The sequence below is a fragment of the Aeromonas crassostreae genome (genome assembly GCF_054052445.1).
Genome location: NZ_JBSTYM010000002.1, coordinates 55,741 through 279,711, shown reverse-complemented (window position 1 = coordinate 279,711; position 223,971 = coordinate 55,741). Strand labels below are relative to the sequence as shown.

At 62.6% G+C, this 223,971-nt stretch carries 214 protein-coding genes and 10 tRNA genes (2 of these 224 cut by a window edge); 110 read left to right on the top strand and 114 right to left on the bottom strand.

What is annotated here, in order from left to right; genetic code table 11:
• The 3 genes from ACW5W4_RS02985 to ruvA form a co-directional block, all read right to left on the bottom strand.
• Window positions 1-407 carry the 5' portion of a cytochrome ubiquinol oxidase subunit I gene (locus ACW5W4_RS02985; RefSeq protein WP_456688341.1) on the bottom strand. 1,150 nt of this gene lie to the left of the window's left edge, so the window shows 407 of its 1,557 coding nt (coding positions 1-407); it begins with the start codon at window positions 405-407; its stop codon lies beyond the left edge, outside the window.
• Between the two features lie 945 nt (window positions 408-1,352).
• Window positions 1,353-2,363, bottom strand: coding sequence for a Holliday junction branch migration DNA helicase RuvB (ruvB, locus tag ACW5W4_RS02980; protein WP_408794223.1), 1,011 nt, complete (start codon window positions 2,361-2,363; stop codon window positions 1,353-1,355).
• An 8-nt stretch (window positions 2,364-2,371) separates the two neighbouring features.
• Window positions 2,372-2,986: a Holliday junction branch migration protein RuvA gene (ruvA, locus tag ACW5W4_RS02975; RefSeq protein WP_042002205.1), complete on the bottom strand. Its 615-nt coding sequence runs from the start codon at window positions 2,984-2,986 to the stop codon at window positions 2,372-2,374.
• A gap of 251 nt (window positions 2,987-3,237) precedes the next feature.
• On the opposite strand from ruvA, the gene ACW5W4_RS02970 reads away from it, so the two are divergent.
• Window positions 3,238-4,962 (top strand): proline--tRNA ligase, encoded by a 1,725-nt coding sequence (locus tag ACW5W4_RS02970; protein WP_456688340.1) that lies wholly within the window; start codon window positions 3,238-3,240, stop codon window positions 4,960-4,962.
• A 90-nt stretch (window positions 4,963-5,052) separates the two neighbouring features.
• Here the strand turns inward: ACW5W4_RS02970 and ACW5W4_RS02965 are convergent, their stop codons facing one another.
• The 3 genes from ACW5W4_RS02965 to ACW5W4_RS02955 form a co-directional block, all read right to left on the bottom strand.
• Window positions 5,053-5,733: an SDR family oxidoreductase gene (locus tag ACW5W4_RS02965; protein WP_456688339.1), complete on the bottom strand. Its 681-nt coding sequence runs from the start codon at window positions 5,731-5,733 to the stop codon at window positions 5,053-5,055.
• A gap of 18 nt (window positions 5,734-5,751) precedes the next feature.
• On the bottom strand, window positions 5,752-6,381 hold the full coding sequence (locus ACW5W4_RS02960; RefSeq protein ID WP_427260832.1) for a TIGR04219 family outer membrane beta-barrel protein: 630 nt from the start codon (window positions 6,379-6,381) through the stop codon (window positions 5,752-5,754).
• 99 nt (window positions 6,382-6,480) lie between these two features.
• Window positions 6,481-6,921 carry a copper chaperone PCu(A)C gene (locus tag ACW5W4_RS02955; protein ID WP_456688338.1) on the bottom strand — a complete coding sequence of 147 codons (441 nt, stop codon included), beginning with the start codon at window positions 6,919-6,921 and terminating at the stop codon, window positions 6,481-6,483.
• Window positions 6,922-7,010: 89 nt separating this feature from the next.
• On the opposite strand from ACW5W4_RS02955, the gene ACW5W4_RS02950 reads away from it, so the two are divergent.
• Window positions 7,011-7,772: an enoyl-CoA hydratase gene (locus ACW5W4_RS02950; RefSeq protein ID WP_456688337.1), complete on the top strand. Its 762-nt coding sequence runs from the start codon at window positions 7,011-7,013 to the stop codon at window positions 7,770-7,772.
• Here ACW5W4_RS02950 and ACW5W4_RS02945 read toward each other — a convergent pair.
• Window positions 7,769-8,269: a DUF2753 family protein gene (locus tag ACW5W4_RS02945; protein ID WP_456688336.1), complete on the bottom strand. Its 501-nt coding sequence runs from the start codon at window positions 8,267-8,269 to the stop codon at window positions 7,769-7,771. The genes ACW5W4_RS02950 and ACW5W4_RS02945 overlap by 4 nt on opposite strands.
• A gap of 175 nt (window positions 8,270-8,444) precedes the next feature.
• Between ACW5W4_RS02945 and ACW5W4_RS02940 the strand changes: the two genes are divergently transcribed.
• The 5 genes from ACW5W4_RS02940 (at window position 8,445) to ACW5W4_RS02920 (ending at window position 14,844) form a co-directional block, all read left to right on the top strand.
• Window positions 8,445-10,226, top strand: coding sequence for an ATP-binding protein (locus ACW5W4_RS02940; protein WP_456688335.1), 1,782 nt, complete (start codon window positions 8,445-8,447; stop codon window positions 10,224-10,226).
• A gap of 58 nt (window positions 10,227-10,284) precedes the next feature.
• Complete coding sequence (locus ACW5W4_RS02935) at window positions 10,285-11,637, top strand: sigma-54-dependent transcriptional regulator (protein WP_408794206.1); 1,353 nt, start codon at window positions 10,285-10,287, stop codon at window positions 11,635-11,637.
• Window positions 11,638-11,861: 224 nt separating this feature from the next.
• Entirely contained in the window at window positions 11,862-12,851 is a 990-nt protein-coding gene (locus ACW5W4_RS02930; protein ID WP_408794204.1) for a TRAP transporter substrate-binding protein, read from the top strand.
• A gap of 47 nt (window positions 12,852-12,898) precedes the next feature.
• On the top strand, window positions 12,899-13,435 hold the full coding sequence (locus ACW5W4_RS02925) for a TRAP transporter small permease (RefSeq protein WP_456688334.1): 537 nt from the start codon (window positions 12,899-12,901) through the stop codon (window positions 13,433-13,435).
• Between the two features lie 5 nt (window positions 13,436-13,440).
• On the top strand, window positions 13,441-14,844 hold the full coding sequence (locus tag ACW5W4_RS02920) for a TRAP transporter large permease (protein WP_456688333.1): 1,404 nt from the start codon (window positions 13,441-13,443) through the stop codon (window positions 14,842-14,844).
• A gap of 135 nt (window positions 14,845-14,979) precedes the next feature.
• Here ACW5W4_RS02920 and ACW5W4_RS02915 read toward each other — a convergent pair whose 3' ends face one another.
• Entirely contained in the window at window positions 14,980-15,675 is a 696-nt protein-coding gene (locus tag ACW5W4_RS02915; protein ID WP_456688332.1) for a ParB-like protein, read from the bottom strand.
• A gap of 163 nt (window positions 15,676-15,838) precedes the next feature.
• On the opposite strand from ACW5W4_RS02915, the gene ACW5W4_RS02910 reads away from it, so the two are divergent.
• Both ACW5W4_RS02910 and ACW5W4_RS02905 read left to right on the top strand, forming a co-directional pair.
• Window positions 15,839-17,443 carry a peptide ABC transporter substrate-binding protein gene (locus ACW5W4_RS02910; protein WP_456688331.1) on the top strand — a complete coding sequence of 535 codons (1,605 nt, stop codon included), beginning with the start codon at window positions 15,839-15,841 and terminating at the stop codon, window positions 17,441-17,443.
• Between the two features lie 136 nt (window positions 17,444-17,579).
• On the top strand, window positions 17,580-17,894 hold the full coding sequence (locus ACW5W4_RS02905; RefSeq protein ID WP_456688330.1) for a hypothetical protein: 315 nt from the start codon (window positions 17,580-17,582) through the stop codon (window positions 17,892-17,894).
• Window positions 17,895-18,026: 132 nt separating this feature from the next.
• Here ACW5W4_RS02905 and dusA read toward each other — a convergent pair whose 3' ends face one another.
• A complete protein-coding gene (gene dusA, locus ACW5W4_RS02900; RefSeq protein WP_456688329.1) occupies window positions 18,027-19,010 on the bottom strand; it encodes a tRNA dihydrouridine(20/20a) synthase DusA in 984 nt (327 codons plus the stop codon).
• A gap of 136 nt (window positions 19,011-19,146) precedes the next feature.
• Here dusA and zur point away from each other — a divergent pair, with 136 nt between their 5' ends.
• From zur to ACW5W4_RS02870, 6 genes are all read left to right on the top strand, one after another.
• Window positions 19,147-19,605, top strand: a complete 459-nt coding sequence (zur, locus tag ACW5W4_RS02895; protein ID WP_042002307.1) for a zinc uptake transcriptional repressor Zur — start codon at window positions 19,147-19,149, stop codon at window positions 19,603-19,605.
• Window positions 19,595-20,056, top strand: a complete 462-nt coding sequence (locus tag ACW5W4_RS02890; RefSeq protein ID WP_408794185.1) for a chemotaxis protein CheX — start codon at window positions 19,595-19,597, stop codon at window positions 20,054-20,056. Before zur ends, ACW5W4_RS02890 begins: the two co-directional genes overlap by 11 nt.
• Before the next feature lie 5 nt (window positions 20,057-20,061).
• Window positions 20,062-20,286 (top strand): hypothetical protein, encoded by a 225-nt coding sequence (locus tag ACW5W4_RS02885; RefSeq protein ID WP_408794184.1) that lies wholly within the window; start codon window positions 20,062-20,064, stop codon window positions 20,284-20,286.
• 182 nt (window positions 20,287-20,468) lie between these two features.
• A complete protein-coding gene (locus tag ACW5W4_RS02880) occupies window positions 20,469-20,999 on the top strand; it encodes a helix-turn-helix domain-containing protein (protein ID WP_427260845.1) in 531 nt (176 codons plus the stop codon).
• Window positions 20,996-21,727, top strand: coding sequence for an AzlC family ABC transporter permease (locus tag ACW5W4_RS02875; RefSeq protein WP_456688328.1), 732 nt, complete (start codon window positions 20,996-20,998; stop codon window positions 21,725-21,727). The genes ACW5W4_RS02880 and ACW5W4_RS02875 overlap by 4 nt, the downstream gene beginning before the upstream one ends.
• Entirely contained in the window at window positions 21,720-22,067 is a 348-nt protein-coding gene (locus ACW5W4_RS02870) for an AzlD domain-containing protein (protein ID WP_427260847.1), read from the top strand. The genes ACW5W4_RS02875 and ACW5W4_RS02870 overlap by 8 nt, the downstream gene beginning before the upstream one ends.
• A 91-nt stretch (window positions 22,068-22,158) precedes the next feature.
• Here the strand turns inward: ACW5W4_RS02870 and brnQ are convergent, their stop codons facing one another.
• Together brnQ and ACW5W4_RS02860 are read right to left on the bottom strand one after the other, a co-directional pair.
• Window positions 22,159-23,469 (bottom strand): branched-chain amino acid transport system II carrier protein, encoded by a 1,311-nt coding sequence (gene brnQ / locus ACW5W4_RS02865; protein WP_427260848.1) that lies wholly within the window; start codon window positions 23,467-23,469, stop codon window positions 22,159-22,161.
• A gap of 191 nt (window positions 23,470-23,660) precedes the next feature.
• Window positions 23,661-24,371, bottom strand: a complete 711-nt coding sequence (locus tag ACW5W4_RS02860) for a tRNA1(Val) (adenine(37)-N6)-methyltransferase (protein WP_456688327.1) — start codon at window positions 24,369-24,371, stop codon at window positions 23,661-23,663.
• 118 nt (window positions 24,372-24,489) lie between these two features.
• On the opposite strand from ACW5W4_RS02860, the gene srmB reads away from it, so the two are divergent.
• A complete protein-coding gene (srmB, locus tag ACW5W4_RS02855) occupies window positions 24,490-25,713 on the top strand; it encodes an ATP-dependent RNA helicase SrmB (RefSeq protein ID WP_408794169.1) in 1,224 nt (407 codons plus the stop codon).
• A 224-nt stretch (window positions 25,714-25,937) separates the two neighbouring features.
• Here srmB and yaaA read toward each other — a convergent pair whose 3' ends face one another.
• Genes yaaA through tapT form a run of 3 tightly spaced genes read right to left on the bottom strand, consistent with a single transcriptional unit; the run spans window position 25,938 to window position 28,898 of the window.
• Entirely contained in the window at window positions 25,938-26,711 is a 774-nt protein-coding gene (gene yaaA, locus ACW5W4_RS02850) for a peroxide stress protein YaaA (RefSeq protein ID WP_456688326.1), read from the bottom strand.
• A 34-nt stretch (window positions 26,712-26,745) separates the two neighbouring features.
• Window positions 26,746-27,855, bottom strand: coding sequence for a PilT/PilU family type 4a pilus ATPase (locus ACW5W4_RS02845; protein WP_456688325.1), 1,110 nt, complete (start codon window positions 27,853-27,855; stop codon window positions 26,746-26,748).
• An 8-nt stretch (window positions 27,856-27,863) separates the two neighbouring features.
• Window positions 27,864-28,898, bottom strand: a complete 1,035-nt coding sequence (gene tapT / locus ACW5W4_RS02840) for a type IVa pilus ATPase TapT (RefSeq protein WP_427260852.1) — start codon at window positions 28,896-28,898, stop codon at window positions 27,864-27,866.
• A gap of 39 nt (window positions 28,899-28,937) precedes the next feature.
• Between tapT and ACW5W4_RS02835 the strand changes: the two genes are divergently transcribed.
• The 5 genes from ACW5W4_RS02835 (at window position 28,938) to ACW5W4_RS02815 (ending at window position 31,857) form a co-directional block, all read left to right on the top strand.
• On the top strand, window positions 28,938-29,639 hold the full coding sequence (locus ACW5W4_RS02835) for a YggS family pyridoxal phosphate-dependent enzyme (RefSeq protein ID WP_456688324.1): 702 nt from the start codon (window positions 28,938-28,940) through the stop codon (window positions 29,637-29,639).
• Between the two features lie 88 nt (window positions 29,640-29,727).
• Window positions 29,728-30,552 (top strand): pyrroline-5-carboxylate reductase, encoded by an 825-nt coding sequence (proC, locus tag ACW5W4_RS02830; protein ID WP_456688323.1) that lies wholly within the window; start codon window positions 29,728-29,730, stop codon window positions 30,550-30,552.
• Between the two features lie 13 nt (window positions 30,553-30,565).
• Window positions 30,566-31,117, top strand: coding sequence for a YggT family protein (locus ACW5W4_RS02825; RefSeq protein ID WP_427260855.1), 552 nt, complete (start codon window positions 30,566-30,568; stop codon window positions 31,115-31,117).
• The gene (yggU, locus tag ACW5W4_RS02820) at window positions 31,117-31,419 is read left to right on the top strand and encodes a DUF167 family protein YggU (RefSeq protein WP_456688322.1); all 303 of its coding nucleotides are present in this window, start codon (window positions 31,117-31,119) and stop codon (window positions 31,417-31,419) included. Before ACW5W4_RS02825 ends, yggU begins: the two co-directional genes overlap by 1 nt.
• A gap of 21 nt (window positions 31,420-31,440) precedes the next feature.
• Window positions 31,441-31,857 (top strand): DUF4426 domain-containing protein, encoded by a 417-nt coding sequence (locus tag ACW5W4_RS02815; protein WP_456688321.1) that lies wholly within the window; start codon window positions 31,441-31,443, stop codon window positions 31,855-31,857.
• A gap of 65 nt (window positions 31,858-31,922) precedes the next feature.
• Here ACW5W4_RS02815 and ACW5W4_RS02810 read toward each other — a convergent pair whose 3' ends face one another.
• Both ACW5W4_RS02810 and hupA read right to left on the bottom strand, forming a co-directional pair.
• Window positions 31,923-32,348 carry a hypothetical protein gene (locus ACW5W4_RS02810; protein WP_042002116.1) on the bottom strand — a complete coding sequence of 142 codons (426 nt, stop codon included), beginning with the start codon at window positions 32,346-32,348 and terminating at the stop codon, window positions 31,923-31,925.
• A 102-nt stretch (window positions 32,349-32,450) separates the two neighbouring features.
• Window positions 32,451-32,723: a nucleoid-associated protein HU-alpha gene (gene hupA / locus ACW5W4_RS02805; RefSeq protein ID WP_005305063.1), complete on the bottom strand. Its 273-nt coding sequence runs from the start codon at window positions 32,721-32,723 to the stop codon at window positions 32,451-32,453.
• Window positions 32,724-33,061: 338 nt separating this feature from the next.
• On the opposite strand from hupA, the gene rsd reads away from it, so the two are divergent.
• The gene (rsd, locus tag ACW5W4_RS02800; protein WP_111873193.1) at window positions 33,062-33,547 is read left to right on the top strand and encodes a sigma D regulator; all 486 of its coding nucleotides are present in this window, start codon (window positions 33,062-33,064) and stop codon (window positions 33,545-33,547) included.
• 82 nt (window positions 33,548-33,629) lie between these two features.
• Window positions 33,630-34,010 (top strand): PilZ domain-containing protein, encoded by a 381-nt coding sequence (locus ACW5W4_RS02795; protein ID WP_456688355.1) that lies wholly within the window; start codon window positions 33,630-33,632, stop codon window positions 34,008-34,010.
• 71 nt (window positions 34,011-34,081) lie between these two features.
• On the opposite strand, the gene radA is transcribed toward ACW5W4_RS02795, so the two are convergent.
• Window positions 34,082-35,446 (bottom strand): DNA repair protein RadA, encoded by a 1,365-nt coding sequence (gene radA, locus ACW5W4_RS02790; protein ID WP_456688320.1) that lies wholly within the window; start codon window positions 35,444-35,446, stop codon window positions 34,082-34,084.
• A gap of 100 nt (window positions 35,447-35,546) precedes the next feature.
• Between radA and ACW5W4_RS02785 the strand changes: the two genes are divergently transcribed.
• A complete protein-coding gene (locus ACW5W4_RS02785) occupies window positions 35,547-37,934 on the top strand; it encodes a PilZ domain-containing protein (RefSeq protein WP_456688319.1) in 2,388 nt (795 codons plus the stop codon).
• A gap of 68 nt (window positions 37,935-38,002) precedes the next feature.
• On the opposite strand, the gene ACW5W4_RS02780 is transcribed toward ACW5W4_RS02785, so the two are convergent.
• Window positions 38,003-38,908, bottom strand: coding sequence for an alpha/beta fold hydrolase (locus ACW5W4_RS02780; protein WP_456688318.1), 906 nt, complete (start codon window positions 38,906-38,908; stop codon window positions 38,003-38,005).
• Window positions 38,909-38,932: 24 nt separating this feature from the next.
• On the bottom strand, window positions 38,933-39,940 hold the full coding sequence (serB, locus tag ACW5W4_RS02775) for a phosphoserine phosphatase SerB (protein WP_456688354.1): 1,008 nt from the start codon (window positions 39,938-39,940) through the stop codon (window positions 38,933-38,935).
• Window positions 39,941-40,058: 118 nt separating this feature from the next.
• Here serB and ACW5W4_RS02770 point away from each other — a divergent pair, with 118 nt between their 5' ends.
• From ACW5W4_RS02770 to ACW5W4_RS02760, 3 genes are all read left to right on the top strand, one after another.
• Window positions 40,059-40,697, top strand: a complete 639-nt coding sequence (locus tag ACW5W4_RS02770) for an AhpA/YtjB family protein (protein WP_456688317.1) — start codon at window positions 40,059-40,061, stop codon at window positions 40,695-40,697.
• A gap of 403 nt (window positions 40,698-41,100) precedes the next feature.
• The gene (locus ACW5W4_RS02765; RefSeq protein WP_456688316.1) at window positions 41,101-42,777 is read left to right on the top strand and encodes a DUF3300 domain-containing protein; all 1,677 of its coding nucleotides are present in this window, start codon (window positions 41,101-41,103) and stop codon (window positions 42,775-42,777) included.
• Window positions 42,777-43,718, top strand: a complete 942-nt coding sequence (locus ACW5W4_RS02760) for a DUF2950 domain-containing protein (RefSeq protein ID WP_456688315.1) — start codon at window positions 42,777-42,779, stop codon at window positions 43,716-43,718. The genes ACW5W4_RS02765 and ACW5W4_RS02760 overlap by 1 nt, the downstream gene beginning before the upstream one ends.
• Before the next feature lie 288 nt (window positions 43,719-44,006).
• Here ACW5W4_RS02760 and deoD read toward each other — a convergent pair whose 3' ends face one another.
• The 9 genes from deoD to ACW5W4_RS02715 form a co-directional block, all read right to left on the bottom strand.
• Complete coding sequence (gene deoD, locus ACW5W4_RS02755; RefSeq protein WP_106885030.1) at window positions 44,007-44,723, bottom strand: purine-nucleoside phosphorylase; 717 nt, start codon at window positions 44,721-44,723, stop codon at window positions 44,007-44,009.
• A 77-nt stretch (window positions 44,724-44,800) separates the two neighbouring features.
• Entirely contained in the window at window positions 44,801-46,009 is a 1,209-nt protein-coding gene (locus tag ACW5W4_RS02750; protein WP_456688314.1) for a phosphopentomutase, read from the bottom strand.
• A gap of 14 nt (window positions 46,010-46,023) precedes the next feature.
• Window positions 46,024-47,355 (bottom strand): thymidine phosphorylase, encoded by a 1,332-nt coding sequence (gene deoA / locus ACW5W4_RS02745; RefSeq protein ID WP_456688313.1) that lies wholly within the window; start codon window positions 47,353-47,355, stop codon window positions 46,024-46,026.
• 104 nt (window positions 47,356-47,459) lie between these two features.
• Complete coding sequence (gene deoC / locus ACW5W4_RS02740) at window positions 47,460-48,233, bottom strand: deoxyribose-phosphate aldolase (RefSeq protein WP_456688312.1); 774 nt, start codon at window positions 48,231-48,233, stop codon at window positions 47,460-47,462.
• 388 nt (window positions 48,234-48,621) lie between these two features.
• Window positions 48,622-48,792 (bottom strand): XapX domain-containing protein, encoded by a 171-nt coding sequence (locus ACW5W4_RS02735; protein WP_042002084.1) that lies wholly within the window; start codon window positions 48,790-48,792, stop codon window positions 48,622-48,624.
• A 121-nt stretch (window positions 48,793-48,913) separates the two neighbouring features.
• Complete coding sequence (locus ACW5W4_RS02730; protein ID WP_427260869.1) at window positions 48,914-50,188, bottom strand: NupC/NupG family nucleoside CNT transporter; 1,275 nt, start codon at window positions 50,186-50,188, stop codon at window positions 48,914-48,916.
• A 225-nt stretch (window positions 50,189-50,413) separates the two neighbouring features.
• Complete coding sequence (locus ACW5W4_RS02725; RefSeq protein ID WP_456688311.1) at window positions 50,414-51,187, bottom strand: TatD family hydrolase; 774 nt, start codon at window positions 51,185-51,187, stop codon at window positions 50,414-50,416.
• Window positions 51,188-51,924: 737 nt separating this feature from the next.
• Window positions 51,925-53,277 (bottom strand): 23S rRNA (uracil(1939)-C(5))-methyltransferase RlmD, encoded by a 1,353-nt coding sequence (rlmD, locus tag ACW5W4_RS02720; RefSeq protein ID WP_456688310.1) that lies wholly within the window; start codon window positions 53,275-53,277, stop codon window positions 51,925-51,927.
• Window positions 53,278-53,413: 136 nt separating this feature from the next.
• Window positions 53,414-53,498 (bottom strand) — tRNA-Leu (locus ACW5W4_RS02715).
• Window positions 53,499-53,640: 142 nt separating this feature from the next.
• Here ACW5W4_RS02715 and ACW5W4_RS02710 point away from each other — a divergent pair.
• Window positions 53,641-54,165: an RDD family protein gene (locus ACW5W4_RS02710; protein ID WP_456688309.1), complete on the top strand. Its 525-nt coding sequence runs from the start codon at window positions 53,641-53,643 to the stop codon at window positions 54,163-54,165.
• Window positions 54,166-54,219: 54 nt separating this feature from the next.
• Here ACW5W4_RS02710 and lptG read toward each other — a convergent pair whose 3' ends face one another.
• Both lptG and lptF read right to left on the bottom strand, forming a co-directional pair.
• On the bottom strand, window positions 54,220-55,290 hold the full coding sequence (gene lptG, locus ACW5W4_RS02705; protein ID WP_042002062.1) for an LPS export ABC transporter permease LptG: 1,071 nt from the start codon (window positions 55,288-55,290) through the stop codon (window positions 54,220-54,222).
• Between the two features lie 124 nt (window positions 55,291-55,414).
• Entirely contained in the window at window positions 55,415-56,539 is a 1,125-nt protein-coding gene (lptF, locus tag ACW5W4_RS02700) for an LPS export ABC transporter permease LptF (protein ID WP_456688308.1), read from the bottom strand.
• A 171-nt stretch (window positions 56,540-56,710) separates the two neighbouring features.
• On the opposite strand from lptF, the gene pepA reads away from it, so the two are divergent.
• The 6 genes from pepA to pbpG all read left to right on the top strand — a co-directional run bounded on the left by pepA (window position 56,711) and on the right by pbpG (window position 64,846).
• Window positions 56,711-58,219, top strand: a complete 1,509-nt coding sequence (gene pepA, locus ACW5W4_RS02695; RefSeq protein WP_408794118.1) for a leucyl aminopeptidase — start codon at window positions 56,711-56,713, stop codon at window positions 58,217-58,219.
• Window positions 58,220-58,381: 162 nt separating this feature from the next.
• A complete protein-coding gene (locus ACW5W4_RS02690) occupies window positions 58,382-58,834 on the top strand; it encodes a DNA polymerase III subunit chi (protein ID WP_456688307.1) in 453 nt (150 codons plus the stop codon).
• 53 nt (window positions 58,835-58,887) lie between these two features.
• On the top strand, window positions 58,888-61,752 hold the full coding sequence (locus tag ACW5W4_RS02685; RefSeq protein WP_456688306.1) for a valine--tRNA ligase: 2,865 nt from the start codon (window positions 58,888-58,890) through the stop codon (window positions 61,750-61,752).
• Between the two features lie 153 nt (window positions 61,753-61,905).
• Window positions 61,906-63,210 (top strand): hemolysin family protein, encoded by a 1,305-nt coding sequence (locus ACW5W4_RS02680; RefSeq protein WP_456688305.1) that lies wholly within the window; start codon window positions 61,906-61,908, stop codon window positions 63,208-63,210.
• A 5-nt stretch (window positions 63,211-63,215) separates the two neighbouring features.
• Window positions 63,216-63,887, top strand: a complete 672-nt coding sequence (locus ACW5W4_RS02675) for a DedA family protein (protein ID WP_456688304.1) — start codon at window positions 63,216-63,218, stop codon at window positions 63,885-63,887.
• A gap of 131 nt (window positions 63,888-64,018) precedes the next feature.
• Complete coding sequence (pbpG, locus tag ACW5W4_RS02670; protein ID WP_456688303.1) at window positions 64,019-64,846, top strand: D-alanyl-D-alanine endopeptidase; 828 nt, start codon at window positions 64,019-64,021, stop codon at window positions 64,844-64,846.
• Window positions 64,847-65,307: 461 nt separating this feature from the next.
• Here the strand turns inward: pbpG and ACW5W4_RS02665 are convergent.
• The 9 genes from ACW5W4_RS02665 to alaS form a co-directional block, all read right to left on the bottom strand.
• A tRNA-Arg gene (locus ACW5W4_RS02665) sits at window positions 65,308-65,384 on the bottom strand.
• 28 nt (window positions 65,385-65,412) lie between these two features.
• Window positions 65,413-65,489, bottom strand: a tRNA-Arg gene (locus ACW5W4_RS02660).
• A 29-nt stretch (window positions 65,490-65,518) separates the two neighbouring features.
• A tRNA-Arg gene (locus tag ACW5W4_RS02655) sits at window positions 65,519-65,595 on the bottom strand.
• 24 nt (window positions 65,596-65,619) lie between these two features.
• Window positions 65,620-65,696, bottom strand: a tRNA-Arg gene (locus ACW5W4_RS02650).
• Window positions 65,697-65,794: 98 nt separating this feature from the next.
• Window positions 65,795-65,871 (bottom strand) — tRNA-Arg (locus ACW5W4_RS02645).
• A gap of 3 nt (window positions 65,872-65,874) precedes the next feature.
• Window positions 65,875-65,967 (bottom strand) — tRNA-Ser (locus tag ACW5W4_RS02640).
• Window positions 65,968-66,181: 214 nt separating this feature from the next.
• Window positions 66,182-66,370, bottom strand: a complete 189-nt coding sequence (gene csrA, locus ACW5W4_RS02635) for a carbon storage regulator CsrA (protein WP_408794103.1) — start codon at window positions 66,368-66,370, stop codon at window positions 66,182-66,184.
• A gap of 93 nt (window positions 66,371-66,463) precedes the next feature.
• Window positions 66,464-67,711: an aspartate kinase gene (locus tag ACW5W4_RS02630; protein ID WP_408794101.1), complete on the bottom strand. Its 1,248-nt coding sequence runs from the start codon at window positions 67,709-67,711 to the stop codon at window positions 66,464-66,466.
• A gap of 16 nt (window positions 67,712-67,727) precedes the next feature.
• Window positions 67,728-70,352 (bottom strand): alanine--tRNA ligase, encoded by a 2,625-nt coding sequence (gene alaS / locus ACW5W4_RS02625; RefSeq protein WP_456688302.1) that lies wholly within the window; start codon window positions 70,350-70,352, stop codon window positions 67,728-67,730.
• A 268-nt stretch (window positions 70,353-70,620) separates the two neighbouring features.
• On the opposite strand from alaS, the gene ACW5W4_RS02620 reads away from it, so the two are divergent.
• Window positions 70,621-70,785, top strand: coding sequence for a hypothetical protein (locus ACW5W4_RS02620; RefSeq protein WP_456688301.1), 165 nt, complete (start codon window positions 70,621-70,623; stop codon window positions 70,783-70,785).
• 246 nt (window positions 70,786-71,031) lie between these two features.
• Here the strand turns inward: ACW5W4_RS02620 and ACW5W4_RS02615 are convergent, their stop codons facing one another.
• The 3 genes from ACW5W4_RS02615 to ACW5W4_RS02605 form a co-directional block, all read right to left on the bottom strand.
• Window positions 71,032-71,544: a regulatory protein RecX gene (locus ACW5W4_RS02615; protein ID WP_456688353.1), complete on the bottom strand. Its 513-nt coding sequence runs from the start codon at window positions 71,542-71,544 to the stop codon at window positions 71,032-71,034.
• A 34-nt stretch (window positions 71,545-71,578) separates the two neighbouring features.
• Entirely contained in the window at window positions 71,579-72,643 is a 1,065-nt protein-coding gene (gene recA, locus ACW5W4_RS02610) for a recombinase RecA (RefSeq protein WP_427260911.1), read from the bottom strand.
• Between the two features lie 76 nt (window positions 72,644-72,719).
• Window positions 72,720-73,211, bottom strand: coding sequence for a CinA family protein (locus ACW5W4_RS02605; protein WP_427260912.1), 492 nt, complete (start codon window positions 73,209-73,211; stop codon window positions 72,720-72,722).
• Between the two features lie 161 nt (window positions 73,212-73,372).
• Here ACW5W4_RS02605 and mutS point away from each other — a divergent pair, with 161 nt between their 5' ends.
• Window positions 73,373-75,952, top strand: a complete 2,580-nt coding sequence (mutS, locus tag ACW5W4_RS02600; RefSeq protein ID WP_456688300.1) for a DNA mismatch repair protein MutS — start codon at window positions 73,373-73,375, stop codon at window positions 75,950-75,952.
• Window positions 75,953-76,146: 194 nt separating this feature from the next.
• On the opposite strand, the gene ACW5W4_RS02595 is transcribed toward mutS, so the two are convergent.
• Together ACW5W4_RS02595 and ACW5W4_RS02590 are read right to left on the bottom strand one after the other, a co-directional pair.
• Window positions 76,147-77,748 carry a BCCT family transporter gene (locus tag ACW5W4_RS02595; RefSeq protein ID WP_456688299.1) on the bottom strand — a complete coding sequence of 534 codons (1,602 nt, stop codon included), beginning with the start codon at window positions 77,746-77,748 and terminating at the stop codon, window positions 76,147-76,149.
• 9 nt (window positions 77,749-77,757) lie between these two features.
• A complete protein-coding gene (locus ACW5W4_RS02590) occupies window positions 77,758-78,285 on the bottom strand; it encodes a hypothetical protein (protein ID WP_427260939.1) in 528 nt (175 codons plus the stop codon).
• A gap of 162 nt (window positions 78,286-78,447) precedes the next feature.
• On the opposite strand from ACW5W4_RS02590, the gene ACW5W4_RS02585 reads away from it, so the two are divergent.
• Window positions 78,448-78,918 carry a MarR family winged helix-turn-helix transcriptional regulator gene (locus ACW5W4_RS02585; protein WP_427260915.1) on the top strand — a complete coding sequence of 157 codons (471 nt, stop codon included), beginning with the start codon at window positions 78,448-78,450 and terminating at the stop codon, window positions 78,916-78,918.
• 60 nt (window positions 78,919-78,978) lie between these two features.
• Here the strand turns inward: ACW5W4_RS02585 and ACW5W4_RS02580 are convergent, their stop codons facing one another.
• Window positions 78,979-79,560 (bottom strand): YjaG family protein, encoded by a 582-nt coding sequence (locus ACW5W4_RS02580; protein ID WP_427260916.1) that lies wholly within the window; start codon window positions 79,558-79,560, stop codon window positions 78,979-78,981.
• Window positions 79,561-79,718: 158 nt separating this feature from the next.
• On the opposite strand from ACW5W4_RS02580, the gene ACW5W4_RS02575 reads away from it, so the two are divergent.
• The gene (locus ACW5W4_RS02575) at window positions 79,719-80,663 is read left to right on the top strand and encodes a D-2-hydroxyacid dehydrogenase (protein ID WP_456688298.1); all 945 of its coding nucleotides are present in this window, start codon (window positions 79,719-79,721) and stop codon (window positions 80,661-80,663) included.
• A gap of 88 nt (window positions 80,664-80,751) precedes the next feature.
• Here ACW5W4_RS02575 and mepM read toward each other — a convergent pair whose 3' ends face one another.
• Window positions 80,752-82,092, bottom strand: a complete 1,341-nt coding sequence (mepM, locus tag ACW5W4_RS02570) for a murein DD-endopeptidase MepM (protein WP_427260918.1) — start codon at window positions 82,090-82,092, stop codon at window positions 80,752-80,754.
• Window positions 82,093-82,351: 259 nt separating this feature from the next.
• Here mepM and ACW5W4_RS02565 point away from each other — a divergent pair, with 259 nt between their 5' ends.
• The gene (locus ACW5W4_RS02565) at window positions 82,352-83,653 is read left to right on the top strand and encodes a LapD/MoxY N-terminal periplasmic domain-containing protein (RefSeq protein ID WP_456688297.1); all 1,302 of its coding nucleotides are present in this window, start codon (window positions 82,352-82,354) and stop codon (window positions 83,651-83,653) included.
• Complete coding sequence (locus ACW5W4_RS02560) at window positions 83,650-84,591, top strand: TAXI family TRAP transporter solute-binding subunit (protein ID WP_456688296.1); 942 nt, start codon at window positions 83,650-83,652, stop codon at window positions 84,589-84,591. Before ACW5W4_RS02565 ends, ACW5W4_RS02560 begins: the two co-directional genes overlap by 4 nt.
• On the opposite strand, the gene ACW5W4_RS02555 is transcribed toward ACW5W4_RS02560, so the two are convergent.
• The gene (locus tag ACW5W4_RS02555; protein ID WP_456688295.1) at window positions 84,586-85,260 is read right to left on the bottom strand and encodes a transglutaminase-like cysteine peptidase; all 675 of its coding nucleotides are present in this window, start codon (window positions 85,258-85,260) and stop codon (window positions 84,586-84,588) included. The two genes, ACW5W4_RS02560 and ACW5W4_RS02555, sit on opposite strands and share 6 nt — an antisense overlap.
• A 46-nt stretch (window positions 85,261-85,306) precedes the next feature.
• On the bottom strand, window positions 85,307-86,245 hold the full coding sequence (gene znuA, locus ACW5W4_RS02550; protein WP_456688294.1) for a zinc ABC transporter substrate-binding protein ZnuA: 939 nt from the start codon (window positions 86,243-86,245) through the stop codon (window positions 85,307-85,309).
• Between the two features lie 93 nt (window positions 86,246-86,338).
• Here znuA and znuC point away from each other — a divergent pair, with 93 nt between their 5' ends.
• The gene (gene znuC / locus ACW5W4_RS02545) at window positions 86,339-87,103 is read left to right on the top strand and encodes a zinc ABC transporter ATP-binding protein ZnuC (protein ID WP_456688293.1); all 765 of its coding nucleotides are present in this window, start codon (window positions 86,339-86,341) and stop codon (window positions 87,101-87,103) included.
• A 20-nt stretch (window positions 87,104-87,123) separates the two neighbouring features.
• On the top strand, window positions 87,124-87,903 hold the full coding sequence (znuB, locus tag ACW5W4_RS02540; protein ID WP_456688292.1) for a zinc ABC transporter permease subunit ZnuB: 780 nt from the start codon (window positions 87,124-87,126) through the stop codon (window positions 87,901-87,903).
• 11 nt (window positions 87,904-87,914) lie between these two features.
• On the opposite strand, the gene ACW5W4_RS02535 is transcribed toward znuB, so the two are convergent.
• A complete protein-coding gene (locus tag ACW5W4_RS02535) occupies window positions 87,915-88,808 on the bottom strand; it encodes a LysR substrate-binding domain-containing protein (protein WP_408794070.1) in 894 nt (297 codons plus the stop codon).
• Window positions 88,809-88,898: 90 nt separating this feature from the next.
• Here ACW5W4_RS02535 and ACW5W4_RS02530 point away from each other — a divergent pair, with 90 nt between their 5' ends.
• Window positions 88,899-89,756: a DMT family transporter gene (locus tag ACW5W4_RS02530; protein ID WP_456688291.1), complete on the top strand. Its 858-nt coding sequence runs from the start codon at window positions 88,899-88,901 to the stop codon at window positions 89,754-89,756.
• A 1-nt stretch (window position 89,757) separates the two neighbouring features.
• Here the strand turns inward: ACW5W4_RS02530 and ACW5W4_RS02525 are convergent, their stop codons facing one another.
• Window positions 89,758-90,339 carry a uracil-DNA glycosylase family protein gene (locus tag ACW5W4_RS02525; RefSeq protein WP_456688290.1) on the bottom strand — a complete coding sequence of 194 codons (582 nt, stop codon included), beginning with the start codon at window positions 90,337-90,339 and terminating at the stop codon, window positions 89,758-89,760.
• Between the two features lie 101 nt (window positions 90,340-90,440).
• Between ACW5W4_RS02525 and rarD the strand changes: the two genes are divergently transcribed.
• Together rarD and ACW5W4_RS02515 are read left to right on the top strand one after the other, a co-directional pair.
• Window positions 90,441-91,364: an EamA family transporter RarD gene (rarD, locus tag ACW5W4_RS02520; RefSeq protein ID WP_456688289.1), complete on the top strand. Its 924-nt coding sequence runs from the start codon at window positions 90,441-90,443 to the stop codon at window positions 91,362-91,364.
• A 41-nt stretch (window positions 91,365-91,405) separates the two neighbouring features.
• A complete protein-coding gene (locus tag ACW5W4_RS02515) occupies window positions 91,406-91,747 on the top strand; it encodes a GIY-YIG nuclease family protein (RefSeq protein WP_427260927.1) in 342 nt (113 codons plus the stop codon).
• 125 nt (window positions 91,748-91,872) lie between these two features.
• Here ACW5W4_RS02515 and pspG read toward each other — a convergent pair whose 3' ends face one another.
• The 4 genes from pspG to ACW5W4_RS02495 all read right to left on the bottom strand — a co-directional run bounded on the left by pspG (window position 91,873) and on the right by ACW5W4_RS02495 (window position 94,028).
• The gene (pspG, locus tag ACW5W4_RS02510; protein ID WP_456688288.1) at window positions 91,873-92,088 is read right to left on the bottom strand and encodes an envelope stress response protein PspG; all 216 of its coding nucleotides are present in this window, start codon (window positions 92,086-92,088) and stop codon (window positions 91,873-91,875) included.
• Between the two features lie 135 nt (window positions 92,089-92,223).
• The gene (locus ACW5W4_RS02505; RefSeq protein WP_456688287.1) at window positions 92,224-92,430 is read right to left on the bottom strand and encodes a PspC domain-containing protein; all 207 of its coding nucleotides are present in this window, start codon (window positions 92,428-92,430) and stop codon (window positions 92,224-92,226) included.
• Between the two features lie 2 nt (window positions 92,431-92,432).
• Entirely contained in the window at window positions 92,433-93,095 is a 663-nt protein-coding gene (gene pspA / locus ACW5W4_RS02500) for a phage shock protein PspA (RefSeq protein ID WP_456688286.1), read from the bottom strand.
• Window positions 93,096-93,299: 204 nt separating this feature from the next.
• Window positions 93,300-94,028: a 1-acylglycerol-3-phosphate O-acyltransferase gene (locus tag ACW5W4_RS02495; RefSeq protein WP_408794053.1), complete on the bottom strand. Its 729-nt coding sequence runs from the start codon at window positions 94,026-94,028 to the stop codon at window positions 93,300-93,302.
• A gap of 176 nt (window positions 94,029-94,204) precedes the next feature.
• Between ACW5W4_RS02495 and ACW5W4_RS02490 the strand changes: the two genes are divergently transcribed.
• From ACW5W4_RS02490 to ACW5W4_RS02475, 4 genes are read left to right on the top strand one after another with little or no spacing between them, the layout of a single operon-like run.
• Window positions 94,205-94,582, top strand: a complete 378-nt coding sequence (locus ACW5W4_RS02490) for a hypothetical protein (RefSeq protein ID WP_427260931.1) — start codon at window positions 94,205-94,207, stop codon at window positions 94,580-94,582.
• A gap of 50 nt (window positions 94,583-94,632) precedes the next feature.
• Window positions 94,633-96,687 (top strand): protein-disulfide reductase DsbD family protein, encoded by a 2,055-nt coding sequence (locus tag ACW5W4_RS02485; protein WP_456688285.1) that lies wholly within the window; start codon window positions 94,633-94,635, stop codon window positions 96,685-96,687.
• Window positions 96,684-97,415, top strand: a complete 732-nt coding sequence (locus ACW5W4_RS02480) for a DsbA family protein (protein WP_456688284.1) — start codon at window positions 96,684-96,686, stop codon at window positions 97,413-97,415. The genes ACW5W4_RS02485 and ACW5W4_RS02480 overlap by 4 nt, the downstream gene beginning before the upstream one ends.
• A 3-nt stretch (window positions 97,416-97,418) precedes the next feature.
• Window positions 97,419-97,973 (top strand): protein disulfide oxidoreductase, encoded by a 555-nt coding sequence (locus tag ACW5W4_RS02475; RefSeq protein ID WP_456688283.1) that lies wholly within the window; start codon window positions 97,419-97,421, stop codon window positions 97,971-97,973.
• A 37-nt stretch (window positions 97,974-98,010) separates the two neighbouring features.
• Here ACW5W4_RS02475 and ACW5W4_RS02470 read toward each other — a convergent pair whose 3' ends face one another.
• The gene (locus ACW5W4_RS02470; protein WP_427263459.1) at window positions 98,011-98,430 is read right to left on the bottom strand and encodes an EF-hand domain-containing protein; all 420 of its coding nucleotides are present in this window, start codon (window positions 98,428-98,430) and stop codon (window positions 98,011-98,013) included.
• A 356-nt stretch (window positions 98,431-98,786) separates the two neighbouring features.
• Between ACW5W4_RS02470 and atcJ the strand changes: the two genes are divergently transcribed.
• Genes atcJ through atcC form a run of 4 tightly spaced genes read left to right on the top strand, consistent with a single transcriptional unit; the run spans window position 98,787 to window position 101,296 of the window.
• Window positions 98,787-99,071, top strand: coding sequence for a cold adaptation protein ActJcold adaptation protein ActJ (gene atcJ, locus ACW5W4_RS02465; RefSeq protein ID WP_427263460.1), 285 nt, complete (start codon window positions 98,787-98,789; stop codon window positions 99,069-99,071).
• A gap of 6 nt (window positions 99,072-99,077) precedes the next feature.
• A complete protein-coding gene (atcA, locus tag ACW5W4_RS02460; protein ID WP_456688282.1) occupies window positions 99,078-99,605 on the top strand; it encodes a cold adaptation protein AtcA in 528 nt (175 codons plus the stop codon).
• 12 nt (window positions 99,606-99,617) lie between these two features.
• Window positions 99,618-100,385 (top strand): cold adaptation protein AtcB, encoded by a 768-nt coding sequence (gene atcB / locus ACW5W4_RS02455; RefSeq protein WP_427263462.1) that lies wholly within the window; start codon window positions 99,618-99,620, stop codon window positions 100,383-100,385.
• An 11-nt stretch (window positions 100,386-100,396) separates the two neighbouring features.
• The gene (gene atcC / locus ACW5W4_RS02450; protein WP_456688281.1) at window positions 100,397-101,296 is read left to right on the top strand and encodes a cold adaptation protein AtcC; all 900 of its coding nucleotides are present in this window, start codon (window positions 100,397-100,399) and stop codon (window positions 101,294-101,296) included.
• A gap of 132 nt (window positions 101,297-101,428) precedes the next feature.
• Here the strand turns inward: atcC and ACW5W4_RS02445 are convergent, their stop codons facing one another.
• On the bottom strand, window positions 101,429-101,752 hold the full coding sequence (locus ACW5W4_RS02445) for a hypothetical protein (RefSeq protein WP_456688280.1): 324 nt from the start codon (window positions 101,750-101,752) through the stop codon (window positions 101,429-101,431).
• Between the two features lie 238 nt (window positions 101,753-101,990).
• Here ACW5W4_RS02445 and ACW5W4_RS02440 point away from each other — a divergent pair, with 238 nt between their 5' ends.
• The 3 genes from ACW5W4_RS02440 (at window position 101,991) to ACW5W4_RS02430 (ending at window position 103,210) form a co-directional block, all read left to right on the top strand.
• Window positions 101,991-102,242 carry a hypothetical protein gene (locus ACW5W4_RS02440; protein WP_427263471.1) on the top strand — a complete coding sequence of 84 codons (252 nt, stop codon included), beginning with the start codon at window positions 101,991-101,993 and terminating at the stop codon, window positions 102,240-102,242.
• Between the two features lie 71 nt (window positions 102,243-102,313).
• Window positions 102,314-102,688: a hypothetical protein gene (locus ACW5W4_RS02435; RefSeq protein ID WP_456688279.1), complete on the top strand. Its 375-nt coding sequence runs from the start codon at window positions 102,314-102,316 to the stop codon at window positions 102,686-102,688.
• Window positions 102,689-102,757: 69 nt separating this feature from the next.
• Entirely contained in the window at window positions 102,758-103,210 is a 453-nt protein-coding gene (locus ACW5W4_RS02430) for a GNAT family N-acetyltransferase (protein WP_456688278.1), read from the top strand.
• 203 nt (window positions 103,211-103,413) lie between these two features.
• On the opposite strand, the gene ACW5W4_RS02425 is transcribed toward ACW5W4_RS02430, so the two are convergent.
• Complete coding sequence (locus tag ACW5W4_RS02425; protein WP_111913395.1) at window positions 103,414-103,626, bottom strand: hypothetical protein; 213 nt, start codon at window positions 103,624-103,626, stop codon at window positions 103,414-103,416.
• A gap of 410 nt (window positions 103,627-104,036) precedes the next feature.
• On the opposite strand from ACW5W4_RS02425, the gene ACW5W4_RS02420 reads away from it, so the two are divergent.
• Window positions 104,037-104,411, top strand: a complete 375-nt coding sequence (locus tag ACW5W4_RS02420) for a hypothetical protein (protein ID WP_427263468.1) — start codon at window positions 104,037-104,039, stop codon at window positions 104,409-104,411.
• 350 nt (window positions 104,412-104,761) lie between these two features.
• Complete coding sequence (locus ACW5W4_RS02415) at window positions 104,762-105,217, top strand: PilZ domain-containing protein (RefSeq protein ID WP_456688277.1); 456 nt, start codon at window positions 104,762-104,764, stop codon at window positions 105,215-105,217.
• Between the two features lie 251 nt (window positions 105,218-105,468).
• Here ACW5W4_RS02415 and ACW5W4_RS02410 read toward each other — a convergent pair whose 3' ends face one another.
• Window positions 105,469-106,428, bottom strand: coding sequence for a transposase (locus tag ACW5W4_RS02410; protein ID WP_456688276.1), 960 nt, complete (start codon window positions 106,426-106,428; stop codon window positions 105,469-105,471).
• Between the two features lie 318 nt (window positions 106,429-106,746).
• Here ACW5W4_RS02410 and ACW5W4_RS02405 point away from each other — a divergent pair, with 318 nt between their 5' ends.
• Entirely contained in the window at window positions 106,747-107,394 is a 648-nt protein-coding gene (locus ACW5W4_RS02405) for an SH3 domain-containing protein (protein WP_456688275.1), read from the top strand.
• Between the two features lie 53 nt (window positions 107,395-107,447).
• Here the strand turns inward: ACW5W4_RS02405 and parC are convergent, their stop codons facing one another.
• From parC to nudF, 8 genes are all read right to left on the bottom strand, one after another.
• Window positions 107,448-109,742, bottom strand: coding sequence for a DNA topoisomerase IV subunit A (parC, locus tag ACW5W4_RS02400; RefSeq protein ID WP_456688274.1), 2,295 nt, complete (start codon window positions 109,740-109,742; stop codon window positions 107,448-107,450).
• 78 nt (window positions 109,743-109,820) lie between these two features.
• Window positions 109,821-111,716: a DNA topoisomerase IV subunit B gene (parE, locus tag ACW5W4_RS02395; protein ID WP_456688273.1), complete on the bottom strand. Its 1,896-nt coding sequence runs from the start codon at window positions 111,714-111,716 to the stop codon at window positions 109,821-109,823.
• 199 nt (window positions 111,717-111,915) lie between these two features.
• Entirely contained in the window at window positions 111,916-112,539 is a 624-nt protein-coding gene (locus ACW5W4_RS02390; protein ID WP_456688272.1) for an NUDIX hydrolase, read from the bottom strand.
• A gap of 2 nt (window positions 112,540-112,541) precedes the next feature.
• The gene (locus ACW5W4_RS02385; RefSeq protein ID WP_427260944.1) at window positions 112,542-113,129 is read right to left on the bottom strand and encodes a YqiA/YcfP family alpha/beta fold hydrolase; all 588 of its coding nucleotides are present in this window, start codon (window positions 113,127-113,129) and stop codon (window positions 112,542-112,544) included.
• Window positions 113,126-113,209, bottom strand: coding sequence for a YqiA/YcfP family alpha/beta fold hydrolase (locus ACW5W4_RS02380; RefSeq protein WP_456688352.1), 84 nt, complete (start codon window positions 113,207-113,209; stop codon window positions 113,126-113,128). The genes ACW5W4_RS02385 and ACW5W4_RS02380 overlap by 4 nt, the downstream gene beginning before the upstream one ends.
• Window positions 113,210-113,218: 9 nt before the next feature.
• Window positions 113,219-114,037, bottom strand: coding sequence for a 3',5'-cyclic-AMP phosphodiesterase (gene cpdA, locus ACW5W4_RS02375; RefSeq protein WP_456688271.1), 819 nt, complete (start codon window positions 114,035-114,037; stop codon window positions 113,219-113,221).
• Between the two features lie 26 nt (window positions 114,038-114,063).
• On the bottom strand, window positions 114,064-114,489 hold the full coding sequence (locus ACW5W4_RS02370) for a DUF1249 domain-containing protein (protein ID WP_456688270.1): 426 nt from the start codon (window positions 114,487-114,489) through the stop codon (window positions 114,064-114,066).
• Between the two features lie 129 nt (window positions 114,490-114,618).
• Window positions 114,619-115,260, bottom strand: a complete 642-nt coding sequence (gene nudF / locus ACW5W4_RS02365; RefSeq protein WP_456688269.1) for an ADP-ribose diphosphatase — start codon at window positions 115,258-115,260, stop codon at window positions 114,619-114,621.
• Between the two features lie 305 nt (window positions 115,261-115,565).
• Between nudF and tolC the strand changes: the two genes are divergently transcribed.
• Entirely contained in the window at window positions 115,566-116,906 is a 1,341-nt protein-coding gene (gene tolC / locus ACW5W4_RS02360) for an outer membrane channel protein TolC (RefSeq protein WP_456688268.1), read from the top strand.
• Window positions 116,907-116,981: 75 nt separating this feature from the next.
• Here the strand turns inward: tolC and ACW5W4_RS02355 are convergent, their stop codons facing one another.
• Together ACW5W4_RS02355 and hldE are read right to left on the bottom strand one after the other, a co-directional pair.
• A complete protein-coding gene (locus ACW5W4_RS02355; RefSeq protein WP_427260949.1) occupies window positions 116,982-117,311 on the bottom strand; it encodes an antibiotic biosynthesis monooxygenase family protein in 330 nt (109 codons plus the stop codon).
• Between the two features lie 69 nt (window positions 117,312-117,380).
• Window positions 117,381-118,808, bottom strand: coding sequence for a bifunctional D-glycero-beta-D-manno-heptose-7-phosphate kinase/D-glycero-beta-D-manno-heptose 1-phosphate adenylyltransferase HldE (hldE, locus tag ACW5W4_RS02350; protein WP_456688267.1), 1,428 nt, complete (start codon window positions 118,806-118,808; stop codon window positions 117,381-117,383).
• A 209-nt stretch (window positions 118,809-119,017) separates the two neighbouring features.
• Here hldE and lpxL point away from each other — a divergent pair, with 209 nt between their 5' ends.
• Both lpxL and ACW5W4_RS02340 read left to right on the top strand, forming a co-directional pair.
• Window positions 119,018-119,941 carry an LpxL/LpxP family Kdo(2)-lipid IV(A) lauroyl/palmitoleoyl acyltransferase gene (lpxL, locus tag ACW5W4_RS02345; RefSeq protein WP_456688266.1) on the top strand — a complete coding sequence of 308 codons (924 nt, stop codon included), beginning with the start codon at window positions 119,018-119,020 and terminating at the stop codon, window positions 119,939-119,941.
• A gap of 133 nt (window positions 119,942-120,074) precedes the next feature.
• Complete coding sequence (locus ACW5W4_RS02340; RefSeq protein ID WP_456688265.1) at window positions 120,075-120,554, top strand: energy transducer TonB; 480 nt, start codon at window positions 120,075-120,077, stop codon at window positions 120,552-120,554.
• A gap of 80 nt (window positions 120,555-120,634) precedes the next feature.
• Here ACW5W4_RS02340 and ACW5W4_RS02335 read toward each other — a convergent pair whose 3' ends face one another.
• The gene (locus tag ACW5W4_RS02335) at window positions 120,635-121,609 is read right to left on the bottom strand and encodes a CYTH domain-containing protein (protein ID WP_456688264.1); all 975 of its coding nucleotides are present in this window, start codon (window positions 121,607-121,609) and stop codon (window positions 120,635-120,637) included.
• Window positions 121,610-121,779: 170 nt separating this feature from the next.
• Between ACW5W4_RS02335 and ACW5W4_RS02330 the strand changes: the two genes are divergently transcribed.
• The gene (locus ACW5W4_RS02330; RefSeq protein WP_042001894.1) at window positions 121,780-122,460 is read left to right on the top strand and encodes a TIGR00153 family protein; all 681 of its coding nucleotides are present in this window, start codon (window positions 121,780-121,782) and stop codon (window positions 122,458-122,460) included.
• Window positions 122,461-122,485: 25 nt separating this feature from the next.
• The gene (locus ACW5W4_RS02325; protein WP_427260954.1) at window positions 122,486-123,751 is read left to right on the top strand and encodes an inorganic phosphate transporter; all 1,266 of its coding nucleotides are present in this window, start codon (window positions 122,486-122,488) and stop codon (window positions 123,749-123,751) included.
• A gap of 66 nt (window positions 123,752-123,817) precedes the next feature.
• On the opposite strand, the gene ACW5W4_RS02320 is transcribed toward ACW5W4_RS02325, so the two are convergent.
• On the bottom strand, window positions 123,818-125,059 hold the full coding sequence (locus ACW5W4_RS02320; protein ID WP_456688263.1) for a multifunctional CCA addition/repair protein: 1,242 nt from the start codon (window positions 125,057-125,059) through the stop codon (window positions 123,818-123,820).
• A 144-nt stretch (window positions 125,060-125,203) separates the two neighbouring features.
• Between ACW5W4_RS02320 and ACW5W4_RS02315 the strand changes: the two genes are divergently transcribed.
• The 5 genes from ACW5W4_RS02315 to mltC all read left to right on the top strand — a co-directional run bounded on the left by ACW5W4_RS02315 (window position 125,204) and on the right by mltC (window position 130,279).
• Complete coding sequence (locus ACW5W4_RS02315; RefSeq protein ID WP_456688262.1) at window positions 125,204-126,772, top strand: ExeA family protein; 1,569 nt, start codon at window positions 125,204-125,206, stop codon at window positions 126,770-126,772.
• A gap of 55 nt (window positions 126,773-126,827) precedes the next feature.
• On the top strand, window positions 126,828-127,502 hold the full coding sequence (gene exeB / locus ACW5W4_RS02310) for a GspB family T2SS assembly factor variant ExeB (protein WP_456688261.1): 675 nt from the start codon (window positions 126,828-126,830) through the stop codon (window positions 127,500-127,502).
• A gap of 180 nt (window positions 127,503-127,682) precedes the next feature.
• Window positions 127,683-128,756, top strand: a complete 1,074-nt coding sequence (gene mutY / locus ACW5W4_RS02305) for an A/G-specific adenine glycosylase (RefSeq protein ID WP_456688260.1) — start codon at window positions 127,683-127,685, stop codon at window positions 128,754-128,756.
• On the top strand, window positions 128,753-129,025 hold the full coding sequence (locus ACW5W4_RS02300; protein WP_042001876.1) for an oxidative damage protection protein: 273 nt from the start codon (window positions 128,753-128,755) through the stop codon (window positions 129,023-129,025). The genes mutY and ACW5W4_RS02300 overlap by 4 nt, the downstream gene beginning before the upstream one ends.
• Window positions 129,026-129,175: 150 nt before the next feature.
• The gene (gene mltC, locus ACW5W4_RS02295) at window positions 129,176-130,279 is read left to right on the top strand and encodes a membrane-bound lytic murein transglycosylase MltC (protein ID WP_427260960.1); all 1,104 of its coding nucleotides are present in this window, start codon (window positions 129,176-129,178) and stop codon (window positions 130,277-130,279) included.
• A 67-nt stretch (window positions 130,280-130,346) separates the two neighbouring features.
• Here the strand turns inward: mltC and ACW5W4_RS02290 are convergent, their stop codons facing one another.
• Window positions 130,347-130,727: a YgiW/YdeI family stress tolerance OB fold protein gene (locus tag ACW5W4_RS02290; RefSeq protein ID WP_427260961.1), complete on the bottom strand. Its 381-nt coding sequence runs from the start codon at window positions 130,725-130,727 to the stop codon at window positions 130,347-130,349.
• A 219-nt stretch (window positions 130,728-130,946) separates the two neighbouring features.
• Between ACW5W4_RS02290 and ACW5W4_RS02285 the strand changes: the two genes are divergently transcribed.
• Together ACW5W4_RS02285 and ompA are read left to right on the top strand one after the other, a co-directional pair.
• Window positions 130,947-131,951: an SGNH/GDSL hydrolase family protein gene (locus tag ACW5W4_RS02285; protein WP_456688259.1), complete on the top strand. Its 1,005-nt coding sequence runs from the start codon at window positions 130,947-130,949 to the stop codon at window positions 131,949-131,951.
• Window positions 131,952-132,165: 214 nt separating this feature from the next.
• Window positions 132,166-133,221 carry a porin OmpA gene (gene ompA / locus ACW5W4_RS02280; protein ID WP_456688258.1) on the top strand — a complete coding sequence of 352 codons (1,056 nt, stop codon included), beginning with the start codon at window positions 132,166-132,168 and terminating at the stop codon, window positions 133,219-133,221.
• A gap of 90 nt (window positions 133,222-133,311) precedes the next feature.
• Here the strand turns inward: ompA and ACW5W4_RS02275 are convergent, their stop codons facing one another.
• From ACW5W4_RS02275 to ACW5W4_RS02265, 3 genes are read right to left on the bottom strand one after another with little or no spacing between them, the layout of a single operon-like run.
• The gene (locus ACW5W4_RS02275) at window positions 133,312-133,875 is read right to left on the bottom strand and encodes a PqiC family protein (RefSeq protein WP_456688257.1); all 564 of its coding nucleotides are present in this window, start codon (window positions 133,873-133,875) and stop codon (window positions 133,312-133,314) included.
• Entirely contained in the window at window positions 133,872-135,521 is a 1,650-nt protein-coding gene (gene pqiB, locus ACW5W4_RS02270; RefSeq protein ID WP_427260965.1) for an intermembrane transport protein PqiB, read from the bottom strand. Before pqiB ends, ACW5W4_RS02275 begins: the two co-directional genes overlap by 4 nt.
• Window positions 135,514-136,779, bottom strand: coding sequence for a PqiA/YebS family transporter subunit (locus ACW5W4_RS02265; RefSeq protein ID WP_456688256.1), 1,266 nt, complete (start codon window positions 136,777-136,779; stop codon window positions 135,514-135,516). Before ACW5W4_RS02265 ends, pqiB begins: the two co-directional genes overlap by 8 nt.
• Before the next feature lie 177 nt (window positions 136,780-136,956).
• On the opposite strand from ACW5W4_RS02265, the gene hfq reads away from it, so the two are divergent.
• Window positions 136,957-137,319, top strand: coding sequence for an RNA chaperone Hfq (gene hfq / locus ACW5W4_RS02260; protein ID WP_005895045.1), 363 nt, complete (start codon window positions 136,957-136,959; stop codon window positions 137,317-137,319).
• Window positions 137,320-137,504: 185 nt separating this feature from the next.
• Here the strand turns inward: hfq and ACW5W4_RS02255 are convergent, their stop codons facing one another.
• The 3 genes from ACW5W4_RS02255 to dapA form a co-directional block, all read right to left on the bottom strand.
• The gene (locus ACW5W4_RS02255; RefSeq protein WP_456688255.1) at window positions 137,505-138,095 is read right to left on the bottom strand and encodes an HAD family hydrolase; all 591 of its coding nucleotides are present in this window, start codon (window positions 138,093-138,095) and stop codon (window positions 137,505-137,507) included.
• Between the two features lie 202 nt (window positions 138,096-138,297).
• Window positions 138,298-139,995, bottom strand: coding sequence for a diguanylate cyclase domain-containing protein (locus ACW5W4_RS02250; protein ID WP_456688254.1), 1,698 nt, complete (start codon window positions 139,993-139,995; stop codon window positions 138,298-138,300).
• A gap of 99 nt (window positions 139,996-140,094) precedes the next feature.
• Complete coding sequence (gene dapA / locus ACW5W4_RS02245; RefSeq protein WP_456688253.1) at window positions 140,095-140,967, bottom strand: 4-hydroxy-tetrahydrodipicolinate synthase; 873 nt, start codon at window positions 140,965-140,967, stop codon at window positions 140,095-140,097.
• Between the two features lie 278 nt (window positions 140,968-141,245).
• Between dapA and rsmC the strand changes: the two genes are divergently transcribed.
• From rsmC to ACW5W4_RS02210, 7 genes are all read left to right on the top strand, one after another.
• Window positions 141,246-142,274: a 16S rRNA (guanine(1207)-N(2))-methyltransferase RsmC gene (gene rsmC, locus ACW5W4_RS02240; RefSeq protein WP_427260970.1), complete on the top strand. Its 1,029-nt coding sequence runs from the start codon at window positions 141,246-141,248 to the stop codon at window positions 142,272-142,274.
• Between the two features lie 86 nt (window positions 142,275-142,360).
• Window positions 142,361-143,629 carry a glucose-1-phosphate adenylyltransferase gene (glgC, locus tag ACW5W4_RS02235; protein ID WP_456688252.1) on the top strand — a complete coding sequence of 423 codons (1,269 nt, stop codon included), beginning with the start codon at window positions 142,361-142,363 and terminating at the stop codon, window positions 143,627-143,629.
• The gene (gene glgA, locus ACW5W4_RS02230) at window positions 143,619-145,073 is read left to right on the top strand and encodes a glycogen synthase GlgA (RefSeq protein WP_456688251.1); all 1,455 of its coding nucleotides are present in this window, start codon (window positions 143,619-143,621) and stop codon (window positions 145,071-145,073) included. The genes glgC and glgA overlap by 11 nt, the downstream gene beginning before the upstream one ends.
• 129 nt (window positions 145,074-145,202) lie before the next feature.
• A tRNA-Leu gene (locus ACW5W4_RS02225) sits at window positions 145,203-145,288 on the top strand.
• Between the two features lie 53 nt (window positions 145,289-145,341).
• Window positions 145,342-145,427 (top strand) — tRNA-Leu (locus ACW5W4_RS02220).
• Window positions 145,428-145,496: 69 nt separating this feature from the next.
• Window positions 145,497-145,582, top strand: a tRNA-Leu gene (locus ACW5W4_RS02215).
• Window positions 145,583-145,678: 96 nt separating this feature from the next.
• The gene (locus tag ACW5W4_RS02210) at window positions 145,679-145,948 is read left to right on the top strand and encodes a late competence development ComFB family protein (protein WP_427260973.1); all 270 of its coding nucleotides are present in this window, start codon (window positions 145,679-145,681) and stop codon (window positions 145,946-145,948) included.
• Here ACW5W4_RS02210 and ACW5W4_RS02205 read toward each other — a convergent pair.
• Window positions 145,945-146,154, bottom strand: coding sequence for a hypothetical protein (locus ACW5W4_RS02205; protein ID WP_456688250.1), 210 nt, complete (start codon window positions 146,152-146,154; stop codon window positions 145,945-145,947). The two genes, ACW5W4_RS02210 and ACW5W4_RS02205, sit on opposite strands and share 4 nt — an antisense overlap.
• A gap of 271 nt (window positions 146,155-146,425) precedes the next feature.
• Between ACW5W4_RS02205 and nhaC the strand changes: the two genes are divergently transcribed.
• Window positions 146,426-147,853, top strand: a complete 1,428-nt coding sequence (gene nhaC / locus ACW5W4_RS02200) for a Na+/H+ antiporter NhaC (RefSeq protein ID WP_427260975.1) — start codon at window positions 146,426-146,428, stop codon at window positions 147,851-147,853.
• Between the two features lie 53 nt (window positions 147,854-147,906).
• Here nhaC and ACW5W4_RS02195 read toward each other — a convergent pair whose 3' ends face one another.
• A complete protein-coding gene (locus ACW5W4_RS02195) occupies window positions 147,907-149,952 on the bottom strand; it encodes a tRNA(Met) cytidine acetyltransferase TmcA (RefSeq protein WP_456688351.1) in 2,046 nt (681 codons plus the stop codon).
• On the bottom strand, window positions 149,934-150,236 hold the full coding sequence (locus ACW5W4_RS02190) for an HlyU family transcriptional regulator (RefSeq protein ID WP_456688249.1): 303 nt from the start codon (window positions 150,234-150,236) through the stop codon (window positions 149,934-149,936). The genes ACW5W4_RS02195 and ACW5W4_RS02190 overlap by 19 nt, the downstream gene beginning before the upstream one ends.
• Before the next feature lie 135 nt (window positions 150,237-150,371).
• Here ACW5W4_RS02190 and ACW5W4_RS02185 point away from each other — a divergent pair, with 135 nt between their 5' ends.
• From ACW5W4_RS02185 to ACW5W4_RS02175, 3 genes are all read left to right on the top strand, one after another.
• Window positions 150,372-150,563 carry a bacterioferritin-associated ferredoxin gene (locus tag ACW5W4_RS02185; RefSeq protein ID WP_456688248.1) on the top strand — a complete coding sequence of 64 codons (192 nt, stop codon included), beginning with the start codon at window positions 150,372-150,374 and terminating at the stop codon, window positions 150,561-150,563.
• A 101-nt stretch (window positions 150,564-150,664) separates the two neighbouring features.
• Complete coding sequence (gene bfr, locus ACW5W4_RS02180; protein WP_042001826.1) at window positions 150,665-151,141, top strand: bacterioferritin; 477 nt, start codon at window positions 150,665-150,667, stop codon at window positions 151,139-151,141.
• Window positions 151,142-151,308: 167 nt separating this feature from the next.
• Window positions 151,309-151,767 (top strand): methylglyoxal synthase, encoded by a 459-nt coding sequence (locus ACW5W4_RS02175; protein WP_427260977.1) that lies wholly within the window; start codon window positions 151,309-151,311, stop codon window positions 151,765-151,767.
• Window positions 151,768-151,831: 64 nt separating this feature from the next.
• On the opposite strand, the gene ACW5W4_RS02170 is transcribed toward ACW5W4_RS02175, so the two are convergent.
• The 13 genes from ACW5W4_RS02170 to ACW5W4_RS02110 all read right to left on the bottom strand — a co-directional run bounded on the left by ACW5W4_RS02170 (window position 151,832) and on the right by ACW5W4_RS02110 (window position 165,187).
• Window positions 151,832-152,419 carry a superinfection exclusion B family protein gene (locus ACW5W4_RS02170; RefSeq protein ID WP_408793955.1) on the bottom strand — a complete coding sequence of 196 codons (588 nt, stop codon included), beginning with the start codon at window positions 152,417-152,419 and terminating at the stop codon, window positions 151,832-151,834.
• A gap of 114 nt (window positions 152,420-152,533) precedes the next feature.
• Window positions 152,534-153,592: an L-asparaginase 2 gene (ansB, locus tag ACW5W4_RS02165; RefSeq protein ID WP_456688247.1), complete on the bottom strand. Its 1,059-nt coding sequence runs from the start codon at window positions 153,590-153,592 to the stop codon at window positions 152,534-152,536.
• Window positions 153,593-153,723: 131 nt separating this feature from the next.
• On the bottom strand, window positions 153,724-153,918 hold the full coding sequence (locus ACW5W4_RS02160; protein WP_456688246.1) for a heavy-metal-associated domain-containing protein: 195 nt from the start codon (window positions 153,916-153,918) through the stop codon (window positions 153,724-153,726).
• A gap of 62 nt (window positions 153,919-153,980) precedes the next feature.
• Window positions 153,981-154,943, bottom strand: coding sequence for a LacI family DNA-binding transcriptional regulator (locus tag ACW5W4_RS02155; RefSeq protein WP_427260980.1), 963 nt, complete (start codon window positions 154,941-154,943; stop codon window positions 153,981-153,983).
• 95 nt (window positions 154,944-155,038) lie between these two features.
• A complete protein-coding gene (locus tag ACW5W4_RS02150) occupies window positions 155,039-156,256 on the bottom strand; it encodes a carbohydrate-binding domain-containing protein (protein ID WP_456688245.1) in 1,218 nt (405 codons plus the stop codon).
• A gap of 229 nt (window positions 156,257-156,485) precedes the next feature.
• Entirely contained in the window at window positions 156,486-156,941 is a 456-nt protein-coding gene (locus ACW5W4_RS02145; RefSeq protein ID WP_456688244.1) for a CBM35 domain-containing protein, read from the bottom strand.
• A 190-nt stretch (window positions 156,942-157,131) separates the two neighbouring features.
• On the bottom strand, window positions 157,132-159,321 hold the full coding sequence (locus ACW5W4_RS02140; protein ID WP_456688243.1) for a CBM35 domain-containing protein: 2,190 nt from the start codon (window positions 159,319-159,321) through the stop codon (window positions 157,132-157,134).
• 11 nt (window positions 159,322-159,332) lie between these two features.
• Window positions 159,333-160,676 (bottom strand): carbohydrate porin, encoded by a 1,344-nt coding sequence (locus ACW5W4_RS02135; RefSeq protein ID WP_456688242.1) that lies wholly within the window; start codon window positions 160,674-160,676, stop codon window positions 159,333-159,335.
• 135 nt (window positions 160,677-160,811) lie between these two features.
• Entirely contained in the window at window positions 160,812-161,714 is a 903-nt protein-coding gene (locus tag ACW5W4_RS02130; protein WP_427260985.1) for an ROK family protein, read from the bottom strand.
• Between the two features lie 18 nt (window positions 161,715-161,732).
• On the bottom strand, window positions 161,733-162,044 hold the full coding sequence (gene chbA, locus ACW5W4_RS02125; protein ID WP_408756666.1) for a PTS N,N'-diacetylchitobiose transporter subunit IIA: 312 nt from the start codon (window positions 162,042-162,044) through the stop codon (window positions 161,733-161,735).
• A gap of 33 nt (window positions 162,045-162,077) precedes the next feature.
• A complete protein-coding gene (locus ACW5W4_RS02120) occupies window positions 162,078-163,460 on the bottom strand; it encodes a glycoside hydrolase family 1 protein (protein WP_456688241.1) in 1,383 nt (460 codons plus the stop codon).
• A gap of 49 nt (window positions 163,461-163,509) precedes the next feature.
• Window positions 163,510-164,853 carry a PTS sugar transporter subunit IIC gene (locus ACW5W4_RS02115; RefSeq protein WP_427260987.1) on the bottom strand — a complete coding sequence of 448 codons (1,344 nt, stop codon included), beginning with the start codon at window positions 164,851-164,853 and terminating at the stop codon, window positions 163,510-163,512.
• Between the two features lie 28 nt (window positions 164,854-164,881).
• Entirely contained in the window at window positions 164,882-165,187 is a 306-nt protein-coding gene (locus ACW5W4_RS02110; RefSeq protein WP_427260988.1) for a PTS sugar transporter subunit IIB, read from the bottom strand.
• Window positions 165,188-165,431: 244 nt separating this feature from the next.
• On the opposite strand from ACW5W4_RS02110, the gene ACW5W4_RS02105 reads away from it, so the two are divergent.
• Entirely contained in the window at window positions 165,432-166,730 is a 1,299-nt protein-coding gene (locus ACW5W4_RS02105; RefSeq protein ID WP_427260989.1) for a PTS sugar transporter subunit IIC, read from the top strand.
• Window positions 166,731-166,848: 118 nt separating this feature from the next.
• On the opposite strand, the gene manA is transcribed toward ACW5W4_RS02105, so the two are convergent.
• Both manA and ACW5W4_RS02095 read right to left on the bottom strand, forming a co-directional pair.
• On the bottom strand, window positions 166,849-168,039 hold the full coding sequence (gene manA, locus ACW5W4_RS02100) for a mannose-6-phosphate isomerase, class I (RefSeq protein ID WP_456688240.1): 1,191 nt from the start codon (window positions 168,037-168,039) through the stop codon (window positions 166,849-166,851).
• A gap of 741 nt (window positions 168,040-168,780) precedes the next feature.
• Complete coding sequence (locus tag ACW5W4_RS02095) at window positions 168,781-169,731, bottom strand: AEC family transporter (protein WP_456688239.1); 951 nt, start codon at window positions 169,729-169,731, stop codon at window positions 168,781-168,783.
• Between the two features lie 132 nt (window positions 169,732-169,863).
• Between ACW5W4_RS02095 and treR the strand changes: the two genes are divergently transcribed.
• The 5 genes from treR (at window position 169,864) to ACW5W4_RS02070 (ending at window position 176,415) form a co-directional block, all read left to right on the top strand.
• Window positions 169,864-170,811: a trehalose operon repressor TreR gene (gene treR, locus ACW5W4_RS02090; RefSeq protein ID WP_456688238.1), complete on the top strand. Its 948-nt coding sequence runs from the start codon at window positions 169,864-169,866 to the stop codon at window positions 170,809-170,811.
• Window positions 170,812-170,998: 187 nt separating this feature from the next.
• The gene (treB, locus tag ACW5W4_RS02085) at window positions 170,999-172,429 is read left to right on the top strand and encodes a PTS trehalose transporter subunit IIBC (protein ID WP_456688237.1); all 1,431 of its coding nucleotides are present in this window, start codon (window positions 170,999-171,001) and stop codon (window positions 172,427-172,429) included.
• An 83-nt stretch (window positions 172,430-172,512) separates the two neighbouring features.
• Window positions 172,513-174,174: an alpha,alpha-phosphotrehalase gene (gene treC / locus ACW5W4_RS02080; protein ID WP_456688236.1), complete on the top strand. Its 1,662-nt coding sequence runs from the start codon at window positions 172,513-172,515 to the stop codon at window positions 174,172-174,174.
• Between the two features lie 3 nt (window positions 174,175-174,177).
• Window positions 174,178-174,810, top strand: coding sequence for a sugar O-acetyltransferase (locus ACW5W4_RS02075; RefSeq protein WP_427260995.1), 633 nt, complete (start codon window positions 174,178-174,180; stop codon window positions 174,808-174,810).
• A gap of 327 nt (window positions 174,811-175,137) precedes the next feature.
• Complete coding sequence (locus tag ACW5W4_RS02070; protein WP_456688235.1) at window positions 175,138-176,415, top strand: ferredoxin reductase family protein; 1,278 nt, start codon at window positions 175,138-175,140, stop codon at window positions 176,413-176,415.
• Window positions 176,416-176,700: 285 nt separating this feature from the next.
• Here ACW5W4_RS02070 and ACW5W4_RS02065 read toward each other — a convergent pair whose 3' ends face one another.
• The gene (locus ACW5W4_RS02065; protein WP_456688234.1) at window positions 176,701-177,651 is read right to left on the bottom strand and encodes a transposase; all 951 of its coding nucleotides are present in this window, start codon (window positions 177,649-177,651) and stop codon (window positions 176,701-176,703) included.
• 533 nt (window positions 177,652-178,184) lie between these two features.
• Here ACW5W4_RS02065 and ACW5W4_RS02060 point away from each other — a divergent pair.
• Together ACW5W4_RS02060 and ACW5W4_RS02055 are read left to right on the top strand one after the other, a co-directional pair.
• Window positions 178,185-179,456 carry an AAA family ATPase gene (locus ACW5W4_RS02060; protein ID WP_456688233.1) on the top strand — a complete coding sequence of 424 codons (1,272 nt, stop codon included), beginning with the start codon at window positions 178,185-178,187 and terminating at the stop codon, window positions 179,454-179,456.
• Window positions 179,449-179,958, top strand: a complete 510-nt coding sequence (locus ACW5W4_RS02055) for a hypothetical protein (RefSeq protein WP_456688232.1) — start codon at window positions 179,449-179,451, stop codon at window positions 179,956-179,958. Before ACW5W4_RS02060 ends, ACW5W4_RS02055 begins: the two co-directional genes overlap by 8 nt.
• 190 nt (window positions 179,959-180,148) lie before the next feature.
• Here the strand turns inward: ACW5W4_RS02055 and ACW5W4_RS02050 are convergent, their stop codons facing one another.
• Both ACW5W4_RS02050 and aguA read right to left on the bottom strand, forming a co-directional pair.
• The gene (locus tag ACW5W4_RS02050) at window positions 180,149-181,852 is read right to left on the bottom strand and encodes an amidase (protein WP_456688231.1); all 1,704 of its coding nucleotides are present in this window, start codon (window positions 181,850-181,852) and stop codon (window positions 180,149-180,151) included.
• 128 nt (window positions 181,853-181,980) lie between these two features.
• Window positions 181,981-183,078, bottom strand: coding sequence for an agmatine deiminase (aguA, locus tag ACW5W4_RS02045; RefSeq protein WP_456688230.1), 1,098 nt, complete (start codon window positions 183,076-183,078; stop codon window positions 181,981-181,983).
• 146 nt (window positions 183,079-183,224) lie between these two features.
• Between aguA and ACW5W4_RS02040 the strand changes: the two genes are divergently transcribed.
• Window positions 183,225-184,136 (top strand): LysR family transcriptional regulator, encoded by a 912-nt coding sequence (locus ACW5W4_RS02040; RefSeq protein WP_456688229.1) that lies wholly within the window; start codon window positions 183,225-183,227, stop codon window positions 184,134-184,136.
• A 152-nt stretch (window positions 184,137-184,288) separates the two neighbouring features.
• On the opposite strand, the gene ACW5W4_RS02035 is transcribed toward ACW5W4_RS02040, so the two are convergent.
• On the bottom strand, window positions 184,289-184,855 hold the full coding sequence (locus ACW5W4_RS02035) for a TetR/AcrR family transcriptional regulator (protein ID WP_427261001.1): 567 nt from the start codon (window positions 184,853-184,855) through the stop codon (window positions 184,289-184,291).
• Window positions 184,856-185,011: 156 nt separating this feature from the next.
• Here ACW5W4_RS02035 and ACW5W4_RS02030 point away from each other — a divergent pair, with 156 nt between their 5' ends.
• Window positions 185,012-186,049, top strand: a complete 1,038-nt coding sequence (locus ACW5W4_RS02030) for an alkene reductase (RefSeq protein ID WP_456688228.1) — start codon at window positions 185,012-185,014, stop codon at window positions 186,047-186,049.
• Between the two features lie 308 nt (window positions 186,050-186,357).
• Window positions 186,358-187,266 (top strand): bifunctional helix-turn-helix transcriptional regulator/GNAT family N-acetyltransferase, encoded by a 909-nt coding sequence (locus ACW5W4_RS02025; protein WP_456688227.1) that lies wholly within the window; start codon window positions 186,358-186,360, stop codon window positions 187,264-187,266.
• Between the two features lie 99 nt (window positions 187,267-187,365).
• On the opposite strand, the gene ACW5W4_RS02020 is transcribed toward ACW5W4_RS02025, so the two are convergent.
• From ACW5W4_RS02020 to ACW5W4_RS02010, 3 genes are all read right to left on the bottom strand, one after another.
• Window positions 187,366-188,316: a bile acid:sodium symporter family protein gene (locus ACW5W4_RS02020; RefSeq protein WP_456688226.1), complete on the bottom strand. Its 951-nt coding sequence runs from the start codon at window positions 188,314-188,316 to the stop codon at window positions 187,366-187,368.
• A gap of 98 nt (window positions 188,317-188,414) precedes the next feature.
• Window positions 188,415-190,004: a peptide chain release factor 3 gene (prfC, locus tag ACW5W4_RS02015; RefSeq protein WP_456688350.1), complete on the bottom strand. Its 1,590-nt coding sequence runs from the start codon at window positions 190,002-190,004 to the stop codon at window positions 188,415-188,417.
• 245 nt (window positions 190,005-190,249) lie between these two features.
• Entirely contained in the window at window positions 190,250-192,070 is a 1,821-nt protein-coding gene (locus ACW5W4_RS02010) for a diguanylate cyclase (RefSeq protein ID WP_456688225.1), read from the bottom strand.
• A gap of 271 nt (window positions 192,071-192,341) precedes the next feature.
• On the opposite strand from ACW5W4_RS02010, the gene ACW5W4_RS02005 reads away from it, so the two are divergent.
• Window positions 192,342-193,370 (top strand): diguanylate cyclase domain-containing protein, encoded by a 1,029-nt coding sequence (locus tag ACW5W4_RS02005; protein WP_456688224.1) that lies wholly within the window; start codon window positions 192,342-192,344, stop codon window positions 193,368-193,370.
• A 19-nt stretch (window positions 193,371-193,389) separates the two neighbouring features.
• Here the strand turns inward: ACW5W4_RS02005 and viaA are convergent, their stop codons facing one another.
• Both viaA and ACW5W4_RS01995 read right to left on the bottom strand, forming a co-directional pair.
• Complete coding sequence (viaA, locus tag ACW5W4_RS02000) at window positions 193,390-194,844, bottom strand: ATPase RavA stimulator ViaA (protein ID WP_427261006.1); 1,455 nt, start codon at window positions 194,842-194,844, stop codon at window positions 193,390-193,392.
• Complete coding sequence (locus tag ACW5W4_RS01995; protein ID WP_456688223.1) at window positions 194,845-196,467, bottom strand: ATPase RavA domain-containing protein; 1,623 nt, start codon at window positions 196,465-196,467, stop codon at window positions 194,845-194,847.
• A gap of 230 nt (window positions 196,468-196,697) precedes the next feature.
• On the opposite strand from ACW5W4_RS01995, the gene ACW5W4_RS01990 reads away from it, so the two are divergent.
• Window positions 196,698-197,090 carry a DNA polymerase III subunit psi gene (locus ACW5W4_RS01990; protein ID WP_456688222.1) on the top strand — a complete coding sequence of 131 codons (393 nt, stop codon included), beginning with the start codon at window positions 196,698-196,700 and terminating at the stop codon, window positions 197,088-197,090.
• A 94-nt stretch (window positions 197,091-197,184) separates the two neighbouring features.
• Window positions 197,185-197,634 carry a ribosomal protein S18-alanine N-acetyltransferase gene (gene rimI, locus ACW5W4_RS01985; protein WP_408793911.1) on the top strand — a complete coding sequence of 150 codons (450 nt, stop codon included), beginning with the start codon at window positions 197,185-197,187 and terminating at the stop codon, window positions 197,632-197,634.
• Window positions 197,635-197,949: 315 nt separating this feature from the next.
• On the opposite strand, the gene ACW5W4_RS01980 is transcribed toward rimI, so the two are convergent.
• Window positions 197,950-198,492, bottom strand: coding sequence for a hypothetical protein (locus ACW5W4_RS01980; RefSeq protein WP_456688349.1), 543 nt, complete (start codon window positions 198,490-198,492; stop codon window positions 197,950-197,952).
• Window positions 198,493-198,675: 183 nt separating this feature from the next.
• Here ACW5W4_RS01980 and ACW5W4_RS01975 point away from each other — a divergent pair, with 183 nt between their 5' ends.
• Window positions 198,676-200,466, top strand: coding sequence for an AMP-dependent synthetase/ligase (locus ACW5W4_RS01975; protein ID WP_456688221.1), 1,791 nt, complete (start codon window positions 198,676-198,678; stop codon window positions 200,464-200,466).
• A gap of 173 nt (window positions 200,467-200,639) precedes the next feature.
• Here ACW5W4_RS01975 and ACW5W4_RS01970 read toward each other — a convergent pair whose 3' ends face one another.
• Window positions 200,640-201,818: an MFS transporter gene (locus ACW5W4_RS01970; RefSeq protein WP_456688220.1), complete on the bottom strand. Its 1,179-nt coding sequence runs from the start codon at window positions 201,816-201,818 to the stop codon at window positions 200,640-200,642.
• Window positions 201,819-201,994: 176 nt separating this feature from the next.
• On the opposite strand from ACW5W4_RS01970, the gene ACW5W4_RS01965 reads away from it, so the two are divergent.
• Entirely contained in the window at window positions 201,995-202,441 is a 447-nt protein-coding gene (locus ACW5W4_RS01965) for a winged helix-turn-helix transcriptional regulator (protein WP_456688219.1), read from the top strand.
• 92 nt (window positions 202,442-202,533) lie between these two features.
• On the opposite strand, the gene ACW5W4_RS01960 is transcribed toward ACW5W4_RS01965, so the two are convergent.
• Both ACW5W4_RS01960 and ACW5W4_RS01955 read right to left on the bottom strand, forming a co-directional pair.
• On the bottom strand, window positions 202,534-203,706 hold the full coding sequence (locus ACW5W4_RS01960; RefSeq protein WP_456688218.1) for an MFS transporter: 1,173 nt from the start codon (window positions 203,704-203,706) through the stop codon (window positions 202,534-202,536).
• Window positions 203,703-204,896, bottom strand: a complete 1,194-nt coding sequence (locus ACW5W4_RS01955; RefSeq protein WP_456688217.1) for a serine hydrolase domain-containing protein — start codon at window positions 204,894-204,896, stop codon at window positions 203,703-203,705. The genes ACW5W4_RS01960 and ACW5W4_RS01955 overlap by 4 nt, the downstream gene beginning before the upstream one ends.
• A 94-nt stretch (window positions 204,897-204,990) precedes the next feature.
• Here ACW5W4_RS01955 and ACW5W4_RS01950 point away from each other — a divergent pair, with 94 nt between their 5' ends.
• Entirely contained in the window at window positions 204,991-205,941 is a 951-nt protein-coding gene (locus ACW5W4_RS01950) for a LysR family transcriptional regulator (RefSeq protein WP_456688216.1), read from the top strand.
• A 205-nt stretch (window positions 205,942-206,146) separates the two neighbouring features.
• Window positions 206,147-207,501 (top strand): IS3 family transposase gene (locus tag ACW5W4_RS01945; protein ID WP_456688215.1). Its coding sequence is split into 2 segments (ribosomal slippage): window positions 206,147-206,606 and window positions 206,606-207,501, totalling 1,356 coding nucleotides; the frame shifts between segments, so codons are not numbered across the junction.
• A 64-nt stretch (window positions 207,502-207,565) separates the two neighbouring features.
• On the opposite strand, the gene lpdA is transcribed toward ACW5W4_RS01945, so the two are convergent.
• The 5 genes from lpdA to ampD all read right to left on the bottom strand — a co-directional run bounded on the left by lpdA (window position 207,566) and on the right by ampD (window position 215,683).
• Window positions 207,566-208,993, bottom strand: coding sequence for a dihydrolipoyl dehydrogenase (gene lpdA / locus ACW5W4_RS01940; protein ID WP_456688214.1), 1,428 nt, complete (start codon window positions 208,991-208,993; stop codon window positions 207,566-207,568).
• Between the two features lie 255 nt (window positions 208,994-209,248).
• Complete coding sequence (gene aceF / locus ACW5W4_RS01935) at window positions 209,249-211,180, bottom strand: pyruvate dehydrogenase complex dihydrolipoyllysine-residue acetyltransferase (protein WP_456688213.1); 1,932 nt, start codon at window positions 211,178-211,180, stop codon at window positions 209,249-209,251.
• Between the two features lie 161 nt (window positions 211,181-211,341).
• Window positions 211,342-214,002, bottom strand: coding sequence for a pyruvate dehydrogenase (acetyl-transferring), homodimeric type (gene aceE, locus ACW5W4_RS01930; RefSeq protein WP_456688212.1), 2,661 nt, complete (start codon window positions 214,000-214,002; stop codon window positions 211,342-211,344).
• Between the two features lie 67 nt (window positions 214,003-214,069).
• Window positions 214,070-214,834: a pyruvate dehydrogenase complex transcriptional repressor PdhR gene (pdhR, locus tag ACW5W4_RS01925; RefSeq protein ID WP_042001733.1), complete on the bottom strand. Its 765-nt coding sequence runs from the start codon at window positions 214,832-214,834 to the stop codon at window positions 214,070-214,072.
• 276 nt (window positions 214,835-215,110) lie between these two features.
• Window positions 215,111-215,683 (bottom strand): 1,6-anhydro-N-acetylmuramyl-L-alanine amidase AmpD, encoded by a 573-nt coding sequence (gene ampD / locus ACW5W4_RS01920; RefSeq protein WP_456688211.1) that lies wholly within the window; start codon window positions 215,681-215,683, stop codon window positions 215,111-215,113.
• Window positions 215,684-215,782: 99 nt separating this feature from the next.
• Here ampD and ACW5W4_RS01915 point away from each other — a divergent pair, with 99 nt between their 5' ends.
• From ACW5W4_RS01915 to yacG, 9 genes are all read left to right on the top strand, one after another.
• On the top strand, window positions 215,783-216,259 hold the full coding sequence (locus tag ACW5W4_RS01915; protein WP_456688210.1) for a retropepsin-like aspartic protease family protein: 477 nt from the start codon (window positions 215,783-215,785) through the stop codon (window positions 216,257-216,259).
• A gap of 4 nt (window positions 216,260-216,263) precedes the next feature.
• Window positions 216,264-217,133 carry a carboxylating nicotinate-nucleotide diphosphorylase gene (gene nadC / locus ACW5W4_RS01910; RefSeq protein WP_456688209.1) on the top strand — a complete coding sequence of 290 codons (870 nt, stop codon included), beginning with the start codon at window positions 216,264-216,266 and terminating at the stop codon, window positions 217,131-217,133.
• 546 nt (window positions 217,134-217,679) lie between these two features.
• Window positions 217,680-218,111 carry a pilin gene (locus ACW5W4_RS01905; protein WP_456688208.1) on the top strand — a complete coding sequence of 144 codons (432 nt, stop codon included), beginning with the start codon at window positions 217,680-217,682 and terminating at the stop codon, window positions 218,109-218,111.
• 3 nt (window positions 218,112-218,114) lie between these two features.
• Entirely contained in the window at window positions 218,115-219,818 is a 1,704-nt protein-coding gene (gene tapB, locus ACW5W4_RS01900; RefSeq protein WP_456688207.1) for a PilB family type IVa pilus assembly ATPase TapB, read from the top strand.
• Window positions 219,819-219,864: 46 nt separating this feature from the next.
• Window positions 219,865-221,106 carry a type II secretion system F family protein gene (locus tag ACW5W4_RS01895; protein ID WP_456688206.1) on the top strand — a complete coding sequence of 414 codons (1,242 nt, stop codon included), beginning with the start codon at window positions 219,865-219,867 and terminating at the stop codon, window positions 221,104-221,106.
• A gap of 80 nt (window positions 221,107-221,186) precedes the next feature.
• Window positions 221,187-222,050, top strand: coding sequence for a prepilin peptidase (locus ACW5W4_RS01890; protein ID WP_456688205.1), 864 nt, complete (start codon window positions 221,187-221,189; stop codon window positions 222,048-222,050).
• A gap of 66 nt (window positions 222,051-222,116) precedes the next feature.
• Window positions 222,117-222,731 (top strand): dephospho-CoA kinase, encoded by a 615-nt coding sequence (coaE, locus tag ACW5W4_RS01885; RefSeq protein ID WP_456688204.1) that lies wholly within the window; start codon window positions 222,117-222,119, stop codon window positions 222,729-222,731.
• A 37-nt stretch (window positions 222,732-222,768) separates the two neighbouring features.
• Entirely contained in the window at window positions 222,769-223,491 is a 723-nt protein-coding gene (zapD, locus tag ACW5W4_RS01880) for a cell division protein ZapD (RefSeq protein ID WP_408793886.1), read from the top strand.
• A gap of 61 nt (window positions 223,492-223,552) precedes the next feature.
• Complete coding sequence (gene yacG, locus ACW5W4_RS01875) at window positions 223,553-223,747, top strand: DNA gyrase inhibitor YacG (protein ID WP_042001707.1); 195 nt, start codon at window positions 223,553-223,555, stop codon at window positions 223,745-223,747.
• Window positions 223,748-223,789: 42 nt separating this feature from the next.
• On the opposite strand, the gene mutT is transcribed toward yacG, so the two are convergent.
• Window positions 223,790-223,971: the 3' portion of an 8-oxo-dGTP diphosphatase MutT gene (mutT, locus tag ACW5W4_RS01870; RefSeq protein ID WP_456688203.1), read on the bottom strand. The gene runs 226 nt beyond the window's last position; only the last 182 of its 408 coding nucleotides appear in the window; its start codon lies beyond the right edge, outside the window; it ends in the stop codon at window positions 223,790-223,792.

Genomic DNA, 223,971 nt, shown 5'->3' with positions numbered 1-223,971 from the left:
GCCATCAACCAGGTCGCAGCCAGGTGCTGACGCTTGGAGAGACGATCCCAGCCGAAGAAGAACATGCCGACGAAGGTGGATTCGAGGAAGAAGGCCATCAGCCCTTCGATGGCCAGCGGGGCCCCGAAGATGTCGCCGACATAGTGGGAGTAGTAAGCCCAGTTGGTACCGAACTGAAACTCCATGGTCAGCCCTGTGGTAACCCCGAGGGCGAAGTTGATACCAAACAGCTTGCCCCAGAACTTGGTCATGTCCCGGTAGACAGGGTTGTTGGTCATCACATAGACAGATTCCATGATCGCCAGAATGAAGGCCATTCCGAGCGTCAGGGGCACAAACAGGAAGTGATAAAGGGCCGTCGCGGCGAATTGGAACCGCGATAGGTCTACCACATGCTCAGCAATCATGATGTTTCCTCACCGATTATTGGCACGGCTATTTTAGGTGTATTAAGAACAAGGCTTCCGTTGGAGCTCCCGAACCCACAGCGCACAGCGTCACTCAACCACAGCGTCGTTCGGTCACGACCAAAAATTAACAACAAGGCAATAACTGAGAACAAAAAAAGCTAATGTTTAACAAACACAGAACAAGCAAGCCATATTTGTTCTCGCCTATGATGGCCGCCGTTTTATATCATCTTTATTTGATTGAAATCAATGTAAAACCGGGGTGTATACATGTGTTTCAAAGGTATTTTTCCACCGAAGACGAACACATTTCGGGAGCAAAATCACATTTTGCGAAAGATTTTAATTTATTGATTTAAATCAATTTTTTAAATGAACGCTGCGGAATGACTCTCCTCTGAAAAATATAATGTCAGCGACACCTGGCTTGATTTATCCCCGAAAGAGCGCCTTGCTTGAAATTCACTGAAAAACCGAGGAAAACGCATGTTCATGCTAAATACCACCCTCGAACTTTTAATTAAAAAAACTAATGCGATTGATGCAATTTTTCTTGTTTGCCCCCCCAGATGACAGCTCCTACAATGCGCCCCGCAGTGAGGGCAATCCCTTGGGTTCAGGCCGGTTAATCAGGGTTCCCTATGCACATTTCATGACCATATTGACTGAACAGGGCAGAGGGAAACCGAGATGAAAAAGTTTGTGACCAAGGCCATCCGCTACTACAAGCTTTCGTTCGTTCAGCTCTATCAAATGAACCGACTCTGAGTCTCGCGACGACTCACCGTTTTTTGTTTGCCCGGCCTGTGCCCGGACGCGCTCACTGTCTGTGAACATCCACCCTGAATTGTCTTTTACGCCCACCGCTCATGCGTGTGGGCTTTTTTTTGTCGGCCATGAAAAAACCGCCCCTGAGGGCGGTCCGGTATCGAGTCTGCCATTTTAGGCCTGTTCCGGTCGCTGCAGGCCGAAGTGGGCATAGGCTCGGGCGGTCGCCATCCTGCCTCTTGGGGTACGTTGCAGATAACCCTGCTGGATCAGATAGGGCTCCAGCACATCTTCGATGGTGTCCTTCTCCTCGCCGATGGCGGCGGCCAGGTTGTCGAGCCCGACGGGGCCCCCCATGAACTTGTCAATCACAGCCAACAATAGCTTGCGGTCCATGAAGTCGAATCCTTCGTTATCCACGTCCAGCATGTCCATGGCACGGGCCGCTATGGGTCCATCTATTCGTCCGTCGGACTTCACCTGGGCAAAGTCACGCACCCGTCTTAACAAACGGTTGGCAATGCGCGGCGTCCCGCGGGAGCGGCGTGCCACCTCCAGCGCACCGTCGTCGCTCATCTCCAGACCCAGGCAGCGGGCGCTGCGCGCCACTATGTCGGTGAGATCCTTGACGTTGTAGAACTCGAGGCGCTGGACGATGCCGAAGCGGTCGCGCAGCGGGCTGGTGAGGGAGCCGGCCCGGGTGGTGGCGCCGATCAGGGTGAAGGGGGGGAGGTCCAGCTTGATGGAGCGGGCGGCGGGCCCCTCCCCTATCATGATGTCGAGCTGGTAATCCTCCATCGCCGGGTAGAGCACCTCCTCCACCACCGGGCTGAGGCGGTGGATCTCGTCGATGAAGAGCACGTCGTTGGGCTCGAGGTTGGTGAGCAGGGCGGCGAGATCGCCGGCCTTCTCCAGCACGGGGCCCGAGGTGGTCTTGATGTTCACGCTCATCTCGTTGGCCACGATATTGGCCAAGGTGGTCTTGCCCAGACCCGGCGGCCCGAAGATCAGCAGATGATCCAGGGCCTCGCCGCGCTGGCGCGCCGCCTCGATGAAGATCTCCATCTGGGCACAGACATGGTCCTGCCCGGTGTAATCGGCCAGTTTCTTGGGGCGGATCGCCCTGTCGATGACCTCATCTTCACGGGCGGCCGAGGCCGAGATGAGGCGGTCTGCTTCTATCATCACTTACCTCACACCAGGCTACGCAGGGACTCGCGGATGATGGCTTCCACCGACATGCCCTCCTTGGCGACCTTGCCGACGATCTGGCTCGCCTGCTGGGGCTTGTAGCCGAGGGCCACCAGGGCGCTGGCCGCCTCTTCGCTGGCATCGGGGGCCCGCAGGCTGCTCTCCTGGGCGGGCAGGCTGATGGCGGCCGGGGAGAAGAGGTCGTGACTGACCCAGCCCTTGAGCCTGTCTTTCATCTCCACCACCAGCCGCTCGGCGGTCTTCTTGCCCACCCCGGGCAGCTTGATCAGGGAGCTTATCTCCTCGCGCTCCACGCTCATCACGAACTGGCTGGCGGTCATGCCTGAGAGAATGGCCAGCGCCAGCTTGGGGCCGACGCCGTTGGTCTTGATCAGCTCGCGAAACAGCGCCCGCTCCTGCTTGTGGTTGAAGCCATAGAGCAGCTGGGCATCCTCGCGCACCACGAAGTGGGTCTGGATGGTCGCCTCCTTGCCAAGTTCGGGCAGGTCGTAGAAGCAGCTCATGGGCATCTGTACCTCATAGCCCACGCCCCCCACCTCGAGCAAGACCTCGGGGGGATTCTTCTCAATCACAATGCCTCTCAAGCGACCGATCACGGCTTATCTCCTCAACCAACACAGCTAGCAATAAAGTGGCCCTTAGCTTAAATAATTACTGGATAAGTATCCAGCACACTGATGCCCCCTCTCCCCCTGTCCACCATATGGCAGCAGGATGACGGCGCCGCCGCTGCATTTAGTCACTTATTGAAGATAGAAAATCGCGTTAGGATACGGACCCATGTTAAAATCCGGCCCTTGAATTTACCCAGGGCCCAGCGGCCCGTCTCACGTTAAGGTTCATCGCGATGCGCACCAGCCAATATCTGCTTTCTACCCTCAAGGAAACCCCGTCCGACGCCGAGGTTGTCAGCCATCAGCTGATGCTGCGCGCCGGCATGATCCGTAAACTGGCCTCCGGCATGTATGCCTGGCTGCCGTCCGGCCTGCGGGTACTGAAGAAGATCGAGAACATCGTTCGCGAAGAGATGAACAAGGCGGGCGCCATCGAAGTCTCCATGCCGGTGGTGCAACCCGCCGAGCTGTGGCAGGAATCCGGCCGCTGGGATGATTATGGCCCCGAGCTGTGCCGCCTGACCGACCGCCACAACCGTCCCTTCGTGCTGGGCCCGACCCACGAAGAGGTGATCACCGCCCTGGTCCGTTATGAAGTGAACAGCTACAAGCAGCTGCCGCTGAACCTCTACCAGATCCAGACCAAGTTCCGCGACGAGGTGCGTCCCCGTTTCGGCGTGATGCGCGGCCGCGAGTTCCTGATGAAGGATGCCTACTCCTTCCATATCGACAAGGCCTCGCTGATCGAGACCTACGAGAAGATGCACGCCGCCTACTGCGCCGCCTTCACCCGCATGGGCCTGAACTTCCGTCCGGTGCAGGCCGATACCGGCTCCATCGGCGGCACCGGCTCCCACGAATTCCAGGTGCTGGCCGAGAGCGGTGAAGACTTGATCGCCTTCTCCGATACATCGGATTACGCCGCCAACATCGAGATGGCCGAGGCCCTGGCCCCGGCTGGTGAGCGCGCTGCTGCAACCAAAGCCCTGACCAAGGTGGCCACCCCGGCCGTTCACACCATCGATGAAGTGGCCGCCTTCCTGAACGTGGCCCCGACCGCCATCGCCAAGACCCTGCTGGTACTGGCCGAAGCAGACGAGCACGGCAAGCAGGCGGTCATCGCCCTGGTGCTGCGCGGTGACCACGAGCTCAACGAGATCAAGGCCGAGAAGCTGCCGGGTGTGGCCAACCCGCTCACCTTCGCCAATGACGAGCAGATCCAGGCGGCCGCCGGTTGCGACGCGGGCTCCATCGGCCCGGTCGGCTTTGCCGGTCGCATCATAGTCGATCGCAGCGCCGCCCATCTGGCGGACTTCGTCTGCGGCGCCAACGACACCGGCTTCCACCTGACCGGTGCCAACTGGGATCGCGACATCGCCACTTTTGAAGTTGCCGACCTGCGCAACGTGGTGGAAGGGGACCCCAGCCCCTGCGGCCAGGGCAAGTTGCTGCTCAAGCGCGGCATCGAAGTGGGCCACATCTTCCAGCTGGGCACCAAGTACTCCGAAGCCATGAAGGCCAGCGTGCTCAACGAAGGCGGCAAGTCCGTCACCATGGAGATGGGTTGCTACGGTATCGGCGTTTCCCGTCTGGTGGCCGCCGCCATCGAGCAGAACAACGACCAGTACGGCATCATCTGGCCGGACGCCATCGCCCCGTTCGAAGTGGCCATCGTCCCCATGAACATGCACAAGTCCGTGCGCGTAGCCGAACTGGCCCAGCAGCTCTACGCCGAGCTCCAGGCCGCCGGTGTTGACGTCTTGTTCGATGACCGCAAGGAGCGCCCTGGCGTCATGTTCGCCGACATGGAGCTGCTGGGGGTGCCCCACGGCATCGTCATCGGCGAGCGCGGCATGGACAACGGCGTGGTGGAGTACAAGTGCCGCCGCTCCGGCGAGAAGCAGGAAGTGGCCATCGACGAGATCATCGCCCTGATCAAGGGCAAGCTGGGTCGTTGATCCCCACCCATGTCCATAAAAAAGCGCGCCAATCGGCGCGCTTTTTGTTTCTGTGTTCTGACGACGGCAACCGGATGACGGAGCTTTTCCTCAGGGATTGCGACCGATAAAGAGATCGGTCACGTGGCAACTGCTCCTCGCCTCCAGGGCATCGAGCATGTAGGCGGCGGCATCCTCCGGGGTCATGAAACGGCTCGGGTCCACATGGTCCGAGTTGTCCCAGAATTCGCTGCGGATCCCGCTCGAATAGAGGTTCACCAGCCGCAGGGGCGAGCCCTTGAGCTCGGCGCGCAAGGACTCGAGAAAGCCGCGCATCCCCCACTTGGAGGCGCAGTAGAGGCTCTCGTTGGCCTTGCCCACTTGGGCGGCGGAGGAGAGCACATTGGCCAGCACCCCGCCCCGCTCGCCGATGAGGCGCACCGTCTGCTGGGCCACCAGTATGGTGGAGACCAGATTGCTCTCCACCACCCGATGCACCTGCTCGGCGGTATAGACGCCGACCGGGCCGAACTCGCCCACCCCGGCACAGTGGATCACCAACTCCGGCAAGCCGCCCCACTGGACGGCGGCGGCGAAGGCCACCTCCACCTCCTCGTGGTGAGCCAGATCGGCGGCGATGCCGATCACCCCCTGGCCGAGCCTGGCTTCCATCTCCTGCAACTTCTGATAGCGGCGGCCCATCATGGCCACCCTGTGGCCACGGGCGACCAGACCGCATGTCAGGGCGCGGCCCAGTCCCGAGCCCGCCCCAGTCACTATGATGCTGCCCATCCCCTAATCCTCTCCCTATCAGAAGGTGAACTCGGCGCCCGCAAACCAGCCATCGACCCGCTGATCGACGCTGTCGAAGTCCATGTCGACCTGACGCCAGCCGGCGCGCAGCTTGAGCGGCAGGGAGGAGAACTTGTACGCCCCGCCCAGACGGTAGTCATAGTTGTCGGCATCCTGCACCCGGGCATCGCCGAAGGCGGAGAAGCCGGTGCCCGGAATGCGCAGCTCGGTGCCGGCATAGGCCATCAGCACGTCTTCGTGGTAGGAGTCATTGACGGTGTTGAAGTCCCCTTCGTAACGACGGCCGGTCAGACCCAGGTCGATCTGGAACAGGTCGTTGTTGAACAGGCGGTAGTAGAGGCTGAGATCATAGGCCTGCAGATCGTTGTCGAAGGCACCGCCGCTGGTGCTGAGATCGGAGATCTCGAACTTGGCGTTGGGCAGCAATATGATGCCGTGCTCCAGCTGCAGGTAACCGCTCCAGTTGTAGTTGTCGTCAAAACCGTCGCGGGTCCCGACCTCGTCGACACGACCGCTGCCCTCGGCATTCCAGATATCGGTGCCGGCGGCGAAGCGCCAGTCATCGGCGGCCATGGCAGAGGTGCTCGTCAGGGCCAGCAGCGCAGCGGCCAACAGTGTCTTTTTCATCATTAAACTCCAGAGAATGCGGGATGAGACCCGCATTTTACCGCGCCAGCCGCCAATACCTAGCAAGATTCTCTATAACGCGACCGGTTCTGTCCCTGATCAGTGCACCATGCCGGCCATGGGTTCGACCGGCTTCACCGGCAGACTCAGGCCGAGGGCCTGGCCGTTGTCCAGGCTCAGGGTCAGGGGGAAGGGGGTGCCCTGGGAGAGTTCACGCACCTCGAACAGCATGATGTGCAGGCTGCCGGGTTTGAGCACCACCTCCCCCTTGGCCGGGATCTCTATGCTCTCGACCTGACGCATCCGCATCACGCCATTCTCGTGCAGGTGGGTGTGCAGCTCGGCGCGGGCCACCTCGGGGGAGCTGACGCCGGTGAGCCGGACCGGGGCGTCGCCATCATTTTTCAGCACCATGAAGGCCGCCGTGTTGGGGGTGCCGGGGGGCAGCAGACGCACATAACCATCGACGGCCTCCACCTTGGCCAGGGCGGGGGCGGCCAGTCCCAGGGCCAGCAGGGAATAAAACGCTCGTTTAAACATGGTTGAAATCCTTTTATGATGTGGTCAAACGAAGCAGAGCTTACCCGCAAGGCAAGCTTTTGGCAGCCCCTGACAACAAGGATTCAGACATGGCCCCCACAATTCTGGTCGAGCGGCAGGATGGCCTGCTCACCCTGACCCTCAACCGGCCGGACAAGCGCAACGCCCTCAATACCGAGACCTATTTAGCTCTCACCGACGCACTGCGCCAGGCGGCCAGGGACGAGCAGGTGCATGTGCTGCTCATTCAGGGGCAGCAGGCCTGCTTCACCGCCGGCAATGATCTGACCGACTTCATGGGGAAAGAGAGCCTGGAGGCCGATGATCCCATCTTGCAGTTCCTCCACACCCTGGCCGACTTCCCCAAGCCGGTGATCGCCGCCGTGGGCGGCCCGGCGGTGGGCATAGGCACCACCTTGCTGCTGCACTGCGATCTGGTCTATCTGGCGGACAACGCCCGGCTGCAACTGCCTTTCGTCGAGCTGGGGCTGGTGCCGGAGTTTGCCTCAAGCCTCTTGCTGCCCCGCGCCGTGGGCCACCTCAAGGCCAGCGAGTTGCTGCTGCTGGCGCAGCCCATCGACGCCGGGGAGGCGCTGCGCCTCGGGCTGGCCAATCGGGTGCTGGCAGCGGATGAGCTGCTTCCCTTCGCCCGGGCACAGGGCTTGATCCTGGCGGCCAAACCGCCCAAGGCGCTGCAACGGAGCAAGGCCCTGCTAAAACAGGAGCTCAAACAGGCGGTGCACTTTGTCATCGACACCGAGGCCCGCGCCTTCTCCCTCGCCCTGCAGGGAGAAGAGGCCCAGGAGCGCATCGCCCGCAAGCTCGGGCGCACCAACGCTAACAACCGCTAGTTGAGGCGAAAGCGACCGATCAGCTCGCAGCCCTGCACCCTGTCCTGCACCTGGATCAGCCTGGCTATCTCGGGATTGGGGTGGCGCTTCAAGAAGCCGAGCAGGGCGGCGCGGCAGCAGCCCAGCTCGCTGATGAGGGACTCGCACTCCCGGTTCGGGCACTGGGGCACCAGGGCGGTCACCAGCTCGGCGGCCAGCTTGAGGTAGCGCAGCTCGTAGCTGGGCTCCTCCATGGCGCGCCAGAAATCGGCCAGGCGATGGCAGGTTGCGACGCGCATGCTGGCCAGCTCCTCGAGATCGATGACAGTCGCCTGGGAGGCCAGCCCCTCGGGATCGATAACAGCCGTCTGTGGCGACGCCGCTATGGTGCCGAGCGCCTGCTGATAGAGGCAGACGGCCGAGCCCAGGGCGCCCTGGCCCAGGGCGCGCTCGGCTTCGAGCATGTAACGCTGCCAGTGGGCCTGGCGCTGATCCTGGCGGGGGGATGTCTGTGCCATACGTGACCTCCTTCACCTGATATGGGGCTCCCCATGAGAGCCTAAATGAGAATGAATATCAAGCCGACAGAGAGTGCAGGATCTCTGCGCCTTGTCGCCCCCGTCACACTCTTTCGTCGGCATCGTCCCCTCTGCTCCCACCAGGGGGTAAGATGACGGCAACCTAAGGAAGGGCATGATGAACAATGGAAGTCGGGGCCTGCTGATCGGCCTCTGGGTCACCTTGATGGTGGTGGTCGCCTTCACGGCGCGTCAGTGGGGGCTGGAGAGCCTGCGCCAGCAGGCCAGGTTAGACAACGAGCGCCTGGCCGGCCGTCTGCTGATCGAGCTCGACAAGTACCGCCGCCTGCCGGCCCTCATCGCGACCCGCGCCGAGTTGCAGCAGGCGCTGCTGCAACAATTTCCCCCCTATCGGCTCCACCCCCTGCTGGAGCAGTACAACGAGATCCTGGGCACGGATGCCATCTACCTGATGACGGACAAGGGGGAGGTGATTTCCGCCAGCAACTGGCGCCAGTCCGACAGCTTCGTCGGGGACAACTACCACTTTCGCCCCTATTTCCGCCAGGCGATGCAGGGCAAACCCGGCAGCTACTTCGCCCTCGGCCAGCGCTCGGGGCGGCGGGGCTACTACTTCTCCTATCCGGTACAAGATGGCGATCGCCGCCTCGGCGTCGTGGTGGTCAAGGTGGCGCTCTCCCTCATCGACGAGCGCTGGACCAGCAACAGCCTCGACTACCTGCTGACCGACGAATACGGGGTCGTCTTCTTCGCCTCCAGGGCCGAGTGGCTCTATCGCCCCCTGGTCGCCCTGGACGGGCCGACCCGCCAGACGCTGGCCGAGGAGCGCAAGTATGGCGACAAGCTGGGGACCCCCTTGAGCGATCTCCCCTCCCTCGGCCTGCTGCGCAGCCAGGACGAGTGGCACTGGGGCCAGGGTTATCTGTTCACCGGCACCGCCATGCCGAGCGCCGGCTGGTATCTCTATACCCTGGAGCCCCTCCATGACTTGCGCCCCATCATCGCCAAGGCCCTGGCCAGCTTCGCCCTCTTCTCCCTGCTGGTGCTGATGATCTGGCTCTACTGGCGCCAGGTGCTGCTCGGCCGCGCCCGTCTCGCCCGCCTCAACAACCGGCTGGAGCACAAGGTGAGTCAGCGCACCCGGGCCCTCTCCACCAGCAATCAGGAGCTGATCGCCACCATCGACAAGTACCGCCAGACCCAGCGCGAGCTGATCGATACCCAGGAGCAGCTGGTGCAGACCGCCAAGCTGGCCCTGCTCGGCGAGATGTCCGCCAGCATCAACCACGAACTCAACCAGCCCCTGGCCGCCATGCGGGCCTATGGCGAGAATGCGTTGCAGCTGCTCGACAGGGGCCGCATCGACAGCTGTCGCGACAACCTGGTGCAGATCAACGGCCTCAACCATCACATGAGCGAGCTGGTGGCCCGCTTCAAGGTGTTCGCCCGCAAGGGGGAGCAGACCCTGCAGGCAGTGGCGCTGCAACCCGTGATCCACGCCAGCCTGGCCCTGCTCCACAGCCAGATGATCAAGCAGGGGCTGCTGGTGGAGACCCGGCTGCCGGCCGAGCCCCTCTATGTCCATGCCGATGCGGTTCAACTCGAGCAGGTGCTGGTCAATCTGCTGCACAACGCCCTGCAGGCCTGCGCCGGCGTGGCGCCGCCCCGAGTCTGGCTGGAGGTGGAGACAAAGGCCGATCGGGTGACCATCGCCGTCATCGACAACGGCCCGGGCCTGGCCGTCGAGGCCAGGCAGCTGTTCGCCCCCTTCTACACCACCAAGTCCAAGGGGCTCGGCCTCGGGCTCACCATCTCCCAGCGCATCATCACCGCCTTCGGCGGCCAGCTGACGGCGAGCAATGACCCGGACCGTGGCGGCGCCCGCTTCACCATCAGCCTGCCCGAGGCCAGGCCCGGCCCGAGGCATTTCCCATGAGCCGCCGCGCCCGCCCCCAGGCGCGTCCGGCCTCCCCCGCCCGCTCGAGGAGAGCCCCATGAACCAAGTCATGCTGATCGACGATGAACACCACCTGCGCCTCTCCCTCGGCCAGACCCTGGAGCTGGCCCAGTGGCAGGTCACCACCTTCGCCAGCGCCGCAGAGGCCCTGCCCCACATCAGCCCCCAGTGGCCCGGCATCATCATCAGCGACATCAACATGCCCGGCATGAACGGCATCGCCCTGCTCGAGGAGGCCATGAACCGCGACGCCGAACTGCCGGTGATCCTGCTCACGGGGCACGGCGACATCTCCACCGCGGTGCAGGCCATGCGCCTGGGAGCCTACGACTTCATCGAGAAGCCGTTTGGCACCGAGCAGCTGCTGGAGGTGGTGCGCCGGGCCTGCGACAAGCGGCGCCTGGTGCTGGAGAACCGGGAGCTGCGCAGCGAACTGGAGGCCCAGAGCGGGCCCGGGCCCCGCCTGCTCGGCGCCCACCCGGCCATCAAGCGGCTGCGCCAGCTCCTCACCCACATCAAGGATGCCCCCGCCGACGTGCTGATCATGGGGGAGACGGGGAGCGGCAAGGAGCTGGTCGCCCGCTTCCTGCACGACCATTCGGTGCGTGCCGCCGAGCCCTTCGTCGCCATCAACTGCGGCGCCGTGCCCGAAACCATGATGGAGAGCGAACTGTTCGGCTTCGAGGCCGGCGCCTTCACCGGGGCCCAGAAGCGCCGGGTAGGCAAGATTGCCTGGGCAGACAGGGGCACCCTCTTTCTCGACGAGATAGAGAGCATGCCGATGGCGCTGCAGATCAAGCTGCTGCGGGTGCTGGAGGACCGCAAGGTCGAGCCCCTCGGCACCAATCACCCCATCCCCCTGGACATCAGGGTGCTGGCGGCCAGCAAGGTGGATCTGAAGAAGCTGGTGGAGCAGGGCGCCTTTCGCGCCGACCTCTATTACCGGCTCAATGTGGTGCGGGTGGATATCCCCCCATTGCGCGAGCGCAAGGAGGACGTGCCCCTCTTGTTCGAGAACTTCCTGCGGGTGGCGGCCACCCGCTATCAGCTGGCGCCGCCCCGGATCGGGGCCGAGCAGCGGGCCTGGCTGCTGGCCCACGACTGGCCGGGCAATGTGCGCGAGCTGCGCAACCTGGCCGAACGCTGCGTGTTGCTGGGGGAAGAGGGGGCCTTCGCCGACCTCAGCCTGGGGCGCGAGGCCCTGACCCTGGCCGAGCAGGTGGATCGCTTCGAGCGGATACTGCTGACCGATACCCTGAGCCAGCACAGGGGCCGGCTCAAGGAGGTGCAGGAGAGCCTGGGGCTGCCGCGCAAGACCCTCTACGACAAGATGCGCAAGTACGGCCTCGACAAGCAGGACTACAAGCTCGGCGAGGAGGGGGCGGACTAGCCAGCCCCGGTTTCGCCCGCCGGATCCACCCGCCCCATGGGGGAAAAATCACCCGGTCCGGGGGGCGAATGGGGGGGATTTCCCCCCTTTTTCCCGGGCAGCCTCCCTCCCCCACCCCGCCCGGCCCCTTGTAGTTAATGAAATGTTGCCTGTTTGTGAGTGTTGGCACGCAAGTTGCGATGTCAGGTGGCAATGACCCGCACTCACACACAAGGAAGAGAGACATGACATTTCACATCCGTACCCTGACCGCCGCCCTCACCCTGGCGCTCGGCCTCTCCTCGGCCATCGCCGCCCCCATCGAACTCAAGTTCTCCCACGTGGTGGCGGAGAACACCCCCAAGGGCCAGATGGCGACCCACTTCAAGCAGCTGGTGGATGAGCGCCTCCAGGGGCAGGTGGAGGTCAAGGTCTACCCCAACTCCCAGCTGTTCGGCGACGGCAAGGAGCTCGAAGCCATGCTGCTCGGCGACGTGCAGATGATCGCCCCCTCCCTCTCCAAGTTCCAGAAGTACACCGATCAGCTGCAGATCTTCGACTTGCCCTTCCTGTTCAATGACATGGCCGCGGTCGACCGATTCCAGCAGGGCAAGGAGGGGCAAGCTATGCTGGGTTCCCTCGAGAAGTACGGTCTGGTGGGCCTGGGGTATCTGCACAACGGCATGAAGCAGCTCTCCGCCAGCCAGCCCCTCAAGACCCCGGCGGACGCCAAGGGCAAGAAGTTCCGCATCCAGACCTCGGACGTGCTGGCCGCCCAGTTCGAGGCCATCCATGCCGTGCCGGTGAAGAAGCCCTTCGCCGAGGTGTTCACCCTGCTCCAGACCAAGGCCATCGACGGCCAGGAGAACACCTGGTCCAACATCTACTCCCAGAAGTTCTTCGAGGTGCAGCCCTATATCACCGAAAGCAACCACGGGGTGCTGGATTACCTGATCGTCACCAACGCCGAGTTCTGGAACGGCCTGCCGGATGGGGTCCGTAGCGAGCTGAAAAAAGCACTGGATGAGTCGGTCGCCTACGGCAACAAGATTGCCGCCGAGAAAGATGGCGAGGACAAGGCCGCCATCTTCGCCTCCGGCAAGAGCCAGCTGGTTACCCTGACCGACGCCGAGCGCAGCCAGTGGGTCGAGGCGATGAAGCCGGTCTGGCAGCAATTCGAGGGGGCCATCGGCAAGGCGCTCCTCGACGCCGCCGTCGCCGCCAACCAGCCCTAAGCCAGCCAGCGGGGCGCCCCCGGGGGGGGCCCCCCCCGGAGGATCCCATGAGAAAACTCGTCTATCAGCTGGAGGAGGCCATCATAGGCCTGCTCCTGGTCAGCACCACCCTGCTGGTCTTCATCGAAGTGGTGATGCGCTTCTTCTTCGATACCGGCCTGCTCTGGGCCCAGGAGCTGACCCTCAACCTCTGTGCCTGGATGGTGCTGTTCGGCGCATCCTGGGGAGTGCGGGTCGGCGCCCATATCGGGGTGGACGCCTTCATCAAGGTACTGCCCGCCCATTGGCAACGCCGCCTCACCCTGCTGGCCGTGGGCCTGTGCCTGGTCTACTGCTGCTTCTATTTCTACGGTGCCTGGATCTACCTGGCCAAGCTCAAGGCGATCGGCATCGAGATGGAGGATCTGCCCATCCCCCGCTGGCAAGCCATGAGCATACTGCCCATCGGCCTGGCCCTGCTGTTCGTCCGTTTCCTCGGGGTCGGCGTCATGGTGTGGCGCGGCCAGATGCAGGGCTTCGCCCTCGCCGATGAGGCCAGGGAGAGCATGCACCTCATCGACCACGACCCGGATCAGAAGGTATAACCACAATGGCAACACTGACCCTCTTTACCCTGCTGATCCTCTCCATGTTGCTCGGCATGCCCATCGCGGTGGCCCTCGGCCTCTCCAGCGTCACCACCATACTGCTCTTCTCCAACGACTCCCTCGCCTCCCTGGCGCTCAAGTTGTTCGAGGCCACCTCGGAGCACTACACCCTGCTCGCCATCCCCTTCTTCGTGCTGTCGTCCGCCTTTTTGTCGACCGGCGGCGTGGCCAAGCGGATCATCAACTTCGCCATGGACTCCGTCGGCCACATCCGGGGCGGCCTCGCCATGGCGTCGGTCATGGCCTGCATGCTGTTTGCCGCCGTGTGCGGCTCCAGCCCGGCGACCGTGGCCGCCATCGGCAGCATCGTCATCGCCGGCATGGTGCGCTCCGGCTATCCCCAGGCCTTCGCCGCCGGGGTGATCGCCAACGCGGGCACCCTGGGGATCCTGATCCCCCCCTCCATCGTCATGCTGGTCTATGCGGCGGCGACCGAGGTCTCGGCATCCCGCATGTTCATGGCCGGCTTCCTGCCGGGGCTCATGATGGGGGGCCTCATCATGGTGGTCATCTATGTGGTGGCCCGCATCAAGGGGCTGCCGAGCCAGCCCTTCCCCGGGGTCTTCACCCTGCTCGGCAGCGGTGGCAAGGCCCTCGGCGGTCTCTTCCTCATCATACTGGTGCTGGGATCCATCTACGGAGGCATCGCCAGCCCCACCGAGGCGGCGGCGGTGGCGGCGGTCTACGCCTTCTTCATCGCCGTCTACGGCTATCGCGACATAGGCCCCCTCAAGGGGGTGGCCTGGCGCAACCAGGGGGAGTCCCTGCTCGGCGCCAGCCTGCGCAACCTGGTGTTGCTGCCCCTCTCCCTGCTCAGATCTCCCTTCGACCGCGAGGTGGGCCATGTGGTGCGCGACGCCGCCAAGGTGAGCATCATGCTGCTGTTCATCATCAGCAACGCCATGCTGTTCGCCCATGTGCTCACCTCGGAGCGGATCCCCCATGCCATCGCCGAGGCCATCATCGCCTGGGGCCTGCCCGCCTGGGGCTTCCTCATCGTGGTGAACATACTGCTGCTGCTGGCGGGCAACTTCATGGAGCCTTCGGCCATCGTGCTGATCATGGCGCCCATCCTGTTCCCCATCGCCACCCAGCTGGGCATAGACCCCATCCACCTGGGGATCATCATGGTGATCAACATGGAGATAGGCATGCTGACCCCGCCGGTGGGGCTCAACCTGTTCGTGACCGCCGGCATCACGGGCCAGAGCATGGGCTGGGTGATCCGCGCCTGCCTGCCCTGGGTCGGCTTCCTGCTGCTGTTTCTCATGCTCATCACCTATGTGCCCCAGATCACCCTGTTCCTGCCGGAATACCTGGACGGGCCCAGTCTGGCGCTGCCCTGACCGGCAATCCGTCCCCCCACAAAAAAACCCCCCCCCCCCGGGGGGGGGGTATGTGGGGGGCGAGCCCCCCCCCCCCCCCCCCCCGCGGCGCGGGTTTTCCTGGGCGGGCAAGGCACGCCCTGGCAACCACGGCGGTCAAGGCCCCTTGCTGCGACACTGCTTGCCGGGATAACCGGGCAGATCCCGGGCCGCCTGGGTGCAGGCGAGCCGCTTGGCCTGCTGCAGGCGCGCCGTCAGGTTCTCCCGGGTCACCGGCCGCCACTGCATCTGCTGGCCGAGCCAACTGGCCCAGGCAAACTCGACGAAGTAGACCTGCTTGTTCTTCTGAAAATAGCCGGCATCCTGCAACAGACCCGCCAGGGTGCGGTAGGGGTAGTCGGGCAGGGCGTCGATGCGGCCTGGCAACTGCTCGGGCCTGATGGGCTGGCCCCGCTCGTCCTTGAGCCAGGCCCAGTGGTTGTGCTGCATCTGGCTCCAGAAATGGCGCTCGTCCTGCAGCCGGGCGATCACCTTGACCCTGGCCTCCCTGACCCCGGTCTGCCACAGGGCCCTGGTGAGATGATGCCGGTCCACCAGCCAGTAGCCGCCATCCGGGGCGATGACGACGGGGATCTCCTTCTTCTTCATGTAGCCGTCGAGCTGTTTCTCGCGCGTGCCCGCCAGCTTGCGCGCCGTCTCCTCCACCTGCAGCTGGCCTATGCCCGCCTGGGTCGGCTGCAGCGCGGCGATCGCCACCTGGCACCAGCTCCCCACCCGGGTGTCGGGCTGACACGGCTCCAGCGCCCAGGCCCCCTGACTCAACAACCCCAGTATCCACCACCCTAGTCTCATCCTCTCCCCCCAGCCGATCCCGTTCACACCCAGATAAAAAGGGCCCGTGCCAGCCCTGGTCGGCGCTGGCGGTCTGGCCAGCAATGGGGATATCATGTTTTCCCACCGGCAGGCGAGCACTTGTCGCCGACTTTTCTCCCCGCTTCACATTAAGGATCTGACCATGACAGGATGGCGCCCCTTGCTGTTACTGCTGGCCATGGGTGCTGCCCAGGCCGCCGATGTCCCGCCCGATGCCAGACTCGCCGCCGAGCAGACTGTGGTGCGCCATCTCAAGGATGAGCCCAGCAGCCTGAGCCCCCTCAAGCTGGTCGGCCTGCCCGAGTTGCAGGTGGTGCGGGATCTGTTCGAGGGGCTGCTGACCCAGAGCCCGGATGGCAGCGTGCAACCCGGGGTCGCCCAGTCATGGCACAGTGACGACAACCAGCACTTTCGCTTCCGGCTGCGCCAGGACGCCGCCTGGTCAAACGGGGATCCGGTCACGGCCCACGACTTCGTCCATGGCTGGCGCCGGCTGGTCGATCCCAAAGAGGCGGCCACCTTCGCCTGGTTCGCCCAGCTCGCCCATTTCGAGAACGTGGACAAGATAGTGGCCGGCGAGCTGAGCCCGGAGCGGCTCGGGGTCGAGGCCATCGACGACCACACCCTCAAGGTCAGCCTCTCCCAGCCCGTGCCCTATTTTCTCAACCTGCTGACCCACCCCAGCCTCTCCCCCCTGCACGCGGCCAGCATGGCGCAACACGGTCAGCAGTGGACCCAGCCCGGCAAACTGGTCGGCAATGGCGCCTTCGTGCTGGCGGACCGGGTGGTCAACGAGCGGCTCGATCTGGTGCCCAATCCCCACTACTGGGACAGGGCCCATACGGTGCTGACCAGGGTCACCTTCCTGCCCATCAACCAGGAGAGTGCTGCCACCAACCGCTATCTGGCGGGGGATATCGACATCACCGAGTCCTTCCCCAAAGAGCAGTACGCCAGGCTGATCAGGCAGATCCCGGGCGAGGTCCATACCCCGGAGCAGCTGGGTACCTACTACTACGCCTTCAACACCCGCCAGCCTCCCCTCGACGACGTGCGGGTGCGCAAGGCGCTCTCCTATGCCATCGACCGGCGGCTCATCGCCGACAAGGTGCTGGGCACGGGGGAGAAACCCGCCTACCACTTCACCCCGGACGTGACCGCCCACTTCAGCCCCAAGCCCAACCCGCTCTCGACCCTGAGTCAGGAGGCGCTCGATGCCCAGGCCAGGCAGCTGCTGGCCGAGGCCGGCTATGGCCCCCAGCGCCCCCTCACCCTGACTCTGCTCTACAACACGGCCGAGGTGCACAAGAAGCTGGCCCTGGCCGTGGCCAGCATGTGGAAGCAGAAGCTGGGCGCCCGGGTCGAACTCACCAATCAGGAGTGGAAGAGCTACCTCGACAGCCGCCAGAGCGGCCAGTTCCAGGTGATCCGCTCCTCCTGGGTAGCCGACTACAACGACCCCTCCGCCTTCCTCGAACTGTGGCGCAGCAGCAACGGCGGCAACATGGCCCGCTTCGCGAACCCGGGCTATGACGCCCTGCTGGATCAGGCCTCCCGCGACACCAGCCAGGCCAGTCGTGGCCAGCTGTTCGATCGGGCCGAGACCCTGCTGCAGGAGCAGGCCCCGATAGCGCCCCTCTACCAGTACACCAATGCCAGGCTGATCAAGCCCTGGCTCAAGGGCTACCCCATCAACAACCCCGAAGACGTAGCCTACAGCCGCCAGCTCTATCTGCTCGCCCACTGAGCAGGCCCCAGGTGACCGCCGGGGCGCGGTCACCTGCCCCTGCCAGAAATGGCGTCATTTTTGTCCTGTACCCGGCGGCCATTACGCCATAAAATAGCCGTTAATCAGCCACTTACTAACAAACCAATCAACGAATATGCCTCGTCTTCTCCTCCTGACCCTGCTGATCAGCCCGCTCGCTCACGCCGCGTCCGCCCCTCCCCGGGAAGATCAGTGCCGTCAGGCCTTCTTGCAATGGATGCTGGATCAGCAGCAGGTGTTCAGCGATCGCAAGGCGAGCAAGCAGGATCGCCGCCAGGCGGAGCGCGCCATCGATCTGGTGCGGGCCGAGTATGAGAAGGAGGAGAGCTTCTGCCAGAGCATGGCCCTGGCCCAGCAGAAGCTGGGGGCCGATCCCCGCTTCAAGCCAAGGCGCGGCGAGATCCACGACTTCACGCCGGATCAGGGCTAAGCCGCCCCCTGCGGCCCGGGCAGCCTGGCCTCCATCACCGGCCATAAAGAGTCCGGCAATAAAAAGCCCCGCACGAGGCGGGGCGTTTCATCGACACAGGGTCATAGACCCCAAATCCGATACCGGCCGGGCTCAGACCACGGCTTCGCCGCTATGCTCGGGTACCTTGGCCATGGCGTCCAGCACCACCTGGATACCAGCCCCCGGCTTGCAGGCGTTCTCGCTCAGGTGACGGCGCCAGGCGCGGGCCCCCGGCATGTTCTGGAACAGCCCCAGCATGTGGCGGGTCACGTGGGAGAGGTAGTTGCCCTTGGCCAGCTCCTGCTCCAGGTAGGGCAGCATCATGCGCACCACCTCGTGACGGCTCGGCACCGCCCCCTGCTGGCCGAACACCCGGTTGTCCACCTCTGCCAGGAGATAGGGATTCTGGTAGGCTTCGCGCCCCATCATCACACCATCCACATGTTGCAGATGTTCCAGCGTCTGCTCCAGGCTGGTGACACCGCCGTTGAGGGCGATGGTCAGCTCGGGGTAATCCTGCTTGACCCGGTAGACCCGCGGGTAGTCCAGCGGCGGGATCTCGCGGTTCTCCCGGGGGCTCAGGCCGCTGAGCCAGGCCTTGCGGGCATGGACGATGAAGGTGTCGCAGCCGGCGTCGCGCACCTGCTCGATGAAGGCCTGCAAGAATTCGTAGGAGTCTTGATCGTCGATGCCGATCCGGGTCTTGACGGTCACCGGAATGGCCACCACGTCGCGCATCGCCTTGATGCAGTCGGCCACCAGGGCGGGCTCCCCCATCAGGCAGGCGCCGAAGCGGCCGTTCTGGACCCGATCCGAGGGGCAACCCACGTTGAGGTTGATCTCGTCATAGCCCCGCTCCTCGGCCAGCCTGGCGCAGCGGGCCAGATCCACCGGGTTGCTGCCCCCCAGTTGCAGGGCGATGGGGTGCTCCTGCTCGCTGTAGCCCAGATAGTCACCCTTGCCGTGGATGATGGCGCCCGTGGTGACCATCTCGGTATAGAGCAGGGTCTGGCGGGTCATCAGACGGTGAAAGTAACGGCAATGCCGATCGGTCCAGTCCAGCATGGGGGCGATGGAGAAGCGCTGCGCCTGCATAAAGATCATCCGGGTGGCTATGGGAGGGGGCGGATATTAGCACAAGGGACGCCGCGCCCAGAAAATGAATTTTGACGCCGCGCCAAGAGAGGCCCTATGTTAGTATCCGCAGACGATACAGGCCATTTGCGTGATCATGAATCAAGACCAACTGCTACAAGCCGCCGAGCGCCTCTGCCAACAGCGCGGCATTCGCTTCACCCCGACCCGGCGCCAGGTTTTTCGCCTGCTGGCTGCCCATGGCAATGCCATCAGCGCCTACGATCTGCTGGCCCAGTTGCAGAAGACCGAGGCCAGCGCCAAGCCGCCGACCGTCTATCGCGCCCTCGACTTTCTGCTCGAGCAGGGGTTTGCCCACAAGGTGGAGTCCCTCAACGCCTTCATCTTCTGCTGTCACTTCGACCATGCTCATCCCATGCAGCTGCTGATCTGCGATCGCTGCGGCGACGTGGTCGAGCTCCATGACGACGCCATCGACCACGCATTCTCCGAGCAGGCCCGTCTGCATGGCTTTACCATTACCAACAAGACCATAGAGGCTCATGGACAGTGCGTCCGCTGCGCGCCTCCCGTAGGAAGTCAACATGAAGGCTGATTTTGTCAATCCGTTCCTGCTCTCCCTGCTCAACGTGCTGTCCACCATGGCCCAGCTCGAGCTGACCCCGGGCAAGCCCAAGCGCAAGCTCGACGAGCTGGCCCGTGGCGATGTCTCCGGCCTCATCGGCATGGTCGGCCCCCAGACCCGGGGTTCTCTCTCCATCAGCTTCGAGAAGGGGCTGGCGCTGGAGATCATGCGCCGCATGCTGGGGGAGGCGCCGGCCACCATCAACGAGGAGGTCACCGACATGGTGGGGGAGATCACCAACATGGTCACCGGCGGCGCCAAGCGCATGCTGGGGGAGAAGGGCTATGAGTTCGACATGGCGACCCCCGTCATCGTCTCGGGTCCCAATCACACCATCACCCACAAGGCGGATGGCAGCAAGATCATGATGCCATTCGACTCTGAGTATGGCCGCGCCACCATCGAAATCTGCTTCGAGTAACCACCATGTGGCGCCTGCTGAAGTGGTGTCTCGTCGGGCTTGTCCTGCTGCTGATCGGCTCCGACATAGAGCTGAGCACCTCCCTCTATCGCTACCAGGACAACAGGGTGGAGATCGCCTTCCCCCGCTGGGAGAGCCAGCATCCCTGGGCCACCTTCTCCTGGCATGCGGGCGAGAGCCGGTTCCACTGGTACGGTCTGGCGGGCAAGCCCACCGCCGAGCCGCTCTGAGCGCGCACGGTTGAGTGAGAGAGGCCGGCCCATGCCGGCCTCTCTCATCTCCAAAGCCCCCTTGCCCCTCCCCCGTCACCCCCCAGATGGGGATGGGCGATCCAAAGGGTTTGACAGCGGATTGTTCGTTATATAGAACGTTCAATATATGGAACGTTCTATATAACGAACAGGAACCTGTCATGGATAAACCCCTTCTCGATACCCTGGGGCGCCACCTTCAGGCGTTGCGGCTGGCCCGGGGCCTGTCCCTCTCCCAACTGGCCCAGGATGCCGGCATCGCCAAGTCGAATCTGTCGCGCCTGGAGCAGGGGTGCGGCAACCCCACCCTGGATACCGTCTGGCGCATCGCCATTCAGCTCAATGTGCCGTTCGGCAACCTGGTGGCCCCCATCTGCGCCCCCGTCTTCGACGACGGCATGCAGGTCAGGCTGATCGATCAGGGCACGGATGACCCCCATGTGGATGTCTACTGGATGTCCTGCGCGCCCCACGCACAGCGACGGGCCGAGCCTCACTCACCAGGATCGTCCGAATCCATTACTATCATCAGCGGCCAGCTTGAGGTGGGCACGGAAGGGCACACCAGGCGGCTGAATCCGGGGGAGAGCCACACCTTCCCCGCCGATCAGCCCCATCTCTATCGCGCCGGGGAGACCTGGGTCACCCTGCTGGTCACCATCGTCTACGCAAGCAAGGGGAACGCCAAATGACCCAGGAAATCAAAATTCGCGGCAAGCGCCCCTTCGTCATGGGGCTGCTCGAGGCAGTGCCCCTGCTGGGGGGCTATATCCCGGTCGCCGTCTCCTTCGGACTGATCGCCATCCAGGCCGGCTTCAGCCCATGGGAAGCCGTGATCGTCTCCACCCTCATCTATGCCGGGGCATCGCAGTTCCTGTTCGTGGCCATGGTGGCCTCGGGGGCGCCGCTCTGGCTGGTGGTGGTCATGACCCTGCTGATCAATGCCCGTCACGTTGTGTATGGGCCGAATCTGGCCCCCTACCTGCCCCGCAACCGGTGGTGGCCATGGCTGATGCACGGCCTCACGGATCAGATCTTCGCCCTGGCCCACACTCGCCTGCCGCAGCTGGCACCGGCAGAGCGCCTGGGCTGGTTCACCGGGGCCATGCTGCTCGCCTGGGCCAGCTGGATTGGGGGCACGGCTCTCGGCGCCATCGCGGGGGGTGAGCTGACGGCGCGCTGGCCCCTGCTCGGCGAGGTGATGCCCTTCGCACTGCCGGCCTTGTTCCTGGTGCTGCTGGCGCCACGCTTTACCTCACGCCAGTGGTCCCTGACCCTGGGCAGCGCCATCCTGGGGGCCATGCTGCTCAAGATGATGGGCTTTGCCAACGCGGCCATTCCCCTGGCGGCCATCTGCGGCGCCATCCTCTTCTACCTGATGGAAGCCAACTCGAAGACGGGAGAAACACAACATGGATAGCACCCTCTGGATCGCCATGCTCGCCGCGGCGGCGGGCACCTTTTTGCTGCGGATGCTGCCCCTGCTCTGGATGCAGCGGCACCTGGATCGCCGCGACAGTCAGAAGACGGTGGAGCAGATGCCAGTCTGGCTCAGGGTGCTGGGCCCGGCCATGATAGCGGCCATGTTCGGCGTCTCCGTGGTGCCGGCCACCCTCACCCCCACCTCCTGGCTGGCGACCCTGCTCGGCGGGGCGCTGACCCTGGCCGTCTGGTATCGCACCCGCTCCCTGGGCTGGCCCGTGTTTGCCGGCGTCGCCATGTTTGGCGTCGTCAAGATACTGGCCACCTTCTCTCAATAGAGGAAAAGGGAGACAGGCTCGTTGGCCTGAGTCCCAATAAAAAGAGCCAGCAGTGACTGCTGGCTCTTTCAAACGGGGACGCGGGTCGGAATCAGGCGGTCGCGTCGCTCACCGGTTTCTCGTTGCCACGCACCATGACACCCAGGCCACAGGCGGCCAGGGTCGGCAGCAACCAGGCCAATCCCTTGTCAAACAACGGCAGGAAGGCGAAGGCATCCATCTTCATGCCGGCGGCACCCAGACCATCCAGGCAGCCGAACAGGAATGCCACGGCCAGCACCAGACGGAACGTCAGGCGGGGGTGACCGAAGTAACCCTTCAGGAAGGTCACCAGCACCAGGGCGACCGCAACCGGGTAGATGGCGACCAGCACAGGGATGGAGAGGCTGATCAGCTGGCTCAGGCCCACGTTGGCCACCAGGGCGCAGGCGGCCCCCAGGATCACCACCAGCTTGCGATACGCCATGCCGGTGAGGTTGTGGAAGAAGTCGGCACAGGCGGAGATCAGACCCACGGCGGTGGTGAAGCAGGCCAGGGTGATGATGCCGGCCAGGATGAACTGACCCGGCTGACCGAACAGACTCAGCACATAGGCGCTGACGATGGCGCCGCCGTTGCTGGTATCGGTCGCCACGCCGGCGGCAGAGTTGCCCAGCTGGAACAGGGAGATGTAGACCACGGCCAGGCCGATGGCGGAGATGACACCCGCGATGGCCAGATACTTGAACTGGCTCTGGTAGTCATTGATGCCCTTCTTGCGCAGGATATCGACGATCAGGGCGCCAAACATCAGGGACGCCAGGGTATCCATGGTGTTGTACCCCTCGAGGATCCCCTTGATGAAGGCATCGTTCTGGTAGTCGGCCACCGCGGCAGGCATGGTGCCCTGGGGCGCCACGAATACCCCGACCGCCAGCACGATCAGCAACAGCATCAGCATGGGCGTGAGGAATTTGCCGATGGCATCCATCAGGCGACCCTGATTGAGGGAGACCAGGATGGCAGCACCGAAGAAGACCAGGGTGTAGACCAGCAGGCCCTGGGCGCCCATCTCGCCCAGGAAGGGCTTGAGGCCCATCTCGTAGGCCACCAGGCCGGTACGGGGGGCGGCGAAGGCCGGGCCTATGATGATGTAGATGGCGACTGCCAGCGCACTGGCGATGCCGGCGGGCAGCAGCTTGGTCATGCCGGCCCAGCCGTTACCCGCCTTGGCGACGGCCAGTATGGTGATGAGCGGCAGACCCACGGCGGTGACCAGGAAGCCCAACATGGCCAGGGTCATGTTCTCGCCAGCGAGGAAGCCCGCCAGGGGCGGGAAGATGATGTTGCCTGCGCCCAGATAGAAGGCGAAGGTCATAAAGCCCAATCCGAGCACATCAGATAATGTCAGTGATTTCGTCAAGTTCAACCTCGTCTGTCTTGTAAACTATTGCTTGTTATAGTTTTTTATTGGTCATCGCCCCGGAAATTCGCCGGGTAAAAAAAAGGAGCCCCGCGCATTTTTTCATCGCAACCAGTGGTTTTGGCTGGTCTTGAGCGGGTGCTCATTTAAGTGTCAGCATAATGATGTGAAAAAATAGTTCAAGACGAAATTTACATCTTCAAATAGAAGGGGGCGGTCAGTTGGATATATCTGTTGGAATAGCCACCATCAGCAGAATGGATCACAATTTCACCCCGCTCACACCTGTTTAATTCTCTGCCTAGCAGCAGTAAAACACGATTTGCCGCTTTTCCGGATTTGGTGATAACAGCTGTATAACAAAGTTCGTGCAGATCATAGTGTGGCAAACTGGATATTATTTCATCAGCCAGCGCCGTCGGCAGCACAAGGGCGACCCGCCCCCGGGGAGCGAGCAGGCGATCACAGGCATCGAGCAAGTCCCGGCTGTCCAGGGAGCCCCGGTGGCGTGCCCTGGCCCTGGCGGGATCCTCGAACCCTTGCCCGGCGCCGAAATAGGGCGGATTGGAGACGATGAGGTCATAGGGCGGCGCCTCATGCTGCTGGATGGCTCCCCCCCTCATCTGTACCCGATTCGCCCAGGGCGACGCCGCCACGTTTTCCCGCGCCTGGGCCAGCGCCGCCGCCTCCAGTTCGACCCCGGTGATCTGGCAGTCCGGACCGCTGCGTTGCGCCAGCATCAGGGCGATGAGGCCGCTGCCACTGCCGATGTCCAGCACCCGCCTGGCCCCCTCGACGGGCGCCCAGGCGCCGAGCAGTATGCCATCCGTGCCCACCTTCATGGCACAGCGGTCATGGTCGATATGAAACTGCTTGAAGGTAAAACCGCGACTTGGGCTCATCTGCTTCCCGCTCTGACGAAAAAGGGTCGGCGATTATAGCCAGTTCCCGCCGCCAGCCATAGGAGACGACGGCATAATCGCCTATAATCTGCCGTTTCCTTAATGACCGAGCATTGCCATGAGCCAATCCTTTGATGATTTCGACCTCAATCCAGCCCTCAACCGGGCCCTGGCCGAGATGGGGTTCACCCGTCCCACCACCATTCAACAGATGGTGCTGGAGCCCGCACTGGAGGGTCGTGACATCCTGGCTTCTGCGCCCACTGGCACCGGCAAGACGGCCGCCTTCCTGCTGCCGGCCATGCAGCATCTGCTGGATTTCCCGCGTCGCAAGCCGGGCCCCTGCCGCATGCTGATCCTCACCCCGACCCGCGAGCTGGCCCTGCAGATCACCGCCCATGCCAAGGCGCTGGCGGCACATACCCATCTGAGCATCGAGACCATCATCGGCGGCGTCAGCCACGAAGAGCAGCTGCCCGCGCTGACCAAGACCACGGACATAGTGGTCGCCACCCCGGGCCGCCTGCTGGAGTACATCGACAAGGAAGAGTTCGAGAGTCACGACATCGAAGTGCTGGTGCTGGATGAGGCGGATCGCATGCTGGACATGGGCTTTGTCAAGGATGTGAATCGCATCGTGGCCGAGGCCCGTTACCGCAAGCACACCATGCTGTTCTCCGCCACCCTGGAGGGGGCGGGCCTGGAGAAATTTGCCAACGAGATCCTCAACGAACCCGTCGAGCTGCATGCCGAGCCGCCCCGCAGCGAACGGCGCAAGATAACCCAGTGGATCCACCTGGCCGACGACGCCGCCCACAAGCTGGCGCTGCTGACCCATATCCTCAAGGATCCCGAGACCCAGAAGGCCATCGTCTTCGTCCGTACCCGCGAGCGGCTGGCGGAGCTCTCCGGCCAGTTGCAGGCGGCCGGCGTCTCCTGTGCCTGGATCCGTGGCGAGATGGAGCAGAGCAAGCGCATCGAGTCGATCCGCAAGTTCCACGAGGGGGAAGTGCCCTTCCTCATCGCCACCGACGTCGCCGCCCGCGGCATCGATCTGCCCAACGTCAGCCATGTCATCAACTACGACATGCCCTATGGCACCGATGTCTATGTGCATCGCATCGGCCGCACCGGCCGGGCCGGCAACCGTGGCTGCGCCATCAGCCTGGTGGAAGCCCACGACATGGCCATGGTGGCCAAGATTGAGCGCTACACCGAAGAGCGGCTCAAGCGCCGGGTCATCGACACCCTGCGCCCCAAGCACAAGGAAGCCCGGGTGCCGGTGAAGAAGAAAAAGCCGAAGGATGCCAAGAAGAAATCGGCGAAGAAGAAAAAGAAGTAATCGCCCTTCGCTCGCTCATTCTGCCCATGCACGGCCATCTTCGGATGGCCGTTTGCGTATTCACGACCAGTGTTCGGCAAGAACCGCTGGGGCAATCAGCCACCAGCGGCGGCGAACAGGCAAGAAAAAGCCGACGTATGAACGTCGGCGAATAAAAAGTGCTTACAACAGAGGATTCACATATTAAGACCCGGGGGCCCGTGATTGGTTCCCTGCCATTTCAATTAATTTTCCGAGCGCTTGAACATCAGGGTGCCGTCGCCGGACTCCTCGGCCACGAACCGGTAGCCGCCGCTGTCGAAACCGGTCAGCTGCTCGATCCGGGTCAGGCGGTGCTTGATGATGTAGCGGGCCATCATGCCCCTCGCCTTCTTGGCGTAGAAGCTGATGATCTTGAACTGGCCGTTCTTCTCGTCCTTGAAGACGGGGGTGACGATCCTGCCCTTGAGTGCCTTGGGACGCACCGACTTGAAATACTCGTCGGAAGCCAGGTTGATCAGCACCTCATCCCCCTGAGCGGCCAGGGCGCGATTGAGCTGCTCCGTGATGATGTCGCCCCAGAACTGGTAGAGATCCTTGCCCCGCTCGTTGTCGAGGCGGATCCCCATCTCGAGGCGATAGGCCATCATCAGATCGAGGGGGCGCAGCACCCCGTAGAGCCCGGACAGCATGCGCAGATGCACCTGGGCGAAGTCGAAATCCCCCTCCTCGAAATCCTCGGCCGCCAATCCGGTGTAGACATCCCCCTTGAAGGCCAGGATCGCCTGGCGAGCATTGGCCGGGGAGAAATCGGGCTGCCATTCGGCGAAGCGGGCGGCATTGAGGCCGGAGAGCTTGTCGCTGATCTTCATCAGGCTGGCGATCTGGGCCGGGCTCAGTTGCCGCGCCCGTTCGATCAGGCGGGCGGAGTGATCCAGCAGTTCGGGTCGGGTGAAACGGGAGGTCGCCAGCGGCGACTCGAAATCCAGCGTCTTGGCCGGGGAAACCACAATCAGCATAACGATCCTTTCCAGAGGGAGGGGCCAGCGGCCCCTATTCATCCACAGTCACGCCCTCCAGCGTACCAGAATCCAGGGGGCCCTTGCCGGACAACTTTATCTGCAGGCGCAGATCGTTGGCCGAATCCGCATGGGCCAGCGCCTCGGCAAGGCCGATGCGCCCCGCCATGAACAGCCGGAACAAGCCCTGATCGAAGGTCTGCATCCCCAGCTCCGGCGACCGGGTCATCACCTCCTTGAGGCGGTGCATCTCCCCCTTGCGCAGGATGTCGCTGATGATGGGGGTATTGAGCATCACCTCGAACACGGCGCAGCGTCGCCCGCCATCGAGAGCCGGCACCAGTTGCTGGGCTATGATGCCCCTCAGGTTGCAGGAGAGATCGAACAGCAGCTGGCGGTGCTTCTCGGTCGGCACCAGATGCAGGATGCGGTCGATCGCCTGATTGGCGTTGTTGGCATGGAGGGTGGCGAGGCACAGGTGCCCCGTTTCGGCAAACTGCAGGGCGAAGGCCATGGTCTCTGCGCTGCGGATCTCGCCGATGAGGATCACATCCGGCGCCTGACGCAGCGAGCTCTTGAGGGCGACATCGAATGACGCCGTGTCTATCCCCACCTCCCGCTGGGTGATCAGGCTGCGACCGTGCTGGTGCACGAACTCCACCGGATCCTCCACCGTCAGTATGTGGCCTTCGCTGTGCTGGTTGCGATAGCCAATCATGGCGGCCTGGGTGGTGGTTTTCCCGGTACCGGTCGCCCCGACGAACAGCACCAACCCCCGCTTGGCCATGCCTATCTCCTTGAGGATGTCGGGCAAGCCCAGCTCCTCGAAGGTGGGGATCCGGGTCTCGATCCGGCGCAGCACCATGCCGGGCAGCGCCTGTTGCCAGAAGGCGCTGACCCGAAACCGGCCAAGGCCCGGCTTGTGGATGGCGTAGTTCGCCTCCTGAGTCGCCATGAAACGGGCGAGATGCTCCGGGCTCAGGGTCTCCCGGATCAGGGCCAGGGTCTGCTCCTCATCGAGCGGGGCCCCATCGATGGGAAGCAGCCGGCCATCCACCTTGACCATGGGGCGACTGCCCACGGTGACGAACAGATCCGATCCTTGCCGTTCAACCAGCTGTGCCAACAGCGACTCGAGTGTCATACGCGCTCCTAGATAGAATTGGGATCCACCGCCTTGGCCTTGGCATCCAGCGACGCCACAGTGCCGCGGCCCACCAGCTGTTTCAGGCTCTGATCCATGGTCTGCATGCCGTGCACCATCCCCGTCTGGATCACGGAGTAGAGCTGGGCCACCTTGTCTTCCCGGATGAGGTTGCGCACCGCCGGGATGCCCAGCATGATCTCGTGGGCCGCGACCCGGCCGCCGCCGATCCGCTTGAGCAGGGTCTGGGAGATGACGGCCCGCAGGGACTCGGACAGCATGGAACGCACCATGTCCTTCTCCGCCCCGGGAAACACGTCGATGATCCGGTCTATGGTCTTGGCCGCCGACGAGGTGTGCAGGGTGCCGAACACCAGATGGCCGGTCTCCGCCGCCGTCATGGCGAGGCGTATGGTCTCCAGATCGCGCATCTCCCCCACCAATATGATGTCCGGATCCTCCCGCAGCGCAGAACGCAGCGCGTTGGCGAAGCTTCTGGTGTCCCTGTGCACTTCCCGCTGGTTCACCAGGCAGCGCTTGTTTTCGTGCACGAATTCGATGGGGTCCTCAATGGTGAGGATGTGGTGATGGTAGTTTTCGTTGATGTAGTTGACCATGGCGGCCAGCGTGGTGGACTTGCCCGAGCCGGTCGGCCCGGTCACCAGCACCAGGCCGCGGGGATATTCGGCAATCTTCTGGAAGATAGCCGGAGCATCGAGGTCCTCCAGGGTCAGCACTGTGCTCGGAATGGTGCGAAAGACGGCCCCGGCCCCGCGAGATTGCTGGAAGGCATTGACCCGAAAGCGCGCCATGTTGGGCACCTCGAACGAGAAGTCGACCTCAAAATTCTCCTCCAGCTCCTTGCGTTGATGGTCGTTCATGATGTCATAGATGAGGGCATGGACTTCCCGCTGATCCAGCGCAGGCAAATTGATCTTGCGCACCTCGCCGTCAACCCGGATCATCGGTGGCACCCCGGCCGAGAGATGTAGATCCGAGGCGTTATGTTTTACACTAAAGGCCAATAACTCTGTGATATCCATAGACTTGTCATTCTCCCATCACAAGATTGTTAACGAAATATGAGCCAGATTCTGCAACAGCTGACAGGGGTCAGGGCACGCATTCAGCAGGCCGCCAGCGCGGCCGGGCGAGACCCGGCCCACATCCGCCTGCTCGCGGTCAGCAAGACCAAACCCGTCGAGGCCATCCGTGACGCCTACCAGGCCGGACAGCGCCGCTTCGGCGAATCCTATGCCCAGGAGGCCTGCGCCAAGATTGATGCCCTGCGCAGCCAGGGTGGCTTCGCCGATATCGAATGGCACTTCATCGGGCCCCTGCAGTCCAACAAGTCCAAGCTGGTGGCGGAGCGGTTCGATTGGGTGCAAAGCGTCGATCGAGACAAACTTGTCGAGCGCCTCGCCCGGCAGCGGCCGGCGCAACTTGCGCCGCTAAATATCTGTCTGCAAATCAATATTAGTGGAGAGAGTAGCAAATCCGGCGCATCTGAATCAGAGATTTTCCGGCTGGCCCAGTTGGTTGCACAATCGGATCGCCTGCGATTGCGCGGTCTGATGGCCATCCCAGAACACACTCAGGACCCGGACGTGCTGGGGCAACAGATGCAGAGCATGCAGGCTCTGTTCACCCGGCTTGCGCAACAATATCCCACGGTCGATACCCTCTCGATGGGCATGACGGAGGATCTGGAGGCCGCCATCTTGCATGGCAGTACCATGGTCCGAGTCGGCACCGCCATCTTCGGGGCCCGTGACTATTCATGAGGCCCGCAGGCCACACACAGGCGTCGCCGCGCCCCTGCGGGACGCAAGCGAACTCGACATACCCAGACATCATCAGCAGGAGAGCTTGATGCAACAGAGAAGTATTGCCTTCATCGGGGCGGGTAACATGAGCCGCAGCATCATAGCCGGCCTTCGCCAAGCGGGTTATCCGGCGGATCGGATCCTGGCCGCCAACCCCAGCCGTCCCAAGCTCGACGAGCTGGCGCAGCAATTTGGCATCGGCATCACCCAGGATAATGCGAAGGCCGCCAGGGCGAGCGACGTCATCGTGCTGGCCGTCAAGCCCCAGCTGATGGCCACCATGCTGGCACAGCTGGTGGCCGAGCTGGGTTCCCTTGAGGGCAAGCTGCTCATATCCATCGCCGCCGGGATCCGGATCGCGCGCCTGAGTGACATGGCCGGCGGCCACCCACGCATCATCCGCACCATGCCCAACACCCCTTCCCTGCTCGGTCTTGGCATGACGGGCCTCTATGCCCCCGCCGCCATCGATGCAGAGGACAGACTGTACGCAGAGCAGCTGATGCAGTCCGTCGGCAAGACCCTCTGGGTCGAGCAGGAGTCCGGCATCAATGGCGTTATCGCGGCCGCCGGCAGCGCCCCTGCCTACTTCTTCCTGTTCATGCAGGCCATCGCCGAACAGGCCGAGGCCATGGGCTTCAGCCCGCAGCAGGCCAGGTTGCTGGTGCAGCAGACCGCGCTGGGCGCCGCCGCCATGGTCGAGCAGAATCCCCAGCTGTCGCTGCAGGCCCTGCGCGAACAGGTGACCAGCAAGGGAGGCACCACGGCCGAGGCCGTGCGCACCTTCCAGGAGCAGGGGCTGATGCCGCTCACCGCCCACGCCATGCAGGCGGCCGTCGCTCGCGCCGCCGAGATGGAAACCCTCTTCTAAATCAGGAGTTCAGATGAACACTGCTTACTTTTTGATTAATACCGTCTTCGATCTCTATCTCATGGTGGTGCTGCTGCGCGTCTGGTTGCAGTGGGCCCGCGCCGATTTCTACAACCCCATGAGTCAGATGGTGGTCAAGCTGACCAATCCGCTGGTGGTGCCCCTGCGCCGGATCATTCCGGGTCTGGGGGGACTGGATCTCGCCTCCGTGGTGCTGGCACTGCTGATCGCCTTCGCCAAGCTGGCCCTGCTCAAGACCATGAACGTCATGGTCGCCGACTGGCTGACCCTGAGCCTGTTCGCCCTGCTGACCGTGCTGAAGAAGGCCGGCTCCATGATCTTCTGGATCCTGCTGATCCGCGCCATCCTGAGCTGGGTGAGCCAGGGCCGCAACCCCATCGAATACGTGATGCACCAGCTTACCGAACCCTTCCTCGCCCCCATCCGCCGCATACTGCCGGCACTGGGCGGCCTGGATCTGTCCGTGCTGGTCGCCTTTATCGGCCTGCAGGCCATAAACTATCTATTGGGTGATCTGTTTGGCCAGCTGTGGTGGATGATCTGATGGCGGCCGTCGCCTGGCAGAGTGATGTCCTGGTGCTGCACCTGGTCATCCAGCCCAAGGCGAGCCGGGATCAGATTGTCGGCCTGCATGGTGAGGAGCTGAAGGTCGCCATCACGGCGCCGCCGGTGGATGGGCAGGCCAATGCCCACCTCATCAAGTTTCTGGCCAAACAGTTCAGGGTCGCCAAGGGGCAGGTTCGCCTGCTGCGCGGCGAGCTCGGTCGCCACAAGACGGTGGCGATCGAGACGCCCAGACAGGTCCCGGCTGAAATAGCCGTCCTGCTTGCCACGACCCCAAGCTAATTCGATGAGAAGGATGACGCGATGAAAACAGCATGGGTTTTCCTGCTGGCCCTGTTGATGACGCTGCCGCTGCGGGCGGAGCAGTCTCAGACTCTGGGCCCCTGGCAGGTGCACTATAACGCCTTCAACTCCAGCTTCCTGACCCCTGAGGTCGCCAAGGCCTACGGGCTGGAGCGCAGCCGCTACAATGGCATCCTCAACATTGCGGTGCAGGACAAGAGCGGCAAGGCACTGGCGGTGGCCATGACGGGGCAGGCGAAGAACCTGACCGGCACCCTGCGCCCCCTCAACTTCCAGCAAGTCAAGGAGGGGGAGTCCATCTACTATCTGGCGGTGCTGCCCTATCGCAACGAGGATACCTATCAGTTCACCATCAACATCATGGCGGATGGCCGGCAGGAGACCCTCAAGTTTCAGCAGACCTTCTACGTGGATTGACCCTCGGGACTCCCATCAAAAAAGGGGCATCATCTGATGCCCCTTTTTCTATCATGGCGGCGCCATCATGGTTCGGGATCGACAAACTGCAGCTCGGGGGCATGGGAGGTGAGCACATCGGCGCAATAATCCCAGGTCGAGATGCGGTAGTGCTGGATGTCGTCATCCAGATGCAGGCCATCGGATTCCTGATGAAACCAGCTGGCGAAGCGGGATGGGGTGATGAGCTGGATCTGCTCCTCGATGGCATGGCTGTCCTTCCCCTCCGCCAGATCGCAATCCTCCATCACCCGCACCGCCAGGATATGGCGAAAGTGCACGCGACACAGGATCTGGGGGGGCAAGTCTATGCTGCGGGCACGCCCGAGCACCACGGTCAGGGCATCGCTCCATACGTCCTGGTGCAGCTCGGCCACCACCAGACCAGGGGGAAGTTGACGGGACGGAGCCCAGGGGACGGCAACCTGCCGAATGGCGTTTTTCTGTTCCATCGTCTACCTCCACTACAGCAAGCTGTATAACTTGAGTGTATCCGAAACGAAAAGCGGTGACAGAGGGAAGAAAAAACCCGGCGGGCGCCGGGTTTTGGAAGATTACTTGACGGCGTCTTTGAGTGCCTTGCCGGCCACAAAGGAGGGCACGTTCGCGGCGGCAATCTGGATCTCTTTACCGGTTTGCGGGTTGCGACCGGTACGGCCAGCGCGATGGTTCACCTTGAAGGTGCCAAACCCTACCAACTGGACTGCATCACCTTCTTTCAGGCTCTGGGTGATACCATTGATGATCTCTTCCAGGGCCACTTTCGCCTGAGCCTTGCTCAGATCCGCTTTGGCGGCAATCGCATCGACAAGTTGAGCTTTGTTCATAACATTTCCTTTATGATCGGGCATTTAGCACTTGGTCACTCTATGCAAAAAAAAAGACTCAGGCAAAGGCTTTATCCCGAGGCTCGATTCAAATGCTGGGCTTTTCATCAAGAAGTGCGAAAAAAGTCACAGATCCAGCCAGGATGCGGCTTATTCTGACCGCAACCGTGCGAAAACGCCCCCGTCATGGAAGGGGCTTGTCACACTCCCCCTGGATGAGGTAACAATAACCTTACAATATGAGGCTGAGCCAACATCCCATTGCCTGATGGCCCTTGCTGTCGTCACTCAGGACGCCGGAGCCAAAATGCTCCCAGTCTATGCCCCACGGAGGGACTATGTTAACTGAACTGGAAAAGACCAAGCGCGCACTGACAGGAAAGCACAAGGCGATCGATGACTGGCTCGAGGCGAGGCAGGCCCTGCTGGTCGAATACATCCGCCTCGCCGGGCTCAGCCCCTCCCGCAGCAAGCAGCAGCGTTGCCTTCCCGGTTGTCCCGAACTGCAGCAATTTTGCGAACAGCTGGTCGACTATGTCAGTGCCGGGCACTTCGAGATCTATCACCATGTGGTGAATGCCTTCGAACAGGCCAGTGGCGACAGCCTGGAGCTGGCCAAGCGCATCTACCCCCATATCCGCAGCTGCACCGAATTTGCCCTCGAGTTCAATGACAAATACAGCGATGCCAGCGAAGAACAGCTGTTGAGCCTGGATGAGGATCTCAACAAGCTGGGGCCTGTCCTGGAGGACAGATTCAAATACGAGGACAGGTTGATCAGCGCCCTGCATGTGGTCGAAACCCTGAGCGGTCAACCCGGTTGAGTGCAATCTTGGCACCAGCGCAACTTTCCGGGTTGGCGTCTGGGTTACACTCAGGGTCAGGATCTCCAAGCAGGACATGATGATGACAGAGCGCCGCCACTTCTCACGCATACTCTATGCCACCCCGGCCAGCCTGAGTCAGGGCTCGCAGACCTGGACGACCCAGCTGGTCGATGTCTCCCTGCAGGGCGCCCTGCTGGTGCGCCCCAGCGACTGGCACTCGGGGCCGGAGCGGGACTATCGCCTGAGTTTCCGCCTGGCCGGCAGCGACATAGTGCTGACCATGGAGGTCGAGCTGAGCCATGAAGAGGGCAACCGCCTCGGTTTTTACTGCCATCACATGGACATCGACAGCGCCACTCACCTCAAGCGCATGATCGAACTCAATGTGGGGGACGAGGCCCTGCTGCACCGGGAACTGGAGCAGCTGCTGGCCGAGCACCTGGACCATCCTCACCCCTGACGGGCACGCCGGTTGCCGTCAGCAGATGCACAGAGGGCGCCGCGGCGCCCTCTGTCGTCTCTCCTACGCCCTCAGAGCGCCTCCAGGGCATCGGCCAGCTTCTTGACCGGCACCACCTCCATCCCCTCGATGGCATGCTTGGGGGCATTGGCATGGGGCACGATGGCGCGGCGAAAACCGTGCTTGACCGCCTCCTGCAACCGCTCCTGGCCGGAGGGCACGGGGCGTATCTCGCCGGAGAGTCCCACCTCGCCGAACACCACCAAATCCTTGGGCAGCGCCTGATCGCGAAAGCTCGATACCATGGCCAGCAGCAGGGCCAGATCCGCACTGGTCTCCTCGACCTTGACACCGCCCACCACGTTGATGAAGACATCCTGATCCGCCATCTGCAGGCCGCCATGACGATGCAGCACCGCCAGCAGCATGGCGAGGCGGTTGTGATCCATGCCCACCGCCACCCGGCGCGGGTTGGAGAGCTGGGAGTAGTCCACCAGCGCCTGCAGCTCCACCAGCAGCGGACGGGTGCCTTCCCAGATCACCATGACGATGGAGCCCGGCGCCTGCTCCTCGCCCCGGCTGAGGAAGATGGCCGAGGGGTTGCTCACCTCCTTCATCCCCTGCCCCGTCATGGCAAACACCCCCAGCTCGTTGACGGCGCCGAAGCGGTTCTTGTGGGAGCGCAGGGTACGAAAGCGCGAGTCATGGCCGCCATCGAGCATGATGGAGCAGTCGATGCAGTGTTCGAGCACCTTGGGGCCCGCCAGGGTGCCGTCCTTGGTGACATGACCCACCATGAAGATGGCCACATGATTCTGCTTGGCATAACGGGTGAGCAGGGCGGCCGCCTCGCGCACCTGGGAAACGGAGCCGGGCGCGGACTGCACGTCCGCCACATGCATCACCTGGATGGAGTCGATGACCATCAGCTGGGGCTGCTCCTGCTGGGCGATGAGGCAGATCTGCTCGACGCTGGTCTCGGACAACATCCGCAGCTTGTCGGTGGGCAGGCCGAGGCGGTTGGCCCGCATCGCCACCTGCTGCAATGACTCCTCCCCGGTCACATAGAGGGTCTTCATCCGCTCGGCCAGGCCGCACATGGTCTGCAGCAGCAGGGTCGACTTTCCCGCCCCCGGGCTGCCCCCGATGAGGACGGCCGAACCCGGCACCACGCCGCCGCCGAGTACCCTGTCCAGCTCCTTGAAGCCGGAGGAGAAGCGGGGGATCTCTGTGGTCGCGATCTCGGCCAGGGTCTGCACCTGGCTGCCAACCGCGCCGGCATAGCCGCCATAGCGCGCCCCCTTGCCCGGCGTGGCGCTGCCAAGGCGCACCTCAGTGATGGTGTTCCACTCCTTGCAGTCGCCGCACTGGCCCTGCCAGCGGCTGAAGGCGGCACCACACTCGGAGCAGACGTAAGCTGTTTTATTTTTGGCCATGGATAACTCGGGGACAGAATGAATGCCTGCTTGATATACTCGGTTCAGCCCGACAGATCAAACCCAGACTCGGAAAATTGACTTTCCGTAGCAGGAACTCATGGACCCAGCCCAGCCACACCCACTCATCGATCAACTCATCCCCCTGCAGCGAGAGGCCGACTTCGACGAGCTCTTCCTGCGCCTGACCGCCGAACAGAGCAGCAACACCCGTTTCCTGCTGAAGATGGAGCTGAACCGGCGCGGCGCCGACTGTCGGCGCGTCATCGACATGCGCAACGAGTGGCCCCAGGCCTGCCGGGTGTTCGAGTTTGCCGGCATCACCCACTTCATGCCCGATGAGGCCATCGCCCAGTTCCAGTCCCACTGCTACCTCTATCGGGATCGCTACACCCTGGGGGTCTATGAGGCGATGCAGGCCTGGCTGCGCCTGGCCTGCAGCCGAGCCCTCTCCCCCCACCAGCCCCCGCCGGGCCAGCTGCGCCAGCTCGACGTCAACCTCATCACCTTCGCCAGCTATGTCGGCCGCAGCCAGGACAGGATGCACTTCAGCTCCCCCCTCGAGCTGCAGCTCGGCAGCGGCGAGCGCATCAGCGCCAAGAGCTCGGATCTCTCCACCGGCGGCATCCGCATCTCGGTGCCCTACCTGCCCCGCTTCGAGGCGGGCGAGCAGGTGCTGGTCCACTTCCATGGCCTGGACAAGGAGGCTCCCCACCCCAGCCTCGGCCAGGGGATAGGCTACCGCATCCTGGGTCAGGAGACCCGCGATGACAGGCACTGGCTGCGCCTGGTGCGCGAGGGGGAAAACGCCCCGTTTGACAAGTATCTCGCCCACTTCATCGAGCAGAACAAGGGGCGCTATCGGGTCAGCGTGGATCACCTGCTGTCGGCGGCCATCATCAAGGGTTACGAGCAGTTCTTCCTGCCGCGCATGAGCGGCCTGCCGCTGTTCTTCGGCAAGGGAGAGGCGGGGGAGGCGCCGCGCCTCGAGGTGGTGCTCAAGAGCGAGAACAACCTGCACCTGCTCGAATACTGGCGCGATGAGAAGAACCAGCCGACCCTGGCCGGACTCTTCCCGCCGGCGCGCCTGCGCAAACTGCTGCCAGACAGTGACGCCTGCCGCGAGACCCTGATCTACAGCTTCACCCACGCGGTGCGCAGCCACCTCTACTTCTTCTCGGCCAGTGCCGAGGAGCTGGCCGAGAGCGGATTGCGCTCCCTCTTCTTTCAGGTCGGCGCCAAGCGGCCCAGCTTTCGGGTCTACAAGTTCTCCCTCGAAACCTGCGCCCTGGCCGAGGCCGACATCAGCAGCCTGCCGACCCGGGAGCAGCCCCTGAGCCAGGACGCCCTGCTGCGCGCCAGGCTGGACGGGCTCGGCTATGTCGGCCTGTTGCAGGAGATACCGAGCGAGGCGGTGCGCGAGGAATACCTGACGCAGCCCCAGGACCAGCACGACGCCAATGCCCTGCAACGCTTCGGCCACGAGGCGGGCCCGGCGCCCTTCGAGGTGGAGACGCTGCACTATGTCCAGCTCAGGCGCGAGGCCCGCTACCTGCACAAGACGGCGATCGCCCTGCGCCTGGGAGAGCAGGCCTGGGTGGGCTGGACCCGCGACATCTCGGCCCACGGCATGCAGATCGAGCTGGAGACCCCCTTCCCCGGCAACAAGGGGGATCTGGTCACCGTCGCCCTGCCCAGGCTGCAGCCCCTCACCAAGCACCTGGATCTGCAGACCCTGCCCTACCGCCTGGTCAACCTCAACCAGAGCCGCACCGTGCTGCACCTGTGCATCGAAGGGGAACCGGAGCGGCACACGGGGCGCCACTTCTTCAGCCAGCTGATCGAGAGCAACCGCAGCAAGCTCAAGACGGCCGAGGGGCTGCGCCGTTACCGTGGTCTGGCCCGGGCCCTGCGCAACATATACAGCCATCATGTGTTCAGCACCCCGGTCTACATCAACAAGGGCAAGAACAGCATCAGACCCGCCACCCTGGCGCAAGCGCCCCACCCCCGCTCCCTCGCCCGCCTGTTGCAGGCCTGCGCCGACGCCCCCCGGCAGGCCAATCTTTACCCCCTGCTGCAGGGGGATCTGCTGCGCCAGCTGCTGCTGGACCCCCTGCGCACCCTGGCCCGGGAGGACTTGCCCAGGGAGGCCGAGATCTATGTCAGCTGGCAGCGGCTGGCCAACGGCGCCCCCCAGTTTCACAGCGTGGCGGCGGCCAGCCTGACGGACGTGGCGGCCAAGCGGGCCTTCATCGAGCAGGCCAGGGCCAAGGGGGAGTTCTATTCGGTGCAGCTCGGCCTGTCACGCACAGGGCGGCCCGATACCAACTTCATCGCCAGCGAACTGGATTACATCGCCAAGTTCGCGATCCACAAGGCCAAGCGGCTGGAGGATGAGCTGTGGAGCGTGGTCGGCGTCGGCGAGCTGACCGACACCACCCAGGCCACCTTGCTGCGCCTCGGCCTGGGTCCGGCCAAGGGATAGGATCGGAGCAGACGGACAAGGAAGAGGGGCGGACTGATGTCCGCCCCTCTGCTTTGGGTTGCCCTGGGTCAGGGGGCGCTCGGCTGCTGCAGCCAGGACAGGATGGCGGGGAAGTGATCCTCGGCGGCCTGGGGCGCCGTCAACATGTTGATGTGGCCATAGTCGAGCCGGTTGCCGTTGTCCCGCCCAAGCCGGGTGTGGCGGGCGAGCGGCCCCATCTCGGCGCCGAAGCGGCGCACGTCAGCCGGGTGGCCCAGCACCTTGTCCGCCTTGGCCGAGATCATCCACAAGGGGGGCCAGTTGACCCGGCTCGCCGCCTCGTCATAGGCAAAGCCGTCATGGGGATCCTGCCAGGGGCCGCATTTCACCCAGGGGATCGTCTCCTCCAGGTAGCGCAGCGGCTCGTCATCGGCCCCCAGTTTCAGGCGCCGCGCCGCCAGAAAACCCCGCCGACGGGCCAGCCAGGGGGCGAGCCGGTTCCAGATCAGATCCACCTTGAACCAGCGCTCCGGGCCGTGGACCGAGATGCCGCGCTTGCTGCCAAAAAACAGCAGGCTCACCACCCCGGCGGCGAGGGCGGGAAAGCGCACCAGGGTCGACGCCATCAGCACCCCGCCCCAGGAGTGCGCCATCCAGTGCACCTTGTGACCCGGGTGGCGGGCCGCTATCCAGGCCTGCAGGGTCGGCAGATCCTCGGTGATCAGCTCATGCTGGCCATGGTCGGCCCGCTCTGCGATGGCCGGCGTGCTCAGGCCCCGGCCCCGCAGATCCGCCACATAGACCCGGTAGCCATGGCGCGCCAGGAAGCAGGCCAGCCCCTTGCCCGAGCCGGTATAGAAGATGCGGCCATTTTCGATGGCGCCGTGCACCATCAGGATGGGTTCGGCCTGACTGGGTTGTGCCAGGCCTATCTGGCGCAGGTGCAGCCTGTGCTCCCCGCAGGGGATGAAGTGAGAGCTTTGCAGCAGTTCCATTGTGGCGCCCTCCATGGCGTATCGTCAGCGGTGCCAGCGCCTCTGGGCGCAGGCGCGGGCCCCCAGCAGGCAGATGACCCCTTCCAGATCGTGATGGGTCAGACTGGCGCTCGCCTGGGCCCGCACCAGGGGCTTGGCATGAATGGCGATGCCAAGGCCTGCGGCCGCCATCATCTTGAGATCGTTGGCGCCATCCCCCACCGCCACGGTCTGGGCCTGCGCCAGTCCCCGCTCGGCGGCGAGCCGGGTCAGCACCCGGGCCTTGGCATCGGCATCCACTATCTCCCCCGCCACCTTACCGGTCAGCTTGCCATCCGCCACAGCCAGTTCGTTGGCGAAGATGGCATCCAGCCCCAGGGCCTGTTGCAGCTCGCCGGCGAAACGGGTGAAACCGCCGGAGGCGATGGCCAGGGTCCAGCCCGACTGCTTGAGGGTGTCGACCATCAGCTGCAAACCCGGCATCCAGGGCATGTCGGCGGCCACCTCATCGAGGATGGTGACGGGGGCCCCGGCCAGCAGGGCAACCCGGGCCCGCAGGCTGTCGGCGAACTCCAGTTGCCCCTGCATGGCGGCGGCGGTGACGGCGGACACCTGCTCCCCCACCCCGGCCAGGCGTGCTATCTCGTCGATGCACTCCATCTGGATGGCGGTCGAGTCCATGTCCATCACCAGCAACCCGGGCTCGGCCAGGCTCGGCAAGTGCGCCAGGTGGCAGATATCGACGGCCCAGCTCTCCTGCTTGATGGCGGCGGCCAGGGCACTGGAGAAGCTGTCTGTCCCTATCAGCAGCAAGGGCACGCCGGCGATGCGGGTCACGGGATAGAGGCAGGCTTGCACCCCCTCCAGTGCCAGCAGGGGCGCCAGCTGCCTGAGCTGGCTAGCGGCCAAGTCATGGCCGAACAGCACCAGCCAACCCGCCGTCAGGGGGTGGGTCGTGCCCTGCAGGGCATCGAGATGCAGTTCCCAGAGCGGGGAAGAAGCAAGCTGGGCGGGCCAGTCGGTGGGGGCTTGGGCTAACTGGGACAACAACATGAGCAAAAAACCTTCCTTGGATGTCGGGGGGATGAAAATGCGGGCCCAGAGTAGCGTATTGCTTTTTAGACAGGCAAGCGCCAAGATCCCGCCTGCACCCGCAATCAGGAGAGCCCCCTTGCGTCATCTGCCCGTCAAACGCCTGCTGAGTCTGGGCGCCGGTATCGCCCTCGGCTGCTGGGTGCTGGCTCTGTTGATCCACATGCAGAGCGCCAGCCAGGCGGCCCTGCACGATCAGGCGCGAGCCCGGGCCCAGGCCCTGGTCAGCTATGCCAGCCGGGACATGCGCCGCTGGCTGAAGGAGGACAACGAGAGCGAGCTGGCGCGGCTGGCCCAGGAGCTGGCCCTCTCCCCCGAGATCCTGGACGTCACCCTCTATGACGCCAGGGGCGTTCCCCTGGCCCAATCTGACAACGCACTGCCGCTGGACAGCCTGCTTCCCATCGGCCAGGACAATGCCAGCCCCCCCGCACCGGGCAAGGGGCGACTCCCCTATGTCGAGGAGATCCTCGATGGCGACAAGACCCTGGGCTATCTGAGGATCACCCTGGAGGAGCAGCTGATGCTGGCCAAGCAGGATACCCAGCTCAAGGTGAACCAGGAGAAACAGCGGCTGATGCTGCTGGTGATGCTGCTGGCGGGATTGCTCATCTCCTACGGCGTGCGCCGCAACTACATGCGAGTACGCAAGCACAAGAAGCGCCCGGCGCCTCCCCAGACGCCATGCGAAAACGCCCCGCCGCCCGGCATCGAATAAGGCGCTGTTCGACGACGGACGATCCGCGATCACCTCGCGCCGCCGTTGCTTGACCCGCCTATCCAGCCATTTGCGCCACCTCGGCATCCAGTTGTGCTGCGCGCAGATCTTCCCCCTCGCCAACTGTGTTGATTGAATCTTGATCCCTCCGAAGGCCTATCCCATGGCCCTCCACTGCTCAGGTCTGCCCATCTGATTTTGGTCACGTTGGGGTGCGCAAACGCAGCTTGCGACAGAGGCAAACGAATTTTTCACGCCTATCCAGCCGGTGTTGGGTGTGATCTCGATTAGTGGTTTATGTTTTCGGTATGAAACGCCCGCATTGACTGCAATGAGATACGACGTTTGTGGAAATCATCAGGCAATAGGTGCATCAGCCACTCCAGCAGAAGGAAGCAAGATCATGAAGCAACCCCTATTTCGCCGTAGCGCGCTGGCGGCCGTGATCGCCCTCAGCACGGTATTGGTTGCCTGCAAAGAGGATCCGCCTGCCGTCACGCAAAATGTTCCGCCCAACGTGGCTTCGGCCGCCGGCACAACCAGCGCTGCGGTCGCACCGCAAGTGCAGCCCGTTAACGCACCGGCATCGACATATACCCCAGAGGCTCTCGAGACCCTGCTTGCACCCGTAGCACTCTACCCTGATGCGGTGTTGGCTCAGGTGCTGGCCAGCGCCACCAACCCGCAAGAGGTGCTCGATGCCGGCAACTGGCTGGTCGCCCACCCCAATCTCAAAGGGAAAGAGCTGACCGCCGCCATTGCGCCACTGGGCTTTACGCCGCCCACCATGTCGCTGATGCACTTCCCAACCGTCATGGACATGATGTGCCTGAAGATGGAGTGGACGACTGAGCTCGGCAGCGCCTTCCTGGCCGATGAACCGGGCGTATTGGCAGCCGTTCAGCGCCTGCGTCAACAGGCGATGGCGGTGGGCAACCTGAAAGACTCAGAGCAGATGAAAGTGGCCAAGGATGAACAGAACAATCAGCAGATTGTCACCATTGCGCCTGCCAACCCTGACGTCATTTACGTCCCGCAATACGACCCAACCGCCGCCTATAGCCCGCCGGCTGCCGGGCCAGCCCCGGCAGCGGTGACCACAGAAACCACGACAACGACCGCACCTGCGACAACGACCACGACAGTGGTAGAACATGATGACGACGAGGATGAGTACGACCGCGGTGATATGGTCTTGACGGGCTTGCTCGCCTTTGGCGCGGGCATGTTGGTCAACGAGGTCTTCAACGACGACGATGATGAGGGCGATTATTATTACCCGCGGTGGGGATCCGATTATCCCGGCGGTTACGCTCCCTATCGTTATAACCCCAACTATGGCAATGGTTTTCGTCCCGCCAGCGGCTACAACCGTCCGGCCAACTATCAGCGGGGCTCCAACAACAATATTTATATCAATGCCAAGGGGAACGATTACTTCAACAAGTTTGAGCGCGGCCCCAATAACTACCTGCGCCAGGCCGACAGTCCCATCACGGCGGCGCGCCCCCAGCGTGCTGAGCTGGCAACCCTGGAGCCACGCTCGCTGAATAACGCGGCAGGAGGGACCCAACGAGATGCCCTACCGAAAGGGAGTTATGCGGGGGCCAATCGCCAGCCTAAAGGCGAATACGCCGGCGCAGCACCACGCGCCGTCAACGAGGTGAATCGGGAGGCACGCGCAACCGCCCCGCAGGGGAGCTATGCGGGAGCCAACCGCCAACCCAAAAGCGACAATGCCAACCTGACGCGCGACGCGCGACAGGCGAACAAGGAGGCGAATGTGGCCCAACGCACGCCGCGCCAGGACAACTACGCAGGAGACAGGATCAATCGCCAGCAAATCACGCCACAGACCGCTGGAGCCCGTGATCGTGGCTATGTCCAACCACGCACCACTCACAGCAAGAGCGCAACACAGACAGCGACGCGCAGAGCCCCCGTTGCCTCTAAGAGCGCCTTCCAAGGGGTACAGAATTCGGGCAGAACCGAGCGCGCCGCCAGCCAACGTGGCCGCGAAAGCGTGGCGAGCAGCTCGCGAGCCGGGCGCACCACTCAACCCAGACGGAGTACGCGATAATGAAGCGTTTGTTGAAATGGAGTTGGGCTCCCTCATGGGGGTTGGCCCTGCTGGCCCTGACCGTTGCCAGCGACGCAAGCGCCATGGCACAGCGCACCTTCGCCACCCCGGATGACGCGGTACAGGCCCTGATCACGGCCCTGGAGCGGAACGACGTCGCCGCACTGACCCAGCTACTCGGCGAAAACAGTGAGGAGGCCATCACCTCGGGGGATGAGGTGGCCGATGCCAATGATCGCACCGCCTTCGTCGCTAGCTTCAAGAGCAAGCACCAACTGGTGGCCGAAGGGAAGGACAAAATGATCCTGGTCGTGGGGGAGTCGGATTGGCCACTGCCCATCCCCCTCGTGGCCGCAGAGGGCAAGTGGTCTCTCGATGGCGCCGCAGGTGCCAAAGAGATCGTCTATCGCCGCATCGGTCGAAATGAGTTGGGGGCGATTGCGGTGTGCCGTGGCTTTATCGACGCACAGCTGGAGTACGCCGCCGTGGGGCATGATGGCCAGACTGCGGGACTCTTTGCGGCCAAACTACGCAGTGATGCAGGACAACAAAATGGGCTCTATTGGCCTGTGGGCGAGGGTGAACCAGCAAGCCCGGCCGGAGAGGAGGTCGTCAGTGCCGCGGCAGAGGGCTACAAGGCCGTGGTCGGTCAACGCACCCCCTATCATGGCTACTACTACCGCATCTTGTATGCCCAAGGAGCCGCGGCCAATGGGGGGAGTAAAGAGTACTTTGTCGACGGGCAATTAAGAGACGGTGTCGCCCTGATCGCCTGGCCGGCCGATTATGCCAACAGTGGGGTGATGACCTTCATGGTGAATCACGAGGGACGGGTTTATCAAAAGGATCTGGGGGCAGACACGGCAACGGTCGTTGAGGCGATCCAGCTGTTCGATCCCGACAAGAGCTGGTCGCTGGTGGTTAGCCAAGAGGGTGATTAGGGCTCTTTATCTACCATAGGATCTTGGCGAATAGCAGGGGCCCAGAGCGGCGTGATTGAGATCACAGGAGGGGATGCGGGGCCAGCTGCCCCTCGCGGGCTCACGCTATGTTCGGCATCAGAATGAAGATCAGCTGAGTCAGGATATGCATTGGTTTCATGGTGTTGCTCTCGTGGTGCTCAACCAGAAAGGATAGACGGCACACCAGGCCCTCCGGGCTGACTCCCCAAATGAAGCATAAAAAAACGGCGACCCGAGGGTCGCCGTTTTGCATGATGTGAATGGGGATTACTTGTCGCCCAGCAGGACAGAGTCCAGTGCGATTTCGATCATGTCGTTGAAGGTCAGCTGACGCTCTTCGGAAGTGGTCTGCTCGCCGGTACGGATGTGATCGGAGACGGTGCAGATGGTCAGAGCACGGGCACCGTACTCGGCGGCCACGCCGTAGATGCCGGCGGCTTCCATCTCGACACCCAGGATGCCGTATTTTTCCATGACGTCGAACATGGAGGGATCCGGGGTGTAGAACAGGTCGGCGGAGAAGATGTTGCCCACGCGCACCGGAGTGCCCTTGTTCTTGGCGGCTTGCACGGCATTGGCAACCAGATCGAAGTCGGCGATGGCGGCGAAGTCGTGATCCTTGAAGCGCAGACGGTTGACCTTGGAGTCGGTGCAGGCACCCATGCCGATCACCACGTCACGCAGTTTGACGTCTTCACGCACGGCGCCGCAGGAGCCCACACGGATCAGGGTCTTCACGCCGTAGTCGGTGATCAGCTCTTTGGCATAGATGGAGCAGGACGGGATGCCCATGCCGTGGCCCATGACGGAGATGCGACGGCCCTTGTAGGTGCCGGTGAAGCCGAGCATGCTGCGCACGTCACACACCTGCTCGACGTTCTCCAGGAAGGTCTCGGCGATGTACTTGGCACGCAGGGGGTCGCCCGGCATCAGTACGGTATCAGCAAAGGCGCCATCTTTTGCATTGATATGAGGAGTTGCCATTCTCTTGATTCCTTCACACTAGGTTGAGTTTTATTGTTTTATAAAATTGCCCGCCGCCGAAGTGGCGGGCGGGTCAGTTACAGGAAACTGGTACCGTATTGCAGCTTGGGCAGACCGTGGTAGGCGGCGATGCTCTGGCCGATGTCGGCGAAGGTCTCGCGACGGCCGACGGAGCCCGCCTTGACCGGCTTGCCGTAGAAGAGCACGGGGATGTATTCGCGGGTGTGGTCGGTGCCGCTCCAGGTCGGGTCACAGCCGTGGTCGGCGGTCAGCACCACCACATCGCCGTCTTGCAGTATCTCGAACAGCTCCGGCAGGCGGGAGTCGAAATACTCCAGCGCATCGGCGTAGCCCTTGACGTCACGGCGGTGACCGTAGGAGGAGTCGAAGTCCACGAAGTTGGTGAAGACGATGGTGTTGTCACCGGCCGCCTTCACCTCTTCCAGGGTTCTGTCCCACAGCTCGCTCAGACCCGTGCCCTTCACCTGCTTGGTGATGCCCTGCTGGGCATAGATGTCGGCGATCTTGCCGATGGAGACCACCTGGCCCCCCGCATCCTTCATGTAATCCAGCACGGTCGGCGCCGGCGGCAGCACCGAGTAGTCGTGACGGTTGCCGGTGCGCTTGAAGTCGCCCTTGCCAGTGCCCACGAACGGACGCGCGATGACGCGGCCTATGTTGTAGGGCTCCAGCAGCTCGCGCACTATGTGGCACAGCTCATAGAGCTTCTCGAGGCCGTAGGTCTCTTCGTGGCAGGCGATCTGGAACACGGAGTCGGCGGAGGTGTAGAGAATAGGCTTGCCGGTGCGCATGTGCTCCTCACCCAAGTCATCAAGCACCTGGGTACCGGAGGCGTGGCAGTTGCCCAGATACCCGGGCAGACCCGCCTTCTCGACGATGGCGTCCAGCAGCGCCTGGGGGAAGCTGTTGTGGTGATCGTGGAAGTAGCCCCACTCGAACAAGACGGGCACACCGGCGATCTCCCAGTGACCGGACGGGGTGTCCTTGCCGGAGGAGAGCTCCTGGGCGAAGCCGTAGGCACCGACCACTTCGATATCTTTCTGCAAGCCTGCCGGGAAGTAGCCGGAAGCCTGCTCCCCTGCGTGGCCCAGACCCAACTTGTTGAGGTTGGGCAGGTTGAGGGCACCACGGCCTTCGATTTCACCGGCGGCGCAGGCCTTGGCGATATGGCCAAGGGTGTTGGCGCCCACATCTCCGAACTTGTCGGCATCGGCGGCAGCGCCAATACCGAAGGAGTCCATCATCAGAATAAAGGTACGTTTCATGGGTCTTCCCCCTGTTACAAATCGGCCAGACCGATGCGACGGTAAACCTCGGGCAGCGCCTGGGGTCGGGTGTCACCGATCTTGACGGCTGCCTGCACCATGCGGGCGGCCTCGGCAAATTGAGCTTCTGTCTGAGCGTGGATCAGTGCGAGCGGCTTGTCAGCCTCGACGCTCTGCCCCAGGCGGATAAAGTCGGTCAGACCGACCGCATAATCGAGTTTGTCCCCGGCGGCGCGGCGACCACCGCCCATGGCGACCACGGCCAGGCCCAGTTCGCGGGTATCCATGGCGGTCACGAAACCGTTCTGCGTCGCATACACGGGGCGCACTATGCCAGCCTTGGGCAAATAGCTGTCGTAACGCTCCATGAAGTCCGCCGGACCACCGAGGCCGGCCACCATGCGACCGAAGATCTCGGCCGCCTTGCCGTTGTCCAGCACCGCTTGCAGCTTGGTACGGGCGTCATGCTCATCGCTGGCGAGGCCCGCGGAGATCAGCATCTCGGCGCACAGGGCCAGGGTCACTTCGTGGATGCGCGGGTTGCGATACTCACCGGTCAGGTAGCGTACCGCCTCGCGCACTTCCACTGCGTTGCCGGCGCTGGAGGCCAGCACCTGGTTCATGTCGGTCAGCAGCGCCGAGGTGCGGCAGCCGGCGCCGTTGGCCACGGCCACTATGCTCTTGGCCAGCTCCTCGGATGCTTCAAAGGTCGGCATGAAGGCGCCGGAGCCCACTTTCACATCCATCACCAGGGCTTCCAGACCGGAGGCGAGCTTCTTGGAGAGGATGGAGCCGGTGATCATGGCGATGGATTCGACGGTGGCCGTGATGTCCCGCACCGCATAGATACGCTTGTCCGCCGGGGCGAGATCGCCGGTCTGGCCTATGATGGCCACGCCCGCCTCTTTCACCACTTTCAGGAAGCGGTCGTTGTCGACCGAGGTCTGGTAGCCGGGGATGGCGTCCAGCTTGTCCAGGGTGCCGCCGGTGTGGCCCAGGCCACGGCCGGAGATCATGGGCACGAAGCCGCCGCAAGCGGCGACCATGGGGCCCAGCATCAGGGAGACCACGTCACCCACGCCGCCGGTGGAGTGCTTGTCGACGATGGGGCCACCCAGGTTCAGGTGATCCCAGGTCAGCACCATGCCGGAGTCGCGCATGGCGCAGGTCAGAGCGACCCGCTCATCCATGGTCATGTCTTTGAAGTAGACCGCCATGGCCAGGGCCGCTATCTGCCCCTCGCCTATGCTGTTGTTGGTGATGCCCTGGACGAAGAATTGGATCTCCTGGGTACTGAGCGCTTCACCGTTGCGCTTCTTGCGAATGATTTCTTGAGGCAAAAACATCTTTCATTCCCTCCGCCAATGCTGGCGTTACTCAAGGCTGAATCCTTGCCGCGGCCCTTGCGACCGGGCATCAAGGGGCGAGCCTGACTCGCCCCCTCATCAACTCAGTAACCGCTGGTATTGGCAGGCTTGTCGCCGTAGCCCAGAGTCGCCAGCAGGCTGGCCAGCAGGCTGGAGGCGCCGAAGCGGAAGGTGCGCGGAGATACCCACTCCTTGCCGAGGATCTCTTCGGCCATGGCCAGGTACTGACCGGCCACGGCGGCGTCTTTCACGCCACCAGCAGGCTTGAAGCCCACCTTCGGGTTCTTGGCCTTGATCACTTCCATCATGATGCGGGCAGCGATCGGGGTCGCATTGACCGGCACCTTGCCGGTGGAGGTCTTGATGAAGTCGGCACCGGCGTCGATGGCGATCTCGGAGGCACGACGGATCAGCGCTTCCTCTTTCAGCTCACCGGTCTCGATAATCACCTTCAGCAGCGCCTTGTCACCACAGGCTTCCTTACAAGCTTTGACCAGCTCGAAGCCGACCTGTTCATTGCCGGCCATGAAGGCGCGGTACGGGAACACCACGTCCACTTCATCGGCACCGTAGGCCACGGCGGCGCGGGTCTCGGCCACGGCGATCTCGATGTCGTCGTTGCCATGGGGGAAGTTGGTCACGGTGGCGATGCGCACGTCGGCGGCGCCGATCTCACGCAGGGTCTTGCGCGCGATGGGGATGAAACGGGGGTAGATGCAGACGGCGGCGGTGAGGCCGGCCGGGGACTTGGCCTTGTGGCACAGGTCGATCACCTTCTGATCGGTGTCGTCATCGTTCAGGGTGGTCAGGTCCATCAGGTTCAGGGCGCGTTGGGCGGCCAGTTTCAGATCGGTCATGATATTCTCCAAAGTCTTTGATTAAGCCCGACAAGGGGACATGTCAGCTGCGACAACGCCATTTGCTGACAGGTTCAACCTCAGCTTGAGGGCATGGAAATACAGTGCGACTGCACGGGCAATAGACTGTAAATAAGGCAAGAGCCCTGTCACTTTCTTACAAAAGTGCGGACTTGGTTCCATGAAGACTTGAGAAAGGCCGACAACCGCAGACCCGACTTCCCAATCAATTCCATTTGACCGCCAACACCCACTTCATGTGGGCATTAGTCAATGCCAGCACCCTGCTGGCATCGCCTATTTCAGCCGAGATACCCCATGTTTGCAAGCCGGATTTGCCAATTCCAGGGGTATCTCACACCGGGCAAATCCGCCTGTTCATCCCGCCCTAAGAGAAGAAACGGGTCACTAACCAGGAGTAGGCGATACCGCCAAGATAGACTCCTACGATCCCCATCACCCCGGACAATACCGGGGGGGCCGGGATCGGCAACTTGAGGAAGGAAAACAACAAGCCGACGATGAAGCCGGCCGCCATGGCCAGTAGCACTTCGTTCATAACACCTCCGTGTGACTCACGCTTTCTCATCAGTCTAGGGAGGAAAACGGTTGTCAGCCCCCCAAATGCGAACGCCACAGCATCTGCTGTGGCGTTCGGCTTAAGGCTTGTCTGACCGCGGTTACATGGCGGACAGGGCCAGGAAGAAGCCTGCAATGGTAGCAGACATCAGGTTGGACAGAGACCCGGCCAGTACGGCTTTCAGACCGAAGCGGGCGATGTCGCCGCGACGGTTCGGTGCCATGGAGCCCAGACCACCCAGCAGGATCGCAACGGAGGAGAGGTTGGCGAAGCCGCACAGGGCGAAGGAGATGATCGCCTTGGTGTGGTCGGACATGGCCACGCCGTTGATCAGCACCTCATCTTTCAGGTAGGGGGCGAAGTTCAGGTAAGCCACGAACTCGTTCACTACCAGCTTCTGGCCGATGAAGGAACCGGCGACGGTCGCCTCGCTCCAGGGTACACCGATCAGGAAGGCCAGCGGGGAGAACAACCAGCCCAGCAGCAGCTCCAGGGAGAGTTGCGGGTAGCCAAACCAGCCGCCCACACCGGAGAAGATGCCGTTGATCATGGCGATGAGGCCGATGAAGGCCAGCAGCATGGCGCCGACGTTCAGGGCCAGTTGCATACCGGAGGAAGCACCGGCAGCGGCGGCATCGATCACGTTGGCAGGCTTGTCGTCCAGGTCGCCATCGGCGCTGTTTTCGTCATAGTTCGGGCTCTGGGTTTCCGGCACCAGCAACTTGGCGAACAGCAGACCACCCGGGGCAGCCATGAAGGAGGCGGCGATCAGGTATTCCATCTTGACGCCCATGGCGGCATAACCGGCCAGCACGGAGCCGGCCACGGAGGCCAGACCACCACACATGACGGCAAACAGCTCGGAGTCGGTCATCTTGCCGATGAAGGGACGTACCACCAGCGGCGCTTCGGTCTGACCGACGAAGATGTTGGCCGTCGCGGAGAGGGATTCGGTGCGGGAGGTGCCCAGCACTTTCTGCAGTGCGCCGCCCAGCAGCTTGATGATCAGCTGCATGATGCCCAGGTAATAAAGCACAGCAATCAGAGAGGAGAAGAAGATGATGACCGGCAGAACACGGAAGGCAAATACGAAGCCACCGCCACCAAATACTTCAAACATCTTGTCGCTGACCAGGCCACCGAACAGGAAATTAATACCGTCCTGGCCATAGCTGATGACACTGGAGACGGCACTGGAGACGCCGACCAGAATATCGCGGCCTACCGGAACATACAGAACGAATGCCCCCAGACCGGCTTGAATAACAAACGCACCTGCCACGGTACGTATATTGATTGCCTTGCGGTTGCTGGAAAACAGCACCGCGATAAGGATGAGCGTTGCCATCCCTACCAGACCCATGATCAAACTCATTGTTATCTTCCTCGTAGTAGCACCTTCCAACTTGTTAATAAGTTGTGTCCCAAACTTATCAATCAAGGGTGCGCATTATACTAACTGGCTCGCGACAAAGTATAAGGGCGGTCACATTTCGTAAGCATCAAATCGGCTAACTGGCGTTAAATTAGACCGCAAACGATTTTTATCCGGTATTTTTTTCACCCCGAACTCACCCAGAGTTATCAAGGTGTTAAATATCTATTTGCCGAGATGGAAAATATCTTGAGTGGATTCATATAACACCGCAGCAACATGCGAGACAGGCAAACGTTTGATAGCGGCCAATTCATCCAGCACCCGCAGCAGGGACAGAGGGGTATTGCGCATGCCCTGATGGCCGCAAAGGGGCATGTCGGGAGAATCCGTCTCCAGCAAGAGAGACTCAAGCGGCATGGCGGCCACCGCCTCCCGGGTCTTGTTGGCCCGCTCATAGGTGATGGTGCCCCCAATCCCCAGCCTGAACCCCAGCTCCCAGAAGCGCTCGGCCTGGTGCAGGGAGCCGCTGAAAGCATGGATCACGCCGCCCCGACCGGGTCTGTGGCGACGCAGCAGCTTGAGCACAGTGTCGTTGGCCCGCACCGAGTGCACGATAAGCGGCAGATCCAGGGTCATGGCCAGCCTGATCTGCGCCTCGAACAGCGCCTGCTGACCCGCCTGAGGCAGGTGGGAACGCCCATCGAGACCGCATTCGCCGATGGCCACCAGCCCCGAAGGCCGCTGCTGCACCAGCGCCGCCAACCGGGCCATCACGTCCGGGGGTTGCTGCGCCACGAAACAGGGATGGACCCCAAGGGCGAAGCAGATATCGGGCTCCCCGGCCGAGAGCGCCATCACCCGCTGCCAGTTGTCGGCGCCGATGGCGGGCACCATGAAACCGGTGATGCCGCGCATGCGACATTCGGCCAGCAGGTGGGTGCGGTCGGCATCAAACGCGGGGGCGTCGAGGTGACAATGGCTGTCAAACAAGGGCATGGAACATGGGTCTCGCTATATAAAGAAGGAGTGTAGGCACCACCAAGGGGTGGGCAGCGACAGTTTTGAGTTTAGCCCCGCAGGCCCGGGGCATCATAGCGGCTCACCGGCGCCCCTGCCGCTCGGCCGTGCACCGTTCGGCGCCTTCCCCGCACGCCTTCGTCTCTTCGCCGCGATCGGCCCGGGCCTCGTCACGCCTGGGCGTGCAACAACGACCATACTCCGGGGCCAGCCCCCAACGCCGTGACCAGGCATCATACCGGGCCAGCCAGGCCAGCAACCTCTGCTTCATGGTCTGCTCCTTGCTCCACTGTGTCGGTCCATCAGCCTGCCTCATGCCTCTTCTCTGGCCAAGAATTGGCGTGCCAGCGGCATCATGGCTCGCTGAGCGGCAACAGCAGCCCCATCCGCTGATTGCTCGTCCCCAAACGCTGGCGCTGCCCCTCGACATCTGAGGGCACTTCCCCGCCTCGAACCGCATGAAGCGGGTCTTCCGATCCCGTTGTGGAAGAAGTGATCCAGGGCGGCGGCATCCTCCACCCCGGCCAAACGAATGCTCATCTCAGGCGCCCTGCCGACCATAAAAAACGACTCCATTTGGAGTCGTTTTTTATCAGAGCCATCTGGCTAATGCCATGCCCTCATGGCGAGGTAGCCCGCTCAGCCTTTCGCGGGCAGGCTTAGGCGCGCAACCGCCTCGACGTGCATGGCGCGAGGGGGAACATGCCCAGCGACGATCAGGCCTTCGCTGGCAGGCTTAGGCGGGCAACCGCTTCAACGTGCATGGAATGCGGGAACATGTCCACCGGCTGCACCTCGTCCAGCACGAAGCCCTGCTTGACCAGCCAGGCGAGATCCCGGGCCAGGGTCTGGGGGTTGCAGGAGACATAGACCAGCCGACGTGGCGCCATGGCCACCAGGGTCTGCAGCACCGCCTTGTCACAACCCTTGCGGGGCGGATCCATCACCACCACGTCGGCGGTCACGCCCTGGGCGTGCAGCTCGGGCATCAGTTGCTCGGCCTTGCCCACATGGAACTCGGTGTGCTCGATGCCGTTGAGGGCGGCATTGCGACGGGCATCGGAGATGGCGCTCTCCACCGACTCAATGCCCACCACCTTGGCAGCCTTGTCCGCCAGGAACAGGGAGATGGTGCCGATGCCGCAATAGATGTCGAACACCGTCTCGTTGCCGGTCAGCTCGCTGTATTCCAGCGCCTTGGAGTAGAGCACATCGGTCTGGCTCGGGTTGTTCTGGAAGAAGGAGAGGGGCGAGATCTCGAATTCGAGCTCGTGGATCTTGTCGCGGATCACCCCTTCCCCCAGCAGCACGCGGTTGCTCGTTCCCAGGATGCGGTTGGTGCGCTCGTCATTGATGTTCTGCACCAGCGTGGTGATGGGCAGATCGCTTAAGCACGCCAGCAGTTCGGTTTCAAACGGCAGCTCTTCACCCAGGGTCACCAGCACCACCATCAGCTCGCCGCTCTTGAAGCCCTTGCGGGTCATCAGGTTGCGCACGCAGCCGGTGTGGGCCACCTCGTCATAGGCTGCGATGTCGTGCGCGCGCATCCAGCCACGCACCCGGGCATTGAGCTCCACATGCAGGGAGTCCTGCACCGCGCAGTCGTCGGCGGTGATGAGATCATGGGAGTGCTTGCGGTAGAAGCCGATCTCGGCCCCCGCCTCGCTGCCACGCACGGCGTACTGCGCCTTGTTGCGGTAGGCGAACGGGCTGTCCATGCCGAGGATGGTGTTGACCTGGGTCTCACCCAGCCCGACCTGATCCAGCGCGCTCTGCACCAGGGATTGTTTCAGCTTGAGCTGGGCCGGATAGGCCAGCGGCCGCACCTGGCAGCCGCCACACTCTGTGTTGGGGCAGAAATCGGCGACCCTGTCGGCGGACGGCTGGGTCAGCTCGACCAGCTTGCCGTGCAGATAGTTCGGTTTGACCTCGGTCAACTCGACCAGCGCCTGCTCACCGGGCAGCAGACCCTCGACAAACAGCGGGCGATCGAACAGGCGACCCCTGCCATCCCCCTTGTCGGTCAGTTCCAGAATATCGATCTGATGTTGGTGTCCCACTAACGGCATGAGCGGCTCCGAAGGCATAGAAGAAAGGGTGGAAGCAGGGCTGACCCGGCGACCCCGAATAAAGGGTGGCAGAGTTTAGCGGAGATCCGGCCAAATTGCAGGCACAAAAAAACCAGCATGTGAGCTGGTTTGATGATGGTGCCCGGGGTCGGACTCGAACCGACACGTCTTGCAACGGCGGATTTTGAATCCGCTGCGTCTACCGATTTCGCCACCCGGGCAACTGCGAGGGATTATACGAATGGCGCCTGACCATGCAAGGTGTTTTTCACCGGCCTCTCGCTGTTTGCTCATTTATTCAACGTCTTGCCGTCGATTGCCCAGTTACTTAGAATGCCCTCAACTTCTTGATGGAAAACCCCCATGGCCAAGCGCAAGTCAGTCACGCCTCCTCCGGCGACGCCCCCCGTCCACACTCACCCCTCCGCAGGTCTGTTACGCCGCCTCGGCGCCCTGCTCTATGACTACCTGGTGGTCATCTCGCTGCTGGTGATCGCCGGCTTCATCGGCATGGGGGTGGCCCAGTTGCTGCTCGTCACCGGCCTGGCGACCGTGCCCGAGGGCAGAGATGCCAGCTGGCTGCTGACCAGCCCCCTCTACAGCGCCTGGCTGGCGCTGGTGATCATGGGATTCTATGTCTGGTTCTGGACCCGGGCCGGCCAGACCATCGGCATGCGTGCCTGGCGGCTGCGCATCCAGAATGTGGATGGCAGCAATATTCGCATCACCCAGGCCCTGATCCGGCTCGCCACGGCGGCCTTCGGCCTGGGTAATCTGATGTGCCTGCTGGGCGGCGAGCGACCCAAGGCGTTCCAGGATATCTGGGCAGAGTGCGAGGTCATCGTACTGAGCAAGGAAGAGAACCTGAACATGCTCAACAAGTCATGACCAAGAGCAGACAGCAAAAAGGGCACCCAGGTGCCCTTTTTGCTGTCTGGCCGGCTAGCGCCTGCGACTCAGTATGTAGAGGGACACACCACCGAACAGCAGGCTGGGCGCCACGGCCGCTATGATGGGGGGGACCGAATAGACCAGGCTGACCGGGCCGAACACCCGATCGCTCACATAGACCACGAAGCCGGTCATGATCCCCATCAGCATCCGTGCCCCCATGCTCACCGAGCGCAGCGGCCCGAAGATAAAGGAGGAGGCCAGCAGTATCATGGCCACCACGGAGAGCGGCGCCAGCAGCTTGCGCCACAGCTCCAGCTTGTAGCGCCCCGCATCCTGCTTGTTGGCATCCAGATAGCCGACATAGTCCCGCAGCCCGGAGATGGAGAGGTTCTCGGGATCGATACTGACCACACCCAGCTGCTTGGGGGTAAGATCCGATTGCCAGGTCATCTGGGGCAGATCTTCGCTCACGACCCGGGTCGGATCATCGAAGCGGGTGGCATGGACCGATTTCAGCACCCAGTGGTGCTGCTCGAACATCCCCTCCTGGGCCTGCACCACATCGATCAGTTTGCGCGCCGGGGTGAAACGGTAGAGGGTGATGCCGGTCAGGGCGCCGTCGTTGCGCACCCCGTTGATACTGACGAAGTTGTTGCCGTCCCGCGCCCATACCCCGGATGCCGAGATGGTCAGTCGCCCCTCGGACATGGCACCGGCCTTGATATCGTCTGCGGTGCGCTTGGCGATGGGGGCCACATACTCACCCACCAGGCTGAACACCAGCATCAGCGGAATGGCCGTCTTGAGCGCCGCCACCACTATGCTGAGCTTGGAGCGACCCGCCGCCTGCATCACCACCAGCTCGGAGCTGCTCGCCAGCTGGCCGAGGCCGATGAGGCCACCCAGCAGCGCCGCCAGCGGGAAGAAGAGCACCGCCTCCTTGGGCATGGAGAGCATGACGAAATAGAAGGCGCTCACCATGTCATAGTTGCCATCGCCAACCGACTTGAGCTGCTCCACATACTTGATGAGGGCGGAGAGGCCGACCAGGGTCACCTCGCACAACAGGATCGACATGAAGATGACCCGGCCTATGTATCTGTCGAGAATGCCAAACATCAGCAGAGGTTCCTATATTGCAGCATCATGCTTTTTCTCTTGAAATATCGCGCACGGCAGAGGTCCGACATAAAGGCGGCCCTATGAGCATGCCTGTCGAGAATGTCACGCATCGGCAGCATTCCTATTTGGCAGCATCGGCGGATCCCGTGTTGAAGAAGCGGCCCTTGGCCCCGTTCCACCAGGCGGTCCCCTGCAGGTTGAGCGGCACCCCGATCAACAGCAGATAGGCCATCGGCACCCAGAACATGCCGGGCCAGTGGGGCAGGCGGCCGCTGTCGATGGCAGAACGCGCCGCGGACAGCAACAGGAAATAGGAGAGATAGAGCAGGATGGCCGGCAGCAGCTTGGCGTAGCGACCCTGGCGCGGATTGACCCGGGCCAGCGGCACCACCAGGAAGGTGAGCACAGGGATGGAGAGCGGCAGGGAGATGCGCCACTGCAATTCGGCCATCAGCTGGTTATCCTGGGTACCAAACAACTCCATGGTCGGCTTGGCCGCCGACTTGCGATTGGAGTGCTCCGCCTCCTGCTGACGGATCACCAGGCTGTATTCCCGAAAATCGGAGATCTGGAATTTCTTGGTATTGAAGTCCCCCTCGTAGCGAGAGCCATCCTTCAGGGTCAGCCACTGCAGACCATTCTCATCCACCGTCACCTGTCCTTCGGTCGCGATCACCACGGAGGGCGGCGTCGTGCCCTGGGCCCGCTGCAGCACGAAGATCTTCTGCAGCACGGATCCCTTGTCATTGAGATCCTGGATATAGGCCACCAGCTTGCCGCCATCGAGATCCATGAAACGCCCCGCCTGCAGGAAGGAGATGCCGGGATCGGCCTTGAACTCGTCGATCACCTGATACTCGCGCTCCTTGGCGAGCGGCGCGACCCAGCCGGTGTTGAAGCCGGCGACCAGGGCGGTCAGCAGGGCCAGCACCATGGTGGTCAGCATGACTCGGCGCGGGCTCACCCCCACCGCATGCATCACAGTCATCTCACTTTCGGCATAGAGACGACCGTGAGCGAACAAGATGGCCAAAAACAGACTGATAGGCAGCATCAGCAGCGCCATATTGGGCAGGTTGAGCAGCATCAGGGTGGAGATCAGGCGCGTCGGCACCTCGCCATCGGCGGCATCGCCAATGATCTTGATGAATTGCTGGCTGACGAAGATAAGCAGGAGTACGAACAACACCGCCAGCTGGGTTTTCAGGGTTTCCCTGAACAAATATCGGAAAACGATCACAGTCATTCCCAAGTAAACTTGTGTTTTTAGTCGAATGCCTGAAAAATAGGGCCCTATATTGGATTTTTACCAGTTTGAACTGCGGAGCCTGTGGCTGTTCGCTCCGCCTCTGATACCCAACAAGCACTGCATTATTCAATAAAAGGTGCCTTTTGTCTTTAGGATGTAGGAGATTCCATGGAGTTCAGTGTAAAGAGTGGCAGTCCTGAGAAGCAGCGCAGCGCCTGCGTCGTGGTCGGTGTGTTTGAACCCCGCCGCCTCTCTCCGGTGGCCGAACAACTGGACAAGATCAGCGATGGCTACCTGAGCTCGCTGCTGCGCCGTGGTGACCTGGAAGGGAAACCAGGCCAGATGCTGCTGCTCCATCAAGTACCGGGCGTGCTGAGCGAGCGGGTGCTGCTGGTGGGTTGTGGCAAGGAGCGGGAGCTCGACGAACGCCAATACAAGCAGATCATCAACAAGACCATCACCACCCTGAACGAAACCGGCTCCATGGAGGCGGTCTGCTTCCTGACCGAGCTGCACGTCAAGGGCCGGGATACCTACTGGAAGGTGCGTCAGGCGGTGGAGAGCACCAAGGCGGGCCTCTACAGTTTCGACCAGTTCAAGACCAACAAGGCCGAGCCACGCCGCCCCCTGCGCAAGCTGGTGTTCAACGTGCCGACGCGTCGGGAACTGACCATAGGCGAGAAAGCCATCGCCCACGGTCTGGCCGTGGCCAAGGGGGTGCGCGTCTGCCGCGACGTGGCCAACATGCCGCCCAACGTCTGCAACCCGGCCTATCTCGCCTCCCAGGCCCGCCGTCTGGCCGATGCCTTCGACAACATCACCACCAAGGTGGTGGGTGAGCAGGAGATGGCCGAGCTCGGCATGAACTCCTACCTGGCGGTGGCCCGCGGCTCCGAAAACGAAGCCATGATGGCCATCATCGAATACAAGGGTCATCCCGAGGCCAAGCCCATCGTGCTGGTGGGCAAGGGGCTGACCTTCGATTCCGGCGGCATCTCCATCAAGCCGGCGGACGGCATGGACGAGATGAAGTACGACATGGGTGGCGCCGCCTCCGTGCTCGGCACCATGCACGCCCTGGCCGAGCTGCAACTGCCCATCAACGTGGTCGGCGTGCTGGCAGGTTGTGAAAACATGCCGGGTGGCAACGCCTATCGCCCGGGCGACATCCTCACCTCCATGTCCGGCCAGACCATCGAAGTGCTCAACACAGACGCCGAGGGTCGCCTGGTGCTGTGCGACGCCCTCACCTATGTGGACAGATTCGACCCGGATACGGTCATCGACGTGGCCACCCTGACCGGTGCCTGCATCATCGCCCTGGGCCACCACACCTCGGGCCTGCTGGCGAACCACAACCCCCTGGCCCACGAGCTGCTGGGTGCCTCCGAGCAGGCGGGCGATCGCGCCTGGCGCCTGCCCCTGTTCGACGAGTACCAGGAACAGCTGGAGAGCCCGTTTGCCGACATGGCCAACATAGGGGGCCGTCCGGCCGGCACCATCACCGCCGCCGCCTTCCTGTCGCGCTTTGCCAAGAAGTACAACTGGGCCCACCTGGATGTGGCCGGTACCGCCTGGAAGAGCGGCAAGGACAAGGGCGCCACCGGGCGCCCCGTGCCCCTGCTGACCCAGTTCCTGCTCAACCGGGCCGGCGTCGATATCGAAGAGAAGGAGTAACTCCCCTGCCCCTTCCGATGGATGCGTCGGAAGCCCGGGAGTTGCCCAGTACCACAAGGAAGAGGCTCGCCTCTTCCTTGTTTCATTGAGCGTCGGCAGGCATACCCGCCGTCGACCCTCGCGGCGGTCAAGCGTCCGTCACAGCCAAACGGGATCAACCTGATGAGCCAAGTGACCTTTTACCTGATGAGTGAGCCGGACGACGCGCAGGCGTCTGCAGTCGAGCGCCTCGCCTGCCAGCTGGCGGCCGAGTCGTGGAGCGCGGGCCACCTCTACCTGTTTTGCGACGATGAGGCCCAGGCCCTGCGCCTGGACGAGCTGTTGTGGCAACTGCCGCCGGATCGCTTCGTGCCGCACCAGTTGCAGGGAGAGAGCGGTCAGGCTCCGGTGGAGATAGGCCATCAGCCACCGAAGCGGCGCTATGCCCGCCTCATCAACCTGGCCCGGCAGACACCTTTGTTTGCAGGACACTTCGCTCAAGTGGTAGATTTTGTCCCCACTGACGAAACGCAGAAGCAGCAAGCCCGCGAGCGCTACAAGCACTATCGCCAGGCAGGCCACACCCTCGAGATGAGGGATCAGCCCGTTGCTCCCCCGGATCCGGCGCAGCCCTGACTGCCCCGCGAGATCCAGCACCAGAATCCATCCATCCAGATTACGGCGAGACCATGGAAAAGACTTTTAATCACAACGCCATCGAACAGGCGCTCTATCAGCACTGGGAAGCCCAGGGTTACTTCAAGCCCCACGGCGACACCAGCAAAGACTCCTTCTGCATCATGATCCCGCCGCCCAACGTCACCGGCAGCCTGCACATGGGTCACGCCTTCCAGCAGACCCTGATGGACACCCTGATCCGCTACAACCGCATGCAGGGCAAGAACACCCTGTGGCAGGCGGGCACCGACCACGCCGGTATCGCCACCCAGATGGTGGTGGAGCGCAAGATCGCCGCCGAAGAGGGCAAGACCCGTCACGACTACGGCCGTGACGCCTTCATCGACAAGATCTGGCAGTGGAAGGAAGAGTCCGGCGGCACCATCACCCGTCAGATGCGCCGCCTCGGCGACTCCGTGGACTGGGAGCGCGAGCGCTTCACCATGGATGAGGGTCTCTCGGCCGCCGTGCAGGAAGTGTTCGTGCGTCTCTACGAAGATGGCCTGATGTACCGCGGCAAGCGTCTGGTGAACTGGGATCCCAAGCTCAACACCGCCATCTCCGATCTGGAAGTGGAAAACCGCGAGATCAAGGGCCACATGTGGCACCTGCGCTACCCGCTCGCCAACGGCGCCAAGACCAGCGATGGTCAGGATCACCTGATCGTCGCCACCACCCGCCCGGAGACCATGCTGGGGGATACCGCCGTCGCCGTGAACCCGGAAGACCCCCGCTACAAGGCGCTGATCGGCCAGCACATCCTGCTGCCGCTGGTGAATCGCCTCATCCCCATCGTCGCCGACGAGCACGCCGACATGGAGAAGGGCACCGGCTGCGTGAAGATCACCCCGGCCCACGACTTCAACGATAACGAAGTGGGCAAGCGCCACAGCCTGCCGATGATCAACATCTTCACCCTTGACGCCCACGTGCGTGCCGAGGCCGAAGTGGTCGACACCAACGGCAACCCGAGCACAGCCTATGACGCCACCTTGCCGAGCGAGTTCGCCGGCATGGAGCGCTTCGCCGCCCGCAAGGCCATCGTCGCCAGGCTGGACGAGCTGGGCCTCCTGGCCGAGATCAAGGATCACGTGCTGCAACAGCCTTACGGCGATCGCGGCGGCGTGCCCATCGAGCCCATGCTGACCGACCAGTGGTACGTGCGCGTGGCGCCCATGGCCAAGACCGCCATCGAGGCGGTGGAAGATGGCCGCATCCAGTTCGTGCCCAAGCAGTACGAAAACATGTACTTCTCCTGGATGCGCGACATTCAGGACTGGTGCGTCTCCCGTCAGCTGTGGTGGGGTCACCGCATCCCGGCCTGGTATGACGAGGCCGGCAAGGTCTATGTGGGCCGTGATGAAGCCGAGGTGCGCGCCAAGCACAACATTCCGTCCGTGACCGTGCTGCGTCAGGACGAAGACGTGCTCGACACCTGGTTCAGCTCCGCCCTGTGGACCTTCTCCACCCTGGGCTGGCCAAACAACACAGAGGCACTCAAGACCTTCCACCCGACCGACGTGCTGATGAGCGGCTTCGACATCATCTTCTTCTGGATTGCCCGGATGATCATGATGACCATGCACTTCATCAAGGACGAAAACGGCCAGCCACAGGTCCCGTTCAAGACCGTCTACATCACCGGCCTCATCCGCGACGAAGAAGGCCAGAAGATGTCCAAGTCCAAGGGCAACGTGCTCGATCCCCTCGACATGATCGACGGCATCTCCCTGGCAGATCTGCTGGAGAAGCGCACCGGCAACATGATGCAGCCGCAGATGGCCGAGAAGATCGGCAAGCGTACCGCCAAGCAGTTCCCGGAAGGGATAGAGGCCCACGGTACCGACGCCCTGCGCTTCACCCTGGCGGCGCTGGCCTCTACCGGTCGTGACATCAACTGGGACATGAAGCGCCTGGACGGCTACAACAACTTCTGCAACAAGCTGTGGAACGCCTCCCGCTACGTGCTGATGAATACCGAAGACCAGGATTGCGGCTTCTCTTCGCAAGGCAATGGCGGCGAGATGCAGTTCAGCCTGGCGGATCGCTGGATCCAGTCCCAGCTGCAAGTGGCTATCCGCGACTTCCGCACCGCGCTGGATACCTACCGCTTCGATATCGCGGCCGGCGTCTTGTACGAATTTATCTGGAACCAGTTCTGCGACTGGTATCTGGAGCTGACCAAGCCGGTGCTGGGCAAGGGCTCAGAGGCGGAGCAGCGCGCCACCCGCCACACCCTCGTCAGCGTCCTTGAAACCCTGCTGCGTCTGGCACACCCCATCATCCCCTTCATCACCGAGACCATCTGGAAGTCGGTGGCCCCGCTGGCCGGCGTACACGCCGACACCATCATGGTGCAGGCCTTCCCGGAATTCGATGCCGCCAAGGTAGATGACGCTGCCATGGCGGATCAGGAGTGGGTGAAGGAGTTTATCGTCGGCATCCGCAACATCCGCGCCGAGATGAACGTGGCCCCGAGCGTGGCCCTCAACGTGCTGCTCAAATGCGATGGCAAGGACGCCCAGCGCGCCGGTGACAACGAGGCCTTCCTCAAGTCCCTGGCCCGTCTGGAGTCCATCCGGGTGCTGGCGGATGGTGAAACCGCCCCGCTGTCGGTCAAGAAATTGATCGGTGCCACCGAGCTGATGATCCCCATGGCCGGTCTCATCGACAAGGAGGCCGAACTGGCCCGTCTGGCCAAGGAAGTCGCCAAGCTGGTGGGTGAGTGCGGCCGCATCGAAGGCAAGCTCGGCAACGAGGCCTTCGTCGCCAAGGCGCCGGACGCCGTCATCGCCAAGGAGCGCGAGAAGCTGGAAGATTACCGTCACCAGCTGGTGAAACTCGAGGCCCAGCAGGCCGAGATCGCCGCCCTGTAAAGGGTCCGCCCCTCCCAAGAGCCCCCTGCCTGCAGGGGGCTTTTTTGTTTCCCCTGGCCGCCGTGCCGACGCGCCGTCATGAGTTTTACAAGCGCTGCCTCGTCAAATTCATTACACTGCCGCAGTATTCACCCCGTGGAGTTAGCTTCCTGTATGGAAATGTTGATCCTGATTGGATTGATCGTACTGAACGGCATTTTTGCCATGTCTGAAATCGCCATCGTCACGGCCCGCAAGGCGCGGCTCGGCAAACTCGCCGCCGAAGGCTCAGGATCGGCCGCCATCGCCCTGCGGCTGGCCGAGGATCCCACCCATTTTCTCTCTACGGTGCAGATAGGCATCACCAGCATAGGCCTGCTCAACGGTATCTATGGTGAATCCGTGCTGGCCCAGCCCTTCGCCCTCTGGCTGCAGGAGTGGGGGCTGAGCGCCAGTGCCAGCAGCCTGCTCGCCACCGTGCTGGTGGTGGTCAGCGTCACCTATCTCTCCATCGTCGTCGGCGAACTGGTACCCAAGCGTCTCGGCCAGATCAGCCCGGAGCGCATCGCCTGCCTGGTGGCTCGCCCCATGCTTTGGCTGGCGACCCTGACCCGCCCCTTCGTCTGGCTGCTCTCCGCCTCGACCCATGGCTGCCTGCGGCTGCTGCGGATCAGCCAGGAGAACAGCCATCAGCTGACCCAGGAGGAGATCCACGCCATGCTGGAGGAGGGCTCCCAGGCCGGGGTCATCGAGGACCATGAGCGCACCATGCTGCGCAACGTGTTTCGCCTCGACGAGCGCCGCCTCGAGTCCATGATGGTGCCCCGCAGCGACATCCGCTATCTGGATCTGGCCCAACCCACCGAGGTCAACCTGATGCGCATGGTGGAGTATGGCCACAGCTTCTTCCCGGTGTGCGACGGCAGCCTCTCCAACCTGGTGGGCATACTCAACGTCAACAAGGTACTGCACGCCTATGTGCGCGGTGAGGCCATCAGTCTGGCGGCCCTCACCCAGGATGGCAGCCTGCTGCCGGAGACCCTCAACGGCCTGGAGCTGCTCAACCATTTTCGCAGCCACGCCGAGCACATGGTGCTGGTGGTGGATGAATATGGCGAGTTGCAGGGGCTGGTCACCCAGCAGGATCTGCTGGAAGCCCTGGCCGGTGACTTTCAACAAGGGGAGGCCCAGGATCACTGGGTCTACCAGCGCGCCGACGGCAGCCTGCTGCTCGACGGCCTCATCCCCCTGCCCGAGCTGAAGGATTGCCTGGGGCTCAACCGGCTGCCGGAGGAGGAGGAGCACCACTATCACACCCTGGGTGGTCTCATCATGATGCTGCTGGGGCGCATGCCCCAGACCGGGGATCAGGTTGCCCTGGCTCAGTGGCAATTGGAAATCGTCGACATGGATGGTCTGCGTATCGACAAGGTGCTGGCGACGCCCGCGCCCGAGCAGACGGCGCAAGCCGCGGAGTAAACGCGATGGAACAGTTCTATCAACTGGCGCACGCCTTCATGTCCCAGGATCTGGTCACCCTGTCCGATCCCAGGATGGCCTTCATGGTCTGCGGTGTGCTGCTGACGTTTCTGGCGCTGGAGAATGGCTTCATCCTCACGGCATTTCTGCCAGGCGACAGCCTGCTGCTGCTGACGGGGGTGCTCATCTATCAGGGCGTGTTCTCCCTCTGGGTGGTCCCCCTGCTGATCCTGGCCACCTTCGTCGGTACCTGGCTCGGCTACATGCAGGGTCGCCTGCTCGGCCACACCCGCACCTACCACCGCCTGATGTCCCACATGGACGAGAAGCACAAGCAGAAGGTGTTTTACCTGCTGGACAAGTACGGCATCCTGACCCTGATCACGGCACGCTACATCGCCTTCGTGCGCACCGTCTACCCCTATATCGTCGGGGCCACCGAGATCCCCCAGGGGCGCTTCCTGATGGTGAATCTCGTCAGCTCCATCCTCTGGGTCAGCCCCCTGGTCAGCCTGGGTTACTACCTGAGCCACACCAAGCTGGCGGCCCAGTACGAGACCCAGTTTCTCAGCATCATCCTCTACCTGCCACTGGTGCTGCTCGCCGCCGGTCTGCTGGCCCTGCTCTGGCGCACCCTGGTGCGGCGCAAGCGGGCGCCGGGGCGACTGCCACTGTAAGCGAAGAGGCCATGATCACATGGCCTTTTTTAATCACGCTCATTAATAAAATAGCCGCTGGGCCCCTTGTAAAGCCGGGGCAAAAATGCGTGAATCTACCGCCTTTTTTCTCGTGTTGGATGGAGTGTCGTATGAGGGGTCAGATCCGCGCCTTGGCGCTGTTGAGTACATTGGCTGGCCTGTTTCTGCCCGCCCAGGCCATGGCAGCGCCCAACCCGGCCAAGCTGCAGCTGCGCTCGAGCAGCGCCCTGGTGCTGGACGTACACAGCGGCAAGACGCTCTACCAGAAGAACGCCACCAGCCGACGCCCCATCGCCTCCCTCACCAAGCTGATGACGGCGCTGGTGGTGCTCGATGCCAAGCAGGATCTCAACCAGATCCTCACCGTGGATGGCCAGGATCGCGATGCCCTCAAGCACACCTACTCCCGCATACGCATGGGCACCCGGATCAGCCGTCGCGACGCCCTGCACCTGGCGCTGATGTCTTCGGAGAATCGCATGGCATCGGCGCTTGCCCGCCACTACCCGGGGGGACGCGCCGCCTTCATCCGTGCCATGAACCACAAGGCCAAACAACTTGGCATGCGCAACAGCCGTTTCCATGATGCCACCGGCCTCTCCAGCGGCAATGTCTCCACCGCCCAGGATCTGGCCAGGCTCCTCTCGGCCGCCTATCGCCAACCGCTGATCCGCCAGTTCACCCAGGACGGCGACCAAGAGATGCGTTTTCACTCCCCGGGCTACAGCCTCCATTTCAACAACACCAATCCCCTGGTCAAGAACCCGGACTGGGACGTGCGCCTCTCCAAGACCGGCTTTACCAACGAGGCGGGCCGCTGCCTGCTGATGCGTGCCAAACCGGACAGCAAGGAGCTGGCCATCGTCTTGCTCAACTCCTTCGGCAAGCGCACCCCCATCGGTGATGCCAACCGCATCCGCAAGTGGCTCAAGAGCTGAGGCGCGGATAAGGGAGGGAGAAAGGATGCTGCGGCATCCTTTTTTATTGCCCGCCAGAAGCCACTGCCGCCCGCCAAGGTGTGCAACGTCCAGAGCCTGGCCCCATGTCCCCTCGTGATGCGAGCGGCCGGCAGCAGCGCCTGTGAATGACTGGAGGTGGCATTGGGTGGGGATGACAAGAGGCTGAATGACAGGGTCTGCTACAAGGTCGAGAGATGACAAGACGACGATGGGCAGTGCGATGAGAGAGTGCGATGGGAGAGTGCGATGGGGGGAGTACGATGGGGGGAGTACGATGGGAGAGTGCGATGGGAGAGTGCGATGGGAACAGCAAATGGCAGGAACAGCCGGTGTCGTTCAATGAGAGGGCACATGACCCGCCATCAGGGCAGCAGAGCCCCACGGCCTGGGGGAATAGCGCAAATAAAAAACAGCCCCGACTGACGTCGAGGCTGTCTGTATGGTGCGCCCGAGAGGATTCGAACCTCTGACCACCTGGTTCGTAGCCAGGTACTCTATCCAGCTGAGCTACGGGCGCTCATCAACTTTTTTACTGCTTTCAAAAATGGTGCGCCCGAGAGGATTCGAACCTCTGACCACCTGGTTCGTAGCCAGGTACTCTATCCAGCTGAGCTACGGGCGCTCACAAACTTTTGTGTACTGCTTTCAAAATGGTGCGCCCGAGAGGATTCGAACCTCTGACCACCTGGTTCGTAGCCAGGTACTCTATCCAGCTGAGCTACGGGCGCTCATGAAATTTGTTGTGCCTTAAATGGTGCGCCCGGGAGGATTCGAACCTCCGACCACCTGGTTCGTAGCCAGGTACTCTATCCAGCTGAGCTACGGGCGCCCTGATTTAAAGCGATAAAAAAAGCTTACTCATCAGTAAGCCTTTTCTAACGTGTTGACTTGCTGATGGTCAACACATGACCCTTGCGAGTCGTAATATGGTGCGCCCGAGAGGATTCGAACCTCTGACCACCTGGTTCGTAGCCAGGTACTCTATCCAGCTGAGCTACGGGCGCAAATGGCGGAGAAGGGGGGATTCGAACCCCCGATGCGGGTATAAGCCGCATACTCCCTTAGCAGGGGAGCGCCTTCAGCCTCTCGGCCACCTCTCCGTTTGCGGGGCTGATAATACTTCACAGGGATTTTTAGTCAAACACTTTTTTGTAGAAAAAAGCGTGTTCGCTCAGCATTTGGTCAAAGCGTGGAATATTCAAACAAAATCGATACTTATCCCGCAGTTTGCTGCCTTGCAGAGCGTGCTGAGCCCCCAGAAAAACAAAAGGCGACACGGGAAGGTGTCGCCTGAACGCAGCTATGAAAAGCGGCTTAGAAACTCGGCTGGCCCGGTACTTTCTCGGCCTGTATCCGCATGTAGATCTCTTCGCGGTGTACTGAAACCTCTTTCGGTGCATTCACACCGATGCGTACCTGGTTGCCTTTCACGCCCAGTACGGTGACAGTCACTTCGTCACCAATCATCAGGGTTTCCCCTACACGACGAGTCAAAATCAGCATTCGCTTGCTCCTGTATCCTGTTTTGTATTCATATCGACACGGGACATTATCTTACAAAGATATCGATATGGTAAATGGTTGAAACTAAATCAATCAGGGATTGTTGCCCAGCGGCTGTTCGCTCGGCGCCTGATCCAGCCCAAAGGCGCCATGCAGGGACCGCACCGCCAGCTCCAGATACTTCTCGTCAATCACCACGGATATCTTGATTTCAGAGGTGGAAATCAACTGCATGTTGATGCCCTCCTCACCCAGTACCTTGAACATGGTGCGGGCCACGCCAGGGTGATTCCACATCCCTACCCCGACGATGGAGACCTTGGCTATCTCACCATTGCCCTGAACACAGGCCGCCCCCAGGTCGCTGGCGGTCTGCTCCAGCAGGGCGCGGGCCCGACGGTAGTCATCGCGATTCACCGTGAAGGTAAAATCTGCACTGCCATCCCCCAACGTATTCTGAACAATCATGTCCACGTCGATATTGGCATCGCTGATGGGACCCAGGATCTGGGCCGCGACCGTGGGCCTGTCCGGCACACCGAGTATGGTCAGGCTGGCCTCGTTGCGGTTGAACGCTATGCCCGATACCAGGGGAGCTTCCATCCTCTCACCTCCATATGTGATTAAGGTTCCCTCGCCATCGACGAAGCTCGACAGCACCCTTAGCGGCACCCGGTACTTGCCCGCAAATTCCACCGACCGGATCTGCAGCACCTTGGCTCCCAGGCTCGCCATCTCCAGCATCTCCTCGAAGGTGATGGTGGCGAGGCGACGGGCCTTGGGTTCGATGCGCGGATCCGTGGTATAGACCCCGTCCACGTCGGTGAATATCTGGCATTCGTCTGCCTCCAGAGCCGCCGCGATCGCCACCGCAGTGGTATCGGAGCCGCCCCGGCCCAGGGTGGTGATGGCATTGTGCTCATCACGCCCCTGAAATCCGGCCACCACCACCACCTTGCCCGCCCCCAGCTCGGAGCGAAGCGAGGCCGTGTCTATGTGGGTGATCCTGGCCTTGCCATGGGCGGAATCGGTGTGAATACGCACCTGATCCCCCGTCATGGAGACCGCCGGGCAGGCCCGACGGGTCAAGGCGATGGCCAGCAGGGCGATGGTGACCTGCTCGCCGGTGGAGACCAGCACGTCCATCTCGCGCCGATTGGCATCGGGGTCCAGCTGCTGGGCCATGCCCAGCAAGCGGTTGGTCTCCCCCGACATGGCGGAGACCACCACCACCACATCATGGCCCTGGGCCCTGGTCTGAGCGACCCGCTCGGCCACCGCCTCGATCCGCTCCAGGGTACCTACCGATGTCCCGCCAAATTTCTGTACATAGAGTGCCACAGATCACCTCGCCCGATTACAGGCGCTCTTCCAGCCAGGAGTGAACGGATTGCAGTGCCGCAGGCACGGCCTCTGGCTGGGTACCCCCCGCCTGTGCCATGTCCGGACGACCACCGCCCTTGCCGCCCACCTGTTGGGCCACCAGATTGACCAGCTCGCCAGCCTTGACCTTGCCGGTCAGGTCATTGGTCACACCGGCGATCAGATTGACCTTGCCCTCACCGCTGGTCGCCAGCAGCACGACACCGGACTTCATCTGGTTTTTCAGCTCGTCCAGCATGCCGCGCAGGGACTTGGGATCCGCCCCTTCCAGCGCAGCCACCAGCACCTTCTGGCCATTGATCTCGATCACCTGGCCCAGCAAATCGTTACCGGCCTGAGCGGCCAGCTTGGCCTTGAGCTGCTCCAGCTCGCGCTCCATCATCTTGGCCTTGTCCATTATCTGGCGCACCTTGTCGGCGATGGAGAACTGATCCCCCTTCACCAGGGCCGCGGCCTCCTCGATCTGCTCACCTATCTGGTGCATGAAATCGATGGCGCCCTTGCCGGTCACCGCTTCGATGCGACGCACGCCGGCGGCGATGCCGCTCTCGGCGATGATCTTGAAGAAGCCGATGTCACCGGTGCGCTTGGCGTGGGTCCCGCCGCACAGCTCGGTGGAGTAGTCACCCATGCGTACGACGCGCACGTCATCTTCGTATTTCTCGCCAAACAGCGCCATGGCACCGGCCGCCTTGGCCGCTTCCAGATCCATCACCTGGGTGGCGACCTCGTGGTTGGCACGGATCTGGGCGTTCACCAGCTCCTCGACCCGGCGAATGGTCGCCATGGTCAGCCCCTCGAAGTGGGAGAAGTCAAAGCGCAGACGCTCGGCGCCCACCAGAGAGCCCTTCTGGGTCACGTGATCCCCCAAGGCCTGACGCAGGGCCGCGTGCAGCAGGTGGGTGACGGAGTGGTTGAGGGCCACGGCCTGACGGCGTTCACCATCGACCTCGGCCACGACGGTGGCGCCCTCTTCCAGGGTGCCCAGCTCCAGGTAACCGGCGTGGACGATGGCCTTGCCCGCCTTCTGGGTATCGGTCACGGCGAAGATGCCGTCATCCACCCGGATGATCCCGGTGTCACCCACCTGACCGCCAGACTCGGCGTAGAAGGGGGTCTGCTCCAGCACCACCACGGCCTCTTCGCCGGCGATGAGGCCGCTCACCTGAACACCCTCTTTGTAGATGCCCAGCACCTTGCTCTGCTCGACTAGCGTCTTGTAGCCGGTGAAGGGGGTCTCGAAATCGAGCTTGAGCACGTCGTTGTAGTTGACGCCAAAGCTGGACGCTTCCTTGGCACGGGCGCGCTGCTTCGCCATCTCGGCATGGAAACCGGCTTCATCGATGGCGATGTCGCGATCGCGCACCACGTCGGCGGTCAGATCCGCCGGGAAGCCGTAGGTGTCATACAGCTTGAAGACCACCTCGCCCGGCACGACCTTGGCATCACCCAGGTTTGCCAGCACGTCTTCGAGCAGCAGCAGGCCCCGATCCAGGGTGCGGACGAACTGCTCTTCCTCGATGCGCAGCACGCGCTCGACCAGCGGCAGCTGGGCGATAAGCTCCTCGGCCACATCCTTCATCTGCACCGACAGCTCGGCGGCCAGTTTGTAGAAGAAGACCTCGGTGGCACCCAACTTGCGGCCGTGGCGCACGGCGCGACGTATGATGCGACGCAGCACATAGCCACGCCCCTCGTTGGAGGGCATGACGCCGTCGGCAATCAGGAAGGCGCAGGAACGGATATGGTCGGCGATGACGCGCAGGGACTGGTTGTTCAGATCGCTGCAACCCACTATCTCGGCCGCCTTCTTGATCAGCGCCTGGAAGATGTCGATCTCGTAGTTGGAGTGCACCCCCTGCATGATGGCGGAGATGCGCTCCAGGCCCATGCCGGTATCCACGGACGGACGGGGCAGCGGCTCCATGGTGCCATCGGCCTGACGGTTGAACTGCATGAAGACCACGTTCCAGATCTCGATGAAACGATCGCCATCCTCTTCTGCTGAGCCGGGAGGGCCACCCCAGATGTGGTCGCCATGGTCATAGAAGATCTCGGTGCAGGGGCCGCAGGGGCCTGTGTCGCCCATCTGCCAGAAGTTATCGGAAGCGAAGGCCGCCCCCTTGTTGTCGCCGATGCGCACGATGCGATCCGTCGGGACGCCGATCTCCTTGGCCCAGATGTCGAATGCCTCGTCATCTGTCTCATAGACGGTGACCAGCAGACGCTCCTTGGGCAACTTGAGGGTACCGGTCAGGAATTCCCAGGCGAAGCGAATGGCATCCTGCTTGAAATAGTCGCCGAAGCTGAAGTTGCCCAGCATCTCGAAGAAGGTGTGGTGACGGGCGGTATAGCCCACGTTTTCCAGGTCATTGTGCTTGCCACCGGCACGCACACAGCGCTGGGAGCTGGTGGCCCGGTTGTAGGCGCGCTTGTCGGCACCGAGGAAGACATCCTTGAACTGGTTCATCCCGGCGTTGGTGAACAGCAGAGTCGGATCGTTGTGCGGCACCAGTGAACTGGACGACACCACCTGGTGCCCCTGAGAGCGGAAGTACTCGAGAAACGCGCTGCGGATCTCTGACGTGGACATATACATGGAAAATCCTGCTTGATTCGGATACGGACTTTTAATCGCCCTAATGTAAGTTTTCTGCGCAGTAAAGTAAAACCCGCAGGCCACGGGGCCCCGAAAAAGCCGGGGTTGGCGGGGCCCCGCAGGATAGCGCTGCAGCTGATGGGCAGACCGGCAGTAGCCAGACGCCGCCAATGGCCGGATGCAAGGGCCGCCAGCCCCATGACACCACCATGCAATAACAGGGGGAAAGACCCATGACGCCGCCATGCAATAACGGGGGGAAAGGCCCATGAAGGTCGCCATCCATGACGCCCTGCCTCCTCCCGCCAAGGGCCTAGATGGCAAGGTGAAGCGCGAACCGTTTGATATAGGAACAGGTTTGCATGGAGGTGAAGAGGCCACTCAGGCAATCAAGCGCAGAGCATTCAACATGGGGGCCAGCTTGTCGAGATAGGGTCAGACGGTCAGGAGTGTGCTCGAGGCGCAGGAACGGGGTGCCGATGAAGGGGCCACTCAGCGAATCAAGTGCAGACCATTCAAAAAGGGAACCGGCTTGAGGGGATGAAACCCGTTGGCCGCGACAGGACAGGTTCGGGAGCACGGCGGGCGAGCCGCACGCCATGGGCCAGCCCAGAGCCCGGCCTTCGCCCCTGACAGACGGATCCGGTGCCCCTGACCAGGGGCGCCAGGGGGCAGCCTGTCAGCTTTGCTGATCTTCCTGCTCGGCTCGCTCCTGCAAGGTGGCGATGGCATAACGCGCCTGATCCTGGCTAAAACCACGGCCAAGGAGGAACTTGAGCCACTTCATGCGCGGCTTGAACTCCTTGAGCGCGACGCCATCGGTGCGCCGATCAAGCAGGGCCAGCGCCAGCTCGAACCAGTCCAGCTCGGGTTGTGCAAACGCCAGCTCCAGCTCGGCATCGCTCAGCCCCTTGCGGCGCAGATCGAAGCGGATCTTGGTCGGGCCATGGCCCTTGGCCGCCCCGGCCCGCACCGCCATGGCACCGTAACGCTCATCGGATACCCAGTGATGGTCGCGGCAGTAATCGAGCACGGCCAGACTCACCGCCTCGTCATGACCCTGCTTGCGCAGGCGCATCAGCAACTCGGACTCGGCGCTCTCGCGCCTGGCCAGGCTGCGCATGGCATAGGCGCGGGCGGCGGCGAACCGCTCTTCGAAGGTCAACTCGGGCGGTACGTCCTGCCCCTCCATAACAACAAGGCCGGGGGTTAGCCCGGCCTTGTTGTTATTCAAATTCCTGTTCATCTTCAGGCTCGAACTCGTCGATGGCGGCCACCGCCACCTTCTCGTCCGGGGCGCCACCCTTGGTCAGCAGCAATTCACGCAGCTTGGCTTCGATTTCCCCCGCCATCGCCTTGTTCTCTGCAAACAGCTTCATGACGTTGGCCTTGCCCTGACCTATCTTCTCGCCGTTGTAGCTGTACCAGGCACCGGCCTTGTCGATCAGCTTGTGTTTGACGCCCAAGTCCACCAGTTCGCCTTCTTTGGAGATGCCGGCGCCATAGAAGATCTGGAATTCGGCCTGCTTGAAAGGCGGGGCAACCTTGTTCTTGACCACCTTGACCCGGGTCTCGTTGCCGACCACTTCGTCCCCTTCCTTGATGGCGCCGATGCGGCGGATATCCAGGCGAACTGAGGCGTAGAACTTGAGGGCGTTACCGCCTGTGGTGGTCTCGGGGCTGCCGAACATGACGCCGATCTTCATCCGGATCTGGTTGATGAAGATGCACAGGCAGTTGGCGTTCTTGATGTTGGCGGTCAGCTTGCGCAGCGCCTGGGACATGAGACGGGCCTGCAGGCCGACATGGGAATCGCCCATTTCGCCTTCGATCTCCGCCTTCGGCGTCAGGGCCGCAACCGAGTCGACAATGATGACGTCCACGGCATTGGAGCGTACCAGCATGTCACAGATCTCCAGGGCCTGTTCGCCGGTATCCGGCTGGGAGATCAGCAGATCGTCGACATTGACCCCCAGCTTGGCGGCATAGATAGGGTCGAGGGCGTGTTCGGCATCGACGAAGGCACAGGTCTTGCCTTTGCGCTGCGCCTCGGCGATGACTTGCAGGGTCAGCGTGGTCTTGCCCGAGGATTCCGGGCCGTAGATTTCCACCACACGGCCGCAGGGCAGACCGCCGATGCCGAGCGCCACGTCCAGAGAGAGGGAGCCGGTCGAGATGGCTTCGATGTCCATGGTCTTGCTGTCGCCCAGACGCATGATGGAGCCTTTACCAAACTGTTTCTCAATCTGACCCAGCGCTGCCGCCAGTGCCTTCTGCTTGTTCTGATCCATGCCAATCTCCGCTGGAAATCGTGATAAGGTGAAGTTGGGTCAAGTATACTGTCTATTCATACAGTATCAAGCCCTTTTACTTGAGCAAGGCGAGCAGACCGGACAAGGCCTGTCTGATGGCCAGTTGTCGTACCTGATGGCGGTCCCCATCGAACCGGGCGAGCAGCGAGCGTTGCCGCCCCCCTTGCTCGGCCCAGGCGAACCAGACGGTGCCAACCGGCTTGTCATCGCTGCCCCCGCCCGGCCCCGCGACGCCACTGATGGCGACGCTGATGCTGGCATCGGAACGTGCCAGCGCCCCCCTCGCCATCTCCAGTACTACTGTCTCGCTGACGGCGCCGTGGCGCAGCAGGCTGTCGACACTGACCCCCAGCATCTGCTGTTTGGCTTCGTTGCTGTAGGTCACGAAGCTGCGGTCAAACCAGACCGAACTGCCCGCCACCTCAGTGATGGCGTAGGCGACGCCGCCACCGGTGCAGGATTCCGCCGTGGTCGCCAGCCCGCCCCTGGCGGTGAGGGCCTGGCCCAGCTCCCGGGCGAGGCTGGCTATCTCTCTATCAAGGGTCATGGCACCTCCCGTGGTCGAATGGCCATTATGCTATTCCCCTCGGGGCCATCGCAACCGCCAGGGTCATGGCCAACAGGTTCCCCCCCCTGCCCCGTTCCGTGTAAAATGCCAGCCAAAACGACTCATCGCACCGGCCACTCGGCCACCATCCGGGATCGAACATGAACGCATTATCCGCCCACACAGGGGCGCCCAGCGCCGCCCTCAGTCAGCACACGCCCATGATGCAGCAGTACCTCACCCTCAAGGCCGAGAACCCGGAGATACTGCTGTTCTATCGGATGGGGGACTTTTATGAGCTGTTCTATGACGACGCCCGCCGGGCGGCGCAGCTGCTCGACATCTCATTGACCAAGCGCGGCCAGTCCGCCGGCACTCCCATCCCCATGGCGGGGGTGCCCTATCATGCCATCGAGGGCTATCTCGCCAAGCTGGTGCAGCTCGGCGAATCGGCCGCCATCTGCGAACAGGTGGGAGATCCGGCCACCAGCAAGGGGCCGGTGGAGCGCAAGGTGATCCGCATCGTCACGCCGGGTACCGTCTCCGACGAGGCCCTGCTCAGCGAGCGTCAGGACAACCTGATCGCCGCCGTCTATCACGACGGCCGCCAGTTCGGCTACGGCACCCTGGACATAGGCTCCGGCCGCTTCTTCATCAACCAGTTCGAGAAGGAAGAGACCCTGCTCGCCGAGTTGCAGCGCACCAACCCGGCCGAGCTGCTCTATCCGGAATCCTTCGAGTTCATGACCCATATCGCGGGTCGCCGCGGCCTGCGTCGCCGCCCCGAGTGGGAGTTTGAACTGGGCACGGCCCGCAAGCTGCTCTGTCAGCAGTTCGGTACCCAGGATCTGGTGGGCTTCGGGGTGGAGCGCAGCGAGACAGCCCTGTGCGCCGCCGGCTGCCTGATGCAGTACGTCAAGGACACCCAGCGCACCGCCCTGCCCCACATTCGTGCGGTGCGGCTGGATCAACCGGATCACGCCGTCATCATGGATGCCGCCACCCGCCGCAACCTGGAGCTGACCCAGAACCTGGCCGGTGGCTATGAAAATACCCTGGCCGAGGTGCTGGATCGCACCCAGACCCCCATGGGCAGTCGATTGCTCAAACGCTGGTTGCACCAGCCCATTCGCGATCGGGTGTTGCTGCGCGGCCGCCAGAGCACCATATCCGAACTGATCGAACAGAACCTCTATGACGAGCTGGGGGCCCTGCTGCGCCAGGTAGGCGACATGGAGCGGGTGCTGGCCCGCCTCGCCCTGCGCTCCGCCCGCCCCCGTGACCTGACCCGGCTGCGCCAGGCCTTCGCCCAGCTGCCCCACCTGCAGACCCTGCTAGCGGGCAGTGAGCATGAGGCGGTGCAACGGCTGAGGGAGCGGGCCGCCACCTTCCCCGAACTGCAGGATCTGCTGGAGCGCGCCATCATGGAGACGCCTCCGGTGCTGATCCGCGATGGCGGCGTCATCCGCGCCGGCTTCAATGCCGAGCTCGACGAGATACGGGATCTGGCGGACGGCGCCACCGCCGTGCTGGCCCGCATCGAGGAGCGGGAGAAGCAGGAGACCGGCATCAACACCCTCAAGGTGGGCTACAACAAGGTCCATGGCTTCTTCATCGAGGTGAGCCGGGCCAACAGCCACCTGGTGCCGAGCCACTATATCCGCCGCCAGACCCTGAAAAACAACGAGCGCTACATCATAGACGAGCTCAAGCAGTATGAAGACAAGATACTGACCGCCCAGAGCCGGGCCCTGGCGCTGGAGAAGCGCTTGTACGAGGAGCTGCTCGATGCCCTGCTGCCCCAGCTGGCCGAGCTGCAGGAGTCGGCCGCCGCTCTCGCGGAGCTGGACGTGCTGGCCAACCTGGCGGAGCGGGCCGAGACCCTCAACTACCAGTGCCCCACCCTGACCGACGAGGATCAGATCCTGATCGAGGGGGGGCGCCACCCCGTGGTGGAGCAGGTGATGAAGGATCCCTTCATCGCCAACCCGGTCAGCCTGAAGCAAGGTCGGCAGATGCTGATCATCACGGGCCCCAACATGGGGGGTAAGTCTACCTACATGCGCCAGACGGCACTCATCGTGCTGCTGGCCCATATCGGTGCCTATGTGCCCGCCGACAGCGCCCGCATCGGCCCCATCGATCGCATCTTCACCCGGATCGGGGCATCGGACGACCTGGCCTCGGGAAGATCCACCTTCATGGTGGAGATGACGGAGACCGCCAACATCCTCAACAACGCCACCGCCCAGAGCCTGGTGCTGATGGACGAGATAGGGCGCGGCACCAGCACCTACGACGGCCTCTCCCTGGCCTGGGCCTGCGCCGAGCAGCTGGCGAGCAAGATTGGCGCCTACACCCTGTTCGCCACCCACTACTTCGAGCTGACCCGGCTGCCGGAGCGGCTGCCCAATCTCGCCAACGTCCATCTGGATGCGATGGAGCACGGCGACACCATCGCCTTCATGCACGCGGTGCAGGAGGGGGCGGCCAGCCGCTCCTACGGCCTGCAGGTGGCGGCGCTGGCCGGGGTGCCCAGATCGGTGATCCATCAGGCCCGCCACAAGCTGGCGGAGCTGGAGCGCGCCGTCCCCGCCACCAGCGGCGACGAGCGCCCGGCAGAGCCCGCGCCGGCCCCCCAGCCCCACCCCGTGGTGGAGGAGCTGGCTTTGGTGCGACCGGACGAGCTCACCCCCCGCCAGGCGCTGGATCTGCTCTATCGCCTCAAGCAGCTGCTCTGACGCCGCGGGCAAAGGGTCCGCAAGGAGAAAAAGGGAGCCATGGGCTCCCTTCTTGTTGCCGGCACCCTGGGCGAGTTGTTGCCGGCACCCTGGGCGAGGCGCCCTCCGGGCCAGTCGGCGCAGTGTCAGGGCAAGAAAAGAGGGGAACCCTGGGGTTCCCCTCTCTCATGGTGATGTGCCGGACAGGATGCCCATCAGGTCCCAGGACCGATGCGATCCTTGAGGCTGATGTGGACCGAGCCATCGTGCCGCTTGAGGTTCTGGCGGTATTCCACCTGACGCCGACTCTCCTGCTTGAGGCCGAGGATCAGCGAGTAGCACATGGCCAGCATGATCACCGAGAAGGGCAGCGCCGCTATGATGCTGGCGGCCTGCAGGGCGGCCAGACCTCCCGATATCAACAGGATGGCGGCGACCAGCCCCTGACCCAGGCCCCAGATGGCGCGGTGGCGCACCGGCGGCTCACTCTCGCCGATGGAGAGCAGGGTCGTAATCACCAGCGTGCCCGAGTCACAGGAGGTGATGAAATAGGTGCAGATCAGCAGGGTCAGCACCCCCTTGGCGATCAGGCCAATGCTGCCCCAGTCGAGCATATCCACCGTCTTGTAGAGCGCCTGGGTCACATCCTGATTCACCGCCTCGGTGACGCCACCGGCACCAAACAGCTCGAGGTGGATGGCGCTGCCGCCGAACACGGTCAGCCAGAACATGCCAAGCAGGGACGGCACCAGCAGCACCCCCATGACGAACTCGCGTATGGTCCGCCCCTTGGAGATGCGGGCGATGAACATGCCGACGAACGGCGCCCAGGCTATCCACCAGCCCCAGTAGAAGGCGGTCCAGGAGGATTGCCAGGCCGAGGTTCCGTTCGATTCCGTGTTGGTCCAGAAGCTCAGCTTGACCAGATTTTGCAGGTAATCCCCTATGTTCTGCACATAGGAGTTGAGGATGTAGGTCGTCGGCCCCATCACCACGAACACCAGCAAGATCAGGGCACTGAGCCAGATGTTCAGCTCGGAGAGGATCTTGACCCCCCGTCCCACACCGGAGACCGCAGACAGGGTCGCAATCAGGCTGATGCCGGCGATGAGCCAGAGCTGATTGACCTGGGAGACCTCCATCCCCATCAGCTGATTGAGACCTGTATTCATCTGGGCCACTCCCAGGCCGAGGGAGGTGGCCACCCCGAACACGGTACCGAACACCGCCAGCACATCGGCGGCATGGCCCCAGCCACCATAGATCTTGTCGCCCAATATGGGGTAGAGCACGGAGCGAATGGCCAGGGGCAGCTTGCGGCGGTAACTGAAGAAGGCCAGGGACAGGCCGACGATCACATAGATGGCCCAGGGGTGCAGACCCCAGTGGTAGAAGGTGAGTCGCATCGCGACCTGGGCCGCCTCCGACGTCATGCCCTGCTCGATGAAGGGGTTCGCCTGCAGGTGATACATGGGCTCGGCGATGCTCCAGAACACCAGTCCAATGCCCATGCCGGCGCTGAACAACATGGAGAACCAGGCGAAGTAGCCAAATTCCGGCTCCTGATCGTCATCCCCCAGCCGGATGCTGCCAAAGCGGCTGAACATCAGATAGATGGCGAAGAACAGGAAGAGGGCAACCACCAGAATGTAGTACCATTTGAAGCTTGCAATGATGGTGTCTTTCGCCCCGCTGAACCAGGACGCCGCCGTGTCGGGATCAAATACCCCGAACAGCAGGAACAGGGTGATCACGGTCAGCGCCGTGGTCGCCATGGTGGAGTTGAGCCCTTTGAATATGCCTGTGGTCGCTCGCATTGACCCTCCTTAGTCCTGGTTGTAAAAGTCTTCGCCGACATGGTCACCGGCGCCGCCGATGGCGCGGTAGACCAGCTTGCCGGCACTCTCTTCCCTGTGGTCAACCAGGCTGACGGAGGGCTGACCATTCACCGCGTGGCGCTTGCCGAGGAAGATGGCCATGGGAATGCCGCGATTGGAGATGCCACTGCTGATCCAGAGGCGGTTGAAGTCGTAGCTGCCGCCGATGAATTCAAGCTGGGCCAGACCATTGTCCAGGCCGGAGAGATAGAAGTTCATGGCGCTCTCATCGGGGAACAGATGCACCAGCACATAGGCATAACGCAGCTCGTTGACCAGCGCCTTGAGGGTAAACTCCCCGGTGTTGGTGCAAGAGAGCGGGAGTTCACCGTCGTAGTGGTGTACCTTGAGGGTGTTGGGATCCTCATCATAACGGGGTTGATAGCGGATAAACGCTGAGGTGTCAGGCAGCTCATAGCGCACGCGTACCACGGTTAACTCGGCAACCAGAGACTTGATATCCAGATCGTTCGTCATCATCTCTTTCCTCAAATATCAGGTTTAAATTTGGCAAAGGGCACACAAAATAACACAAAAATACTTTGAGCTGAAACCAATTACCATCTCGGGCCTCTTGACCAAAATGTTGATTAGTCCGAGAATCCGCTCCCAATAACGCCCCTCTAATGGTTTTAATCCATGGAAAAACATGATGAAGTGTTGATCGCGCTGCGCCAAATCATCCGCGCCATCGATATGCATTCGAAGCGCCTGATCAAAGAAGCGGGCCTGACAGCACCACAACTATTGCTGCTCAAAGGAATAAACGAGTTGGGGCAGATCTCCATGCGCCAGCTGGCCAACCACACCAACATGAGTCAGGCCACCGCCACCACCATCATGGATCGGCTGGAGAGCCGCCAGCTGGTGGAACGCATTCGCAGCCAGACCGACAAGCGCAAGGTCCACGCCACCCTGACCGAGCAAGGCAGGCTACTGCTCAGCAATGCGCCGACGCCGCTGCAGGATCATTTCATCCAGCGCTTCCAGGCACTGGAAGGGTGGGAGCAGACACTGCTGCTCTCTTCCCTGCAGCGCATCTCCCACATGATGAACGCCAGCGACATCGATGCCGCCCCCGTGCTCAGCGTCAATCCCCTCACGGATTGACGCCCATCAACGCAAAAAGCTCCCCGAGGGGAGCTTTTTGCGTCTGAACATCGCGCAGATCTAGTCGTCCAGCGAGATGCCGATATTGGAGACACCGTCCTGGGCCGCGAAATCCTTGATGGCCAGGATGCGGTCGCTGTCGCGCTCATGGGCGACCCGCTTGAGCAGCTCAACCTGAAACTCCAGCTCCGCCTCCATGTATTCGTGCTCGTAGAGCTCCTCTTCCGTCAGCTCCCGCTCTTCCAGCAGCTCGATGAATCCCGCTACCGTGCCCACCGAGGCGTGGCTGGCATCCGTGGCCTCTTCCCCCACCCGGCAGATCACCGAGTTATAGGCGCAGCCCAGCGCCACGCACGCATCCAGCGCCGGGTAGGCGCCATAAGATTCAAACTTGCTGGGTTCGGGAATATAGACCTCGAACGCCTCCAGAATGGCACCCAGATTGACCCGGGAGCCCTTGACCGTGAGGTAGTTCCACATCTGATCCAGGGCATGGCGATAGGCCTTGGCATCGCCGAAGCCGGAGGCCTGGGCAAACAGGGCATAGTTCGGATACATACGCTCGGCCAGGGCCAGGGTATAGACGGTTTGCTGCCAAGGCTGCAGCTCGGCCAGTCGCTTATAAAACTTGTCACCAAACACGGCGGGGGATCCTTTACAAAATGTGGGGCAGATTGTAGCCCACGGGGGGCGCGGCGAAAACGAAAAAGCGAGCTGGTCGACTTTGTTGCCCTGGCAAGTCGCGTAAGATGAAGGCAGCGGCACCTCTCCCCGCCGCACGCCTTATGAGGAATCTGCCAATGAGCCAACGTACCCTGCTGCTGCTCAGTCAGGACAATGCCCACTATCAGCGCCTGCTCCAGGCCGCCCGCCTGCCCCATCTTCGCATTCTGCGCGCCGACACCCCAGCCGAGGCCGAGTCTCTCATCGGCGAGGCCCACATACTGCTGGCCGAGCCCGCTCGCGCCAAACCCCTGCTGGCCAAGGCGAGCAAGCTCAGCTGGCTGCAATCGAGTTATGCCGGGGTCGATGTGTTGCTCGACAGCCGCTGCCGGCAGGACTATCAGCTCACCAATGTACGGGGCATCTTCGGCCCGCTGATGAGCGAGTACGTGTTCGGTCAGCTGCTCAGCCTGACTCGCCAACTGCCGCGCTATCGCGAACAGCAGGCACAACGGATCTGGCAGAGTCATCCCTATCAGGGCCTCAAGGGCAAGACGCTGCTGATCCTCGGCACCGGCAGCATAGGCCAGCATATCGCCCAGACCGGCCGCCATTTCGGCATGCGGGTGCTGGGGGTGAGTCGCAGCGGCCACGAGCGGGCCGGGTTCGACGAGGTCTATCAACTGGCGGCCCTCAACCGCCTGCTGGGGCAGAGCGACGTGGTCGTGAGCGTGCTGCCCGCCACCCGCGAGACCCATCACCTCTTCACCCGGGAGCGCTTCGCGCACTTCAAACCCCAGAGCATACTGTTCAACGTCGGCCGCGGCAGCGCCGTTCACACCCAGGATCTGCTCGACGCCCTGGCGGCCGGCAAGCTGGCCCACGCCGTACTGGACGTCTTCGAACAGGAACCCCTGCCCGGTGACAGCCCGCTCTGGTCGACCCCCAACCTCACCCTGACTCCGCACAACAGTGCCTACAGCTTCCCCGAAGACGTGGCCCAGATCTTCGTGCGCAACTACATTCGCTTCCTCGATGGCCAGCCCCTCGACGGCCGCATCGACTTTGACAAGGGTTACTAAGGCCCAGCCAAGCCAGGGCTAACGCTGTCCCATAAAGCAAAAAAGAGCCCGGACGGGCTCTTTTTCGTGATGGTTCTGCCGGCGAGGGTCAGCTCGCCGCCAGCTCTTTTCGATAGGCTTGCACCTTGGTGAGGAACTGGCGCTTGGCCTTGCCACTGAGGGGCTCGGCCATCGGCAGCTTGACCGTCATCGGATTGACCGGGCGATTGTTGAGTCGCACCTCGTAGTGCAGGTGGGCACCGGTGGAGCGGCCCGTGTTGCCAGACAGGGCTATCTTGTCCCCCATCTTCACCTTCTGTCCCGGTTTCACCAGCAGCTTGCTCAGGTGCAGGTAGCGGGTCGTCAGGGTGCGGCCGTGCTTGATCACCACATAGGTCCCCGCCAGGGGGTGACGGGTCGCCTTGAGAACGACACCATCCCCCGTCGCCAGCACAGGACTGCCGATGGGCATGGCGAAGTCGGTCCCTTCGTGGGGGCGCACCAGACCCGTGATGGGATGGCGACGCGCCGGGTTGAAGGTGGAGCTGATGCGATAGCGGCTATGGGTCGGATAGCGACGGAAGCCGCGCTCCAGGCTCTGGCCCTCGGCATCGTAATAGTTGCCATCCTCCGCCAGCCAGGCGGAGAAGCGCTTGCCCTGGCTCTGCACCTCGACCCCCAGCAGCTGGCTGTTGCCGGTATGCTTGCCCTGCACGGTTTCCTGCTGCATCAAGACCTTGAACTTGTCGCCCTTCTTCAGATCGCTGGCAAAATTGAGGCGCCACTGAAACAGGTTCGCAATCTTCTTGATATGGCTGGCCGGCACGCCCGCGTTGCGGGCGCTGACATAGAAGCTGCCATTGATGGCGCCATCGAAGCCACGCTTCTGCCACTCCACCGCCTCGGTGATCATGTTGACGCTGTAGTTGTCATCGACACGCTTGAACTCGAGGGATTGCTTGATATTGAGGCGGATCTTCATCTCTTGCAGGATGTTGTCCTGATCGATGAGCAACTCTATGTTCTGCCCCGGCTTGAGCCGGGCCAGGTTGTTCTTGCCATCGGCGTCCAGCACCTTGTAGAGGGTGGTCGTCGACAGACCCAGGGTATTGAAGATGGTGGTGAGATTTTCCCCATTGCGCACCCGGTAATCCTGCCACTCGGGGCCGGTATCGGCGGGAATGTCGTCGTCATCGGGCGCCGCCGGATCCATCAGCTCGTGATCCGGAATGGCATTAAACTCGGTGTTGTCTTCATTGGTGGCCGTGCCGCTGGTCGAGATGGGCAGCTCCAGACGCAAGGGGCGCTCCAGAATATCACCAGGCGCAGGCAAGATGGCCACCGCGGACAGGGTCAACCCCGTCAGCAACAACATGGCATAAAAATGTTTGCGGGGAACCGGGGGTTCCCAGTTGGCGGCACTCGCCACCAAGGGACGAAGACGTTTCATCCGCTTTCCTGTCATTAGTTCTGAGAGTGTTATGGGGTCAGTTCATTGTTATAAATTTGCATAAAGCTGCACATTTGACCCTACATAATATGAAAAGTTCACTGCAATTCGCGCAAGAACCACATTTTATTCATAAGCGGCACGCTTTGGCAGAAAAGATCATCACTTTTCTGCCATTTTTTCCTACTTTTAAGAACCAGATCAGATCCTGATCGCCTCTGACTCGCCCATGTTGCTTAACCTTGTCCAGGGAGTGGCTATGTCGTTAGCAAAATTGTTAAACGGGATCATCCTCATCTTGTTCCTGATTGGTGCCGTACTCTTGTTCATGTTGGAAATCACCACGGTACGACAATCCATCCTCGACCAGATGTCGGCCAATCTTGAGACCGCCATTACCGCCCTCGGCCTGGTGCTTCAAGGCACCCTGCTCAACGAAGACAAGGTGCTGGCGGAGACCATAGTCAACGCCATGTTCGATGGCGGCTTCGTCAGCGCCATCACCCTGGTCGATCCGGATGGTCAGATGCTGTTTCACAAGGTCTTTACCAGCACTCAGCAGAATGTCCCTGCCTGGCTGCCCCACATCATAGCCATGCCGCCGGTCAAGGTTGAGCAGGAGCTGACCGATGGCTGGCGCATACTGGGCAGCCTGACCTTGGAAGGGCACAGCGGTTATGCCTACCAGCATCTGTGGGGCGCCATCAGCCGTACCGGCCTCGCCCTGCTTGCCGGTCTCATCGTATTCAGTCTGCTGATCCCCTGGATCTGCCATCGCCTGTTGCGTCCCCTGGTCGAGATCAATCAACAGCTCGAACTGGTCCGCAAACGCCAATACGGCTCTGAGCTGCCCACCCCCTGGCTCCTGGAGCTCAAGGCGGTGGCCGGTTCGGTCAACCAGCTGATCTCGGAGCGTAAACGGGACATGCTGCAACAGAGGCTCAAGATCACCCAGCTCGGCAAGCAGCAGGAGGCGAGCAGCCATCTGCCGCTGCTCAACCTGCGCCCCCTCGATGAGCGGTGGCAACAGCAGCACTTCTACTCGACCCAGGGCGACATCTTGCTGTATCGCCGTCTGCTACCTCTTCATCACTTCTCGTGCGAGACCCCTATCGCGACGCTGCAACAGGCCGTGGCTGAGTGGCTCGACATTGGCCATGAGGGGCTCTCCCTGCCCCTGAGCCTGCTCGCCCATGCACAATGGGATCAGCTGGCGACCACCTTGGCCGAGGTGCCCAGGGGGCGGATCATCGACTGGTGCTGGGATCTGGTCACCCTGCCAGCCAATGCGGTCCCCGCCTTCATGGCGCTGGAGCGAGCCGGGGTGGCGCAGGCCTTCAGTGCCATTCCCCTCAACAACGAGGTGCTGACCCTGCTCGATCCCGTCCAACCCACCTTCATCAGCCTGGCCGTCACCAATACTCCCCTCTACTGGAATCTGGTCAGCCAGAGCCTGCATGGCTCAGGCTATACGGTACTGGCCCAGGCCAGTTCCATCACAGACCCCGACATACTGAGAGCCTGGGGTATCGATGGCTATGCCGCGGGAGCATCATCATGAAGATCTGGTCTCTGCTGTCCCTGATCCTGGCGCCATCCCTTCAGGCCGCCTCCCCGCTCAAGATAGATACGGGCTCGGAGCAAGGCATTTACTATCAGATGGCCAAGGAGTTTTGCCGGCTGGCCCATGAGCAGGATGAGAGCCTGCTCTGCCAACCCAATGCCACGTCCGGCTCGCTGGACAATCTGGACCGACTGGCAAGAAGAGAGAGCGATTACGCCATCGTCCAGTCAGACTGGCTGTACCAGGCCAGCAAGGGAGAAGGGGCATTCGCGGGGGCGCCCCAACCCGGGCTGAAGAGCCTGCTTGCCACCCACGCCGAACCCTTCACCCTGGTGATCCGCGCCGATGGCGATATCACCCGCCTGGAGCAGCTCAAGACAGCCCCGATCGACATGGGTCTCAAGGGGTCGGGCACACGCAAGACGGCCCTGGCCCTGATGGCCGAGCTGGGGGCAGGGGAACAGGATCTCGATCTGAAGAGTGTGGGCAACGTGGCCGAAGCCCTGTGTGACAAGCGGATAGATGCCTTCGCCCTCGTCATCGGCCATCCCAATCGCATGGTGCTCGATGCGGCCAAACGCTGCCCCATCACCTTCATGGCGATCGAGGGCACGGTACGTGACCAACTCATCAAGGGTCGCCCCTATTATCAACCCAGCCGGATCCCGGCGCGGATCTATCCGGGCAATCCCCAACCCGTCCCCACCTTCGCCATCGCGGCCACCCTGATCACCCGGGAAGATGTGTCGGAGGCTCAGGTCTACCGGCTTACCAAGGCCATGCTGGGCCAGCAGATCCCCTTCAATGAACAGACCTATGGTTACGCCAACCTGTTTCACCGGGCGCGCAACAAGACGGGGTCCGTGCTGATGGCGCCCCAGCACGCCGGGGCGGCTCGCTACTTCGCCGAGCTCAAGGCGGCGGGAAAACTATAGCTGACGACGAGGGGCTCGCAGTTGTTCACTGGAGAAGCGGCTCTGCATGGAGGTCCATTGCGTCAACCTGTCGGCGCTGCCGGCCAGGGTGCCCTCCCGGCGTGACTTCATCACCCAGATGCTCTTGGCATCGAAGCTGTAGACGGGAATGAGGTCGGTGCGCTGACTACCGGGAAGGATCCGGCCATTGATGTTGTCCAGTACCAGGGGGTCTGACTTGGGCGTCGGGAAGTAAAGCGTCACCATGTGGAACTGGTTGAACTTCACCGCCTTGACATAGGCCAGCCTCAGTTTCTTCTCCTCCACCCCCAGCTCCATCAGGGTGTAATACTTGGCGATGCTGTAATCCTCGCAATCCCCTCCCCTGGCACCGATGAACTCGAGCGGGTTGGCCCAGTAATCATCCATGCCCCACAGCCTGGGATCCACGCTGTAGGTGAGATTATTGAAGTAACTGTTTACCAAGGTGATTTTTTGCTGATCCGTGGTCCCTGACCTGGGTTTTAGCAGGCTGGCATAGGCCTGCGCCCGCTTCACGGCTCCTTGACCATACACATCCGCCAGCTTCGCCTGCAACTGGGGGGTGGCAAGATAGCTGGACAACTGAGAGGCGTGCAGCGGCCCACTGGCCAGCGCAGCCCCCCATAACATCAGAGCAATCCGGTTCATACACGACTCCCCACAATAGCGCTGGAGGTCAGTATAGCGCCCCTCTCTACCGACACTGGCCAAAGGCATCAGCCAATTGCGTCATGAACTGGGGATAGGCATCCGGCCCCAAGGCCACCGTTTCACCCACCTCGTCGAGCAGCAGCACCTTGGCGCCCGTGTTGCGGGCCACCGACTCGATCACCGCCGGCGAGAATTGCGGTTCGGCATAGATGCAACTCGCCTTCTTCTCCTCCAGCGCCTTGCGGATCTCCACCAGGGTCCTGGCGCCGGGGCGGCGCTCAGGGCTCACGGTAAAGTGACCCTTGGAGCTCATGCCGTAGTGACGCTCCCAGTAACCATAGGCCTCATGAAACACGAAATAGCCCTTCTGGTTCACCGCCTTCATCTGCTGGGCGATCACCTTGTCCTTGGCATCCACCTTGGCATCGAATGCGGCCAGATTGGCGGCGTAGCGGGCCTGATTGGCCGAGTCCAGCTTGCCAAGCTCGGCCGCGATCGCCCTGGCAATCACCTTGGCCTGGGTCGGCCCCAGCCAGAGATGGGGATCCACTCCCTCGTGGTGATGCCCCTCATGGCCTTCATCGTGGTCACCGTGCTCGTGTGCTGCATGCTCGTGTTCGTGCTCGTCATCATGATGGGCATCCTGGCTACCCTGGGTCGCGTAGTTGAACAGCGGCATCCCGGGCACCTGGGTCAGGGTCAACACATGGGGATGGCTCGCCAGCGGCTTGGCCATGAAGCCTTCCAGCTCGGGGCCGACCCAGACCACCAGATCGGCCTGGTTGATGGTGCGAATATCCGATGGGCGCAGGGAAAAATCATGGGGGGAGGCGCCGGTGGGCAACAATACCTGGGGTTCACTCACCCCATCCGTGATGGCGGCGGCGATGAAGCCCAGGGGTTTGATGGTCGTCAGCACTGTGGTGGCGCGCACCGGCAGGCTGACCACGAGCAAGGCGGTGAGCAGGGCAAGAATTCGCATAGGGATCTCGTCAGGGCAGATGAATGTGATAATATAACATAAAACTCGACTGTTATATTATAACTCCCATTGCCTGTAAACCCCGGAGCTGTCATGACCCAACTGGTGGAGCTGAAGGAGATCTGTCTCTCTTTCGACGGGCGACTCGTGCTCGACAAGGTCTCCTTTACCCTCAACAAAGGCAAAATCACCACGCTAGTCGGCCCCAACGGCGCAGGCAAGAGCACCCTCAGCAAGCTGGTGCTGGGCCTGCTCAAGCCGGACTCGGGGCACATAGTGCGCCGTGGCGGCCTGCGGGTCGGCTATGTGCCCCAGCGCCTCTATCTGGATCCCACCCTGCCGCTCACGGTGCGCCGCTTCCTGCAGCTCGGCAAGAATGGCCGCCTCTCCATCGAGGAGGCCCTGAACCGGGTCGGCGCCCAGGATCTGCTGGACAACCGGATGCAGAAGCTCTCCGGCGGCGAGATGCAGCGGGTGCTGCTGGCCCGCGCCCTGCTGGTCAAGCCCGAGCTGCTGGTGCTGGACGAACCGGTACAGGGGGTGGACATCACGGGCCAGATCGAGCTCTACGCCCTGATCGGCCAGCTGGCCGCCGAGTTTGACTGTGCCGTGCTGATGGTCTCCCATGATCTACACCTGGTGATGGCCAGCACCCACGAGGTGATCTGCCTGAACGGCCACGTCTGCTGCCACGGCGAACCCGAGAGCGTGGCGCGCCACCCCGAATTTGCCCGCCTGTTCGGTCGCCCGGAGCAGGAGGTGCTGGCGGTCTATACCCACCATCACCACTGCGACGGCGAGCACCATCATCATGAGTCGCAGGCCCCCGTCATCCGCCTGCCCGCTCGCAAGCAATAAGCACAGCTAAGGACATTCAAGTGGACAGCTTTCTGTTATATGCCCTCGCGGCCGGCCTCGGCATCGCCCTGCTGGCCGGGCCTCTCGGCAGCTTCGTGGTGTGGCGCAAGATGGCCTACTTCGGCGATACCCTCTCCCATGCCTGCCTGTTCGGCATCGCGCTGGGCATACTGCTGCAGGTGGATCTCACCCTGGCGGTGGTGGTCTGCTGCCTCGCCATGGCCATGCTGCTGGTGGTCATGAGCCGCAACCAGCAGGTAGCGACCGACACCCTGCTCGGCATCCTGGCCCACAGCGCCCTCTCCCTTGGCCTGGTCACCCTGAGCTTCATGGACAACGTGCGGGTGGATCTGATGGCCTACCTGTTTGGCGACCTGCTCTCGGTGCAACCCATGGACCTGCTCTGGATCTACGGCGGCGGCGCCCTGGTGTTGCTCACCCTGTGGCGGCTGTGGGATCCCCTGCTCTCCATGACCATCTCGGAGGAGCTGGCGCGGGTGGAAGGGGTGCGGGTCGATGTGCTGCGCTGCGTGCTGATGCTGCTGATAGGCCTGGTGATCGCCGTGGCCATGAAGTTCGTCGGGGCGCTGATCATCACCTCCTTGCTGATCATTCCCGCCGCCACCGCCCGCCGCTTCAGCCAGACGCCGGAGCAGATGGCCGGCTTCGCGGCGCTGATCGGCTGTCTGGCGGTGCTGGGTGGGCTGACCCTCTCCTGGTACCAGGACACCCCGGCGGGTCCGTCCGTCGTGGTCTGCGCCACCAGCCTCTTTATCCTGAGCCAGTTCAAGCAGGCCTGAGCCCTTCCCGCTTAGGGGAGAGGCAGGCTCTGGCGCGTCTCCAGCAGCAGCCACTGGCGCAACCGGCTGATGGCGGCCTCATGGGCCCGTCCCCGCTTGCAGGTGAAATAGAAGGCATCCCCCGTCTCCAGCTGATGCACCGGCAGGCGCACCAGCTGGGGATCATCCGGGCGCACCATGTAGTCGTTCACGAAGGTCACCCCCTGATCCCAGGCCGCCGCCTCCACCGCCATCAGCATGTGGCTGAAGTGGTGCATGCGCACCGTCTCCGGCACCCCCATGGCGCCCGCCTCGGCCCAGCGCTGCCAATCTTCTCCCCGGGACTTGTAGATGGACTGCACCGAGAGCAGCGGCAACTGCCAGATGGCCTCCGGCCAGTCGCCGCTCGCCTGGGCCAGCAGCTTGCGACTGCAGACGGGGAAGAGCCGCTCCTGATAGATAAGGGTGTGACTGTAGCCGCGCGCGTTGGGGCACACTGTGATGAAGCAGTCCGCGATCCGATCCGAGAGCACAGGATCTTCGGCCACCATCTCCAGGCTCAGATCCAGCTCGGGACACTGCTGGCGCAGCCCGGCCAGGCGCGGGATCAGCCACTTGACCGCGAAGGAGCTGTAGACGGCGAGCCGCAACTGCATCTGGGCCCCGCCCCGCAACTGTTCGCTACTCTGGGCTATCTGGCCGAGGCCGGCGGCGATCCCCTCGAAGTAGACCTCCCCCTGGGGGGTGAGGGAGAGCAAGCGCCCCTGGCGCAGCAGCAGTCGTTCCCCCAGGAAATCCTCCAGCAGGCGGATCTGGTGGCTGACCGCGCTCTGGCTGACATTGAGTTCCAGGGCCGCGCGGGAGAAGCTCAGCAGGCGGGCGACCACCTCAAAATATTGTACGGCGCGCAGGGGCGGTAGCTTCATTATCTATAAATCTCATGGATGGTGTTTTTTTATCATTTTACCCAATAGTCAGCGCCCCGCTACCCTGAGTCCATCAAGTGAGGAGGCGGTATGAATTCAGTGGCGGCAGGCATGATCTATCTGGTACTCGGCAACCTGGTTGCCGTCTTCTCCGACGCCCTGGTCAAGGTACTGGAGCCAGATCAGCCCATCTTCCAGTTCGTCTTCTTCCGCCAGCTCTCGGCGGCCTTGCTGCTGGCGCCCTGGCTGCTCTGGTCCTGGCGCCGCCACCCGCCGGTGGCACTCAAGTGGCATCTGCTGCGGGCCCATATCTGGGCCGTCGGCGTCTGCCTCATGGTGGTGGCCCTGACCCAGCTGCCGCTGGCCACCGCCAACGCCCTCTTTTATGCGGCGCCGCTGCTGATGGTACCGCTGGCGGTCTGGCTGGCGGGAGAGGCGCTGTCGCGCCAGAAGGTGGCGACGGCCCTCATCGGCTTCGTCGGCGTGCTGATCGTTCTGCGGCCGACCGAGGTGAACTGGGCCGCCCTGGCGGCGCTCGGGGTGGCGCTCTCCCTGGCGGTCAACAACCTGCTGATCAAGCGGATCCCCCTCAGGCAACCCATCGCCCAGACCCTGTTCTTCACCAACGTGCTGAGCATGCCCTTGATCCTGGCGCTGGCCTGGTGGGAAGGGGGCGACTGGCAATGGCAGATGTGGTGGCCCGCCTTCGGCTCCTCGGCGCTGATCATGGTCTACGCGGGGCTGTGCGTGCTGGCCTATCGCAAGGCGGAGGCGAGCAAGATCGCCTCGGCGGAATACACGGGGCTGCTGGCGGCGGTCGCCATCGGTGCCTGGCTGTTTGACGAACAACCGGGTCTGCCGCTGCTGCTGGGCTGCCTGTGCATCATCATTCCGCTGGTCGCCATGGCGCGCGGCAAGGCAAAACCGCTGGCAGAGCCGGTGGTCTGAATCAAAACAGCAAGGGGGCGACCCGTTGGCGCAGATCGGGGATCACCTGCTGCTCGAACCAGGGATTCTTCTTGAGCCAGAGGGTGTTGCGCGGGGAAGGGTGCGGCAGCGGCAGCCAGCCGGGGCCGTAATCGCGCCAGCATTGCACCGTCTCGGTGAGGCTCCCTCTGGCCGCCTCCCGCAAGTAGTAGCGCTGGGCGTACTGGCCGATGAGCAGGGTCAGCTCGATATGGGGCAGCAGCATCAGCACCTTGTCGTGCCAGGTGGGGGCGCACTCGGGGCGAGGCGGCAGATCCCCCGACTTGCCGCGGCCGGGGTAGCAGAGCCCCATGGGCATGATGGCGATGCGGGACTCGTCGTAAAAGCTGGCCTTGTCCACTCCGAGCCAGTGGCGCAATCGATCACCGGAAGCGTCATCCCAGGGGATGCCGCTGGCATGGACCCGGGTACCAGGGGCCTGACCGATGATCAGCAGACGAGCCTGTTCGCTGCCGCGGATCACCGGCCTCGGCCCCAGGGGCAGGTGGGCCTCGCACAGGCGGCAGGACCGGATCTGTTCAAACAGGATATCGAGTCGGTTCATGGCGCCGATAGTAACAGAGTTTTCCCCCGCATCCGCTTGTGCAAGTCGCACCGGCTGCCTATGATGCGCCCCAATTTGTTTAATTTAATAAACGGACGACGATGAAAAACGGCTTGGGGACGGGCAGCGCGGCCCTCTCATTCGTGCTGTGGGGCCTGCTGCCCCTCTATTACCAGTTCATGCCCGAGGTCAACATGTGGGAGCTGCTCTCCCACCGGGTGCTCTGGTCTGTCATCCTGCTGGGCGCCCTCTTCCTGCTGCTCGGCGTGCAAGTCCCCTGGTCACGCCTGCGCAGCGAGCCTCGCCAGCTTGGTCTCATCCTGCTGGCGGGCCCCGTCATGTCCATCAGCTGGTGCATGTTCACCTGGTGCCTGACCACGGGCCAGGTGCTGGCCACCAGCCTCGCCTTCTTCATGACGCCCCTGTTCAACATCGCCTTCGCCGTCATCTTCCTGAAAGAGCGGCTCACTGTGCAGAAGCATCTGGCGGTCGCCCTGGCCCTGGCGGGGCTGGCCTACATGCTGTTCTCCTACGGCGAGCTGCCCTGGTTTTCCCTGATCATGGGGGCCAACTTCGCCCTCTACGGCCTGCTCAAGAAGAAGGTGCATTACGGGCCGGGCACCAGCCTCTATCTGGAATCCCTGGTGCAGCTGCCCCTGGCCCTGCTGGTGATAGGCTGGCTCGGCTGGCAGGGGAGCAGCACCTTCCTGGCCGGGGACTGGGCCGATCGCCTGCTGCTGATGGGCAGCGCCCCCGCCACCCTGCTGCCGGTGGGGCTGTTCTGCTACGGCATGCTCAGAACCCGGATGAGCACGGTCGGCCTGCTGCAATACATAGAGCCCAGCCTCGCCTTCCTGCTCGCCCTCTTCTGGTTTGGGGAGTCACCGGATCCGGTGAAGTCGGTGGGCTTCGCCTTCGTCTGGGCCGGCCTGCTGGTGAGCCTGCTGCCCCTGCACAGGTTGCGCCAGGGCAAGGCCTCTCTCCCCGAGCCTGCCCCCTTGCCCGAGGCGCCACAAGATAGATAATGGCCTTCACCGCCCCGACCGACACTGACACGGGAGCCCCTATGAGTCACACCCCACCCTATGCCCCCCAGGCCGCCAGCGGCCCCTGGTTCATCTACATGGTGCGCACCGGGAGCGGCAGCCTCTACACCGGCATCAGCACGGATCCCGAACGCCGGCTCGCCCAGCATCAGAGCGGCCGGGGGGCCCGTGCCCTGCGCGGCAAGGGGCCCCTCGCCCTGGCCTGGCGGCAAGCGGTCGGGGAGCATGGCGCGGCCCTTCGCCTGGAGTACCGCCTCAAGCGGCAGAGCAAGGCCAGCAAGGAGGCCCTGATCCGGCAACCCGAACGCTGGCAAGCCCTCAGCCAGCAGTGGCTGCTCACCCCGGACGCGGGATCATCATAAGCAAGGCCACCGCCATGAGATGGATCCGAGCGGTGGCCAAGGAAGGACAGGTATCCCCCCAGGAGAGGGATGTCGACTCAGTGGCCATGGAAGGACAGGCATCCCCCTAAAAGAGGGAGGTCGACTCAGCGATAGCCCTGGCTGCGGCGCCGGTTGCCCAGCAGCCAGTAGATGACCAGGCCAAGGACGAGCCAGGGGGCCAGCTTGAACACCAGCCCTATCATGCCCGCCAGGGCGCCAAACAGCATGAAGACCCCGCTCACCACCACCATGGCCAGCACGGTGAACCCGGCCATGGCCATCACGATCAGCACGGCCAGCAAGACCAAGAATTCCAACATAATCACTCCTCGCAGCCGGGCTGCTTCTGGGTAGCCGGATCAACCGGACTCGGGGGGGGGGGCGGGGCCCGGGCCCCCCCCCCACAAGACGGCGCCTCTCCTGCCGGGCTCGCCCCCTGGCGGCCCGGGATCCACTCAATCCAACCAGCGCTTGAGCTCGTGGCGAGGCGGCATCACCAACACCGCCAGCAGATAGAGGACCAGGGCCAGGGGGGGCATCAGGATCAGGACCACCAGCGCCACGACCCGCACCGTCACCCGGGAGACCCCAAGCCCCCTGGCGATACCGGCGCAGACCCCGGCCAGCTTGCGATGGGCCAGATCTTTGGGCCAGGGGCTCATGGTCAGGCCTCCGCCTTCCGGCCTTTCAGGCGAGCCAGCTCCCGTTCAATCTCGTCATTGAGCTCCAGCTCGCGAAACTGGGCCTCGAGGGATGGATTCTGCCCCAGGGTCGCCGCCTCCAGCTGGGCTTCCAGCTGATCCACCCGGCCCTGAAAGCCGTCGAAGCGGGCCATCAGCTCATGCATACGCTGGTTGTCCACTTGGGCGCGAGCCCGGATCCGGCTGTGGGCAGTCTGCTCGCGCAGGGTCAGCATCTTCTGCTTCTCGCGCGCCTCGGTCAGCTTGACGCCGAGCCGCTCGCTGTCGGCGGTGAGCTGGGCCAGCACCTCGGCCACCCGGGCCTTGTCCTGCTCCAGTTGCTCGCACTTCCTGACCTCGGCCAGCTTCTCCGTGAGGGCGGCGCGGGCCAGATCCTCACGTCCCTTCGCGATGGCGAGCTCGGCCTTGGCAGACCACTCCTGGATCTGGTGGCGCAGCGCCTGCTGATGGCGCTCCAGCTGTTTCTGTTCGGCGATGACGCGGGCGGCCTGGGTACGCATCTCGATCTGCACCTGCTCCATCTCCTCGATCATCAGGCGCAGCATCTTCTCTGGCTCTTCACTCTTGTCGAGCAGGCTGTGCAGGTTGGCGTTGATGATGTCGCTAAGGCGGCTGAATACACTCATGGTCTGGCTCCTTGTTCATGGGATGGCTATCTCTCCTCAAGCCATTACAAGAGCCGTGCCAAGATAATTTATCCTTTACTTACAGATAGATGAGGATTCCTGCTCAGGATGCAAGGGAAGAATGTTGGTGAAAAAAGCCAACTTGTTGGTGATTTTTGCCAATAAAAAAGGGAGCCATTGGCTCCCTTTCGATCCCGCGCTCCGTCAGGCGGCACGCTGCCGCGCCACGGCCTCGTCCAGCTGCGCCAGCTTGGCTTCCATCTGCTGGCGGCAATGTTCGGAAAGCTCGCGGATGCCGGCGGCGCCGTGCTCCTTGCTGCACAGGGGGGGCAGCATCTCCAGCAGCACCTCGCCGTTGTCCCAGCGGTTCAGGTCAACCTGGCCGAAGTAGCTGGAGCAGACGATGGGCACCACGGGCACCTCGGCCTGGACGGCGGTGTGGAAGGCGCCGGCCTTGAACGGCAGCAGGCCGCGCCCCTGGGAGCGAGTCCCTTCCGGGAACATCCAGATGGAGGTACCACGCCCCTTGATGCGGTTCACCACCTGGCCTATGGTGCCGATGGCGCGGGAGCGGTTGGATCTGTCGATCAACACGTTGCCGGAGAGCCAGAAGATGAGACCGAAGAAGGGCAGCCACAGCAGGCTCTTCTTGCCCACCGCCACCACCCCGGGCATGACGGCACCGGTCACGGTGAAGATGTCGAAGTTGCTCTGGTGGTTGCAGACATAGACGGCAGGCCCCACCGACTTGACCTCGTCCGGGATGGTGACCCGGACCTTGAGCCCGAGCAGGGGGCAGACCGCATGGTACATGCGCGCGAACACGAAGACGTTGTTGGGATGACGCGGACGCACCAGACAGAGCAGCAGAGCCAGCACGAACCAGACGATGAGCAGCAGGCCAAGCAGCAGAATACGGGCAAGTTTAAGCATCGAACACCTCTAAGCAAGATTCGGCGCAGTATACTGATCCCCCTTTTAGCGAACAAGCGTTAGCCAGACAGAACCGATCACCCCAACCGGCCCATGTGGTCGCCCGGATCCTGCTCACTTGCCCAAGCCCGGGTTGATCGATAGGATGTGCCCCATTCAACAGTGGTAGGACGAGCATGATTTTGCGACAACGCGTGGCGACAAGACTCCTGCTGCTGGTCTGCATCCTGGTGCTCAACTGTGCGGCCCAGCCGCTGGCCAGGTTGGCACAGCTCGACCAGGCCCTGAGCTGCCAGCTGCAACCCCTCTCCTCGTCCAGCGCCGATGCAAACGAGGGGCAAGCCGCGACGCCCCAGCCCAGCAGTTGCCAGCTCAACGGCAAGTGGCTCAGTGCCGCCAATCTGCTCTGCGCCGAGCAGATCTTCTTTGCCATCGCCTTCGTGATTGCCCTGCTGGCGCCCCTGTCGCGCCGCTCCCCTGCGCTTCCTCCTCCCATCAACATCTCGCCTCCCGAACGGCGACTGCACCTCACCCTCTGCGTCTGGCGGGAATGAGTCTGCGGCGGTTTTCTCCACCCTGACCTTCATTTTCAAGAGACAAACACATGTCAAACATCATCAAGACCGCCCTGTTGCTGAGCGGTCTGCTGTGGCAATCCATGGGGTTGGCCAGCGACACCGGCTGGCTCACCAGCCCCCAGAACGATCACGCCAAGGTGCGGCTGCAAGCCGACACCCGGGATCCCGCCGCCCCCCGGCTGCTGCTCAGCCTGCAGCTTGCATCCGGCTGGAAAACCTATTGGCAGAACCCGGGGGAAGGCGGCATAGCCCCCGAGATCCTCTGGGATCACCCCGAACCAGCGGCGCAGTGGCACTGGCCAGTGCCCAGGCGATTCGACGTCAGCGGCATCTCGACCCAGGGCTACCAGGGGGACGTCAGCCTGCCCATCAGCCTCACCCGCAGCGGCGACGAGGCACTGACGGGCACCCTGCGCCTCTCCACCTGCAGCAACGTCTGCATCCTGACCGACTACCCCTTCACCCTGGCGCTGGATGGCGCTGCCCCTGAGGGGTTCGACCTTGCCTATGCCAAGGCGATGAGCACCCAGCCACAGGCCATGCCGGACACTGTGACCCTCAAGGCGGGCTACCGGCAGAACCAGCTGCAACTGACCGCAGACAACCCCCAGGGCTGGCAGGATCCCCAGCTGTTCCTCCAGCGCCTCGAGGAGGCCGAGTTTGGCGAGCCCAGCCTGGAGGTGCAGGGCAACACCCTGATCGCCCGCATTCCGGTCAGCGATGGTTGGCAGGGGGATGCCCCCGATATCCGTCATCAGCCACTCGGGTTGGTGCTGGCGAGCGGCGAGCAGGCCTGGCAGAGCGAGGTCTCCATAGGTGAGCCCCTGACCCTGCCGAGCGGCGGCCACTCGCTGCTCTGGTTGCTGGGAGCGGCCCTGCTCGGCGGCCTCATCCTCAATCTGATGCCCTGCGTGCTGCCGGTGCTGGCCCTCAAGCTGGGGTCGGTGCTGCAACTGGAAACCCGGGAGCGCCGCCCGGTGCGCCTGCAATTCCTGGCGGCCAGTGCCGGCATCCTGGTCTCCTTCTGGGCGCTGGCGCTGATGAGCACACTGCTGCGCGCCCCCAGTTTCGGAATGAGTGGCGCCGTCGGCTGGGGCATCCAGTTCCAGAGTGTCTGGTTTATCGGCTTCATGGTGGTGGTGACGGCGCTTTTCTGCGCCAACCTGCTGGGGCTGTTCGAGCTGCGGCTGCCGAGCAAGCTCAATACCCGCCTGGCCACCAGCGGCGGTCAGGGCCTGGGGGGTCACTTCCTGCAGGGCTGCTTTGCCACCCTGCTGGCCACCCCCTGCTCCGCCCCCTTCCTCGGCACTGCGGTCGCCTTTGCCCTCGGGGCGCCGCTGGGTCAGCTCTGGCTCATCTTTACCGCGCTCGGTGTGGGCATGAGCCTGCCCTGGCTGCTGATCGCCGCCGTCCCCCGCCTGGCACTCTGGCTGCCGAAGCCGGGTCGCTGGATGGGGCGCCTGCGCACCCTGCTCGGCCTGATGATGCTGGGCTCCAGCCTCTGGCTGCTCAGCCTGCTCGGCAACCACATAGGCCCCTTCTGGATGCTGATCCTGATGGCGCTGATGCTGACGGCCCTGCTGCTGGCCGTCGTGTGGCGCCACGGCATACGCACCCTGACCCTGGGGCTGGCATTGGGCTGCCTGCTGGGCGGGGCCCTGCTGCTCGGCGGCGCCTTCACCCTGGACGGCAAGCCCCAGCAGGACAGGGTCGACTGGCAGCCGCTCTCCGAGCAGGCCATCACACTGGCACTGGCCCAGAACAAGCGAGTCTTCGTCGATGTGACCGCCGATTGGTGCATCACCTGCAAAGCCAACAAATTCAACGTACTGCTGCGAGATGACGTGCAACAGGCCCTGAGCGCCCCCGATGTGGTGGCCCTGCGCGGGGACTGGAGCCGCCCCTCCGACAGCATCGCCAGCTTCCTGCGCCAACGGGGCAGCGTGGCCATTCCCTTCAACCAGATCTACGGGCCCGGCCTGACGGATGGCGAGATCCTCTCCCCCCTGCTCGACCGAGCGACCCTGCTTGCCACCCTGGCGCAAGCCGGCATTGCCCCCTCTCAAGGAGAAACCAAATGAAACCGACCCTGCTCGCCCTGACCCTGCTGGGTTCCCTGTTGACCCCGGCCCTGCACGCCGCCCCCTTCACTCCGGAGCAGGAGGCCCGCATCAAGGAGCTCATCCGCGAGACCCTGGTCCAGAATCCGAAGATCCTGGATGAGGCGGCCGAATCCTGGGAGAAACAGAACGCCGCGGATCAGGCGGCCCAGCTCGGCGACTTCATCAAGGGCAACAAAGACGTGCTGTTCAACAGCCCTACCAGCCCGCGCCTGGGGGCCAAGCACCCCAAGCTGACCCTGGTGCTCTTCACCGACTACAACTGCCCCTACTGCAAGCAGTTCGACCCCGCGGTTGCCAAGCTGCTCAAGGCCTATCCGAACGATCTGGGGCTGGTGATCAAGCTGCTGCCGTTCAAGGGGCAGACCTCCGCCAAGGCGGCCCAGTACAGCCTGACCCTGTGGCAGCAGGATCCGGCCCGCTTCCTCGCCCTGCACGACAAGCTGATGAGCAAGCAGGGCATGCTGACCGAGGCGGACATCAACAAGGCGTTGGCGGCCACCGGCAATGTGGCGCTCAAGCCTGAGGGTAAGGCCACAGAGGAGCTGCGCAATAGCCTACGCATCGGTACCCTCCTGGGGGTGCAGGGCACCCCGGCGACGCTTATCGGCAACCAGCTGGTGCCAGGCGCGCTTCCCTATGAGCAGCTCGAACAATTGGTGAAAACTGAACTGGCGAAACTGGGGTAACCAATGACAGAAACACTCACCCCCAGATCCCGCTGGCGACGCTGGGGCAGGAAGGCGCTCTGGCTGCTGTTGTTTGGTGTTGTCATCTCGACGGCACTGGACTTCTGGCGCAGCCCGGCGCTGCCAGAAGGCAGCCCGCTGCCTGTGTTGCCCCTGCAAGATGGCACCCAGGCCGACCTGCAGGCCATGAGCCGGGAACGGCCACTGCTGGTCTACTACTGGGCCAGCTGGTGCGCCGTCTGCCGCTTCACGACCCCGGCGGTGGAGCAGCTCTGGCAAGACGGCGGCAACCTGCTGACGGTGGCGCTGCGCTCCGGCGACGACGCCAGGTTGCAACAGGGCATGGCCAGGAAGGGACTGACCTTCCCGACCCACAACGATGAGCGAGGGGCGCTTGCCGCCCGCTGGCAGGTGAGCGTCACCCCCAGCTTCCTCATCATCAAGGAGGGCAAGGTAGTGAGCAGCACCACGGGCTGGAGCAGTCGCTGGGGCTTGCAGCTGCGGCTGCTGTGGGCCCGCTGGCTTGAGCCCCCTCACCATAAACAGAGCCCGGTATGACGACCGGGCTCTTTTTTATCTGTAGGCTGGCTACCTCCTATTGCGCGGGCGCCATAGCGCCCTGCCCGAGCCGCCCCCTGGCGCTGGCTCGCTCGGCCTCGTCGAGCACGCCGTCGCCATTCTTGTCCAGGCGGGCGAAGAGGGTCTCATGGCGTTCCATGAACTGCGCCTTGGTCAGATCTTGCTTCGGCCTCATGTTGGCCATTCGCCCCGGCATGGCCTTGCCCGATTGCTGCATCGCCTCTTGCATCCTGACCATGGCCGCCTCCCTCTCGATGACCGACAGGGTGCCATCGCCATTGCTGTCCTGTTCGGTGAAGCGATGCTCGGCTCTTTCCATGAACTGGGCCTGAGTGATATCCCCCTTGATGAACATCAAAGGTTCATCGAGGTACTCGTCGGCGGCGATGGCGACACCGCCCAGCAATATCAGCGGCAGAAGATAACGTTTGAACATGATGGTCTATTCCTTTTGATGGGCCCGGTCTTGCCGAGTCCGGATGAAGATCGCCCTGGCAGGCCCCTTGTCCCATGCTCGCCCGGCGACGTGGCGCCGGGACCAATGAAGTGTCATTCATCGCGGGTACCCTCTGTCAGTCTAGCCCCCATGCCGGATGTCCACGTCTGAGTGCGACAGGCCGCGCTCATCGAACCCGGATCCGGCCCGGCCGTGCCTCGGGCGGCGCATCGCCTCCTATTCATGGCAGCGCCGGACGATTTCCGTTAAAATGACGGGTTTTTTGCCGTGCCTGGTCCTCGCTCCATCATCAGGCGCCGGCACAGTGACTCTGATGATGTGATGCAGGATCTGCCATGAACAACTACTTTCGGGTGCTGGGCGTCAAGTCCAACGCCAGCGAAAACGACATCAAGAAAGCGTATCGACGGCTCTCCAACCAGTACCACCCCGACAAGCTGCTCGGGGCGAGCGAGGAAGAGAGAGAGCAGGCGGCCACCAGGCTGCACCAGATAAAGCAAGCTTATGAGGTGCTCTCCGATCCCAGGAAGAGAGCCGCTTTCATCAAGGATTTCAACAACGTCATCGTGACCGATCCCGCTTCTGCCATGCAGGAGATGTGGGACCAATACTACCCCTGAGGCGCTATGCAAAAGAGATGGGACCAGGCGCGGATCAAAGCGCTGATGAGTGACGCCAGCGAGAACATCGGATCCTACCGGGATCAGGACGACCCCAAGGCGCTCGAGCAGTTCACCGGCAAGATGAAGACACTGCTGCTGGCGGACATGAGCATGCTCGAATTCATGCCCGAATACCTGCCGCTGGCCCTCTATGGCCGGGTGCAGTTCCCGCCCAAGGCGAAGGCCGAGTGGAACAAATGGCTCGCCAGCGGCGTACAACCCTCATGGGACGAGTTCAAGGTGTCGGTGGCGTTCAACAATGCCGATCTGCCGCTGGTGAAAGCGGTGCGGGCCCAGAGCGAAGAGACGCTCATCGAGGCTTGCGCCGTCCTGTTCCAGCTGGACAACCCGCTGCCGCGCGGCGGCCGCCGTGCCGATGACGACGTTGATCTGCAGGGCGACGAGGATGAAGACGGGGAGGATGCCGACGCCGACTACAACGGTGATGGTGACGACGACGATCAGGACATGTACGACGAAGTACGTTTCTAATTGGGGCAATGCATGAACAACAGTCTGATAGAAATGACCGCCATCGAGATCAAAGAGCTGGCCGTGGTCGAGCCCAAGCAGGCGAGCGAGAAATTCGAGCTGGCCGCCATGACGATGTCCGACGAACAGCTGGCCGAAGTCATTGAAAATATTGATATCGTCACCCTGACCCAGATCAACGGCCAGCACGACATCTCCTTCCCGTCCATCCTCAGTGAGCTGATGACCCCGGAGCGGATCCGCGACATCGTCTGCCAGCAGCCCCTCTACTGGGAAGAGGCCATCAAGAACAACGCCGACGAGCTCCAGCAGCACACCTTCGACTTCCTCAACTACCTGATCCGCACCCAGGAGAGCGAAGCCAAACAGGCCGAGATCCTGGAGTGCATCGCCGAGGATCCCGCCGGCCTCTTCTACCTCTCCATCCCCTTCATCGAGTTCTATCGCGGTGATCGCTTCGAGGAAGACGAGGGTTATCACGATCCCCTCCACGCCGAGGAAGAAGACCTGGAAGAGGCCCTCGCCTACAGCGATCGCCAGCTGAGCGAGAATGCCCACGACTATGCCCTCGACGATCCCCGCAGCCTGCTGATGCTGATCCGTGAACAGGCTCCCGAGGTGGAGAAAGCCATCAAGGCGCTGCTGCGCAGCGAAAACAGCACTTGGGACGGCATCATCAACAAGTTTGCCACCGAGCTGGTGATGCAGGCCAAAGAGAAGAACAAGGTCGAAGAAGACGAATATGGCGACGTCGACGACATGTTCAGCTTTCTGGATTAAGGAGCCCAGCCATGCAGTTAGTCATTCGCGATGCCAACCAGGGCCCCTTCCTCACCCAGGTGCTGCGCTTTGGCGCCGAGCGTGAACTCCTGAGCCCCCAGCAGCTCGCCGCCATCAAGGGCAAGGCGGTGCTGATGAGCCTGAAATTCGCCGACAAGTATTACAACAAGTACAAGATGCACCTGCTCGAGCAAGCCGCCCACGACGTCATCGGCGTGGTGAGCCTGGGGTTGCTGGCGCTCTCCCAGCGCGATCCGGCCAAGGCGCTGGCCCTGCTGCAGGCACCGGAAGGGCCCATCAAGCCGTTCCAGAAGGGCTGGTCCATGCTGATCGCCGTCAGCCCGAAGCAGACCGGCAACAGCCTCTATGGCGAGGTGGATGCCCGCCTGCTGGACAAGATCTCGAGCCCCCCCGACATCGAGGAGTGGCAAGGGTGGCAGGAGTACGAGAAGGCCCTGGCCGAGCACAACAAGAGCCGCCTGATGGGCCTGCTGGAGAGCCACTTCTTCGCCTGCGAGAGCGATCACCCCACCATGGAGGACAAGCTGGCCGAGGCCCTGCTCTACCGCATCCTCTGCGGTCAGGGCAGCGGCGCCGCCCCCCTCAAGGTGAAGCAGGATCTCAAGCGCCGGCTGCGGGAAACTGTGCTGCAGGAGGCCTGGTATGACACCGACTATCTGGCCACCCAGCTGGCCCTGATGCTCGGCGAGCTGCCCGCCGACATGGCCGAGGCCCTGCGCCAGGAGCTGAGCCCGGGCTTCGTGCCCAACCTGCTGCACACCCTGGGCTTTGTGCGCCAGTACCAGCAGCTGCAACGGGAGAACGCCTCGCCGGAGAAGCTCGACAACATGGAGATGCGTGCAGGCCTCAGGCACCCCCTGCTCGGCTGGCCCCTCTACCACGACTTCTAGGGCGGGTGTGCGCCCTCATGCCGTCCTTACCCAACGCCCGGCTTGCCGGGCGTTGTCATCTGTGCCGCTGGCAGCAGGCAGTCCTTGTCACCCTATGATGCCGGGGCCCGCCTTGCCACGCCGTCCCCGGCATCATCGGGCAATGGTCCACATGGCGCTGCCCATTCCCGTCTCGCGAAAATCGATCACCACCGGATAGTCGCTGCCACAGCCCGTCACCGTCCAGCGCTCCTGCCAGTCGCGGCTGCCCGGCTCCCCCTTGGGGAGCTGCAGCACCACGGGCACGAAGCGCTCCGGCGCCTCACAGCCCTTGGTGGCCACCCAGCCCGCCACTCCGACCATGGCATCCTGGATCAGCTGCTGGTTGGCCAGGGTGCCTTCCTGCACAGGCTCGTTCGGGCTGGCCTCTGCCTGCCATATCAGGGTACAGAGCAACAAGGGGGCATATGGTTTCATCGTGTCTCCGGAGGTCCATGGAAAAAGATTCAATCGGGAATCACATCATCACCCGAAACGGCACCAGACAACAGCGGGAATGCTGCCAGCAGACACAGGCACAAAGGCAACAACGGGGCTTTCATGCCGAAGCTACCCCCTAAGCGTCATTGGCTCACCTTTTGTAAGGGATATAATGGCTCCCTCATACCGACCGCAGGGGAACTCCGTGAGCAGAAAACCCGACAGGATCACCGCGATGCAGCAGATCATCGACGCCGTGAAACAAGAATTCCCGCTCTATCAACCGGATACCTTCAAGTGCGGGCCCGACAACACCTGCATCGGTTGCCCCAAGAAGCTGATGGAGCTGGTGGATACGGATCTCTGCTACTGGCAATACCAGATCGACCGCGGCATCGCCCCCAGCTTCGACGAGCTCAACCGCTTCGGCAAGATGTGCAAGAACATCCGCCGGGCCCTGGTGCGCAACGGCCGCATTCCCGCCTGATGCGCTGCGCCTGCATCTGACAAGGTGTGACCGACAGGCCCGAAACGGGCACAAGCGAGGAGGAGAGGAAAATGACCCAGGAGCGGATCCAGACCCGATATCAGCTGGCAGGCCCCTTTGCCACTCAGGCCGAGTTGGAGCAGGCCATCGCCCAGGCAATCGCGCGCCACAAGCCAGACTTCTTCCCCCTGCTGGAGCGGCTGGTGGACGAGGGCAATCCCGCGGTCAACCTCAGCCAGGAGCACCCGCCGCAAGTGCTGGCCATCGAGCTTGACCAGAGTGGTGCCCAGGGGCAGGCCCGGCTCAGTTACGAGTCCAACTTCTTCGAGTGCTGCCTCATCGTCGACCAATATGAGCAGCACCAGATCAGCCTGCCCTTTCGCCTGGAAGGGAACGAGCTTGTCTTCGACCTTGAGCTGCCCATCGCCTGGAATTTCAATAATTAATACTTCGGCGGTGCGATTCACCTTGTTTATTGCGCCCTGCCGGCTCTTGAGCACTGATAAGGACATTAGATGCAGATTCACCAGGCAACCTCCGTTGATATCGACGATCTCACCCTCTTGTTTGATGCCTATCGCCAATTTTATGGACAGGCTCCGGCGCCCATGGCCGCAGCCGCCTTCATTGCCGAACGTCTTGCCAAAAGTGAGTCTGTTATCTTTCTGGCTCGCGGTGAGACGGGTGAAGCCATTGGCTTTGCCCAGCTTTATCCCGCCTTCTCATCCGTTGCGATGAAACGGATGTGGTATCTCAACGATCTGTTTGTCGCAGCATCGGCCCGCCAGCAAGGAGTCGCGAGAGCCTTGCTAAAACAGGTGGCGACCTTTGCCAGGGAGACGGACGCACTGACGGTCAAGCTGGCTACCGCCGCATCCAATCTGCCCGCAAAATCCCTCTATGAATCACAGGGATATCAAAAAGTTGTCACCTTTGATCACTACACCCAACGGGTTGAGTCGTGCTGACAGAAGCATCTCCCATCGCTTGCTTATGACGATGGGCATGTCACAACCATCACGCCGGGAGAAAAATACTGAGGCGCCCACCTTTGGGCAGCATCGGAAGGCAATAGGCAACACTGGGATACAACAAGAAAGGAGCCTGCCGGCTCCTTTCTCAATTATCCCCACATAGTAAAAGACGAGACCGTCACCTTTCCTTTATCCCGTCAAGTGAGATAGTAACGCCACGACCTGCTCGGCTCTGCATAGCCGACCCGGATGCAGAAGGGGGCAAGCTCGTGATTGGCCTGCTCCAGGCTGAGGGTCTGGTGGGCATCCTGCTGACACCACTGCACGAACTCGTCGCTGTTGAAGCTGTAGTGATCCCCGTGAAAGGCCCCGTGGGCCTCGATTAGCCCTATGGCTTTCTCCGTTTCCATGTTTGGCCTCCTGGCACTGTGCTGTTCCCTTCAAGATTAGCGAGCCGAGGCAACTTGCGGGGCCTCATCGGCCATTTCCTTGACCTGCGGCAATAGGCAAAGGGGGATAAAAGGGTTGCCAGCAGGGCAGTGAAAACAAGCTTCGAGAACGTCTGATCCCATTCCGAAAAATCCGCCTACCGCCTTTACAGCCATACGTAGGGTGCAATAAGCGCAGCGCATTGCACCGACAATACAGGGGTAATAAATAGCGGTGCAATTCACGTTGTTCATTGCACCCTACTTGCTGATTACGCTGCGCGAATCAACTGGTGCACAATGGCCGTATTTACCGCCCGAGGGCCCGAGTCGCTGCCGCCAGCAAGGCCGGAACCATCCCCGTCACAGGCAACACCCGAGAGGAGCAGACCATGACCCAGGAAAGGATACAGACCCGCTACAGGCTGGCAGGCCCCCTTGCCAGCCGCGCCGAGCTGGAGCAGGCCATCGCCCTGGCCATCGAGGGCCACAAGCCAGACTTCTTCCCCCTGCTGGAGCGGCTGGTGGACGTGGGGGACAGCCGGGTCAAGCTCAGCCAGAAAGACCCGTTGCGGGTGCTGGCGGTCGAACTCGATGAGGCTCGCACCGGCGGCAGCGCCCGCCTCAACTACGAATCCAACTTCGCCGAGAGCTGCCGGCTTATCGATGAATACGACCAGCACCAGACCAGCCTGGCCTTTCGCCTCGACGGGGATCAGCTGATATTCGATCTTGAGCTGCCCATCGAGTGGAATTTCGATCACTAAGATGCGGCGGTGCAATTCACCTTGTTGATTCCACACCAGGGCTATTTCCCCTCACCCTCTCCTCATGGGAGGGGGTGCAAAAGGATATCACCAACCACATTGCAACAACCGGTTGGCGCAAGACGTCTGGTGACGCTGTACTAATCAAACCTGCGGCTCTGGGTCGATGAGGAATGAGGCAAGCAACAGTGACGATGCCGGAACTTATACTGGATCAACCCCAAATAGGGGGGGGGTGATAAAAAACAATTAAAATCAACAACTTGAAATTATAATAATAAATGTAAACCAACATCTGAAATGGCACAATTATTATTGCGATATGACAATTGCCAGTTGAGGATATCTTTATGAGCTCTCGATCCCAGACAAAGAATGCTGTCGATGATGTCATCCCTCTTGGTTATGACTCCCGCCGTTATCCCCGCTTCGTACTGTCCGGCGGGGGCTATGTCACCATGTGTAATTTAGACAACTACTGGTTTGATGCCTTGAGACCGGCCTTGAGAATGAATCTTCGTGATATCAGTATTCGGGGGGCAGGGATCATGGGAAAAGCGCAACTGAAACCAGGAGACAGATTAATCATCCCCACACACCAAGGATACTTGATGCGTGCCAAGGTCGTTCGCTCTTCACCTGACCCCCTATTTCCAACGCTATTCAGAACCGGGCTGGTGTGGGAAAAGTTCCCCTCTGTAAAGGTCTTTTTACAGTGGGAGATCTATATCTCTCCCCCTCAGTTACCCCACTTTCAGGAGCAGGCCGCCATGCTGAGCAACTTATCTAACACATTGTTTAAATGAAGTATTTCCAATACTGGGACAAAACTGCAAAACTGACAAAAGACAAAACTGGGATGCAAAACTGGGACACCCACCTTTTTGGACAAGTCGTAACCAAATCAACCCAGCCCTTTGTCATGACACATCAATCAACAGTGGGAGGCAGAAACGGCAAAACACCGCTCTGAGGCCGAGCAAAGGTAGACGCCAGCAACAGGCTAACCGACCCGTAGCAAGCGAAGATGATGGTTGCGAGGGGATCTGAGGGTTATCTATTCACTGGGCTGATAACAGCGCAGCTGGCCACAATGCCGTGCAAACATCTGGCGATGTTGATGATCCCCCACCGCCCTGATACCCCGCCGCCGAAACAGCGTCACCTGTCGCAACCACCGGGTTTCATCCAGACCGAGCCGCGCCAGAATGGGTGCAAGATGAGATGGAATATATCCCCGCTTGTTTAATCTGATAGCTCGCCCCGTCCAATCTACCAACATCAGATAGTCGGTAAAGGTATGGGGTAAGCAGACAAGTTTCTCTTCATTGTGAAAATTGTCAAACGGCAGCAGTAGAGGGGATGAGGATTCAGAAGAGGGCTTGTCATCAAGGCGCTGCTTGATACTGGTGTAATCGCTCTGCTCGGGCCGCTCGGCAATCGCCGCCCGGATCGGATTGAGGTCAACGTAAGCCATGCAAGCCAACAGGGCCGATTCGGTGAGCAGGGCCTGGCTCTTGAAACGCCCTTCCCAGAAATGTCCCTTGCAGCCATCTTCCTGATTGGCTTGGCGAGCCAGGCTTTCATTGAGCAGTCGAATCAGCCAGCTGATGGAGTGAAGCCGCTCTCGCCATAGCCCTAGCAACTGTTGCACCACTATCAGCTCCGGTTCAATCAGTGCTTCCCCCTGATACCAGCGCCGTACCAATAGCGGCCACTGAAATAGAGCAGCCCAACGCTCGGCCACCTCCCTTTCACTCCAGTTGGCGGCAGTATCGGGCTCAACCTTGAGCACCAGGTGGTAATGGTTGCTCATCACTGCATAGGCGCAGATGCCGATGGCAAACAGCCTCGACAGCTGGCCCAGCTTGTCGACCACCCACTGGCGCCGATGTTCGTAGCTCTGACCTGAATGGGTGTCTTCACCACACAAGAAAGCCCGCCGCACACAGCGACTGACCACGTGGTAGTAAGGCGTATCCTGCAAACTGATTTGACGTGAACGGGCAATGGTCATGGCGCATCCCTCGACAGTGACTCCTCAAGCCAAGTACAGGGTTACGCCGCTGTCAAAAAGGTGGGTGTCCCAGTTTTCGTGTCACCACACAAGAAAGCCCGCCGCACACAGCGACTGACCACGTGGTAGTAAAGCGTATCCTGCAAACTGATTTGACGTGAACGGGCAATGGTCATGGCGCATCCCTCGACAGTGACTCCTCAAGCCAAGTACAGGGTTACACCGCTGTCAAAAAGGTGGGTGTCCCAGTTTTCCCCAATTTTCCCCTATCCCAGTTTTCCCCTACAACCTGTTTTCGCGATCGTCTGATTACGTTTCATGAATCAGACATCATTTATATTTACCAACTCAGTTATCAAGAATAATTTGGTGCGAGACATAAAAGCAGATCTAGATCACGATAAAGTATCACTTTATGGTGTTAGCCTTCGACAATTAATATTAATCATTAAACTCTCTTACTGTATAAAGCAAAGCGACAATTTCTCAAACATATATTATAAGAATCTATCTAGCCACCGAAGCTATAATGAAAGAGTAACCATGAAAAATACCATTATATTACTGTCATTGTTTCTATTGCTGATCAGCCCGGTCCATGCCAAAAACTGCAAGAAGGGGCAACCATGTGGAAATTCATGCATTTCATGGAGTAAAACATGCCGTATAAACACACATAACTACCAATTAGCTACTCCATCGACTTCATCAACATTATCCACGCCAAGAAATCATGAAGAAAAAGTGACCGAATCGAAGTCTAGTAATGTACTTATCAGATACGTTATACCCTTGAAATTGAATGTCCGTACGAAGCCAAATACGTCATCATATATTGCGACAAGACTTATAAAAGGGGATTTTGTCTTGCTATATAAAGTAGAGGGAAGCTGGGCTTATATCAGTAAGCAAGGGATTTATGGATGGGTTAAGGATGAATACCTTTCTTTGTCCCCGGTCACCTGAATTTAGAAAAGAAAGGAGCGATTATATCGCTCCTTTCTTTTGGTAGTACGTTCTTACCCTTCCTGATTTTCCTCAGCGACCGGCTCGGCACCGGCGGCGGCTTCTATCTCTATCCTGTCCACCCGCTGCAAACCGCGGGGCAGCTTGGCGCCGCGGCGGCCGCGCTCGCCGCGGTAGTAGTCCAGATCCGAAGGTTTGAGGGTCAGCTTGCGCTTGCCGGCAAAGAGGGTGACATATTGTCCCTGCGGGATAATGGCGGCCATCACCATAAACTCTTCCCGCGCCTTGACCCGCGCCGACGGAATGCTGATGAGCTTGTTGCCCTTGCCCTTTCCGAGCACCGGCAGTGTGCTGAGCGGGAACAGCAGCATGCGCCCCTCGTTGGAGATGGCCATGCAGAGATCGGTTTCCGGCGAGCCAATCTTCTGGGGTGCCATCACCAGGCCCCCTTCCGGCACGCTGAGCAGCGCCTTGCCGTTCTTGTTCTTGCCAATCAGGTCGTCATATTTGCAGACGAAGCCGTAACCGGCATCACTGGCGATGAGGTAGGGTTCGCCCTCGTTGCCCATCACCAGATGGCGTACCTCTTCCCCCGCCCCCAGGGCGAAGCGACCGGTGAGCGGCTCCCCCTGACTGCGGGCGGAAGGCAGGGTGTGCGCCTCCAGGGAATAGGTGCGGCCCAGGCTGGAGAGGAAGACTGCCTGCTGGTTGCTGCGCCCACAGGCGTGGGCCAGATAGCCATCCCCCGCCTTGTAGGAGAGGCCTTCCACGTCCACCTCGTGGCCCTTGGCGGCGCGCACCCAGCCCTTGTCAGAGAGGATCACGGTCACCGGCTCGCTCGGGGTGAGTTCCTTCTCGGTCAGGGCCACGGCGGTGGCGCGCTCCACCAGGGGGGTGCGGCGATCGTCGCCGTACTTCTCGGCATCCGCCAGCAGCTCTTTCTTGAGCAGGGTGTTGAGGCGACGCTCCGAGCCCAGGATCAGTTCCAGTTTGTCGCGCTCCAGCGCCAGCTCATCCTGCTCGGCGCGCAGCTTGAACTCTTCGAGCTTGGCCAGATGGCGCAGTTTGAGCTCGAGGATGGCCTCGGCCTGGGTCTCGCTGATGTTGAAGCGCTCCACCATCACCTTGCCCGGCTCATCCTCGGTGCGGATGATCTCGATCACCTCGTCGATGTTGAGGTAGGCGACCAGCAAGCCTTCGAGGATGTGCAGGCGAGCCAGCACCTTGTCGAGCCGATATTGCAGACGGCGACGCACGGTCTCGCGGCGGAAGACGATCCACTCGGAGAGGATCATCTTGAGGGTCTTCACCTGGGGTCTGTTGTCCAGCCCCAGGATGTTGAGGTTGACGCGATAGTTCTTCTCCAGATCCGTGGTGGCGAACAGGTGGGCCATCAGCCCCTCCACATCCACCCGGTTGGAGCGGGGAATGATCACCAGTCGGGTCGGGTTCTCGTGGTCGGATTCATCCCGCAGGTCGGTGACCATGGGCAGCTTCTTGGCCACCATCTGGGCGGCGATCTGCTCCATGATCTTGGCGCCTGAGGCCTGATGGGGCAGCGCCGTGATGACGATGTCGCCATCCTCCTCGCTCCACACCGCCCGCTGTTTGATGGAGCCCTTGCCGGTCTCGTAGATTTTGCGGATGTCGTCTCTGGGGGTGATGATCTCGGCGTTGGTCGGATAGTCCGGCCCCTGGATATGTGTCATCAACACATCCAGGCCGGCGTTGGGGTTGTCCAGCAGCTCGGCACAGGCAAGGGCCACTTCCCGCGCGTTGTGGGGCGGAATGTCGGTCGCCATCCCCACCGCTATGCCGGTCACCCCGTTGAGCAGTATGTGAGGCAGGCGGGCGGGCAGCACCACGGGTTCCTTCATGGTGCCGTCGAAGTTCGGCGTCCACTCCACAGTGCCCTGGCCGAGCTCGGAGAGCAGCAGCTCGGAGAAGCGCGACAGGCGCGCCTCGGTGTAACGCATGGCGGCGAAGGATTTGGGATCGTCCGGCGCACCCCAGTTGCCCTGACCGTCCACCAGCGGGTAGCGGTAGGAGAAGGGCTGGGCCATCAGCACCATGGCTTCATAACAGGCGCTGTCGCCGTGGGGGTGGTACTTACCCAGCACGTCACCCACGGTACGGGCGGACTTCTTGTGCTTGGAGAGCGCGGACAGCCCCAGCTCGCTCATGGCGTAGATGATGCGCCGCTGCACGGGCTTGAGGCCGTCACCTATGTGGGGCAGGGCCCGATCCATGATGACGTACATGGAGTAGTTCAAGTAAGCCTGTTCGGTGAAGGCGCGCATGGGCTGGCGCTCTACCCCGTCCAGACTGAGCTCGATAGCATCACTCATAAGGTTGTTCTCTTGCTAGGGTGCGCCACTGGGCGGCGCACCTGAAAGTCGGGTCGGCTGATGACAGAGGCCATTGGCTTAGATGATCGCAAGGTTGCCCTTCTCTTCCAGCCACTCACGGCGATCCGGGGCGCGCTTCTTGGCCAGCAGCATATCCATCAGTTGCAGGGTCTCGTCCTCCTCCTCCAGCTCGCCCATGGTGAGCTGCACCAGGCGGCGGGTATTGGGATCCATGGTGGTTTCCCGCAGCTGTTTCGGGTTCATCTCACCCAGCCCCTTGAATCGGGTCACCATCACCTTGCCCTTCTTCTTCTCGGCCTCGACCCGTTGCAGCACGCCGTTCTTCTCGTCCTCGTCCAGGGCATAGAAGACCTCCTTGCCGATGTCGATCCGGTAGAGCGGCGGCATGGCCACATAGACGTGGCCCTTGTTGACCAGGGTTCTGAAATGCTTAACAAAGAGAGCGCACAGCAGGGTGGCGATGTGCAGACCGTCCGAGTCCGCATCCGCCAGTATGCACACCTTGCCGTAGCGCAGGCCGGAGAGATCCTCGGAGTCCGGATCCAGGCCTATGGCTACCGAGATGTCGTGCACCTCTTGCGAGGCGAGCACCTGACCGGCCTCTACCTCCCAGGTGTTCAGGATCTTGCCGCGCAGGGGCATGATGGCCTGGTATTCACGGTCCCGCGCCTGCTTGGCACTGCCGCCCGCGGAGTCACCCTCCACCAGGAAGAGTTCCCCTTGCATGGGGTCGGCGCAGTTGCAGTCGGTCAGCTTGCCGGGCAGGGCCGGGCCTTGCGTTATCTTCTTGCGCACCACCGTCTTGGCGGCGCGCATCCGGCGCTGGGCGCTGCTGATGCAGATCTCGGCGATCTGCTCCGCCAGCTCGGTGTTGCTGTTCAAATACAGGCTGAAGGCATCCTTCACCACGCCGGAGACAAACGCCGAGCTCTGGCGGGACGACAGTCGCTCCTTGGTCTGCCCGGCAAACTGCGGATCCTGCATCTTGATGGAGAGGATGTAGGCGCAGCGATCCCAGATGTCTTCCGGGGTCAGCTTGACCCCGCGCGGCAAGAGGTTGCGGAACTCGCAGAACTCGCGCATGGCGTCCAGCAGGCCCTGACGCAGGCCGTTGACGTGGGTGCCGCCGAGCGCAGTGGGGATCAGGTTCACATAGGATTCGGCGAGGCACTCGCCCCCTTCCGGCAACCAGCACAGGGCCCAGTCCACCGCCGATTGATCCGTGCTGAAGGCGCCGACGAAGGGCTGCTCCGGCAGGCAGGTGAACTGCTTGACCGCATCAACGAGGTAATCCTTGAGGCCGTCCTCGTAGCACCACTCCAGCCGGATGCCGGTGTTCTTGTCGAGGAACTTGATGGTGAGGCCGGGGCAGAGTACGGCCTTGGCCTTGAGCAGGTGCTCGAGCTTGGTGACCGAGAAACGGGGCGAGTCGAAGTAGCGCGCCTCTGGCCAGAAGCGCACCCGGGTGCCGGTGTTGCGGCGCCCGCAGGTGCCTGTGATGGTCAGCTCCTGCACCTTGTCGCCACGCTCGAAGGCGATGTCGTAGACCTGGCCGTCGCGGCGCACCGTCACCTCGACCCGATCGGAGAGGGCATTCACCACAGAGATGCCCACCCCGTGCAGGCCGCCGGAGAACTGGTAGTTCTTGTTGGAGAACTTGCCCCCCGCGTGCAGCTTGCAGAGGATCAGCTCCACACCGGAAACGCCCTCTTCCGGGTGAATGTCGACCGGCATGCCACGGCCGTCATCGATCACCTCGAGGGATTGGTCCTCGTGCAGGATCACCTCCAGATTGCGGGCATGACCCGCCAGCGCCTCGTCGACGCTGTTGTCGATGACCTCCTGGCCGAGGTGATTGGGCCGGGTGGTGTCTGTGTACATGCCGGGGCGACGACGCACCGGTTCGAGGCCATTGAGGACCTCAATGGCATCCGCATTGTATTGAGTGGACATGGAGGGCCTTGCGAATTGACGTTTGGGGGGGATCTTACTCGCTGGGAGGGCCTTGGACAAATAGGGCGGTGGCAAAGGGTGATCCAGACCGGAGAGGAGGCCCCGGGAGAGGCTCACCATCCGGCCATGGTCTGGCCCAGCCCTATGGTGCCCCCTTGCCGGCCATGCGGCATGGGACGGATGACGCCTTGTCAGCCGTCTAGTCGAACAGGGTATGGCGCCGCCCCTGCCGTACATGGTTGTGAAGACTGTGCAATTGGGACGCCACCACCCGGTGACAGGAGAGCGGGGGCAAGGCGTCGATGGGGAAGTAGGCCGCGCCCCGGGTCTCGTCGGTCTCGCTGAGCAGAGCGCCGCCGGTCACCTCGCACAGGAAGAAGGCCTTGTGGGCATGGGGCAGTTGCGGAGGATGGGGATGCTTGAGCTTGTCGAACAGGGCCAGCAGTTGCACCGCCCGGCAGGCGAGGCCGGTCTCCTCCACCACTTCGCGCACCACGGCAGCCGCTGGCGAGTCGCCGATATCGCACCAGCCGCCAGGCAGGGTCCAGAGCCCGTCGCTACGCTCCTGCACCAGCAGGAGATGGCCGTCATCGTTCTGAATAAACGCCCGCACATCCAGCTTGGGGGTGGGATAACCGTTATCCAGGGCGATCCAGTCGGCGATGGCTTCGGGCGCCAGCTCGCTCTGGCTGGCGATAAGCGTGGCAGCCGCGTTTCGCAGCGCCTCGAAGCGGGCGATATCGAAGGGATCTTGGGAGTAGGTGAGCCCCGCCTGTGCCGTGGCCAGCACCTGTTCGAGGAAGGCGGCCAACGGCGGTTGCACGGCTAGAGCCCGAGGAAGCGGACGATCTGGGCGGGGTAGCGCTCGAAGCCTGTGAAGGCGTGGTCGCCACCGCACTCCAGGGAGAGGCGGGCAAAGCGGTATTCGTCCAGCGCCTTGCGATAGTCGAGCACCTCGTCCTCCTGCTGTTGCAGCACCCAGAGCCGCTCGGGAGCGGTCACCGGCACCGCCAGCGCTCGCAGCTCGTCCATGTGCTCAGGCAGCAGCTCATAACGCTCGCCGCTGTAGGGGTTGGTCTGGGGACCGAGGTAGTCGCAGAGCAGCTCGTGCGGGCGCACCGCCGGGTTGATGAGGGCGGCGCGGCAGCCATGCAGCTCACTGACTCTCGTCGCCATGAAGCCACCGAGAGAGCTGCCCACGGCGCCGAGCCGCAGCGCGCTGCCGTGACGGGCCTTCAGGTCGGCGATGGCCTGCTCGATGGCAGACCAGGCGGCGGCCGGCGTGCTGGGCTGGGCCGGGATCACCACCTCGATATCGGGCCTGTGCTCGGCCACCCAGGCGGCCATCTGCTGCGCCTTGGCGGAACCGGGGGAGGAATTGAAACCGTGCAGATACAGGAGAGCAGGCTTCATGCAGGCCTCCCCATTGGCTGCGCCCTGGCAGAACCGGGGGAGGAGTTGAAGCCGTGCAGATAGAGCAGGACGGGCGTCATGGCTGCTCCTCAATACCCGGTGGCATCGGGGTCTGGCACGAACTGCCCCAGCGGCAGGCGCCACACCTGGCTGGCGATGCGACCATCCGGATGCAGGGTGAGATAGCGCCAGCCCGGGCCCGATTCGTCGAGTGTGAAACCATCACAGAGCGGCTTGAACTGGATGCAGGTGGAGGGGCTGGCGATCAGCCTCACCCCGCGATGCACCTCGTCAAACTCCTGATGCACATGGCCGAACAAGATGGTCTTCTGCTGGGGATGGCGGGCCAGCACGGCGAAGAGATCGTCGGCATTCTTGAGATTGTGCTGATCCAGCCAGGCACAGCCCACCGGCACCGCCTGATGGTGCAGGGCGATGAGGACATGGCGCTCTGGGTGCTGACGCAGGGCCTGATCCAGCACGGCCAGCTGGTGATCGCCGAGCACGCCATGGGGTTTGCCGCGCACCTGGGTGTCCAGCAGGATCACCTGCCAGTGATCCCCCACCAGCTGCTTGGCTTCGCTGATCCCGGCCTCGTGGAGGTATTCGGTCATCAGGGGGCCGTCGTCATGATTGCCGGGCAACCAGTAGATGGGGCGGGCCAGGGTGGCCATCATGGCGGCGAAGCGCTGATAGGATTCCGGGCTGTGATCCTGGGAGAGATCCCCGGTGGCGAGGATGAGATCGAACGGGTGCGCGTTGACACGCACCTGCTCCAGCACGGCGGCCAGGCTCTCTGCGGTTCGCACGGCCAGCAGGCTGCCTTCGCCGCTGGCAAAGAGATGGGTGTCGGTAATCTGTAACAGGCGCACACTGCCGTCGGGCGCCTGAGGTAGCTCTGTGTCCAAAATCACGCTTCTTTTTATGGGTTCGACTAGAGGATGTTAATCAGGCTGGTGCCGTGTCTGAGACAAAACTTGAGCCAATCGGCGAGGAACAGATTTACCTGCTCTTTTTCATCCCGCTGGTGCATTTTTGTATTGGGGTAATCATAACGTGGTTGCAACCTGGAAATCTGTTGCGCCGCACACACTTCCGCCATCCGCACATCGTGATACAAACGAATCTCTATCCGGGCTTGCAAGTAGCTCGGTAACTCGGGATTGTGCTGGGCCAGGATCACCTGGCTGGTGAAGCGGCTCTCCTCGCTGACGGTGAGCTGGAACTGCAGGCCATTGCCCACCTGATAGCGGCGCTCCGCCCCCACGCTGCCGCCGGGGGGCAGCAGTTTCATCAGTGCCATGTAATTGACCTCGCAGGTACGCTGCAAGGACATCAAATCAGGCACATAACGCTTCATCGGGCTCTGGACTAATGGCATATCGCGGCTCCATCAATCAGGGTCCAAGGGTCACGGGTTTCGCGAAGGCGCGGCCAGGTGATCCAGTCAGGCACACCGCACCTGACTTGGGTCTGAACAGGCGCCACCTCAGCGCTCCGCCAGCCAGCGGGCGCGCAGCTCGCCATGGTTGAGGGCCAGCCATTGCAGGGCGATGACGGAGGCGGCGTTGTCGATGCGCCCCTCCTTGAGCCAGGTATAGGCCTGTTCGCGGCTCACCCTGTGCACCCTGATGTCTTCACCCTCCTCTGCCAGACCGTGGATCCCCTCGGCCCGGCTGGCATCCACCTCGCCCACGAAGACCTCGATGCGCTCCGTGCTGCCACCCGGGCTCACCAGGTAGCTGATGGCGTGTTCGCAGCGACCCACCTCGATGCCCGCCTCTTCCACCGCCTCGCGCCGCACCACGGCCTCGGCGGTCTCCCCTTCATCTATGATGCCGGCCACCAGTTCCAGCAGCCAGGGGGTGAGACTGGTCTCGATGGCGCCGATGCGAAACTGCTCCACCAGCACGATCTCGTCCCGAACCGGGTCATAAGGCAAGAGAGCGGCGGCATGGCCACGCTCGAACAGCTCGCGCACTATGGGCTCATTCCAGCCCCCAGCAAATAACCTGTGCTGCAAACGATAGACATTCACCTTGAAAAATCCGTTATATCCAGCTGATTTTTCAATAATTTTTATATCTTCCACGCCGTAGTGGCCGGTTTCTGGCAAGGCTTGCTGCGACATCCGCGACTCCCGTCGGCTTGACTTGGCCCGGTTAGACCATAAAATCCGAGTTCATGAATGAACATTCATTCACTCACGCTCGGCATCGATGAGCGATGGATTTTAGCAGTCACAGGGCATTTGGCTAGGCGTTGGAGGGAGAAACCCCTGCCGCGTCTGCCTGGCGTCCCCGACCAGAACCGGATGGCTTTCGTTAAATTTTGCGGATACTGACTCGATTAAGCTGAAATCCGGCTTGGTTGGTGACAATATCTTTCCTACATCCAGCGGCAGCTTCGAGTTAATACATAAGGTTAAGAGAATCTATGAACAGAACACTCCTGTCAGTCATGGTCCTGCTCGGCCTCAGCGCCAGTGCCCAAGCTGAAAACTTGCTCGACATCTATACCCAGGCGCAGCAGAAAGATACCCAGCTGCTGGAGTCCAAGGCCGTTCGCGATCAGGCTTTCGAGAAGATCAACGAATCCCGCGCCACCCTCTTGCCCCAGATCAACCTGGGCGCAGGTCTCAACTACCTGGACAACAAGAACGATACCCAGACCAACAACAATGCCACCGGCAGCCTGTCGTTGGATCAGTCCATCTATCGTCGCAGCAACTGGGTCAATCTTGACCTGACCGAGAAGAGCGCCACCCAGTCCGACGTCGCCTATAACCTGACGGTGCAGCAACTGATGGTGCGCACCTCCCAGGCGTACTTCGATGTGCTCAAGGCCCAGGACACCCTGGAGTTCGTGCGCGCCAACAAGGCGGCGGTCGAGCGTCAGCTGGAGCAGACCCAACAGCGCTTCGAGGTGGGTCTGACCGCCATCACGGACGTGCATGAAGCGGAAGCCTCCCGCGACCAGGCCCTGGCCGACGAGATCAGCGCCGAGAACACCCTGGACAACAGCTACGAAGTCCTGCGCGAGCTGACCGGGGTCGATCACCGCAACCTGGACGTGCTCAACACCGAGCGCTTCACGCCGCAGAAGACCGCCTTTGCCTCCGACAAATGGCTGGAACTGGCCCTGGACAAGAACCTGGAGCTGCACAGCGCCCGCATCGGCAAGGACATCGCCAAGGAGCAGATCGATCTGGCCAAGACCGGTCATGAGCCCACCCTGGATCTGGGCGCTGGCCTCAGCACCGGCTATTACGACTACAAGAACGAGAACATCAACTCGGACGGCAACACCCATCAGGCCAACGTCGGGCTCACCTTCTCGCTGCCGCTCTACAGTGGTGGCGCGACCAGCTCCCAGGTCAAGCAGGCCCAGTACAACTATGTCGCCGCCAGCGAACAGCTGGAGCGCAGCTTCCGCTCGGTGCAGAGCAGCGTGCGTTCCTCCTATAACAACGTCAACGCCAGCATCGGTTCGGTCCGCGCCTACAGCCAGTCCGTCATCTCCGCCGAGAGCGCCCTGAAGGCGACCGAGGCCGGTTACGAGGTGGGGACCCGCACCATAGTCGACGTGCTCGACTCCACCCGCAAGCTGTATGAAGCCAAACAGAAACTCTCCGAGGCGCGCTATGACTACATCCTCAGCATCCTCAGCCTCAAGCAGGCCGCCGGCGTGCTGGAGCAGAAGGACATAGAGGAGATCAACCAGGGGCTGATGCTGGCCCCGGCGGATGCCCCCAAGAGCAGCAACCGCAGCTACTGATCCGGCTCCTCCGAGTGAAAAGGCGACCCCAGGGTCGCCTTTTGTCTCTCTACTGGTCAGGTTTGGCCGGATGCGTCACGCCATGCCATATTCCCGCTCCACCAGGGCAATGCGCACCCGATAGGCGCTGTACCAGTCCTGACGCCCCCGCCGCTGGGCCACACCGTGGTCGACCTGCCCCTTCCACTGGCGGATGGCGTCCAGACTCTGCCAATAGGAGACGGTAATGCCGAGCCCATCCCGGGCCGACTCCATCCCCAGAAACCCCGGCTGCTCCCGGGCCAGGGCGACCATCTGCTCGCTCATGGCGCCATATCCCGCATCCCCCTCCCGGCGCAGGGAGCTGAAGATCACCGCATAGTAGGGCGGGGTCAGGGCCAGCAGGCCGGTGTCACTCTCGCTCATCGCTCACGTCCTCTCTCCTTGATAAAAGCGGGTCATAAAAAAACCCGGCCGGGGCCGGGTCTGGTTGACTCATCCGCGCTCGCGGATGGTCTTGATGATGTCGCTGGTGGAGCAGCCGTCCTCGAAGTTGAGGACCCGCACCTCGCCACCGTTGGCGGTCACCTCGTCATAACCGGCGATCTGTTCGGGCTGGTAGTCACCGCCCTTGACCAAGAGGTCTGGCAGGATCTCGGCGATGAGGCGCTGGGGAGTGTCTTCGCCAAAGGGCACGACCCAGTCCACGGCGCCCAGGGCCGCCAGCACCGCCATGCGGCGCTCGGTCGGGTTGACCGGGCGACCCGGCCCCTTGAGGCGGCGCACCGATTCGTCGGTATTGACCGCGACGATCAGCCTGTCCCCCAGCTTGCCGGCGTTGGCCAGGTAGGAGACGTGGCCGGCGTGCAGTATGTCGAAACAGCCGTTGGTCATCACCACCTTCTCGCCGCGGCGGCGGGCGGCATCGACCGCAATCTTGAGCTGCTGCTCGGAGAGCACGCCAAAGCCGGTCTCGTGCTCGTTGTAGAGGGCATTGGCCAGCTCGACCGGGCTCACGGTGGAGGTGCCCAGCTTGCCGACCACGATACCGGCGGCGGTATTGGCCAGGGCGCAGGCCTCGTCCAGGCTCTTGCCCGCGGCCAGGGCGGTGGCCAGGGTGGAGATGACGGTGTCACCGGCACCGGTCACGTCATACACCTCGTGGGCCTGGGCCGGCAGGTGCAGCTCATCCTGGCCAGCACGGATCAGGGTCATGCCGTTCTCGGAACGGGTCACCAGCAGGGCATCCAGCTCGAAGCGCTCCACCAGCGCCAGGCCGCGGCTGACCAGCTCCTGCTCGCTCTTCACCTTGCCCACCACCGCCTCGAATTCGGACATGTTGGGGGTGAGCAGGGTGGCGCCACGGTACTTCTCGAAATCCGTCCCCTTGGGGTCCACCAGCACGGGAATGCCGGCGGTGCGGGCGCGGGCTATCATGCCGGGCACGTCGTTGAGGGCGCCCTTGCCGTAGTCGGAGAGGATCATCACATCGGCCTGGGGCAGCGCCTGCTCCACCTTGCTCATCAGCAGGGCAGGGTCGACTGCGTGGAAGCCCTCCTCGAAATCGAGGCGCAGCAGCTGCTGGTTGCGGGACAGCACCCGCAGCTTGGTGATGGTGGGGTAATCGCCGAGGCGCACGAAGTCGCAGGCGACCTTGACCCCGGCCATCTGGCCCGCCAGCGCGTCGGCGGCCTCATCCTGCCCGGTCAAGCCCAGCAGCACGGCGTGGGCGCCGAGCGCAGCCGAGTTGAGCGCCACGTTGGCCGCGCCACCCGGGCGCTCCTCGATGTGCTCCACCTTGACCACGGGTACCGGCGCCTCCGGGGAGATACGACCGGTGGGGCCATGCCAGTAGCGATCCAACATGACATCGCCGACGACCAGGACGCGGGCTTTTTCAAAATCGGGCAGGGTGATCTTCATCTGTATCGACTCTCAAAACCTGAAAAATCAGCAGGGGATTTTATCACACTCTCCGGCGCCGTGTTAAAAAAGCCATGGGGCGCACCATTCGCCAGCGGCACGGCTTTTCGGCTAGAATCCCCCGATTGCGAGTGACCCATTCGCACGGGCAGCCATCCCCCGTGCCGACTGGGCTCCCCTAGTGTGCATCTGCGAGCGAGAGACTCTTCATGGCCCAAGACAATGTTCCCCGCCTCACCCCAAGGCTGTTTCATCCCCGCTACTGGGGCAGCTGGCTTGGCCTGGGCCTGCTCTGGCTGCTGGTGCTGCTGCCCTGGCGCAGCCAGATGTGGCTCGGTCGCCAACTCGGCACCCTGGCCCGCAACGTATTGAAATCCCGTGTCAAGATTGCCCGTCGCAATCTGGAGCTGGCCCTGCCCGAGCTCAGCCGCGATGAGCGTGAAGCCCTGCTCAGGCAGAACTTCGAGAGCGTGGGCTGCGCCATCTTCGAGGTGGGCATGGCCTGGTTCTGGCCCGACTGGCGCATGCGCCAGCTGATGACGGTCAAGGGGGAGGAGCATGTGCAGGACGCCGTGGCCCGAGGCCAGGGCATGCTGCTGCTCTCCTGCCATTTCCTGACCCTGGAACTCAATGCCCGCTGCTTCGGCCTGGTGCGGCCCGGGGTCGGCGTCTATCGTCCCAACACCAATCCCGTGCTGGAATATGCCCAGTACCACGGGCGCTGCGCCTCCAACAAATACCTGGTGGATCGCACCGACGTGAAGGGGATGATCAAGGCCCTGCGCAACGGCGACGCCCTCTGGTACGCGCCGGATCACGACTATGGCAGCCATGCCAGCGTGTTCGTGCCCTACTTCGCGGTGGAGCAGGCCGCCACCATCACCGGCACCGCCACCCTGGCCCGGGTCAAGAACAGCGTCACCCTGCCCTGCTACAACATCCGCACCCGCCATGGTTATGAGCTGCACATTGGCGCGCCGCTGACCGACTACCCCAGCGGTGACGAGGTGGCGGACGCCACCCGGGCCAACCGGGAGATAGAAGCCGCCGTGCGCCAGGCCCCCGAGCAGTACATGTGGCTCCATCGTCGCTTCAAGACCCGGCCCAACAAGAGCGATCCCGGCTATTACTGATGCATTCAGTGTTGAAAAAACCGCCACGGCGGTTTTTTTTAACATTTTTTGCCGTAAAAGGTTTTCAATCGCAGCCTGATATTTTATTAATAATCAAAGTGATAAGCAGGGCCTGGCCCACGAAGGGAAGCAAATGCACATGATGAGAAGCCTGTTTCTAAGCGCCGCCACCCTGATGGTCTGCGCCTGCAGCCAGCAGTCTCCCCCCCTGGATCTCGGCCCCAGAGCGCTGAGCACCCCCGCCGAGATTGCAGCCCACTGGCAACCCAGCCGCAAGATAGAGCCCCGCTATCCCAGGGACGCGGTCGCCGCCGCCGAGATGGGCTGCGCCACCCTGGAGTATCTGATCACCCCGACCGGCGAGGCCGCCCAGGTGCGCATCGTCTCGCGCAGTGACGAGCGTTTCTCCGACGCCGCCATCGAGGCGCTCTCCCGCTGGCAGTGGCAAGCGACCGAATTCAACAAGAGCCATCAGGCCCTCAAGGGCCAGACCCGCTTCGACTTCTGCATCGAGGTCAATGGTCAACCCTGCGAGCAGACCCCCCTCGCTCAGACCTGTCAGGGAAGCGACCCCGTCATCAGCACGGCCCGGATCTATACCCAGGTGCGCTGAGCGCCTGTCTCGGAAAACAAGCGCGGGGCCCCAGGCCCCGCGCTTGTTTCATTCCAACTCTGCTTGCACCCGACAGTAGTCTATTGCCGCAACCAGGCGATGATGGCGAGCTGCAACACCACATAATCGGCCCGGGCCAGCCAGCGGCGGCGCCCCGCCTCATCGAGCTGCGCCAGCTCGGCCAGCAGCGGCGCCATCTCCTTGCCCCACTCGGGGGCCGGCTCGCCCATGGCGATGCTGTGCGCCACTGCCTGGCCTATCAATGCCAGACCCGCCACCAGGCCCGGCCAGGCGCTCATATCCTGTTGCAGCGCACAGATCTGCTCGTGATGTTGCCACTGCTCCAGCCCCAGCTGTATGCGTTGGCGCGGCGAGAGTGCATCGAGATCGCCTGGCTGCGGCAAGACCCTGGCCACCAGGGCCTTGCCGAGTCCGGCCAGCCGATAGCCCCGCTGCGCCTTGGACTGTACCCCCAGCCGCAACCCGGGCATGGCCCCCAGGCGCTCTGCCAGGGCGAGCAGGGCTGCCGGCGAGCCGCTCTTGAGTTCCAGTTCCAGCTCGTCGATGGCCTCGCGCCCCTCCTGGCCGACTATCTCCCCCCTGTCCCAGGCCAGCTCTATCTCGGCCCCCTGCCAGGCGATCAGCCAGTGGCGGCGCAGGAAATCGGTCCGAAACTGGGGCACCAAGGCCGCCTGCAACGCGGCCAGATCCTCTCCTTGCGGCCAGATGCTGGCGGGAAAATCCGCCAGGCAGGGGCGTTCCCCTCGCACCGGCCCGTTGTATTCGGGCCTGGCGTGCAAGCCGCCCAGCCCCTCCCCCCGGCACTTGATGGTCTGTTCGGCAAAATCATCGCTGCGGCGAATGCGCAGCCCCATGTCGAGCCGGCGCAGGGCCAGGTCCCGGGTATCGAAATAGATGTTGCCGAGCTCAACCTCGGAATGAGAGACAATAGTGAGTGAATTCAAAAATATATCCAGCTTGTTCGCCATGCTGTCGGCGGGGTCGCCGAGGGCGGGATCGGCGACGAGGAATTTGATTTCAATCTCGGTTTGCATAGGTTTTCCGGGCGAAAAGGGAGTGGGGGGAGGCGATGGCCACAGGCCGCGGATATAATGCCTGCGTGACGTTAAGATGAAGTTCGCTGTTTTATTGGTCGCGCAGTTCGGTTACCATGCGCGCCTCATAGAATCGTATCGAGTGTTTTTTCACCGACACAGGTTTGACCATGCCAGTAAATACTATTTTGGGCCTTTTTGCCAAGTCACCCATCAAGCCGCTGCAAAAGCACATAGTGAAAGTTCACGAGTGTTCCCAGCAGCTTATCCCCTTCTTTGACGCCATCGCCGATGGTCGTTGGGACGATGCAGAGCGGATCCGCCAGCAGATCTCCCAGCTGGAAAAGGAAGCCGACATCCTCAAGCGCGAGATTCGTCTGAAACTGCCCCGTGGCCTGTTTCTGCCGGTGGCGCGCACCGACTTGCTGGAGCTTTTGACCCAACAGGACAAGATAGCCAACCGTGCCAAGGATATTTCCGGCCGCATGCTGGGCCGTCATATGGAATTCCCCTCCGAGATGCGTGCCGACGTCATGGCCTATCTCAAACGCTGTATCGATGCGACCGCCCAAGCCGAGAAAGCCATCGGAGAACTCGATGAGCTGCTCGAGACCGGCTTCAAGGGACGTGAAGTGGAGATGGTTGCCGAGATGATCCATCAGCTGGATCTGATCGAGGACGATACTGACACCATGCAGATTGGTTTGCGGCAGAAACTCCAGACCCTGGAGCACAACTACAACCCGATCGACGTTATTTTTCTGTACAAGATCCTCGAATGGGTAGGTGATCTGGCGGATCAGGCTGAGCGTGTAGGCGCCCGTCTGGAACTAATGCTGGCTCGTTCCTAATCGACTGACTGGGTAAAAATTACTAATGGACATTATCGCGAATTACGGCACCACTCTGGTGCTCGTGGCGGCCTTGTTCGGCTTTTTGATGGCCTGGGGCATAGGCGCAAATGACGTCGCCAATGCCATGGGCACATCGGTCGGCACCAAATCCCTGACCATTCGTCAGGCCATCATCATCGCCATGATCTTCGAGTTCGCCGGGGCCTACCTGGCCGGTGGTGAGGTCACTGCGACCATACGCAATGGCATCATAGACACCACGGCCTTCACCGACAGCCCGGATATCCTGGTGCTGGGCATGATTGCCTCCCTGCTGGCGGCCGGTCTCTGGCTGATCCTGGCCTCCTACTTCGGCTGGCCGGTCTCTACCACCCACTCCATCATCGGCGCCATCGTCGGCTTCGCCGTGGTGAGCGTGGGGCCGGAAGCGGTGCAATGGAGCAAGTTCGGCGGCATCGTCGGCTCCTGGGTGGTCACGCCGGCCCTGTCCGGGGTCATCGCCTACTTCATGTTCATCAGCGTGCAGAAGCTCATCTTCAACACCGATGATCCCCTGGCCAACGCCAAGCGTTACGTGCCCTTCTACATGTTCCTCACCTCCCTGGTGATCTGCCTGGTGACCATCAAGAAGGGGCTGTCCCACGTCGGTCTGCACCTGAGCAACGGCGAAGGGATCCTGCTCTCCGTGGGCATCTCTGTGGCCGTGGCCATCGCCGGCTGGTTCTACATTCGCGGTCAGAACTACAACCCGGTCGATGACAACAAGATGCACTTCGCCAACGTGGAGAAGGTATTCGGCATCCTGATGGTGATCACAGCCTGTGCCATGGCCTTCGCCCACGGCTCCAACGACGTGGCCAACGCCATCGGTCCCCTCTCCGCCGTGGTCTCCACCGTCGAGAGCGCTGGCCAGATCACCGGTCAGTCCTCCATCGCCTGGTGGATACTGCCGCTGGGTGGCATCGGCATCGTCATCGGTCTGGCGACCATGGGCGAGAAGGTGATGGCGACCGTCGGTACCGGCATCACCCACCTGACCCCGAGCCGTGGCTTCGCCGCCCAGCTGGCGACCGCCGCCACCGTGGTCATCGCCTCCGGCACGGGTCTGCCCATCTCCACCACCCAGACCCTGGTCGGTGCCGTGATGGGCGTTGGCCTGGCCCGCGGCATCGCGGCCCTGAATCTGGGGGTGCTGCGCAACATAGTGGTCTCCTGGGTCATCACCCTGCCCGCCGGCGCCATCCTGGCCATCGTCATCTTCTACGTGCTGGAAGCCTGCTTCTCCTGACGCGGCCAAGCCAGCCAGCAAAAAGCCCGGGTCACAGACCCGGGCTTTTCTTTATCTGAACCAGCGTCACTCCTCGCCGAGGAAGGTCCAGTCGTCGCGCACCCGGCTGATGGCATCGAGCCGCCGCTTGGCGAGCTGCTGGCGGATCTCCTCCCCCTTGAAACCGGCCGCCACTATCTCCTGCACGGGCACCGCCTGCGCACCAGCCAGGGCCGCCGCCACATAGTCGGGTTCGGCATAGACCCGCTCCTCGAAGCCGGTGCGGCCATGGAAGTCGGCGCGGCAGGCGTCCAGCAGCTGGGCGAACCGCTCGGGCCTGCGCCAGGCATCCGCCTTGTCGAACACCTTGAGCAGAGTGGCCGGCTTGAGCTCGAAGGCGATGTGGATATGGGTGTGCAGATCGCTCACCAAGAGCGCCAGATCCCGGCACTCCCCAGGCACCTTGAAGCGCTCACAGAAATCACGGATGAGGGGCAGTCCCTTCTGGCCATGGCCGTGATGGCTGGGCCAGAACGCGGGCGGGGTCAGCCCCTTGCCAAAGTCGTGGCACAGGGCGGCGAAGCGCACCGCCAGCGCGGGGGAGCGTTGGCAGGCCTGCTCCAGCACCATCAGGGTGTGGATGCCGGTGTCTATCTCAGGGTGCCACTTGGCGGGCGCCGGCACCCCGAACAGGGCGTCGAGCTCGGGGAAGAGCGCCTTGAGGGCGCCGCACTCGCGCAGCACCTCGAAGAAGACCGCCGGAGTGGGCCCCATCAGCACTTTTTCCAGCTCCTTCCAGACCCGCTCCGGGGTCAGGTGGGCCAGCTCGCCAGCCGCGGTCATCTCCCGCATCAGCCCCAGGGTCTCGGGCGCCACCACGAAGCCCTGGCCGTGGAAGCGGGCGGCGAAGCGGGCGACCCGCAGGATGCGCAGGGGATCCTCACTGAACGCCGGGGAGACGTGGCGCAGCAGGCGCGACTCGAGATCCGCCAGCCCGCCATAGGGGTCATGGAGGTTGCCCTGCTCATCCTCGGCGATGGCATTGATGGTGAGATCCCGGCGCAGCAAGTCCTGCTCCAGGGTAACATCCGGCGCCGCGTGGCAGACGAAGCCGGTATAGCCCAGGCCCTGCTTGCGCTCGGTACGCGCCAGGGCGTACTCCTCATGGGTCTCGGGGTGGAGAAACACAGGGAAGTCGCGGCCGACCTGGCTATACCCCAGCGCCAGCATCTGGGCCACGGTCGCCCCCACCACCAGGTGATCCTGATCGCCTTGGGGCAACCCCAACAGGCGATCCCGGATCGCCCCCCCTACCAGATAGATCTGCAAATCGACTCTCCCCTCATGGATCCAGTCCCGATTATATCGGCTTTGCCCCCCGGGTACGATGACCCCACCAGATAGGGTTTCCGGGTCTTTGACATAACCCCGGTGAGGCTTTAACCTGCCGCCATCACAATGGAATGGATCCTTATGTACACACAGTTCTTCGGTCTGTCGGAAGCGCCCTTTTCCATCTCCCCCAACCCCAAGTATCTCTACATGAGCGAGAGACACGGGGAGGCGCTCGCCCATCTCAATTATGGCCTGCAAGATGGCGGTGGCTTCGTGCTGCTCACCGGCGAGGTGGGGACCGGCAAGACCACTGTGTCCCGCTGCCTGCTGCAACAGCTGCCCGCCGACACCGAGATCGCCTACATCCTCAACCCCTCCCTCACCGAACGGGATCTGCTGGCGGCCATCTGTGACGAATACCAGCTCCCCTATGACAAGGATGCCAGTCTCAAGACCCTGTTCGACCTCATCCGCGATCACCTGCTCGCCAATCTGGCGGCGGGCAAGCGCAGCGTGGTGCTGGTCGACGAGGCCCAGCACCTGCTGCCCGGAGTGCTGGAGCAGTTGCGCCTGCTCACCAACCTGGAGACCGACGAGAAGAAGCTGCTGCAGGTGATCCTGATAGGCCAGCCCGAGCTGCAGCAGATGCTACGCCAGCCCTTGCTGCGCCAGTTGGCCCAACGCATCACGGCCCGCTACCACCTGCTGCCCCTGTCTGCCGGGGATCTCGATGCCTATGTCCGCTTTCGCCTGCAGGTGGCCGGCTGCGTGCAACCCATCTTCACCCCCAAGGCCATCGCCACCCTGCACCGACTCTCCGGCGGCATTCCCCGCCTCGTCAACCTCATCTGCGACCGCGCCCTGATCGGTGCCTTCGCCCGCGCCAGTCACAAGGTGAACCACAAGGACATCAGTGTGGCCGCCTATGAGGTGAGCGGCATCCGCGACGAGGGGAGCTGGCAATCCGGTCTGGCGATTGCCCTGGCGGGGGCCCTGCTGGTCGCCCTCGGCTGGTGGGGCTGGCAGCTGGCTGGCGTCTTCCCCGAGCGCCCCCGCATCAAGGTGGAGGTGCCGGTGACGGTCGATGAGACCGCAGAGCAGCAGGAGCAGCTGACCCGCGCCATCAACCAGGCCTTGGAGCCCGAGGTGGCCATGCAGAATCTCTACAAGGTGTGGGGCTATCAGACCAGCCGCGAGGAGGCCAGCTGCGACAGCGCGCCCCGCGCCGGGTTGCGCTGCCTGGAGGGCGAAGGCTCCCTGGCCGATCTCCAGGCCCTGCAATACCCGGCCCTCGTCAGTCTGAACGACGAGCTGGGCGGCCTCTACTACGCTACCCTCACCCAGCTCGGGCCCGACAAGGCCTCCCTGCTCATCGGCAAGCAGAGCTGGCAGGTGGAGCGCCAGTGGCTGGAAGACAACTGGGGCGGCAGCTACACCCTGCTCTGGCGTCTGCCCAAGGGGGGTGTGGCCCTCATTGGCAGCAATGCCGGCGCCGAACAGGTGCAGTGGCTCGACACGGCACTGAGCCGCGCCCTGCAACAGCCCGAGCGCAAGGTGCGCCGCTTCGATGCACAGCTCAAGGCCAAGTTGCAGCAGTTCCAGCGCGAGCAGGGGCTGACCCCGGACGGCATCGCCGGCAGCAATACCCTGTTGCGCCTCAACGTGATGGCGGGCGAGCCCATGCCCAAGCTGGAGGAGGCCTCATGATGCCGCGCCCGTTTCTCCCCCGCCCCCTACGCCCGTGTTCTGGAGTGACCGCCTGATGTCGACCCTGCTCAAGGCCCTGCGCCGGGCCGATGCGCCCCAGCATGCCCCCCACATTCCCGCCATGGGCCTGCCAGTCAGCCGGGAGGAAGAAACCGATCGCCCCTGGCTCTGGTGGGCGCTGGTGCCCCTGGCCATCGTCATGGGGGCGGCGGCCAACTACGGTTGGCATCTGCTCCATAACAAGCCCATCGAGGAGCGGGTCGAGGTCGAGGAGCGGGTCACGGCCCCCTTCATGCGGGTCGAGCCCAGGGCCATGGTCACCCGCCCCCTGCCGCCGCCCCTGCCCGAGCCCGTGGTCCAGCCCAAACCGGCCCAGGCCCAGGCGAGCCAGACCAGAGGCAGCCAGGATCTCGCCCAGCTGCTGCAAAACGCCCTCAACAACGTGCCCCTGGCTCCCGAGCCCAGTCGCCCCGCCGCCGCGCCCCAGGTGATGCCCATCGCGGCCCTGGCACCCGAGCTGCGCCAGCAGGTGCCAAGGCTCGCCTATGGGGCCCACCTCTACTCCTCCAACCCGGCCAAGCGCAGCGTGGTGATCAACGGCCGCGAGGTGCGGGAGGGCAATGAGGTGGCGCCCGGGGTACAGCTCCAGGCCATCGCCCAGGATTACATAGTGCTGGGGGTGGACGGCCAGTCCGTCAGCCTCAAGGCCCTGCAGGACTGGCCGGGCTGACCCCGGCCCCGAGCCCCATTGGCGGGCCGAATGACAAGAGTGGAGAGGGAGCCCGAGAGCTCCCCTTTTTAATCAACAAGATGAGAGCCAATATGGGTCAATTGCGCCACCCGCCGCCCCGGATACCCGGGGCCTGGAGCATGACCCGGTTGGGCTTTTCATCCCTGACATGAGCACAACGTGAGCAATTCGAGCAACGCCACCTTCGCCAGCCGCATCCTCGACTGGTATCAGATCCATGGGCGCAAGACCCTGCCCTGGCAGCAGGAGAAGACCCCCTACCGGGTCTGGGTCTCCGAGATCATGTTGCAGCAGACCCAGGTCGCCACCGTGATCCCCTACTACGAGCGCTTCATGGCCAGCTTCCCCGATGTGCTGGCCCTGGCCGATGCCCCCGTCGACGAGGTGCTGCACCACTGGACCGGCCTGGGCTACTACGCCCGCGCCCGCAACCTGCACAAGGCCGCCCGGCAGATCCGCGATGACCATGGCGGCCTGTTCCCGGAGCGGCTGGAGGAGGTGATGGCCCTGCCCGGCATAGGACGCTCCACCGCGGGCGCCGTGCTCTCCCTCTCCCTCGGCCAGCCCCACGCCATCCTGGATGGCAACGTCAAACGGGTACTGACCCGCTGGCTGGCGCTGCCGGGCTGGCCCGGCCAGAAGCAGGTGGAGCACGATCTCTGGGAGCTGGCGACCCGCCTCACCCCAAGGCTCGGGGTCGCCCACTACAACCAGGCCATGATGGACATGGGCGCCACCGTCTGCACCCGCAGCAAGCCCGCCTGCGAGCGCTGCCCGGTGCAGAGCGATTGCCAGGGGCTGTCGCAGGGCAACCCCACCGCCTACCCTCACTCCAAGCCCAAGAAGAGCATCCCGGCCCGCAGCGGCATCATGCTGATGATCCGCCAGGGCGACCAGCTGCTGCTGGAAAAACGCCCACCCCAGGGGATCTGGGGCGGGCTCTACTGCTTCCCCCAGGTCGACAGCCTGGAGGCCGTCACCGCCTGCCTGAGCCGTCTGGGGCTGAGCGAACAGCCCTATCGGGAACTGGCCGGTTTTCGCCATACCTTCAGCCACTTTCACCTGGATATTCGCCCCCTGCTCATCGAGCTGACGGCGCCGCCACCCGCCTCGCTCATGGAAGCCGATACCCGACTCTGGTATAACTTGTGCCATCCCGACGAGGTCGGTCTGGCCGCCGCCACCGCGCGCCTGCTGCGCTATCCCGACTTGCAACCACAGAGGTCAACATGAGCCGTACCGTATTTTGCCAACGCCTGAAAAAAGAGGCCCCCGGCCTGGATTTCCAACTCTACCCGGGTGAGCTCGGCAAGCGCATCTTCGACAACATCAGCAAGGAAGCCTGGACCGAGTGGCAGCGCAAGCAGGTGATGCTGATCAACGAGAAGAAGCTCAACATGATGAACGTCGAGCATCGCCAGCTGCTGGAAAAGGAGATGGTGAGCTACCTGTTCGAGGCGGGTGAAGTGGACATCGAAGGTTACACCCCCCCCAGCCAGTAACCAGGCGCCAACCCCTAGAGTGAGCCGGGTCGTCCCATCCAGGGGCCTGGCCACCACAGACCAGCAGTACAGTGAGCCAGGAGGCGACGCCTCTGCCGGCTCGCAGCCGATGCGTGACGGGCGGCCTGACCGCCCATTTTTGAGGATCCTATGGGCCGAATTTTTTGGTTGCTGTGTGCCACCTTGCTGCTTTTTGCCTGCTCATCCAGCCCCAAGCCCGGCGGCGACAAGGATGAGGATCTGGTCAATGGCAAGGATGTGCGCGGCTTCGAGCACATGATCAGCGCCCTCTCCCATAACGTGAACGAGATATGGGGCCGGGAGGCGCTGTTTGCGGGCAAGTTTGACTACGTCAAATACACGGACGAATACAAGAGCCGGGCCCACATCGACTTCTCCAGCGGCCACATCATGGTCGAGACCGTCTCCGGGCTGGATCCCAAGGCTCACCTGCGCCGCGCCATCATAGAGACACTGCTGACCCCGGATGATCCGGCGGAAGTTGATCTCTATTCGGATCGGGAGATACTGCCCGGCGGCGAGCCCTTCCTCTATGGCCAGGTGCTGGACAACCAGGGTCAGCCGATCCGCTTCGACTGGCGCGCCGAACGCTACGCCGACTACCTGCTCAGCACCGCCATGAAGAAGCGCACCCTGGGCATTCGCAACATCTTCTACGTCGATATCCCCATGGTGGCGAACCACGAGGACAAGCGCGGCTACAAGTACGCCAGCATCATACGGGAGGCGTCGCGCAAGTACGGGGTCGCCGAGAGCCTCATCTATGCGGTGATCAAGACCGAGAGCAGCTTCAACCCCTATGCGGTCAGCCACGCCAACGCCTATGGCCTGATGCAGGTGATCCCCGCCACCGCGGGACGGGACGTCTACGTGCGGGTCAAGGGCAAGAACGGTCAGCCGACCCGGGAGGATCTGTTCAACCCGGCCTACAACATAGACGTGGGCACCGCCTACCTGCACCTGTTGCAGACCGTCTATCTGGCCAATATCGAGGATCCCCGCTCCCGGCGCTATGCGGTGATCTCTGCCTACAATGGCGGCGCGGGCGGGGTGCTCAACACCTTCTCCCGGGATCGCAAGGCCGCGCCCGGCATGATCAACCGCCTCTCCCCCGAGGCCGTCTACCAGATCCTGACCGAGCAGCACCCCAAGGCGGAGGCCCGTCGCTACCTCTACAAGGTCAATCAGGCCGAGAAGGGCTTCAAGCGTGCCGGCATCAGGCGCGCCGGCTGATCCTGGCCAAGATGACAAAGAGGGCGCTCCAGGAGCGCCCTCTGTTTTTCCAGCCCGAACCGGTCGGTTACTTGGCGATAAAGCCACCCTTGCTCTGGGGCGTCGCCCCCACCTTCTCCAGATGCTCCACCTCGACCTCGGTCTTGTTCCAGCTGTGGTCCACTTCGCCGCGGATACGGATCAGGTCGTTCGGGCCCACTTCGGTGCCGCGCCACACGTCTTCGTCCACTTCCACCTCCACCTCGCCGCTGTCATCGCGGAAGGTATAATTCTCGCCGCCCAGATGCTTGACCAGCTTGCCCTCCAGAGTCACCCACTGATCATCTGCCACGTCTTTCAACTGGGCGACCGAGACCTTGTTCTGCTCCTGGGGGCCGGTATAGGCCGCCATGGCGAAAGAAGAGACGGACATCAGGGCCACCAGGCCAATTACCTTTGCTTTGTTCATTTCATGCTCCTGTGGTTTCAGCAATGACCCCGTCAGTGGGGGTATGGGCCCATGATGTCAGGGGGAGCGTGAAACGAACGTGAAGCAACCCATTTGGGTGAAGCCGCCATGAGCGCAATCGCTTTCGGGCTAAACGGTGATTGTTGGATCAAATTCGGCAAGGTTACCATCCTCAAATGACTCGCTACTCTGGCGGGTCCCTGCCCGATGAGATACTCCATGTTAAGAGCCTGTTTTGTCTGCCTGCTGGGTCTGCTGGCCCAGACGGCCCAGGCGGTCGAGCCGCCCGCCTTTTCCCGCATCGTCATGTTCGGCGACAGCCTGTCAGACACCGGCAAGATGTATGACAAGATGCGCGGTTACCTGCCGTCCAGCCCGCCTTACCACCAGGGGCGCTTCTCCAACGGCCCCGTCTGGCTGGAGCACCTGGCGACCCATTTTCCCGGCCTGAAGATAGCCAATGAGGCCGAGGGCGGCGCCACCGCCCTGGCCTATAACAAGATCTCCTGGCATCCCAAGTACCAGGTGATCAACAACCTGGATTACGAGATCACCCAGTTCCTGCAAAAGGATGCGCTCCAGCCGGACGATCTGGTGATCCTCTGGGTCGGCGCCAACGACTACCTGGCCTACGGCTGGAACACGGAGCAGGATGCCAAACGGGTGCGCGATGCCATCAGCGATGCCGCCAACCGCCTGGTGCTAAATGGCGCCAAACAGATACTGCTGTTCAACCTGCCGGATCTGGGTCAGAACCCCTCGGCCCGCAGCCAGCAAGTGGTCGAGGCCGCCAGCCATGTCTCCCGCTACCACAACGCGCTGCTGCAAAACTTGGCGCGCCAGCTCGCCCCCACCGGCCTGGTACGCCTGTTCGACATCGACAAGCAGTTCGACGAGATGCTGCGCGAGCCGCAGAACTTCGGGCTGAGCGACACCGAGCACGCCTGCTATGACGGCGGCTATGTCTGGAAGCCGTTCAGCGCCCGCAGCGCCGCCAGCGACGACCAACTCGCCGCCTTCGCCCCCGCGGAGCGCCTCGCCATCGCCGGCAACCCCCTGCTGGCCCAGGCGGTGGCGAGCCCCATGATGCGCAAATCCGCCCCCCTGAACTGCGAAGGCAAGATGTATTGGGATCAGGTCCATCCCACCCGGGTGGTCCATGCCGCCCTCGGCGAGCGGGCCGGCGCCTTCATCGAAAGCCAGTACGAATTTATCCCCAGATGACGCCTCCTCCCTGGGCAAGTGCCAGCCCTTGCCCGTCCCCGATATCCCCTCAATCCCACCCTGCTGCCATGGGAAAATAACTATCGTTATTTCAGTTAGTTGAAACCTTTTCAAAAGCGACTAACTTTAATGCGTCCTACGGCCATGACCGCCGGACCAAAAAGGGAAGGCCATGACGGCATGCTTCCTTCATATGAAACTGCAGAGGCACGATATGAACAAGTCATTGATTGCATTGATTGTTTCTGGATTGCTGGCGGCAAACGCCCAGGCGGCAGGACAAGACAACACCTGGTATACAGGTGCCAAACTGGGCTGGTCCAACTTCTATGGCGTCGATCACAATGACGCCATCAAGGACGCGGCCGACATCACCAAGGAAGATAATGACGATCTGGGGGCCGGTGCCTTCGTCGGCTATCAGGTCAATCAGAACGTCGGATTCGAGCTGGGTTACGACTGGCTCGGCAAGTACCGCTACGAGGCCACCGACAAGCTGGACTCCACCATGAAGGGCAAGGATGACGTGAGTGCCCAGATGGCGCAGCTGACCATGAAACTGGGCTACCCGGTCGCCGACAGCCTGGATCTTTATGGCCGACTCGGTGGCGGCTACGCCTGGACCGACAGCCGGGAGCTGGACCATGATCGCGGCGCCGTCTTCGTCGGTGCCCTCGGCGCCGAATACGCCATCGATCGCAACTGGGCCGCCCGCTTCGAATACCAGTACACCACCCCCCTTGGCGACATGGGCATGGACCACACCGGGGTCGAGCTCGACAACGGTCTGCTCTCGGTCGGCATGCTCTACCGCTTCGGCCAGGAGGCGCCGGCCCCGGCCGTGGTACCGCCCCCTCCTCCCATGCCGCAACCGGTCGAGCACACCTTCAGCCTGAGCTCGGACGTGCTGTTTGACTTCAACAAGGCGACCCTCAAACCCGAGGCCAGCCAGGCCCTGGATACCCTCTACTCCCAGATAGAAGCCGCCAGACCGACGGACGGCACGGCCACCGTCATGGGGTATACCGACCGGCTCGGCTCGGATAGCTACAACCAGACCCTGTCCGAGCAACGGGCCCGGTCGGTCGCCGACTACCTGGTCGGCAAGGGACTGCCTGCCGACAAGGTGCAAATACAGGGCATGGGCGAGAGCAACCCCGTCACCGGCGACAGCTGCGCCAGCGGCAGCAAGCGCGAGCTGATCGTCTGCCTGGCACCGGATCGCCGGGTCGAGGTCAAGGTGGAAGGGGTCTCGGAGATGGCGCAGTAAACGGCGGCCCATCTGATATACAACAACGGGAGGCCTGGCCTCCCGTTTTTCATGGTCGCGTTCGGCCAGGCTGGCGCCTGTCCGAGTGCATCACCCCTTGCGCAGCTCGGCGGCAATCTGGTCGAGCAGCTGCTGCCAGCCCAGGCCAAGCTCGCTCACCAGGGTGCCGTAGCCATCGCTTGGCAGCACCCGCTCCAGGTGGAAGGGGGTATCCTGCAGCACACGGCCATCCTCGGCCAGCAGACGCCAGCGCCCGCTCAGCACGGCACGGCCGTCGAAACGTCCCTGAAAACGCTGGACCCTGATGGTGAGCACAGGCCCCTGACGGGCCCCATCCTGACGCACCACCCAGCCCGGCAGACGGGCGGAGAGACCATTTTGGGTCAGCTGGTTGAGCTGGCCATCGAGGGAGCCGGCCCAGCGCTGGTACTCGGTGAAGTAGAGCTCCTTGCCCTCCATCTGATAGACCAGCTTGCTGGCGTCCAGCTCATCCGAGAGGGCGACGGGATGCAGCACCAGCTGGTGCTGGGGGCGGCTGATGGGCGCCGCCTGGGCTGAACCGTCGGCATCCAGGGAGTAGTAGTGCAGCGCCGGGGCGCTGCTGCACCCGGCCAGCAGACCGGTCAGGGCCAGGGCCGTGATGAGTCGTTTCATTGGGTACCTCGCTTGGGTTCAGGATCCTTGGGTCGGGCCCGATCGAAGATGAGTGAGCTCGGCTGTTCGTTGAGGGAGTGCACCAGGGGCTGCAGTTCACGCATCAGCTGATTGAGAGACTGCACGGACTGACGCAGCTCCTGATTGGTCTGGGAGGCACCGTCATAGCTGCGCAGCGTCTCCTTGAGCTGGAGCAGGCTGGCGTTGAGGGAGGCCGGCAGCTGCTGGGTCGCCTGCTGGCTGGTGAGCTTGTCCAGATTGGCGCTGAGGGAGCTGACGTTTTTCATGGTCTTGTCCAGGTTCGCCAGGCTGCTGTTGACCTGGGCCAGGGTGGTTTCCATGTCCATGTCGACAAACTTGTCGAGGATGAGGTTCACCTTGCGCTCTATCTGATCCAGGCCGCCCTGGGTGGTGGGGAAGACTTCGAAGCCGGCCATCTTGTGCGCCACAAACCGGGGGGCATCCGGATAGAAGTTGAGATCGATCACCTTGCCCCCGGTGAGCAGGCTGGCGGTCTTGAGGGTGGCCCGCAGACCCTCCTGGAACTGCTTGCTGAACAGCTTGCGCCACTGCTCACGCTCGGCGTTGGCATAACGATGAGAGAGACGCTGCACCTCGATGCGCGCCAGCACGGGGATCACCTTGCTCTTGAAGATCTGGGTCGCCTTGTCATCGATCAGGTAGGGGGCCGACACCACTGTGCCGACCCGCACGCCCCGATACTCCACCGCCGCCCCAGGATGCAACCCGGCCAGGCTGGCATCAAACAGGAAGACATAATCGATGAACTGATCCAGGCTACCGGCCAGCACGCTGCTCTGATCCTTGAACAGGGTAAAGGTGTCGCTGTTGCTGACCGCGTCCCCCGCTACCCAGCCGGCGGGCAGGCCGACCGTGATGCCGCCATCGAGCAAACCCTCGAGCGAATCCATCTTCACCTTCATCCCCTCGCTGGTGAGGGAGGCCTCGAAGCCCGGCGTCATCCAGAAGCGGGAGTTGCTGGTGATCAGGGCGTCATAGGGAGCATTGACGAAGATCTGGTACTCCAGTTCGCTGCGCTCGGGCAGGAACTTCACCTCCTCTACCTGGCCTATGGTGTAGCCCTGGTACTGGATCGGCGAGCCGATGCTGAGGGAGCGGGTCTCCCGGCTGAGCAGGGTCAGCCTGAGCCCCTTGGCCGAGAGGGAGGCCAGGGGCGGCTTGTCGAGAATGGCGTAACGGCTCTTGGCCTTGCCCTGCTTGCCCGGAGAGAGCTCGATATAGGCGCCCGATAACAGGGTGCCGAGCCCCGAGACCCCATCACGACCCACCCTGGGCTTGACCACCCAGAACTGGGTGTCGCCCTTGAGCATGTTGGCCGCGTTGTTGGAGAGACGCGCCGTGATGACGGCATGGCTGTAATCGTCGCTCAGCTCCACCGTCTCGATACGGCCCACGTCGACCTCACGGGAGCGGATCACCGTCTTGCCCGCCACTATGCCCTCGGCCGTGGCCACGGTCAGCTGGATGCTGGGCCCTTGTGAATACCAATGCTGAAACAGCATCCAGACGCCGATCAGCAGGGCCACCATGGGCACCAGCCAGATGGCCGCCGCCGAACCGAGCAAGTCAGAGCCGGCCTGTTTTACTGTCTTACGCTCACTCACGTTCGCGCTCTCCTTGTTGTAAATCCCAGATAAGACGGGAATCGAAACTCATGGCCGCCACCATGGTGATCAGCACCACACCGGAGAAGGCGACGGCGGCGGGACCCGGATAGATGGTCATCAGGTTGTCGAGGCGGATGAGGCCGGCCAGTATGGCCACCACGAACACGTCGATCATCGACCAGCGGCCGACAAATTCCGTCATGCGATAGAGCTTGAGCTTGCCCAGCGGCGAGGCGCCGTCCCCGCACTGCACCCGATAACAGAGCCAGAACAGCGCCAGTATCTTGGCCAGGGGCACCACCACGCTGGCAATGAAGATGACGGCGGCGATGGGGTAGGAACCCATGGACCAGAGCAGCACCACCCCCCCCAGGATGGTGGAGGGGCTGGTATCGCCGAGAAAGACGGTATCCATGATGGGATAGAGATTGGCCGGAATATAGAGGATGGCCGAGGTGATCAGCAGGGCCCAAGTGCGCGCCAGACCGCCCGGCTTGCGGCTGTGCAGGTAGGCGCCGCAGCGCCGGCAGCTGTGCTGGCCCTGCTCGCCCAGGGCGCCGCAGAGGTGACAATTGACCAGACCGGCCTCCCGGGCTCCCATGTCAGGATCCAGCTCGCGCTCCTCGGTCGGCCCGAACAGCCGCTGCCACAGCCAGAGGCGATCCAGGGAGGAGATGGTCTTGATCAACAGCAGGGTGTAGCCAACGAAGGCCCAGAAGGAGAGCCCCATCTTGATGTCGGCCATGCCCATCAGCTTGACCAGGGAGATGAGGACGCCAATGAGGAACACATCCACCATCAGCCAGGGCTGGATCCGGCACAGCAGGCGGCTGAGAGATCGCAGCGCCTTGTCGTGCATGTGTTTGTCGAGGCGCCACAGCACCAGCATGATGGAGCCCAGGTAGACCAGGGGCAGGCCGATCAGAGTCAGGCTGAGCACGGCGCCGAGGAACAGGTAACCCTCCTCCACCAGGGTGGTGATGCACTGCAGGAAGGTCATCTCCTGGCCCAGACCCTTGGCGGAGAACGACATGAAGGTGAAGCTGTTGGCGAGCACGAACATGACGATGGCCGCCATGCCATAGGCGATGGGACGGCGCGCCTGATCCGGCAGATTGCGGGTCAGCACATGACCACATCGCTCGCAATGACGGGCCTCTCCCGGCGCCAGCAAGGTGGCAGGGGCCAACAGATCGCACTCTTCACAGGCGGTCGGATCGTGGCGATAGGGTGACAATGGGGAGCTAGCAGGCAATTCGACATCTCTGTTTGGGGCCAACTTGGGCCATGAAGCCACGATTATCGCAGCAGGGCGTCCGGGCCACCAGCCCCTATCTCACCCCATCGATGGGGCCGCGATAGAATGACTTTGACAAGCCAGTGGCCATTTAGCACAATCAAACGCCACTTTTTTTCCGCGGGACAATAATTTATGACAACCGAATCCCCCAGCTACGCCACCATTGAGCAGGCCTTCTCCCTCGGGAACGGGCAAGATTCTGCCCTCAACTGGCTGCGCAAGAACCGCAGTCAGGTCGCTATCTTCCTGGTGAGCGGCATCAAGCTGGAAGGCACCATCAGTGGCTTCGACCAGTACAGCGTCTTGCTGACCGATGCCCATGGCAATCAGCAACTGGTCTACAAGGCCAAGATCTCCACCATCGCCATGCACTCGGGTCGCCCCCAGGTCAACATCCAGCGTGCCCGCAAGCCCCGTGTCTCCATGGCGCCGCGCCCCCATGGCGCCCCCGGCCGCTACGACAACAACGACCAGGGCGGCAGCAGCGAGCAGTAAGCCGCCTTGCCAGCGAGCCCGCCTCTCGGGCTCCTCTCCTGCATCTGGCGCCTGGCTGCAGGCCGCCGACAGAGGTTCACTCCCCATCAGCTTGTCCCGCCGGGAGTGACCCCTCTACTCCAGATCCCACCCGCCATGGCCGCGCCACGTGCCTGGTTGCCCCGGCCTGCGCCGGGGGCAGCTGTTTAATCCGGCAGATTGCCGGGCACGCCATCCTTGATGAGGCATGACGCCATGCCGGCCGCCTCGGCGGCGGCCAGCCCTATGCCGGTATCCTCGAACACCAGACAACCGCCAGGGGCGACCCCCAGCCGCTCGGCCACCAGCAGGAAGGTATCCGGATTGGGCTTGTGCCGGGTCACGTCGTCCGCGGTCACCACCACGGGGAAGTAGCGATCAAGGCCGGTATTGCGCAGCACGGCCTCGGCATTGACCCTGGGCGACCCCGTGCCCACCCCCATGGGGATGCGGCCATGGTAGCGCTGCACCAGCTCGAGCATGGCGGGGAAGACGGTCGCCTTGTGCAGATTCGCCACATAGTGATCCGTCTTGCAGTGGGTCACCGCCAGGGGATCGAGGGCGATGCGCTGATGCTCGGCCACCAGCAGGGCTATCTTGCGGCTGGGCATGCCCCCCAGCTCGTAAAACCAGTCGGCGTCAAACGCGAAGCCGAACTCGCGGGAGGCATGCTCCCAGGCCGCCAGGTGCAGCGGCATGGAATCGACCAGGGTACCGTCCAGGTCGAAGACCAGGCCTTGATATCGGGAGAGGGTCATGGGCTCTGTCACATCGAAAAAAGGAGCCCCATTCTAGCAGCCCGCCGGCAAGAGGCCATGGCCTGGGCGGTCAAAATGTGCGCCGCACTGGCGGCTGGTGGCGTCAGATGCCAGGGCCCGGCCGTCGCCACGCAAGGGGTTGGATGTGTGATGCGGCCAAGGCTGCCCACCAGGCCAGGCTTGATTGGCGCTGGGCCATCATCTAGGCGATCGAGATATGCTCGGTAGGCAAGTCATGGGGATCGAAGCTCCGGCTGCAGGCACGCCCCGCCGACTTGGCGAGATAGAGTCCCTGATCCGCCTGCTCGATCAACTGCTCCCATTGCATCTCCTGATCCGGCGCCCGATAGCTGAAGCCGATGCTGACCGTGAGGTGGGCCTTGACCCGGGAGGCGGGGTGGGGAATGGCGAGCCGGGCCAGCTGGTGGTGGATCCGCTGGCAGAGGAACTCCGCCTCACCGGGCTGGGGATTGCACAGCAGGATCACGAACTCCTCGCCCCCATAGCGGGCCACCAGGTTGGTGCGGCGCCGCTCGCACTCCTGCAGCAGCTGGGCGACCTGGCGCAGGCAGAGATCCCCCTTGCTGTGACCGAAATGGTCGTTGTAGGCCTTGAACTCATCGACATCTATCATCAGCACCGCCAGCAGGCCCTGCTGACGGCGAGCCGCCTCCCACTCCCGCGCCAGGGTCAGATCCCATTGGCGGCGATTGGCGATGCGGGTGAGGGGATCCTCCATGGAGAGCAGGGCGAGCTGCTGGTTGGCCTGCTCCAGTGCCTGATTCGCCTGCGCCAGCGCCTCGTTGGTTTCGGCCAGCAGCCGGGTGCGGGCGGCGACCCGCTCCTCCAGATCCCGGTTGAACAGCTCGAGGGCGGCGTGGTTGCGCTGACGGATCAGCAGCTGGGAGAGCATGGCGGCAAACTGCTTGAAGATCTCGCCATGGTAGGTCTTGATGGGCCGGCGCTGGAGCAGGTTGTCGGCGGCTATCCAACCGATGGGGGTGTCACCGTCCCACAGGGAGACCATGGCGTTCCAGCCACGGCCCACCTCCTGCTGCTCGTAATAGAGAGGGGCATCCTCGAGCACCAGTACATAATCCTTGCGGCGCAGGGCCTCCTGCACCACGGGGTGGGCCGGGATCGGGCTGACGAAGTGACGCTCGTCCGTGATCTCTCCCGCCTCGTTGGTGCCCCAACTGCCCTGCATGGTGGTGAATTCGGCGTCGATCAGGAAGATGGCGACCCGATCGAACTGCAATGAACTGCGCGCCAGCATGACGGCATCGTGCAGCAGCTCCGACTCGCCGCGACAACCAGAGAGATGGACGCCAACCTGGTGCAGGGACTGCAGCAGATCGAGGAAGGATTGCTGCAATGCCTGGCTCCGGGCGAGGGAGTCCTGGGTGGTGAGCCGCTCGCTGCGCTCCTGGCTGACCAGGTTGCTCAGCATCCGGCTCTCCAGCTCGGCGGCGAGGTAGTGCATCAGCAGCTGGATGCCCTGCTTCTGACGGGGGGTGAGGCGATCGAGCCGACGGCGGGTTTCCAGATAGACACCCCCCTCGAGCCCCTGCTGGCGCTTGAGGGGAAAGCAGGCCCTCAGCTGGGTCGGCGGCGCCTCCACCGACTCCTGCCAGCCCCCGGCGTCACTCATCAGCTCGATGAGCAGCTGGCCCTTGGTCAGCGCCTGCTCGATGAAGGGAATGGGCAACCCCAGTCTGCCGGCATGGTCGGGCACCATGGCAACCAGGCCATGCTCGGGATCGAAGGCGAACAGCTCCCGCTGAGGCTTGTTTAGCCACAGATAGATACGGTCTGCCTCGGTCTTTTCCCTGATGGTCGCCAGCGTCACCTCGCAGAGGTGCTCAAAGCTGGTGAAGTGCTCCGGATCCCATTCCAGCATGTCAATCATCCTCAACTGAACCCGGGCAGTATATATAGCACGGGGTATATTGACTCGATTAACGGTGAAAAGGTCGATCCAGAGCCCACTTTTTCGCCATCAGATGAGGTTCAGGGCCACCATGGCATCCCGGATCCGCAGCTTGGTCGCCTCGCACAGAGGCATCACCGGCAGGCGGCACTCCTCGCTGCACAGGCCGAGCAGGGAAACCGCATACTTGGCCCCGGCCGGGCTGGGCTCGGCAAACATGGCCTGATGCAGCGGGATCAGCCTGTCCTGCAGCTCGCGGGCGGCCTGCCACTCGCCGGCCAGGGTCAGGTTCTGCACCTCGGCCAACAGCTTGGGCGCCACGTTGGCGGTCACTGAGATGCAGCCCTGGCCGCCACCTATGTTGTAGGCCACGGCGGTCGCATCCTCGCCCGAGAGCCAGGCGAACGGCTTCTTGATCAGCTGGCGCTCGGTCCAGGGACGGGCCAGATCGCCGGTGGCATCCTTGACACCGGCGATGCGGGGCAGCTCGGCGAGCCGGGCCAGGGTCGCCGGCTGGACATCGACGATGGCCCGCGGCGGAATGTTGTAGACGATGATGGGCTTGGTGGTGGCGTCATGGACCGCCTTGAAGTGATGGTAGAGCCCCTCCTGGTTCGGACGGTTGTAGTAACCGGCCACGTGCAGGGTGCCATCCGCACCGGCCTGTTCGGCGAAGCGGGTATATTCGATGGCCTCCACCGGGTTGTTGGAGCCGGCGCCGGCGATCACGGGCACCCGGCCCGCCACCTGCTTGACCACCAGCTCGACCACGCGGCAATGCTCATCGTGGCTCAGGGTGGGGCTCTCCCCCGTGGTCCCTACCGGCACTATGCCGTGGGTGCCCTGCTCGATATGCCACTCCACCAGACGCAGCAATGCCGCCTCATCCAGTTGGCCATCACGAAAGGGGGTGATCAGCGCAACGATCGAACCTTGAAACATGGAATCTCCTTCTCCGTCGACTCTCGACATCAACAAAAAACCCCGCTACGAGGTGCGCAGCGGGGTTTTAAACATCTCAGGGTGGTGAGAGGGTTACGCGCGCACGCCAGCAGGCCCAAGTTTTGAGCTCTTTTTATGCTTTCGTTTCAACGCGTTGAACCGCATTACGCCATCCCTGAGGAAAAATAAGTGTTCGGGCATCTTTCTGGAACCCGGCATAAATGTCAAGGCGAAAGCGGCCATGTATAATGGCCGGCCACCAATCCCCGGAGAGAGTCATGAGTCATCCCCTGAGTGCCGTCAGCCAGATGCTGGAACGTAATCAAGCCCTGTTCGAGGGCAAGCACCTGCTGGTGTGCGGGGCACTGGAAGATGAGTACCCCAGGGAACTGGCCGGGATAGTCCGCGATCTGACGGTATTCACCACGGATTACAGCTACTTTCGGGGGCAGGGGGAGGCGCTGGGAGAACGCATCGTCTTCGGTCATGAGCTGGAGGGGGAACCCCGCTTCGACGCCCTGCTGCTGCTGATGCCCAAGGCCAAGGCCGAGGCCCAGTTTCTGCTGGCCATGATGACGCCCCTGCTGCTGGCGGGGGCGGATATCTTCCTCGCCGGCGACAACCGGGGTGGCATCAATGGCGCCGACAAGCTGATGGCACCCTATGGCGGCAAGCCCGTCAAACGCGACTCAGCCAGGCGCTGTTCCCTCTATCATGGCGAGTTGAGCCAGGCCGTCCCCGCCTTCCGGCTCGATGACTGGTTCAGCCAGTATCAGTGCCGGCTGGGTGACACACAACTGACGGTACAAGCCCTGCCCGGGGTCTTCAGCGCCAGCGAGCTGGATCTCGGCAGCCAGATGCTGCTCGCCAGCCTGCCCCCCCTGAGCGGCAGCCTGCTCGACTTTGGCTGCGGCGCCGGCGTCATTGGTTCCGTGCTGGCCAAGCGCAATCCCGGGCTCGAGGTCACCCTGGTCGATATCAACGCCCTGGCGCTGGCGTCCAGCCGCCGCACCCTGGCGGCCAATGGCCTGACGGGCACAGTGCTGGCCTCGGATGTCTACTCGGATCTGCCGGGCAGCTTCGATCAGATCGTCTCCAACCCGCCGTTTCATGCCGGGCTCAAGACCCACTACGCCGCCACCGAGACCTTCCTGGCCGAGGCGCCCCGCCACCTCAACGGCCGTGGCGCCCTGACCATAGTGGCCAATGCCTTTTTGCGGTATCAGCCTATACTGGAAGCCGTCTTCAAACAGACCGAGATCCGGGCGATGGACAACAAGTTCAGGGTGTATCGCAGCCAGCGCTAACGGCTGTCACAAAACTTGTATAGAGTCTCGCTTGGAATCTGTTATGGTATCCGCAAGACGTAAAACACCCCTTTAGGGGTGTTTTTTTGCAGTATACTGAAAACCTTTTCACATCGACTTCGGAGCGTAAAGAGACCATGGCTGGGATACTCACTATGATACTGGCGGGCGGCGAAGGCACCCGACTGCAACCGCTGACCACCACCCGCAGCAAGCCGTCCGTTCCGTTCGGTGGCAGCTACCGCCTCATCGACTTCGTGCTCAACAACTTCGTCAACGCCGACTTCCTGCGGATTTATGTGTTGACCCAGTTCAAGTCCCAGTCCCTCTACCTGCACATGAAGAAGGGCTGGAACATAGTCGGCATCACGGATCGCTTCATCGACCCCATCCCGGCCCAGATGCGGATGGGCAAGCGCTGGTACGACGGCACCGCCGATGCCATCTACCAGAACCTGCGCTTCATCGAGATCTCGGATCCGGAACATGTCTGCATCTTCGGCTCGGATCACATCTACAAGATGGACGTGAGCCAGATGGTCAGCTTCCACAAGCAGAAGGCGGCGGCCCTGACGGTGGCGGCCCTGCGCATGCCCATCGAGGAGGCAAGCGCCTTCGGGGTGATCGAGGTGGACGACGAGGGACGCATGATAGGCTTCGAAGAGAAGCCCAAGCACCCCAAACACATCCCCGGGGATCCCAGTCAGGCCCTGGTCTCCATGGGCAACTACATCTTCGAGACCGAAGCCCTCTACCGCGAACTCAAGCGGGATGGGGCGGACGAGGAGTCGAGCCATGACTTTGGCAAGGACATCATCCCGCACCTCTTCCCCCGCGCCCCCGTCTATGTCTACGACTACAGCACCAACGTGATCCCGGGGGAGGGGCCGAACGTCTACTGGCGCGACGTGGGCACCCTGGACGGCTACTGGCAAACCCACATGGATCTGGTGGCCGACAACCCCCCCTTCTCCCTCTACAACCGCAAGTGGCCGCTGCACACCCACTACCCGCCGCTCCCCCCCGCCACCTTCGTCGACACCGACCAGTGCAAGGTGAAGATCGCCAACTCCCTCATCTCGGGGGGCAGCTTCATCCAGGGCAGCCAGATCCAGCGATCCGTGCTCGGTTTTCGCTGCAACATAGGCCCCTGCAGCCACATCAGCGAGTCCGTCTTGCTGGGGGATGTGAAGATCGGCGAGGGCTGCACGATCCGTCGCGCCATCATAGATAAAAACGTTGAAATTGCACCTGGCACCGTGATCGGTGAGAATCTGGCCCATGACAGGGAAAGGTTCACTGTCTCTGAAGGGGGAATCGTCGTGATCCCCAGGGGAGCGAGAGTTGGCTATTGACCCGTTAAAAATTCTATTTGTTGCCTCCGAAGTCGAGGGGCTGATCAAGACTGGCGGACTGGCGGATGTGGCCCGTGCGCTGCCGCGCTACCTGGCCCAGAAGGGCCATGACGTGCGCATCATACTGCCCTTCTACCAGACCATGAAGCGACGAGACGAGGCCAGACTGCTGGCCTCGCGCTGGCTGCCGACCCCGGCCGGGCAGGAAGATATCGGCTACCGCCTGCATCAGCTGGAACTGGACGGTTTCCCCGTCTATCTCATCGACTGCCCCCGCTACTTCGAGCGGGCCCAGCCCTATGCCGAATTCAACCAGGCCTATGGTGACAACGGCGAACGATTCGCCTTCCTGGCCGCCGCCGCCCTGCATGCCACCGAGCAGCTCGGCTTCGCCCCGGACATAGTGCACTGCAACGACTGGCACACAGGCCTGCTGCCACTGTTGCTCAAGACCCGGCACGCCCACAACCCCTTCTTCGCCCACACCCGCAGCGTCATCAGCATTCACAACGCCGCCTTTCAGGGCGTGTTCGATCGGGGACAATTCGGTGCCGTGCCCGAAATCAGTCACTACGAGCAGCGGGTGGCCCATGATTACGGCCACATCAACCTGCTCAAGTGCGGCGTGCTCTACGCCGACAAGATCAATGCCGTCAGCCCCAACTATGCCAGCGAGCTGCTGACCCACCTCGGCGCCCACGGCCTGGCCAGCGTGTTCCAGCAGCGGGCGGCGGATCTGCGCGGCATCCTCAACGGTTGCGACTATCAGGACTGGGATCCGGCCACCGACCCTCACCTGCCTGCCAACTACAGCGCCCAGGACTTGAGCGGCAAGCGGCTGTGCCGCGCCCGGCTGCAACAGGATGCCGGCCTGCCGGTCAGCGACGACCCCATCTATGGCATGGTGTGCCGCCTGACCGAACAGAAGGGGGTACACCTGCTGATCCCCGCCCTCGAATCCTTCCTGCGCCACAAGGTGCAGCTGGTGATCGTCGGCTCAGGCGATCCCACCCTGGCCGCCCAGTTGCAAGCCCTGGCCGCCCGCTTCCCGACCCGGCTCGCCTTCATCAATACCTATGACGACCGGCTGGCCCATCTGGTGGAGGCGGGGGCCGACCTCTTCCTGATGCCCTCCCTGTTCGAGCCCTGCGGCCTCAACCAGATGTACAGCCTGGCCTATGGCACCCTGCCCCTGGTGCGGGCGGTGGGCGGCCTCAAGGATACGGTCGTGGACTGGGATGCCGCCGAGCAAGCCACCGGCTTCTGCTTCACGGATCCCACCGCCAATGGCCTGCTCGATGCCATGCGCCGCAGCCTGCTCTATTACCTGCAAGACCCCGAGCGCTTCGCCCGGGTGCAACACACCGCCATGCAGACCCGCTTCGACTGGCCCGACTCGGTCGCCCAGTACGTGCAGATGTATCGGGACGCCCTCGGCCGCTGAGGCACGCCTCACCCGACAATTGCTGAAGTTTTGCGCCCTTGACACGGCTTTCGTGGTCAAGGGCGAAAAAAGTCCGCTTCTGCTGTTGACGCCCCCCCAAAACTCTATAGAATCCCCGTCCGCAGTGATGCGAAGGTGGCGGAATTGGTAGACGCGCTAGCTTCAGGTGTTAGTGTCCCACGGATGTGAGGGTTCGAGTCCCTCTCTTCGCACCATACTGCAACATGCTTCATCGATGGCATGTAAAATAAGATTGATGACCCAATGTGCGAAGGTGGCGGAATTGGTAGACGCGCTAGCTTCAGGTGTTAGTGCCCCCCGGGTGTGAGGGTTCGAGTCCCTCTCTTCGCACCATGTTTCTGACATGTCAAAACAGAAAATGCGCTCCAACCGCATTTAAAACTCGCTGGAGAAAATCAGTGTGCGAAGGTGGCGGAATTGGTAGACGCGCTAGCTTCAGGTGTTAGTGTCCCACGGATGTGAGGGTTCGAGTCCCTCTCTTCGCACCATTCATTCTTGCAAAAGGCCCGTCACGACAGTGACGGGCCTTTTGTATTTGCCCCCGGCTGACTATCCTTGCCCCAACCAGGTCAAGGAGACCCATCATGAGACTCAGCCCAGAGATCCACAACTTCTACGAACAGCTGGTCGGCAAGGCCATCCAGCGCCAGGGACTGGCCCAGCGCCTGAGCGAGAGCGAGCTGGCCGACCTCGGCTGCCTGACCCTCAACCAGCTCCCCGCCCACTATATCCGCCACGATGTGGACATGTTCTATTTCCTCGACCAGGCCAGACGCGAGGCCATGGCGCTGGAGGTAGATCTGGCGCTGGCCAACGCGCTGGAGCGGGTCACCAGCTCGGCCAATCGCGACTAGAGCCAGGGGTCCTGCCACAGCAGGGCCACCACCCCGGTCAAGCCGGCGACCGGCAGCAGGATCAGCGCGGGCCTGAGCCTGGGCTCCTGCATGATCCAGGCGGCGAGCATGAAGCCCAGGCTCCAGAGCCCATACTCCTTGTCATGACCCCAGAGCCCCACCCCCCCCAGCGCGAGCAGCAGGACGAGTCGGTATAACCAGTTCATCTGTCATCCCCAGATATCAAATAATAATCATTATTATTTGATAGTTAACTCTATGCAACCCCTATCTATCCCTATTGCTCACCGAGGTCTCAGGACAATCGGCTAAAAAGTGCTACAAAAGTCAAATTTTGTATAAATTTTTAAACTAGACCTTCAAAAATGCTTGGTTGGTTTGAATTCTCGGGGAGGCGTCTGTGGTAGATTGCCGCCTCATTTGGCGTGCCCCTCGGGATGCGCCAACCTTGGCGAGCAAGAAGTTTAGGGAGCATCTATGCAAAACCAGCAAGACCAACAAGACCAGCAACACCACATCCGATTACCTGGTATGTCCCAGGTATTTGCCTGCCTGGCCGTTTTCCTGGCTCTGGCCTTCTCGTTCACCAGCGTGCTCAACCTGCCGATCCAGTTGGCGTTGTTCATCGCCTGGTTCGTCATCATGGGGCTCGGCATCCGGCTCGGCCATGATTACAAATCCCTGGAGCAGGCCGCTGTCGATGGCGTCGCCAAGGGGATGGGAGCCATCCTGATACTGATCTCCGTCGGCGCCCTGGTGGGTACCTGGATCGCGGGCGGCATAGTCCCCAGCATCATCTACTTCGGCCTAAAGGTGATACACCCCTCCATCTTCCTGCTGGCGACCCTGATCATCTGCTCCCTCACCTCCCTGGCCACCGGCACTTCCTGGGGTTCCGCCGCCACCGCCGGCATCGCCATGATGGGGATAGGCCACAGCCTGGGCGTCCCTGCCCCCCTGGTCGCCGGTGCCGTGCTCTCCGGCGTCTACTTCGGTGACAAGCTCTCCCCCCTCTCCGACTCCGTGGTGCTGGCCTCCACCATGTCCAACGTCGACGTGGTGGAGCACATCAAGGGGATGCTGCCCATCAGCCTCTTCTCTTACATCATCACCGCCGCCCTGTTCACCGTGGTCGGCATGCAGTACGCCGGCAACGTCAGCCTGGAGCAGGTCAACCTGGTGATGGCGGCCCTCGACAGCCAGTTCAACATCACCCCGCTGGCGATCGTGCCCGTGGTGCTGGTACTGGGCCTCCTGGCCAACCGCAAGCCCGCCTTCCCGGTGATCAGCTTCGGCGCCCTGCTGGGCCTGGTCTGGGCCATCGCCTTCCAGGGCATGGATCCGGTCAAGGCGATGCACTCGGCCTACAGTCCGTTCGCCATCACCTCAGGCGTCGACTTCATCGACAACATCCTGGGCCGTGGCGGCATGGAATCCATGCTGGGCTCGGTGGCCGTCATCATCTTCGGGCTGGGCTTCGGCGGCCTGCTGGAGAAGGTGGGCATACTGGAAGTGATCGCCAACGCGTTCGAGAAACGCATCAACAGCATCGGCAGCCTGACCAGCCACACCATAGGCACCGCCTTCCTGGCCAACGTGTTCGGCTCGGCCATGTATGTGTCGCTGATCCTGACCCCCAAGATCATGGCCAAGAACTACGACCGACTGGGACTGGCGCGCAAGAACCTCTCCCGCAACGCCGAGTTCGGCGGCACCCTCACCTGCGGCATGGTGCCCTGGAGCGACAACGGCATCTTCATGGCCGGGGTGCTGGGGGTGGCCACCCTCGACTACCTGCCCTACATGTGGCTCAGCTTCACCTGCATCATAGTGACCATCACCCTCGCCTATCTCGGCAAGGCGGTGAACCGGGTACCGGCGATCGAGGCCGCCAGCTCCCGCTGACCACCAGAAAGCAAAGAGGCGCCTCAGGGCGCCTCTTTCGTCTGTGTAACGTCTTACAACAGCCGGACCATCAGGGCGCGCAACGCCTTGATCAGGGCCGGTTTGCCACTGACTCCCAGGCGACGGGCCAGCAGATCCCAGCTGGCATATTGCCAGATGCTGGCGATGAGCAGGGCCCGCTCCTCCCGGGTCAGCATTCCCAGCCTGGCCAGGTTGATCGCCAGCCAGCGCTGCAGGCTCGGCTGGCACAGCTCGAACGGCTTGTGCTGATGGGCAAAACAGCTCAGCTCATCCCAATCGAATCGCGCCAGCCCCTCCCCGCTCTGCTCACCATGTTCCTCTCCTTCGAAGGGGGCCAGGCATAGCCACACCAGCTCGGGATCCAGCTCGCGCAGCGTCCCCGCCAGCAGCGTCGGCAACTGGTGGCGAAAGCGCCCGTGCCAGCGGTCCAGCTCGGCCTCCCGCTCGGGGCGCAGGGCCCGCAGCAGCAGGGCGGCATGGCTGCCGCTGGCGGCATCCCGTTGCAGACCGATACGAAGGGCCCGCAACCCGGCCTTGCGCCAGAACGGCAGCAGATCCGCCGTGGCGGAGAAGGCGGCCCCCAGATAGTCGAACCCGGCCCAGGCGTAATGGTCGATGAGTCCCTCAAGCAGGCGGCTGCCCAGACCTTGCCTGTGCAGCGCCGGATGCACGGCGATGCGCAGCACCCTGGCATAGGTTGGCGCGCCGGCTTCCCGCAGGCCGCCATGGGCCAGCAGGGATTGCGGCAGCAGCTGACCCCGCGGTCGCCGCCGTCCCGCCCAGATGGCCTCGGCCAGGTCGGCGGGGATCCTCCCCTCCCGCGCCACCAGGGCCACCCCGAGCAGGCTCTCCTCTTGCTCCAGCAGATGGATATCGAGATCCGGGCTCTCCAGCAGGATGCGCAGATCGCTCGGGCTGGTCTGGTAGTGCGCCAGCACCAGCAGACCGAATACCTGGCCGAGCAGCGCCTCGTCCTCGGCCAGCGCCTGCTGGCTGATCTGGCGCCGCCGCGGCGCCGAGGGCGCCACCGGGGCCCGCACCCGGGCATCCAGCCCCAGCAGGCGAAACACCAGGGCCTCCAGCGGGCAGCCGGCACGCCAGCGTATGGGCTCGCTCAGGCGCAACTCCTGCCATCCCGGGGTCTGCCGGTCGAGGTGAGCCTTGAAGCGCAGATGAAAGCCACGCCCCGTCCCCTCATAGCCATGCTCTGTGGTGGCGAAGACGATGCGGCCATAGCGGGCCAGCATGGCCTCGAGCAAGGGGGTAGGAATGGCGGCGGCCTCGTCGACGAGCAGCAGATCGCAAGGGATCGCCTCCTGCAGCAGTTGCAGGGGGGAGAAGAACCCCAGCCCCTCAGACTCGGGCCCGGCATGTTCGAACAGGCTGGCCACCGTGGCCCTGGCGGGCGCCGTGACGGCTATGCGCAGCCCGGGATTATTGCGCAGCAGGACGGCCGCGGCCAGCCCGAGCGCCGCGCTCTTGCCGCGACCGCGGTCGGCGCACAGCACCAGGGGGCGACGACGATGGCCGTGCAGCATCTGCTCGATGGCCGAGATGGCTCTCCCTTGATCCTCCGTCACCGGGCGCTCGGCCCGGATCGGCTGCCAGGTTTCTCTGCCTTCTGCCAGGGTGAGGGAGAGGGCGGGATCATTGGGCAAGAGGCGCGCCAGGCGGGCGATGAAGCCATGGCCTGCCCGTGGCAGCTCCTCCGGGGTGGAGACCAGCCGCAGCCTATCGGGATCCGCAAAGCCGGGCCACTCGGCGCGAGGCGGGGTCAGCAGGATCAGCAAGCCACCGGCACGCAGGGTGCCCGCCAGGGCGCCGAAGGCATCGGGATGAAAGCCGCTGAAACCATTGAAGACCAGGGTGTCGCACTCCTGACCGAGCCGGCGCAGCGCCTTGGCGGCGGGCTGGGGTGCATACTCCGCCGGCCCCTCGCCGAGCCAGAAGATGTCGCCACAGAGCCAGCTCAGCGCCGCCACCATGGTCTCGGACTCGCTCCCCTCCAGCCAGACGAGGCGCCGCTCCCCGGCTTCGCGCAGCCCCTGGCGCAGTGCCTTCATGCGCCCTGACCGGATCTGGGCTCGAACATCCTGTCCCCCATCTGATCGATGAAGGTGTGCGCCTTCTGCACCATGAAACGCTCGGCATCAGCCGGGTTGGCGAACAGGTCGGAGCGGATGAATCTGTGGCTGTGCAGCACCCCTTCAATCTCTTTGGTGATGCGTCCGGCCAGCCGATACTGGCCACCCTCGGCCATGGGCTCGGGGTAGATGAGATAGCCGGCATATTCGGTCGGCGTGACCTGGGGGGCAACGGGGGCGTCGCCACCAAACAGGGACTTGAACAGGGTCTTGAACATGGCACCTCCGTGATGAAGGAACATTGTCCCCAAGGGGGTGAGGGCTGGCAAGGGGGGCTGCTTATTCCCAATCGTTATTTGCATAGAGAACCATTCTCATTTAGATTTCAGCCTATCCCAACATGAGGTGTGAATATGTACGTTTGTTTGTGCCGCGGCATTACCGATATCCAGATACGTCAGGCGGTACAGGCAGGCAAAGGCGAGTTGCGCCAGCTCAAGCAGGATCTGGGACTGGGCAGCCAGTGTGGCAAGTGTCTGCCCATGGCCAAGGCGATCATCAAGGCCGAGCTCGACAAGGCGCCCCGCTACTACGAAGTGGCCTGAGGCCCCTCACCCCTCTCCTTCCAAGCGGGCTCCTGCCCGCACGCCCTGTTGTTGTCCTCTTCCTGGTCTAAGCTTGACGGATCCAGCAAGGAGGATTGACGATGAAAGGTGATACCAAGATTATCGCGCACTTGAACAAGGTACTGGCCAACGAGCTGGTCGCCATCAATCAGTATTTCCTGCATGCCCGCATCTACGATGACTGGGGCCTCAAGGCCCTGGGACACAAGGAGTACCACGAGTCCATCGACGAGATGAAACACGCGGACGAGCTGGTCAAGCGCATCCTGTTTCTGGAGGGGTTGCCCAACTTGCAGGATCTCGGCAAGCTGCGCATCGGCGAGACGGTGGAAGAGATGCTGCGCTGCGATCTCTCCCTGGAGATGGATGCCATCCCGGATCTGAAGAGCGCCATCTCATATGCCGAATCCAAGCACGACTACGTCAGCCGGGATCTGTTTCAGGATATTCTCGAGGACGAAGAGGAACACGTGGACTGGCTGGAAACCCAGCTCGATCTCATCGGTCGCATCGGCCTGGAGAATTATCAGCAGTCCCAGCTCCATCACGGCTCCTGACCCCGGAGTCTGTGCCACCCCCGCTCCTGTCCAGACCCGCTACTGCGGGTCTTTTTCATGGCAAGGCGCCCAAGTTTCACCCGGATCACAGATATGGCGCGCCGATAGGCAGGGAGCCGCGCTTTCGATTAGGATAGGCCTCTTTCCTTTTTGACCCGGATACGACCATGGAACAGATAGCCAGAGAGATGGCGCCCCACAAACGGGTAGCCCTGGTAGCCCACGACAACATGAAGACAGCCCTGCTCGACTGGGTTGGCCGCCGCAAGGAGGCGCTCAAGCTCCATCACCTCTACGCGACCGGCACCACAGGCAGCCTGCTTGGCAAGGCGGCTCAGCTGCCGATCACCTGCCTCTTCTCCGGCCCCATGGGCGGAGATCAACAGCTCGGCGCCCTGATTGCAGAGGGCAAGATAGACGTGCTGATCTTCTTCTGGGATCCCCTCAATGCCGTGCCCCATGATCCGGACGTGAAGGCACTGCTGCGCCTGGCCGCGGTCTGGAACATCCCGGTCGCCACCAATGAGGCGACGGCGGACTTCATCATGGACAGCCCCCACATGAATCAGGCGTTCCAGGTGCAGATCCCGGATTACGCCGGCTACCTCAAGGCGCGCACCCAATAAATTTTGCACCGAACGGCTACGAAAAAGGCGCCAATCTGGCGCCTTTTTGCTGGCTTGAGCCGGCTCAGCGTTGCAGGCTCTTCTGGGCGAACTTGGGCCTGGCGTTCATGATCTGCTCCACCTGCTCGTCGCTCATCTTGCCACGGGACAGGCCCAGCACCTTGTAGGTGAGCAAGGGGCGGGCCGGCAGGGCAATCATCAGGGCGCGGATCTGGTTCTCGTCATCCTTGTCCCGGGCCGGCTTGCCATAGGCGTAGGTGAGCACCCCGGCGTCTATCAGGTTTTTGACGGCGGGCTCGGTGATCGGCAGGTTTATGACGCTTTTACGCTGCAGCACGAACTCGCGCAGCACCGCCTTCTCGTTGAAATCGAGGAAGGTGATCATTCGGGAAAGCTGCCCTTTCTGCTTGCGCGACTGCCACTCGTCACAGATCCACTCCCAGGCGATCAACATGCCCTGGCTGCAGAAATAGGAGATGGCGATCAGCATGCCGACCCCGAGCCAGGCGGCGTGCTGGTCGGCCCAGACACTCACGGCCCCCTTCATCAGCCCGGTCGGAAACAGCAATATGATGCTGCAACACAGCAGCAGCCAGACCATGAGCCAGTTGAGGCGGTTCAGTTGGTAAAAATGTTGGATCCACCGTTTCATCGTTCACCCTTGCCAGATCATTGTGGACAGTAGTCAAGCCAAAGCAAGGGGTGTGCCAAGGCGCAAGAAATGACAAGGGGGGCACCAGGCCCCCCGCTCATTCGCAGCCGCGCCTCAGAACTGCTGGAACCAGCGCTGGATCTGGGCCGGATCCTTGCTCTGGGTCAGGGAGAGCATCAAGAGGATGCGCGCCTTCTGCGGGTTGAGGGTTTCGGCGGCGACGAAGCCGTACTTGGCGTCGTCGATCTCCGCATCCAGGGTGGTGGCGCCGGTCGGCACGCGGGCGGAGCGCACCACCCGGATGCCGTCCTTGCTTGCCTTGGCCAGGGTGTCGAACAGACTGTGGTAGAGGTTGCCGTTGCCCACCCCGGCGCTGACGATGCCGTCAAACCTGGCCTCCACCAGGGCCTTGGCCGGCAGGTCCGAGGCGTTGGCGTAGCTGTAGACGATGCCCACTTGCGGCAGCTTGTCGAGCTTGCTCACGTCGAACGGGGTCTGGCTGGTGTGCTGGCGGGCCGGGCTGCGCTGATAGTCTATCTTGCCGTTGTGGATGTAACCGAGCGGGCCGAAGTTCGGGGAGGCGAAGGTCTGTACCCCCGTGGTGCTGGTCTTGGTGACGTCGCGGGCATCGAGCACTGTGTCGTTCATCGCCACCATGACCCCACGCCCCCTGGAGGCTGGGTCGGAGGCGGTCACCACGGCGTTGTAGAGGTTCATGGGGCCGTCGGCGCTCATGGCGGTGGAGGGGCGCATGGCGCCGACCAGCACCACCGGCTTGTCGCTCTTGACGGTCAGATTGAGGAAGTAGGCGGTCTCTTCCATGGTGTCGGTGCCATGGGTGATGACGATGCCATCCACGTCATCCCTGGCCAGCAGCGCGTTGACCCGCTTGGCCAGCGTGAGCCACACCTCGTCGTTCATGTCCTGGGAGCCGATCTTGACCACCTGCTCACCCTGCACGTCAGCGACGTTCTTCATCTCGGGAACGGCGGCGATCAGGGTCTCGATGGCCACCTTGCCTGCCTCGTAGTTGGACTGGGTGGCGGACTGGCCTGCCCCGGCGATGGTGCCGCCAGTTGCCAGTATATGCACCTGCGGCAGCGCCATGGCCAGGGGGGAGAGGGTCAGGCCGAGGACGGCGGCGATCAGGGTCTTGCGGATCGGTAGGGTCATGCTGCAAATCCTTCTGGATGATAAAAATTGCAGCAAGTTTGCGCTTTCTGTTGCGGTGGTTTGTGATGATTCTCACCAAAAAACAGCTGAGTACAGAACTTTAACCTGATTTATACCTCTATAGAGATAATTTAACTCCCCCCAAAACCCTGGGCCTGGATCAGGACGATCAGCTCTGCCTTGCTCAGTTCACTCTCGATGACGGCCTTGCCGCTGGCAAAGTCGACAGTGGCGGTGCTGACCGCAGGCTGGGCCAGCAGGGCCTTTTGCAGGCTGGCGGCGCAGCCGCCGCAAGACATGCCGGATACGGTGAGTTCGATGGTCATGGGCTCTCTCCTCTGTTGATATGCAGTCAGCCTAACGCTGCCGCCTCCGGCAAGGTCAAGCCCTAGCGTGCCACCACGGACTCGCGCACCACAAGACGACCATGGAACTTCAACTGCTCATCGACGGGGCGCAGGCTCTGCTTCAGTTGGGCCTGCAACATCCGCACACTCTCCTGGGCCAGCCGCTCGCTCGGGTACTCGATACAGGTCAGAGTGGGGGTCAACTGACTCGCCAGCGCCGATCCTTCCAGGCTGATGACAGACACATCCTGGGGAATATTGAGGTTGAATTCGCGCAGCAAACGCATGGCATCGGCGGCCTGGGCATCCTGCTGCACCACCAGCGCGGTAAAGGGGAGATAGCGGTTGAGCAAGCCGAGCAGCGCCTGCTGGTTGTCGGTGCCATCGATCACCAGCTGGCTGTTATAGGGCAGGGACTGCTGTTGCAGAGCCTGTTGATAGCCTTGAATGGCACTTTTCCCCGCGGGCGATAGCTTGTCGTCAAGCATCAGCACCAGTTGGCGATGACCCTTGCCGAGCAGGAAGCGGCAGGCACTCTCGGTGGCAAAGGTCAGGTCATAGCAGAGATTGAGATTGTCCGTCTCGCTCACCCCGTCCAGCTGGACCAGGCGCTCATCCTGTTCCAGCGACTGTTTGGCGCCGAGCACCAGCACACCATCGCAACGGCCACCCAGCAGTTCGTCCACCGCCTGCTGCTGCTGTTGCGCCTCGTCGGCAAAGCGCACCAGCATGCTCTTGCCCGCCTTGGCCAACGCCCCTTCCAGCAACGGCAGCATGCAGGCCAGACGGTTGCCTAGCTGGGGGGAGAGGATGATGCCGACGCAATCCGTCGCCTGGGTCGCCAGGGAGCGGGCCGTGGCATTGGGGCGAAAGTTCAGCTGTTCGGCGGCCTGCAGCACGGCCAGTCGACTCTCTTCACGCACACCGCGCGAGCCGCTCATGACGCGGGAGACGGTGGCTTTAGATACATTCGCAAGGCGAGACACGTCGGTAATATTGGCCATGGTTTCACTTCCGGTAACCGGTTTACAACAGGTTGCATCCTACCATGCCCCCAACGAGGCGGGAACCTCCAGACTCCCGCCCCGTGAGCCAGGTTTTATTGCAGTGGAGACGCCGTCTGACGAATGCCATCCTCACCAAATACGATGTCATTGCCTCGAGGCGAGAGATCCATGCTGCCGTAGTCGTAGGACATGTCGAGCACCTCTTCTTCCCCTGCCCCATTCCCCTTCCAGGACCAGGCGATCCAGCCCACAGACTCGCTCTGGGACTTGCTCAGCAGGTGGTAGTGATCGACGTTGTAGGGCGCCTGGAAGCGCTTGTCACCGAACTCGCCGAACAGGAAAGCCAGGCGCTGCCCCTTCATCTGGGCGATGGCGGTGTCGATCTCGGCCGTGGTGTCCCACAACCAGTGGTAGGCGTGCAGGGAGAAGATCAGGTTCTGCTGCGGGTCGGCACCCAGCAACGCGCTACCGCGGCCACCGAGGAAGCTCTGCGCATACTGGCCGCAGTGGGCCCCATCGATCACCAGCGGCATGGTGTAGCCGCCGTCGCGCAGCTGCTTGATGAGGCCCTTGTAGGTCGTGACGAAGTCCGCGTAATGGTTGGTGTCCTCTCCCCACTCGTTGGCAATATTGAGCAGGATCTTGCCCTTGTACCTGGCATCCTGCATCACCGCCTTCCAACTGCCGAGCCAGAGCGTGCTGACGGCGCTTTGCAGCGGCTGTGGGTTGCTCTGGCAGGTCACGTCACTCTCCCAATACATGGGCATGGCGACCATGTTGCGCGCGACGATGGCATCGAGCGCACGGCGCAGCTCCTGCGCCGTGGTGAACTTGCGCAGTTGCAGCCGCACTATGTTGGCACCGGTATCGGCGATCGGCGTGATGGCGGCGAAGGCCGCGCCCGGGTTGTCGCCATATTGCAAATTGATGCCGCGGGCAACGAAGCGCTGGCCGTTGGCGGAGTAGAGCTGGCCATCCTTCACATACATCTGGCCCGACGTCGATGGGATTGAGCCACCACCGCTGCCGTCCGCCACCTTGCAGCTCTGGTTGTTCTCCCAGCCCCAGCCGTCGCCATCCGGGTCACTGGCGGCCGAGGCACAGGTCGGATAGGTGGTCGAGCCACCCGAGCCGGTCGCCACCTGACAGCTCTGCCCATTCTCCCAGCCCCAGCCGTCGCCGTCCGGATCGCTGGCCGCCGAGGCGCAGGTCGGGTAGGTGGTCGCGGCCAGGGCCGGGGTGCTCAGCAACAGCGCAGGCGCGGCACTACACCCCAGCAACATGGCGGCGATGATTGTTTTTTTCTTCACGTTGACATCCTTCTTGTATTTCCATGAAATAAGCGGCCATCCCATTATCACTGACAGTGATACGGCAAATGTCATTGTCACGTAAAAAGTAAATTAACCGCTGCGCATTATTCTGAGTGATACAAACAAGTACCAGCGCTCAGAAATAATAATGATCCGTCTATTCTCACCGAGAGTTAACAGGACAATAGAATGGGCTGCGCCATTGCGGCGCAACCAGTGCGGAATATTAATTTGTTGCTATTTTGATGGATTTGACAAACATATAACCCCAGTCATTGGGGGACTTGCCAAAACTGATGCTGTTCTTGCCTTCCTGCAAGGTAACCGGGATCACCTTGTTCTGGCCTGCATCACTGGTCTGAGGGAAGTCGAGTTGCTGCGGCTCACCGCCGTTGACCACCAGGGTATTCTTCTTGCCGCCCCACTTGGCGTTGAAGAAGAGGTGTAACTGGTATTCACCGGTCTTGGGCACCTCTACCGTCCAGGTCACCTTGTCCCCTTCGCTGGCGAACGGGCCGAGAAAGCCGTCATCGTCGATGGTCAGTTGATCCTTGGCGCTGGCAACCACATTGAGCTGGCCTTCCTTGGCCGACTGTTCGAGCAGATAATCCGCCGCCATCGCCTGCATGGCGAAGGCCGGTAATGCCCACCAGAGGGCACCGAGCAAAACATACTTTTTCATCTTACTCTCCCTAATAGAGACGGTCCTGCTGCTATATTCCTGGTCATGTGAAAGACAACCCCTTCATTTATATCAACCGTACAACAATGCTTTTCATGACCGATAAAAATAGGGCGCATCAGACACCTTCTCTTGATTGAATGAAATAGCGTTGAATATGGGCTATGCACAAGGCACAGCCCATCTGTGCTTATTCAGCCACCACCTTGACGGACTTCACGAACATATAGCCCCAGTCACCGGCGAACTTGCCGAAGCTGATCTCGTTCTTGCCCTGCTTGAGCTGTACCGGGATCACCTGCACCTGACCGGCCTCGTCGGTCTGCGGGAACTCGATCGGGTAGCTGTCGCTGCCATTGATGACCACGCTGTTCTTCTTGCCGCCCCACTTGCCGTTGAAGTGCAACTGCAGGTTGAAGGTGCCTGACCAGGGTGCCTCGACGCTCCAGCTGATCTTGTCGCCCTCGCTGGCGAACGGGCCGGCAAAACCATCTGCAGCCACTTCCAACTGGTTCTCGGCGCTCTTGACCACGTTAAGCAGCCCCTCCTTGGCAGTGAGTTCGGCGGAGCTGAACGCGCAGTAGCTGGCCGGCAACTCGCCCTTGGCCTCCCCCACCTGCACCTTGATGGATTTGGCACTCTGTTCGAGGCCGTCATCGGCGCTGAAGGTCAGCTCGTACTCGCCGGCCTGGGGGAACCAGGCACGGGTTTCAGCCTGGTCGGCGTGACAGAACCTGGCTTCGAGGGCCCCTGTGCTGCGCCAACCCGCCTTGACCTGCGGGGTCGGCAGCTGGTCGTCACGCCAGCTGGCGCTCAGCAAGACGCCCTGATCCACGGTCGTGGCAAGGTCCTTGCCCGCGTCGACCACGGGCGCCAGGTTCTGCTGGGTGTGCTTGACCGCGATGACGTTGGAGGGCCGGGACACCCCAGACTCGTTCTTGGCGACCACCCGGTAGTAGTAGGTCTGGCCCAGCTTGAGCGCACTGTAGTCGTCGCTAAACAGGCTCATCTTGCTCGGATCCCATTCGTTGATGCCGTCCGAGACATCCTTGCCGACCCGGGTCCAGGGACCCTCGGCGGAGGTGGCACGCTCGACGTCATAGGCACGTCCCACCGGCGCCCCCATCCAGTTGATGGCAAACGGCGACTCGGTATCGCGCAGCAGCGGGGCATCAGGTACCGGCAGGGCCGGGGCTTCGTCCAGACCCGCCATCTGGGCCGAGGCCCGGCGTACCAGGTTGACCACGTCCACCTCCTGGTTGGCCTTGCCCTCCAGCGGGAAGCCGGGCAGGTGGTAGCTGTAGTGCCCCGTGTACTCCTTGTGCCAGTAGAAGCCACCGTCGTGGCGATGACCCCGGAAGCCCCAGATCAGTCCCCCCACCGCCTTGGCGCCGTCCACCTCGGTGTGGACGATGGATTGCATGATGTTGTTCAGCTCCTGGTGATCGAGCAGGCCGAACTCGCCCACCAGATAGACCTTCTTGCCAGCGATGGCGGTCAGATCCTTCTTCACCTGATCCGGGTGGTTGTTGCCGGCGTTGGTGTAATAGTGGTTGCTGATGATGTCGACGTTCGGATCCTTGAGGGAGAACTCATTGATCTTCTTGTAGGTGCCATCGATGACCAACTGATGCGGAGCGAACCGCTTGATCCAGGCCGCGGTCTGGGTCAGGAAGGCCTCGTTGGTGTGCTCCAGCTCGTTGCCGGTCTCCCAGGCCATGATCGCCTTCTCGTCATAGTAGTGACGACCGGTAATGGTGTTCTTGCGGGTGATCACCTGGCGGATGATGTCCTGATAGGCCTGGTAGGTCTTGCTCGAGGTCTTGTAGAAGTCATCGGCCGACTCCTTGTAGAAGGCCGCCAACTGCTCGCGCCCCCCCCACCACCACCAGTGATCGATGAAGGGCAGGATGAGGCGCAAGCCCTGCTTGTCGGCCTCGGCAATCATGTTGTCATAGACCACCATGGCTTTTTCGTTCAGCACGGGCATGCCATCCGGGGTGGTCGGCGCCAGAATATGGGTCTCACGCTCGCAGGCCTGGTCGTTTTCCTGCTGCACCGACAAGACGTAGACGCGCTGGGCCTTGGTCCCCGTCTGGACGATCGCCTTGATCCAGTTGGCCTGCTCCTCGGCGGTCGGCCACTTGAAGTACTGACCCCAGCCGCGCGAGTCGGCCTTGCAGACGCCGCGGGCATCGTCTTCGATGCGGTGCAGCTCGGGAGCATGGATGCCGGCGAAGCGAAATGCCTGCTTGCCATCCATCAGGGCGGCGCCCTGACGGGTGATGAAGTGATCAAACTGCGATCCGGCCGCCAAGGCACTGCCGGCCAGGGCCGACAGCACACAGGTGCTCAAGGTATTGAGTAATATGCGTTTCATGGTCGTTCTCCTTAGAACCACACTTCGCCCTGGACACCGAAGTTCCAGGTGTCCGTCTTGCCGCTGCGCGAATAGGCGCCGGCGGAGAGGGTGCTGGTGTCCCAGTTGTAATTGCCGTCGATGGCGTCGGCGACACCGCTGTCCCACTTGGCGTAGGTGGCGAACAGGCGCAGCTGCGGGCGACTCCAGAAGCCGGAGTCGAAGGTCAGGGTCGGCGCTATGGTCGCCTTGGTCATGCCCCCCTTGCCCTTGCCGTCGGCGCCCTTGTAGTTGTCGTCGTCGAGGTACTCGTAGCCGACCTCATACTGCATGGCGAAGTGCTTGGTGATCTGCTGCATGGGGCGCACGCCCGCCACCCACATGGAGCGACCCCAACCGCTGTCATCACCGGTCCACCAGCGGTAGTTCTTGTCTTTTTGATAGAAGGCGAAGGTGGAGACATCCCAGCCGTTGCCAAGGGAGGCCAGACCGTCGAGCACCAGGCGCCAGGATTGGGTGTCATCCAGGTTGGACCAGCCCCAGCCGTTCTTGCCGAGAGAGTCCCCGGCCGCCAGGCCTTTGCCGAGCTGGGCCACGAAGCGGGAGTAACCGCCGGTCAGGCCGTAGAAGCCGTCGAAGTTGTAGATACCGGTCACGCCATAGCCCTTCTCGGCGCTCTCCTTCCAGGCGTTACCCTCGTTCTGGTTCATGTGGTGGGCGACCAGTTGCAGGTCGATGGGACCGCCGCCGATCTTCTTGAACCAGAGATTGAGGGAGTAGTCGTCCGGGTAGCCCTGATCATCCGCGTCCTTGGGGTAGCGCTTGCCCTCGTCGCTCGGGGTGAAGGCGTAGACACCGACGTCAAACTTGGCGAAGCCGAGATCGATGTTGTCGGCGCCGCCGCCGGTGCCGTTGTACTGGATGTACTCCCAGTCATATTGGTGGCTGGAGGTATTGGAGCTGCTGTAACGCTTGCCGGCCCAGAACACCACCTCAGGGGCGAAGTCGAGATTGGTCATCTGGGCGAAGGCTTCACGCACCTGGATATCGTGACCGTCATCATCGACGCAGTTCCAGTCAGACGTGCAATCGGTCTCGTGAGTGAGGTTGGCCTGGATCTTGGCGATCGGGCCTGCGTCCGAGGTCAGGGTCACCTGGGGGATCAGCTCGAGCTTGGTGTTGTCTTCGTTGCCAAGACGCCATTTGCCGTCCGGCATCAGGCCGACGGAGTCCACCCGGTTGCCATCCTGGTTGGCCAGGATGCCGGAGCGGACATAGCCGTGCATGGCGAAGTCATACTTGTCTGCCAACGCCGGGGGGCTGAGCATGGCCAGGGTCAACAGGGAAAGGGGCATGACTTTGTGCATATTTTCCATCTTTGCTCTTCCTTTTTGTAACGTCCTATCGTGGTAAAAAAGGCCCCGGCAGCCCTGGTGCGGGCCGCCGCAGGCAAGAGGCGGCCCCACGGTGCTGCCGGCACCGTGTATGGGTACTGTGGTGAGAGAGTCAGATCAGGGGGTAGGCAACCAGGCCGCGCCCCGCACCCCGCTGCTGTCACCGTGCCGCGCAGGCAGCAGCCTCGTCAGGCAGCGGTCGGTGAACAGCCAGGGAGTGATGGCCGCCGGCAGATCGTCGTAGAGACGCGCTATGTTGGAGAGGCCTCCGCCGAAGACGATGACGTCCGGATCTAGCAGGTTGATGACGCTCGCCAGACTGCGCCCCAGCGCATGGAGGAAGTGCTCGTAGTGGGCCTGGGCCTCGCCATCCCCCTCCGCGGCCGCCATCAGGATCCCCTTCGGCGACAGGCTGCGGCCGTGGCGCTCGACGAAACGCCCCGCAAACCCTGTGCCCGAGACGAAGCGCTCGATGCAATTGCTGCGTCCGCAGTAACAGGGCTGGGCCGGACCATCCCGCTGTGGGTCGTAACCCGGCAGCGGGTTGTGACCCCACTCGCCGCTGATGGCGTTGGGGCCCACCAGCAGGCGCTGGTGCGCTACTATGCCACCGCCACAGCCGGTGCCGAGGATGACCCCGAACACCAGGTTGGCGCCGCTGCCGGCCCCATCCATGGCCTCGGACAGCGCGAAGCAGTCCGCATCGTTGGCCATCCACACCGGCTGGCCGAGGGCGGCCTCGAGATCGGCCTTGAGCGGATGGCCATTGAGGAACAGGCAGTTGGCGTTCTTGATGCAACCGTTGTCGGAACGCACCGCCCCGGGCAAGCCAATACCGATGCTAAAGGGGGCGCCGGCCTCCTCGGCAAAGCCGCGGATAAACCCGGTCACCACCTCGATGAAGGTGGCGTAACCCTGCTGCGGGGTTGCGATGCGGCGCCGGCACAGCTCGTTGCCGCTGCCATCGAGCAACAGCCCCTCCATCTTGGTGCCGCCGATATCCAGTCCCAGTCGTAACATGCCACTGCTCCTTTCCGATCAGGCCGCCTGACGGCGATAGAGTTCGATGAGCTCGACCACCAGCTCCTTGGCCAGCATGGAGGTCATCAGGTGATCCTGGGCGTGCACCAGCACCAGGGTGACCGGGATCTTGCCCTCTCCCTGATCCGCCTCGATCAGCTTGGTCTGCACCGCGTGGGCGGCGTTGGCCGCCTCTGTGGCCTGCTTGAGCAGATCGTCGGCCTCGGTGAACTGGCCCTGCTTGGCGCAGCGCAGCGCCTCGTAGCAGAGGCTGCGGGACTGGCCGGCATTGATGATGATGCCCATGACGGTTTCTTCGAGATCAAACATGTCGTGATTCCTTGTGGTTGGTCGGTTGCGGGCTCAGAAGCCACCGTTGCGCGATACGTCGGCGAACCATTCGCCACTCTTCTTGATGCGGCGCTCGCCGCTGGCGAGATCGAGGCGAACGAAGCCATAGCGGTTCTTGTAGGCATTGCTCCACGACCAGTTGTCGATGAAGGTCCACAGGTGATAGCCCAAGCACTGACACCCCTCGCCTATTCCCTTGTGTACCCAGCGCAGGTGGTCGCTGACGAAGGCGATGCGGTAGTCATCCTGGATCTGGCCATCCTCGCCGAGAAACTTCTCCTCCCCCTCGACCCCCATGCCGTTCTCGGAGATGAAGCAGGGAATGTTGCCGTAGTGGTCACGCAGGTTGACCAGGATGTCGTAGATGCCCTGCTCGTAAATCTCCCAGCCCCGGTGCGGGTTCATCTTGCGTCCCGGCATCTCGTAGTAATCGAAGAACCACTCGGGCATGAAGGGGCTGGCGGGATTGACCGCGTTGCTGCGGGCCTTGACCCGGCGCGGCTGGTAGTAGTTGACCCCGAGCAAGTCCACCTTGCCGGCGGCCAGCAGCGCGCGATCGCCCGGCTCGCAGACCGGCAGTTGATCGTATTCACGCAGCAGCGCCACCAGCTCGGCGGGGTATTCGCCCTTGACCGCCGGATCCAGGAAGCTGCGGTTGAACATCAGATCGGCGATGTTGGCCGCCTTCAGATCCGCCGGATGCTGGGAGCGCGGATAGGAGGGGGTCAGGTTGAGGATGATGCCGATCTGCCCATCCTGGCCTTGGCCGCGATAGGCCTGCACCGCCTTGGCGTGGGCCAGCATGGTGTGGTACGCCACGGTGGCGGCCCGGCGAAAGTCCACCACGTTCGGGTAGTGGAAGTCGTAGAGGTAACCCCCCTCCACCGGCACGATCGGCTCGTTGAAGGTGAACCAGTGCTTCACCTTGCCCCCGAACAGTTGGAAGCAGGTGGCGGCGAACTCGGCGAAGGCGTCAACCACCTCCCGGCTCTCCCAGCCCCCCAGCGCCTGCATGCTCATGGGCATGTCGAAGTGGAACAGGTTGATGAAGGGAGTGATGCCGTTCGCCAGCAGCTCGTCGAGCATGGCGTGGTAGAAGCTCACCGCCTCCGGGTTGGGCTCCCCACGCCCTTCGGGCAGCAGCCGGGCCCAGGAGATGGAGGTGCGAAAGCTGTTGTGACCAATCTGCGCCATCAGGGTGATGTCATCGCGAAAGTGCTGGTAGAAGGTGGAGGTGTCGGCCGGACCCACTTGCTGGTGGAAGCGGCTCGGCGACGTGGCGAACCAGTGATCCCAGATGGTCGGAGCCTTGCCCCCTTGCAGGCTGGCGCCTTCGGCCTGAGGGGCGGATGAGGCACTGCCCCACCAGAAGGTGTCGGGGAAACGGTACTGCATGGTGATTCTCCTGTGTGGCCGCCACGATGGCGGCCGATTGGCGATGGGATTAACGGGTGGCTCGGGTTGCCATGGTGACGTCACCGGTGAAGGCCTTCTCTGCCTCCTCGGTCTCCTCTTCCTGCTTGAGCAGACCGCGCTCATAGGCCTTGAGGAAGGGGTAATACATGACGGCGGCGCTGCACATGCAGAGAATGCACATCAGGGCCGGGCTGATGGCCCAGTTGGCGGCCCAGGAGGCACCTATCGGCGCCGGTGTCGTCCAGGGAGTGAGGGAGACCACTCGCTCGACCAGACCCAGATCCAGGGCGAACCAGGCCAGGGTGGCGTTGATCATGGGCACCAGGATGAAGGGCAGGAAGAACACCGGGTTCATCACGATGGGCGCACCAAACAGGATGGGCTCGTTGATGTTGAACAGGCCGGGTACCACCCCCATCTTGCCGATGGATCTCAGGTGGGCTGCCTTGCTGCGCAGCAGCAGGAAGGCCAGGGGCAGGGTGGAACCGACGCCGCCGATCAGCAGGTAGTGATCCCAGAAGCCTTGCAGGAAGATGTGGGGCAGGGCTTCACCTGCGGCCATGGCGGCCTGGTTGTTGGCCAGGTTGGCCATCCAGAACGGGTTCATGATCCCGGTGACGATGAGGGCGCCGTGGATGCCGGCGAACCAGAGGATCTGGCACAGCAAGACGGCCAACAGCATGGCGGGCAGGGAGTCGGAGGCGGCGACCAGGGGTTTGATCAGCGCCATGATGGCCTCGGGCACTATCATGCCGGTGGCACTCTCCAGCAACAGGTTGAGGGGGTGCAGGGTCAGGATGATCACCAGCACCGGGATCAGCACCTCGAAGGAGCGGGCCACACCGGTCGGCACCTGAGGCGGCAACTTGATGGTGATGTTGTGCTTCTTGAGGAAGGCATAGACCTCGGCCGCATAGATGGCGGTGATCAGCGCGGTGAAGATCCCCTGACCGGAGAAATACTGCATGGACATGGTGCCATCCTTGACCGGCGCGGCCACCAGCATGAAGGCCATCAGGCAGAGCAGGCCGGTGGTGACGGGGTCCAGCCCGTTCTGGCGGGCCAGGCTGGCGCCTATTCCCACCGAGATGAACAGGGTCATCAACCCCATGCTCAGCTGGAACGGCAACAGCAACTGGGCCTGATAGGTGCTGGCAAAATCGAGCCAGGCCCGGGCGAAGCCCCACTGGGTCTCTTGCGAGAAGGGGGGGAAGATGAACACCAGCATGAAGCTGCCGACGATCATGAAGGGCAGCGCGGCGATGAAGCCGTCACGAATGGCCTGGATGTACTTCTGTTGCCCGAGGCGGCCAGCCAGCGGGCTTATCTTCTGCTCGATCACCGAGACGAAGCGGTCGTAAAGCGTGTTCATGGACTCTTCCTTGTTGTGGTAATCGAAGTCAGCCAATCAGCGACAGGGCGTGATCCAGCACCTTGTCACCCCGTTGCATGCCGTAGTCGATCATGTCGATGACGGCGACAGGGACACCGTGCGGCGCGGCGCGCCCCGCCAGCTCGGCCTGCATGTACTTGACCTGGGGGCCCAGCAGCACCACCTGGTAGTGGGGCATCTGGACATCGAACTCGCTGGCACCGAAGGCATTGATCTCGGCAGGCAGGCCGCGCTTGGCCGCCTCTTCTTTCATCTTCTTCACCAGCAGGCTGGTGGACATGCCGGAGGAGCAGCACAACATGATCTTCTTCATCACTTAATCTCCTTGGGGTGGTATGAGGTGGATTGTGCCGCTCGAGAAAACATTTGGAAACCGGTTTCCGTTTCGAGTCACGCCATTTGTGATCCACGTCCAGCATTGGCTGGATAGCCAGGCTTTTTTTGTGAGCCAGCTAGAAAAATGGGGAAACTTGGTGGGCCGATACGGACGCTGAGTCCAAAAGGGAGCAAAATGGGGGCACGCCGGGGCGCCTGGTAACCCGAGGAATAGCGCAACAATGAACATGCAAGTGATGGGGATGCTGACCAGCATCGTCGAACAGAGGATGATACCGGTTGCCAACTGGTTGACCCGCAGTCGCCATGTGATGGCGCTGCGGGATGGATTCCAGCTCGCCATGCCCTTCATCATAGTAGGGAGTCTGTTGGTCCCCCTTCTCTACCCCCCGATCGCCAGTGACAATGGCCACCCACTGGCCATCGCCATACGGGATCTCTCCCGGCAGCTGATGCCCTGGCTCTATCCCGTTTACAGTCACACCGCAGGGCTGGTCTCCCTCATCATCGCCTTCGGGGCGGCCGCCAGCCTGGCCAAGGCCTATCAGATGCCGGAGCGCCTATCCGGTCTATGTGGCTGTGTCGCCTTCTTGCTGCTCATCGACTTTCGCTCGGTGCAGGGGGGGGTCTTCGGTTATCTCGGCGGGCTTGGCATCTTCACCGCCCTGCTGGCGGCCTTCTACACGGTGGAGGCGATCCGCCTGTTTCAGCGAGCCGGCTGGATCATCAAGTTCCCCGAGGAAGTCCCCCTGATGACCCGGCAGGGCTTCCAGCTCATCATCCCGCTGCTGTTCGTCACCCTCTCCCTCAGCTTGTTGCGACTCTGGTTGCAGCAGCATTTCGGCATCTCTCTGCCGGAGCTGATGAGTCACCTGTTTCACCCCCTGGTGACCGGTGCCGACACCCTGCCCGCCCTGCTCGTCGCCCTGCTGGTGGCGCACCTGCTCTGGTTCATGGGGGTGCACGGCGCCCTCATCGTCAACGGCCTGCTCTCCCCGTTCTGGATGGCGGGGCTCAGCGTCAACCAGGCGGCGCTGATGGCGGGCGAGCCCCTGCCCCACATCTTCCTGCAGGGATTCTGGGACTATTACCTGCTCATCGGCGGCATAGGTACCACCCTGCCCCTGGTGTTCATGGCGATGCGCAGCCGCAGTCGCACCCTGCACTCGGTCGGTCGGCTCGGCTTCATCCCCTCCCTGTTCAACATCAACGAACCCATCCTGTTCGGCTTCCCCATCATCATGAACCCGCTGTTCTTCCTGCCCTTCATCGGAGTCCCCATGGTCAATGCCACCCTGGCCTGGCTGCTGACCGAGTGGGGCTACCTGGATCGCTTCGTGGCCATGCTGCCCTGGTCCATGCCCTCGCCACTGGGGGCCGCCTGGGCCGCCAACGGTAGCTGGGCCAATGCCTTGATGGTGCTGGTCTGCATCCTCAACAGCTACGTGCTGTATCGCCCCTTCTTCATCGCCCACGAGCGAATGCTGCTGGCCCAGGAGGCGGAGCGCCGGGCCCACTGACCCCAGCCTCCTTGGGCGACTCAAGCGGTCGCCTCCGCTCTGACACAGATCCCATCGCGAGAGGGAGGCATCATGCCTCCCTCTTTACATTTAGCCGCGCCTCCAGAGGAGGCCTGGTTCAGCGGTTGCCCGCCCGGGCAAAGCAACCCTTTGCACTCACCTCATAGGGACCCAGGCAGGCAGGCAGGAAGGCCGATTGCCCCCGCGCCAGCGCCAGCGGCGGCTGGCCATCCCAACGCAAGGAGAGGGTGCCATTGATGGCAAACAGGATCTCCGCACTCGTGGTGGCGAGGCTGTGAGTGCCGGCATCGTAGACGCTGAAGGTAAAGTCGGACACGGGCACGTCGAAGTGCTGGGCCAACCCCGCCCGGCGAGGTGATAGCAGGAGCTCGTCGGCGGGTTTGGGCTGACAACGGGTACAGGCGATCAACTCGTCGACATCCAGGTGCTTGGCGGTGAGACCGGCGCGCAGCACGTTGTCGGAATTGGCCATGATCTCGAGCCCGGTCCCATGGACATAGGCGTGGGGGGTACCCGCATCCAGATACATGGCCTGGCCCGGTTGCAGCGTCACCACATTGAGCAGCAGCGGCGCGAACAGGCCCACATCCCCCGGATACTGGTCGAACAGGGTCAGTACCAGAGCGAACACCTCCTCGCCCTGATGATCATCGGCATAGGCTCTGAGGGCGACGAGGGCCGCCTCCTTGCACTCCCCCTCCAGGGTCAGCAGGGCGCGAAAGAAAACCGAGAGGCCGGCCGGGCTCTGGTCGGCGGCAAATGCCCCCACCAGCGGGGCCAGACTCGGTGCGGCTACCCGCTCAAACAGCGCCAGGATGGCGCCAAACTCACGAAAGCCGTTCATCGCCTGATAGGGGGTGAGGGCAAACACCAGCTCGGGTTTGTGGTTGTCATCGCGATAGTTGCGATGGGGCGCATCGACGGCGATGCCCGCGGCCTCTTCACGGGCAAAACCCACCTCGGCCTGGGCCTTGCTCGGATGTACCTGGATGGAGAGCGCCTTCTCGGCGCACAACACCTTGAACAGGAACGGCAAGGAGCCAAAGCGAGTCACTGTGGACTCCCCCAGCATGGCGAGGGAGCGCCCGGCGATAAGCTCGGACAATCGAACCGACAGACCCCCCACCTCGACGAGGGAGCAGCCATTGGCATGGGCTCCCATCCAGAGTTCGGCCTGAGGGGCGCCTGCGGGATTCTGGATCCCGAATAGTCGGGTCAGGGCATCTGTACTGCCCCAGTCGTATCCCTGGATAGGGTTGTTCATCAGCAATGCGGTTGGCAGGTGCATGGTATGGCGTCTCATTGATCACGTAAGGGAACAGGACGAAATGTACCATGGTCAAATCCAAAAACGGAAACCGGTTTCCGTTTTTGGGATCACTGCGGCAACTTGGGAGGGCTGGGTTGGCGGATCAGGCGACAGCGAAGTCCCAGGATTGGGTCAGCTGGATGTAAAGGGAGGCGGTGAAGAACGAAGGAGGCGGTAATGATGCTGGCAGCCAATGGGCTGTGGCCGCCCCCAGGCTGGTGGTAACCAGGGAGCCGAGCTGGGTGGTGGCGAGGATGGATATTGGCCGTCGATGCGCGCCCCCTGGCAGGGGTCATCCCATGGTGACCATGCCTTACCCCATCAGCCCCAGGTAGTTCATCATGACCGCCCCCGATCAGACGGCTGGTGACCCGTGAGCCCAGGGTGGTGGCGTGGATGGATATTGGCCGCCGATACACGCCCCCTGGCAGGGATCATCCCATGGCGATAGTGCCTTACCCCATCAGCCCCAGGTAGTTCATCAGGGCCGCCCCCGATCAGACGGCTGGTGACCCGCGAGCCCAGGGTGGTGGCGTGGATGGATATTGGCCGCCGATGCGCGCCCCCTGGCAGGGGTCATCCCATGGAGATAGCGGCTTAGCCCATCAGCCCCAGCTAGTTCATCATGGCCGCTCCCGGTCCGACGGCTGGTGACCCGCGAGCCCGGAGTGGTGGTGGCGATAATGTGATGGACGACCGCTCCTTCAGCCCATCAGCCCATCAGCCCATCAGCCCCAGGTAGTTCATCAGGGCGGCGCCCAGACTGGTGGTGACCAGAGAACCTAGCGTGGTGGTGGCGATGATGTTCGCCGCCAGGGCGCTGTCACCCCCCATGGCGCGGGTCATCACATAGCTGGCGGCGGCGGTGGGGGTGGAGCTGATGAGGAAGAGGATGCCGAGGGCCTGGGGACTGAAACCGAGCGCCCAGGCCCCCGTCACCAGCAGCAGCGGAATGCAGAGCAGGCGGTTCGCGGTGGCCCAGCCGGTCAGCATGGCGCCGCCGCGCAGGGCCTTGAGGTTGAGGCTGGCGCCGGTGCAGAGCAACGCCAGCGGCAGTGTCATGTTGGCGAAATAGTTGCCCGTGGTGGTGACCAGCTGGGGCAGCTCTATGCCGAGCAGGCCGAATGGCAGCGCCGCCAGGATGGCGATGATGAGGGGATTTTTGACGATCCCCTTGAGGATGGGCTTGAGCCCTTTTCCGCCCCCCAGGCTGCGGGTCAGGGTGATCACCGCGAGGATGTTGTAGAGCACTGTGATGGAGCCCACCAGCAGGGCGGCGGCCCCTATCCCCTCCGGGCCGTAGGCGTTCTGCACATAGGCCAGCCCCATGATCCCCATGTTGCCGCGAAAGCTGCCCTGCACGAAGATGCCGCGCTGGGCGCGCGCCGGGATGAAGCGAGCCGCCAGGGCTTCCAGCACCAGAAAGCCGGCCAAAGTGCCGAGCAGACCGTAGACGATGAGCCAGGGGCTCGGCATGGTGGAAAAATCGGTGCGCACCATGCTGAGGAACAGCAAGGCCGGCAGTGTGACCTGGAACACCAAGCGGGAGGCGGATTCCACGAAGCTGTCGGGCAAGAGCCCCAGCCGCTTGAGGCCTATGCCCAGCGCCAGCACCACGCAGATGGGGCCAGTGATGGAGAGGGAGAAGTGAAGGCTGGCGGTCAAATCCATGGTTCGCGTCCTGCGGCTGCGGGGGCCCTGGCGGGCAGAAGGCCCATTCTAGCGCCATGGGCTTGTATTCACAGGCTTTAATCACAACAATGTCTGCATCCCGGTTGTCGCCCTCCCCTGTACGGATCCCCCATGGAAAAGAAACTGACCATCCTCGATATCGCCCGCCTCAGCGGGGTCGGCAAGTCGACCGTCTCCCGGGTGCTCAATCAGGATCCCAGGGTCAACGCCCAGACCCGGGCCAGGGTCGAGGCGGTGATCGCAGAGCACGACTTCGTGCCGAGCAAGTCGGCCCGGGCCATGCGCAGCCAGAGCCAGCAGGTGGTCGGCATAGTGGTGTCGCGCCTGGACTCCAGCTCGGAGAACCAGGCGGTGCGCGGCATGCTGGAGACCCTCTACCAGCGCGGCTACGACGCCGTGCTGATGGAGAGCAAGTTCTCCCCCGCCAAGGTGAGCGAGCACCTGGCCGTGCTGGAGCGGCGCGGGGTGGACGGCATCATCCTGTTTGCCTTCAACGATCTGGACTATGCCGCCATGGCGCCGCTCAGGGAGAAGCTGGTGCTGATGGCCCGCGAGCGCCCCGGCTTCTCGTCGGTCTGCTTCGACGATGAGGGCGCGGTGCGGGCCGTGCTCGCCCACCTAGGGGAGCGCGGCCTGACAGAGGTCGCCTATCTCGGGGTGGAACGCAGCGATCTCACCACAGGTCTGCGCCGGCACCAGGCCTATCTGGACTACTGCCGGGAGCGTGGGCGCACGCCTCGCAGCGCCCTAGGGGATCTCGGCCTGCACAGCGGCTACCGGCTGGCGGCCGAGCTGCTCACCCCCACCACCCAGGCCATGGTCTGCGCCAGCGACACCCTGGCCATCGGCGCCGCCAAGTACCTGCAGGAGCAGGGTCGCACCGACATCCTGGTGAGCGGCCTTGGCAGCAATCCCATGCTGACTTTCCTGTTTGCCAACACCCTCAGCCTGGATTTCGGCTACAAGGATGCCGGCATCCTGGCCGCCAGGCAGCTGCTCGATCAGATTGAAGAGGGGCAGGCCCCCAGGGCCACCATAGCTCCCTGCCAGCCCCTGTAGTCTATCTTTTCCCCTCATGACCGGTGTCTTGCACTTTTTGTGACCACCGCCACGAATTGGGAACGTTCCCATTGCTGATGTCCGCCACTGGCTTCATGCTGATTGGGAACGATACCAATAAGCGGGCGGTCATTGGCCAGCCGGCAAAGAAACGACCATTATTCATGGAGTCACAGAGGGAAGGCTCATGTCAAAAGTCAACACACAACATCTGGCGCAGCTGATCGAACGGATCGGCGGCAAGGACAACATCACCACCGTCAGCCACTGCCTGACCCGGCTCAGGTTCGTGCTGGCCGATCCGGCCAAGGCGGACCCCAAGGCCATCGAGACCATTCCGGCGGTCAAGGGCAGCTTCACCCAGGGGGGCCAGTTCCAGGTGGTGATCGGCAACGAGGTGGATCAGTGGTACAAGGCGCTCACCGAGGAGATAGGCGTGAGCGGCGGTAGCAAGGAGGCCGCCAAGCAGGCCGCCCGCCACAACATGAATCCGCTGGAGCGCGGCATCTCCCACCTGGCGGAGATCTTCGTCCCCCTGCTGCCCGCCATCATCACCGGCGGCCTGATCCTGGGTTTTCGCAACGTCATCGGCGACATCAAGATGTTCGACGACGGGACGCACACCCTGGTGGAGATCAGCCAGTTCTGGGCCCAGGTCCACGCCTTCCTCTGGCTCTTGGGTGAAGCCATCTTCCACTTCCTGCCGGTGGGGGTCTGCTGGTCTGCGGTCAAGAAGATGGGCGGCTCCGAGATCCTCGGCATAGTGCTGGGTATAACCCTCGTCTCGCCGCAGCTGATGAACGCCTATGGCATCGGGCAGCAGACCCCGGAAGTGTGGGACTTCGGCCTCTTCGTCATCCAGAAGGTGGGCTATCAGGCCCAGGTCATTCCGGCCCTGCTGGCGGGTGTCTTCCTCGCCTGGGTGGAGACCAACCTCAAGCGCATCATCCCGGCCTACCTCTACCTGGTGATAGTGCCCTTCATCTCTCTGCTGCTGGCGGTGATCGTGGCCCACGCCCTGATCGGCCCGTTCGGCCGCTGGATTGGTGACGGGGTCGGCTTTGCCGCCAAGGCCGCCATGACCGGCTCCTTTGCCCCCATAGGCGCCGCCCTGTTCGGCTTCCTCTATGCCCCCCTGGTCATCACCGGCATCCACCACACCACCAACGCGGTGGACCTGCAGCTGATGCAGAGCATGGGCGGCACCCCCATCTGGCCGCTGATCGCGCTCTCCAATATCGCCCAGGCGTCTGCGGTCGTCGGCATCATCCTGATCAGCCGCAAGGAGAACGAGCGGGAGATCTCGGTCCCGGCCGCCATCTCCGCCTACCTCGGGGTGACCGAGCCGGCCATGTACGGCATCAACCTCAAGTACAAGTTCCCCATGCTGTGCGCCATGGTGGGCTCCAGCCTCGCGGCCCTCATCTGCGGCTTCAGCGGCGTGATGGCCAACGGCATCGGGGTGGGCGGCCTGCCGGGCATCCTCTCCATCCAGCCGCAATACTGGGCCATCTACGCCGTCGCCATGCTGGTGGCCATAGTGGTGCCCGTGGTGCTGACCCTGCTGGTCTACAAGCGCCAGCAGGCGGCCGGCAAGCTGGATCTGGCCACCGCCTGATCCATAACAACATCGGCGGAGCCCAGGCTCCGCCCTTTTTATTGGCCTGTTCAACCCAGTTTCAACCAATGAGCGATCCAACCATGACACAGACACCCTGGTGGCAAAGCGCCGTGATTTACCAGATCTACCCCAAGAGCTTTCAGGATTCCGGCGCTCGCGGCACCGGCGATCTCAAGGGGATCATGGCCCGCCTCGACTATCTCAAGACCCTAGGTGTCGATGCCCTCTGGCTGACCCCGGTCTACGTCTCCCCCCAGGTGGACAACGGCTACGACATCGCCGACTACCTGGCCGTCGATCCGGCTTACGGCACCATGAGCGATTTCGAGGCGCTGCTGGCCGCCGCCCACGGGCGCGACATCCGCATAGTGATGGACATAGTGGTCAACCACACCTCCACCGAGCACGCCTGGTTCAAGTCGGCGCTGGGGGACAAGCAAAGCCCCTACCGCGACTACTACATCTGGAAAGATCCGGTGGAAGGCGGCGTGCCCAACAACTGGCAATCCAAATTTGGCGGCAGCGCCTGGGAGCTGGACCCGGCCACCGGCCAGTACTATCTGCACCTGTTCGCCCGCGAGCAAGCGGATCTCAACTGGGAAAACCCTCTGGTGCGCGCCGAGGTGAAAAAGATCATCCACTTCTGGGCGAAGAAGGGTGTGGACGGTTTCCGTCTCGACGTCATCAACCTTATCTCCAAGGATCAGCGCTTCCCGAGCGACGACCTGGGGGATGGCCGCCGCTTCTACACCGACGGGCCGCGCATCCACGAATTTTTGCAGGACGTGAGCCGCGACGTCTTCGCCCCCGTGGGGGCCATGACGGTGGGAGAGATGTCCTCCACCAGTCTGGAGCACTGCCAGCGCTATGGCGCGCTGGATGGTTCAGAGCTCTCCATGGTGTTCAACTTTCACCACCTCAAGGTGGATTACCCGGGCGGCGACAAGTGGACCAAGGCGCCATTCGATTTTCTCGAGCTCAAGCGCATCTTCAATCACTGGCAGAGCGGTATGCATGGCAAGGGGTGGTCGGCGCTGTTTTGGTGCAACCACGACCAGCCGCGTATCGTCTCCCGCTTCGGCGACGAGGGCGAACATAGGGTGGTGGCCGCCAAGATGCTGGCCAGCACCTTGCACGGGTTGCAGGGCACCCCCTACATCTATCAGGGGGAGGAGATCGGCATGACCAACCCCGGCTATCAGCACATCGACGACTATCAGGATGTGGAGAGCCGCAACATCTTCGCCATCAAGCAGGCCGAAGGGATGAGCGAGGCCGAGATCCTCGCCATTCTGGCGGCCAAATCCCGGGACAACTCCCGCACCCCCATGCAGTGGAGCGCCGCCCCCAATGCGGGCTTCACAACCGGCACACCCTGGCTCAAGCCCGCCGCCAACTACCCCGAGATCAACGCCGAGGCGGCGCTGGCCGACACCGACTCGGTGTTCTGGCACTACCGGGATCTCATCGCCCTTCGCAAGGCGTACCCTATCTTCACCCAGGGGGATTATCAGGAACTGCTGACGGGGCACGAGCAGATCTGGGCCTATGCCCGCCGCGCCAAGGGCCAGACCCTGCTGGTGGTGAGCAACTTCTACGGCGAGCCGGTGACTTTCGATCTGCCCGCCGAGCTGGCCAATGGAGAGGGCCGCCTGCTGCTTGGCAACTACCCAGATAGCCCGACCCGGCCACAATCCTGCGAGCTGCGCCCTTACGAATCCCTGATCTGGCTGATGGAATAGATGATGACAGAGACAATGACAGTGGTGGCCACAGAGGCTCGGCAACCCGTGCATGGGCCCGAGTGGCAGAAGATGGTGGCGGGGGAGCCCTATGATGCGGGGGACCCCGAACTCAGGGCGGCGCGGGAGCAGTGCCGCTCCCTGCTCGGCGAGCTGAACCGGGAGCGGACCGATGCCCCGGGCCGGGATGAGCGCCTCACCCGCCTGCTGGGCGGTCGCGCAGCGCGCTGCTTCATCACCCCACCCTTCTTCTGCGACTATGGCGCCAACATCTTTGTCGGCGAGAATTTCTACGCCAATTTCAACTGCACCATCCTGGATGTGTGCGAGGTGCACATAGGTGACAACGTGCTGCTGGCCCCCGGGGTGCAGATCTACACCGCCACCCACCCGGTGGCGGTAGCACCTCGGGTGGCCGGAGTGGAGCTCGGCAGGCCGGTGCGCATCGGCAACAACGTCTGGATTGGGGGCAGCGTCGTCATCTGTCCCGGCGTCACCATAGGGGACAACAGCGTCATCGGGGCGGGATCCGTGGTCACCAAGGACATTCCGGCAGGCGTGGTGGCGGTCGGCAACCCCTGCCGGGTCTTGCGCCCCATGACGGCAGAGGAGCTGGCGGCCGGGGAGCCAGGCTGACACAGAGGGGCAGGTCGTACCTGCCCTTTTTAGTTTTCCTGACGACCCCTTCGCGCTCCTTTGCTCCGGAAAGGCGGCAGCCCCCTCCTTCCTTACCCGAGGAAAATAGGCGGGACACAAAATAGGCGGGACACCCACCTTTTCCCACCGGACGGAGATAGACAGGACACCGGAGATAGACAGGACACCCATCTATTTTCCTATGCAAAAAGCCATGACATCCAGCCCTTGCCCCTTGTCACACTCTGCCACACAAAGATGCCGCCGATGGCACACTCTCGCCACAAACGGAGTATGCAATAAGAGGTAGATAACAAGGAGGCTAGTATGAAACCCACGTCCCTCAGCTGGGCACTGCCACTTGGGCTGGCCCTGATCTGGCTGGCCGGACTGCCCGCCTGGCCAAGCAACATCTGGCCCTGGCGCCACGAGCTGCTGATCCTGACCGGTCTGCTTGGCCTCGGCGCCATGACCCTCTCCCTGCTGTTGGCCCTGCGCCTGCCAAGGCTAGAGGCTTGGTGCGGCGGGCTGGATCGCATGTTGCACCTGCACCGCAGCAGCGCCCTCTGGGCTACCGGCACCCTGATGGCCCACTGGCTGCTGGTGGAAGCCCCCAAGTGGGCCGTCGCCGCCGACTGGCTGACCCGACCAGCACGCCGCGGTGCTGGTGCTGGTGCTGGTAACGATGCCCTGTGGCACAGCCTCGGCAATACCCTGGGGGAGTGGAGTTTCTATCTGCTGCTGGCCCTGGTGGTGGTGAGCCTGCTCGCCGTGGTGCGCTACGAGCGCTTCAGGGTGGCCCACCGGCTGGCTCCCGTCATCTATCTGATGGGCTGGCTGCACGGGCTCTGTCTGTTGCCGCGCATCGGCGCCCTGACCCCGGTCGGCCTGACCCTGCTCATCGGTGGTGGGATGGGTGCCATGGGGGCCCTCTACTCCCTCTCTGGCCGGGTGGGCAAGAACGCACGCCGCCAGGGGGCGGTCAACGCCCTCACTCCCCTGGATGAACGCACCCTGGAGATCCGAGTTGCCCTCACCGCTCCCCTGCCCGGCTACCGTCCGGGTCAATTCGCCTTCTTCGATTTCGCCGGGCGCGGCGAGCCCCACCCCTATACCCTGGTGGATGTCTCGGCAGATAGGCGCACCTTGACCCTGGCCGTACGTGCTCTAGGGGATCACACCCGCTGGTTGCAACAACACCTCAAGATTGGCGATGCCGTCACAGTCACCGGTCCCTACGGCGCCTTCTCCCTGCCCTTGTCGGCCCAGGGTCTCTGGATCGGCGCAGGCATTGGCGTCACGCCGTTTGTAGCCTGGCTCGAGGCACTGGCACGACGCGGCGAACGCCGCCCTGGCACCACGCTGCTCCAGTGCGCCCCCAGCATGGAGGAAGCGCCTTACCATGAGCATCTGGCACAGCTGTGTCGCCAGACCGGGGTCGACTATCGGCTGCATCTGGAACGCGAGCATGGCCGACTCAATCTGGCGGAGCTGGGCGAGCGGCAGCGAGATCCTGTCTGGTTCTGCGGCCCGGAACCCATGGCACATATTCTGAGCGAACACCTGAAACCCTCCCTGCACCGGGAACTGTTCCGCTTCCGCTAACGAGCAAAGTGCCCATGCAGACAGTGCCGTTCAGACTGAACACCTGAGCGGCATTTTTCTTTTCCCAGCCTTTCTCTTCTTCAGGACATCCATCAAATAAATGCACTCAGATGATGTTACTTAGAGACTCATCAGCAAATTCAAGCGCACCTCTTACCTGATGAGGCGTGCCGATAATGCTCACTTCGTTGGGATATCCAAAACGGTCTCAATCGGGCGAAAACTTGCCGCGAGCCCCCCTTGCCAGGGACGGATATCAGATAACAATCGACACAGGCACAATCGCTATAACCGGGGTTGGTAACATCGTGTTTGACCGCAATGTTCGGCATATCGCTGGCAACCGACCTTGTCGCCTACCACTCTGATGCCCCGATGTCGAAACAGAGCGACCTGCCTCAGCCACTGTGATTCATCCAGCCCAAGGCGCCCCATGATGGGAGCCAGGTCGGCGGAAATATGTCCTCGCTTGTCCGCTCTGATAGCCCTCCCAGTCCAATCCACCAGAGTCAGATAGTCGGTAAACCCGTAAGGCAGCGCCTCGGGCTCATGCTTGGCTGAGAAAGGAAGCAGATGCAGGGCAGGTGTTGCATCCGCTGTCGATGCGTCAATCCGCTGCTTGATACTGGTGTAGTCACTCTCTTCTGGCGTATCAGCAATACCCGCCCGAACCGGGTTGAGATCCACATAGGCCATGCAAGAGAGCAGAGCGGTTTCAGTCAGCAATGCCTGACTCTTAAAACGTCCCTCCCAGAAGTGACCTTTGCAGCCATCCTCCTCATTGGCCTGGCGGGCCAGGGATTCATTCAGCAGACGCACCAACCAGCTGATGGAATAGAGGCGTTCGCGCCATTGTGCTATCAGCGACTGCACCACGGCTTGCTCCGGGACCAGAAGTGCCTCCTCTTGATACCAGCGGCGCAGCAAGGGAGGCCACTGGAACAAGACGGCCCAGCGCTCCGCCACCTCGCGATCGCTCCAACCCATGGCTTTATCGGGCGCCACCTTGAGCACCAGATGATAGTGATTGCTCATCACCGCATAGGCGCAGATCTCGATGGCAAATACCTGCGAGAGCAACCCCAGCTTGTCGACCACCCACTGCCGTCTGTGCTCATAACTCTGGCCCGAATGACTATCTTCCCCACACAGGAAGGCCCGCCGCACACAGCGGCTGACCACATGGTAATAGGGCGTGTCTTCCAGGCTGATTTGACGTGAGCGGGCAATGGTCATGGGGCTTTCCTCCAGTATCACGACATAAGCCAAGCCCAGCACACAAGCCCTGTCAAAGCCTGAAAAGGTGGGTGTCCCAGATTCCGATGCCAGATTTCCTAGATCCCCTGCTGTACGACATGACAGCTTGCGACAGTCGTGCAACTAGAATGGAAAAGGTGGGTGTCCCAGATTTCGGCACAAGCCCTGTCAAAGCCTGAGAAAGGTGGATGTCCCAGATTCTGGAGACAGGTGGGTGTCCCAGATTTCTAAACGTCCGAATACGCTTCGCTATTCAAACCTACAGCCCTGTAAATAAAAATGTGACATCCATCTTATTTTTAAAATACCTTAATTTTTGAATGCCAGTAGTGTAGTGTCTGTAGTACGATAGAATTTTATATGATAAATAAACACTAAATTATGGCTTTTAAAATTTGACTTGCCATTAATTATAGGTTTTTGTATGTGAAAAGTGCAACAGAACACTGATTATTATTAAATGGTGAATATAGTGTAACGCTTATGCGGCACTTCAAGTTATAGGCGGATTTATGATTAAGTCTATTGGAATGGCAAATTGGAAAAGTTTTGCACATTCACAGCTTTTTATCGACCCATTGACAATATTAATAGGTAGTAATGCCAGTGGGAAGTCGAATGCTTTGGATGCATTTAACTTTTTAAGCAAATCAACTATTGGAACTCCATTCTCTGTAATTATGGAACAAATGAGGGGGGGCATACAATGGGTTTGTAAAAACAATACATCATCGTTCACATTATCTGCAACAGTGGCCGGAAACGTTGAAAATATCGACTATCTTTATGCGATAGAGATAGAAAACTATAGTGGTTCTCTGCAGGTTAAGAGTGAGAGTTTGCAGCGATTAAAATATCGTTCAAAAGATAACAAAAGCAATCCATATAGCATATTCATATATAGAACAGACCCTTGTGAGCAAGATTCACCATATATAACTGCTAGGACATATAATGAAAAGCAAGGTTCTCCTCGCCCCTGCGCCAGATCACAAAGCATTCTGAGCCAATTGCATATTCAGTCTACCGCAAACATCCTCAGAAGTGAGATTAATGCGGCACTTAATACAATGCATGAGAATTTGGGGAATATTTTCATTTTGGATCCAATTCCATCTCACATGAGAAGCTTCTCACCATTATCAGATGCTTTAAGCAGTGATGCTAACAATATCGCAGGTGTAATATCTGCTTTTCCTGAGGATGAAAAGAAATCTCTAGAGACTAAATTATCTAACTATATAAAGAGCTTGCCAGAAAGAGAAATAATTGAAGTATTCTCTGAAACCGTAGATAGGTTTAATAGCTCCGCAATGCTTTATTGTAAAGAGGGCTGGCTTGATGATGAGCCACAGATTATAGATGCGAGAGGAATGTCTGATGGAACACTGAGGTTTCTCGCCATTCTTACTGCACTGCTAACTAGACCGATTGGCAGCTTACTGGTAATTGAAGAGATTGACAACGGTCTACACCCATCACGTGCAGATTTACTTATTCGTGTATTATCAGAGATAGGTAGCCTCCGTAAAGTCGATGTTCTTGTGACAACTCATAACCCTGCATTTCTTGATAGACTAGGTCATAAATACACCCCCTTTATTACAGTAAGCCATAGAGATCCATTAACTGGGTCTAGTATGTTAACACTGCTTGAAGATATCTCAATGCTACCTAAGATGCTTGCTTCCGGGCCTGTTGGTACACTTACAAGTAAAGGTTCAATTGAAAATGCATTAAACAATCAATTTTCGATAGAAAATAAAGGAGATAATGATGAGTAGAAAAGTCATTATCTTCGACACTTGTGTTTTGTGTTGCTGGTTTGAAGTTCCCGGAAAAGACACATGTGGGCCAGAGGGCGATGCATGGGATCATCAGAGAATTAGCGATGTTGTCGAAAGAGAACGACATAATAACACTATTTTTGTTCTTCCTCTTGCTTCAATAATAGAGATGGGAAATCATATCGCCTTTGCAAATGGCGATAGGTATACTCTTGCGACAAAGTTTTCTGAATATATTTCACTTACCGCGGAAAGTATATCACCTTGGGCAGCATTTAATGACCAAGATACTCTTTGGTCAAAAGAGGCAATGAAAACACTATCCACATCATGGCCTGCTTTAGCCTCACAAGGCATAGGCATCGGTGATGCCACTATAAAGAATGTCGCTGAATTTTATTCTGAGTCAGGTTATAACGTTGAACTATTAACAGGTGACCAGGGGTTGAAATCTCATGCCCCTCAGGCAAAACCAATGATACCTCGCAGAAGAAGATAGCTTTCATTTTAATCTGCAATAGTAATAATCCCCAGCGTGGATATTATTACTATATCGAAAGTAACTCAGTAGATTACTTCCCAGAAGAGATCAGTCAGGTAATGCATGTTAAAAATAACCCCACTCGCATTGCGGGTGGGGTTATTTTCGTTATCACCAGACCAACTCGGGATTTCTACCCCAACACCTATCACCCCAACGGCGGCGTCCGTGGCGGCACCATACGCTTGCTGCCGGTGGACTCGAAGGCCGAAGCGACGCGCAGCAGGTTGTTGTCATCATAGGCACGACCGGCGAAGGTCAGGCCCACCGGCATACCGATATCGGCCATCACCCCCATGGGAACGGTCACAGTCGGCACGCCGAGGTGGCGAATGGCGAGGTTGCCGTTGGCGACCCAGATGCCGTTGCTCCAGGCGATGTCGGCGGAGGCCGGATTCACGTCCGCGTCAGCCGGACCCACGTCGGCCACGGTCGGGAAGAGCACGGCGTCGAGCTTGAGCCCGTCCATCCAGTCCTCCAGATCCAGCTTGCGGGTCTGCTCCAGGCCGCGCAGGCCGTCCGGCACTGTGGGGATCTCGTCCCAGGATTTCAGGCCACGCTTGGCCATATTGACGTACTCGTCCATGCCCGCCGCCAGATCGCCTTCGCGGTTCGGCAAGGTGCCCGGATCGTGGGGGAAGATCTGGGGCCCATCGACGTCTTCAAGTTTGTTCAACTTGGGATCGCCGTTGGCACGCAGGAAGTCGTCGAACGCCCAGCCGGAGAGCTCCCACAGCTCGTCGTTGAGAAACTCGGGGCTCACTATGCCGCGATTGAACACGGTCGGCGCGCCGGGTCTGTCCCCTTCGCAGTTGGAGACCAGGGGGAAGTCCACTTCGATGACCTCGGCGCCCGCGGCTTCCAGCGCCTTGCGCGCCTCTTCCCAGAGGGCAATCACCGAGGGGCGGGTATGGATGCGCTGACCGGTCGGACCGCCGATGCCGGGGTGCTCGCTGGTGCCCGCCAGTTCATCCTTGTTGATAAACATGCGCGGCACGCCGAGGCGCTTGCCCTTGAGGGCATCGGCCTTGGCAGCCAGTTCCAGATAGGAAGCCGGACGCACTTCGGAGGCCTTGGGCAGTTGCACCCAGGGCTGCATGCGCCAGAGATCGCCACGGGTGTCGGCATCGTCGGCGACCACTACATCCAGCACTTCCAGCAGATCGGCCATGGTACGGGCGTAGGGCACCACCACGTCCATGGTCGGGGTCAGGGGCCAGTTGCCGCGCACCGAAATCACGCCACGGGACGGGGTATAGGCGCACAGGCCGTTGTTGGACGCAGGACCCCGGCCACTCGACCAGGTCTCTTCCGCCAGACCAAAGGCACAGAAGCTGGCGGCGGTGGCAGTACCGGCCCCGTTGGAGGAGCCGGAGGCAAAGGGCGCGGTCAGGTAGTCGGCGTTGTAGGGGCTCTCGGCACGGCCATAGACGCCGCGCTGCATGCCGCCATTGGCCATGGGGGGCATATTGGTCTTGCCAAGGCAGATGGCACCGGCGGCGCGCAGGCGCTCAACGGTAAAGGCATCGCGCTGGGCCACCAGATCCTTGAAGGCCGGGCTGCCGGAGGCGGCGGTCAGCCCCTTGACCAGATAGCTGTCTTTGGCGGTGTAGGGGATGCCGTCGAGCGGCCCCAGGGTTTCCCCACGGGCGCGGCGCTCATCGGAATCTTGCGCCTCTTTCAGCGCATCGGGGTTGGGCACCACGACGGCGTTGAGTTTGGTGTCAGTCTCGGGGCCGTTGTAAGCCTCGATACGGGCCAGATAGGCCTTGACCAGTTCGACCGCGGTAGTGCGGCCGGATCCGAGCGCATCGCGCAGCTCGGCAATGGAAACCTCGGTCACTTCGATCATTTAGGATCTCCTGTAAAAGGGTGACTGTTTGTCATGATGATCGCCGCATCGGCGCCTGCGGCCATCACACCATCAAGGGATAAAACCCCACGGCGTGGGGTTTTGAATGTCTACACTCTTCGACCAGCTTATTTGCCGGAGGGGATCTGCTGAGTAATGCAGTGAATATTGCCACCCCCCAGCAGGATCTCGCGGGCCGGTACGCCGACGACCTTATGCTCCGGGAAGATCTCTTCCAGAATGCGCTGGGCTTCGCCATCGGTGGCGACATCCAGCAGCGGGTAGACAATGCGATCGTTGGTGATGAGGAAGTTCACGTAGGAACCGGCCAGACGACCTTCGGCCTCGCGCGGCACACCGCTGCCGCTCTCGACACCGGCAGACTCCTCTTCAGTGCAGTAGAGCGGGCCCGGCTGGGGCAGCTTCCACACTTTCAGCTTGCGCCCCTTGGCATCCACCGCCGCTTCCAGCACCTTGAGGGCGGCCAGGGAGCGGGCGTACTGGGGATCGTTCTGGTCGTCGGTCCAGTGCAGGGTCACTTCACCCGGGCGCACGAAGCAGCACATGTTGTCGATGTGGCCGTCGGTCTCGTCCATGTAGACCCCTTCGTCCAGCCAGATAAAACTCTTCACGCCCAGATAGTCGCGCAAGTGCGCTTCGATCTGCGCTTTGCTCAGGTGCGGGTTGCGGTTTTCGTTGAGCAGGCACTCGGCGGTGGTCAGGCAGGTGCCTTCGCCATCCACATGGATGGAGCCCCCTTCCAGAATGAGCGGCGCGTCGTAGCGAGCCATGCCGTGCTGTTCCAGCATCCGGGCAGCGACCTCTTCATCCTGATTCCACGGGTAGTAGAGACCGCCCTTGTGGCCGCCCCAGGCGTTGAAGCCCCAGTCCACCCCACGGCACTCGCCTGCGGCGTTGGTGACGATGGTGGGGCCGGTATCGCGGGCCCAGCAGTCATCGCTGTTCATTTCAACCAGAGTGACGTGGGCAGGCATGATGCCACGGGCCTGCTCCATGAACTGGGCCGGCACCCCCATAAAGACCGGCGTCGCGCCACCGATGGCATCCGCCACCTTGGCGAAGGTGGCCTGGGCGAAGCGACCGGCTTCCCGCCAGTTGTCCGGGCGGAACGGCCAGATCATCCAGACGGCCTGCTGGTGCGCCCACTCGGCGGGCATGGTGAAGCCGTCGGCGGCCGGAATGGAGTTGATGGTCTTGATGCTCATCGCAAGGCTCCTTGCATGGATTGAGGCCCCCACCTTGACCTGGGAACCCTGGAAAAATAACAGTGGGTCGCAGTGTAAGAAGTTGCGCGCCCATCCATCAAATGAATAGGATTAATTGTCCCATAAACACGGCGAATAATCCCCCCATGAAACTGCACCAGCTCGACCTCAATCTGCTGCTCGCCTTTGACGCCCTGATGACGCAAGGAAGCGTGACCCGCGCCGCCGAGTCGCTCTTTATCAGCCAGCCCGCCATGAGCCACTCCCTCGGCCGGTTGCGGGCCTTTCTCGGCGACCCGCTGCTGGTGCGTACGCCCCAGGGGATGTTGCCGACTCCCCGGGCCCAGCGCCTGCATCTGGGGGTGCAGCAGGCGCTGCGGCTGCTGGAGCAGCAGCTCTGGGAGGAGGACGAGTTCGCGCCGCGCCAATCGAAGCGCCGCTTCGTGCTCTGCACCACGGATTACGTGGAGTGCGTGCTGATCCCGCCCCTTATCCAGCGCCTCAGGAAGCTGGCCCCCGGCGTCACCATCGAAATCCGCATCCTGCGCGACACCCTGCCCGAAGCCGAGCTGGCGAGCGGCGAGATAGATCTCGTGCTGGGGTTTGACGAGTACATGCAGGTGCCGGGGTATCTGGGCAAGGAGACCTGGCTCACCGAACCCCTGGCCGGGCTGGTGCGCGCCACCCTGGAGCTGGAAGAGGAGCGCATCACCCTCGCGCAGCTTATCGAGATGCCCCACGTGTTCCACTCGCCGCTGGGCACCTCGGAGGCGAGCCTCGACCGCTATTTGCAAAGCCTGGGCCATAGCCGCACCATCTCGGTCAACAGCCAGAGCTATATGTCCGCCGCCGCCATCGTCAGCCAGAGCGATCACCTGCTGGTGCTGCCCAGCATGGTGGCCGAGCTGCTCGCCAGCCACTGGCCGCTGAAAAGCCTGCCCCTGCCCGACGACGTGCCGGATTACCACCTCAACTGCGTCTGGCATCCGGTCCACGCCCAGCAACCGGCCCTGGTGTGGCTCAAGAATCTGATAAAGGAGCTGGTGAAGCCAGAGTAACCCTGCTGGGTGTAACCTCCCCCTCATCCCCAACCCTTCTCCCATTCTTTTTTAGATGAGCGGGAGAAGGGGGCAAACAACCCGGCTGCATGTGGCATCTCCAGAAACAACAATGGCTCCCTCGGGAGCCATTGTTGTTTCCGTTTCGCAGGTCAAGCCCGCAGGGCGGCCATGATCTGGCTGACCACATTGCCGAGCAGCTCGGGTTCGGGGCGGCACTGGCCAACGGTGACCAGCCCCTGGATGCTGACCAGCAGGAAGGCGGTCAGGGTCGTGATGGCGGCATCCGAGCCGAGCCGGCCCCCGGCCCTGGCCTGCTCCAGCACGGCGGCAAGGTCGGCCTCCAGCTCGCCATAGCTCCCCTTGAGCCGCAGCCGCAGCTCCTCATCCTGCTCCGCCAGCTCCACCAGGGTGCGGGTCACCAGGCAGCAGCCTCCCAGGGTGTCGCTCACCACCTGACGCAGGAAGGCCTCTATGGCCGCCAGCGGCTCCCCTTGCGCGAACAGGTCGCGACGGCTGGCGCGCTTGCTCGCAATGTAGTGATCCACCGCCGCCAGCAGCAGGCCGCGCTTGTTGCCAAAGGCCGCATACAGGCTGCCCGGATGCAGACCAGTCGCCGCCACCAGTTCCTGCATGGTGGTCTTGGCATAGCCCTTGGCACGAAACGCCTCCATGGCATTTCGCAAGACGGTTTCGCGGTTGAACTCGGCACTGCGCATCGGGTTTCCTGTGACGGAGGCTGGAATGGCGGCAAGTCTACCCCAGGGAGAGGGTCAGGCCAACCTATCTTGAACAAGCATTCAAAAAAGAGTTGCGTCCGGGGCAAAAAACATCTTGAATGCACGTTCAAGAATCATCGCCCAGGACACTCACCCATGAATACCCTGTTTCAACCCTATCGCCTCAACGCCAGCCTGACCCTGGCCAACCGCTTCATGATGGCCCCCCTCACCCGCTGCATGGCGGGCCCGGGCCTGGTGCCGACCGAGCAGATGGCCGCCTACTATGGCCGCCGCGCCGACATCGGCCTCATCATCTCCGAGGCCACCATCATTCGCCCGGACGGCCAGGGCTATCCCAACACCCCGGGCATCTACAGCCCTGAGCAGATCGCAGGGTGGAAGCAGGTGACCGAGGCCGTGCACGCCAAGGGGGGCAAGATCTTCGCCCAGCTGTGGCACGTGGGCCGCCTCTCCCACCCCTTCTTCCACCACGCCGAGGTGCTGGCCCCCTCCGCCGTCGGTTTCGAGGGCTCGGTGCCGCGCATGCGCGAGTTGACATACCAGGTGCCCCGCGCCCTGACCGTGGCCGAGATCGTCCAGCTGGTCGAGGATTACGCCCAGGCCGCCGCCAACGCCATCGAGGCGGGCTTCGATGGAGTGGAGATCCACGGTGCCAACGGCTACCTCATCGATCAGTTCCTGCACCACTCCAGCAACCTGCGCAGCGATCAGTACGGCCAGACCCCGGAGAACATGAGTCGCTTCCCCCTGGAGGTGGTGGATGCCATCAACGCCCGCATCGGCTCGGATCGGGTGGGGCTGCGTCTCTCCCCCGGCGCCTATGTCCATCTGGAAGGGGATGCCCGGGATCGCGCCGTGTTCGACCACCTGCTGGCCGAGCTGAATCACCGCAATCTGGCCTATGTGCATCTGGGCATCTTCGATGACAGCCTCACCTTCGACTATCTGGGTGGCCGCGCCTCCGATTACCTGCGCGAGCACTACGACGGTCACCTGGTGGGGGTGGGCAACTACAGTGCCGAGACCGCCTTTGATGCCATCAAGGCCGATCGCTTCGACCTCGTCGCCATCGGTCGCCCCCTGATCGCCAACCCGGACTATCTCGCCAAGGTCAAACAGGGGGAGGCACTGACCCCTTATGCCGACACCATGCTGGCGGAGCTGGTCTAAAACCGCGCCCTGACACCGACACCATGCTGGTGGAGCGGGTATAAAGTACGTCGAGCCGATACCCGTTCGCCCCGTGGATAGGGTCCGGCGAGCCGCTCCCCTCACCCACCCTGCCGACCAAGGATGGGATCCGCGTCTGATACCGGCGCGGGTTTCCAATGTTTGGGCCCCCTCCCGGGCCCTTTTTTGTGCCCGCCACACCGCCTCCCAGCCTCTCCTCCCCTGCCTCCCCGTCGCCAGAAAGTCGTTGTCACCAGCAACCAGTTGGCTATATTGGTTGCCGATAACAACCAAAAGGAGACTCACAGATGGATCCCCGCCCCCTGCGCGCCCTGTCGCGCGAGCTGGTCCGCGAACTCGGCATGCTCTCCCAGCAGTGCGGTTCCCTGGCCCTCAGTCCGCTCGAGGCCCACCTGCTCATCGAGCTGGAGAGCGGCCCCGCCACCAACCAGCAGCTGGCCGAGCGCCTGCGCATCGACAAGTCCAACGCCAGCCGCCCCCTGGCTCGCCTGGCAGAGCGGGAGCTGATCGCCTGGCAGCCCCACCCCTCGGACGGGCGCAGCAAGCAGGCGCGGCTGACCGCCTTTGGTCAGGAGCAGCTAAGGGAGCTGCATCGGCAGATGGACGAGGCCATGGCCGAGACCCTGGCCCAGCTCACCCCCGCCGAGTGCGAGCGGCTCTGGGAGGGGATGCGGCTCTATCGCAGCGCCCTCTCCCGTACCCGGCGCCAGCAGGGTTATCGCATTCGCCCCATGGCAGCGGCCGACAACCCCCATATCGCCGCCGTGATCCGCGCCGTCTCCGCCGAATACGGCCTCACCGCCGACAAGGGGTATGGGGTGGCGGATCCCAATCTCGACTTCCTCCATGAGACCTATCAGGGGGAAGAGAGCCGCTACTGGGTGATTGAAGGGCCGGATGGCGCCATCCTCGGCGGCGGCGGCATCGCCCCCCTGGCGGGGGAGGCGCATACCTGCGAGCTGCAGAAGATGTACTTCCTGCCCGCCCTGCGGGGCCTGGGGCTGGGACGACGGCTGGTGCTGCAGGCCCTGGCCGAGGCGCGCGCCCTGGGTTACCAACGCTGCTATCTGGAGACCACCGCCGATCTGCGGGAAGCCACCAGCCTCTACGAGTCCCTGGGCTTCGAGCACCTGCCGGGGCCCCTTGGCTGCACCGGCCACGACGCCTGCGAGATCTGCATGGTGCTTGCACTCTGATCCCCCTGCAGCCGGGCCCATTCCCTTCTCTACCCCCAGGAGACGGACAAAAAGAGACCCCGCCGCAGCGGGGTCTCTTGCATGGCGCCTGGGCTGGCCTCAGTGATCCTTGACCCCTTCCCCGCGTTCCCGCTCGGCGAGAAGCAGTGGCCGCCTGGCCCAGAAGCCCGCCAGCAGGGAGCCGGACAGGTTGTGCCAGACCGAGAACAGGGTGCCCGCCACCGCGGAGGCCGGGGTGAAGAATTTCATGGCCAGCGCCGTGGCCAGCCCGGAATTCTGCAGCCCCACCTCGAAGGCGACGGTGCGGCAGATGCGCTCCTCGAAGCCGAGCCAGCGGCTGACCCAGTAGCCCGCCGCAATGCCGATGCCGTTGTGCAGGATCACCGCCAGCGCCACTATGGGGCCGATGGCGGCAAACTGGCCGGCGTTGAGGGCCACCACTGTGGCGATGATCAGCACTATGGCCACCATGGAGACCAGGGGCAGCACGGGTTCGAGCCTAGAGGTCAGGGTGTGCAGCCAGACATTGACCAGCACGCCGATGACCACGGGCACCAGCACTATCTTCACCAGGCTCAGCAGCATGTCCAGCACGGGCACATCGACGCTCTTGCCCGCCAGCAGCTGCACCAGCAGCGGCGTGACGAGCACCCCCAGCAGGGTGGAGAGGGCCGTCATGGTGATGGAGAGGGCCACGTCCCCCTTGGCCAGATAGCACATCACGTTGGAGGAGGTGCCCCCGGCGACGCTGCCCACCAGCACCATGCCCACGGTCAGTTCGGCATCGAAACCCAGCAGCAGGCTGACAAGCAGGGCCGCCAGCGGCATCACGCTGAACTGCAGCACCAGACCCAGCCCGATGGCCTTCTTGTTGTTGACCACGTCGAGGAAGTGCTGGGGTTTGAGGGTCAGCCCCATGGCCAGCATGATGATGGTGAGCAGGGGCACTATCTGGGTCTTGAGGTCGACGAACAGCGCGGGCTGCCAATAGGCCAGCACTGAAAACAGCAAGGCCCAGAGCGGGAAGAGGTGGGTAATGCGTCCAAGCATGGTGATCTCCTGATCCGAAAGTCAAACGCGGGCAAAAAAAGAAGGCCCGTCGGGCCTTCTCTTATATCAGTTTTTGCAGAGTGCGTGCGCGTCTTATATCAGTGCTCGCGGGTCTGACGGAACTGGACGTCCGGGTGACGCTCCTGGGAGAGGCGCAGGTTGACCATGGTCGGCGCGATATAGGTGAGGTTGTCACCGCCATCCAGGGCCAGGTTGACCTCGTTCTTGCGCTTGAACTCCTCGAACTTCTTCACGTCCGTCCCTTCCACCCAGCGGGCGGTGGCGACGTTGACCGCCTCGTAGATGGCCTCGACGTTGTATTCGCTCTTGAGGCGCGAGACCACCACGTCGAACTGCAGCACACCGACCGCGCCGACGATGAGGTCGTTGCTGATGAGCGGGCGGAACACCTGCACGGCCCCCTCTTCGGAGAGCTGCACCAACCCCTTGAGCAGCTGCTTCTGCTTGAGCGGATCACGCAGGCGGATGCGGCGGAACAGTTCCGGTGCGAAGTTCGGGATGCCGGTGAATTTCAGATCCTCACCCTGGGTAAAGGTGTCGCCGATCTGGATGGTGCCGTGGTTGTGCAGGCCTATGATGTCGCCGGCGCAGGCCTCGACCGCCTGCTCCCGATCACCGGCCATGAAGGTGACGGCATCGGAGATGTTCACATCCTTGCCCAGACGCACGTGGCGCATCTTCATGCCCTTGGAGTAGGTGCCTGACACGATGCGCATAAAGGCGATGCGGTCGCGGTGTTTCGGATCCATGTTCGCCTGGATCTTGAACACGAAGCCGGAGAACTTCTCCTCGGTCGCCACCACTTCGCGGCTCTCGGCCTTGCGCGGCATGGGGGCCGGCGCCCAGTCGGTCAGGCCATCCAGCATGTGGTCGACGCCGAAGTTGCCAAGCGCGGTCCCGAAGAAGACCGGGGTCATCTCGCCGGCGATGAAGGCCTCGTGGTCGAACTCGGGAGAGGCGCCCTGCACCAGCTCCAATTCGCCCCGCAGCTGGGCCGCCAGATCTGCACCGATGGCCGCGTCCAGTTCCGGGTTGTTCAGCCCCTTGACCACCCGCTTCTCCTGGATGGTGTGGCCCTGACCGCTCTGGTACAGATAGGTCTCGTCCTTGTAGAGGTGGTAGACCCCCTTGAAGGATTTGCCGCAGCCGATGGGCCAGGTGATGGGGGCACACATGATGTTGAGCTCGCGCTCCACCTCGTCCATCACCTCCATGGGATCGCGCACTTCGCGGTCCAGCTTGTTCATGAAGGTGAGGATGGGGGTGTCCCGCAGCCGAGTCACTTCCATCAGCTTGCGGGTCCGATCTTCGACGCCCTTGGCGGCATCGATGACCATCAGGCAGCAGTCGACCGCCGTGAGGGTACGGTAGGTATCTTCGGAGAAGTCCTCGTGACCCGGGGTGTCGAGCAGGTTGACCAGACAGTCGGCGTAGGGGAACTGCATCACCGAGGTGGTGATGGAGATGCCGCGCTGCTTCTCCATCTCCATCCAGTCCGACTTGGCGTGCTGGCCCGAGCCACGGCCCTTGACGGTACCGGCGCGCTGAATGGCCTGTCCGAACAGCAGGACCTTTTCGGTGATGGTGGTTTTACCCGCATCCGGGTGCGAGATGATCGCAAAAGTGCGTCTCTTGGAGACTTCACTCAGAAATTCAGCTGACATAATTCGACGTTCTTCTATTAAGCGGCGGCCTTGGGCCACCGTGGGAATAAATCCGGGATGCCGCATTCGACTCACGGCACCAATGTACGCAACAGACAGGCTCAGGCTGGCGTCTGGCCAACCCGGCGAAAAAGCGGGAACGTTGCGTTACATGGGTCTTCTCGCCTGAGTCAAAGCAAAATTGCGCGGCATTATACCCGTGCGGGTGAAAAATACCCAGCCCGGATGCGCCGGATCGCCCCCGGCAGTCAGTCGGCCAGGCAGACCCGATCCCGGCCTGTCTCCTTGGCGCGATACATGGCCTCATCGGCGCGATGCACCAGCTCGGTCAGGCTCTCCCCGGGCCTGTACTCGGCGCAGCCGATGCTGACCCGGATCGGGTGGTCCGCCGGCAGCGCCTCGACCCTGAGCCCGGCCACCCGGGTGCGTATCCGCTCCGCCACCTCCCCCGCCTCCCCCAGCGTGGTATCGGGCAGCAGCACCAGAAACTCCTCGCCGCCGTTGCGCCCCACCCTGTCCAGGCTGCGCAGCTCAGCCGCGATCCGCTCCGCCACCGCCACCAGCACCCGATCGCCGGCATGATGGCCCCAGCCGTCATTGATCTGCTTGAAGTGATCGATGTCGATGAGCAGCAGGGAGCAGGGCTGGTCCTGGGCCAGCATGGCCTCCCCCTTGGCCTGGATCTGGCGCCGGTTGTGGATGCCGGTCAGCTCGTCCGTCATGGCGAGGCGCCGCAGCTTGCGACTGCGGCCCAGCAGAAAGAGCACTATGCCGCCGAGCAGCAACAACCCCAACACCGTCACCAGGGTCTGCCAGTGGCGCCGCTCCTGCAAACGGTCCAGCTGCTGGGTCTGCAACGCCTGCTGGCTCTTGAGCGCCTCGTTCTCCGCCTCCTTGCGGGCGAGATCGAATTCGAAGCGCATCTGGATGGATCTCTGCTCGCCGAGCTGATGCTCCAGGGACTCCTGGATCGTCACATAGTGCCTGAGGGTCTTGAGGGCGGCATCGGCCTGCCCCTGCCGCTCCAGGATCCGCGACTGGACCCGATAGATGGTCGCGAGGAAGCGCTGGTTATCCTCCTGGCGGAAGATGGGCTCCGCCAGCGCCAGGAAGTAGAGCGCCCGATCGAGATCCCCCCGGGCCTCCTCCAGCAGGCCCATCACCAGCCGCCACTGCCCCAGGGTCGCGGCATCCGTCTCCTGATCACGGCTGAGCAGGGCATCCGCCTGCTGCAACCTGGCCCTGGCCTCCTCCCGTCGATTGAGCTTGAGCAGGCTGTGGGCCACCTCGGTCAGGGCCCAGGCCTCGTCCATCCGCGCGCCGCTGGCCTTGAAGTGGTTGGCCGCCTCCTCGAACAGGGTCAGGGCCTCGCCGTAGCGCTCCGTCTCCGTGTAGAGGATGGCCAGCTGGGCCCGGATCACCGTCAGGCTTTCCGCGTCCCCCTGCTGCTCATAGGCCTGCTCCAGCGCCTTGAAATACTCCTGCGCCCGATCGAATACCCCCATGCGCCGGTAGGTGTTCGCTATCTCCCCCATCAGCTTGAGCCGCCCGCGCTCCAGACCGAGTCGCTCATAGAGGTCATGGGCCACCAGCTGATCCCGCAGGCCCGCCGCCAAGCCGCCCTGGTAGGCCAGCATGCCGCCGCGATAGCCGAGGGCATCGGCCTCGAGGCGCTGCTCCCCCGCCGCCCTGGCCAGGGAGAGGGCGAGATCATAGTCAAGCCGGGCCCGGGCCATCTCCCCCAGCAGCTGGTTGTGCCAGCCTCGGCAGATGAGCAGGGCCGACTCCGTCACCCTGTCACCCTCCTGGCGGGCCTGGAGCAGCGCCTTGCTGGCGAAGGTGATGGCGGCGCTGTAGTCACTGCTGGTCTCCGCCGGCAGGGCCCAGCATTGCAGCCGCACCAGCCGCCCCTGGAGGGAGCTGGCGGGGTCTACCTGCCGCGCCAGCGCCTCGACCCGGCGCAAGCGCGCCCCCTGGGGCTGAACACCGTTTTCCAGTTCGGTGAACTCGGCGAGCAGGGCCTCCTCGGCCGGATCGCGCGCGCCTACATCGAGGGGGGCTACCAGCAACAGACAGAGCAACCAGGGAGAGACGGGGTGTGCGCCTATGACGGGCCTCCTGGGGCATTTCGTTGATAAATCGGAGAATTGAGCCCCTTCATCATATCCTGACTCGCCCTGACCCATGGTGAAAAAAACAGCCATCTCCTCTATAGTCAGCCCGTTGGCACGCCAGGACGCCCAGGCATGCCCCACTCATCCCCCTGGTCGGCTCGTCAAAAGAGACCCATCTTGTTCCAGCTTGGTGAAGGCAACACGGATTGGAAGTAGAGGCACCCAGGTGACAGAGAAGTTACCCCAGGATTACGAGACGCTGCTGGTCGCCTATCGCAGGCTGCAACAGGAGAACGAGCGGCTGAGGCGCATCGCCGACGACGCGCTGGAGAAGCTGGATGCGGCCAGTGACGGCACTGGCCTGTGCATCTGGCAGAACCATGTGCCCACCGGCAAGCTCATCATCTTCAATCGGCGCTGGGGCGCCATGCTGGGCTACCAGCCCAAGGAGCTGGAGGCCCACTTCGACACCTGGCGCGATCACCTGCACCCGGAAGACAGGGAGCGGGTGCTGCAGGCCTTCTTCGATCACCTCAGCGGCAAGACCCCCTTCTATCAGGCGCTGCACCGCATGCTGTCCAAGGAGGGCAAGGTGACCTGGGTGCTGGACCGGGGCCGAGTGGTGGAGCGGGACGCCGACGGCCATCCCCTGCGGGTCATGGGGTCTCACATAGACGTCACCCACGAGAAGGAGTACGAGCTGCAACTGGCCCAGCTCGCCCACCGGGATCCCCTCACCCACCTGCTCAATCGCGCCGCCCTGCAGCGCCAGTTTCCCGGCGAGCACCAGGCGCTCTGCTTCATCGATCTCGATGACTTCAAGCAGGTCAATGACCGCCTGGGCCACAGAGCCGGCGACGAGCTGCTGGTCGAGCTGGCGCGCCGCCTCAAGAGCCTGTGTCCGCAAGAGGCGGTCATCGGCCGCCTCGGCGGCGATGAATTCATCCTGCTGCTGCCCTGGCCATGTCAGGAGCCGCGCACCCAGCAGCTGGCGCTGGCCTGCCAGCAGGCCATCTCGGCCCCCTTTCCCCTGGCCAACGGCGAGGCCCGCATCGGGCTGAGCATGGGCATAGCCCAGATCCGCCCCCAGGATGATTTCGGCTCGGCCCTGGCCCGGGCGGACAAGGCCATGTATCGAGTCAAGCACGGGGGCAAGGGGGGATTCCACATCGCCCAGCCCAGCGGCCAGCCCCTGCTGGATCAGGAGCAGGTCAACGAGCGGGCCCTCGATTATCGGTGCCAGCCCCGGTCCTGATCCCCTCCAGCCATCGGCCTCAGCTGCGCTGCCAGCGGCGCAGCAGGCGACCGCGCAGGCCGCAGTCCAGCAGCCAGCTTCTGTCGAAGACCCGCAGCAGGGCCGGTTTGGCGTGACGGGACATGGCGACGGCGTGAAACCGGGTGCCCCGGGCGCGCTGGCTGTCCATCTGCGCCACCAGGGAGGCGGGCAGGCGCTGGGCGATGAAATCGGAGATCACCAGCACGTCCGCCAGCTCGAAGGCCGGGGCCTGCAACTGGCGCAGGGCCGCACTCAGGCAGGGCAGCAGATCGGTGCCGCCATTGAAGGTCATGGCGAGGAAGCGCTGGGCCTCATCGAGGCCGTCGGCATCGGTCAGCTCGAAGCTGGCCACATCGGTGGAAAACAGCATCACGAAGCAGCGCCGCTGCTCGCTCAGGGCCAGCTGCAACAGCGCCAGGGCCAGGGCCTTGGCACACTGCTCGGGATAGCCCCCCATGGAACCCGAGGTATCGATGCAGACGATCACCGGCCCCATGGGTTGCAGCTCCCGCTCCCCCTGGGCCGTGGTACGAGGCAGCAGCTGTTGCCTGGGCAGGATGCCCCTGGCCTGGTAACTGAGCAGGCGCCGCTCCAGGTAACGGCGGTAGAACTCCAGCTCCAGCTCGGGGACCCCCAGCATCACGGCCTCGCTCGGCAACATGCGCATCAGATCGCTGCCCTGATGAATGCCCACCAGATCGTCGGGCACGTCGTCACTGAGCACGGCCTCCTGGATCAGGGTGGGCTGGGGCGGCTGGGGTCTGGCCTCCTGCTCCTGGCTGTGCAGGCTGCGTCCCATGCTCTGGGCTATCTCCTGCAACATGGGCTCCTTGCCCAGCATGGCCGCATACTGGCGGATCAGCACCAGGGAGGCGGGCTGCCAGCGCCCCTGGGCCAGGTTCCACAGGCCGCCCGCCGTGCGCCGCTGGGGATCCAGCACCTGCTCGAGCTCCTCGCTGGCCCCTATCTGATCCTCCAGCTCCTGTTGCAACTTGAGCCGCTGTGCCTCGGCCAGTTGCTGCTGCAAGCGCAGCAGGGCCCCCACCAGGCTGGCGCGCCACCGTTCGAGCAGCAGGCGCCGGGTCCCTTCGACCGGGTGATCCACCAGCTGATGGGCCAGCTGGCGCCCCTCATCGGCGAAGTCGCTGCCCCGCTCCAGGGCGCTGAGCAGGGCCGGCAACTCGGCCACCAGCCGGGGCAGGGAGAGGGAGAGACAGTGCTGATAGAGCAGGAACTCCTGCTCCAGTACGGGGGGCACCGGGGTATGAGCTATGGTGTCGCTCACCTGATGGCGCCAGCGCTGCAGCCTCTGCTTGAGGGCGCGGCCCTGGGACTTGCCCAACCGGATGAAGCGGGATATCTGGGTGCTGGCCAGCAGGGCCACCACCATCTCTGACACCATCTCCCCCTCCGAGACGGCCAGCAAGGTGCTCATGGTGCCGATGTCGAGCATTCAGCCCGGCTCCCCGCACAGCAGGGGCAGGCGTCCCCGCCACTGGGCCAGCTGATCCGCCGTCTGTTCGAGCTCGCGGGTCAGGCTGAAGAAGCCCTCCTCGACCACCACCTGCCAGTGCGAGTCGAGGAAATGGTGGGGCTGATGGCCGTCGAAGCGCTGGCGCTGGCGACGCAGATCGGTGCGCAGGGCCATCAATTGCTCGTTGAGGCTGGCAAGCTCCTTGTACCAGGGGGCGCTGATGAGGCCGGGCAAGGGGGCGCGGCGCACCAGCACCAGGGGAATGGGATGGCGCTGACTGTCGAGCAGTTGCAGGCGCTGCTCGCCGTCCAGCTCCAGCTCCAGGGTCAGCCCGGTCTTGCTGCCGACCGGGTGGAACAGCACCTGATCGCCCTGCTGCCAGTGGCCGAGCACCACCTTGTCGCACTCCAGGGTCTGCACCAGCAGATCCGGCTCCTCCGGGCTGAGCCGGGCCGGGGTGAGCAGGTGCAGCTGGATCTGCAGGCCGCGCGCTCCCTGCTTGTCGGCCTCATCCAGGGGCAGGCGCCACCCCTTGCCGCGCTTGCCCAGCATCCCCTTGTGGGGCTCCGCCTTGAGGGCCAGCCGGGCGCTCATCTGCTGCTGCAACGCCTGCAGGGCGGAGGTGATGGCCAGGTGGCGGGAGATGAGCGTCTGCTGCTGGTAGCAGTGCAGGCGGGCAAACTCCTCCATCAGGGTGAGCAGGGCGGCGCGGCTGTCGCCGTTGTGCCACAGGCAATCCTTGAGCAGCAGCAGATCCAGGGGCGCCACCTCGGCGCGGCCATGGAAGAAGGCGCTCGCCTTGCACAGTCTGACCGCCTTCTTCCAGCGCCTGTCCGAGACATAGCAGGGCTCGTCACCGAGATGATCGAGGCGCTGGCGCAGCCGATAGATGAGCTCGAACACCTCGTTTGGCAGGGTCACCTGCTCTATCTGGCGCTGCCACGACTGGTACTCCTCGCTGTGGATCTGCAAGCTGGCCGTGAGCTGACGGGGGTTGGCGCCGTCGCTGGCCAGCATGGCCTGAAAGTTGGATTTTTCCTGCACCCTGTCCATCCAGATCCGCACCAGCATGCGGTCATAGAGCGCCTCCAGCCCGCTGTCCGGGGCGGGCAGCTCGTTGGAGGCGCTGATCAGCAGGCGCATCGGAATCGGCAGGGTCTCGTCGCCGTTGCGAAACTGGCGCTCGTTGATGGCGGTCAGCAGGGTGTTGAGGATGGCGGGCCCCGCCTTCCAGATCTCGTCCAGAAACACCACCTCGGCCTGGGGCAGATAGCCTGCGGTCAGGCGCAGGTACTTGCCCTCCTCCTTCAAGGCCTGGATAGAGAGGGGGCCGAACACCTCCTCCGGCGTGCTGAAGCGGGTCATCAGGTATTCGAAGTGGCGCGCATCAAAGAAGGCCAGCTTGAGGCGCCGCGCGATCAGGCTCTTGGCGATGCCGGGGGGGCCGAGCAGGAAGACGCTCTCCCCCGAGAGCGCGGCCAGCAGTCCGAGCCGCAGGGCGTCCTGGCGCTCATAGAGCCCCTCGCCGAGGGCCGTCAGCAGGCTGGGCAGGCGTTCATGAATGGGCGCGACACGGGCGGGGCTGTGGACAGAAAGTGGCATAGAAGAGCATTCCGACGCTGGGATCTGGATAATCCCGGTTCACGCCATGACGACCAGGCGAGCCGGGGGTGGTTTGATGATGATGTTGGCTGTTTCTGGTCTGCTTGCCAAGCCATGCCCTCAGGCCGAGGTGGACACGACAGTATGGCGGAGGATGCAGAAAAAGGCGTTCGAGTGTACCCTGCACCCCAGACTTTTCCCCAACCCAGATCAAGAGCGAGTCATCCTCTATGCAAGATCCCGTTCGCCAGCGCATCCTGGCCCGCATCGGCATCCAGGGCTGGCAGCTCAGACGTCCGCAGCTGCTGGCGGGCAAGGAGAGCGAGGCGAGCCTCACCCAAGCGCCCCCAGCCGGCAAACTCTGGGTGCGGGCGCAGGCCCTGCCGGCCCCCACCCTGCTCGATGACGTCTGCCGGCTGCTCGGGATCGCGCCCCATGAGGTGAGCCTGCTGCCAGGCATACCGGAACAGGCGACGCCGCCGCTGCTCTGGCTCACCGAGCCGGATCCTGACTGGCCCCAGGCCCTGATCTGTTCCCTCAGCCCGGATGCGGCCGGCAAGCGGGCCCTGTGGCAACAGCTGCGCCAGCGGCTGCCTGCATACCAGGCGCCCGAGTCATTGTGATCGGCCCCGGGCCGCAATGCAGCCCGGCCATCTCATCTTTACCAAACTTTACATTTGGCTGGCGAGATCTCTGCCCGCCGTCACCGGAGTGACCATGCACCGCTTTCGTCCCCTGCTCGAGACCGACTTCGAGCTTGTCTATCCCATAGAGCAGGCCGCCCACAAGGAGCCCTGGAGTCAGGCCAACCTGCTCTCCTGCTTCGGGCCGCGCTACCTCAACGGCCTGATGCTGGTGGAGGATAGCCCTGCCGGTTTCTATATCTCGGATCTGGTGGCGGGGGACAGCTCCCTGATGAACATCTGCGTGCATCCTGACTTTCAGGGCAAGGGGCTGGGACGGGCGCTGCTCAAGGAATATCTGGCCCGCAGCAAGGCGAAGGGGGCCGAGGCCTGGTTCCTCGAGGTGCGTGCCGGCAACGCCGCCGCCATCGGCCTCTACGAGAGCGAGGGATTCGCCGAGTATTGTCGCCGGGCCGACTACTATGGCAGCGGCCCGGAGCGGGAAGATGCCGTGCTGATGTCGCGCCTGTTCGACTTCGGCTAACGGCTCGAACGACTCACGGCTGCGCGGCGCCAAACGCCGGACCTTCCAGGGCCAGCGCGTCAGCTGCGCACCACGGCCACGCGAGGCTCAAGGCTGCGCGGCGCCAAACGCCGGCTCTTCCAGCGCCAAGGTGGTATGCAGCACGGCCTCGAAGCCGGCGTCCGACCATGGGCCATGAAGCGGCTAGAAAGCCAAAGAAACTCAGGGCTGCGCGGCGCCAAACGCCGGATCTTCCAGCGCCAGGGTAGTACGCAGCACGGCCTCGAAGCCGGCGGCCGACCATGGGCCATGAAGCGGCTAGAAAGCCAGAGAAACTCAGGGCTGCGCGGCGCCAAACGTCGGATCCTTCAGCGCCAGAGTGGTACGCAGCACGGCCTCGAAGCCGGCGGCCGAGAGCGGCATGAAGAAGCCCCGTCGATAAGTCACCCCCGGCATCCAGATCTGCTGGATATCCACCACTATCTGCACCGGCTTGAGGGGGCCGCCCGCCTGCTGCAGATAGATGCCGGGAGGCGTCTTCACCTTGGGAAAGCGGCGCAGCACCCGCTCACTGCCATCCCCTGCACTCGGGTTGAGGCGCACCTTGGCCAGCCCCGCCAGGGTCGACGCCAGGGCAGGGTCCTGCCACAGCGCCTTGTCGAGCAGTTTGCAGCGCCGGCACTTGTCCGCCTCGATCACATAGAGCATGGCCATGCCGGACTCCCGGGCGAGCTGCTGGGCCCGCGCCTCCCCCTGCTCGCCCCTGAGCCAGGGGTTGCCACGGCGCTGGGCTTCCTGACTCCACCAGTACCAGCCCAGCCCTCCCGCCACCAGCAGCAGCACCAGCCCCCCTACCCACCATGTTGCCAGATGTTTCATCACGCAGCCTCCGCCAACCACCTCCCACTGTTATCGCCGATCTTGATTGATTTGGCAGCAAAATCCGCACTTTCTGATCTCGGACAAAACAGCGCACACTTGTAAGCCGTAATATTAGAGTTTACACTCCAGCCCATTTTTTACGCCCCTGCCGGGCGTGACGCTCTCATTGAGGATCTATTGATGTCGCAGCTTCATTTGGTTCATCTGCTTCGCGAACGCATCGCCCGCCTCGGCAATAAAGCCGCCCTGCGGGTGCAACAGGATGGCCAGTGGCGCGCCATCGGCTGGCGCACCCTGGGCCAGGCCATGGACTACTGCGCCCAGGCGCTGATCCGCGCCGGACACCAGCCCACCGAGATGGTCGGCATCTATGCCCGCAACATGCCGGAGTGGACCCAGGCCGATCTCGGCATCCTGGCCGCCCGCGGCGTCAGCGTGCCCATCTACCCCACCAGCACCCTGGATCAGCTGCGTTATATCGTCAAAGACGCCGGCATCAAGCTGCTGTTCGTCGGCGAGCAGCCCCAGTTCGATCAGGCGCTGCAACTCATCGAGAGTGGCGAGATAGGCCAGATAGTCACCCTGGATGGCAACGTCGATCTGCGCGGCTGCCCCCAGGCGAGCCACTTCCAGGCCTTCCTGGTCTCCGGCAATCACCTGGCCAGCGAGCTGGCACGGCAAGCGCGCGAGCAGCAGTACCGCATGGATGACCTGTTCACCCTGATCTACACCTCGGGTACCACGGGGGAGCCCAAGGGGGTCATGCTCGATTTTGCCAACATCGCCGCCTGCTTCGAGATGCATGATCGCCGCCTCGACGTGAGTGAACAGGATGTGTCGCTGTGCATGCTGCCGCTGAGCCATGTGTTCGAACGGGCCTGGAGCTACTACGTGCTCTACTGCGGCGCCGAGAACGTCTACATCCGGGATCCCCAGAAAGTGATGGAGGTGATCGGCGAGGTGAAACCGACCCTGATGTGCGCCGTGCCGCGCCTCTACGAGAAGGCCTATGCCCTGATCCAGGCCAAGGTGGCCCAGGCTCCGCGCCTGCGCCGTGCCCTGTTCGGCTGGGCCACCCGGGTCGGCAGGCAGGGGCTGGCCGCCCGCCAGGCGGGTGAGTCCCCCTCCCCCCTGCTGCGGCTGCGACTCGCCCTGGCCGATCGCCTGGTGTTTCGCAAGCTGCGCGAGCGCTTCGGCGGCCGCACCCGCTTCCTGCCGGTGGCGGGGGCTCGCCTCGCCGACGACGTCAACCTCTTCTTCCAGGCCATGGGATTCAATCTCAAGTACGGCTACGGCATGACCGAAACCACGGCCACCGTCTGCTGCTACGAAGACGCTCGGTTCAAGCTGGGCTCCATCGGCACGGCGCTCGATGGCATAGAGGTGAAGCTCGGCGAGGACAAGGAGCTGCTGGTGCGCTCACCGACCGTGATGCGTGGCTACTACAACAAGCCAGAGGCCACGGCCGAGGTGATGACAGCGGATGGCTTCCTGCGCACCGGGGATGCGGGCGAGCTGGACGACGAGGGCAACATCTACTTCACCGAGCGCCTCAAGGAGCTGATGAAGACCTCCAACGGCAAGTACGTGGCGCCCCAGCTGGTGGAGGGAGCCCTCGGCAAGGACCGTTTCATCGAGCAGGTCGCCATCATAGCGGACGCCCGCCACTTCGTGTCGGCACTCATCGTCCCCTGCTTCGAGTCCCTGGAGGAGTACGCCCGCTCCATCAATCTGCAATACCAGTGCAAGACCGAGCTGCTGCGCCACTCCAGGGTGGTGGAGTTCTTCGAGGCTCGCATCGCGGATCTGCAACAGGAGCTGGCCAAGTTCGAGCAGGTGAAGAAGTTCACCCTGCTGCCGAGCGCCTTCTCCATGGAGCTGGGGGAGATCACCCCCACCATGAAGCTGCGCCGCAAGATCATCGAATCCAAGTACCAGAACGAGATAGAGGCGATGTACAACCACGTCTGACCCCTCGCCGGGACAGGAGAGTGCCGGGGTCAAGCCCTTCGTACGCACTGCGCAAGGCTTGACGGCAAAGAGGCACTCCCCAGGCGGCGAATACCGACGCCCCCCCATGTGACCTAAGCGGCGGCCATACGGCAGCCGCGCCTTTTCGTCCCATTCTGCCCTCCCTTCACGCCTCAGGAATGCGTCGCCCCCGCCGTCATGCCACTTCGCGTCCCCCACCAGAAACACAGCGCCAGCAGGCTCACCGCCGCACCAAGCAGGCACACGCCCTGCCAGCCGGCATGGGCATAAGTGACGGTAGTACCAATCGCCCCGAGCCCGCTGCCCACCGCATAGAACAGCATGTAGAGGCCGACCAGCCGGCTATGGGCCTCGGGGTGGGCACGAAAAATCAGGCTCTGGTTGGTGACGTGCAGCGCCTGCCCGCCCAGATCAAGCAAGACGATACCGATCACCAGCGCCCAAAGCGACCACCCCATCAGGAACAAGGGCCACCAGGCCAGCAGCAGGAGTGCCAGCGCCGCCCCGCTGGTGCGCTGGCCGTGACCCCGATCGGCCCACCGCCCGGCACGGGCGGCGGCCAGGGCGCCCACCACGCCGGCCAACCCAAATGCACCGATGACGGTATGTGAGAAACCGTAGGGCGGCGCGCTCAACGGCAACACCAGCGCGCTCCAGAAGATGTTGAAGGCGCCGAACATCAACAAGGCCAGCATGCCGCGCACTTGCAGCACCTTTTCCTGTCGTAGCAGCGTCAGCATAGAGGCGATCAGCCTCGGGTAACTCATGGTGCTCGGCACCGGGGACAGGGGAGGCAGCCGCCGCCACAGTGGCAGCGCGATCACCAGCATCAGCAAGGCGGCGCTGACGTAAACGCCCCGCCAGCCCGTCAGGTCGCTGACGCCACCGGCGAAAACCCGCGCCAGCAGCAAGCCGATGAACACCCCGCCCTGCGCCGCACCCACGACGCGCCCTTGCTCATGAGGCGCGGCGGCGCTGGCGGCATAGGCGATCAGTCCCTGGGTCATCGCCGTGCCCAGCAGACCCACGGCGGCCATGCTGGCCAGCAGAAGAGGCGCGGACTGCGACACGCTCACCATCACCAGTGCCGCCATCAAGGCCAGCAGCTGCACCGCCATCAGGCGGCGGCGATCCACCAGATCCCCCAGGGGGACGAGCAGCAGCAAGGCCAGGGCGCAACCTGTCTGCGTGGCCGTGACCACGCCACCCACCGCCCCATGGCTGATGCCAACATCCCGTGCCAGCACGTCCAGCAAGGGTTGTGCGTAGTACACATTCGCCACACTCAGGCCGCTGGCGGCGGCAAACAGCAGCACCAGGCTGCGCGGCATATCCGAAGGCCGGACTGGGGCGAAGCCCGCCGATGTCGGCGCCGTCGAAACAGGGGATAGCGTCATGATCCATGCTCCATTCAACTAGTTTCAAAATAAAACCAGTTGAATGCTAGGACTTCCAGTTTTAAAATGCAACCAGATTGAACATCAATGGCCAGCCGCCAGGAGAAGTCATGCCACGCAGCACGCTCGTAAACGACGAACCTTGCCCCGTCGCGCGCTCCCTCGATGTTGTAGGGGATCGCTGGTCACTGCTCATAGTGCGCGATGCGTTCGACGGTATGCGCCGTTTCGGTGACTTCCAGCGCAGCCTTGGCATGGCCCGCAACATACTGTCCGACCGTCTGCGCAAGTTGGTGCAGGCCGGCATTCTCGAAACGACGGCAGCGTCGGACGGATCGGCCTATCAGGAATATGTGCTGACACCCCAGGGTGAAAGCCTGTTCCCCGTCATGGTGGCGCTGCGGCAGTGGGGCGAACAGCACCTGTTTGAACCGGGTGAGCACCACTCGGTGCTGATCGACAAGCACACGGGACAACCCGTCTCGACGATGGCGCCGACGGCGAAAGACGGTTCCGTGCTGACGCCGGCCACGACTGAGGTTCGGAAACTAACCTGACCTGATGCCCCCTCGCGGAGCAAACCAGCGAAACGATGACGTGCCGTGCCGGCGGCCAGGAAGCAGCATAGCCGCCGACATGCCATCACGTCTTACCCCAGCGCCGCAGGAAAACCATGGCGCCTGGCCACCCACACCACGATCAGTGTTGCCGCCAACAGCGCCAGCAGCGCGGGTGGGAACGCCGCAACGCCGAGGCGATCCAGCAGCACGCCGCCTATGATACCGCCACCCGCGATCGCCATGTTCCAGGCCGTGACCAGCATGGACTGCGCCATGTCGGCCGCGTCCCCGACCGTCTTGGCGATGGCGGTCTGGAACAGGGTTGCAGCACCGCCAAAAGCCAGCCCCCAGGCGGCGATCGCCGCATACACGACGGCCGGCGTACCATTTGCCATGCCAAGCGCCAGCGCGGCCAGGCCGAACAAGGCCGTGCTGGCGAGCGTCAGCAAACGCAGGTGGCGGTCGATCAGCACACCGATAATCCAGATCCCCAGCAGGGAGGTGACGCCGAATACCAGCAACGCCAATCCCGTCCGTTCGGCCATGCCCGCCGCCGTGAGAAAAGGCGCTATGTAGGTGTAGAGGATGTTGTGCGCCAGCACGAAGGTCAGTACCACAAAGAGCACCGAACGCACCCCGGCCAGGGTGAACACCTGGCCCGGCGACAACCGCTTGGCCGTCCCCTGTCCGGCAAAATCCGGCACCTTGAGGCGTACCCACACCATCAGGATCAGCGCCAGTGCGCTCATGATGCCAAAGCACGTCCGCCAACCCACCAGGTTGCCAAGGAAGGTGCCGGCCGGCACGCCGAGGGACAGCGCCAATGGCGTGCCCACCATCGCAATGGCAATGGCCCGCCCCTTCTGGTGCTCGGGCACCATGCGTGCGGCATAGCCTGCCAGCAGCGCCCACAACAACCCGGCCGACACCCCTGCCACACAGCGCGCCACCATGGTCAAGGCATAGCTCCCAGAGAGGGTGGTGACGGTATTGGCGACGAGGAAACCCGCGATGGCAGCCAACAGCAAGGGGCGGCTCCGCACCCCCTGGGTGGCGGCGGTCAGGGGAATCGCGGCGACGAGCGAACCGATGGCATAAATCGTGACGGTCTGACCTACCCAGGCCTCTGACACCGCCAGGCCCAGCGCCATTTGCGGCAAGAGCCCGGCCGGCAGCGCCTCGGTCAAGATGGTGATGAATGCCGCCATCGCCAACGCCAGCAGTGACGCCAGGGGCAGACGGTCGTTGGCCACGCCGCTCATCGTTCGGCCTCCATGGCGCCATAGACCGCATCGCGCAGCTCGTTGACGAAGCGACCGGACATGCCTTCGTACAGGGTGTTGGTGAAGGCCACCACGCTCAGGGCCTGTGCGGGATCCACGAACCAGGAGTGGCCGTAGGCGCCACCCCAGCGCCAGGTACCCGGCGATTCTGGTGATGCGGCAAGCCGCGGATCCCGCAGTACCGAGAAGCCCAGCCCGAAACCGAAGCCCGGCGCATTGGGCAGATCCAACCCAGCGGTCTGGTCCAGCGCCATTTCGGCGACCAGTTCGCAGGGAAAGAGCGTGCCACCGCCCTGACGCAGGGCCTCCAGCAACCGCAGAAAATCCCCGGCCGTGCCCGCCATGCCAGCGCCACCCGATGGGAAGGCCTGTGCATCCAGGATGCGCGCCGGGCTGTAGGCAATGCCGACGGCCCCCTCGACTGGCGAAACCACCTCACCCTCCGCCAGGGGGTGCGGTCGCGGCCCCTGGTTGACATAGGCGGTTGCCAGACGCCGAGGATCGCGGGCGACGAAGCCGGTATCGACCATGCTCAGCGGGCCCGTCACCCACTCGCGTACCACTTCGTCCAGCGGTGCGCCGTGGACGCGCGCGATCAGCGCCCCCAGCACGTCTGTCGCCAACGAATAGCCCCAGGCCGTGCCCGGCTCGTACAGCAAGGGGACGCTGGCGAGGCGGCGCAGGTTCTCGTCCAGGCTGATGCCGGAGGCGTCCATGCCGTCCGAAACGCCGGCCCGCGCATAAGGCCCCCTCGCGTCGGCCTCGAAGAAACGATAACCAAGACCGGCCGTGTGGCTGAGCAGCTGCCGCGTCGTGATGTGCGCCGGGCTGCCGTCGGCCAGCCGGGGTCGAAACTCGGGCAGCCAGCGCGCGATCTCCTCATCCAGATCGAGCCGGCCTTGTGCCACCAGCACCAGCGCCGCGGCGCAGACGATGGGCTTGCTCACCGACGCCAGCCGGAACACCGTCTCGACGGCCATCGGCCGCATGCTTGCCCGATCGGCCAGGCCGGCGGCCTGCGCGTGGATCAACTCGCCGTCGCGGGCGACCAGCACAACGGCACCGACCAGGCGCAGCTCATCCAGCGCCTGCTGGACAACGGCCTGGATACGGGGGGACAGAGGCACAGGCGACACGCCTTGGCGCAGGGACAATGGAAGGTTCGTCATGGCAAATACCTAGATTCAATGGACAGAGCCTCGACGATAGAGAGGATTGTATTGAAGAAAAAGTAGGCTTAAGTTCCATGCTATAAGGAATTAAATGTCCGCAATGAAGGGGGAGCACACCTTGGACAGTCTGAATGGTTTCGTGGTGTTCGTGCAGGTCGCCGAAACCCGCAGCTTCGTCGCCGCTGGCCGGCTGCTGGGCGTCTCGGCCTCCGCCGTCGGCAAGAGCGTGGCGCGACTGGAGGAGAAGCTGGGCGTGCGCTTGTTCCATCGCAGCACCCGCAGCGTCACCCTGACCGCCGAGGGCGCCCTGTTCCTGGAGCGCAGTCGTCGCATCCTGGCCGAGATCGAAGCGGCGGAGCAGGAGTTGTCGCAAGCGAGTGCGGCACCGCGCGGCCGTCTGCGAGTCAGCCTGCCGCTGGTCAGCTCGCTGGTGCTGCCGGTGCTCGGCGACTTCATGCACGCCTATCCCGAGATCGAACTGGATCTGGACTTCACCGACCGCATGGTGGATGTCATCGAGGAGGGCTTCGACGCCGTGGTGCGCACCGGCGAGCCGGCCGACTCCCGGCTGTCGGCACGCCGACTGGGCAGATTCCAGATGCATCTTGTCGCCTCGCCGGACTACCTGGCGCGCCGAGGCTGGCCACGCACCCCAGCCGATCTGTTGCAGCACAGCTGCCTGCACTATCGCTTCCCCACCAGCGGCAAGCTGGAGAGCTGGGCGCTGCGGCAAACACCTGGCGAGCCGGAGCTGCAGCTGCCGACCTCGATGATCTGCAACAACATAGAGACGCGCGTGTGCTTTGCACTACGAGGGCTGGGGATCGCCTACCTGCCGAATTTCGCAATCCGCGAGCCATTGGCCGACGGACGGGTGCTGCCTGTCCTGGCCGACCATGTGGAAGGCACAGGCGTTTTCCACCTGCTATGGCCGGCCAGCAAGCACCCCTCGCCCAAGGTGCGAGCACTGGTGGACTTCCTTTGCGCCAGGGTGTTCCCGACCACGAAGGGCAACACGGCCATCTCCGGGAGCCGCCAATAGCCTGGCCTCCTACCCGCCGCCGATACTCGCCCGCCTTTGACCCCGCAAATGGCCCCAGGCTCCCCCACAGTCACTCTCGCCTTTGCTCCTCGTCGCCGCGCCGGGGTCAAGCCCCGGGCTGGTGTCATCATCAAACAAAAAAGCCGCTCGATGTGAAGTGAACCCCGAAAGTTGGACACCCAACGAGTAGGGGTTCTTCGTTTCTATGGGAAAGCAAAAATACTCGACCGACTTCAAACGTCAGGTCGTTCTTCACTATCTCAACGGTCATGACGGTGCCAAGAAGACGGCCGCCCTGTTTGGGGTCGATCATGGCGCCGTTCGCCGCTGGACTGAGCACTGGAAAGCCAGTGGTGAAGCTGGCTTGACCATCACGACCAAGGCTTACTCTGCTGAGTTCAAAGAGGAGGTACTGCACTGGATGCAGGAAAATAATGCCTCTTCTCGCAAGGCGGCCGCAGCATTCAAGATCGCCGCGGCCTGCACCGTCAGTCGGTGGGCGCGGCTTTATCGTGAAGGCGGTATCATGGCCCTTCGTGACAAACGCAGAGAACGCGCCATGACTTCAGGGAAGACGCCACCCGGCAAACCGCTCACCGCCCCCTATCCCATCTTCAGCAGTGCCCAGGAAGAGCTCGAATACCTGCGGGCGGAGAACGCCTATCTAAAAAAGCTGCATGCCTTGGCTCGGGAAAAGCAGCAGAGAAAGCAAAAATAGTTTCCGAGCTAAGGCAGGACCATCAGCTGGCAACGCTGCTGCATCTCGCCGGGTTGCCACGCAGCACCTTCTACTGGCAGGTGAAATCGGGTATCCGCACAGTGACCTATGAGCATGAAGCGCAACGGGTCAAGGCGCTGTTTCATCACCACAAGGGACGCTATGGTTATCGGCGGATCACCCTGGCGCTGCGCAATGAGGGATGCCCTCTCAACCATAAAACCGTGCGTAAACTCATGCGAAAACAGGATCTTGCCTCTAACCTGCGCCGCAAGAAATATCGGTCGTACAAGGGGACGTACGGCCATATCGCCCCGAACCTCTTGCAGCGTGATTTTCACGCCGATGCCCCGAACCAGAAATGGGTCACCGATGTGACAGAGTTCAATCTCAAAGGGCAGAAGCTGTACCTGTCACCGGTGCTGGACCTCTATAACAGCGAGATCATCGCCTGGCAGATGGCAACGCACCAGGGAATGCTGTTGGTGGACAAGATGCTGGATGAGGCCCTGGCGAGATTACAGCCAGGAGATGCGCCGGTGCTGCACTCGGATCAAGGCTGGCAATATCAGATGGCGAGCTATCAGACGCGATTATCGTCAAGGGAGGTGAAGCAAAGCATGTCACGCAAAGGGAACTGCCTGGACAATGCGGTGGTAGAGAACTTCTTTGGGCTGCTGAAGAGCGAATGCTGGTTCAACGAAGAGTACGAAGATACAGAGCAGTTGAAACGTGCGGTGGATGAATACATCCACTACTACAACCACGAGCGGATCAAAGTAAAACTAAACGGCCTGAGCCCGGTACAGTACCGAACTCAGGCCATGTCATCCGCCAACTAATGTGTCCAATAAATGGGGTTCACTTCAGATGAGCGGCTTTTGCATGGGCGCAATGAGAAGAAACTTACTTCTTCTTCTTGGCCTTGGCGTTCGGCAGGTCGGTGATGGAGCCTTCGAACACTTCGGCGGCCAGGCCCACGGACTCGTGCAGAGTCGGGTGAGCGTGGATGGTCAGCGCCAGATCTTCGGCATCGGCACCCATCTCGATGGCCAGACCGATCTCGCCCAGCAGCTCACCGCCGTTGGTACCGACGATGGCACCACCGATGACCCGGTTGCTGTCCTTGTCGAAGATCAGCTTGGTCATGCCGTCGGAGCAATCAGAGGCGATGGCACGGCCGGAGGCAGCCCAGGGGAAGGTGGCGACTTCGAAGTTCAGGCCCTGTTGCTTGGCTTCCTTCTCGGTCAGACCGACCCAGGCCATCTCTGGCTCGGTATAGGCGATGGACGGGATCACTTTCGGGTCGAAGTAGTGCTTCTTGCCGGCGATGACTTCGGCCGCCACATGGCCTTCGTGCACACCCTTGTGGGCCAGCATCGGCTGACCGACGATGTCGCCGATGGCGTGGATGTGAGCCACGTTGGTGCGCAGCTGCTTGTCCACCTCGATGAAACCGCGCTCGTTGACGGCCACACCGGCTTTCTCGGCGTCCATCAGCTTGCCGTTCGGCACACGACCGACCGCGACCAGCACGTTGTCGTAGCGAACCGGCTCGGCCGGGGCGTGCTTGCCTTCGTAGGAGACGTACAGGCCGTCTTCACGGGCTTCAACTGCGGTGACCTTGGTCTCCAGCATGATGTTGAATTTCTTGGCCACGCGCTTGGTGTAGATCTTGACGATGTCTTTGTCCGCAGCCGGAACCAGCTGATCGGCAAATTCCACCACGTCGATCTCGGAACCCAGAGAGGAGTACACGGTACCCATTTCCAGGCCGATGATGCCGCCACCGATGACCAGCAGTTTGCCGGGAACGGTTTCCAGCTCCAGCGCATCGGTTGAATCCCATACGCGGGGGTCGTCGTGGGGGATGAAGGGCAGCTTCACCGGACGGGAACCGGCGGCGATGATGGCGTTGTCGAAGGTGACCGTGGTCTTGCCATCAGCGCCTTCCACTTCCAGGGTATTCGGGCCGGTGAACTTACCGAAGCCGTTCACGACCTGGACTTTACGCATCTTGGCCATGCCGGCCAGACCGCCGGTCAGCTGGTTGATGACCTTCTCTTTCCACAGACGCACCTTGTCGATGTCGGTCTGCGGGGCACCGAAGACGATGCCGTGCTCGGCCAGCGCCTTGGCTTCTTCGATCACTTTGGCAACGTGCAGCAGGGCCTTGGACGGAATGCAGCCCACGTTCAGGCAGACGCCACCCAGGGTGGAGTAACGTTCGACGATAATGGTATCCAGACCCAAGTCAGCCGCACGGAAAGCAGCGGAATAACCGGCAGGGCCAGCACCCAGTACTACGACCTGGGTTTTGATTTCTTTACTCATCATGACCTCTTTGTCGTTCTTATATCCCCGGACAGCACAGTCTTATGCCAGAGAAGGCGGCTGCAGCCGTGAAAAAAACGGGGCAAGTTTACAATCCTGTTAATGAAATGAGAAGCAAAAAGGGCGGGCTCTGGGCCCGCCCTCTCACTTACAGGACCAGTCGACGAATGTCGGACAACACAGCACCCAAGAGGGTGATGCAGCGAGCACCGTCACCGCCATCAATGGCGACACACTGGTCATGGTTCAACGTCATTACAGCACCAGTCGACGGATGTCGGACAGCACGCCACTCAGGGTGGTGACGAAGCGGGCACCGTCGGCACCGTCGATGACGCGGTGGTCATAGCTCAGGGCCAGCGGCAGCATCAGGCGCGGCACGAACTCCTTGCCGTTCCACTTCGGCTTCATCTCGGACTTGGAGACGCCCAGGATGGCCACTTCCGGCGCGTTGACGATCGGGGTAAAGCTGGTACCGCCGATGCCCCCTAAGCTGGAGATGGTGAAGCAACCGCCCTGCATGTCGGCAGCGGTCAGCTTGCCGGCACGGGCCTTCTTGGAGATCTCCGCCAGATCGCGGGACAGCTCGAAGATGCCCTTCTTGTTGACGTCGCGCACCACAGGCACCACCAGGCCACCCGGGGTGTCTACCGCCACACCGATGTGGATGTACTTCTTCATGATAAGCTTGCTGCCATCTTCGGACAGGGCGCTGCAGAAGCGCGGGTGCGCTTCCAGGGCCTTGGCGGCCGCCTTCAGGATGAACACCAGCGGGGTGATCTTCACGTCCAGCTTCTGCTTCTCGGCCAGCACGTTCTGCTCTTTGCGGAACGCTTCCAGATCCGTGGTATCCGCTTCGTCGAACTGGGTGACGTGGGGGATCATGGCCCAGTTGCGGTGCAGGGCAGGACCGGAGATCTTCTGGATACGGGTCAGTTCCAGCTCTTCGACCGGGCCGAACTTGCTGAAATCAACCTTGGGCCAGGCCACGACGCTCATGCCGTTGCCAGAGCCTTGGCCTGCAGCCGGAGCGGACTCGGCACGCTTGACCGCATCCTTTACGTAAGCCTGCACGTCTTCTTTGACGATGCGACCCTTGCGACCGGAGGCTTTCACCTTGGCCAGGTTGACGCCGAACTCACGGGCCAGACGGCGAACCGCCGGGGAGGCGTGAACATAGGCATCGTTGGCCACGAAATCGGAAGCGGCAGCAGCCTGGGCAACCGGCGCAGCGGCAGCAGCAGCCGGAGCGGCGGCAACAGGCGCAGCGGCAGGCGCCGGAGCAGCCACGGCAGCCGGCGCAGCACCAGCCACTTCGAATACCATGATAAGCGACCCGGTGGAGACCTTGTCACCCGCCTTCACCTTGATCTCTTTCACCACACCGGCGAACGGCGCAGGGACTTCCATGGAGGCCTTGTCGCCTTCCACGGCGATCAGGGACTGGTCGGCGTCGACCTTGTCACCCACGGCCACCATGATCTCGGTGACTTCCACTTCGTCACCGCCGATGTCAGGTACGTTGACCTCTTTGGCGGCGGCAACGGCAGGTGCGGCAGCGACGGGAGCGGCGGCCTGAACCGGCACGGCGGCAGCGGCCGGGGCGGCGCCCGCCACTTCGAACACCATCACCAGGGAACCGGTGGAGACCTTGGCACCGGCGGCAACCTTGATCTCGACCACGCGGCCCGCGAACGGCGCCGGCACTTCCATGGAGGCCTTGTCACCTTCCACGGCGATGATGGACTGGTCCGCTTCAACCATGTCGCCCACGGCAACCATGATCTCGGTCACTTCCACTTCGTCGTCACCGATGTCGGGGACGTGCACGTCTTTGGCAGCGGCGGCAGCAGGGGCAGCCGGCGCGGCGGCCACGGAGGCGGCAGCCTGAGCCGGAGCGGCGGCAGCCTGAGCCGGAGCGGCGGCAGCCTGAGCCGGAGCGGCGGCAGCCGCACCCTCGGCTTCGAAGACCATGATCTGGGAACCGGTGGCAACCTTGTCGCCCACCTTGATCAGGATCTCTTTGACGATGCCCGCGGCCGGAGCCGGGACTTCCATGGAGGCCTTGTCACCTTCCACGGCGATCAGGGACTGGTCGAGCTCGACCTTGTCACCCACGGCCACCATGATCTCGGTGACTTCAACCTCATCGGCACCGATATCCGGCACCATAATCTGTTTGGACATTGTGCTTTATCCTCTTACGCGGATGTCACGTTGACGTTGGAAAAGCGCGCTGCCACTGCCATAGCCCTGGCAGGAGAGCGGCTTCATCCTCTTATACGTTGGTCACACCAAGCAGGGTGAGGCCCTGCCCGGCACATGGCCGGACAGGGCGCTCAATCCTCTTAGGCGTACAGCGGGTTGACCTTGTCGGCATCGATGCCGTACTTGGCGATGGCATCGGCCACCACCTGCTTGTCAATCTCGCCGCGCTTGGCCAGTTCGGTCAGGGCTGCAACGACCACGTAGAACTCGTTCACCTCGAAGTGACGACGCAGGTTGGCACGGCTGTCGGAGCGGCCGTAACCGTCGGTACCCAGCACGCGGTAGTTCTCGGTCGGTACGAAGGCGCGAACCTGATCGGCGAAGGACTTCATGTAGTCGGTCGCGGCGATGGTGGCGTCGGAGCCCAGCACCTGAGCGATGTAGGGTACACGGGCATCGCTGGTCGGGTGCAGCATGTTCCAGCGATCCGCGTCCTGACCGTCACGAGCCAGCTCGTTGAAGGAGGTGACGCTGAACACGTCGGAACCCACGCCGTATTCGCTCGCCAGGATCTGGGCGGCGGTGCGCACGTGACCCAGGATGGAGCCACAACCCAGCAGCTGTACCTTGGCCTTGTTGCCGGCCACGGATTCCAGCTTGTAGATACCCTTGCGGATGCCTTCCTCGGCGCCTTCCGGCATGGCCGGCATGGCGTAGTTCTCGTTCAGAGTGGTGATGTAGTAGAAGACGTTCTCCGGCTTCTCGCCGTACATGCGGCGCAGGCCGTCCTGTACGATCACCGCCACTTCATAGGCGTAGGACGGGTCGTAGGAGACGCAGTTCGGGATGGTGTTGGCCAGGATGTGGCTGTGACCATCTTCGTGCTGCAGACCTTCGCCGTTGAGGGTGGTACGACCGGAGGTCGCGCCCAGCAGGAAGCCACGGGCTTGCTGGTCACCGGCTGCCCACGCCATGTCGCCGATCCGCTGGAAGCCGAACATGGAGTAGTAGATGTAGAACGGGATCATCGGGCAGTCGTTGGTGCTGTAAGAGGTGGCAGCCGCCAGCCAGGAGGACATGGCGCCCAGCTCATTGATGCCGTCTTGCAGAACCTGACCCTGCTTGTCTTCCTTGTAGTAGGAGACGATGTCGCGGTCTTGCGGGGTGTACTGCTGACCGTGCGGGCTGTAGATACCGATCTGGCGGAACAGGCCTTCCATACCGAAGGTACGGGCTTCGTCAGCCAGGATCGGCACTATGCGCTTGCCGATGGACTTGTCTTTGAGCATCACGTTCAGGGAACGCACGAACGCCATGGTGGTGGAGATCTCGCGCGCCTGCTCACCCAGCAGCGGGCCGAAGGCATCCAGCGCCGGGATGTCCAGCTTGGTGGTGCTCTCACGCAGACGGGTCGGCACATAACCTTTCAGGGCGGTGCGACGGTCGTGCAGGTACTTGTGCTCGGCGGAGCCTTCCTCGATCTTCAGGTAGGGCAGATCGGCCAGCTGCTCGTCGGTCACCGGCAGGTTGAAACGGTCGCGCAGGTAACGAACGGAACCCAGATCCATCTTCTTGACCTGGTGAGCGATGTTCTTGCCTTCGGCCGCCTCACCCATGCCATAACCTTTGATGGTCTTGGCCAGGATCACGGTCGGCTTGCCCTTGGTCTGTGCGGCCTTGGAGAAGGCGGCAAACAGTTTGCGAGGATCGTGACCACCGCGGTTCAGGGCGAAGATCTCCTCGTCGGACATATCCTTGACCAGGGCGGCGGTTTCCGGGTAACGGTTGAAGAAGTGCTCGCGCACGTAGGCGCCATCGCGGGACTTCATGGTCTGGTAGTCACCGTCCACGGTCTCGTTCATCAGCTGGATCAGCTTGCCGGAGGTATCTTTCTTCAGCAGCTCATCCCACTTGCGACCCCAGATGACCTTGGTGACATCCCAGCCGGCGCCGGCGAACAGGCCTTCCAGCTCGTTGATGACCTTGCCGTTGCCGACCACAGGGCCGTCCAGACGCTGCAGGTTGCAGTTGACCACGAACACCAGGTTGTCGAGCTTTTCACGCACGGCAACGGTCAGGGCGCCCTTGGCTTCCGGCTCGTCCATCTCGCCATCGCCCAGGAAGGCGTAGACGGTCTGCTCGGCACAATCCTTGATACCACGGTCGGTCAGGTACTTCAGGAAGCGCGCCTGATAGATGGCGGCGATGGGACCCAGACCCATGGAAACGGTCGGGAACTGCCAGAATTCCGGCATCAGTTTCGGGTGCGGATAGGAGGGGATACCCTTGCCGTCCACTTCCTGACGGAAGTTGTCCAGCTGCTCTTCGGTCAGACGACCCTCGACGAAGGCACGGGCGTAGATGCCCGGGGAGATGTGACCCTGGAAGTAGACCAGGTCGCCACCGTCCTTCTCGTTGCGAGCACGGAAGAAGTGGTTGTAGCAGACTTCGTAGATGGTCGCGGAAGAGGCGAAGGAAGACATGTGACCGCCCAGGTCCAGGTCTTTCTTGGAGGCGCGCAACACTATCATCACGGCATTCCAGCGGATGATGGCGCGAATGCGACGCTCCATCTCCAGGTCGCCCGGGTAGGCCGGTTCGTCACTGGCGGGGATGGTGTTGATGTAGTCGCGATTCGCTTTCTCAGCCACTTCCACACCGCTGACGCGGGCTTTCTCGGCCAGTTGTTCAAGGATGAACTGAGCGCGTTGCGGACCCTCTTCACGCAGCAAGGATTCCAGAGAGGCAAGCCACTCCAGCGTTTCTATCGGGTCCACATCGTTCTTCAGGATATCAGACATGGCTGGTTCCTATTGTTATTGCACGGGATGTAAGTTGCGCAAAATTCGACAATAAAGCCTTGTGGGATTAGTTTTCCTGCTGACGGATCCGACGCATGGATCGCTGGATCCGGCTGTCTTCCCTCTGCATATCCAACAAGGTGTCCTCGATAAAGGCCAGGTGCTCATGACAAGCAGTCCTGGCCCGCTCCGGAGCCCCCGACAGGATAGCCTCGATCAGCGACGCACGATGGCGACGGATCTTGGCGACCACTCCCGGACGGCGATTCAAAATCTCGTTATTTCGCAAAATGTTCTGCTCGAGCATGGGGCCCATGGCCCGCAGCAGGTGCAGCAGCACCACGTTGTGAGAGGCCTCGGCCACCGCCAGATAGAACTGGGTGACGGCGCTCGACTCACTCGCAAGGGACCCTTGCTGACCCGCCGCCTCGATCGCCGCCTGGGCGGCGCGGATGCGCTCGAAGTCCGCCTCCGTGCCTCGCAGCGCCGCATAGTAGGCACAGATGCCTTCGAGCGCGTGGCGAAACTCCAGCAGGTCATACTGGGCTTCCGGGTGGGTGCTGAGCAGCTCGAACAGGGGATCGGCGATCCCCTGGCTCAAACCATTTTGCACATAGGTGCCACCGCCCTGACGACGATACAACAACCCGCGAGCCTCCAGACGCTGGATAGCCTCGCGCAGGGAGGGGCGTGACACCTGAAACTGGATGGCGAGTTCCCGCTCGGGCGGCAACTTCTGGCCAGGCTGCAGGCTGCCTTCCAGGATCATGTGTTCCAGCTCGGCGACGATGGCGTCGGCCAATTTGGGTTGAGTAATTCGACGATAGGGCATGGGGCAGCTTTGTTAAATTGGTATTACCAATTTTATGAATGGGGCGAAAATTAGCAGAGGGGATGGGAAATGTCCACCCAAAATCTGATCTGTATCAAGAAAGTAAACCACCCATTTATGGGTAAAGAGAGGAAAACATGATCTCACTCATAGAAAATGGTCTGACCAATATTCTTGCGCCAGATCACAAACAACATTCCGGCAACAGCCAACAAAAATGGCTTGTCGCACCGACAAGCCATTGATCTTAAAAACACAAAATCGATTTTAACCGTATCAAATTTTGTTGATGCCCTGGCGGTATCGCCGCCAGTCAAAACTCGCGCCCGGATCCGTCTTGCGTCCCGGCGCAATGTCGCAATGCCCCACCACCCGATCGGCCAGCACGGCGGGGAAGCGAGCCTGAATGGCACTGGTTAGGTGGGTCAGCACCTCATACTGGGCATCGCTGTAGGGCAGCTCGTCCGTCCCCTCCAGCTCGATGCCGATGGCGTAGTCGTTGCAGGCCTCTCGCCCCTCCCAGCAAGAGACGCCAGCGTGCCAGGCTCGCGCAGTGAACGGCACATACTGCACCAGCTCACCGTCCCGCCGGATCAGGCAGTGGGCCGAGACCCGCAGCTGATGGATGTCGGCAAAGTAAGGGTGGGCGCTCGGATCCAGTCGGCCGAGAAACAGATCGTCGATGAAGGGGCCGCCAAACTGGCCGGGGGGCAGGCTGATGCCATGGACCACCAGCAGGGAGATGTCTTCCGGGCTGGCCCGTTCGTTGTGATGGGGGGATGGCACCTTGCGGGCCTGCTCGCACCAACCCTCTGAATCAATGGAAAATAGTGTGTTAGGCTGGGTCATGGTCTCTCTTGCTCATGGTATTGATGTGCCCGTTACCGTCCCTCGAAGCGGCTCAGCCGGCCCCAGACTCCCGACGCCCCGGATAGAGGGGAACACCTAATGGCCGCCCCCGCGCTGGCCCGCTGGTTCTGGCTGCTGGCCTGGCTCTCCCTGATGGGGCTGCTGACCCTCTATTTTCATGACAAGTCGCAACCCGGAGTGACCGCCAGCGGCGAACTGCGGCTGCCGATGGATGCCAGCGGCCATTATCGTCTGGAGGGTGCCATCAACGGCCAACCGGTGCAACTGCTGCTGGACACGGGGGCCACTCGCGTCACCATCCCGGCGGATGTAGCGACGCGACTGGGGATCCAGGCCCTGGGCCAGAGCCGGGTCAATACCGCCGCCGGCGCCATCCTGGTCGGCAATGGCCGGATAGAAACCCTGGCGATGGGTCCGCTGACCTTGTACGATCTGGCCGTCTACATCAACCCAGCCGCCACCGGCGATGAGATCCTGGTCGGGATGAATGCCCTCGGCCGGCTGGAGCTGACCCAGAGAGACAGGCAGTTGCTTCTCCGACCCTTGCAGGAATAAAGGCATGTTACAACAGGACATCAGTCGCGCCGTGCGCGCCGCGTTACTCGAAGATTTGGGGGGCGCGCTGACCGCCCAGAACCAGCCGGATGCCAGCGCCGACATCACGGCCCAACTGATCCCGGCGGATCGCCAGGCCAGCGCCCGCGTCATCACCCGGGAAGCCGGGGTTTTCTGCGGCAAGGCCTGGGTGGATGAGGTGTTCGCCCAGCTCGGTGGCGAGGTGAAGGTGGAGTGGAAGGTGCAAGATGGAGACCCGCTCTCCCCCGATCAGGAGCTGTTCCGCCTCCATGGCCCGGCCCGTGTGCTGCTGACCGGCGAGCGCAATGCCCTCAATTTCGTGCAGACCCTCAGCGGCGTCGCCACCCTCACCGCCCGCTATGTGGCAGAGCTGGCCGGCACCCACTGCCGCCTGCTCGACACCCGCAAGACCCTGCCCGGCCTGCGGGATGCCCAGAAATACGCGGTCACCTGCGGCGGCGGCAAGAACCACCGTATCGGCCTGTATGACGCCTACCTCATCAAGGAGAATCATATCCTGGCCTGTGGCGGCATTGTGCAAGCGGTCGGCGAGGCCCGCCGCCTCAACCCGGGCAAACCGGTCGAGGTCGAAGTCGAATCCCTGGCCGAGCTGGCTCAGGCTCTCGATGCGGGCGCCGACATCATCATGCTGGACAACTTCGATGTGCCCATGATGGGCGAGGCGGTGGCCTTGAATGCCGGTCGCGGCGAGCGCCGGGCCAGGCTGGAGGTCTCCGGCAATGTGACCCTGGCCACCCTGGCCGAGTTCGCCGCCACCGGGGTGGACTACATCTCGGTCGGCGCCCTGACCAAGCATGTCCGGGCGCTGGATCTCTCCATGCGCTTTATCTGAGCCCTCTCCCGGCCTGACGCGGCCTCACCCGACACGCCATATCGCCGGGATGAGGCCCGCACACCCAGGCCCCCTCTCCTCCCATCAGCCGGCAACCCTGCCACGGCCATCACTTCTCTTTTCCCGTCAGCCGGCAGCCGTGCCCCCGACCATCACTCCTCTTTTCCCGTCAGCCGGCAGCCGTGCCCCCGGCCATCACCCCTCTTTTCCCATCAGCCACTCGCCTCGCCCCCGCGCATAGCGTCATCTCCTCCTCGCCCCCTCTCTCCCCCGATGACGGGCGACTTGCAAAAGATGCCATTGGGGCCTTTTCTTTAGGCAAGGCCCACCCATGGTAAAAGGAGCGACCTGGCTAGCCGACAGGATGAAAGGGAACCAAAGGAGACTGCTAACCTCCTGATTTATATCCGTTTGCATCACTATGTTGAGACTCGTCAACTAAACTGAATTGCGTTGTTGCCAAGTGCGATGGCTCGGCTAAGCTGCCAACAGCGGTGAGGTCACCGCCAACGTTATCAGGACCCATTTGAAATAAGGATATTGAAGATGAGAAAGCAAACCGGCTTTACCCTGATCGAACTGATGATAGTCGTGGCCATCGTCGCCATTCTCGCCGCCATCGCCCTGCCGGCGTATCAGAGCTATACCAAGCGCGCCAAATTCTCCGAGGTGATCGCTGCGGTCGGGCCAGCAAAAACGGCCGTTGAGGTGTGCGTACAAGGCTACACGGACACCGGTACTATTACTGATGATTGTTCAGCTGCAGGTAATGCGGCTATCAGTGGAGCGTCAGCAGTTACCGCCAATTTTGCAAGTGCGAGCGTTTCAACTGATGGCACAGAAATAACAATAACAGCGCAAGCAACAACAGCCCTGGATGGCTCAACTTACTCGTTGATTACCTCCGGCGGAGTAGCTTCAGGTCAGCAAGTATTATGGGCAATATCTGGATCTTGTAAAACAGATGGCAAATGCTAATCGATGACCTCTAGCCCCCATAGCGGCCTGGCCCTGAGCCTGGCCGCTTCCTCCCTGATCAGTGAGTCCGACTCACACCACTACCTGAGCCAGGCCCGCGCCCAGCGCAAGTCCCTGGTCACCTATCTTATCGAGAACCAGATCCTCGCCAGCAAGGCGCTGGCCGAGTTCTGCGAGCTGGAGTATGGGGTACCTCTGCTGGACCTTGCCGCCTTCGATCTGGCCGAGATCCCGCAGAAATACCTCAATCAGAAGCTGATCGAGAAGCACCATGTGCTGCCCATCTACACCCAGGGCCACACCCTCTACATCGCCATGTCCGACCCCACCAATGTGGCGGCGCTGGAGGATTTTGGCTTCAGCTTCGGCCTGCACACCGAGGCCCTGCTGGTCGAAGAGGACAAGCTGAGCCAGGCCATCGCCAAGCTGCTGGAGAGCGAGCACGATGCCCTGGGCATGGATGACATCGACGAGGCCGAGATCTCGGCCCTCGAGGTGGCCGACGAGACCAGTCGCCTCGACGAGAACGTCAATACCGACGACGACGCCCCCATCGTCAAATACATCAACAAGATACTGATGGATGCCATCCGACGGGGTGCATCGGATCTGCACTTCGAGCCCTATGAGTTCAAGTACCGCATCCGCTTTCGCATCGACGGCATCTTGCACGAGGCCGCCACCCCGCCGGTCACGCTGGCCAATCGCTTCGCCGCCCGCCTCAAGGTGATGGCCAGACTCGATATCGCCGAGCGGCGCCTGCCCCAGGATGGCCGCATCAAGCTCAAGCTGTCGCGCAACCGATCCATGGACATGCGGGTCAACACCCTGCCCACCATGTGGGGCGAGAAGGTGGTCATCCGCCTGCTGGACTCCTCGGCGGCGCGCCTCAACATCGATCAGCTCGGCTTCGATGAGGCCCAGAAGCAGCAATACCTGACCGCCCTTGGCAAGCCCCAGGGCATGATACTGGTGACCGGCCCCACGGGGTCGGGCAAGACGGTCTCTCTCTATACCGGTCTCAACATCCTCAACACCCTGGAGGTCAACATCTCCACCGCGGAGGATCCGGTGGAGATCAACCTGCCCGGCGTCAATCAGGTGCAGGTCAACCCCAAGGCGGGGCTCACCTTCGCCAGCGCCCTGCGCTCCTTCCTGCGCCAGGATCCGGACATCGTCATGGTGGGGGAGATCCGGGATCTGGAGACCGCCGAGATCGCCATCAAGGCGGCCCAGACCGGCCACCTGGTGCTCTCCACCCTGCACACCAACTCGGCGGCCGAGACCCTGACCCGGATGATGAACATGGGAGTGCCCGCATTCAATATCGCCTCCTCGGTGACCCTCATCATGGCCCAGCGTCTCGCCCGCAAGCTGTGCGATCACTGCAAGGAGCCCGAGGTCATCCCCGAGGCCGAGCTGTTCACCCTGGGGTTCAGCGTCCAGCAGGTCGCCGCCGGGATCCGCCTGTTCAAGCCCAAGGGCTGCAAGGAGTGTACCGGGGGATACAAGGGGCGAGTCGGCATCTATGAAATCCTGCTGATGTCGGAAAACATTGCCAGACTCATCATGCAGGGGGCGAACTCGTTGCAGATCGCCGCCATCGCCCAGGAGGAGGGGATGCGCCCCCTGCGGGTATCGGGCCTGGAGAAGGCCCGCCTCGGCGTCACCAGCCTGAGCGAGATCAACCGGATCACCACCAACTGACCCATCACGCCGCCACGCTGGCGGCCCTCATTGCAAGGATGCAAGGATGGCTACCCTATCGAAGAAGCGCAATGTCCCCGCCAAGGTGCATACCTTCCGCTGGAAAGGGGTCAATCGCAAAGGCAAGGAGATCTCGGGAGAGCTCCAGGCCGAGCACGTCAGCATGGTCAAGGCCGAACTGCGCAAGCAGGGGGTCAACGTCTCGCGGATCAGCAAGAAGAGCAGCGGCCTCTTCTCCAAGGGCGGGGCCAGGATCAAACCCATGGACATCGCCGTGGTGAGCCGCCAGCTCGCCACCATGCTGAGCGCCGGCGTCCCCCTGGTGCAGAGCCTGCAGATCATCGCCCGCAGTCACGAGAAAGTCGCGATGCGCGACCTGATGGGCCAGATAGCCAGCGACGTCGAGACCGGCACCCCCATGTCGGAGGCCCTGCGCCAGCACCCCAGGCACTTCGACGATCTCTATTGCGATCTGGTGGAGGCGGGGGAGCATTCCGGGGCGCTCGAAACCATCTATGACCGCATCGCCACCTACCGGGAGAAGGCCGAGGCGCTCAAGTCGAAGATCAAGAAGGCCATGTTCTATCCCGCCATGGTGATCCTGGTGGCCATCATCGTCACCTCCATCCTGCTGCTGTTCGTCATCCCCCAGTTCGAGGAGATCTTCAAGAGTTTCGGTGCCGAACTGCCCATCTTCACCCAGTTCGTCATCGCCATCTCCCGTTTCATGCAGGATTGGTGGTATGTCATCTTCGGGGGCATCGCCCTCGCCGTCTTCCTCTATGTCCGAGCCTGGCGCAGCTATCAGAAGGTGCGCGACAACACCGACAAGTTCATCCTCACCATACCCGTGGTCGGCATGATACTGCACAAGGCCGCCATGGCCCGCTTCGCCCGCACCCTCTCCACCACCTTCAGCGCCGGTATTCCCCTGGTCGATGCCCTGGTGTCGGCGGCGGGGGCCTCGGGCAACCATGTCTATCGCACCGCCATCCTGGCCATTCGCAACGAGGTGATGGCCGGCATGCAGATCAACGTCGCCATGCGCACCGTGGATCTCTTCCCCGACATGGTGGTCCAGATGGTGATGATAGGGGAGGAGTCCGGCGCCATCGACGACATGCTCTCCAAGGTGGCCACCATCTTCGAGCAGGAGGTGGACGACCTGGTGGACGGCCTCACCAGCCTGCTCGAACCCATCATCATGGTGGTGCTGGGGGTACTGGTCGGTGGCATGGTGGTGGCCATGTACCTGCCCATCTTCAAGCTGGGCTCCGTCATACACTGACCCAGACCGACGGGGTCCCCTCGTCGGTCGGGTTGCCATGATATACTCGGTCCTCCCTGACTAGAGACTCGATATAACCCATGACTGAACTGGCGATCGCCCTGCCCTGGCTCTACCTCACTCTGATATTCCTGTTTGCCCTGACCATAGGCAGCTTCCTCAATGTGGTGATCCACCGCCTGCCCATCATGCTGGAGCGAGACTGGCAGGCAGAGTACCAGGGCTATTTCGAACCGGAAAAAGTGCCAACCCCCCAGGCCCCCTACAACCTGATGGTGCCCCGCTCCTGCTGCCCTCACTGCGGCCACGCCATCGGCGCCCTGGAAAATATCCCGCTGCTGAGCTGGCTCTGGCTCAGGGGGCGTTGCCGCGACTGCGCCGCCCCCATCTCGGCGCGCTATCCCCTGGTGGAGCTGCTGACCGCCCTGCTCTCCGTGGTGGTGGCCAGCCGCCTGCCCGCCGAGCCCGTGCTGCTGGCCTACCTGTTGCTGACCTGGGTCCTCATCGCCCTGACCTTCATCGATCTGGACAAGATGCTGCTGCCTGACTCCCTCACCCTGCCCCTGCTGTGGGCCGGTCTGCTGGTCAATCTGCTCTGGCAACGAGTGCCCCTGGCCGATGCGGTGATCGGCGCCATGGCTGGCTACCTGGTGCTATGGAGCCTCTATTGGGCCTTCAAGCTGCTGACCGGCAAGGAGGGAATGGGTTACGGGGACTTCAAGCTGCTAGCCGCCCTGGGGGCCTGGCTCGGCTGGCAAGCCTTGCCGCTCATCCTGCTGCTCTCCTCCCTGATCGGCGCCCTGGTCGGGCTCGGCCTCATCGCCCTGCGCCGCCAGCAGCACGGCAACCCCATCCCCTTCGGCCCCTATCTCGCCCTCGCCGGCTGGGTGGCGATGCTCTGGGGCAACGAGATCGGCGCCTGGTATCTGCGCATGGTGCTCTGACCCTTTCCTGGGGCACAATGGCAGGCAAACCAGCATCATGACCACTTCGACAGGACGCGCCAACCCATGTATGTAGTCGCCATCACAGGCGGGATAGGCAGTGGCAAGACCACGGTCGCCAACCAATTTGCCGAGCTGGGCATAACGATCATCGATGCCGATGTGATCGCCCGCGAGGTGGTGGAGCCCGGCATGCCGGCCCTGGCGGCCATCCGCCAGCACTTCGGGGCGAGTGTGCTCGACGAGGAGGGGCGCCTGGACAGGCGCAGGCTGCGCGAACGGGTCTTCAGCGACCCCGACGCCAAGGGCTGGCTCAATGCCCTGCTCCATCCCCTCATTCGCCAGGAGATGCAGCGCCAGTGCGCGGCGGCACGCTCCCCCTACTGCCTGCTGGTGGTGCCCCTGCTGGTCGAGAACCGCCTCACCGCCATGGCCGATCGGGTGCTGGTGGTCGACGTGGATGAAGAGACCCAGATCACCCGCACCTGCCGGCGCGACGGGGTCAGTCGCGAGCAGGCCAAGGCCATCGTCGCCGCCCAGGCGAGTCGAATGGCACGCCTGGCCGCCGCCGACGACATCATAGAGAACCGGGATGGCGCCCCCGAGGCGCTGCGGGCGCGAATTTTGGCCCTGCACCAGACATATCTGGCATTTGCCTCTCAACAAGCCAGGCAAGTGTGAGTACACTAGGCCGGTTTATGGCTGGCCAGGATTAGGCATGATTTACGATTTCCCTCTCAACGAAAAAAGCCGGACCTATCTACGTCTGGAAGCGCTGTTCAACCAGATCCACGACAATCTGACCAGCGAACATCCCTGGTCTCATATCGCCTTCTTCAAGGGGTTGTTCGATCTGCAGGAACTGCTCGAGCGGGGAGACCTGCGCTCGGATCTCATCAAGGATCTCGAGCGGTTGAGCCAGCGGCTCGGCCACTGGGCGGAGCTGCCCGGTGTCGATCTGGAGCAGATCCGGCAGATGCAGCAGGAGAGCAGCCAGCTCTCACGCCAGCTGCTGGGGGCGGCGCGCCCCGGCTCCCGCCTGAAGGAGGACAAGCTGCTCAGCTCCATTCGCCAGCGCTTCTCCATCCCGGGCGGCTTGTGTGCCTTCGATGTCCCCCAGCTGCACCACTGGCTGACCACGCCGCCCTCCCTGCGCCACCAGCAGATGGAGCAATGGCTGTGCGACATCCAGCTGCTGATGAACGCCATCGGCCTCCTGCTGCGGCTGTGGCGCGAGGCGGCCAGCTTCAGCGATCGGGTCGCCAGCAACGGTTTCTTCCAGGACACGGCCGAGAATGCAGAGCTGATCCGCATCCGCCTGCCCCACGCCATGGGGTGCTACCCCACCCTGAGCGGCCACAAGAATCGCTTCGCCCTGCGCTTCCTGCCGACCCAGGATCAGCCCATAGGCGATGTGCCCTTCCAGCTCGCCTGCTGCTAAACCGCAGGCGGGAGCCCGGCTCCCGCCTGCCCTCCTTCATCTTTTGCCCGCCGAGGAGCCCATGGTCACCAAGGTCAACTGCCCAACCTGTCAAACCCAAGTGGAATGGGGGCCCCAGAGCCCGTTTCGTCCCTTCTGCAGCAAGCGCTGCCAGCTGATCGATCTCGGTGAGTGGGCCGATGAAGAGAAGCGGATCCCGGGGGAGATCAACCCGGATCTGCTGCCGGATCCGGATGCCGGAGAGGAGTGGCGCTAAGCGCTGCCGACCACAAAAAAGGGCCCATGGCCCTTTTTTGTTTCACCCTCTCGCCGCGCCCTGCAGCCGCGCGACTATGGGGCCGTTGGCATCGGGGAACTGGTACTGGGCCAGTTCGGCCAGCGGTACCCAGCGGCACTCCTGACCCTCCTTGCCAAACGGTTCGCCGCGAAAGCGGGTCACCTTCCAGATATCCAGCAGCACCTGCTTCTCCGGGTAGTCGT

Coding starts and splice junctions, on each gene's coding strand:
- ruvB (WP_408794223.1), bottom strand. CDS start 2,363: ATGATAGAAGCAGACCGCCTCATCTCGGCCTCGGCCGCCCGTGAAGAT.
- ACW5W4_RS02970 (WP_456688340.1), top strand. CDS start 3,238: ATGCGCACCAGCCAATATCTGCTTTCTACCCTCAAGGAAACCCCGTCC.
- ACW5W4_RS02965 (WP_456688339.1), bottom strand. CDS start 5,733: ATGGGCAGCATCATAGTGACTGGGGCGGGCTCGGGACTGGGCCGCGCC.
- ACW5W4_RS02960 (WP_427260832.1), bottom strand. CDS start 6,381: ATGAAAAAGACACTGTTGGCCGCTGCGCTGCTGGCCCTGACGAGCACC.
- ACW5W4_RS02955 (WP_456688338.1), bottom strand. CDS start 6,921: ATGTTTAAACGAGCGTTTTATTCCCTGCTGGCCCTGGGACTGGCCGCC.
- ACW5W4_RS02950 (WP_456688337.1), top strand. CDS start 7,011: ATGGCCCCCACAATTCTGGTCGAGCGGCAGGATGGCCTGCTCACCCTG.
- ACW5W4_RS02945 (WP_456688336.1), bottom strand. CDS start 8,269: ATGGCACAGACATCCCCCCGCCAGGATCAGCGCCAGGCCCACTGGCAG.
- ACW5W4_RS02940 (WP_456688335.1), top strand. CDS start 8,445: ATGATGAACAATGGAAGTCGGGGCCTGCTGATCGGCCTCTGGGTCACC.
- ACW5W4_RS02935 (WP_408794206.1), top strand. CDS start 10,285: ATGAACCAAGTCATGCTGATCGACGATGAACACCACCTGCGCCTCTCC.
- ACW5W4_RS02930 (WP_408794204.1), top strand. CDS start 11,862: ATGACATTTCACATCCGTACCCTGACCGCCGCCCTCACCCTGGCGCTC.
- ACW5W4_RS02925 (WP_456688334.1), top strand. CDS start 12,899: ATGAGAAAACTCGTCTATCAGCTGGAGGAGGCCATCATAGGCCTGCTC.
- ACW5W4_RS02920 (WP_456688333.1), top strand. CDS start 13,441: ATGGCAACACTGACCCTCTTTACCCTGCTGATCCTCTCCATGTTGCTC.
- ACW5W4_RS02915 (WP_456688332.1), bottom strand. CDS start 15,675: ATGAGACTAGGGTGGTGGATACTGGGGTTGTTGAGTCAGGGGGCCTGG.
- ACW5W4_RS02910 (WP_456688331.1), top strand. CDS start 15,839: ATGACAGGATGGCGCCCCTTGCTGTTACTGCTGGCCATGGGTGCTGCC.
- ACW5W4_RS02905 (WP_456688330.1), top strand. CDS start 17,580: ATGCCTCGTCTTCTCCTCCTGACCCTGCTGATCAGCCCGCTCGCTCAC.
- dusA (WP_456688329.1), bottom strand. CDS start 19,010: ATGCAGGCGCAGCGCTTCTCCATCGCCCCCATGCTGGACTGGACCGAT.
- zur (WP_042002307.1), top strand. CDS start 19,147: ATGAATCAAGACCAACTGCTACAAGCCGCCGAGCGCCTCTGCCAACAG.
- ACW5W4_RS02890 (WP_408794185.1), top strand. CDS start 19,595: ATGAAGGCTGATTTTGTCAATCCGTTCCTGCTCTCCCTGCTCAACGTG.
- ACW5W4_RS02885 (WP_408794184.1), top strand. CDS start 20,062: ATGTGGCGCCTGCTGAAGTGGTGTCTCGTCGGGCTTGTCCTGCTGCTG.
- ACW5W4_RS02880 (WP_427260845.1), top strand. CDS start 20,469: ATGGATAAACCCCTTCTCGATACCCTGGGGCGCCACCTTCAGGCGTTG.
- ACW5W4_RS02875 (WP_456688328.1), top strand. CDS start 20,996: ATGACCCAGGAAATCAAAATTCGCGGCAAGCGCCCCTTCGTCATGGGG.
- ACW5W4_RS02870 (WP_427260847.1), top strand. CDS start 21,720: ATGGATAGCACCCTCTGGATCGCCATGCTCGCCGCGGCGGCGGGCACC.
- ACW5W4_RS02860 (WP_456688327.1), bottom strand. CDS start 24,371: ATGAGCCCAAGTCGCGGTTTTACCTTCAAGCAGTTTCATATCGACCAT.
- srmB (WP_408794169.1), top strand. CDS start 24,490: ATGAGCCAATCCTTTGATGATTTCGACCTCAATCCAGCCCTCAACCGG.
- yaaA (WP_456688326.1), bottom strand. CDS start 26,711: ATGCTGATTGTGGTTTCCCCGGCCAAGACGCTGGATTTCGAGTCGCCG.
- ACW5W4_RS02845 (WP_456688325.1), bottom strand. CDS start 27,855: ATGACACTCGAGTCGCTGTTGGCACAGCTGGTTGAACGGCAAGGATCG.
- tapT (WP_427260852.1), bottom strand. CDS start 28,898: ATGGATATCACAGAGTTATTGGCCTTTAGTGTAAAACATAACGCCTCG.
- ACW5W4_RS02835 (WP_456688324.1), top strand. CDS start 28,938: ATGAGCCAGATTCTGCAACAGCTGACAGGGGTCAGGGCACGCATTCAG.
- proC (WP_456688323.1), top strand. CDS start 29,728: ATGCAACAGAGAAGTATTGCCTTCATCGGGGCGGGTAACATGAGCCGC.
- ACW5W4_RS02825 (WP_427260855.1), top strand. CDS start 30,566: ATGAACACTGCTTACTTTTTGATTAATACCGTCTTCGATCTCTATCTC.
- yggU (WP_456688322.1), top strand. CDS start 31,117: ATGGCGGCCGTCGCCTGGCAGAGTGATGTCCTGGTGCTGCACCTGGTC.
- ACW5W4_RS02815 (WP_456688321.1), top strand. CDS start 31,441: ATGAAAACAGCATGGGTTTTCCTGCTGGCCCTGTTGATGACGCTGCCG.
- ACW5W4_RS02810 (WP_042002116.1), bottom strand. CDS start 32,348: ATGGAACAGAAAAACGCCATTCGGCAGGTTGCCGTCCCCTGGGCTCCG.
- hupA (WP_005305063.1), bottom strand. CDS start 32,723: ATGAACAAAGCTCAACTTGTCGATGCGATTGCCGCCAAAGCGGATCTG.
- rsd (WP_111873193.1), top strand. CDS start 33,062: ATGTTAACTGAACTGGAAAAGACCAAGCGCGCACTGACAGGAAAGCAC.
- ACW5W4_RS02795 (WP_456688355.1), top strand. CDS start 33,630: ATGACAGAGCGCCGCCACTTCTCACGCATACTCTATGCCACCCCGGCC.
- radA (WP_456688320.1), bottom strand. CDS start 35,446: ATGGCCAAAAATAAAACAGCTTACGTCTGCTCCGAGTGTGGTGCCGCC.
- ACW5W4_RS02785 (WP_456688319.1), top strand. CDS start 35,547: ATGGACCCAGCCCAGCCACACCCACTCATCGATCAACTCATCCCCCTG.
- ACW5W4_RS02780 (WP_456688318.1), bottom strand. CDS start 38,908: ATGGAACTGCTGCAAAGCTCTCACTTCATCCCCTGCGGGGAGCACAGG.
- serB (WP_456688354.1), bottom strand. CDS start 39,940: ATGTTGTTGTCCCAGTTAGCCCAAGCCCCCACCGACTGGCCCGCCCAG.
- ACW5W4_RS02765 (WP_456688316.1), top strand. CDS start 41,101: ATGAAGCAACCCCTATTTCGCCGTAGCGCGCTGGCGGCCGTGATCGCC.
- ACW5W4_RS02760 (WP_456688315.1), top strand. CDS start 42,777: ATGAAGCGTTTGTTGAAATGGAGTTGGGCTCCCTCATGGGGGTTGGCC.
- deoD (WP_106885030.1), bottom strand. CDS start 44,723: ATGGCAACTCCTCATATCAATGCAAAAGATGGCGCCTTTGCTGATACC.
- ACW5W4_RS02750 (WP_456688314.1), bottom strand. CDS start 46,009: ATGAAACGTACCTTTATTCTGATGATGGACTCCTTCGGTATTGGCGCT.
- deoA (WP_456688313.1), bottom strand. CDS start 47,355: ATGTTTTTGCCTCAAGAAATCATTCGCAAGAAGCGCAACGGTGAAGCG.
- deoC (WP_456688312.1), bottom strand. CDS start 48,233: ATGACCGATCTGAAACTGGCCGCCCAACGCGCCCTGAACCTGATGGAC.
- ACW5W4_RS02735 (WP_042002084.1), bottom strand. CDS start 48,792: ATGAACGAAGTGCTACTGGCCATGGCGGCCGGCTTCATCGTCGGCTTG.
- ACW5W4_RS02730 (WP_427260869.1), bottom strand. CDS start 50,188: ATGAGTTTGATCATGGGTCTGGTAGGGATGGCAACGCTCATCCTTATC.
- ACW5W4_RS02725 (WP_456688311.1), bottom strand. CDS start 51,187: ATGCCCTTGTTTGACAGCCATTGTCACCTCGACGCCCCCGCGTTTGAT.
- rlmD (WP_456688310.1), bottom strand. CDS start 53,277: ATGCCGTTAGTGGGACACCAACATCAGATCGATATTCTGGAACTGACC.
- ACW5W4_RS02710 (WP_456688309.1), top strand. CDS start 53,641: ATGGCCAAGCGCAAGTCAGTCACGCCTCCTCCGGCGACGCCCCCCGTC.
- lptG (WP_042002062.1), bottom strand. CDS start 55,290: ATGTTTGGCATTCTCGACAGATACATAGGCCGGGTCATCTTCATGTCG.
- lptF (WP_456688308.1), bottom strand. CDS start 56,539: ATGACTGTGATCGTTTTCCGATATTTGTTCAGGGAAACCCTGAAAACC.
- pepA (WP_408794118.1), top strand. CDS start 56,711: ATGGAGTTCAGTGTAAAGAGTGGCAGTCCTGAGAAGCAGCGCAGCGCC.
- ACW5W4_RS02690 (WP_456688307.1), top strand. CDS start 58,382: ATGAGCCAAGTGACCTTTTACCTGATGAGTGAGCCGGACGACGCGCAG.
- ACW5W4_RS02685 (WP_456688306.1), top strand. CDS start 58,888: ATGGAAAAGACTTTTAATCACAACGCCATCGAACAGGCGCTCTATCAG.
- ACW5W4_RS02680 (WP_456688305.1), top strand. CDS start 61,906: ATGGAAATGTTGATCCTGATTGGATTGATCGTACTGAACGGCATTTTT.
- ACW5W4_RS02675 (WP_456688304.1), top strand. CDS start 63,216: ATGGAACAGTTCTATCAACTGGCGCACGCCTTCATGTCCCAGGATCTG.
- pbpG (WP_456688303.1), top strand. CDS start 64,019: ATGAGGGGTCAGATCCGCGCCTTGGCGCTGTTGAGTACATTGGCTGGC.
- csrA (WP_408794103.1), bottom strand. CDS start 66,370: ATGCTGATTTTGACTCGTCGTGTAGGGGAAACCCTGATGATTGGTGAC.
- alaS (WP_456688302.1), bottom strand. CDS start 70,352: ATGTATATGTCCACGTCAGAGATCCGCAGCGCGTTTCTCGAGTACTTC.
- ACW5W4_RS02620 (WP_456688301.1), top strand. CDS start 70,621: ATGAAGGTCGCCATCCATGACGCCCTGCCTCCTCCCGCCAAGGGCCTA.
- ACW5W4_RS02615 (WP_456688353.1), bottom strand. CDS start 71,544: ATGGAGGGGCAGGACGTACCGCCCGAGTTGACCTTCGAAGAGCGGTTC.
- recA (WP_427260911.1), bottom strand. CDS start 72,643: ATGGATCAGAACAAGCAGAAGGCACTGGCGGCAGCGCTGGGTCAGATT.
- ACW5W4_RS02605 (WP_427260912.1), bottom strand. CDS start 73,211: ATGACCCTTGATAGAGAGATAGCCAGCCTCGCCCGGGAGCTGGGCCAG.
- mutS (WP_456688300.1), top strand. CDS start 73,373: ATGAACGCATTATCCGCCCACACAGGGGCGCCCAGCGCCGCCCTCAGT.
- ACW5W4_RS02595 (WP_456688299.1), bottom strand. CDS start 77,748: ATGCGAGCGACCACAGGCATATTCAAAGGGCTCAACTCCACCATGGCG.
- ACW5W4_RS02590 (WP_427260939.1), bottom strand. CDS start 78,285: ATGACGAACGATCTGGATATCAAGTCTCTGGTTGCCGAGTTAACCGTG.
- ACW5W4_RS02585 (WP_427260915.1), top strand. CDS start 78,448: ATGGAAAAACATGATGAAGTGTTGATCGCGCTGCGCCAAATCATCCGC.
- ACW5W4_RS02575 (WP_456688298.1), top strand. CDS start 79,719: ATGAGCCAACGTACCCTGCTGCTGCTCAGTCAGGACAATGCCCACTAT.
- mepM (WP_427260918.1), bottom strand. CDS start 82,092: ATGAAACGTCTTCGTCCCTTGGTGGCGAGTGCCGCCAACTGGGAACCC.
- ACW5W4_RS02565 (WP_456688297.1), top strand. CDS start 82,352: ATGTCGTTAGCAAAATTGTTAAACGGGATCATCCTCATCTTGTTCCTG.
- ACW5W4_RS02560 (WP_456688296.1), top strand. CDS start 83,650: ATGAAGATCTGGTCTCTGCTGTCCCTGATCCTGGCGCCATCCCTTCAG.
- ACW5W4_RS02555 (WP_456688295.1), bottom strand. CDS start 85,260: ATGAACCGGATTGCTCTGATGTTATGGGGGGCTGCGCTGGCCAGTGGG.
- znuA (WP_456688294.1), bottom strand. CDS start 86,245: ATGCGAATTCTTGCCCTGCTCACCGCCTTGCTCGTGGTCAGCCTGCCG.
- znuC (WP_456688293.1), top strand. CDS start 86,339: ATGACCCAACTGGTGGAGCTGAAGGAGATCTGTCTCTCTTTCGACGGG.
- ACW5W4_RS02535 (WP_408794070.1), bottom strand. CDS start 88,808: ATGAAGCTACCGCCCCTGCGCGCCGTACAATATTTTGAGGTGGTCGCC.
- ACW5W4_RS02530 (WP_456688291.1), top strand. CDS start 88,899: ATGAATTCAGTGGCGGCAGGCATGATCTATCTGGTACTCGGCAACCTG.
- ACW5W4_RS02525 (WP_456688290.1), bottom strand. CDS start 90,339: ATGAACCGACTCGATATCCTGTTTGAACAGATCCGGTCCTGCCGCCTG.
- rarD (WP_456688289.1), top strand. CDS start 90,441: ATGAAAAACGGCTTGGGGACGGGCAGCGCGGCCCTCTCATTCGTGCTG.
- ACW5W4_RS02515 (WP_427260927.1), top strand. CDS start 91,406: ATGAGTCACACCCCACCCTATGCCCCCCAGGCCGCCAGCGGCCCCTGG.
- pspG (WP_456688288.1), bottom strand. CDS start 92,088: ATGTTGGAATTCTTGGTCTTGCTGGCCGTGCTGATCGTGATGGCCATG.
- ACW5W4_RS02505 (WP_456688287.1), bottom strand. CDS start 92,430: ATGAGCCCCTGGCCCAAAGATCTGGCCCATCGCAAGCTGGCCGGGGTC.
- pspA (WP_456688286.1), bottom strand. CDS start 93,095: ATGAGTGTATTCAGCCGCCTTAGCGACATCATCAACGCCAACCTGCAC.
- ACW5W4_RS02495 (WP_408794053.1), bottom strand. CDS start 94,028: ATGCTTAAACTTGCCCGTATTCTGCTGCTTGGCCTGCTGCTCATCGTC.
- ACW5W4_RS02490 (WP_427260931.1), top strand. CDS start 94,205: ATGATTTTGCGACAACGCGTGGCGACAAGACTCCTGCTGCTGGTCTGC.
- ACW5W4_RS02485 (WP_456688285.1), top strand. CDS start 94,633: ATGTCAAACATCATCAAGACCGCCCTGTTGCTGAGCGGTCTGCTGTGG.
- ACW5W4_RS02480 (WP_456688284.1), top strand. CDS start 96,684: ATGAAACCGACCCTGCTCGCCCTGACCCTGCTGGGTTCCCTGTTGACC.
- ACW5W4_RS02475 (WP_456688283.1), top strand. CDS start 97,419: ATGACAGAAACACTCACCCCCAGATCCCGCTGGCGACGCTGGGGCAGG.
- ACW5W4_RS02470 (WP_427263459.1), bottom strand. CDS start 98,430: ATGTTCAAACGTTATCTTCTGCCGCTGATATTGCTGGGCGGTGTCGCC.
- atcJ (WP_427263460.1), top strand. CDS start 98,787: ATGAACAACTACTTTCGGGTGCTGGGCGTCAAGTCCAACGCCAGCGAA.
- atcA (WP_456688282.1), top strand. CDS start 99,078: ATGCAAAAGAGATGGGACCAGGCGCGGATCAAAGCGCTGATGAGTGAC.
- atcB (WP_427263462.1), top strand. CDS start 99,618: ATGAACAACAGTCTGATAGAAATGACCGCCATCGAGATCAAAGAGCTG.
- atcC (WP_456688281.1), top strand. CDS start 100,397: ATGCAGTTAGTCATTCGCGATGCCAACCAGGGCCCCTTCCTCACCCAG.
- ACW5W4_RS02445 (WP_456688280.1), bottom strand. CDS start 101,752: ATGAAACCATATGCCCCCTTGTTGCTCTGTACCCTGATATGGCAGGCA.
- ACW5W4_RS02440 (WP_427263471.1), top strand. CDS start 101,991: ATGCAGCAGATCATCGACGCCGTGAAACAAGAATTCCCGCTCTATCAA.
- ACW5W4_RS02435 (WP_456688279.1), top strand. CDS start 102,314: ATGACCCAGGAGCGGATCCAGACCCGATATCAGCTGGCAGGCCCCTTT.
- ACW5W4_RS02430 (WP_456688278.1), top strand. CDS start 102,758: ATGCAGATTCACCAGGCAACCTCCGTTGATATCGACGATCTCACCCTC.
- ACW5W4_RS02425 (WP_111913395.1), bottom strand. CDS start 103,626: ATGGAAACGGAGAAAGCCATAGGGCTAATCGAGGCCCACGGGGCCTTT.
- ACW5W4_RS02420 (WP_427263468.1), top strand. CDS start 104,037: ATGACCCAGGAAAGGATACAGACCCGCTACAGGCTGGCAGGCCCCCTT.
- ACW5W4_RS02415 (WP_456688277.1), top strand. CDS start 104,762: ATGAGCTCTCGATCCCAGACAAAGAATGCTGTCGATGATGTCATCCCT.
- ACW5W4_RS02410 (WP_456688276.1), bottom strand. CDS start 106,428: ATGACCATTGCCCGTTCACGTCAAATCAGTTTGCAGGATACGCCTTAC.
- ACW5W4_RS02405 (WP_456688275.1), top strand. CDS start 106,747: ATGAATCAGACATCATTTATATTTACCAACTCAGTTATCAAGAATAAT.
- parC (WP_456688274.1), bottom strand. CDS start 109,742: ATGAGTGATGCTATCGAGCTCAGTCTGGACGGGGTAGAGCGCCAGCCC.
- parE (WP_456688273.1), bottom strand. CDS start 111,716: ATGTCCACTCAATACAATGCGGATGCCATTGAGGTCCTCAATGGCCTC.
- ACW5W4_RS02385 (WP_427260944.1), bottom strand. CDS start 113,129: ATGAAGCCTGCTCTCCTGTATCTGCACGGTTTCAATTCCTCCCCCGGT.
- ACW5W4_RS02380 (WP_456688352.1), bottom strand. CDS start 113,209: ATGACGCCCGTCCTGCTCTATCTGCACGGCTTCAACTCCTCCCCCGGT.
- ACW5W4_RS02370 (WP_456688270.1), bottom strand. CDS start 114,489: ATGAAGCGTTATGTGCCTGATTTGATGTCCTTGCAGCGTACCTGCGAG.
- nudF (WP_456688269.1), bottom strand. CDS start 115,260: ATGTCGCAGCAAGCCTTGCCAGAAACCGGCCACTACGGCGTGGAAGAT.
- tolC (WP_456688268.1), top strand. CDS start 115,566: ATGAACAGAACACTCCTGTCAGTCATGGTCCTGCTCGGCCTCAGCGCC.
- ACW5W4_RS02355 (WP_427260949.1), bottom strand. CDS start 117,311: ATGAGCGAGAGTGACACCGGCCTGCTGGCCCTGACCCCGCCCTACTAT.
- hldE (WP_456688267.1), bottom strand. CDS start 118,808: ATGAAGATCACCCTGCCCGATTTTGAAAAAGCCCGCGTCCTGGTCGTC.
- lpxL (WP_456688266.1), top strand. CDS start 119,018: ATGGCCCAAGACAATGTTCCCCGCCTCACCCCAAGGCTGTTTCATCCC.
- ACW5W4_RS02340 (WP_456688265.1), top strand. CDS start 120,075: ATGCACATGATGAGAAGCCTGTTTCTAAGCGCCGCCACCCTGATGGTC.
- ACW5W4_RS02335 (WP_456688264.1), bottom strand. CDS start 121,609: ATGCAAACCGAGATTGAAATCAAATTCCTCGTCGCCGATCCCGCCCTC.
- ACW5W4_RS02330 (WP_042001894.1), top strand. CDS start 121,780: ATGCCAGTAAATACTATTTTGGGCCTTTTTGCCAAGTCACCCATCAAG.
- ACW5W4_RS02325 (WP_427260954.1), top strand. CDS start 122,486: ATGGACATTATCGCGAATTACGGCACCACTCTGGTGCTCGTGGCGGCC.
- ACW5W4_RS02315 (WP_456688262.1), top strand. CDS start 125,204: ATGTACACACAGTTCTTCGGTCTGTCGGAAGCGCCCTTTTCCATCTCC.
- exeB (WP_456688261.1), top strand. CDS start 126,828: ATGTCGACCCTGCTCAAGGCCCTGCGCCGGGCCGATGCGCCCCAGCAT.
- ACW5W4_RS02300 (WP_042001876.1), top strand. CDS start 128,753: ATGAGCCGTACCGTATTTTGCCAACGCCTGAAAAAAGAGGCCCCCGGC.
- mltC (WP_427260960.1), top strand. CDS start 129,176: ATGGGCCGAATTTTTTGGTTGCTGTGTGCCACCTTGCTGCTTTTTGCC.
- ACW5W4_RS02290 (WP_427260961.1), bottom strand. CDS start 130,727: ATGAACAAAGCAAAGGTAATTGGCCTGGTGGCCCTGATGTCCGTCTCT.
- ACW5W4_RS02285 (WP_456688259.1), top strand. CDS start 130,947: ATGTTAAGAGCCTGTTTTGTCTGCCTGCTGGGTCTGCTGGCCCAGACG.
- ompA (WP_456688258.1), top strand. CDS start 132,166: ATGAACAAGTCATTGATTGCATTGATTGTTTCTGGATTGCTGGCGGCA.
- ACW5W4_RS02275 (WP_456688257.1), bottom strand. CDS start 133,875: ATGAAACGACTCATCACGGCCCTGGCCCTGACCGGTCTGCTGGCCGGG.
- hfq (WP_005895045.1), top strand. CDS start 136,957: ATGACAACCGAATCCCCCAGCTACGCCACCATTGAGCAGGCCTTCTCC.
- ACW5W4_RS02255 (WP_456688255.1), bottom strand. CDS start 138,095: ATGACCCTCTCCCGATATCAAGGCCTGGTCTTCGACCTGGACGGTACC.
- ACW5W4_RS02250 (WP_456688254.1), bottom strand. CDS start 139,995: ATGCTGGAATGGGATCCGGAGCACTTCACCAGCTTTGAGCACCTCTGC.
- dapA (WP_456688253.1), bottom strand. CDS start 140,967: ATGTTTCAAGGTTCGATCGTTGCGCTGATCACCCCCTTTCGTGATGGC.
- rsmC (WP_427260970.1), top strand. CDS start 141,246: ATGAGTCATCCCCTGAGTGCCGTCAGCCAGATGCTGGAACGTAATCAA.
- ACW5W4_RS02210 (WP_427260973.1), top strand. CDS start 145,679: ATGAGACTCAGCCCAGAGATCCACAACTTCTACGAACAGCTGGTCGGC.
- ACW5W4_RS02205 (WP_456688250.1), bottom strand. CDS start 146,154: ATGAACTGGTTATACCGACTCGTCCTGCTGCTCGCGCTGGGGGGGGTG.
- nhaC (WP_427260975.1), top strand. CDS start 146,426: ATGCAAAACCAGCAAGACCAACAAGACCAGCAACACCACATCCGATTA.
- ACW5W4_RS02190 (WP_456688249.1), bottom strand. CDS start 150,236: ATGTTCAAGACCCTGTTCAAGTCCCTGTTTGGTGGCGACGCCCCCGTT.
- ACW5W4_RS02185 (WP_456688248.1), top strand. CDS start 150,372: ATGTACGTTTGTTTGTGCCGCGGCATTACCGATATCCAGATACGTCAG.
- bfr (WP_042001826.1), top strand. CDS start 150,665: ATGAAAGGTGATACCAAGATTATCGCGCACTTGAACAAGGTACTGGCC.
- ACW5W4_RS02175 (WP_427260977.1), top strand. CDS start 151,309: ATGGAACAGATAGCCAGAGAGATGGCGCCCCACAAACGGGTAGCCCTG.
- ACW5W4_RS02170 (WP_408793955.1), bottom strand. CDS start 152,419: ATGAAACGGTGGATCCAACATTTTTACCAACTGAACCGCCTCAACTGG.
- ansB (WP_456688247.1), bottom strand. CDS start 153,592: ATGACCCTACCGATCCGCAAGACCCTGATCGCCGCCGTCCTCGGCCTG.
- ACW5W4_RS02160 (WP_456688246.1), bottom strand. CDS start 153,918: ATGACCATCGAACTCACCGTATCCGGCATGTCTTGCGGCGGCTGCGCC.
- ACW5W4_RS02155 (WP_427260980.1), bottom strand. CDS start 154,943: ATGGCCAATATTACCGACGTGTCTCGCCTTGCGAATGTATCTAAAGCC.
- ACW5W4_RS02145 (WP_456688244.1), bottom strand. CDS start 156,941: ATGAAAAAGTATGTTTTGCTCGGTGCCCTCTGGTGGGCATTACCGGCC.
- ACW5W4_RS02140 (WP_456688243.1), bottom strand. CDS start 159,321: ATGAAACGCATATTACTCAATACCTTGAGCACCTGTGTGCTGTCGGCC.
- ACW5W4_RS02135 (WP_456688242.1), bottom strand. CDS start 160,676: ATGGAAAATATGCACAAAGTCATGCCCCTTTCCCTGTTGACCCTGGCC.
- ACW5W4_RS02130 (WP_427260985.1), bottom strand. CDS start 161,714: ATGTTACGACTGGGACTGGATATCGGCGGCACCAAGATGGAGGGGCTG.
- chbA (WP_408756666.1), bottom strand. CDS start 162,044: ATGTTTGATCTCGAAGAAACCGTCATGGGCATCATCATCAATGCCGGC.
- ACW5W4_RS02120 (WP_456688241.1), bottom strand. CDS start 163,460: ATGCAGTACCGTTTCCCCGACACCTTCTGGTGGGGCAGTGCCTCATCC.
- ACW5W4_RS02115 (WP_427260987.1), bottom strand. CDS start 164,853: ATGAACACGCTTTACGACCGCTTCGTCTCGGTGATCGAGCAGAAGATA.
- ACW5W4_RS02110 (WP_427260988.1), bottom strand. CDS start 165,187: ATGAAGAAGATCATGTTGTGCTGCTCCTCCGGCATGTCCACCAGCCTG.
- ACW5W4_RS02105 (WP_427260989.1), top strand. CDS start 165,432: ATGAACATGCAAGTGATGGGGATGCTGACCAGCATCGTCGAACAGAGG.
- manA (WP_456688240.1), bottom strand. CDS start 168,039: ATGCACCTGCCAACCGCATTGCTGATGAACAACCCTATCCAGGGATAC.
- ACW5W4_RS02095 (WP_456688239.1), bottom strand. CDS start 169,731: ATGGATTTGACCGCCAGCCTTCACTTCTCCCTCTCCATCACTGGCCCC.
- treR (WP_456688238.1), top strand. CDS start 169,864: ATGGAAAAGAAACTGACCATCCTCGATATCGCCCGCCTCAGCGGGGTC.
- treB (WP_456688237.1), top strand. CDS start 170,999: ATGTCAAAAGTCAACACACAACATCTGGCGCAGCTGATCGAACGGATC.
- treC (WP_456688236.1), top strand. CDS start 172,513: ATGACACAGACACCCTGGTGGCAAAGCGCCGTGATTTACCAGATCTAC.
- ACW5W4_RS02075 (WP_427260995.1), top strand. CDS start 174,178: ATGACAGAGACAATGACAGTGGTGGCCACAGAGGCTCGGCAACCCGTG.
- ACW5W4_RS02070 (WP_456688235.1), top strand. CDS start 175,138: ATGAAACCCACGTCCCTCAGCTGGGCACTGCCACTTGGGCTGGCCCTG.
- ACW5W4_RS02065 (WP_456688234.1), bottom strand. CDS start 177,651: ATGACCATTGCCCGCTCACGTCAAATCAGCCTGGAAGACACGCCCTAT.
- ACW5W4_RS02060 (WP_456688233.1), top strand. CDS start 178,185: ATGATTAAGTCTATTGGAATGGCAAATTGGAAAAGTTTTGCACATTCA.
- ACW5W4_RS02055 (WP_456688232.1), top strand. CDS start 179,449: ATGAGTAGAAAAGTCATTATCTTCGACACTTGTGTTTTGTGTTGCTGG.
- ACW5W4_RS02050 (WP_456688231.1), bottom strand. CDS start 181,852: ATGATCGAAGTGACCGAGGTTTCCATTGCCGAGCTGCGCGATGCGCTC.
- aguA (WP_456688230.1), bottom strand. CDS start 183,078: ATGAGCATCAAGACCATCAACTCCATTCCGGCCGCCGACGGCTTCACC.
- ACW5W4_RS02040 (WP_456688229.1), top strand. CDS start 183,225: ATGAAACTGCACCAGCTCGACCTCAATCTGCTGCTCGCCTTTGACGCC.
- ACW5W4_RS02035 (WP_427261001.1), bottom strand. CDS start 184,855: ATGCGCAGTGCCGAGTTCAACCGCGAAACCGTCTTGCGAAATGCCATG.
- ACW5W4_RS02030 (WP_456688228.1), top strand. CDS start 185,012: ATGAATACCCTGTTTCAACCCTATCGCCTCAACGCCAGCCTGACCCTG.
- ACW5W4_RS02025 (WP_456688227.1), top strand. CDS start 186,358: ATGGATCCCCGCCCCCTGCGCGCCCTGTCGCGCGAGCTGGTCCGCGAA.
- ACW5W4_RS02020 (WP_456688226.1), bottom strand. CDS start 188,316: ATGCTTGGACGCATTACCCACCTCTTCCCGCTCTGGGCCTTGCTGTTT.
- viaA (WP_427261006.1), bottom strand. CDS start 194,844: ATGCTCGACATCGGCACCATGAGCACCTTGCTGGCCGTCTCGGAGGGG.
- ACW5W4_RS01995 (WP_456688223.1), bottom strand. CDS start 196,467: ATGCCACTTTCTGTCCACAGCCCCGCCCGTGTCGCGCCCATTCATGAA.
- ACW5W4_RS01990 (WP_456688222.1), top strand. CDS start 196,698: ATGCAAGATCCCGTTCGCCAGCGCATCCTGGCCCGCATCGGCATCCAG.
- rimI (WP_408793911.1), top strand. CDS start 197,185: ATGCACCGCTTTCGTCCCCTGCTCGAGACCGACTTCGAGCTTGTCTAT.
- ACW5W4_RS01980 (WP_456688349.1), bottom strand. CDS start 198,492: ATGAAACATCTGGCAACATGGTGGGTAGGGGGGCTGGTGCTGCTGCTG.
- ACW5W4_RS01975 (WP_456688221.1), top strand. CDS start 198,676: ATGTCGCAGCTTCATTTGGTTCATCTGCTTCGCGAACGCATCGCCCGC.
- ACW5W4_RS01970 (WP_456688220.1), bottom strand. CDS start 201,818: ATGCCGCGCAGCCTGGTGCTGCTGTTTGCCGCCGCCAGCGGCCTGAGT.
- ACW5W4_RS01965 (WP_456688219.1), top strand. CDS start 201,995: ATGCCACGCAGCACGCTCGTAAACGACGAACCTTGCCCCGTCGCGCGC.
- ACW5W4_RS01960 (WP_456688218.1), bottom strand. CDS start 203,706: ATGAGCGGCGTGGCCAACGACCGTCTGCCCCTGGCGTCACTGCTGGCG.
- ACW5W4_RS01955 (WP_456688217.1), bottom strand. CDS start 204,896: ATGACGAACCTTCCATTGTCCCTGCGCCAAGGCGTGTCGCCTGTGCCT.
- ACW5W4_RS01950 (WP_456688216.1), top strand. CDS start 204,991: ATGTCCGCAATGAAGGGGGAGCACACCTTGGACAGTCTGAATGGTTTC.
- lpdA (WP_456688214.1), bottom strand. CDS start 208,993: ATGAGTAAAGAAATCAAAACCCAGGTCGTAGTACTGGGTGCTGGCCCT.
- aceF (WP_456688213.1), bottom strand. CDS start 211,180: ATGTCCAAACAGATTATGGTGCCGGATATCGGTGCCGATGAGGTTGAA.
- aceE (WP_456688212.1), bottom strand. CDS start 214,002: ATGTCTGATATCCTGAAGAACGATGTGGACCCGATAGAAACGCTGGAG.
- pdhR (WP_042001733.1), bottom strand. CDS start 214,834: ATGCCCTATCGTCGAATTACTCAACCCAAATTGGCCGACGCCATCGTC.
- ampD (WP_456688211.1), bottom strand. CDS start 215,683: ATGACCCAGCCTAACACACTATTTTCCATTGATTCAGAGGGTTGGTGC.
- ACW5W4_RS01915 (WP_456688210.1), top strand. CDS start 215,783: ATGGCCGCCCCCGCGCTGGCCCGCTGGTTCTGGCTGCTGGCCTGGCTC.
- nadC (WP_456688209.1), top strand. CDS start 216,264: ATGTTACAACAGGACATCAGTCGCGCCGTGCGCGCCGCGTTACTCGAA.
- ACW5W4_RS01905 (WP_456688208.1), top strand. CDS start 217,680: ATGAGAAAGCAAACCGGCTTTACCCTGATCGAACTGATGATAGTCGTG.
- tapB (WP_456688207.1), top strand. CDS start 218,115: ATGACCTCTAGCCCCCATAGCGGCCTGGCCCTGAGCCTGGCCGCTTCC.
- ACW5W4_RS01895 (WP_456688206.1), top strand. CDS start 219,865: ATGGCTACCCTATCGAAGAAGCGCAATGTCCCCGCCAAGGTGCATACC.
- ACW5W4_RS01890 (WP_456688205.1), top strand. CDS start 221,187: ATGACTGAACTGGCGATCGCCCTGCCCTGGCTCTACCTCACTCTGATA.
- coaE (WP_456688204.1), top strand. CDS start 222,117: ATGTATGTAGTCGCCATCACAGGCGGGATAGGCAGTGGCAAGACCACG.
- zapD (WP_408793886.1), top strand. CDS start 222,769: ATGATTTACGATTTCCCTCTCAACGAAAAAAGCCGGACCTATCTACGT.
- yacG (WP_042001707.1), top strand. CDS start 223,553: ATGGTCACCAAGGTCAACTGCCCAACCTGTCAAACCCAAGTGGAATGG.